Source organism: Marinobacter sp. C7, from assembly GCF_022343555.1.
Lineage (GTDB): Bacteria > Pseudomonadota > Gammaproteobacteria > Pseudomonadales > Oleiphilaceae > Marinobacter.
In genome coordinates this window covers 229,418-460,103 of the sequence record NZ_JAKQZH010000001.1, presented here as the reverse complement: position 1 = coordinate 460,103, position 230,686 = coordinate 229,418, and the positions used below count along the sequence as shown (strand labels likewise).

207 protein-coding genes, 2 tRNA genes, 2 other RNA genes, 1 pseudogene and 2 riboswitches (2 of these 214 cut by a window edge) are annotated in these 230,686 nt (G+C 60.2%); of the genes and pseudogenes, 96 read left to right on the top strand and 116 right to left on the bottom strand.

What is annotated here, in order from left to right; all coding sequences use genetic code 11:
* The 3 genes from MD273_RS02070 to MD273_RS02060 all read left to right on the top strand — a co-directional run.
* On the top strand, window positions 1-252 hold the 3' portion of the coding sequence (locus MD273_RS02070; RefSeq protein WP_239036108.1) for an oxidative damage protection protein. Its footprint begins 21 nt before the window's first position; the window shows 252 of its 273 coding nt (coding positions 22-273); its start codon lies beyond the left edge, outside the window; its stop codon occupies window positions 250-252.
* A 120-nt stretch (window positions 253-372) separates the two neighbouring features.
* Window positions 373-448 (top strand) — tRNA-Phe (locus tag MD273_RS02065).
* A 206-nt stretch (window positions 449-654) separates the two neighbouring features.
* Entirely contained in the window at window positions 655-1,920 is a 1,266-nt protein-coding gene (locus MD273_RS02060) for an MFS transporter (RefSeq protein ID WP_239036107.1), read from the top strand.
* A 12-nt stretch (window positions 1,921-1,932) separates the two neighbouring features.
* On the opposite strand, the gene MD273_RS02055 is transcribed toward MD273_RS02060, so the two are convergent.
* Both MD273_RS02055 and MD273_RS02050 read right to left on the bottom strand, forming a co-directional pair.
* Entirely contained in the window at window positions 1,933-2,187 is a 255-nt protein-coding gene (locus MD273_RS02055; protein ID WP_239036106.1) for a hypothetical protein, read from the bottom strand.
* Window positions 2,188-2,393: 206 nt separating this feature from the next.
* A pseudogene (locus tag MD273_RS02050) lies at window positions 2,394-3,153 on the bottom strand (ParA family protein).
* Between the two features lie 226 nt (window positions 3,154-3,379).
* Here MD273_RS02050 and MD273_RS02045 point away from each other — a divergent pair.
* Complete coding sequence (locus tag MD273_RS02045) at window positions 3,380-4,096, top strand: acyl-CoA thioesterase (RefSeq protein ID WP_239036105.1); 717 nt, start codon at window positions 3,380-3,382, stop codon at window positions 4,094-4,096.
* Between the two features lie 28 nt (window positions 4,097-4,124).
* Here the strand turns inward: MD273_RS02045 and MD273_RS02040 are convergent, their stop codons facing one another.
* Window positions 4,125-4,280 (bottom strand): hypothetical protein, encoded by a 156-nt coding sequence (locus MD273_RS02040; RefSeq protein WP_175497293.1) that lies wholly within the window; start codon window positions 4,278-4,280, stop codon window positions 4,125-4,127.
* A 77-nt stretch (window positions 4,281-4,357) separates the two neighbouring features.
* On the opposite strand from MD273_RS02040, the gene rhtB reads away from it, so the two are divergent.
* Window positions 4,358-4,981, top strand: coding sequence for a homoserine/homoserine lactone efflux protein (gene rhtB, locus MD273_RS02035; protein ID WP_239036104.1), 624 nt, complete (start codon window positions 4,358-4,360; stop codon window positions 4,979-4,981).
* Here the strand turns inward: rhtB and MD273_RS02030 are convergent.
* From MD273_RS02030 to dctP, 8 genes are all read right to left on the bottom strand, one after another.
* Window positions 4,978-5,415, bottom strand: coding sequence for a DUF4124 domain-containing protein (locus MD273_RS02030; protein ID WP_239036103.1), 438 nt, complete (start codon window positions 5,413-5,415; stop codon window positions 4,978-4,980). The two genes, rhtB and MD273_RS02030, sit on opposite strands and share 4 nt — an antisense overlap.
* Before the next feature lie 244 nt (window positions 5,416-5,659).
* Window positions 5,660-6,868 (bottom strand): glycolate oxidase subunit GlcF, encoded by a 1,209-nt coding sequence (gene glcF / locus MD273_RS02025; protein WP_239036102.1) that lies wholly within the window; start codon window positions 6,866-6,868, stop codon window positions 5,660-5,662.
* Between the two features lie 2 nt (window positions 6,869-6,870).
* Window positions 6,871-7,938 (bottom strand): glycolate oxidase subunit GlcE, encoded by a 1,068-nt coding sequence (gene glcE, locus MD273_RS02020; protein WP_239036101.1) that lies wholly within the window; start codon window positions 7,936-7,938, stop codon window positions 6,871-6,873.
* Window positions 7,931-9,403: an FAD-linked oxidase C-terminal domain-containing protein gene (locus MD273_RS02015; protein ID WP_239036100.1), complete on the bottom strand. Its 1,473-nt coding sequence runs from the start codon at window positions 9,401-9,403 to the stop codon at window positions 7,931-7,933. Before MD273_RS02015 ends, glcE begins: the two co-directional genes overlap by 8 nt.
* A gap of 91 nt (window positions 9,404-9,494) precedes the next feature.
* Entirely contained in the window at window positions 9,495-9,920 is a 426-nt protein-coding gene (locus MD273_RS02010) for a GlcG/HbpS family heme-binding protein (protein WP_239036099.1), read from the bottom strand.
* 22 nt (window positions 9,921-9,942) lie between these two features.
* Window positions 9,943-11,478, bottom strand: a complete 1,536-nt coding sequence (locus MD273_RS02005; RefSeq protein WP_239036098.1) for a TRAP transporter large permease — start codon at window positions 11,476-11,478, stop codon at window positions 9,943-9,945.
* The gene (locus MD273_RS02000) at window positions 11,475-12,179 is read right to left on the bottom strand and encodes a TRAP transporter small permease subunit (protein ID WP_239036097.1); all 705 of its coding nucleotides are present in this window, start codon (window positions 12,177-12,179) and stop codon (window positions 11,475-11,477) included. The genes MD273_RS02005 and MD273_RS02000 overlap by 4 nt, the downstream gene beginning before the upstream one ends.
* Before the next feature lie 100 nt (window positions 12,180-12,279).
* Complete coding sequence (dctP, locus tag MD273_RS01995; protein WP_502846030.1) at window positions 12,280-13,416, bottom strand: TRAP transporter substrate-binding protein DctP; 1,137 nt, start codon at window positions 13,414-13,416, stop codon at window positions 12,280-12,282.
* 267 nt (window positions 13,417-13,683) lie between these two features.
* Here dctP and MD273_RS01990 point away from each other — a divergent pair, with 267 nt between their 5' ends.
* From MD273_RS01990 to astE, 6 genes are all read left to right on the top strand, one after another.
* Window positions 13,684-14,460 (top strand): FCD domain-containing protein, encoded by a 777-nt coding sequence (locus MD273_RS01990; protein WP_239036096.1) that lies wholly within the window; start codon window positions 13,684-13,686, stop codon window positions 14,458-14,460.
* 36 nt (window positions 14,461-14,496) lie between these two features.
* Window positions 14,497-15,267 (top strand): ABC transporter ATP-binding protein, encoded by a 771-nt coding sequence (locus MD273_RS01985; protein WP_239036095.1) that lies wholly within the window; start codon window positions 14,497-14,499, stop codon window positions 15,265-15,267.
* Window positions 15,268-15,348: 81 nt separating this feature from the next.
* Window positions 15,349-16,104, top strand: coding sequence for a transporter substrate-binding domain-containing protein (locus MD273_RS01980; RefSeq protein WP_239036094.1), 756 nt, complete (start codon window positions 15,349-15,351; stop codon window positions 16,102-16,104).
* Between the two features lie 48 nt (window positions 16,105-16,152).
* Window positions 16,153-16,857: an ABC transporter permease gene (locus MD273_RS01975; RefSeq protein ID WP_239036093.1), complete on the top strand. Its 705-nt coding sequence runs from the start codon at window positions 16,153-16,155 to the stop codon at window positions 16,855-16,857.
* A gap of 3 nt (window positions 16,858-16,860) precedes the next feature.
* On the top strand, window positions 16,861-17,583 hold the full coding sequence (locus tag MD273_RS01970; protein ID WP_239036092.1) for an ABC transporter permease: 723 nt from the start codon (window positions 16,861-16,863) through the stop codon (window positions 17,581-17,583).
* Window positions 17,584-17,825: 242 nt separating this feature from the next.
* The gene (gene astE / locus MD273_RS01965; protein ID WP_239036091.1) at window positions 17,826-18,866 is read left to right on the top strand and encodes a succinylglutamate desuccinylase; all 1,041 of its coding nucleotides are present in this window, start codon (window positions 17,826-17,828) and stop codon (window positions 18,864-18,866) included.
* A 162-nt stretch (window positions 18,867-19,028) separates the two neighbouring features.
* Here astE and MD273_RS01960 read toward each other — a convergent pair whose 3' ends face one another.
* Together MD273_RS01960 and MD273_RS01955 are read right to left on the bottom strand one after the other, a co-directional pair.
* Complete coding sequence (locus tag MD273_RS01960; protein WP_239036090.1) at window positions 19,029-22,055, bottom strand: efflux RND transporter permease subunit; 3,027 nt, start codon at window positions 22,053-22,055, stop codon at window positions 19,029-19,031.
* Window positions 22,052-23,131 carry an efflux RND transporter periplasmic adaptor subunit gene (locus tag MD273_RS01955; RefSeq protein WP_239036089.1) on the bottom strand — a complete coding sequence of 360 codons (1,080 nt, stop codon included), beginning with the start codon at window positions 23,129-23,131 and terminating at the stop codon, window positions 22,052-22,054. Before MD273_RS01955 ends, MD273_RS01960 begins: the two co-directional genes overlap by 4 nt.
* 119 nt (window positions 23,132-23,250) lie before the next feature.
* Between MD273_RS01955 and MD273_RS01950 the strand changes: the two genes are divergently transcribed.
* A complete protein-coding gene (locus MD273_RS01950; RefSeq protein WP_239036088.1) occupies window positions 23,251-23,886 on the top strand; it encodes a TetR/AcrR family transcriptional regulator in 636 nt (211 codons plus the stop codon).
* Between the two features lie 21 nt (window positions 23,887-23,907).
* Here MD273_RS01950 and astB read toward each other — a convergent pair whose 3' ends face one another.
* The 6 genes from astB to MD273_RS01920 form a co-directional block, all read right to left on the bottom strand.
* Window positions 23,908-25,248: an N-succinylarginine dihydrolase gene (gene astB, locus MD273_RS01945; RefSeq protein WP_239036087.1), complete on the bottom strand. Its 1,341-nt coding sequence runs from the start codon at window positions 25,246-25,248 to the stop codon at window positions 23,908-23,910.
* 13 nt (window positions 25,249-25,261) lie between these two features.
* Window positions 25,262-26,737, bottom strand: coding sequence for a succinylglutamate-semialdehyde dehydrogenase (astD, locus tag MD273_RS01940; RefSeq protein WP_239036086.1), 1,476 nt, complete (start codon window positions 26,735-26,737; stop codon window positions 25,262-25,264).
* 41 nt (window positions 26,738-26,778) lie between these two features.
* A complete protein-coding gene (astA, locus tag MD273_RS01935) occupies window positions 26,779-27,912 on the bottom strand; it encodes an arginine N-succinyltransferase (protein ID WP_239036085.1) in 1,134 nt (377 codons plus the stop codon).
* A 28-nt stretch (window positions 27,913-27,940) separates the two neighbouring features.
* A complete protein-coding gene (locus MD273_RS01930; RefSeq protein WP_239036084.1) occupies window positions 27,941-28,957 on the bottom strand; it encodes an arginine N-succinyltransferase in 1,017 nt (338 codons plus the stop codon).
* A gap of 259 nt (window positions 28,958-29,216) precedes the next feature.
* Window positions 29,217-30,431 carry an aspartate aminotransferase family protein gene (locus MD273_RS01925; protein WP_239036083.1) on the bottom strand — a complete coding sequence of 405 codons (1,215 nt, stop codon included), beginning with the start codon at window positions 30,429-30,431 and terminating at the stop codon, window positions 29,217-29,219.
* Between the two features lie 94 nt (window positions 30,432-30,525).
* Window positions 30,526-31,977 carry an exonuclease domain-containing protein gene (locus MD273_RS01920; RefSeq protein WP_239036082.1) on the bottom strand — a complete coding sequence of 484 codons (1,452 nt, stop codon included), beginning with the start codon at window positions 31,975-31,977 and terminating at the stop codon, window positions 30,526-30,528.
* 163 nt (window positions 31,978-32,140) lie between these two features.
* On the opposite strand from MD273_RS01920, the gene MD273_RS01915 reads away from it, so the two are divergent.
* On the top strand, window positions 32,141-33,280 hold the full coding sequence (locus tag MD273_RS01915) for a DcaP family trimeric outer membrane transporter (RefSeq protein WP_239036081.1): 1,140 nt from the start codon (window positions 32,141-32,143) through the stop codon (window positions 33,278-33,280).
* A gap of 543 nt (window positions 33,281-33,823) precedes the next feature.
* Here MD273_RS01915 and aceF read toward each other — a convergent pair.
* A complete protein-coding gene (aceF, locus tag MD273_RS01910) occupies window positions 33,824-35,479 on the bottom strand; it encodes a dihydrolipoyllysine-residue acetyltransferase (protein ID WP_239036080.1) in 1,656 nt (551 codons plus the stop codon).
* A 10-nt stretch (window positions 35,480-35,489) separates the two neighbouring features.
* Window positions 35,490-38,153: a pyruvate dehydrogenase (acetyl-transferring), homodimeric type gene (gene aceE, locus MD273_RS01905; RefSeq protein WP_239036079.1), complete on the bottom strand. Its 2,664-nt coding sequence runs from the start codon at window positions 38,151-38,153 to the stop codon at window positions 35,490-35,492.
* A 667-nt stretch (window positions 38,154-38,820) separates the two neighbouring features.
* Between aceE and MD273_RS01900 the strand changes: the two genes are divergently transcribed.
* Window positions 38,821-40,185 carry a KamA family radical SAM protein gene (locus MD273_RS01900; protein ID WP_239036078.1) on the top strand — a complete coding sequence of 455 codons (1,365 nt, stop codon included), beginning with the start codon at window positions 38,821-38,823 and terminating at the stop codon, window positions 40,183-40,185.
* A gap of 24 nt (window positions 40,186-40,209) precedes the next feature.
* Here the strand turns inward: MD273_RS01900 and MD273_RS01895 are convergent, their stop codons facing one another.
* Entirely contained in the window at window positions 40,210-41,232 is a 1,023-nt protein-coding gene (locus MD273_RS01895) for an AraC family transcriptional regulator (RefSeq protein ID WP_239036077.1), read from the bottom strand.
* Window positions 41,233-41,368: 136 nt separating this feature from the next.
* Between MD273_RS01895 and MD273_RS01890 the strand changes: the two genes are divergently transcribed.
* Window positions 41,369-42,463, top strand: a complete 1,095-nt coding sequence (locus MD273_RS01890) for a fatty acid desaturase (RefSeq protein WP_239036076.1) — start codon at window positions 41,369-41,371, stop codon at window positions 42,461-42,463.
* 52 nt (window positions 42,464-42,515) lie between these two features.
* On the opposite strand, the gene MD273_RS01885 is transcribed toward MD273_RS01890, so the two are convergent.
* Both MD273_RS01885 and trxA read right to left on the bottom strand, forming a co-directional pair.
* On the bottom strand, window positions 42,516-42,836 hold the full coding sequence (locus tag MD273_RS01885; RefSeq protein ID WP_239036075.1) for a hypothetical protein: 321 nt from the start codon (window positions 42,834-42,836) through the stop codon (window positions 42,516-42,518).
* A gap of 123 nt (window positions 42,837-42,959) precedes the next feature.
* Entirely contained in the window at window positions 42,960-43,823 is an 864-nt protein-coding gene (trxA, locus tag MD273_RS01880) for a thioredoxin (RefSeq protein ID WP_239036074.1), read from the bottom strand.
* Between the two features lie 219 nt (window positions 43,824-44,042).
* Here trxA and lon point away from each other — a divergent pair, with 219 nt between their 5' ends.
* Window positions 44,043-46,493 carry an endopeptidase La gene (gene lon / locus MD273_RS01875; protein ID WP_239036073.1) on the top strand — a complete coding sequence of 817 codons (2,451 nt, stop codon included), beginning with the start codon at window positions 44,043-44,045 and terminating at the stop codon, window positions 46,491-46,493.
* A gap of 68 nt (window positions 46,494-46,561) precedes the next feature.
* Here the strand turns inward: lon and MD273_RS01870 are convergent, their stop codons facing one another.
* Window positions 46,562-47,056 carry a MarR family winged helix-turn-helix transcriptional regulator gene (locus MD273_RS01870; protein ID WP_239036072.1) on the bottom strand — a complete coding sequence of 165 codons (495 nt, stop codon included), beginning with the start codon at window positions 47,054-47,056 and terminating at the stop codon, window positions 46,562-46,564.
* A gap of 309 nt (window positions 47,057-47,365) precedes the next feature.
* Between MD273_RS01870 and MD273_RS01865 the strand changes: the two genes are divergently transcribed.
* The 9 genes from MD273_RS01865 (at window position 47,366) to MD273_RS01825 (ending at window position 56,903) form a co-directional block, all read left to right on the top strand.
* Window positions 47,366-48,202: a tetratricopeptide repeat protein gene (locus MD273_RS01865; protein ID WP_239037592.1), complete on the top strand. Its 837-nt coding sequence runs from the start codon at window positions 47,366-47,368 to the stop codon at window positions 48,200-48,202.
* A 197-nt stretch (window positions 48,203-48,399) separates the two neighbouring features.
* Window positions 48,400-49,512: a branched-chain amino acid ABC transporter substrate-binding protein gene (locus MD273_RS01860; protein ID WP_285229109.1), complete on the top strand. Its 1,113-nt coding sequence runs from the start codon at window positions 48,400-48,402 to the stop codon at window positions 49,510-49,512.
* A 162-nt stretch (window positions 49,513-49,674) separates the two neighbouring features.
* Window positions 49,675-50,598 carry a high-affinity branched-chain amino acid ABC transporter permease LivH gene (gene livH, locus MD273_RS01855; protein WP_239036071.1) on the top strand — a complete coding sequence of 308 codons (924 nt, stop codon included), beginning with the start codon at window positions 49,675-49,677 and terminating at the stop codon, window positions 50,596-50,598.
* The gene (locus MD273_RS01850; RefSeq protein ID WP_239036070.1) at window positions 50,598-51,869 is read left to right on the top strand and encodes a high-affinity branched-chain amino acid ABC transporter permease LivM; all 1,272 of its coding nucleotides are present in this window, start codon (window positions 50,598-50,600) and stop codon (window positions 51,867-51,869) included. Before livH ends, MD273_RS01850 begins: the two co-directional genes overlap by 1 nt.
* 6 nt (window positions 51,870-51,875) lie before the next feature.
* Complete coding sequence (livG, locus tag MD273_RS01845) at window positions 51,876-52,631, top strand: high-affinity branched-chain amino acid ABC transporter ATP-binding protein LivG (protein ID WP_239036069.1); 756 nt, start codon at window positions 51,876-51,878, stop codon at window positions 52,629-52,631.
* Between the two features lie 9 nt (window positions 52,632-52,640).
* Complete coding sequence (locus MD273_RS01840) at window positions 52,641-53,342, top strand: ABC transporter ATP-binding protein (RefSeq protein ID WP_239036068.1); 702 nt, start codon at window positions 52,641-52,643, stop codon at window positions 53,340-53,342.
* A gap of 292 nt (window positions 53,343-53,634) precedes the next feature.
* Window positions 53,635-54,099, top strand: coding sequence for a DUF3015 domain-containing protein (locus MD273_RS01835; protein ID WP_239036067.1), 465 nt, complete (start codon window positions 53,635-53,637; stop codon window positions 54,097-54,099).
* 81 nt (window positions 54,100-54,180) lie between these two features.
* Window positions 54,181-56,046: an Lnb N-terminal periplasmic domain-containing protein gene (locus MD273_RS01830; protein WP_239036066.1), complete on the top strand. Its 1,866-nt coding sequence runs from the start codon at window positions 54,181-54,183 to the stop codon at window positions 56,044-56,046.
* Entirely contained in the window at window positions 56,016-56,903 is an 888-nt protein-coding gene (locus MD273_RS01825) for an alpha/beta hydrolase (protein ID WP_239036065.1), read from the top strand. Before MD273_RS01830 ends, MD273_RS01825 begins: the two co-directional genes overlap by 31 nt.
* A gap of 245 nt (window positions 56,904-57,148) precedes the next feature.
* Here the strand turns inward: MD273_RS01825 and pnp are convergent, their stop codons facing one another.
* From pnp to rlmE, 14 genes are all read right to left on the bottom strand, one after another.
* Window positions 57,149-59,263, bottom strand: a complete 2,115-nt coding sequence (gene pnp / locus MD273_RS01820; protein ID WP_239037590.1) for a polyribonucleotide nucleotidyltransferase — start codon at window positions 59,261-59,263, stop codon at window positions 57,149-57,151.
* Between the two features lie 497 nt (window positions 59,264-59,760).
* Window positions 59,761-60,030 carry a 30S ribosomal protein S15 gene (gene rpsO, locus MD273_RS01815; RefSeq protein WP_092003920.1) on the bottom strand — a complete coding sequence of 90 codons (270 nt, stop codon included), beginning with the start codon at window positions 60,028-60,030 and terminating at the stop codon, window positions 59,761-59,763.
* 78 nt (window positions 60,031-60,108) lie between these two features.
* A complete protein-coding gene (gene truB, locus MD273_RS01810) occupies window positions 60,109-61,035 on the bottom strand; it encodes a tRNA pseudouridine(55) synthase TruB (protein ID WP_239036064.1) in 927 nt (308 codons plus the stop codon).
* Window positions 61,032-61,463 (bottom strand): 30S ribosome-binding factor RbfA, encoded by a 432-nt coding sequence (rbfA, locus tag MD273_RS01805; protein WP_113861464.1) that lies wholly within the window; start codon window positions 61,461-61,463, stop codon window positions 61,032-61,034. The genes truB and rbfA overlap by 4 nt, the downstream gene beginning before the upstream one ends.
* Window positions 61,463-64,045: a translation initiation factor IF-2 gene (infB, locus tag MD273_RS01800; RefSeq protein WP_239036063.1), complete on the bottom strand. Its 2,583-nt coding sequence runs from the start codon at window positions 64,043-64,045 to the stop codon at window positions 61,463-61,465. The genes rbfA and infB overlap by 1 nt, the downstream gene beginning before the upstream one ends.
* Window positions 64,046-64,063: 18 nt before the next feature.
* Window positions 64,064-65,557: a transcription termination factor NusA gene (gene nusA, locus MD273_RS01795; protein ID WP_239036062.1), complete on the bottom strand. Its 1,494-nt coding sequence runs from the start codon at window positions 65,555-65,557 to the stop codon at window positions 64,064-64,066.
* A 54-nt stretch (window positions 65,558-65,611) separates the two neighbouring features.
* Window positions 65,612-66,073, bottom strand: coding sequence for a ribosome maturation factor RimP (gene rimP / locus MD273_RS01790; protein WP_239036061.1), 462 nt, complete (start codon window positions 66,071-66,073; stop codon window positions 65,612-65,614).
* A 328-nt stretch (window positions 66,074-66,401) separates the two neighbouring features.
* Window positions 66,402-66,486 (bottom strand) — tRNA-Leu (locus MD273_RS01785).
* A gap of 8 nt (window positions 66,487-66,494) precedes the next feature.
* On the bottom strand, window positions 66,495-66,872 hold the full coding sequence (secG, locus tag MD273_RS01780) for a preprotein translocase subunit SecG (RefSeq protein WP_239036060.1): 378 nt from the start codon (window positions 66,870-66,872) through the stop codon (window positions 66,495-66,497).
* 18 nt (window positions 66,873-66,890) lie between these two features.
* Window positions 66,891-67,655 (bottom strand): triose-phosphate isomerase, encoded by a 765-nt coding sequence (gene tpiA, locus MD273_RS01775; RefSeq protein ID WP_239036059.1) that lies wholly within the window; start codon window positions 67,653-67,655, stop codon window positions 66,891-66,893.
* Between the two features lie 75 nt (window positions 67,656-67,730).
* On the bottom strand, window positions 67,731-69,074 hold the full coding sequence (glmM, locus tag MD273_RS01770; protein WP_239036058.1) for a phosphoglucosamine mutase: 1,344 nt from the start codon (window positions 69,072-69,074) through the stop codon (window positions 67,731-67,733).
* Window positions 69,074-69,904 carry a dihydropteroate synthase gene (folP, locus tag MD273_RS01765; protein ID WP_239036057.1) on the bottom strand — a complete coding sequence of 277 codons (831 nt, stop codon included), beginning with the start codon at window positions 69,902-69,904 and terminating at the stop codon, window positions 69,074-69,076. Before folP ends, glmM begins: the two co-directional genes overlap by 1 nt.
* 88 nt (window positions 69,905-69,992) lie before the next feature.
* The gene (gene ftsH / locus MD273_RS01760) at window positions 69,993-71,936 is read right to left on the bottom strand and encodes an ATP-dependent zinc metalloprotease FtsH (RefSeq protein ID WP_239036056.1); all 1,944 of its coding nucleotides are present in this window, start codon (window positions 71,934-71,936) and stop codon (window positions 69,993-69,995) included.
* A gap of 191 nt (window positions 71,937-72,127) precedes the next feature.
* Window positions 72,128-72,748 (bottom strand): 23S rRNA (uridine(2552)-2'-O)-methyltransferase RlmE, encoded by a 621-nt coding sequence (rlmE, locus tag MD273_RS01755; protein ID WP_239036055.1) that lies wholly within the window; start codon window positions 72,746-72,748, stop codon window positions 72,128-72,130.
* A 165-nt stretch (window positions 72,749-72,913) separates the two neighbouring features.
* On the opposite strand from rlmE, the gene yhbY reads away from it, so the two are divergent.
* Window positions 72,914-73,225 (top strand): ribosome assembly RNA-binding protein YhbY, encoded by a 312-nt coding sequence (gene yhbY / locus MD273_RS01750; protein ID WP_239036054.1) that lies wholly within the window; start codon window positions 72,914-72,916, stop codon window positions 73,223-73,225.
* A gap of 246 nt (window positions 73,226-73,471) precedes the next feature.
* On the opposite strand, the gene greA is transcribed toward yhbY, so the two are convergent.
* From greA to grpE, 7 genes are all read right to left on the bottom strand, one after another.
* A complete protein-coding gene (gene greA, locus MD273_RS01745) occupies window positions 73,472-73,951 on the bottom strand; it encodes a transcription elongation factor GreA (protein ID WP_285229108.1) in 480 nt (159 codons plus the stop codon).
* A 4-nt stretch (window positions 73,952-73,955) separates the two neighbouring features.
* Window positions 73,956-77,174, bottom strand: a complete 3,219-nt coding sequence (gene carB / locus MD273_RS01740; RefSeq protein WP_239036053.1) for a carbamoyl-phosphate synthase large subunit — start codon at window positions 77,172-77,174, stop codon at window positions 73,956-73,958.
* Between the two features lie 81 nt (window positions 77,175-77,255).
* Window positions 77,256-78,386 (bottom strand): glutamine-hydrolyzing carbamoyl-phosphate synthase small subunit, encoded by a 1,131-nt coding sequence (gene carA / locus MD273_RS01735; protein ID WP_239036052.1) that lies wholly within the window; start codon window positions 78,384-78,386, stop codon window positions 77,256-77,258.
* A gap of 486 nt (window positions 78,387-78,872) precedes the next feature.
* Window positions 78,873-79,676 (bottom strand): 4-hydroxy-tetrahydrodipicolinate reductase, encoded by an 804-nt coding sequence (gene dapB, locus MD273_RS01730; RefSeq protein ID WP_239036051.1) that lies wholly within the window; start codon window positions 79,674-79,676, stop codon window positions 78,873-78,875.
* A gap of 28 nt (window positions 79,677-79,704) precedes the next feature.
* Complete coding sequence (gene dnaJ / locus MD273_RS01725; protein WP_239036050.1) at window positions 79,705-80,832, bottom strand: molecular chaperone DnaJ; 1,128 nt, start codon at window positions 80,830-80,832, stop codon at window positions 79,705-79,707.
* Between the two features lie 78 nt (window positions 80,833-80,910).
* On the bottom strand, window positions 80,911-82,836 hold the full coding sequence (dnaK, locus tag MD273_RS01720; protein WP_239036049.1) for a molecular chaperone DnaK: 1,926 nt from the start codon (window positions 82,834-82,836) through the stop codon (window positions 80,911-80,913).
* Window positions 82,837-82,953: 117 nt separating this feature from the next.
* On the bottom strand, window positions 82,954-83,532 hold the full coding sequence (gene grpE / locus MD273_RS01715; RefSeq protein ID WP_239036048.1) for a nucleotide exchange factor GrpE: 579 nt from the start codon (window positions 83,530-83,532) through the stop codon (window positions 82,954-82,956).
* Window positions 83,533-83,810: 278 nt separating this feature from the next.
* Between grpE and recN the strand changes: the two genes are divergently transcribed.
* On the top strand, window positions 83,811-85,490 hold the full coding sequence (gene recN, locus MD273_RS01710; protein WP_239036047.1) for a DNA repair protein RecN: 1,680 nt from the start codon (window positions 83,811-83,813) through the stop codon (window positions 85,488-85,490).
* Between the two features lie 88 nt (window positions 85,491-85,578).
* Here recN and fur read toward each other — a convergent pair whose 3' ends face one another.
* Window positions 85,579-86,001 (bottom strand): ferric iron uptake transcriptional regulator, encoded by a 423-nt coding sequence (fur, locus tag MD273_RS01705; RefSeq protein WP_239036046.1) that lies wholly within the window; start codon window positions 85,999-86,001, stop codon window positions 85,579-85,581.
* Window positions 86,002-86,123: 122 nt separating this feature from the next.
* Between fur and MD273_RS01700 the strand changes: the two genes are divergently transcribed.
* The gene (locus MD273_RS01700) at window positions 86,124-86,450 is read left to right on the top strand and encodes an outer membrane protein assembly factor BamE (protein ID WP_239036045.1); all 327 of its coding nucleotides are present in this window, start codon (window positions 86,124-86,126) and stop codon (window positions 86,448-86,450) included.
* A gap of 7 nt (window positions 86,451-86,457) precedes the next feature.
* Here MD273_RS01700 and MD273_RS01695 read toward each other — a convergent pair whose 3' ends face one another.
* From MD273_RS01695 to MD273_RS01685, 3 genes are read right to left on the bottom strand one after another with little or no spacing between them, the layout of a single operon-like run.
* The gene (locus tag MD273_RS01695) at window positions 86,458-86,739 is read right to left on the bottom strand and encodes an RnfH family protein (RefSeq protein ID WP_239036044.1); all 282 of its coding nucleotides are present in this window, start codon (window positions 86,737-86,739) and stop codon (window positions 86,458-86,460) included.
* Window positions 86,739-87,182 (bottom strand): type II toxin-antitoxin system RatA family toxin, encoded by a 444-nt coding sequence (locus MD273_RS01690; RefSeq protein WP_239036043.1) that lies wholly within the window; start codon window positions 87,180-87,182, stop codon window positions 86,739-86,741. Before MD273_RS01690 ends, MD273_RS01695 begins: the two co-directional genes overlap by 1 nt.
* A 30-nt stretch (window positions 87,183-87,212) precedes the next feature.
* Complete coding sequence (locus tag MD273_RS01685) at window positions 87,213-88,832, bottom strand: sodium-dependent transporter (protein WP_239036042.1); 1,620 nt, start codon at window positions 88,830-88,832, stop codon at window positions 87,213-87,215.
* Here MD273_RS01685 and MD273_RS01680 point away from each other — a divergent pair.
* The 6 genes from MD273_RS01680 to MD273_RS01655 all read left to right on the top strand — a co-directional run bounded on the left by MD273_RS01680 (window position 88,831) and on the right by MD273_RS01655 (window position 92,850).
* Window positions 88,831-89,013, top strand: a complete 183-nt coding sequence (locus MD273_RS01680; RefSeq protein ID WP_239036041.1) for a hypothetical protein — start codon at window positions 88,831-88,833, stop codon at window positions 89,011-89,013. The genes MD273_RS01685 and MD273_RS01680 overlap by 2 nt on opposite strands.
* Entirely contained in the window at window positions 89,010-89,489 is a 480-nt protein-coding gene (gene smpB / locus MD273_RS01675) for an SsrA-binding protein SmpB (RefSeq protein WP_239036040.1), read from the top strand. The genes MD273_RS01680 and smpB overlap by 4 nt, the downstream gene beginning before the upstream one ends.
* Window positions 89,490-89,550: 61 nt before the next feature.
* A complete protein-coding gene (locus tag MD273_RS01670) occupies window positions 89,551-90,969 on the top strand; it encodes a WS/DGAT/MGAT family O-acyltransferase (RefSeq protein WP_239036039.1) in 1,419 nt (472 codons plus the stop codon).
* Window positions 90,970-91,042: 73 nt separating this feature from the next.
* Window positions 91,043-91,408: a transfer-messenger RNA gene (gene ssrA, locus MD273_RS01665) on the top strand.
* A 164-nt stretch (window positions 91,409-91,572) separates the two neighbouring features.
* The gene (locus MD273_RS01660; RefSeq protein WP_239036038.1) at window positions 91,573-92,232 is read left to right on the top strand and encodes an SDR family NAD(P)-dependent oxidoreductase; all 660 of its coding nucleotides are present in this window, start codon (window positions 91,573-91,575) and stop codon (window positions 92,230-92,232) included.
* Between the two features lie 21 nt (window positions 92,233-92,253).
* Window positions 92,254-92,850 carry an exopolysaccharide biosynthesis protein gene (locus MD273_RS01655; RefSeq protein WP_239036037.1) on the top strand — a complete coding sequence of 199 codons (597 nt, stop codon included), beginning with the start codon at window positions 92,254-92,256 and terminating at the stop codon, window positions 92,848-92,850.
* Window positions 92,851-92,881: 31 nt separating this feature from the next.
* On the opposite strand, the gene MD273_RS01650 is transcribed toward MD273_RS01655, so the two are convergent.
* The 12 genes from MD273_RS01650 to MD273_RS01595 all read right to left on the bottom strand — a co-directional run bounded on the left by MD273_RS01650 (window position 92,882) and on the right by MD273_RS01595 (window position 106,432).
* On the bottom strand, window positions 92,882-93,406 hold the full coding sequence (locus MD273_RS01650) for a hypothetical protein (protein WP_239036036.1): 525 nt from the start codon (window positions 93,404-93,406) through the stop codon (window positions 92,882-92,884).
* 162 nt (window positions 93,407-93,568) lie between these two features.
* A complete protein-coding gene (locus MD273_RS01645) occupies window positions 93,569-94,246 on the bottom strand; it encodes a hypothetical protein (RefSeq protein WP_239036035.1) in 678 nt (225 codons plus the stop codon).
* 19 nt (window positions 94,247-94,265) lie between these two features.
* Entirely contained in the window at window positions 94,266-97,181 is a 2,916-nt protein-coding gene (locus MD273_RS01640; protein WP_239036034.1) for a hypothetical protein, read from the bottom strand.
* Between the two features lie 66 nt (window positions 97,182-97,247).
* A complete protein-coding gene (locus MD273_RS01635; protein WP_239036033.1) occupies window positions 97,248-98,192 on the bottom strand; it encodes an AgmX/PglI C-terminal domain-containing protein in 945 nt (314 codons plus the stop codon).
* Window positions 98,193-98,205: 13 nt separating this feature from the next.
* The gene (locus MD273_RS01630; protein ID WP_239036032.1) at window positions 98,206-98,709 is read right to left on the bottom strand and encodes an ExbD/TolR family protein; all 504 of its coding nucleotides are present in this window, start codon (window positions 98,707-98,709) and stop codon (window positions 98,206-98,208) included.
* Window positions 98,706-99,236: an ExbD/TolR family protein gene (locus MD273_RS01625; RefSeq protein WP_239036031.1), complete on the bottom strand. Its 531-nt coding sequence runs from the start codon at window positions 99,234-99,236 to the stop codon at window positions 98,706-98,708. Before MD273_RS01625 ends, MD273_RS01630 begins: the two co-directional genes overlap by 4 nt.
* A gap of 19 nt (window positions 99,237-99,255) precedes the next feature.
* Window positions 99,256-99,921: a MotA/TolQ/ExbB proton channel family protein gene (locus MD273_RS01620; protein ID WP_239036030.1), complete on the bottom strand. Its 666-nt coding sequence runs from the start codon at window positions 99,919-99,921 to the stop codon at window positions 99,256-99,258.
* A gap of 41 nt (window positions 99,922-99,962) precedes the next feature.
* A complete protein-coding gene (locus tag MD273_RS01615; protein ID WP_239036029.1) occupies window positions 99,963-100,283 on the bottom strand; it encodes a hypothetical protein in 321 nt (106 codons plus the stop codon).
* 9 nt (window positions 100,284-100,292) lie between these two features.
* A complete protein-coding gene (locus MD273_RS01610; protein ID WP_239036028.1) occupies window positions 100,293-101,156 on the bottom strand; it encodes a tetratricopeptide repeat protein in 864 nt (287 codons plus the stop codon).
* Window positions 101,137-103,986: a tetratricopeptide repeat protein gene (locus MD273_RS01605; RefSeq protein ID WP_239036027.1), complete on the bottom strand. Its 2,850-nt coding sequence runs from the start codon at window positions 103,984-103,986 to the stop codon at window positions 101,137-101,139. The genes MD273_RS01610 and MD273_RS01605 overlap by 20 nt, the downstream gene beginning before the upstream one ends.
* The gene (locus tag MD273_RS01600) at window positions 103,973-105,751 is read right to left on the bottom strand and encodes a tetratricopeptide repeat protein (protein WP_239036026.1); all 1,779 of its coding nucleotides are present in this window, start codon (window positions 105,749-105,751) and stop codon (window positions 103,973-103,975) included. The genes MD273_RS01605 and MD273_RS01600 overlap by 14 nt, the downstream gene beginning before the upstream one ends.
* A 3-nt stretch (window positions 105,752-105,754) precedes the next feature.
* Window positions 105,755-106,432, bottom strand: a complete 678-nt coding sequence (locus MD273_RS01595; RefSeq protein WP_239036025.1) for a hypothetical protein — start codon at window positions 106,430-106,432, stop codon at window positions 105,755-105,757.
* Window positions 106,433-106,936: 504 nt separating this feature from the next.
* Here MD273_RS01595 and MD273_RS01590 point away from each other — a divergent pair.
* Both MD273_RS01590 and MD273_RS01585 read left to right on the top strand, forming a co-directional pair.
* Window positions 106,937-107,623, top strand: a complete 687-nt coding sequence (locus MD273_RS01590) for an outer membrane beta-barrel protein (protein ID WP_239036024.1) — start codon at window positions 106,937-106,939, stop codon at window positions 107,621-107,623.
* Entirely contained in the window at window positions 107,593-108,282 is a 690-nt protein-coding gene (locus tag MD273_RS01585; RefSeq protein ID WP_239036023.1) for an outer membrane beta-barrel domain-containing protein, read from the top strand. Before MD273_RS01590 ends, MD273_RS01585 begins: the two co-directional genes overlap by 31 nt.
* A gap of 31 nt (window positions 108,283-108,313) precedes the next feature.
* Here MD273_RS01585 and MD273_RS01580 read toward each other — a convergent pair whose 3' ends face one another.
* From MD273_RS01580 to mqo, 5 genes are all read right to left on the bottom strand, one after another.
* A complete protein-coding gene (locus MD273_RS01580; protein WP_239036022.1) occupies window positions 108,314-109,180 on the bottom strand; it encodes an apolipoprotein A1/A4/E family protein in 867 nt (288 codons plus the stop codon).
* 41 nt (window positions 109,181-109,221) lie between these two features.
* The gene (locus tag MD273_RS01575) at window positions 109,222-110,892 is read right to left on the bottom strand and encodes an acetolactate synthase large subunit (protein ID WP_239036021.1); all 1,671 of its coding nucleotides are present in this window, start codon (window positions 110,890-110,892) and stop codon (window positions 109,222-109,224) included.
* Between the two features lie 65 nt (window positions 110,893-110,957).
* Complete coding sequence (locus tag MD273_RS01570) at window positions 110,958-112,982, bottom strand: hypothetical protein (protein ID WP_239036020.1); 2,025 nt, start codon at window positions 112,980-112,982, stop codon at window positions 110,958-110,960.
* 56 nt (window positions 112,983-113,038) lie between these two features.
* Window positions 113,039-114,271, bottom strand: a complete 1,233-nt coding sequence (locus MD273_RS01565; RefSeq protein WP_239036019.1) for an ATP-grasp domain-containing protein — start codon at window positions 114,269-114,271, stop codon at window positions 113,039-113,041.
* Between the two features lie 157 nt (window positions 114,272-114,428).
* Window positions 114,429-115,910, bottom strand: a complete 1,482-nt coding sequence (gene mqo / locus MD273_RS01560; RefSeq protein WP_239036018.1) for a malate dehydrogenase (quinone) — start codon at window positions 115,908-115,910, stop codon at window positions 114,429-114,431.
* Window positions 115,911-116,229: 319 nt separating this feature from the next.
* On the opposite strand from mqo, the gene nhaD reads away from it, so the two are divergent.
* Window positions 116,230-117,480 (top strand): sodium:proton antiporter NhaD, encoded by a 1,251-nt coding sequence (gene nhaD, locus MD273_RS01555; protein ID WP_239036017.1) that lies wholly within the window; start codon window positions 116,230-116,232, stop codon window positions 117,478-117,480.
* Between the two features lie 13 nt (window positions 117,481-117,493).
* Window positions 117,494-118,483: a calcium/sodium antiporter gene (locus MD273_RS01550; protein WP_239036016.1), complete on the top strand. Its 990-nt coding sequence runs from the start codon at window positions 117,494-117,496 to the stop codon at window positions 118,481-118,483.
* A 16-nt stretch (window positions 118,484-118,499) separates the two neighbouring features.
* Here MD273_RS01550 and MD273_RS01545 read toward each other — a convergent pair whose 3' ends face one another.
* Entirely contained in the window at window positions 118,500-119,264 is a 765-nt protein-coding gene (locus MD273_RS01545; RefSeq protein ID WP_239036015.1) for a lysophospholipid acyltransferase family protein, read from the bottom strand.
* Window positions 119,265-119,468: 204 nt separating this feature from the next.
* On the opposite strand from MD273_RS01545, the gene sorT reads away from it, so the two are divergent.
* Together sorT and sorU are read left to right on the top strand one after the other, a co-directional pair.
* On the top strand, window positions 119,469-120,695 hold the full coding sequence (sorT, locus tag MD273_RS01540; RefSeq protein WP_239036014.1) for a SorT family sulfite dehydrogenase catalytic subunit: 1,227 nt from the start codon (window positions 119,469-119,471) through the stop codon (window positions 120,693-120,695).
* A 59-nt stretch (window positions 120,696-120,754) separates the two neighbouring features.
* Window positions 120,755-121,075 carry a SorU family sulfite dehydrogenase c-type cytochrome subunit gene (gene sorU / locus MD273_RS01535; RefSeq protein ID WP_239036013.1) on the top strand — a complete coding sequence of 107 codons (321 nt, stop codon included), beginning with the start codon at window positions 120,755-120,757 and terminating at the stop codon, window positions 121,073-121,075.
* Window positions 121,076-121,122: 47 nt separating this feature from the next.
* Here the strand turns inward: sorU and msrB are convergent, their stop codons facing one another.
* Both msrB and msrA read right to left on the bottom strand, forming a co-directional pair.
* The gene (gene msrB, locus MD273_RS01530) at window positions 121,123-121,548 is read right to left on the bottom strand and encodes a peptide-methionine (R)-S-oxide reductase MsrB (RefSeq protein WP_239036012.1); all 426 of its coding nucleotides are present in this window, start codon (window positions 121,546-121,548) and stop codon (window positions 121,123-121,125) included.
* A gap of 11 nt (window positions 121,549-121,559) precedes the next feature.
* The gene (gene msrA / locus MD273_RS01525; protein ID WP_239036011.1) at window positions 121,560-122,210 is read right to left on the bottom strand and encodes a peptide-methionine (S)-S-oxide reductase MsrA; all 651 of its coding nucleotides are present in this window, start codon (window positions 122,208-122,210) and stop codon (window positions 121,560-121,562) included.
* 204 nt (window positions 122,211-122,414) lie between these two features.
* On the opposite strand from msrA, the gene MD273_RS01520 reads away from it, so the two are divergent.
* Window positions 122,415-123,386, top strand: coding sequence for a metallophosphoesterase (locus MD273_RS01520; RefSeq protein ID WP_239036010.1), 972 nt, complete (start codon window positions 122,415-122,417; stop codon window positions 123,384-123,386).
* A 12-nt stretch (window positions 123,387-123,398) separates the two neighbouring features.
* Here MD273_RS01520 and MD273_RS01515 read toward each other — a convergent pair whose 3' ends face one another.
* The 11 genes from MD273_RS01515 to pqqA form a co-directional block, all read right to left on the bottom strand.
* Entirely contained in the window at window positions 123,399-123,881 is a 483-nt protein-coding gene (locus MD273_RS01515) for a CDP-archaeol synthase (RefSeq protein ID WP_239036009.1), read from the bottom strand.
* A 23-nt stretch (window positions 123,882-123,904) separates the two neighbouring features.
* Window positions 123,905-125,281, bottom strand: a complete 1,377-nt coding sequence (locus MD273_RS01510) for a class II fumarate hydratase (RefSeq protein WP_239036008.1) — start codon at window positions 125,279-125,281, stop codon at window positions 123,905-123,907.
* An 83-nt stretch (window positions 125,282-125,364) separates the two neighbouring features.
* Window positions 125,365-125,649, bottom strand: a complete 285-nt coding sequence (locus MD273_RS01505; protein WP_239036007.1) for a hypothetical protein — start codon at window positions 125,647-125,649, stop codon at window positions 125,365-125,367.
* A 66-nt stretch (window positions 125,650-125,715) separates the two neighbouring features.
* Window positions 125,716-127,380, bottom strand: coding sequence for a hybrid sensor histidine kinase/response regulator (locus tag MD273_RS01500; RefSeq protein WP_239036006.1), 1,665 nt, complete (start codon window positions 127,378-127,380; stop codon window positions 125,716-125,718).
* The gene (gene ercA / locus MD273_RS01495; RefSeq protein ID WP_239036005.1) at window positions 127,364-128,527 is read right to left on the bottom strand and encodes an alcohol dehydrogenase-like regulatory protein ErcA; all 1,164 of its coding nucleotides are present in this window, start codon (window positions 128,525-128,527) and stop codon (window positions 127,364-127,366) included. The genes MD273_RS01500 and ercA overlap by 17 nt, the downstream gene beginning before the upstream one ends.
* A 45-nt stretch (window positions 128,528-128,572) precedes the next feature.
* Entirely contained in the window at window positions 128,573-130,432 is a 1,860-nt protein-coding gene (locus MD273_RS01490; protein WP_239036004.1) for a S9 family peptidase, read from the bottom strand.
* Entirely contained in the window at window positions 130,398-131,555 is a 1,158-nt protein-coding gene (pqqE, locus tag MD273_RS01485; protein ID WP_239036003.1) for a pyrroloquinoline quinone biosynthesis protein PqqE, read from the bottom strand. The genes MD273_RS01490 and pqqE overlap by 35 nt, the downstream gene beginning before the upstream one ends.
* Window positions 131,552-131,815: a pyrroloquinoline quinone biosynthesis peptide chaperone PqqD gene (gene pqqD / locus MD273_RS01480; protein WP_239036002.1), complete on the bottom strand. Its 264-nt coding sequence runs from the start codon at window positions 131,813-131,815 to the stop codon at window positions 131,552-131,554. Before pqqD ends, pqqE begins: the two co-directional genes overlap by 4 nt.
* Window positions 131,816-131,826: 11 nt before the next feature.
* On the bottom strand, window positions 131,827-132,582 hold the full coding sequence (gene pqqC / locus MD273_RS01475; RefSeq protein ID WP_239036001.1) for a pyrroloquinoline-quinone synthase PqqC: 756 nt from the start codon (window positions 132,580-132,582) through the stop codon (window positions 131,827-131,829).
* A complete protein-coding gene (gene pqqB, locus MD273_RS01470; RefSeq protein ID WP_239036000.1) occupies window positions 132,579-133,508 on the bottom strand; it encodes a pyrroloquinoline quinone biosynthesis protein PqqB in 930 nt (309 codons plus the stop codon). The genes pqqC and pqqB overlap by 4 nt, the downstream gene beginning before the upstream one ends.
* Before the next feature lie 53 nt (window positions 133,509-133,561).
* Window positions 133,562-133,633 carry a pyrroloquinoline quinone precursor peptide PqqA gene (gene pqqA / locus MD273_RS01465; protein ID WP_007153157.1) on the bottom strand — a complete coding sequence of 24 codons (72 nt, stop codon included), beginning with the start codon at window positions 133,631-133,633 and terminating at the stop codon, window positions 133,562-133,564.
* A 224-nt stretch (window positions 133,634-133,857) separates the two neighbouring features.
* Here pqqA and MD273_RS01460 point away from each other — a divergent pair, with 224 nt between their 5' ends.
* The 3 genes from MD273_RS01460 (at window position 133,858) to acuI (ending at window position 137,783) form a co-directional block, all read left to right on the top strand.
* Window positions 133,858-135,984 (top strand): NosR/NirI family protein, encoded by a 2,127-nt coding sequence (locus MD273_RS01460; protein WP_239035999.1) that lies wholly within the window; start codon window positions 133,858-133,860, stop codon window positions 135,982-135,984.
* Between the two features lie 126 nt (window positions 135,985-136,110).
* A complete protein-coding gene (acuR, locus tag MD273_RS01455; RefSeq protein WP_239035998.1) occupies window positions 136,111-136,752 on the top strand; it encodes an acrylate utilization transcriptional regulator AcuR in 642 nt (213 codons plus the stop codon).
* A gap of 47 nt (window positions 136,753-136,799) precedes the next feature.
* Window positions 136,800-137,783, top strand: a complete 984-nt coding sequence (gene acuI / locus MD273_RS01450) for an acrylyl-CoA reductase (NADPH) (RefSeq protein ID WP_239035997.1) — start codon at window positions 136,800-136,802, stop codon at window positions 137,781-137,783.
* Between the two features lie 121 nt (window positions 137,784-137,904).
* Here the strand turns inward: acuI and exaC are convergent, their stop codons facing one another.
* Window positions 137,905-139,425 (bottom strand): acetaldehyde dehydrogenase ExaC, encoded by a 1,521-nt coding sequence (gene exaC / locus MD273_RS01445; protein WP_239035996.1) that lies wholly within the window; start codon window positions 139,423-139,425, stop codon window positions 137,905-137,907.
* Window positions 139,426-139,760: 335 nt separating this feature from the next.
* A riboswitch (guanidine-I (ykkC/yxkD leader) is annotated at window positions 139,761-139,859 on the top strand.
* 57 nt (window positions 139,860-139,916) lie between these two features.
* On the opposite strand from exaC, the gene MD273_RS01440 reads away from it, so the two are divergent.
* The 6 genes from MD273_RS01440 (at window position 139,917) to MD273_RS01415 (ending at window position 148,254) form a co-directional block, all read left to right on the top strand.
* Window positions 139,917-140,642 carry an urea amidolyase associated protein UAAP1 gene (locus MD273_RS01440; protein ID WP_239035995.1) on the top strand — a complete coding sequence of 242 codons (726 nt, stop codon included), beginning with the start codon at window positions 139,917-139,919 and terminating at the stop codon, window positions 140,640-140,642.
* 13 nt (window positions 140,643-140,655) lie between these two features.
* Window positions 140,656-141,294: an urea amidolyase associated protein UAAP2 gene (locus tag MD273_RS01435; protein WP_239035994.1), complete on the top strand. Its 639-nt coding sequence runs from the start codon at window positions 140,656-140,658 to the stop codon at window positions 141,292-141,294.
* Window positions 141,285-144,911 (top strand): urea carboxylase, encoded by a 3,627-nt coding sequence (gene uca / locus MD273_RS01430; protein ID WP_239035993.1) that lies wholly within the window; start codon window positions 141,285-141,287, stop codon window positions 144,909-144,911. The genes MD273_RS01435 and uca overlap by 10 nt, the downstream gene beginning before the upstream one ends.
* 54 nt (window positions 144,912-144,965) lie before the next feature.
* Complete coding sequence (locus MD273_RS01425) at window positions 144,966-146,033, top strand: putative urea ABC transporter substrate-binding protein (protein WP_239035992.1); 1,068 nt, start codon at window positions 144,966-144,968, stop codon at window positions 146,031-146,033.
* A 222-nt stretch (window positions 146,034-146,255) separates the two neighbouring features.
* The gene (locus MD273_RS01420; protein WP_239035991.1) at window positions 146,256-146,861 is read left to right on the top strand and encodes a TetR family transcriptional regulator; all 606 of its coding nucleotides are present in this window, start codon (window positions 146,256-146,258) and stop codon (window positions 146,859-146,861) included.
* A 208-nt stretch (window positions 146,862-147,069) separates the two neighbouring features.
* On the top strand, window positions 147,070-148,254 hold the full coding sequence (locus MD273_RS01415) for a helix-turn-helix transcriptional regulator (protein ID WP_239035990.1): 1,185 nt from the start codon (window positions 147,070-147,072) through the stop codon (window positions 148,252-148,254).
* An 81-nt stretch (window positions 148,255-148,335) separates the two neighbouring features.
* Here the strand turns inward: MD273_RS01415 and MD273_RS01410 are convergent, their stop codons facing one another.
* The 3 genes from MD273_RS01410 to MD273_RS01400 all read right to left on the bottom strand — a co-directional run bounded on the left by MD273_RS01410 (window position 148,336) and on the right by MD273_RS01400 (window position 151,742).
* A complete protein-coding gene (locus MD273_RS01410) occupies window positions 148,336-150,003 on the bottom strand; it encodes a hypothetical protein (protein WP_239035989.1) in 1,668 nt (555 codons plus the stop codon).
* Window positions 150,004-150,136: 133 nt separating this feature from the next.
* On the bottom strand, window positions 150,137-151,006 hold the full coding sequence (locus tag MD273_RS01405) for a bile acid:sodium symporter family protein (protein ID WP_239035988.1): 870 nt from the start codon (window positions 151,004-151,006) through the stop codon (window positions 150,137-150,139).
* Window positions 151,007-151,049: 43 nt separating this feature from the next.
* Complete coding sequence (locus tag MD273_RS01400; protein ID WP_239035987.1) at window positions 151,050-151,742, bottom strand: Crp/Fnr family transcriptional regulator; 693 nt, start codon at window positions 151,740-151,742, stop codon at window positions 151,050-151,052.
* Window positions 151,743-151,884: 142 nt separating this feature from the next.
* Here MD273_RS01400 and MD273_RS01395 point away from each other — a divergent pair, with 142 nt between their 5' ends.
* Window positions 151,885-152,655 (top strand): class II aldolase/adducin family protein, encoded by a 771-nt coding sequence (locus MD273_RS01395; RefSeq protein WP_239035986.1) that lies wholly within the window; start codon window positions 151,885-151,887, stop codon window positions 152,653-152,655.
* A 16-nt stretch (window positions 152,656-152,671) separates the two neighbouring features.
* Window positions 152,672-153,268 (top strand): HD domain-containing protein, encoded by a 597-nt coding sequence (locus MD273_RS01390; protein WP_239035985.1) that lies wholly within the window; start codon window positions 152,672-152,674, stop codon window positions 153,266-153,268.
* 17 nt (window positions 153,269-153,285) lie between these two features.
* Here MD273_RS01390 and glnT read toward each other — a convergent pair whose 3' ends face one another.
* A complete protein-coding gene (gene glnT, locus MD273_RS01385) occupies window positions 153,286-154,644 on the bottom strand; it encodes a type III glutamate--ammonia ligase (protein WP_239035984.1) in 1,359 nt (452 codons plus the stop codon).
* Window positions 154,645-154,792: 148 nt separating this feature from the next.
* On the opposite strand from glnT, the gene MD273_RS01380 reads away from it, so the two are divergent.
* The 3 genes from MD273_RS01380 (at window position 154,793) to MD273_RS01370 (ending at window position 157,784) form a co-directional block, all read left to right on the top strand.
* The gene (locus MD273_RS01380; RefSeq protein ID WP_239035983.1) at window positions 154,793-155,827 is read left to right on the top strand and encodes an alpha/beta fold hydrolase; all 1,035 of its coding nucleotides are present in this window, start codon (window positions 154,793-154,795) and stop codon (window positions 155,825-155,827) included.
* 200 nt (window positions 155,828-156,027) lie between these two features.
* A riboswitch (guanidine-I (ykkC/yxkD leader) is annotated at window positions 156,028-156,132 on the top strand.
* Between the two features lie 51 nt (window positions 156,133-156,183).
* Window positions 156,184-156,999 carry an ABC transporter permease gene (locus MD273_RS01375; protein ID WP_239035982.1) on the top strand — a complete coding sequence of 272 codons (816 nt, stop codon included), beginning with the start codon at window positions 156,184-156,186 and terminating at the stop codon, window positions 156,997-156,999.
* Window positions 156,999-157,784, top strand: coding sequence for an ABC transporter ATP-binding protein (locus tag MD273_RS01370; RefSeq protein WP_239035981.1), 786 nt, complete (start codon window positions 156,999-157,001; stop codon window positions 157,782-157,784). Before MD273_RS01375 ends, MD273_RS01370 begins: the two co-directional genes overlap by 1 nt.
* Window positions 157,785-157,844: 60 nt before the next feature.
* Here the strand turns inward: MD273_RS01370 and MD273_RS01365 are convergent, their stop codons facing one another.
* The 3 genes from MD273_RS01365 to pedF all read right to left on the bottom strand — a co-directional run bounded on the left by MD273_RS01365 (window position 157,845) and on the right by pedF (window position 161,226).
* Window positions 157,845-159,620 (bottom strand): PQQ-dependent methanol/ethanol family dehydrogenase, encoded by a 1,776-nt coding sequence (locus tag MD273_RS01365; protein WP_239035980.1) that lies wholly within the window; start codon window positions 159,618-159,620, stop codon window positions 157,845-157,847.
* 149 nt (window positions 159,621-159,769) lie between these two features.
* The gene (locus tag MD273_RS01360; RefSeq protein WP_239035979.1) at window positions 159,770-160,726 is read right to left on the bottom strand and encodes a substrate-binding periplasmic protein; all 957 of its coding nucleotides are present in this window, start codon (window positions 160,724-160,726) and stop codon (window positions 159,770-159,772) included.
* A gap of 71 nt (window positions 160,727-160,797) precedes the next feature.
* Window positions 160,798-161,226 carry a cytochrome c-550 PedF gene (gene pedF, locus MD273_RS01355; RefSeq protein ID WP_239035978.1) on the bottom strand — a complete coding sequence of 143 codons (429 nt, stop codon included), beginning with the start codon at window positions 161,224-161,226 and terminating at the stop codon, window positions 160,798-160,800.
* 259 nt (window positions 161,227-161,485) lie between these two features.
* Between pedF and MD273_RS01350 the strand changes: the two genes are divergently transcribed.
* The 4 genes from MD273_RS01350 to MD273_RS01335 are packed head-to-tail and all read left to right on the top strand — an operon-like array spanning window position 161,486 to window position 165,198.
* The gene (locus MD273_RS01350) at window positions 161,486-162,658 is read left to right on the top strand and encodes a lanthanide ABC transporter ABC transporter substrate-binding protein PedA1 (RefSeq protein ID WP_239035977.1); all 1,173 of its coding nucleotides are present in this window, start codon (window positions 161,486-161,488) and stop codon (window positions 162,656-162,658) included.
* A 41-nt stretch (window positions 162,659-162,699) separates the two neighbouring features.
* Complete coding sequence (locus tag MD273_RS01345) at window positions 162,700-163,674, top strand: YVTN family beta-propeller repeat protein (protein ID WP_239035976.1); 975 nt, start codon at window positions 162,700-162,702, stop codon at window positions 163,672-163,674.
* The gene (locus MD273_RS01340) at window positions 163,671-164,393 is read left to right on the top strand and encodes a lanthanide ABC transporter ATP-binding protein PedB/LutE (protein WP_239035975.1); all 723 of its coding nucleotides are present in this window, start codon (window positions 163,671-163,673) and stop codon (window positions 164,391-164,393) included. Before MD273_RS01345 ends, MD273_RS01340 begins: the two co-directional genes overlap by 4 nt.
* Before the next feature lies 1 nt (window position 164,394).
* On the top strand, window positions 164,395-165,198 hold the full coding sequence (locus MD273_RS01335; RefSeq protein ID WP_239035974.1) for a lanthanide ABC transporter permease protein PedC: 804 nt from the start codon (window positions 164,395-164,397) through the stop codon (window positions 165,196-165,198).
* Window positions 165,199-165,308: 110 nt separating this feature from the next.
* Here MD273_RS01335 and MD273_RS01330 read toward each other — a convergent pair whose 3' ends face one another.
* The 3 genes from MD273_RS01330 to MD273_RS01320 are packed head-to-tail and all read right to left on the bottom strand — an operon-like array spanning window position 165,309 to window position 167,675.
* Window positions 165,309-165,977: an ABC transporter ATP-binding protein gene (locus tag MD273_RS01330; protein ID WP_239035973.1), complete on the bottom strand. Its 669-nt coding sequence runs from the start codon at window positions 165,975-165,977 to the stop codon at window positions 165,309-165,311.
* On the bottom strand, window positions 165,970-166,737 hold the full coding sequence (locus tag MD273_RS01325) for an ABC transporter permease (RefSeq protein WP_239037588.1): 768 nt from the start codon (window positions 166,735-166,737) through the stop codon (window positions 165,970-165,972). The genes MD273_RS01330 and MD273_RS01325 overlap by 8 nt, the downstream gene beginning before the upstream one ends.
* Before the next feature lie 5 nt (window positions 166,738-166,742).
* Window positions 166,743-167,675, bottom strand: a complete 933-nt coding sequence (locus MD273_RS01320) for an ABC transporter substrate-binding protein (protein WP_353050282.1) — start codon at window positions 167,673-167,675, stop codon at window positions 166,743-166,745.
* A 314-nt stretch (window positions 167,676-167,989) separates the two neighbouring features.
* Here MD273_RS01320 and MD273_RS01315 point away from each other — a divergent pair, with 314 nt between their 5' ends.
* Window positions 167,990-168,667: a response regulator gene (locus tag MD273_RS01315; RefSeq protein ID WP_239037587.1), complete on the top strand. Its 678-nt coding sequence runs from the start codon at window positions 167,990-167,992 to the stop codon at window positions 168,665-168,667.
* Between the two features lie 175 nt (window positions 168,668-168,842).
* Here MD273_RS01315 and MD273_RS01310 read toward each other — a convergent pair whose 3' ends face one another.
* The 4 genes from MD273_RS01310 to MD273_RS01295 all read right to left on the bottom strand — a co-directional run bounded on the left by MD273_RS01310 (window position 168,843) and on the right by MD273_RS01295 (window position 175,189).
* Window positions 168,843-171,104, bottom strand: coding sequence for an ATP-binding response regulator (locus tag MD273_RS01310; RefSeq protein ID WP_239037586.1), 2,262 nt, complete (start codon window positions 171,102-171,104; stop codon window positions 168,843-168,845).
* The gene (gene nosP, locus MD273_RS01305; protein ID WP_502846039.1) at window positions 171,082-172,251 is read right to left on the bottom strand and encodes a nitric oxide-sensing protein NosP; all 1,170 of its coding nucleotides are present in this window, start codon (window positions 172,249-172,251) and stop codon (window positions 171,082-171,084) included. Before nosP ends, MD273_RS01310 begins: the two co-directional genes overlap by 23 nt.
* 252 nt (window positions 172,252-172,503) lie before the next feature.
* Entirely contained in the window at window positions 172,504-173,610 is a 1,107-nt protein-coding gene (locus MD273_RS01300; RefSeq protein WP_239035970.1) for a porin, read from the bottom strand.
* A gap of 172 nt (window positions 173,611-173,782) precedes the next feature.
* Window positions 173,783-175,189, bottom strand: coding sequence for a WS/DGAT domain-containing protein (locus MD273_RS01295; protein WP_239035969.1), 1,407 nt, complete (start codon window positions 175,187-175,189; stop codon window positions 173,783-173,785).
* A gap of 326 nt (window positions 175,190-175,515) precedes the next feature.
* Here MD273_RS01295 and MD273_RS01290 point away from each other — a divergent pair, with 326 nt between their 5' ends.
* Window positions 175,516-176,442 (top strand): alpha/beta hydrolase, encoded by a 927-nt coding sequence (locus MD273_RS01290; RefSeq protein WP_239035968.1) that lies wholly within the window; start codon window positions 175,516-175,518, stop codon window positions 176,440-176,442.
* 68 nt (window positions 176,443-176,510) lie between these two features.
* Window positions 176,511-177,260 (top strand): DUF8198 family protein, encoded by a 750-nt coding sequence (locus MD273_RS01285; protein WP_239035967.1) that lies wholly within the window; start codon window positions 176,511-176,513, stop codon window positions 177,258-177,260.
* 9 nt (window positions 177,261-177,269) lie between these two features.
* Here the strand turns inward: MD273_RS01285 and MD273_RS01280 are convergent, their stop codons facing one another.
* A complete protein-coding gene (locus MD273_RS01280; protein WP_239035966.1) occupies window positions 177,270-177,548 on the bottom strand; it encodes a polyhydroxyalkanoic acid system family protein in 279 nt (92 codons plus the stop codon).
* Between the two features lie 115 nt (window positions 177,549-177,663).
* On the opposite strand from MD273_RS01280, the gene ubiE reads away from it, so the two are divergent.
* From ubiE to MD273_RS01235, 9 genes are all read left to right on the top strand, one after another.
* Window positions 177,664-178,449: a bifunctional demethylmenaquinone methyltransferase/2-methoxy-6-polyprenyl-1,4-benzoquinol methylase UbiE gene (ubiE, locus tag MD273_RS01275; protein WP_239035965.1), complete on the top strand. Its 786-nt coding sequence runs from the start codon at window positions 177,664-177,666 to the stop codon at window positions 178,447-178,449.
* Window positions 178,449-179,090, top strand: coding sequence for a ubiquinone biosynthesis accessory factor UbiJ (locus MD273_RS01270; RefSeq protein WP_239035964.1), 642 nt, complete (start codon window positions 178,449-178,451; stop codon window positions 179,088-179,090). The genes ubiE and MD273_RS01270 overlap by 1 nt, the downstream gene beginning before the upstream one ends.
* Window positions 179,087-180,730 carry a ubiquinone biosynthesis regulatory protein kinase UbiB gene (ubiB, locus tag MD273_RS01265; RefSeq protein WP_239035963.1) on the top strand — a complete coding sequence of 548 codons (1,644 nt, stop codon included), beginning with the start codon at window positions 179,087-179,089 and terminating at the stop codon, window positions 180,728-180,730. The genes MD273_RS01270 and ubiB overlap by 4 nt, the downstream gene beginning before the upstream one ends.
* Before the next feature lie 29 nt (window positions 180,731-180,759).
* Complete coding sequence (gene hisI / locus MD273_RS01260) at window positions 180,760-181,176, top strand: phosphoribosyl-AMP cyclohydrolase (protein WP_239035962.1); 417 nt, start codon at window positions 180,760-180,762, stop codon at window positions 181,174-181,176.
* A 10-nt stretch (window positions 181,177-181,186) separates the two neighbouring features.
* Window positions 181,187-181,516 carry a phosphoribosyl-ATP diphosphatase gene (locus tag MD273_RS01255; protein WP_239035961.1) on the top strand — a complete coding sequence of 110 codons (330 nt, stop codon included), beginning with the start codon at window positions 181,187-181,189 and terminating at the stop codon, window positions 181,514-181,516.
* Window positions 181,517-181,607: 91 nt separating this feature from the next.
* The gene (gene tatA, locus MD273_RS01250) at window positions 181,608-181,844 is read left to right on the top strand and encodes a Sec-independent protein translocase subunit TatA (RefSeq protein WP_239035960.1); all 237 of its coding nucleotides are present in this window, start codon (window positions 181,608-181,610) and stop codon (window positions 181,842-181,844) included.
* Between the two features lie 11 nt (window positions 181,845-181,855).
* A complete protein-coding gene (gene tatB / locus MD273_RS01245) occupies window positions 181,856-182,311 on the top strand; it encodes a Sec-independent protein translocase protein TatB (protein WP_239035959.1) in 456 nt (151 codons plus the stop codon).
* Window positions 182,308-183,093 (top strand): twin-arginine translocase subunit TatC, encoded by a 786-nt coding sequence (tatC, locus tag MD273_RS01240; protein WP_239035958.1) that lies wholly within the window; start codon window positions 182,308-182,310, stop codon window positions 183,091-183,093. Before tatB ends, tatC begins: the two co-directional genes overlap by 4 nt.
* Window positions 183,090-183,809: a 16S rRNA (uracil(1498)-N(3))-methyltransferase gene (locus tag MD273_RS01235; protein WP_239035957.1), complete on the top strand. Its 720-nt coding sequence runs from the start codon at window positions 183,090-183,092 to the stop codon at window positions 183,807-183,809. The genes tatC and MD273_RS01235 overlap by 4 nt, the downstream gene beginning before the upstream one ends.
* Before the next feature lie 15 nt (window positions 183,810-183,824).
* Here MD273_RS01235 and MD273_RS01230 read toward each other — a convergent pair whose 3' ends face one another.
* From MD273_RS01230 to MD273_RS01210, 5 genes are read right to left on the bottom strand one after another with little or no spacing between them, the layout of a single operon-like run.
* Window positions 183,825-184,748 carry a DUF808 domain-containing protein gene (locus tag MD273_RS01230; RefSeq protein ID WP_239035956.1) on the bottom strand — a complete coding sequence of 308 codons (924 nt, stop codon included), beginning with the start codon at window positions 184,746-184,748 and terminating at the stop codon, window positions 183,825-183,827.
* A gap of 31 nt (window positions 184,749-184,779) precedes the next feature.
* Complete coding sequence (locus MD273_RS01225) at window positions 184,780-186,003, bottom strand: UbiH/UbiF/VisC/COQ6 family ubiquinone biosynthesis hydroxylase (protein ID WP_239035955.1); 1,224 nt, start codon at window positions 186,001-186,003, stop codon at window positions 184,780-184,782.
* On the bottom strand, window positions 185,993-187,276 hold the full coding sequence (gene ubiH / locus MD273_RS01220) for a 2-octaprenyl-6-methoxyphenyl hydroxylase (RefSeq protein ID WP_239035954.1): 1,284 nt from the start codon (window positions 187,274-187,276) through the stop codon (window positions 185,993-185,995). The genes MD273_RS01225 and ubiH overlap by 11 nt, the downstream gene beginning before the upstream one ends.
* Window positions 187,277-187,280: 4 nt before the next feature.
* On the bottom strand, window positions 187,281-188,600 hold the full coding sequence (gene pepP / locus MD273_RS01215) for a Xaa-Pro aminopeptidase (protein ID WP_239035953.1): 1,320 nt from the start codon (window positions 188,598-188,600) through the stop codon (window positions 187,281-187,283).
* Window positions 188,601-188,627: 27 nt separating this feature from the next.
* Window positions 188,628-189,230, bottom strand: coding sequence for a UPF0149 family protein (locus MD273_RS01210; RefSeq protein WP_239035952.1), 603 nt, complete (start codon window positions 189,228-189,230; stop codon window positions 188,628-188,630).
* 135 nt (window positions 189,231-189,365) lie between these two features.
* Here MD273_RS01210 and MD273_RS01205 point away from each other — a divergent pair, with 135 nt between their 5' ends.
* On the top strand, window positions 189,366-189,899 hold the full coding sequence (locus MD273_RS01205; protein WP_239035951.1) for a ZrgA family zinc uptake protein: 534 nt from the start codon (window positions 189,366-189,368) through the stop codon (window positions 189,897-189,899).
* Between the two features lies 1 nt (window position 189,900).
* On the opposite strand, the gene MD273_RS01200 is transcribed toward MD273_RS01205, so the two are convergent.
* Window positions 189,901-190,416, bottom strand: a complete 516-nt coding sequence (locus tag MD273_RS01200; RefSeq protein WP_353050279.1) for a DUF3299 domain-containing protein — start codon at window positions 190,414-190,416, stop codon at window positions 189,901-189,903.
* Window positions 190,417-190,487: 71 nt separating this feature from the next.
* Here MD273_RS01200 and MD273_RS01195 point away from each other — a divergent pair, with 71 nt between their 5' ends.
* The 6 genes from MD273_RS01195 to MD273_RS01170 all read left to right on the top strand — a co-directional run bounded on the left by MD273_RS01195 (window position 190,488) and on the right by MD273_RS01170 (window position 193,959).
* A complete protein-coding gene (locus MD273_RS01195) occupies window positions 190,488-191,198 on the top strand; it encodes an ABC transporter ATP-binding protein (protein WP_239035950.1) in 711 nt (236 codons plus the stop codon).
* Window positions 191,195-192,469, top strand: coding sequence for an ABC transporter permease (locus MD273_RS01190; RefSeq protein ID WP_239035949.1), 1,275 nt, complete (start codon window positions 191,195-191,197; stop codon window positions 192,467-192,469). Before MD273_RS01195 ends, MD273_RS01190 begins: the two co-directional genes overlap by 4 nt.
* Before the next feature lie 102 nt (window positions 192,470-192,571).
* The gene (locus MD273_RS01185) at window positions 192,572-192,778 is read left to right on the top strand and encodes a TIGR02449 family protein (protein ID WP_092003681.1); all 207 of its coding nucleotides are present in this window, start codon (window positions 192,572-192,574) and stop codon (window positions 192,776-192,778) included.
* On the top strand, window positions 192,778-193,074 hold the full coding sequence (locus MD273_RS01180) for a cell division protein ZapA (RefSeq protein WP_239035948.1): 297 nt from the start codon (window positions 192,778-192,780) through the stop codon (window positions 193,072-193,074). The genes MD273_RS01185 and MD273_RS01180 overlap by 1 nt, the downstream gene beginning before the upstream one ends.
* 51 nt (window positions 193,075-193,125) lie before the next feature.
* A non-coding RNA gene (gene ssrS / locus MD273_RS01175) (6S RNA) lies at window positions 193,126-193,307 on the top strand.
* A 4-nt stretch (window positions 193,308-193,311) separates the two neighbouring features.
* The gene (locus tag MD273_RS01170) at window positions 193,312-193,959 is read left to right on the top strand and encodes a 5-formyltetrahydrofolate cyclo-ligase (protein WP_239035947.1); all 648 of its coding nucleotides are present in this window, start codon (window positions 193,312-193,314) and stop codon (window positions 193,957-193,959) included.
* On the opposite strand, the gene MD273_RS01165 is transcribed toward MD273_RS01170, so the two are convergent.
* Together MD273_RS01165 and ilvA are read right to left on the bottom strand one after the other, a co-directional pair.
* Complete coding sequence (locus MD273_RS01165) at window positions 193,929-194,093, bottom strand: hypothetical protein (RefSeq protein WP_239035946.1); 165 nt, start codon at window positions 194,091-194,093, stop codon at window positions 193,929-193,931. The genes MD273_RS01170 and MD273_RS01165 overlap by 31 nt on opposite strands.
* A 208-nt stretch (window positions 194,094-194,301) precedes the next feature.
* A complete protein-coding gene (ilvA, locus tag MD273_RS01160; protein ID WP_353050306.1) occupies window positions 194,302-195,909 on the bottom strand; it encodes a threonine ammonia-lyase, biosynthetic in 1,608 nt (535 codons plus the stop codon).
* Between the two features lie 65 nt (window positions 195,910-195,974).
* Between ilvA and rpiA the strand changes: the two genes are divergently transcribed.
* The 3 genes from rpiA (at window position 195,975) to ppa (ending at window position 198,900) form a co-directional block, all read left to right on the top strand.
* On the top strand, window positions 195,975-196,655 hold the full coding sequence (gene rpiA, locus MD273_RS01155) for a ribose-5-phosphate isomerase RpiA (protein ID WP_239035944.1): 681 nt from the start codon (window positions 195,975-195,977) through the stop codon (window positions 196,653-196,655).
* A gap of 135 nt (window positions 196,656-196,790) precedes the next feature.
* Complete coding sequence (locus MD273_RS01150; RefSeq protein ID WP_239035943.1) at window positions 196,791-197,930, top strand: acyl-CoA dehydrogenase family protein; 1,140 nt, start codon at window positions 196,791-196,793, stop codon at window positions 197,928-197,930.
* 442 nt (window positions 197,931-198,372) lie between these two features.
* Window positions 198,373-198,900 carry an inorganic diphosphatase gene (ppa, locus tag MD273_RS01145; RefSeq protein WP_239035942.1) on the top strand — a complete coding sequence of 176 codons (528 nt, stop codon included), beginning with the start codon at window positions 198,373-198,375 and terminating at the stop codon, window positions 198,898-198,900.
* A gap of 73 nt (window positions 198,901-198,973) precedes the next feature.
* Here the strand turns inward: ppa and MD273_RS01140 are convergent, their stop codons facing one another.
* Together MD273_RS01140 and MD273_RS01135 are read right to left on the bottom strand one after the other, a co-directional pair.
* On the bottom strand, window positions 198,974-200,026 hold the full coding sequence (locus tag MD273_RS01140; RefSeq protein ID WP_239035941.1) for a DUF2333 family protein: 1,053 nt from the start codon (window positions 200,024-200,026) through the stop codon (window positions 198,974-198,976).
* Between the two features lie 7 nt (window positions 200,027-200,033).
* Window positions 200,034-202,037 (bottom strand): bifunctional diguanylate cyclase/phosphodiesterase, encoded by a 2,004-nt coding sequence (locus MD273_RS01135; RefSeq protein ID WP_239035940.1) that lies wholly within the window; start codon window positions 202,035-202,037, stop codon window positions 200,034-200,036.
* A gap of 195 nt (window positions 202,038-202,232) precedes the next feature.
* Between MD273_RS01135 and MD273_RS01130 the strand changes: the two genes are divergently transcribed.
* Entirely contained in the window at window positions 202,233-203,849 is a 1,617-nt protein-coding gene (locus tag MD273_RS01130) for a diguanylate cyclase (protein WP_239035939.1), read from the top strand.
* Between the two features lie 22 nt (window positions 203,850-203,871).
* Here MD273_RS01130 and MD273_RS01125 read toward each other — a convergent pair whose 3' ends face one another.
* Together MD273_RS01125 and MD273_RS01120 are read right to left on the bottom strand one after the other, a co-directional pair.
* Complete coding sequence (locus tag MD273_RS01125; protein ID WP_239035938.1) at window positions 203,872-204,861, bottom strand: DUF6976 family protein; 990 nt, start codon at window positions 204,859-204,861, stop codon at window positions 203,872-203,874.
* Window positions 204,858-205,583 (bottom strand): hypothetical protein, encoded by a 726-nt coding sequence (locus MD273_RS01120; protein ID WP_239035937.1) that lies wholly within the window; start codon window positions 205,581-205,583, stop codon window positions 204,858-204,860. Before MD273_RS01120 ends, MD273_RS01125 begins: the two co-directional genes overlap by 4 nt.
* Window positions 205,584-205,964: 381 nt before the next feature.
* Here MD273_RS01120 and aroQ point away from each other — a divergent pair, with 381 nt between their 5' ends.
* The 10 genes from aroQ to MD273_RS01070 all read left to right on the top strand — a co-directional run bounded on the left by aroQ (window position 205,965) and on the right by MD273_RS01070 (window position 216,935).
* Window positions 205,965-206,405 (top strand): type II 3-dehydroquinate dehydratase, encoded by a 441-nt coding sequence (aroQ, locus tag MD273_RS01115; protein ID WP_239035936.1) that lies wholly within the window; start codon window positions 205,965-205,967, stop codon window positions 206,403-206,405.
* 27 nt (window positions 206,406-206,432) lie between these two features.
* Window positions 206,433-206,888 (top strand): acetyl-CoA carboxylase biotin carboxyl carrier protein, encoded by a 456-nt coding sequence (accB, locus tag MD273_RS01110; RefSeq protein WP_239035935.1) that lies wholly within the window; start codon window positions 206,433-206,435, stop codon window positions 206,886-206,888.
* Window positions 206,889-206,906: 18 nt separating this feature from the next.
* The gene (gene accC / locus MD273_RS01105) at window positions 206,907-208,253 is read left to right on the top strand and encodes an acetyl-CoA carboxylase biotin carboxylase subunit (RefSeq protein ID WP_239035934.1); all 1,347 of its coding nucleotides are present in this window, start codon (window positions 206,907-206,909) and stop codon (window positions 208,251-208,253) included.
* A gap of 2 nt (window positions 208,254-208,255) precedes the next feature.
* Complete coding sequence (gene prmA, locus MD273_RS01100) at window positions 208,256-209,152, top strand: 50S ribosomal protein L11 methyltransferase (protein ID WP_239035933.1); 897 nt, start codon at window positions 208,256-208,258, stop codon at window positions 209,150-209,152.
* Between the two features lie 62 nt (window positions 209,153-209,214).
* A complete protein-coding gene (locus MD273_RS01095) occupies window positions 209,215-210,468 on the top strand; it encodes a DUF3426 domain-containing protein (protein ID WP_239035932.1) in 1,254 nt (417 codons plus the stop codon).
* Window positions 210,469-210,692: 224 nt separating this feature from the next.
* Complete coding sequence (gene dusB / locus MD273_RS01090; RefSeq protein WP_502846029.1) at window positions 210,693-211,691, top strand: tRNA dihydrouridine synthase DusB; 999 nt, start codon at window positions 210,693-210,695, stop codon at window positions 211,689-211,691.
* Complete coding sequence (fis, locus tag MD273_RS01085) at window positions 211,688-212,005, top strand: DNA-binding transcriptional regulator Fis (RefSeq protein ID WP_239035931.1); 318 nt, start codon at window positions 211,688-211,690, stop codon at window positions 212,003-212,005. Before dusB ends, fis begins: the two co-directional genes overlap by 4 nt.
* A gap of 120 nt (window positions 212,006-212,125) precedes the next feature.
* Window positions 212,126-213,706, top strand: coding sequence for a bifunctional phosphoribosylaminoimidazolecarboxamide formyltransferase/IMP cyclohydrolase (gene purH, locus MD273_RS01080; RefSeq protein ID WP_239035930.1), 1,581 nt, complete (start codon window positions 212,126-212,128; stop codon window positions 213,704-213,706).
* 204 nt (window positions 213,707-213,910) lie between these two features.
* Complete coding sequence (purD, locus tag MD273_RS01075) at window positions 213,911-215,197, top strand: phosphoribosylamine--glycine ligase (protein WP_239035929.1); 1,287 nt, start codon at window positions 213,911-213,913, stop codon at window positions 215,195-215,197.
* 160 nt (window positions 215,198-215,357) lie between these two features.
* A complete protein-coding gene (locus MD273_RS01070) occupies window positions 215,358-216,935 on the top strand; it encodes a cation:proton antiporter domain-containing protein (RefSeq protein ID WP_239035928.1) in 1,578 nt (525 codons plus the stop codon).
* Here MD273_RS01070 and senA read toward each other — a convergent pair.
* From senA to MD273_RS01050, 4 genes are all read right to left on the bottom strand, one after another.
* The gene (senA, locus tag MD273_RS01065) at window positions 216,932-218,278 is read right to left on the bottom strand and encodes a selenoneine synthase SenA (protein ID WP_239035927.1); all 1,347 of its coding nucleotides are present in this window, start codon (window positions 218,276-218,278) and stop codon (window positions 216,932-216,934) included. The two genes, MD273_RS01070 and senA, sit on opposite strands and share 4 nt — an antisense overlap.
* Window positions 218,279-218,394: 116 nt before the next feature.
* The gene (locus MD273_RS01060) at window positions 218,395-220,191 is read right to left on the bottom strand and encodes an SLC13 family permease (protein WP_239035926.1); all 1,797 of its coding nucleotides are present in this window, start codon (window positions 220,189-220,191) and stop codon (window positions 218,395-218,397) included.
* A 196-nt stretch (window positions 220,192-220,387) separates the two neighbouring features.
* Window positions 220,388-221,980 carry an isocitrate lyase gene (locus MD273_RS01055; RefSeq protein WP_239035925.1) on the bottom strand — a complete coding sequence of 531 codons (1,593 nt, stop codon included), beginning with the start codon at window positions 221,978-221,980 and terminating at the stop codon, window positions 220,388-220,390.
* Window positions 221,981-222,207: 227 nt separating this feature from the next.
* Window positions 222,208-224,169 (bottom strand): CASTOR/POLLUX-related putative ion channel, encoded by a 1,962-nt coding sequence (locus MD273_RS01050; RefSeq protein WP_239035924.1) that lies wholly within the window; start codon window positions 224,167-224,169, stop codon window positions 222,208-222,210.
* A 67-nt stretch (window positions 224,170-224,236) separates the two neighbouring features.
* Between MD273_RS01050 and MD273_RS01045 the strand changes: the two genes are divergently transcribed.
* Window positions 224,237-225,481, top strand: coding sequence for a hypothetical protein (locus MD273_RS01045; RefSeq protein WP_239035923.1), 1,245 nt, complete (start codon window positions 224,237-224,239; stop codon window positions 225,479-225,481).
* 30 nt (window positions 225,482-225,511) lie between these two features.
* Here the strand turns inward: MD273_RS01045 and dauA are convergent, their stop codons facing one another.
* Window positions 225,512-227,242 carry a C4-dicarboxylic acid transporter DauA gene (gene dauA, locus MD273_RS01040; protein WP_239035922.1) on the bottom strand — a complete coding sequence of 577 codons (1,731 nt, stop codon included), beginning with the start codon at window positions 227,240-227,242 and terminating at the stop codon, window positions 225,512-225,514.
* A 120-nt stretch (window positions 227,243-227,362) separates the two neighbouring features.
* Here dauA and MD273_RS01035 point away from each other — a divergent pair, with 120 nt between their 5' ends.
* Together MD273_RS01035 and MD273_RS01030 are read left to right on the top strand one after the other, a co-directional pair.
* Complete coding sequence (locus MD273_RS01035; RefSeq protein ID WP_239035921.1) at window positions 227,363-227,545, top strand: ribbon-helix-helix protein; 183 nt, start codon at window positions 227,363-227,365, stop codon at window positions 227,543-227,545.
* An 83-nt stretch (window positions 227,546-227,628) separates the two neighbouring features.
* Window positions 227,629-228,567: a ChaN family lipoprotein gene (locus tag MD273_RS01030; RefSeq protein ID WP_239035920.1), complete on the top strand. Its 939-nt coding sequence runs from the start codon at window positions 227,629-227,631 to the stop codon at window positions 228,565-228,567.
* A 4-nt stretch (window positions 228,568-228,571) separates the two neighbouring features.
* Here the strand turns inward: MD273_RS01030 and MD273_RS01025 are convergent, their stop codons facing one another.
* Window positions 228,572-229,099 (bottom strand): macro domain-containing protein, encoded by a 528-nt coding sequence (locus tag MD273_RS01025; protein WP_239037583.1) that lies wholly within the window; start codon window positions 229,097-229,099, stop codon window positions 228,572-228,574.
* Window positions 229,100-229,201: 102 nt separating this feature from the next.
* Here MD273_RS01025 and MD273_RS01020 point away from each other — a divergent pair, with 102 nt between their 5' ends.
* Window positions 229,202-229,912: an SIMPL domain-containing protein gene (locus tag MD273_RS01020; RefSeq protein ID WP_239035919.1), complete on the top strand. Its 711-nt coding sequence runs from the start codon at window positions 229,202-229,204 to the stop codon at window positions 229,910-229,912.
* A gap of 22 nt (window positions 229,913-229,934) precedes the next feature.
* Here the strand turns inward: MD273_RS01020 and MD273_RS01015 are convergent, their stop codons facing one another.
* On the bottom strand, window positions 229,935-230,686 hold the 3' portion of the coding sequence (locus MD273_RS01015) for a beta-N-acetylglucosaminidase domain-containing protein (protein ID WP_239035918.1). 316 nt of this gene lie beyond the right edge of the window; the window shows 752 of its 1,068 coding nt (coding positions 317-1,068); its start codon lies beyond the right edge, outside the window; its stop codon occupies window positions 229,935-229,937.

Below are 230,686 nucleotides of genomic sequence, written 5' to 3'. Positions count from 1 at the left end.
CGCAAGTACCAGAAAGAAATGGAAGGCCTCGACTTCCCGCCCATGCCCGGCGCCAAGGGCCAGGACATTTTCGAGAATATCTCGAAGCAGGCCTGGGAAGAATGGCAAGCCCAGCAGACCATGCTCATCAATGAAAAACACCTGAGCCTGATGGACCCGAACACCCGGAAATACCTGCAGGCCCAGATGGAGCACTTCTTCAACAACGAGCCTTTTGACCAGGCCGAGGGTTACGTTCCGCCCGAGAAATAACGGCGATTGATCAAGGCCTGAGCAACCCTGAAAAGATTCGGAATTTTTTGCCTGCCAGCCTTGACTCATCAACCCTAAACCGGTTTAATAGCGCCCCGTTGCAGCGCAGTACCGCAACATGCCCGGATAGCTCAGTTGGTAGAGCAGGGGATTGAAAATCCCCGTGTCGGTGGTTCGATTCCGCCTCCGGGCACCATTAAGAATTCTGACGAAGCCCGCCCTGTGCGGGCTTTGTTGTTTCTGGGTCCTCCCTCTTTCACTCCTCTACTGATTCCCTGTGCCCGGGCTTTTGGCCATTAACGCGATACCTTCCCGATTGATGGCCTTTCCAGTGATTCAGCCCGAACGCAACTGACCGTATCATTGTGGCCAGCCACCACAGGAGCCTTTGGACCACACTCCATGCCCAAGCAAAATGTCCGTCAGACCGGGATGCCCAAGGGGATTCTGGCAACCCTCCTCGCCCTCTATCTGGCCCAGGGACTACCCTCCGGCCTGTTCGCCCATGCCCTGCCCGTATTCTGGCGCGAAGCCGGCGTTTCGCTGACCTGGATTGGCGCGTTGAAACTGCTCGCCTTACCCTGGGTGCTGAAGGCATTCTGGGCGCCGTTCGTTGACCGCAGCCTGGTGCGTGGTCAAACGCCGTTCTCCTGGATACTGCGGCTTCAGCTAACAGCAGCACTACTCCTGAGCACCCTGGCCTGGCTTGGTCTGGTACCCGACAGTGCTGTCGCTCTGGCGGGTGCCGCGTTACTGGTCATGAGCATCAATCTGCTGATGGCCACCCAGGACGTCGTCACCGATGGCCTGGCGGTGCGTTGGATCGCCCCACACTGGCGCGGGTTGGCCAACGCCATCCAGGTGGCAGGCTACAAGGTGGGCATGCTGGCGGGCGGCAGCCTGCTGTTAATGGTCACCGGCTATATGGAACCCGAAACCGCACTGTTACTCCCGGCGCTACTGCTGGTAGCACTGCTGTTTGTGGTTGGCCGATCCCGGGGCGTACGCCAGCCTCTCTCACTGGATAACGCTCCGGCCCCAGGCAACGGAAGCCTCAGAGCTGCATTTATCGGGCTGTGGCGTCAGCCCGGCATGGCTTTCTGGTTGCTGATGGTCATTGGCTACAAAGTGGCGGATGCCATGGGCTCCGGCATGATTCGGCCCATGCTTTCTGATGCCGGCTGGGATGCGCACGCCATCGGCACCTTCACTATCATCACTACTCTGGCAGGACTGTTGGGAGCGGCCCTGGGGGGATGGCTGTACACCCTGATCGGAGGTCATCGCGCGTTCATTCTGGCAGGCATCGCCCAGGCGCTGACAATCATGGCGTGGGTACTGGCTGCGGGACCTGCAACGGAAGCTTCAACCGTCTACGCCGTCGGCCTGGCTGAACAACTCGCTGATGGCGCATCCACGGTAGTGCTGTTCGCCATGATGATGAACGTCTGCCGCAGCCAATGGGCGGGCACCGACTTCACGGTGCAGGCTTCCATCCAGGTGGTCGCCGCAGGGCTGTTCGGAGTGCTGGGTGGTTTAATCGCGGACCTGGCAGGTTATGCCATACTCCTGACTGCATCCGGACTGGGAGGCCTGGTCGTCGTCGCGGCTTTTGCCCTTCAGGGACACCGGGTGCTAACGATGACCAGTCCCCGAAGGCGCCAGTAAAGCAGAGCAGTTCTAGTTGAGCTGACTGCCCGGCCCCGGCTTACTGCACACCTGCCAGTCCACCACATTGCCGTCCGGATCAAAGTGGACAAAACCGGCGAAGCCGTCATCGTGGACCCAGGTCTTTACATACCCGACAACTTCGCCATCATCCTTGCACAGATCGAACGTGGACTTGCTGTCATCGGCTGGAGCTTCAGTTTCGTGGGGCTGGATCGTGAGTCGGGGATCGTTGAGCGGGAAAAGATCAAGGTGACGCGCGTTCATATGGGGCACTCCCTGATTACGAACGGTTACATTAAAAGCGCGCCCCAATATAACCCAGGTTGGCAGCGGAAAAACTGCTCTCGGTCAGTTTTCTAAGACCAATCGGGGATAATGCCAGTGGCTCAGAGACCGTTTCTTTATGAAGGCCTCGCAACCCTCCGCGGCTTCCATCATGTACAAAAAAACCGGGAAGCAGACCTCCCCGGCTAAACCCGTCTTCGCTTCCACAGATCCTGCCGGATTCCGGCCCAGATCTGCCGGTAAACCTCGGCAGCCGGACTGCCGGGGGCCAACCGCTCCAGTGGCAATCCCTCCTCGCCCATGCGCTCGACCACGCTGGCGTAGGGAACGGCTACGCCCAGATTATTCGCCAGAACATCGCGCCCCTGCTCTACAATTTCCTTATGCAGGTTCTTCCGGCGATCGACCATGGAAAAGAAGGGCCGCAACTTCCGGGGGCCGAGTTTCTTGTCCTTCACGAACAGCTGCAACTGTTTCCAGCTGTTCACCGCCAGCCAGGTTGGCACCACCGGTACATACACCCGGTCCGCCACGTCCAGCACCTGCTCGGTCAACCGTGAAAGCGTGGGTGGACAATCCAGGATCACCAGGCTGGTCTCCTCAGACAGAGGAGCGAGCATATCCCGCAGAACATTACCGCCGGATTCCTGCTCAAGCTTGATGTCAAAAATTTCGGAAGCTCGTGTGGGCAGGAATAAAATCCAATCCGGGGTAAACATCATCATGGATAAACCTGGCCATAGGCGCCTTACCCTCGAGGAGCTTGGACAACTTGCGCCCTTTTACTGTTTCCGCACCCGCCAGGTAAAAACTGGAGGCACCCTGCGGGTCCAGATCCCATAACAGCGTCCGGCAATTGTCCTGGCTTGCCAGATAGGCAACGTTAACCGCCGCTGCCGTCTTGCCAACCCCACCCTTGGGGCTGTAAAAAGCAATGATCCTCATTGAGGCATAACTCCCGACTTTCCTTGTGTAACCAGACCGTACAGGGTAGCAGTCACACCATGGCCCTTTGTGAAGCTTTTGTTACACTGACGCTTCGCAAGCTACAAAAAAGCAAAACATCGAGGTAACCATGAATTCGCCGTCGCACGTGTTTGATCAAGCGGTGTCACTCCGGCCCGTCAGCACTGGAGTTCTTTCGGGGCAAACAAGCCCTGCTTACCAGAACATGGTGGGCCCTTTTGGCGGCGTGACCGGCGCCACCCTGCTCAATGCCGTACTCAGCCATGACGAGCTGCTGGGAGAGCCGGTATCCCTGACCGTGCACTTCGCAGCCCCCATAGCCGAAGGCGGATTCGAAGTTCGGGCCAGGCCGATCCGAACCAACCGCAGCAGCCAGCACTGGTTCGCCGAACTGGTCCAGGACGAGGACGTGGTTGCTTTTGCCACTGCCGTGACCGCCAAGGGGCGGGATACCTGGAGCACTACGGATGCCAGCTTCCCGCAGGTACCGCCGGCGGAGGAGCTTGAGCAAACCCCGATGCGTCAGGGCGCCCCGGTATGGACACGGTGCTACGACATGCGTTTTGTAGAAGGGGCACTGGGAGGACAGCCAAGCGAGAACCACCCCTCGGAAAGCCTGTTCTGGATGCGGGATGAACCACCACGGCCTCTGGACTACCTCTCACTGGCAGCCCTGTGCGACGTATTCTTTCCGCGGATCTACATTCGCCGACCCAAGCTGGTCCCTATCGGCACTGTGGCGATGACCACCTACTTTCACGCAGATGCGGAGCAACTGCGTGAGCTGGGCACCGCTCATGCGCTGGGCCATGCCCGGGGCCTGCATTTCGGCAACGGCTTTTTTGACCAGAGTGCCGAGATCTGGAGTGCTGATGGCCGGCTGCTGGCCACCAGCCATCAGGTCGTGTATTTCAAGGAATGAGAGGTGGAAGGTTTTCGTAAAACCACGGTCACGCGGCCTTGCGAAAACCCTCCACTCGTACGGTTTTGTCCCGGCTGCGCTTGTATTTGGTTTTGTCCTCGACAACACGCATCTGGTACTTTGGCGTTCTGAGTTCCCGTTGCACGGCACTGTGCCGGGTCGCTTTAGCTCGTTTTTTGGCCATATCGGCTACTCCTTACTCATGACTGGTTTCAACCAACCTTTATACTAACACTTCATCTGTTTTCAAGGGCGTAAGGAATGACACTCACCCTCTGGCTGACCTTCCTGGTGGCGGCAACCCTGATCAGCGTCTCACCCGGTGCAGGCGCCGTGAATACCATGAGCAATGGTCTGCGCTACGGAGTGAAGCGGTCGCTGCCGGCCATTCTTGGTTTGCAGCTGGGCTATGGTGCGCAGATTGTCCTGGTGGGAGCTGGCCTCGGCGCCATTGTCGCTTCCTCGGCCACGGCCCTGACGGTCATCAAGTGGGTGGGCGTGGCCTATCTGATCTGGCTCGGCATCCAGAAATGGCGGGAACCGGTGATGGAAGCTGTCGCTGATGACCAGAGCGCACTCAGTCACCGGCGGCAGTTCTGGAATGCCGCACTGGTCAACCTGACCAACCCCAAGGCCACGGTGTTTCTCGTAGCCCTCTTTCCCCAATTCCTGGTGGCCGACGCGCCCCATGGCCCCCAGCTGATTACCATGGGCACCACGCTGATTCTCGTGGATTGTCTGGTCATGCTGGGCTATGCCCTGCTGGCCAGCCAGCTGTTCCGATTCATGACCACGCCCAAACGGCAGCGGCAGATGAACCGGGTTTTCGGCGGCCTGTTTGTGACCGCCGCCATGGCGCTGGCCAGCTTCAAACGGGCAGCCTAACGCAGAATACACTCCCGGCTGTAGGTCTTGCTCAGCCTCCTCCGTTTCTCCCGCAAGCTGTTGCCCCGGTCGTTCTTGTACCCTGCCCTTAGCTGGGACTGGATCCGGTCGAGCTTTTTTCGGTAACCGTCACACGTCGTGGCATGTTGATTTTGATGCTCTCGGCCGCCACGGGCCTTCCTCGGAGTGTCCGAGGCGGACAGCATGGATTGCACCTCGTCCCGGGTGGCCGAGATATTCCGGGATCGACGAAGATTGTCCGCCATTGGAACGGTCACCGGATTGCGGAGCTCGAGCTCAGTGTGGGGCAGGCGTTCGGGTGGCTTGTCGGAGAAATGGATGGAGCCGGTGGCATCCGTCCAGCGATAGACCTCGGCCTGGACCGGGGTAGTGAGCAACAGGCAAAGCAGGGTTGTGGCCTTGATCCTTGGCATGGGTTCACGTCCTGTGAAGTTGGTTTTTTGAAGAAGGGGTCAGAAGAAGGCGCTCTTCTGACCCCGGGATTCGGGCTTCAAAGTGGGGTCAGATGAATGCGTTCATCTGACCCCGGGTTGGGACTATAGCGAATTTGGGGATGAAAATGGGGCCAGAAGAAAGCTTTCTTCTGACCCCGGAGTATGAGCTTGGACTTGGGGTCAGATGAACGCTTTCATCTGACCCCGTCTCCGCCTTTTACCCTCACTGATCGAGCAGTTCGATCCAGTGATTGACCTGCACCGGAGACTTGGTCTCCAGGTGCATCTGGCAACCGATGTTGGCGGTCACGATGCGGTCCGGGTTGTCCACCGTCAGGGCCTTGAGCTTGTTATCCAGCAGCTTCTGGCTCAGCTCGGGCTGAAGCACTGAATAGGTGCCGGCGGAGCCGCAGCACAGGTGCTTGTCCTTGGTCTGGGCCAGTTCCACGCCCGCCTTGGTCAGCACCTGTTCCACCACGCCACTTTGCTTCATGGCATGCTGCAGGGTACAGGGACAGTGGAAGGCCACCTTGCCAGGGCTCTGGTTGAGCTTGAGCTTTTCAAGGTCCTGCTGGAGCAGGAAGGCGCCGAGGTCGGTACACAGTTCGCTGACCTTCTTGGCCTTGGCGGCATAGACCGGATCATCCTTAAGAAGGTGCCCGTAGTCCTGCACCATCGCGCCACAGCCGGAGGCGGTCATAATGATCGCTTCCGCACCGGCTTCGATGGCGGGCCACCAGGCGTCGATGTTCTGGCGCATCCGCTCCAGGCCCTTCTCGTGCTCGGACAGGTGGTAGTTCACCGCACCGCAGCAGCCGGCTTCCGGAGCCTCCACCATGGTGATGCCCAGCTTGTCCAGAACGCGGGCGGCAGCGGCGTTGGTGTTCGGCGTGGCCGAGGGCTGAACACAACCGGCCAGAGCCAGGACAACCCGGTTATGGCTCGCCGCGGGCCAGGGGCTTGCGCTCTTGCGGGGCGGCACCTTGGTGCGCAGTTTTTCCGGCAGTACCGGCCGGAATACCTGCCCCATACGCAGCATCAGGCCGAACAGCTGACGGTTCGGGATCACCCGCGCCAGGGCCCAGCGGAGCCACTTGTCTTTGGGTTCACGCGGGACCTCCTTCTCGATCAGGCCACGGCTGATATCGACCAGCCGGCCATACTGCACACCGGACGGACAGGTGGTCTCGCAGCTGCGACAGGTCAGGCAGCGGTCCAGATGGTCGCGGGTCTTCTCGGTGATTTCCTCACCTTCCAGGAACATCTTCATCAGATAGATCCGGCCCCGGGGACCGTCACGCTCATCGTTCAGTTCCTGGTAGGTCGGGCAGGTGGCGGTACAGAAGCCACAATGCACACAAGCCCTCAGGATGGACTCTGCCTCTTGCCCTTCAGGGGTGTTGGCAAATTGTTGAACCAGATTCGTTTGCATAATTACAACCAGCTATAGAGACGGCCGGGATTGAAGATGCCGTCGGGGTCGAACGAGTTCTTCACACGGCGCTGGATGGCTTTCAGCGCCTCGGGTTGGCTGTGCAGGACGTCACCGGAGCGATCGCCACCGCGGAACAGGCTGACCTGACCACCGGCGGTCTTCGCCAGCGGCTCCAGGTCTGCGAGGGTCGCCTCGCCCCGGAACCAGCGCTGGGAACCGGCCCAGTCGATGAACCAGCTGCCTTCCACCTTGGGGTTGGGCGCCGTGGAATCCACGGAGAAACGCCACAGCGGTGCATCGTTGCCGGCGAAAAATTCGTGCTGCATATCGCGCACCTGCTGCCAGAAGTCGTCTCCGCCCTCCATGACGTCACCAGACCATTTTTCGGCTGTTGCCTCAACGGCGGAGCGGGCGCCGGACAGGCGAAGATACACCTTGCCATCAACCCAGCAGGCACCGGTAATCGGCTTGGGCTCACCGGCACGGCGGTTCATGTAATCGATGACGTCTTCCAGGGCCATCTCTTCCACCAGCGTGGCGGTGGCAGCCGGTTTGGGCATCACCTTCATGCTGATTTCGGTAATCGCACCCAGGGTACCCATGGCGCCGGCCTGCAGGCGCGAGACGTCGTAACCGGCCACGTTTTTCATCACCTGGCCACCAAAACGCATGTGTTCGCCTTTACCATTCAGCAGGCGGATACCCAGCACCTGGTCCCGGACCGAACCGGACCAAGGCCGCGATGGACCGGAAAGGTTGCACGCCAGGGTACCGCCAATGGTGGACGCCTCGCCGAACCGGGGCGGCTCGAAATGCAGGCACTGCCCTTCCTCGGCCAATGCAGCCTCAATGTCCTTGATTGGCGTCCCGGCGCGGACGGTCAGCACCAGCTCCACCGGGTGGTATTCCACAATCCCGGTGTGTTCGGCCAGGCTCAGGGTGCCGGCCCCGGAGTCAGCGGCGCGGCCCATGAATGACTTGGTGCCGCCACCGACGATGTTGAGTTTCTGCCCGTTGTTGCGGGTCTGGAGAACTTGCTCCTGTAACTGTTGGGTCATATCAGCCATGGGCGGCGTCCGTCTGTTCGTGCTTGCGTTGCTTGTGTTCGATAGAGCGGTATTCCTGACAGAACTTGAGGGTGGGCACCCCTTTGCCAGGATTCAGGATACCGGTTGGGTCAAACGCGGCTTTGACGTCATGGAACTGTTGCAGTTCCTCGTCGTTGAACTGCACTGCCATCTGGCGGATTTTCTCCACGCCGACACCGTGCTCGCCGGTGATGCAGCCGCCCACTTCGACGCACAATTCGAGAATCTTGCTGCCGAATGCTTCAGTGGTCTCGAATTCCCCGGGCACGTTCGCATCGAACAGGATCAGCGGATGCAGGTTGCCGTCCCCGGCGTGGAAAACGTTCGCTACACGCAGGCCAAACTCGTCGGACATCTTTTCCATTTCCAGCAGGACACGGGCGAGATGCCGGCGGGGAATGGTGCCGTCCATGCAGTAGTAATCGGGGGAAATCCGACCGACCGCCGGGAAGGCAGACTTCCGGCCCTTCCATAACAGAGCACGCTCTTCCTCACTCTGGGAGGTCCGGATTGAGGTCGCCCCCAGCTTGCGGAAAACGTCTTCGGCCTCCGCAATGTGCTCATGTACTTCCTCCTCGGTGCCGTCCACCTCGCACAGCAGCAAGGCCTTGGCCTCACGCGGATAACCCGCCTGCGCGAAGTCATCCGCCGCAATGATGGCGTGGCTGTCCATCATCTCCAGCCCCCCCGGTATGATGCCGTGGGAGATAATGCCGCCGACGGCGTCGCCGCCTTTTTCGACACTGTCGAAGCCCGCCATGATCACCTGGGCCACCTCGGGCTTGGGCAACAGCTTGACCTTCACTTCGGTCACCACACCCAGCAGACCCTCCGACCCGGTAATCAGCGCCAGCATATCCATACCGCAACTATCCAGACCGTCGCTGCCGATGGTGATCAGATCGCCCTCGGCGGTCACCATCTCGACACTCAGGATGTTGTGAACGGTCAGGCCGTATTTCAGGCAGTGCACGCCCCCGGAGTTCTCTGCCACGTTGCCACCGATGGTGCAGGCAATCTGGGAGGAGGGATCCGGACCGTAATACAGACCGTACTGGGCGGCCTCTTCACTGATGGCAAGGTTACGGACACCCGGCTGCAGCCTCGCCGTTCGACCGAGCGGATCGATCTTGATAATCCGGTTGAACTTGGCCAGCGAGAGCACTACCCCTTCCTTGTGCGGCATGGCACCGGCGCACAGGCCAGTCCCCGCACCGCGGGCAACCACCGGGACGTCGTTTTCGTGGCAGATACGCATCACGCGTTGTACCTGCTCCACGGTTTCCGGCAGTACCACGAGCATCGGCATTTCGCGATACATCGCGAGTCCGTCGCACTCGTAGGGTTTCAGGGTTTCGTCATCGGTGATGACGTATTCCGGGTCAATGAATGACCGGAACTGCTCCGCCAGCTGCGCTTTGCTGGCTTTCGGCTTGGTATTCATAACATTCTCTGATTCTGGATATCGTCGAATCCGCACGAATGCAGATAACGTGGGCGGGCCTGATGGCCCGCCCGTTCACATGAGACAGCGCTTACTTGCGTTTGGTTTCGAAATAATCGATCCCGGCCTGGGCGCAGTCCATGTCCTGCTGCGGCGTGCCCGAGCTGAGACCGATGCCACCGACAACCTCACCGTTGACGACCACCGGCAGACCACCGCCGACGGAGCTGATGCGCCCGCCAACCTCGGTATGGATGCCGAACGCCAGACTGCCCGGCGTGTTTACCTTGTTGTAGTCGTGGGTGGCTTTCTTGGCTGCCGCTGCGGTGAACGCCTTGTCCTGGGCAATGGTCACACTGGTGATCTTGCCGCCGTCCATACGCTCGAACGCGATGAGGTTACCAGACTCGTCAACCACCGCTATGCACATGGGCACACCAATCTCGCGGGCCTTTTCGGCCGCGCCCTCGATCAGGATCCGTGCGTCGGCAATATCCAGCCGATTGATCGTCAACATATCGTGTTACTCCTTGAATTGATTAACCGTAAACCAGCCCTGGCAACCAGGTAACGATGCCGGGGATGAGGATACACATGAACAGTCCGAATGCCTGGATCGCCAGGAACACCAGGGACGACTTGAAGATCGTACCCATGGAAATTTCCGGCGGGCAGACGCCGCGAATGTAGAACAGCGCATAGCCAAACGGCGGACTGAGGAAGGACATCTGCATGTTGACCAGGTAGAGCACCCCGAACCAGAGCACCACGTCTTCACCAGCCACGGGCGGGAAACCCAGCAGGCCGGGGAATTCCAGCGCTTCCACGATCGGGATAAAAATCGGTACTGCCAGCAGCAGGATACCGACCCAGTCAAGGAACATGCCGAGAATGACCAGCAACACCATCAGCAGGAACAGGATGCCGTAGGCCGACAGACCGGTACCGAGAATGGCATTGGTCACAAACTCCTGACCGCCCTGCAGGATGTAGAAGCCTACGAACACCGAGGCACCAAACATGATCCACAGCACCATGGCGGAGGCCTTGGCGGTGGTCACGGACGCTTCCTTCAGGCCGCCGATTGAGAACTTGCCGTGCATCATGGCAACTACGATCGCGCCGAAGGAGCCGATACCGGCTGCCTCAACGGGCGTTGCAATACCACCAAACAGCAGGCCCAGAACCAGGAACACCAGGATAAGTGGTGCGATCAGGTTTTTCAGGAGGCCGAGCTTTTCCATCAGGGAAATTCGTTCCTCCACCGGTACCGGCGGCCCCAGCTTGGGATTGATCCAGCTTCGGATCAATACATAGGCGATGTAGAGGCCGGACAACAGCAGGCCCGGAACGACAGAGCCGAGGTACAGTTCACCCACGGACTGCTGCGCAACGACCGCATAGAGGATGGCCAGGATCGACGGCGGGATCAGGATGCCGAGGGTACCGCCCGCCATGATCGAGCCGAGGGCAATCTTGTGGTCGTAGCCACGTTTGAGCATTGCCGGCAGGGCAATGATACCCATGGTGACCACCGCGGCGCCGATAACACCCACCATCGCAGCAAGGATGGTGGAAGCGAGGATGGTTGCCGTCGCCAGGCCACCGCTGAGACCACCCATCCACTTGTAGACCACACTGAACATTTCCTCGATCAGGCCCGCGCGCTCAAGCATGGAAGCCATGAAGATGAACAGCGGTATCGCAGCCAGGTCGGAGTTGGTCATCATCGGGAAGATACGGCTCGGAACGATGTTCAGCATCAGCGAGTCGCCCACCAGATAGATGAACATGACCCCGAGACCACCGGTCACGAACGCGAGCGGCAGCCCCATCATCAGGGCCACGGCCAGGGAACCGAACATCAGATAGGTCAGAGGCTCTATCTTGACGCCGGAAAGACTGCCCGACAGCTTGAACAGGAGTTTCTCATCACTGAACGGGTCGTAGAAAAGAATGTTGATCATCTCAACACAGATGATGAATGCCAGCGCCACAGTGGCGGCAATCATCAGCCAGGTGCTCAGCTTACCCACGAGGTTGCTGCCCGGCGCAGTTGTTGTATTTGTGCTCATGCGGTGCGCTCCCGGCCAAGACGGACAAACAGGACGATATCCTTGATCAGCTTGGATATGCCTGAGAGTAAGAGAAGGAATGAACCCAGTACCATCATGCCTTTCACCGGCCAGTACTGGATGCCCCAAGTCTCAACCGTGGTTTCATTCATGGAATAGGAGTTCTGGAAGAAGGTCCAGGAGGTGATCAGCAGGACCAGGGCAAACATGAAGAAGAACATGGAGGTAAAGATATCCATGCCCACCCTGCCCCGTACCGGCAGCAGGTTGTACATCACATCAACCCGTACGTGCGCGCCGTGAAGCATGGCGAACGCGCCGGCCAGCAGGTACTGCATCCCCAGCAGCAGAAAGCTGGACTCGTGTACCCAGATGGTCGGCATGTTGAAGAGGTAGCGCATGACCACTTCAAAGAAATAGAACACGACGGCATTCACGGTCCAGAAAGACACGAACAGACCGGATTTGTCGCAAATCCAGTCAACCACCCTGGTAAACCAGTTGCCTTCAAACTGGAGATAGATCAGCGGGTCTTCCTCTTCCGCCTGCAGCTCGCCCGGTGTCAATTCCGGTTCGGCAGTCTCGCCTCCATGGCCACTACTCCATTTGTCCCAGGCCATCATGATCAGCGGCATGACCGCAAGCCAGCCCCAGTAGAACCAGTGCGGCATTACGAATCCGAAACCTTCGAGATCAGACATGTTGTTGCATCCTCAGCCACAAAACGGGGAAGGCGGAACGTCTCCTTCGGAGTCGTCCCTGTCCTTCCCCCTGTTTCATTTTTATTGGTTCAAGAAGGTCTTACCGGCCCGGCACACCTTCAAGATCAGACTCATCGATATAGCCAACGGTATCGTTCATCATATACTCGATTTGCATATCGAAGATGGCGCGCGCATTCTCGTCCTTGTTCGCCCACTTGTACCAGATCGGAATGGCTCTGCGGCGCCATTCATTCATATCCTCCTGGCTCAGACGGGTAACGGTGTCGCCCGCTTCCTTGAACTTCTTCATAGCCTCGACGTTACGCTTCTGAATGGTCAGATAGTGCTTCTGGGAATAGATGCGCACTTCATCCTCGACCAATTGCTGAAGTTTCGGATCCAGGGCGTTCCAGGCACGCAGGTTGACGGTCAGGTCCATCAGGTCCACCGGCTGGTAGATAGACATTACGCCAGGAGGTCCGAAGATGATGTAGTCGGTCACCTGGGAAAAGCCCAGTTCCCAGTTCACCGCCGGACCCACGTAATCGGCTGCATCGATGGTGCCCTTTTCCAGAGCCGGGAAGATGTCGGAACCCGGCAGACTCACGGTAGAAGCACCGAACGCCTGAAACACTTCAGAGACCATACCGCCGGGTACCCGGAGCTTCAGGCCTTTGAGGTCGTCGAGACTGTTTACCGGTGTCTTGGAGTGAATGATGTTGGCATCGTGCTGGATCGGGCCCACATAGAAGAGTCCGAACTTCTTGTAGATTTCCCGGGTCTTTTCCAGCATACCCATTGAGTAGAACATGGTGTCCCACTGGTGAGGCTGATCGGGGCCACCCGGATAGGATGACAGGAAAACCGACGCGGGAATCTTGCCGGACCAGTACAGAGTGAACGGGTTCATACCCTGAAGGACGCCATTACGAACTGAGTCGAACAGGGCGTTGTTGTCGGCGGCAACCGCCTTGGCAGGGAAACACTTGAAAATCAGTTCACCGTTGGACTTTTCTTCGATGCTGTCGCACCACTCTTCGAACAGGTCATAACCCACAGTACCGGCATCCCACACAGACTGGATTTTCCAGGTGGTGGCGGCATGGGCCTGACCCGCGCCCATCATCATTGCGCCCGCGAACGCGGCGCCGACGGCGGCTGTTTTCAGGAAATTACGGCGAGGAGGGGTTTCACCGGTGTCACAGTTAATACGGATGTGTTTATTCGAGGTCATCGAGACGTCTCCGTTGGCATTGTTTTTTTAGTAAGCGTCAGGTCTAACGCCGGCCCATCGGCCGACATTACAAAGATATTCGTAGCCAATTTGGATTTAGTCCAGCCGGGACACTACTGGTCCGACCAGTTTTTCCTGTATGGTAAATGGACGAATTCCCCCGGATGGGCCATATTTACGGGGCTTGGGAGCACACTGGTTGACGGATCAATCACTGACAATGACAACGACCACTGGTCAGACCACGGTATACAGACAGGCAATCCCATGGCTATTTCCCAGGAAATCTCTTACCGGCTGGAGCGCCTAATCCTTGATGGGGGGTTGGCTCCGGGGCAAAAGATTCCATCCGAGCGGCAGCTCGCCGCACGCCTGCGCGTGTCCCGCGCAATCATCCGCGAGGCGCTGCACGAACTTCAGGGGCGGGGCGTCATCGAGACCCGGCACGGGAAGGGCTCCTTTGTTGCCAGCCTGGTTCCGGAGACTGGCGAATTCGAAGAACAAAGCCCCTTAATGCAGCTTTACGAGGGCCACCCCCGTACCCTCTATGATTTGCTGGAGGTTCGGGAACAGCTTGAGGGGCAGGCGGCGTTCCTCGCGGCCCAACGCGCCACCAGCCTCGACCGGCACCGCATTACCAAGGCCTTCCGGGCGCTTGAAGACACCGACCCCCTTAGCAACGCCAAGCCGGATCACGGCTTCCACCAGGCGATCGTGGAAGCCTCACACAACCCGGTACTGGTCCACCTGTTGAGCGGGCTGAAAGGCATGATGCTGCTGACAGTCCATGCCGCCGTCGCCAACCTCAACCCGCGCGAGGAGATGCGCAAGACCATCGTGCGCCAGCACAGACAGCTTTATGATGCCATCATGAACTGCAAACCGGCGGCCGCGCAGAAGGTGGCAACGGCACACGTGCGCTTTGTCCGCGACACCCTGAAAGACATGGAACAGCAGGGAAGCAAGGTGATCCGCGCCCAACTGATGCCGAACGGTCGCAATCCTGATCAATCAGGTATTGATTTCGGTCGCCACAGTCCGTAAAACATGCGCCTTTGAACTAAATCTCAGGAGTCACCCATGGCGGACCAAGCTCCCTTGATCTGCAGGGACATTCACAAGACCTTTGGCAAGCTTGAGGTACTCAAGGGAGTGTCACTGGAGACCCGCAAAGGTGATGTGGTGTCTCTGATTGGCAGCTCCGGCTCCGGCAAGAGTACTTTCCTGCGCTGCATCAACCTTCTGGAAACCCCCACGTCGGGCGACATTATCGTGCACGGTGATCCAATCCGGTTCACGACGAATCGCAAGGGCGAACGGGTTCCGGCCGACAACAAGCAGGTTGAGCAGATCCGCTCCAAGCTTTCCATGGTCTTCCAGAGCTTCAATCTCTGGTCTCATATGACGGTGCTGGAAAACATCATTGAAGCGCCGGTGAACGTGCTCAAGGTCCCCAAGAAGGAAGCCATCGAGCGCGCCGAGGCCTATCTCCAGAAAGTCGGCATCTACGAACGCAAGGATTACTACCCGGCCCAGATGTCCGGGGGCCAGCAGCAACGCGCTGCCATCGCCCGGGCACTCGCCATGGAACCGGAAGTGATGCTGTTTGACGAACCCACATCGGCACTCGACCCTGAACTGGTGGGAGAGGTGCTGAGGGTCATGCAAAGCCTGGCCGAGGAAGGCCGCACCATGATCGTGGTCACACACGAGATGGCGTTTGCAAAGGATGTGTCAACTCAGGTCCTGTTTTTGCATCAGGGCGTGATCGAGGAACAGGGGTCGCCTCAAAAGGTGTTCGATAACCCTGACTCGGAGCGCATGAAACAGTTCCTGGCTCCCAAGTTCTGACGCTGGGTGCTATCTTGACCGGTGTCGGAATAAAAATACCTAAAAAATAGCCCACAAGGCATAAAATTGGAGAAGTGACACATGAAGAAACTGATCGTTGCAGCAAGTTGTGCCCTGGCCATGGCCGCCGGCACGGTCCAGGCCAAGGACTGGAAAGAGATCCGCCTTGCCTTTGACGTGCCTTACGAGCCGTTCGAGTACCGCGATGAAAACGGCGAGTTGACCGGTTTCGAAGTCGAGCTGGCCGAAGCCATGTGTGAAGAGCTCAAGGCTGAATGCGAGTTCGTAATCCAGGCGTGGGACGGCATGATTCCCGGCCTGCTGGCGCGCAAATACGACGCCATCTTCTCGTCCATGTCCATCACCGAGGAGCGGGCAGAACGCGTTCTGTTCTCCGACCCGTACTACATCACTCCGGGTGGCTGGTTCGCCCGTGACGGATTCTCTGCTGATGTCACCAGCAAGGAAGAGATGGAAGGCAAGACCATCGGTGTCCAGCGTGGCACCACGATGGACACCCACGCCACCGAGGAGTTCGGCGGCATTGCCACCATCAAGCGCTACACTACCGCTGAAGACATGGTCCTGGACCTTGAAGGTCAGCGCCTGGACGTCGTGTTTGTTGACTACCCGGTGGGCGAACAGACCATCCTGTCCCAGGAAGGGTTCAAGGAAGTGGGCGAGCCGGTCAAGCTTGGCCAGGGTGTGGCCGTTGCCATGCGCAAGCGTGACAAGGATCTTGCCAACAAGGTGAATGCGGCACTGAAGAAACTCAAGAATGATGGCACCTACGACGCCATCATGAAGAAATACTTCAGCTACGACATCAAGATCTAAACTGCCCCGGGGCGGCCTGATGGCCGCCCCGCTCTATCGGATTTCCCAATGCTCGACCTGAAAGGCTATGGCCCGGAACTGCTTGATGGAGCAGTGGTCACCATTGAACTGGCGTTCCTCTCTTTGCTCCTGTCCCTCACCCTGGGGCTGATCGGCGCATCGTCGAAACTGTCAGGCAACCGCCTTGCCAAAGCCATTGCAACTTTTTACACCACCGTAGTCCGGGGCATTCCCGACCTGGTCATGATGTTGTTGTTCTATTACGGCGGCCAGGTAACGGTGAACATGCTGTCGGATTGGATATGGGAAGCCTACGAAATCGACTTTTTCTTCCAGTTCGATCCGTTTATTTCCGGTGTGGTTACGATCGGGCTGATTTTCGGTGCCTACATGACCGAAACCTTCCGGGGAGCATTCCTGGCGGTTGAAACTGGCCAGATCGAGGCCGCACGGGCCTACGGCTTCACGCGCTGGCACACATTCCGGCGTATCATGTTTCCACAGATGCTGCGTCACGCCCTGCCGGGGATTGGCAACAACTGGCAGGTGCTGCTCAAAACCACTGCGCTGGTCTCGATCATCGGCCTGACCGATATGGTCCGGGTTGCCGAAGAGGCGGCCAAGGCGGAGCGCATGCCGTTCCACTTCTTCATTCCGGTGGCAGCGGTTTACCTGATTCTGACAGCAGGCTCCGAGCTCTTCATCAAATGGCTCAACAAGCGGGCCAACGTCGGCGTGGTTCAGGGGAGTTAAGGCATGCCTGATTTTATTGCCCAGTGGCTGAACCAGAACGAAATCTTTACCGCCATGACCATCATGGAATACTGGAATGGTCTGGTGAATACAGTGCAACTGGTGTTCCTGTCGCTGGTGATCGGCCTGGTGTTCGCGATACCACTGGCGATTCTGCGCACCTCGAAGAACCCGCTGGTTTCCGGGCCGGTGTGGCTGTATACCTATCTGTTCCGGGGCACACCGCTGCTGATCCAGCTTTACATCATCTATTACGGCATTGCCCAGATTCCGGGTATCCAGGACACGTTCTGGTGGGAGATTTTCCGGGAGCCGTTTTATCCCGCCCTGCTGGCTTTTGCCCTGAATACCTGCGCCTATACCACCGAAATCATCCGTGGCGCGATTGTTTCGACGCCGGCCGGCGAGATCGAGGCGGCCAAGGCCTATGGCATGAACTGGTGGTTGCGCATGCGGCGCATTGTGTTGCCGAGTGCAGCCCGGAGGGCGGTGCAGGCCTATTCCAATGAGGTGATTTTCATGCTGCATTCGAGTGCGATTGCCAGTGTGGTCACCATTGTGGACCTGACGGGGGCGGCCCGGAATATATACTCGCGGTTCTATGCGCCGTTTGATGCGTTTATTTTTGTGGCGCTGATTTATATGGTGCTGACGTTTATTCTGGTGTTTGCCTTCCGCAAGCTTGAGAATCATCTTTTGCGGCATCAGAGGCCTGTGGGATCCTGACTTTGGATCACCTGGCTTTTGGTGTAAGGTCAGTCGGTCTATTTTCTTCCGGGAACCGCTACGAGCACCCGCATGCGGGTCCGGCCAGCAATCACAGATTGCTGTCGTTCGGCGGCGCATGAAGCTTCGCTTCATAAACGCTTGCCTCACCCATGTGCGCTTGTTTCAGGCCATCCTTGGCCTTCAACATTCCCGGGAGGCAAGATCCCGGCTGACCCCAAACTCATTTCGGGGATTCAGCTATGTCAGCTCTTAATGCGCTTTTTGATGCTTCTCCTGATTGGCTGGCACATACCCTTGCCAATGCTTCTTCCGAACTGACCCCGGCCCTGAGCCGACTTCCTGATGGAACCGAGTTTGTGCGGCCCACCGTCGGAGTCCTGGAACTCACTCCGGCCGCGATCCACTCAAACCCCAACCTCGAAGCTCTGATCATTTCCGCCGGAGTGCACGGTAACGAGACCGCGCCGATCGAGGTGTTGAATCAGCTCGTGAACGAACTCTTTGCCGGCGAATGGACGCTCGCATGTCCGCTGTTGCTGATCCTCGGCAATCCGCCGGCCATGGTTGCCGGTGAGCGGTTTATTGACGTCAACATGAACCGTTTGTTTGCCGGTGCTCACACTCGGGACGAGTACCGGGGGTTGCCTGAGGCCGGCCGTGCTTCGGAACTTGAGCAGTTGTGTCGGGAGTTTGCCCGGAAGCATTCGGGCCTGGCGTTGAACCATTACGATCTGCATACCGCGATTCGCCCTTCCCTTCGGGAGAAGTTCGCGCTTTATCCGTTTGTGGAGGGGCGTGAGGTTCCTTCCGATCAGTGTCGCTTCTTGCTGGAGGCGCAGGTAGAGACGCTGCTTCTGCAACACAAGGCGGGTACTACGTTTTCGTCGTTTACCTCGTCGGACCTCGGAGCGGAGAGTTTTACCGTGGAGCTCGGGAAGGTACGGCCGTTCGGGCAGAACGATCTGAGCCGCTTTGCCGGGATCCGGGACGCGCTACGTCGGCGTTTTCGGGGAGAGCCTGCGCCCGGGCAGTCATTCGATACCCGTCGCCTCACGGTCTTTGAAGTGGTGCATGAAATCCTGAACACAGGCAAGGAATTCCACTTCCACATTCCCGATGACGTGGCCAATTTCACGGAGTATGAGCCCGGCACGGTAATCTGGGAAGATGGCGAGACCTGTTACCGGGTGGGTGAGGCACCGGAGGCGATTGTGTTTCCGAACCGGGAAGTGCCGGTGGGGCAACGGGTTGGCCTGATGATCCGCGCAAAGCGGGCGTGAACATGGGGTCAGATGAAAGCGTTCATCTGACCCCGCCCTGTCCCCGAGTCTGCCACTCCAGAGGTCAGCCCACCCCAGGGGTCTGAAGAAAGCCTTCTTCAGACCCCGAGCCAAGCCCCAACAAAGGGGTCAGAAGAACGCTTTCTTCTGACCCCTGCTTTGTCAGGCCGGCGCATTCTCCGGCTCCGGCACTTTCTCCCGAATCACCTGAACACAAACCGACGGCACCACCAACAGCGTCAGCACGGTCGAGGCCAGCAACCCGGAGATAATCGCCCAGGCCATGGGCGGCCACAGCGTGCTGCTGGAGAAGGCCAGCGGCAGCAAACCGGCGACGGTGGTTGCAGTGGTGAGCAGGATCGGGCGAGTACGCTGTTCAACCGCATTACGCACGGCATCCCGGATGTCCCTGCCCTGCTCCAGCTCCCGGTCCATGACATCCAACAGCACGATGGCATTGTTGACCACGATGCCTACCAGGGCGATGACGCCCAGCAGGGACTGGAAGCCGAAGGGCGAACCGGACAGCACCAGCCCGGGAAAGATACCCACCGTCGCGAGAGGCACGGTCAGCAGGATGATGCCGACCCGGCGGAAGGAGTTGAACTGCAACAGCAGGAAGAACAGCAACAAAAGCACCCCGATGGGTGCGGCTTTCAGCAGGGCGCCGTTGGCATCGCCGGAGCCTTCCGCGTCACCTCCCATTTCCATGCGCGTCCCCTCCGGCAAGGGATTATTTTCAAGTCCGGCGTAAAGCCCCTCCAATGCCTGGCTGAAGCTGTAGCCCTTGAGCAGGTTGGCGGTAACCGTGTTCACCGGTACGCCATCCCGAAGGTATCGGGCGGCCGGTTCCCAGCTGGTGTCTATCGACGCAACAGCCGCCAGGGGAACGGCATCACCACGGCTGTTGTAGATATTGACGGATAACAGGCGTGACAGTGACAGCGCAGTCCCCTCCCTGGATCGCAGCACCAGGGGAATGGGGTCTTCCTCCTGACGATAGCGTTCCGCTACCACGCCGAAGCTCTGCCCATACAGGCTCTGGGCCACATCCGCACGGGTCAGACCATAACGCGCGGCTGAAGCATCATCCACATTGATGGCGATGCTGGGCACACCGATGTCCAGGTCGTGGCGGACATCCACCGTTCCCCGTACGCTTCTCAGGGTCGCGAACACCTGCTCAACCGCTTCTGTTCTTTTGGCATCGTCGGCGTTGTAGATACGGATCTCTACGGGCGCGGCACGGGGCGGCCCCTGCCCCAGGACACCCACTGTCAGGTCCAGCTCGGGCATCGTTTCACTGACATGGGCCCGCACCCAGCGCACCATGTCGGTGGTATCGGCGAGCGTCGGCGTACGAATGACCAACCGGGCACGGTTGGGCGCCTGGGGCGCACGCTGAAGGTTGTAGTAGAAACTCGGACCGGTAAACCCGACAAAGCGGTGAACTTCCAGTGCCGCTGGCTGGGTCCGTATGGCGCGCTCCAGACGGGCAGCGGCCTCGGCAGTGCGTGACTGGTCGGTGCCCTCTGGCATGTAGAGCTCAACGATCACCCTCGGGCGATCGGCGTTGGGGAAGAACTGTTGGGCTGTAAACGGCGTCAATGCCAGACTGATCGCCACCAGTACCACCCCGAAAGCAATCAGTCGCTTGGGATGGTTAGCAACCAGTCCACCGAGGAACCGGGCGAGCCCGATCAGGCGATCACCGTGAGCATTTCTGCGCGGTTTCAGGAAACGGGCCGCCAGCAAAGGCACGGCGGAGATCGCCAGCAGGTAGCTGACCGACAGCGTCAGCATGATCATCACCGGAACGCCACGGGTGAAATCCGCCGTCCCGCCCTTGGAGAGCAGGAGGGGCGCGAAGGCGGCCAGAGTGGTCCCGGTGGAAGCGCCCAAAGGCCCCGCCAGGTCCCCGACCGCCTTGCGCAGGGCATCAAGCCGCCGCGTGCCCTGATTCAGGAGACCCTGGATGTTTTCCACGATGACAATGGCATTGTCGATCAGGATTCCCAGTGAAATCACCATGCCGATAACGGCCACCTGGTGCAGTACGCCACCCCCCAGGTCATACAGGCCGATACTGATCATCGCCACCATGGGCAGGATGGAAGCAACCAGCAATCCCATGCGCAAACCCATGCCGGTAAAAACCACCCCGATAATAATCAGGACAGACAGCACCAGGCTCCAGGCCAGGTTGTCCAGGCGCTCTTCCACCTTGTCTGGCTGGAAGAACATTTCCCGGATCTCGTAGGGGGCAAAATCGGGACGCAGCTGTTCAACGCGCTCGCGCACCAGCTCACCAAACCGAATGGCATCGGTGGTGCCCTCTTCCATGATCAGGGAAACCAGCACCACCCGTTCGCCGTCGTACCACGTCTCCGGCTGGCGCGGTTCGGCAGGCCCCCGCCAGACATCAGCGGCGGCCGCCAGCGGCACCTGGGAGCCGTCAGGCAGCTCTATCGGAGTGGCGCGAATGGCGTCGATATCGGCAAACTCACTGTTCGGTAATACCGACAATCTCCGGCCATCAACCACGACGAAACCACCAGGGATGGTCTGGTTACGCCTTGCCAGGGTATCCATTACCCGGGAGGGCGGGATACCCAGACGGAACAGCGCGGCGTCATCGAGGGCCAGGGTAATCTGCTCATCGGCGTCGCCCTCAAGTTCGATACGGGATACACCGGGAATATCGGCAAGATTGCGTTTCAAACGCTCTGCTACTGTCGAGAGATCGGTAACCGAAGGTGACCCGCCGACGGCCAGGACGATGGCAGGTATATCGATCAGGCGGTCGTCCAGAGCCATCTGGCCCACGTCATCGGGAAAGTCCCGCCGTGCCCGTTCCATGGCCTGACGGACCCGATCCCAGGCCGCGTCAGTCTCATAGATGTGATCTTCCAGGCGCAACCTTACCAGGGCCACTCCTGTACGCGCCGTGCCCTGAGTGAATTCCACTTCCTCAACCTGTCGCAGCTCATCCGCCAGTGGCTGCAGGACCAACCGCTCGACCGCCTCGGCACTGGCACCCGGGTAGCTGACTGTGATCAGACCTGCCCGATAAGGAAAGGAGGGATCCTCCTGCCGGGGCATGGTGCTGTAGGCAGCAATGCCGAGCAGACACAGCATGGTCACGACCATGCCCAGCAGCCGCTGGCAGTTCAGCAGCCGGCGGGTCATCTCCGAATCTCCACGATATCGCCATCCGCCAACCGCGTTATGCCGGCATAGACCACCTGATCGCCGGGCTTCAGCGCGTCGGAATGTACCGCGACCTGTTCGCCGACAATACGTTGCACCTGCACTGCAATGCGCTCAGCCCGGTTGTCACGGACCCGGAATACGCTGGTGCCACCGGGGTCCCGCAGGACCGACAGCAGCGGTACGGTCATCGCCGGAACACGGGTCGGGGTAAGTCCCACTTCCACCGGTTGCCCGGGCTCCAGCGACGCCTCCGGCAGGCTGACCAGCACCGGATGCAGCTCACCCCTGATTGCGCTGCCCTGGGCAATTTCGACGACGGATCCCTTTACAGCTGGGAGATTCCGATCATGGACTGCCCACACCGGCAGGACTTGGCCGAGACTGACATGATCAAGAAGATACGCGGGGACCCGTACTTCCACTTCCCGGCCATTGGGGGAGGACAACCGCATGACCGGCTGGCCGGCGGCGACAAACTCGTCTTTCTCCACCAGCAGGGCCTCTATCCGGCCGGCGAACGGCGCTCTCAGCGAGCTCTCCTCCAGCAACCGCTCGGCCTCAGCCAGAGAGGCCCGGGCCGTGGCCACACTGGCCTTCAGGCTGTCCCGCCGGGCGGCGAGCTGTTCCAGCGACTGTTCCGAGACCACGCCGCGCTCATGCAGCCGGCTGGAACGCTCCCATTCCCGCCCGGCCTGCTCATACTGGGTCACCAACTCCTGCAGACGGGCACGAGCCGAATCAGTGGCCGGCTCCAGGGCGGGATTGTAGACGCGGGCCAACAAGTCCCCCGCCTTCACTTTCTGGCCCAACTCGACAGATCGCTCCCTGAGGGTACCGCTGACCTGAAAGGTCAGCGTCGCCCGTTGCGCCGCCTGAACAATGCCAGAGAACCGGAGGGGGATACCCTGCTCCTGGCCAGCAGACACGTCCGTCACCCGCACCGACACAGACTCGGCCCTGGCTTCCGGTGACACCTCGCCGGCCTTGCAGGCAGCCAGCAATAACGTAAGCAGCACGACCGGAATCGCTGCTGAAATTTGACGGGGTTTCATAACTGATCCTTCCATCCCTGTTTCCGACATCATGTCATTCTTTGACATTTTGTCAATAATCGGTTTTTATCGAGTTTCAGGTATCATGACCTGGCTGTTTGAACCAACCGGAAGTCCCCATGAGTGAACCGCTGAAATCCCGCCGCGAACGCGAAAAACAGGCCCGCTACGATGCCATTCTGAACGCCGCGGAACTGGTGTTCTCGGAGAAGGGGTATGACAAAACGTCGATGGACGACATCGCCCGTACTGCCAGCCTGAGCCGCGCCCTGCTGTACGTCTATTTCAAGGACAAGGCAGCCATCCAGCGAGGCATCATGTTGCGGGCGGGCCAGAGTCTGGTGAGTCGGTTCGAGGAAGCACGGAAAACACAGGACAAGGGGCTGGACCAGATCCGGGCCATGGGCGAGGCCTATTACCGGTTCTACCAGGATGAACCTGACTATTTCTCGGCCCTGACCAAGGCCTCCACTGCCATGGCGGATGCGGATGAGAGCCAGGCGCACGAGATGCTGTGTTCCAAGACCGAGCTGATGGAACTGATGGTAGGTGCAATCGAGCAGGGACTCACGGATGGCACCATGAGCCGGGAGAGAATTCGCGATCCATTCGAGACAGCGCTCTACCTCCGCGGCGCCCTGCACGGAGTGATTCTGCTCTGCCAGGCAGAATTGGCCGAGGGCACCAGCGAATTCGCCGCCGATACCCTCATCCGCCACACCATGGACATGCTGACCTCATCGATCAGCGCCTGATCGAGGTGTGGGAACCGGGCCTTAAAGCTGGAAGTCGTAGATCGAGCCCAACCCCAGAATACCGGTCAGCTCATCCAGTGCCTTGCGCACTTCCTCCAGCAACATGGGGTCGCCCAGGTCTTCCTGGGACAGCTCATCGCGGTAGTGGGCCTCGACCCAGGTAGTCAACCGCTCGTACAGCTCGTCCGTAAGGATAACGCCCCGATTGATCGCCCTGAGCTCATCGTCGGTGAGTACCACCCGCAATCTCAGACAGGCCGGACCACCACCATTTCTCATGGACTGTTTGACATCAAACACTTCCACCGAAGTGATCGGTCCATCGGAAGCCACCAGAGAGTCCAGGTACCGACTGACCGAGCCGATCTCCCGACACTCTCCCGGGACGGCCAGCAGCATGCCATCGGGCGAATTCAGCAGCTGACTGTTGAACAGGTAGGACGCGACCGCGTCTTCAAGGGGCACGTCGGCACTGCTGACCCTTATCGCTTCCAGCTCCGCCCCGACAAGACGTTCACGGATATCCGCCAGCACCCGATCCTCCTCGAGAAAGGCCAGCTCGTGGTAGAACAGGGCGTTGCCATTGCCAACTGCGATCACGTCGTTGTGGAACACGCCGGCATCTATCGCATCCGGATTCTGTTGGGCAAATACCAGGTTGCGCTCCCGCAGACCATGCAGGCGGGCAATTGCCTGTGAGGCTTCCAGAGTCTGCCGGGCCGGATATTTCAGGGGCGCCGGGGCATCTTCATTGAAGGCGATCTGACCGTAGACAAACAACTCCACGCCGGGCTCACCGTAGCTGCTGCACAGGCGGGTATGGTTGGCGGCGCCTTCATCCCCGAAATGGCTGACTGACGGCAACGCCGAGTGATGGGCAAAGTAGCTCTCGTCGGTGAAGATGGCCTTCAGGGCGCGCCCTGTCACCTCGTGCTCGATGGAGCGGTGGAACTTTGCCCCCAGGTTTGCGGGTGTGAAGTGCACCCGGTGATCCGCCGTATCGGCACTGGGTGAGACCGTCGCGGCGTTTGCCGTCCACATGGGCGAGGCGGAAGAAACCGCCGCGAGGATCGACGGTGACTCAGCGGCAGCCTGCTTGAGAATGTCCGCATCGGAACCGGTGAACCCTATTGCCCGCAGGGTCGGAATATGTGGCCGCTCATGGGGCGGCAGGATGCCCTGCACAAAGCCCCGGTCGGCCAATCGCTTCATTTTGGCCAGCCCCTGCAGCGCCGCCTCTTTCGGATTGGAGATCGAGCGGACGTTGGATTTGGATGCCACATTGCCCCAGGACAAACCGGCATAATTGTGCGTGGGTCCGACCAGACCATCAAAGTTTGCTTCCACCGCGTGTTGGCTCATGGTTGCGTTTCCGTCAGTCAAATGTCAGGCCCGGCGCCAGACTCTCTGGCAGCTCGCTCTTGCGGGCCTCAAGGGAGGCCATGGGCCAGGCGCAATAATCCGCCGCATAGTAGGCGCTGGGGCGATGGTTGCCGCTGGCGCCGACACCGCCAAAGGGTGCAGCACTGCTCGCCCCGGTCAACGGCCGGTTCCAGTTCACGATGCCTGCCCGGATCTCTTCCACCAGCCGGTCGTAAAGCTTTCGGTCGTCAGAAAGCAGGCCGGCCGACAGGCCATAGCGGGTATTGTTTGCCAGCTCCAGTGCTTCATCGAAGCTCTTGTAGCGATAGACAGTCAGCAGTGGACCAAAGAATTCCTCATCGGTCAGCTCCAACCCGGTGGCATCAATGATGCCGGGAGAGAGCAAGCCGGTGCCCGGCTTCAGATGTTGCATCTCCAGCAACGACGTGCCGCCCTGTTCCAGTATGTTCGTCTGGGCCGCCAGCAGCTTGTCCGCTGCTTCCACGGAAATCACCGAGCCCATGAACGGCTGGGGATCGGCATCGAACTCACCCACCCGGATCTTGCCGGCCACTTCCACCAGCCGGTCCAGGAACTGATCCCCTTTCTTGCCCTTGGGCACCAGCAACCGCCGGGCGCAGGTGCAGCGCTGGCCGGCGGAGAGGAAGGCGGACTGGAGTGCATGGTGGACCGCACCGTCGACATCCGCCACGTCCTGAACGATCAGCGGGTTGTTACCGCCCATTTCCAGGGCCAGGATCTTTTCGGGCTGGCCGCCAAACTGCTGGTGCAGCAGGTGACCGACGTTGGAGCTGCCAGTGAAGAACAGGCCGTCAATCATGGGGTGGCTGGCCAGGGATCGACCGGTATCAGCACCGCCCTGAACAAGGTTGATCACGCCATCGGGCAGCCCGGCCTTTTCCCAGAATTTGACCGTCATTTCCGCCACGCCCGGCGTTAGCTCACTGGGTTTGAACACCACGGTATTGCCGGCCAGCAAGGCAGGCACAATGTGTCCATTGGGCAGGTGGCCGGGGAAATTGTAGGGGCCGAATACCGCGACAACCCCGTGGGGCCTATGGCGCAATACCGCATGGCCGCCGGGCACATCGGACTCGGTATGGCCGGTTCGCTCGTTGTACGCCTTGATGGAAATGGCGACCTTGCCAATCATCGCGGCCACTTCTGTGCGGGATTCCCACAAGGGTTTACCGGTCTCCAGACCGATCTGATGCGCCAGGTCCTCCTTGTGCGCTTCCAGCTGGTCGCGGAAAGCCTCAACCACAGCCTGCCGCTCGGCAAAACTCTTTCGCTGCCATTTTAAAAAGGCGTTACGGGCCTCACGGACAGCCGCATCGACATCTTCCAGGTTGGCGCCGGTACCATCCCAGACCGTTTCACCGGTTACCGGTTGTACCGACTCAAAGGGCAGACCGTGGCCGGTGAGCCAGAGTCCGTCGATAAAGATTTCACCTGTCAGATTCGCCATGGTGTGCACCTCCCGATCCTGGAGTTCCTGTCATCCGCGCCTCAGTCCCACGATGAATGGCTACGGTACTTCTTGATTCTGTTCTGGGATTTTTCGTCAAAACTGTTGCCTTCCCTATGGGAATGAATGGGCCAGAAGCCGCCTTCTTTCAAGGGGGCCAGGCGCACTGAATCTCCTGACTGCACCTGCAGGGCTTCGGCGAGCTCGGGTGGCATCCGTACCGTTTCGGGACCGATGCACTTCGCCGGTAGCGTGGTCACGCGGAAATCCCGGAACGAGCGGTTCGAGACCATCGCTCGTTCCGCGGGCGGCGCGTCGAGACTCATGGGTTTGCTGGTGACCAGAACGTAGCGATTGATGCTGTCCCGAATGGTACGGATATTATGCACAAACGCCTCTACCACGGGGCCACCATCAAAGATGTCCACCAGACCGTTGAAGTTGAAACCTTCGGCCTGAAGCATTTTCAGGGCCGGTACAGTGTTCTCGTGCACCCGACCGATAACGGCCCGCGCCGGATCCGGCAGCATCGGCACGTATATGGGATACTTCGGCATCAGTTCGGCGATGAAAGCCTTGTTGCCGAGCCCGGACAGCTTGTCGGCCTCGCTGAATTCCATGTCGAAAAACTTGGCTCCAAGCGCATCCCAGAGCGGGCTCTGCCCGTTGCGATCAGAGACACCCCGCATTTCCGCAAACACCTTCTCGGAGAAGTGCTTGCGGAACTCGTCCAGGTACATGAACCGACAACGTGACAGCATCAACCCGTTGCCCCCGCCCTTGTAGGCGTCAGAGAGCAGCAGAGAGCAGATTTCACTGGTATCCGTCATGTCATTGGACAGTTGCAGGGTTGGCGTCCGGACATGGACACCCAGCTCTTTCGACGCGTTGACGGTCAGGCTCAACCGGTAATTGTAGAACACCTCGTCCAGCCCGACCCGGGCCTGGATACCACTGATACCGACCGCCTTACCCGTGGTCAGGTCTTCCAGGGCGAACAGGTAAATACCTGCTTCGGGGGCGCAGCGCTGGTTGAAGGTTTCCCGGGCCAGGCTGATCTTGCGTTCCAGCAGCTCCCGATCCGCCGGCAGGGTGGTCAGGCCCTTGCCGGCATTGAGCGCCATATCATAGAGATCGTCGAGATCATTTTCCTGCAGCGGCCGGATTACCAGCATGGCCGGGCCTCCTGTTTGCGATTCGGTGTCATAGCGGCGCGATCCTTACCGTGTCGCCAGCACTCTTGTTGAGAACTTGCCAGGTGCGGACCGGAACTTTCACTGTGTCTTCGAGGGTTTCCGCGACCGGGGTCAGGGTGCACCGGAATGCATTCCCCTCACCCGCTGCAATCAGGCAGGTTTCCCCGGCATCGTCGTGGCTGCCATGCAACTCTTTACGATCGCTGGTTACCAGTGTCCGCAGGTTGTCGGTGCGGGCCTCCAGCACCGGGCCGGCATCAAAGATGTCCAGGTAACAGCCCGCGTGGAATCCTTCCCGCTGCAGCAGTTCCAGGTTGGAGACCGTCAATTTGTGCGGCTGCCCCAATGCTTTTTGCGCGCTCGGACTGAGCAGGGTGACGTAGATCGGGTTGGGGGGCATGAGTTCGGCGATGAAAGTCTTGCTGAGGGTTCCTGAATACTGGTCGGCTGTCTGAAAATCCATATTGAAGAAATGCCGCCCGAGGCTGTCCCAGAATGGCACACTGCCATCGTCTTCCTGAACGCCCTGGATCTCGACGACAACCCGGGCGTTAAACCGTTCCCGGTGTTCGGCGATAAACAGCAGCCGGGCTCGGGACAGCAGTTCGAAGGCGTCCGTGGTGCGCAATTCGGGTTTGATGGCAAACGAGCACAGCAGGCTCTGATCGGTCAGCCCATGACTGGGGTATAGCACTTCGACCCGGCGCGAAACGCCCAGCTCGTGGGAGGCGTGGATGAGGGCGTCCCGGCGGTAGTTGTAGAACGGCTGCCCGTTACCGGCGCGGGCGTCGATGCCGGCGGTGCCGAGGACTTCGCCGGTTACGGTGTTTTCCAGGACAAAGAGGAATCTGGGTGGCTCTTCGGGGTTGGTTTTGCCGGCGAAGGAGTCCTCTGAGTGCTGGATCTTGCTGGCGAGGGTCTCTTTCTGCTTCGGGAGCGTCGAGGACAGTCTCGCGCCCTGGGTGCCTGCGATTTCCAGGATCGATGCCAGGTCAGCTGGGATTGCCGGACGGACTAGCCACATAATTGCTCCCTGTTGTTCTTGATCTGGGCATTCCCTCAGGTTCGGAGATGCCCGACCGGCCGGAGCCCGCCCCCACCTCCCGGGAACCGCTACGATCCCCCGCTGCGCGGGTCCAGCCAGTAATCATAGATTACTGTCGTTCAGCTGCGCATGAAGCTCCGCTTCATAAACGCTTGCCTCACCCATGTGCGCTTGTTTCAGGCCATCCTTGGCCTTCAACATTCCCGGGAGGTGGGGGCGAACTCCGGCCTACTATCGTTCAGGCCGTCAACTTTTTAACAGCTCGCTCGAAACGCTCCAGCGCTTCTTCGATATCCTGATCCGGGATGATCAGTGAGGGCGCGAGACGGACAACATTGCCACCCGCCACCAGCACCATCACGCCCTCATCAAGACCAGCGTTAAGGAAGTCCTTGGCCTTGCCCTGCCACTTTTCAGTCAGCACGCAACCCAGCAGCAGGCCGGCACCGCGAACTTCGCTGAAAATGCCGTAGCGCTCACCGATATCCATCATACCTTTGCGGAGTTTGTCCGAACGGGCTTTGACCCCTTTCAGGATTTCCGGCTGGCTGACCGTGTCGACCACTTTCTGGGCCACGGCGCAGGCCAGGGCGTTGCCGCCGTAGGTGCTGCCGTGGGTACCGACGCCGAGGCTGGCGGCAATCCTGGCGGTGGTGAGCATGGCAGCTACGGGGAAACCGCCGCCCAGACCTTTGGCGCTGGAGAGAATGTCCGGGACGACGTCATACATCTGGTAGGCATACAGATGGCCGGTCCGGCCGACGCCAGTCTGGACTTCGTCGAAGACCAACAGGGCATCATTCTCGTCGCACAGCGCGCGCAACCCTTTGAGGAACTCGGGATCGGCCGGCATGACGCCGCCTTCGCCCTGGATCGGCTCAACCACGATGGCGCAGGTCTTCTCTTTTGAGATCAGGGCCTTTACAGAATCGAGGTTGTTGTATTCGGCATGATGAATGCCACCGGGCGCAGGCTCGAAGCCTTCCAGGTATTTCGGCTGGCCGCCCACGCTGACGGTGAACAGGGTGCGACCGTGGAAGGAGTTCTTGAACGAGATAATTTCGTTCTTCTCCGGACCGTAGTGCTCCCAGGCGTAGCGCCGGGCCAGCTTGAAGGCAGCTTCGTTGGCCTCGCCGCCGGAGTTGGCGAAGAACACCCGTTCGGCAAAAGTAAGGTCGCACAGCGTCTTGGCCAGGCGCAAGGCCGGCTCGTTGGTCATGACGTTGGACAGGTGCCAGATTTTTTCGGCCTGATCCTGCAGGGCACCGAGCAGCCCGGGGTGGGAGTGACCGAGGCAGGTCACGGCGATGCCACCCTGTAGATCCACGAACTCCCGACCGTCCTGGTCCCAGATGCGGGAGCCCTCGCCACGCACCGGGATGATGCTTCCGGGGGCGTAGTTGGGCACCATGACTTCATCAAACAGTTCGCGGGAAACAGGCTCTTTGTTCATATCTCTCTCTCAGCGGTATCCAAACCTTTAACATAGCAGGCAATGTTTCGGATCCGCACTAGGTAGGAGTGCGGACCGATTCATAATACGCCACTCAGGGCATCAGCACATCCGGCGCCCCTGTGTACGGTAACTCGATCAGGCGGCGGGACTTGCGATCGCGCCCCATCAGTGTCTTGACCAACAGTTTGTAGGAATCGAGATCAAAGGTCACGGCCTGACCGCTCAGACAGAGGTCATGAAGCTCGTCTTCATCGTGAACGGTGGCAACGTGGATCCAGTTATAGACCACCAGGATATCCGTTCGGCCGCTTTCTTCGTTGCGTTCTACAATGCCAACCGGGCCGCGCCAGGGCCAGGTGGACAGGCGCAGCCCATGGAAGGCGATTTGCATCCGCAGATTGTAGCGAGCGACATCTTCCCCGCCTTCGCAGGCCCCCTTGCACCTGCCGAGCGTACGCTGGAAGCAAGGGCCTTTTTGCTCCGGCTCGAGGCCCAGCAACTGGTTGCACAGTTCATTCCTGGTGGCAATGCCGCTGAGTGCACGCTCAGCGTCCCGCTTGCTGCGAAACAGTCCGAAATAGTCCCCGAGCCGGTGTGGCTCGATTTCACGCACCAGTCTTGCCTGCAGATACCCGGATTCGTTGGTTGCCAGCTCGATACTGACCAGATTCTTCGCCGCCCGCGAGCGGCGGTTGAACAGAGGCTTGAGACCCTTGATCTGTTTCAGCTCCAGCAGCAGTGCACCGAGTTCTCCGGCAGTCTCGGTCCACTCGACCCGGCGCAGGCTTTCCGACATCCGCACGCCGCGACTGGAGTTATGGTCTCCGGCAAAGTGGGAAGCGACTCGCTGGGCAATATTGGTGCTCTTTCCCACATAGAGCAGCACATCATTTTCACCATAGAACCGGTAAACGCCCGGTACCCGTGGTAACTCATCCATGATCCCCGGCGGCAGATTCGAGGGCACGCTGGGCCTCTGCAGCAGTTCCCGGATCGCATGTTCCATGGGCCCGTTCCCATGCTCGTTCCGGGCATGCTCGAAAAACGCCAGCATCGCGGATACATCCCCCATGGCCCGGTGCCGCTGCACCTGTTCCAGTCCATGGCGGGCAATCAGGGAGTCCATGTTATGGCGCCGGAACTCCGGATAAAGCCACCGTGACAGCTTCACCGTGCACAGCACCCGGGCCGAAAACAGGCGGCCCAGACGCCGGAACTCGGATTTAATGAAGCCGTAATCAAACCGTGCGTTGTGGGCGACAAACACACAGTCTTTCAACTTCGCTTCCAGCTCATCGGCCACATCCCCGAACAGTGGCGCCTCCGCCACCATCTCATTGCTGATGCCGGTAAGCCTTTCAATAAACGAGGAAATCCGTGTCTCCGGATTGAGCAGCGTCTGCCACTCCCCGACCACCTCCCCGGCCCGCCAGAACCGGATGCCGATTTCGGTTATCCGGTCATGGGACGAGTTGCCCCCGGTGGTCTCGATATCCAGAAAGGCAAAGGTGTTGTCGGCAAGGTATGTACTTTGGGAGGTCATTGCTCACCATTACGACGAAAGGTCAAGCGCAGATGTCTGTATATCAACGAAATTCAACTATAGACATTGGTCTAAATAATCGACGAATTTATTTGAATTGTCATGGATTCGTAACTACCTTGTTTGTGGGTCCAACAACAACAAATGTGTGGAGACAACAACGATGCAAAGCAACAACAAATTGAGAATGGCAATTCGTGCGACGGCAGCAGCTGCAGTATTCGGTGTAGCTGGACAAGCCGGCGCCGTCAGCTTTGAAGCTGGCGGGTACGATCTGTCTGTATACGGCTACGCTCGCTTGAATGCCAGTTACGATATCGACGAGAACGTAACCACTTCTACTCAATCCGGTACTTTCAGCGGCATTAACACTGGCGCCGCCGAAGACAACGAAGTAACAGGTTTCTTTGATGCCGATGCCGTCCAGAGCCGTATTGGCGTAAAAGCAGTTTCCCCCGAAGGCGTCACTGTAAACGTGGAAGGCGACTTCCGTGGCGGCACCCTGCGTCTGCGTCACGGCTACGGCTCCTACATGGGTGTTCTTGCCGGCCAGACCTGGTCCAACTACAACAGCTTCGTGGGCAACACTGCCACTCTCGACTTTGATTCCATGGCAGGTGGCGCTGGCTACCAGGGCCGGACAGCACAGCTGCGCTACACCACTGGCGCCCTGTCCTTCTCTGCTGAGGATCCGCAGAGCTCCGTGTACAACGCCACTGGCGCAGAGAAAGACAGCATGCCTGCTCTGACAGCACGCCTGGAAGACTCTGCCGGCGGCATGTCCTACTCTGCAGCGGCGGTTGCTCGTCAGATCAGCTACGACACTGGCACCGCTGACGACAGCGCCTTCGGTTTCGGCGCGTTCGTTGCTGCCAAGATGCAGATCACTGACATGATCGACATCCACGGCGCCCTGAACTACAGCGACGGTGCTAACAGCTACCTCTGGCGTTCCGGTGACAACTACTTCGGTGACGATGCCTACATCGTTGGCGGTGACCTTGAAACCATCAGCGGCTACGCGGGCACCATCGGTACCGGCATCGGCCTCGGCAACGGCCGGAGCATCAACCTCGCCTATGGTATGGCTACCATGGACTGGGATGACGCTGAGCAGGATCTGGGTGCAGCAACTGTTGCTGACGAGACCGAGACAAACTCCCACATCGTAGCCAACTACAAGTGGACTCCGGTCAAGAACGTCATGATGGGTGTTGAATACCAGTACCTGATGACTGAAGAAGTGGACGGTGACGACGGCGACGCTAGCCGCCTGATGTTCGCTGCCCAGTACAACTTCTAATCCTTCCTTTTAGAAGTTAACTCGGAAAGGCCCCGGCATTTGCCGGGGCTTTTTCGTTTCCGGGTGCCCAGCTCAGGGATCTGATGCAACTCAGGGGTCTGATGAAAGCCTTCATCTGACCCCGTGTTAGAGCCAAATAGCCAAGCTTTGGGGATCAACCCAAAAATGGGGTCAGAAGAAAGCCTTCTTCAGACCCCTGAGGGTGCGAGCTTTGGGGATCAGCCAAAGAAGGGGGTCAGAAGAAGGCTTTCTGCTGACCCCGGGCCGACTTAACATTGCAGAGGTTTCTGAGAAGCGAAAGCGACAAAGGCGGGCATACCTTTTCAGAACTGTTGAGGGCCAGGGACGGCCCGAAACAAGCGCACAAGGGTTCAGCCGAGCGTTTATGAAGCCAAGCTTCATGCGACAGCTGAACGACTGCAATCTGAGATTGCAGGCCGGACCCGCTTGCGGGTGCCTGTAGCGTGTTCTGAAAAGGTATGCCCGCCTTTGTTACCCCCCCAGCTCGAAGGCTGGGAGGGCACATAGCACAGGGCTAGACGATCACAGCAGCAGGGTCCGAATATCCCCCAACAGCTGCGTCAGCAAGCTGGTAAACCGAGCCGCATCGGCCCCGTTCACCGCCCGGTGGTCGTAGGACAGCGACAGCGGCAACATCAGCCGCGGCTGGAACTCCTTGCCATCCCACACCGGCTTCATGGCCGCCTTGGAGACACCCAGAATCGCCACTTCCGGCGTATTCACGATCGGCGTGAACGCAGTGCCACCGATACCACCCAGGCTGGTGATGGTAAAGCAGGCGCCCTGCATTTCTGCCGGCTTCAGCTGCTTGTCCCGCGCCTTCTGGGCCAGCTCGGCACTCTCGGCCGCCAGCTCCCACAGCCCCTTCTGGTCCACGTCACGGATGACCGGCACCATCAGGCCGTGCGGCGTATCCACCGCGATACCGATGTGGATGTACTTCTTGCGAACCACCTCCTTGCGCTCCATGTCCAGGGACACGTTGAACTGAGGCAGCTCCGCCAGCGCAGCGGCACAGGCCTTGAGCAGGAACGGAAGCGGCGTCATCTTCACGCCTTTCTTCTCGCCGGCGGCCTTCTGTGCCTTGCGGAAGCTCTCCATCTCGGTGATATCAGCGTCGTCGAACTGGGTCACGTGGGGCACGTTCAGCCAGCTGCGCTGCATGTTGGTGGCCGTGGCCGCCATCATGCGCGACATGGACTCGCGCTCCACCTCGCCGAACTGGCTGAAGTCCGGCAGCTTGACGCCCGGAATGCCAGACCCCGTGGCCACACCGCCACCCTGCTGGGCCTGCTGCAGTTGACTCTTCACATAGGCGTGCACATCGTCCTTGACGATACGCCCCTTGGGCCCACTGCCCTTGACGCGGGTCAGGTCCGCTCCCAATTCTCTGGCCAGCTTGCGCACGGCCGGACCAGCATGGACCTTGGTGCCCGGGGCCGGCGGTTCATAAGTCGCACCTTGCGGCTGGGGCGCAGCGTCCCGCTTCGGCTTTTCGGCAGGCTTGCTCTGGGCTTTCTCTTCCTTCGCCGGCTCGGCCGCAGCTTCCTCTTCTTCCTCGCCACCTTCCTCAACGATGGTCATTTCCAGCAGATCGTCACCCTCGGACAGCTTGTCGCCCTCCTTGATGAGGATCTTATCCACCTTGCCAGCATACGGAGACGGCACTTCCATCGTCGCCTTGTCAGACTCCACCGTCACCAGCGCATCTTCAGCATCAATGGTGTCGCCTTCGGAGACGTTGATCTCGATCACCGGCACATTGTCAAAGCCGTCCAGGGAGGGGACCTTGACCGTCTCCTTGCGGCTACCACCGGACTTCTTCTTCGGGGCTGGCTTGCTGTCCGCTGACTCGGCTTCGGATGGCTCCTCAGCCTTTTCTTCGGACTTCGCCTCTTCCTGCTCCTGTCCGGCAGTTTCGCCGGACCCACCGGCGTCGCCACTGACTTCCATCATCCCGACCACGTCGCCTTCGCTGACCTTGTCACCCACCTTGACGGTGATTTTGGCAATCTTGCCGGCGAAGGGTGCCGGCAGTTCGACCGATGCCTTGTCGGATTCCACAGTCAGAATCGGATCTTCTTCCTCAACCGAATCCCCTTCGCTGACGATGATTTCGATGATCTCGACTTCATCAGCACCGCCGAGATCGGGAACCTTGATTTCCTGTTCACTCATGGCGGTCTCCTTAGCTCAGCACCGGGTTCGTTTTGTTGCGATCGATTCCGTACTTGCGCATGGCTTCGAGAACCTGCTCCTGCTTGATCTCACCATCTTTCGCCAGGGCGGCCAGGGCGGTGACCGTCACATAGTAGCGATCCACCTCGAAGAAGTTACGCAGTTTCTCGCGGGTGTCGCTGCGGCCGAAACCGTCGGTGCCCAGGGTCATGTAGGTCTTGGGGATGAACGCCCGCAGTTGCTCGGAGTGCAGCTTGATGTAATCGGTAGAGGAAACCACCGGACCCTGTTGCTTCTCCAGCATCTGGGTAACGTAGGCCTTCTTCGGCTTGTCATCCGGGTGCAGATGGTTCCAGCGCTCCACATGTTGGCCGTCGCGGGCCAGCTCGTTGTAACTGGTCACGCTCCACACGTCCGAAGCGACGCCCCAATCGTCTCTGAGCATCTCGGCGGCGGCGCGCACCTCGTTGAGGATGGCGCCAGAGCCGAGCAGCTGAACCCGAGGGGTCTTCTTGCGGCCCTTGGTTTCAACGGACTCGTACTTGTACATGCCCTTGATGATGCCGTCTTCGCAGTCCTTCGGCATCGCCGGCTGCTCGTACATCTCGTTTTCAATGGTCAGGTAGTAGAAGACGTTCTTGTTCTCCTCGAACATCTCCTTCATACCGTGCCGGATGACCACGGCCATCTCGTAGCCGTAGGCCGGATCGTAGGACCGGCAGTTGGGAATGGTGTTCGCCAGAACGTGACTATGACCATCCTGGTGCTGCAGGCCTTCCCCGTTCAGGGTGGTCCGACCGGCCGTTCCGCCGATCAGGAAACCGCGCGCCTGCATGTCGCCCGAAGCCCACGCCAGGTCCCCGACGCGCTGAAAACCGAACATCGAATAAAACACGTAGAACGGGATCAGCGGGAAGTCGTTGGTGCTGTATGACGTAGCGGCCGCCATCCAGGTCGCCATCGCACCGTCTTCGTTAATACCTTCCTGGAGGATCTGGCCTTTCTTGTCCTCCCGGTAGTACATGATCTGGTCACGATCCTGGGGCACATACTTCTGACCTTCAGAGGTATAGATACCCAGCTGGCGGAACATGCCTTCCATACCAAAGGTACGCGCCTCGTCGGGAACGATCGGGACGACCCGCTTGCCGATTCGCTTGTCTTTTACCAGGGCACTGAGAATCCGGACGAACGCCATGGTGGTGGAGATCTGGCGACCATCGGAACCTTCCAGCACCTGCTTGAAGATATCCAGCTCCGGAATCTGGAGTGGCTGGCAGTCTTTCTTGCGTTTCGGGTAGAAACCGCCGAGGTCCTGGCGGCGCTTCTTCATGTATACCAGTTCCGGGCTGTCCGGAGCCGGACGGTAATAGGGTACTTCCTCGAGTTCGTCGTCCTTGAGCGGAACACCGAAACGATCCCGGAAAGCTTTCAGGGTATCGATGTCGAGCTTCTTCAGGGAGTGCGCGGTGTTCTGTGCTTCGCCCGCCGCACCAAAGCCGTAACCTTTGATGGTGTGTGCCAGAATGACCGTCGGCTTGCCGTTGGCCTGGTTCACCGCCTTGTGATAGGCCGCATACACCTTGTAGGGATCGTGACCACCGCGATTCAGCTTGCTGATATCGTCATCGGACAGGTTCTCCGCCAGCTTCGCCAGTTCCGGATACTTGCCGAAAAACTCCTTGCGGGTGTAGGCCGGGCCCTTGAAGGTGAGGTTCTGCAGTTCGCCATCACAGATTTCATCCATGGTGCGCTGCATGATGCCGTCTTCGTCTTTCTCGAACAGCGGATCCCACATACGGCCCCAGACTACCTTGATCACGTTCCAGCCGGCGCCACGGAACACGCCTTCCAGCTCCTGGACAATCTTGCCATTACCCCGGACCGGACCATCCAGACGCTGCAGGTTACAGTTGACCACGAAAATCAGGTTATCCAGATTCTCCCGTCCGGCCTTGGAAATGGAGCCAAGGGTTTCGGGCTCGTCGCACTCGCCATCACCGATGAAGGCCCACACCTTGCGACCATCCATATCGATCAGCTCGCGGCTGTGCAGGTACTTCATGACATGCGCCTGGTAGATAGCCTGGATCGGCCCAAGTCCCATGGAGACTGTCGGGAACTGCCAGTAATCGGGCATCAGCCAGGGGTGGGGATAGGAGGAGAGGCCTCCACCGTCCACTTCCTCGCGGAATTTGTCCAGTTCCTCTTCGGAAAACCGCCCTTCGAGGAAGGAACGCGCATAGATACCCGGTGCGGCGTGCCCCTGGAAATACACCAGATCGGATTCACGCTTTTCGTCGCCACCGTGGAAGAAATAGTTGAAGCCAACGTCATACAGGGTGGCAGCAGAGGAGAAGGTGGAGATATGGCCACCGAGCTCGCCCGGACGCTTGTTGGCACGAACCACCATGGCCATGGCATTCCAGCGGATCAGGGAACGGATTCGACGCTCCATGAACAGGTCCCCGGGCATCTGGGCCTGTTGAGTGACCGGGATGGTGTTACGGAATGGCGTGGTGATGGAGTATGGCAGTTCGGTGCCATCGCGGCTGGCGCGCTCGGAGAGTCGCTCCAGAATGTATTTGGCTCGCTCAACGCCTTCGTTCTCGATCAGAGATTCCAGTGCGTCAAGCCATTCACTGGTTTCAATGGGATCATCGTCCTGGTACATCAAACCCTCCCCTTGGCATCAAAAGGTGCAGCGCGGGCCACGATCAGCAGCCGCTGCGCATACGGTGTCGATAAGCTGCGTGAAAATGCAGAGTAATTGTTATGGGTGTATCAGCCCGATGGCGGTACTGCAGGACAGTACGTGGAACCTCCATCAAGCATAGAACAGCTTTCAAAGTTTTCCTGCCCGGCCGGCCTTGTGAAATCAGGCTCTTGGCGCGTGGCCGACCGGCGATTCGAGAGCGTGCTCACATTGATGCGCCCGAATTTGTAGTGTTTTTACTACATTTTGATTGAACAAAGCAATCAAATGGGCCTCCAGGGCCCTTCGAACAACATTCCATTGCGGTTACTTACGCAAGAATGACCTTTTTCAGACCACCACACAACCAGAATCAGACCAAGGTCGTAGTTTTCCGAACACCCCCGGAATTCATAGCGTTACTAAACGATCCAGGGCCCATCCGACCTTCGACCTGATAGATTTTTTCTTTAATTTCAGACGCTTTTAAGAAGCCTTGAATCACCCCTCCACCCCGACTGGCGACATTTTTTAATTAGACCTGAAAATAAATTCCTATTTATGTATACTTGCCTGCCCGATTTTTAACCAGCGGAAAAGTGGTCCGACCACTTTTTCAGTCATTGGCAACAACAGAGGGCGATCTATGAACTCCATCGTCACCTTTCCGAACCGGATTCCCACAACGGAGTTCGAGGAACGGCGTTTCAAGGTCTACACAGACCGCCAGCTCGACAAGATCGAAGTCATTCAGAATCTCCCTGAAGAGACCCTGTTTGAAATGAAAGTGGTAGCCAGCGTGCTGCCGTTCCGGGTCAACGAGTATGTGATCAACGAACTGATCAACTGGGACAAGGTACCCAATGATCCGATCTACCAACTTGTCTTCCCTCAAAAAGGGATGCTCAAGGACGAACATTTCGAGCGTATGGCAGCGCTGCACAGGGAAGGCGCCGACAAGAAGGAAATCCAGGCCGCCGCAAAGGAAATCCGGGACGAACTGAACCCGCACCCGGCTGGCCAGATGGAAATGAACATGCCGGAACTGGACGGCGAGGTACTGGATGGCGTTCAGCACAAGTACCGCGAGACCGTGCTGTTCTTCCCGGCCCAGGGCCAGACCTGTCACTCCTACTGCACCTTCTGTTTCCGCTGGGCACAGTTCGTGGGTGACAAGGACCTGAAAATGGCCAGTACCGAAGCCGAGAAACTTCACGGCTACCTGAAAGAGCACACCGAAGTGACCGATCTGCTGGTCACTGGTGGCGACCCCATGGTGATGAAGACGAAGAACCTGGTCCAGTACCTGGAGCCGCTGCTGGAGCCGGAGTTCGACCACATCCAGACCATTCGTATCGGCACCAAGGCCCTGACTTTCTGGCCATACCGGTTCGTGACCGACAAGGATGCGGACGAACTGATCGAGCTGTTTGCCAAGCTGGTTGATGCCGGCAAGCACGTCGCCATCATGGCCCACTACAATCACTGGCAGGAAATCACCACCGAGATCGCGGAAGAAGCCATTCGCCGCATCCGCGCCACCGGTGCCGAGATCCGCGCCCAGGGCCCACTGATCAAGCACGTGAACGACGATGCCGACGCCTGGGCCAAGCTGTGGAAGAAGGAAGTGAAGCTGGGCATCATTCCCTACTACATGTTCGTAGAGCGGGACACCGGCGCCAAGAACTACTTCGAGGTGCCTCTGGCCGAAGCCTATAACATTTACCGGGAAGCCATGAAGCAGGTCTCCGGCCTCGCCCGCACCGCCCGCGGCCCGTCCATGAGCGCGGGCCCCGGCAAGGTGGAAATCCAGGGCATCACCGAAATCAAAGGCGAGAAAGTCTTCGTCCTGCGCTTCCTCCAGGGCCGCAATCCCGACTGGGTGCAGCGCCCGTTCTTTGCCAAGTACAGCGACACAGCCACCTGGCTGCACGAGCTGGAACCGGCCTTCGGGGAGGAGAAGTTCTTCTTCGAGGACGAGTATGAGGAGATGAAAAAGGGCAACGGATAACCCCGTTCCTTATCGAGGGCGCCGCTAGTGCGGCGCCCTCATATAATCCCGGGGCGAACGCCCGGTCCAGCGCCGGAACGCGCGGCTGAAATTGGTGACATCGGAGTACCCCAGCAGATCCGACACCTGGCCAATACTTTTCTGACCCACCGCAAGCAGCCGCCTGGCATGCTGCTGACGCATGGATTCCACAAGCTCCCGGAACACCACACCTTCGGCGCGCAACCGACGCTGCAGGGTTCGGGCAGTCACATTCAGCCTTACCGCAACTTCCTCGATCGAGGCAAAACCCATCTCCTCGTCGAACACCAGGTCCCGCACCTGCTGCACCAGTGAACGCCCACCCCCCAGGCGCCCCAGCTCTTCCTTGCACTGCTCCCGGGCCACCCGCGCCGCCACCGGATCAGACATCATCAGCGGGGAGTCCAGGATCGACCGATCGAAGAGAAAGCCGTTGAAGTCGCCATTGAAGGTCAGGGGGCCGGCTATCAGGTGATCGAAGCGGCTCATGTACGAGGGCTTGGCAAATCGGACAACCCCCCTGCCCCTCAGCCTGGCGCCCGTGAGCGCCTCTGCCATTGCGGCGAAGCCGGTGAGCAGGAACATGGCACCGACTTCCCCCAACCGGTAACGCTCGTCACGCTCGGCAAAGGCCAGACGCACCCGATCGCCCTGCGAATCCAGGCGCAACTCCAGGTCCGATGAGGGCATGTTGAAGTAGGCAATGGCGATGTCCAGCGCTTCTCCCAGCGTCTTTGCTACCATCGCGGCCTGGCCGATCACGCCGTGACAGGACACTTTCATTTGCAGCCCCATCAGGAAGCCAATGCCCGGCTCACCGGTCAGCAAGATGGCTTGCTGAATCAGCCGGGCGAAGCAGTCCCTGGGCAGGCGGAACCCGCTGCGCAACAGGTCCTCGACAGCCAGACCTTCACGCCCCAGAAGCTTCTCCACCGGCACATTCCAACGCTCTACCACATCGATCAGCAGCAGGACATAGGTGCCGGGAACCGTGGGCTGGCTCGACACAATGGAAACGCTTGCCAAGGTGGTTGTCGTCAAATGATCGTTTTTTGTCATCGGTTCATAGCCGGTACTGACATGGTCGGGATCACAATACCAGCTGAAAAAACCGGGTGTAGGTGCCCGGTTGACATGCCCAACCGTAAAAAAGGTCAAAACCATGTCTGTTGATCCGAACCCCCTGACCGACGCAGAGAAAACCGAGTACATCCGCAAGACCATCCTGGAGGAGGGGCGAGCATTGCGCCGCCGGCACCCCTGGCTGGACAGGCACCAGAACCTGATAGGGGCCACCATCATGGCCGTTTCGCTTCTGGGAATGATTGCAAGTGGCACGCTCTATGTGAAGGGGCTCATTCCCTGGTGGGTCTGTGTGCCGGTTACCGCGGTCTTTGCGTCACTGATCCACGAGTTGGAACACGATCTGATCCATCTGATGTACTTCAAGAACCGGCCATGGGCGAACGATCTGATGCTGGCGCTGGGGTGGCTGGCCAGGGCCAGCACCATCAGCCCGTTCGTACGGCGCAAGCTGCACCTGCATCACCACAAATTCAGCGGTACCGAGAGCGATCTCGAGGAACGCGGCATCACCAATGGTGAGCGCTGGGGCGTACGTCGCCTGTTGATGACCGGAGACAACATGCTGGCCGTGTTGCTGCGGCCCTTTACCATGCAACGCGCGGTACGTGAGTACATCCGCAGCCAGAAGCCGGCGTCACGGGGCGATGCCAGAAAGATGAGCCTGCAGCAGCTGCTCGCCTATGCGCCGCTCGGCAACCTCTACTACCTGGTGTTCCACAGCTGGTTACTGGCCCACACAATCCTGTTCACGGCGCAGCTTGCAGGCGCACCGATCACCCTGTCGGGCGGGCTGGCAACCGCCCTGGCGGCGCTCGATACCTTTGCCGTGGTGTACATGCTGCCGTCGTTCCTGCGCACTTTTTGTCTGCACTTCATCAGCTCCAACATGCACTACTACGGCGATGTCGAGCCCAGGAACGTGATGCAGCAGTGCCAGGTTCTCAACCCCTGGTGGCTGATGCCGATGCAACTCTTCTGCTTCAATTTTGGCAGCACCCACGCGATCCATCACTTTGCCGTGCGCGAGCCCTTCTACATCCGGCAATGGACGGCACCGGCGGCCCATAAAGTGATGAGAGAGATGGGGGTTCGATTCAACGATTATGGATCGTTCCTGCGGGGGAACCGGTTTACCCGGGAGGCACCTGCAGAGAGACGTCAAGCAGCATGATTACTGGCGCCTGATTGGGACAAAACCGTCAAGCCCGACGTTACCGGCTCCCTCACCTTCCCGGTTTCGGCACAAACTCCGCTGGCTTCTCCCGGATCCAATCCACGAATACTTTCAGCTCCTCCAACTCCATCAATTTGTCCCGGGTGTTGTAATGCAGGCCCAGCTCATACTCCGAGCACGCCCGGTGAATGGCACTATGACAAGGCCGGCACACCCACAGTGTCCGGGTGATCAACTCTTCCTTGCTGAACATCTTCTGAAAGCGTTTTTTGCGGTGCAGGTGTTTGGGGATCAGGTGATGGCGGGTGAGTTTGGCGACGGGGCGCTCGCAGAGTTCGCAGTGGTCGGGTTGGGGTGGGAGTTTGAGCATGCTTGGGGGTTACATTGCACATGGGGTCAGATGAAGGCTTTCATCAGACCCCTGGGGGTAGGCTGGCGTGAGCTTGGGGTCAGATGAAAGCGTTCATCTGACCCCCGGATTCCGGACCAGCCCTCAGTGCATCAGGGTATACAGCTTTCTACGATAGCTGCGCACGTCCGGATTGTTGTTGCCGAGTTTGTCGAACAGCTCGATCAGGGTGGCCTTTGCGATGCCGTCCTTGTAGGTGCTGTCAGACTGCATCAGACGGATCAGCAGATCCATGGCTTCGGCATTCTCGTCTTTGAGGACATGTTGCAGAGCAAGCTGGTGGAGGGCTTCCGGGTTTTTCGGCTCGGCCTCCAGTTTTTTCTGGAGCTCGGCCACCGGGGGCAGCTCGCCGGCCTGCTTCATGAACTTGATGCGGGCCGCCAGCTGCTTGGCCTGGTGCTGCATCTTTTCTTCCGGCGGCAGGCTTTCCAGCACCTGTTCAGCCGTCTCGAGGTCACCGGTCTCCGCCTTCAGTTGCGCCAGGTCGATCAGAACCTTCATGTTCTCCGGGTCCTGTCGGTTGAGTTCGGTCAGAATTTCGAGAGCCCCGTTCACGTCACCGCTTTCCCACAAGCGGTGGGCAACGTCGTACGGATCTTCCTTCGGTGCCTCAACGTGCTTGTCGAGCACCTTGCGGATTTCGCTCTCGGGCTGGGCAGCGTTGAAGCCATCTACTGCCTGTCCATCCTTCACCAGTATCACCGTCGGCAGGCTGCGAACACCCAGACTTGCGGTCAGCTGTTGCTGCTCGTCGGCATTAACCTTGGCGAGCTTGAAACCGCCCTCATATTCATTGGCGAGCTTTTCGAGAATCGGCATCAGCTGCTTGCACGGAGCACACCACTCGGCCCAGACGTCAATCAGGATGGGCGTGCTGGCAGAGGCATCCATGACCTCCTGCTGAAAGTTCTCCATGGTGGCGTCAAAAATATAGGGCGAGTTGCTCATCGGGGCACCTGAACCGTTGAATGAATATGTGAATCTGCCTCGAACATGGGGCCGATAGCGGGAAAATCAAGCTCCCGGCAACATCAGATTCCCGAACAGCGATCACCCAAAATCCTTGAAATAACCGTAACTGCCGCTACATACGCAAGTAGACATGAGCGCGGGCAAGTGTTCCCCCATGCCCGCCCGATGACAACCTTTGAGGGACGCAACGACGGCATGAACGACGAAAACCGCAATGACAGCCTTGAGGAATTCGAAGAAGACGTGACCGAATACATCGGCAAGGACGAGCACAGCAAGAGCCTCGCCCTGCCCCAGCAGATCATGCCCCGACGCATGTACGTGCTGCCGGTTTCCAATCGTCCGTTCTTCCCGGCCCAGGTTCAGCCGGTGATGGTCAATCAGGATCCGTGGCATGAAACCCTCAAGCGCGTGGGCGAAACCGATCACCGCGTCCTCGGCATCTGCTATGTGGAGGAACACGACGCCGAACAGGGCATCCCGGCCAGTGATCAGCTCGAGACCGTCGGCTGCGCGGTGCGCGTGCACCACGCCCAGAAGGAAAGCGGCAAGGTCCAGTTTATCGCCCAGGGCCTCCAGCGGTTCCGCATCGTCCAGTGGTTGCGGCGGAAGCCACCTTATCTGGTGGAAGTGGAGTATCCGAGCGAGCCGGAGGAGGACGCCGACGAACTGAAGGCCTACACCCTGGCCATCATCAGCGCCATCAAGGAATTGCTGCGCACCAATCCACTCTATGGCGAGGAGGTGAAGCAGTACCTGTCCCGTTTCGGACCGGACGACAGCTCCCCCCTGGCCGACTTCGGGGCCTCCATGACCAGCGCGCCCGGCCCGGAGCTTCAGGACGTCCTGGATACCGTGCCGCTGCTGCGTCGTATGGAGAAGGTCCTGCTTCTGATGCGTAAGGAGCAGGAAGTTGCACGCCTGCAGTCAGAGATCAGTGAGGAGGTCAACGAAAAGGTCCAGAAGCACCAGCGCGAGTTCTTCCTGCGCGAGCAGCTGAAAGTCATCCAGCGCGAGCTGGGCATGGCCAAGGACGACAAGACCGCCGATGTGGAGCGTTTCGAAGAGCGCATGGCCAAATTGGATCCGCCAGAGCCGGTGCAGGAACGCTTCCGGGACGAGCTGCAGAAGCTGCAGGTGCTGGAACAGGGCTCGCCGGAATACGGTGTGACTCGCAATTACCTGGACTGGCTCACCCAGGTGCCCTGGGGCCAGTATTCCGAGGATCATTTCGACCTGGCCGAGGCCCGGCGCATTCTCGACCGGGATCATGACGGCCTGGACGATGTGAAAGACCGCATCGTCGAGTTCCTGGCCGAAGGTACGTTCAAGGGTGAGGTCAGCGGCTCGATCCTGCTGCTTGTGGGTCCGCCCGGCGTGGGCAAGACCTCCATCGGGCACTCCGTCGCAGACGCCCTGGGCCGCCAGTTCTACCGGTTCAGCGTGGGCGGCATGCGTGACGAGGCCGAGATCAAGGGCCACCGCCGGACCTACATCGGTGCCATGCCCGGAAAATTCGTGCAGGCCCTGAAGGACTCCAGAGTCGCCAATCCGGTGATCATGCTGGACGAGATCGACAAGATTGGCGCCTCCTATCAGGGTGACCCGGCCTCCGCCCTGCTGGAAACCCTGGATCCGGAGCAGAACCGGGAGTTTCTGGATCATTATCTGGACGTCCGCATGGACCTGTCCAAGGTGCTGTTTATCTGCACCGCCAACCAGCTGGACACCATTCCCCGCCCCCTGCTCGACCGGATGGACGTAATTCGCCTGTCCGGCTACATCACCGAGGAAAAACTGGCCATTGCCAAGCACCACTTGCTGCCGCGGCTGCTCAAGCGCGCCGGACTCCTCAAAAAGCAGCTCAACGTGACCGACGCGGCGCTCAAACAGGTGATCGAGGGCTACGCCCGGGAAGCGGGCGTGCGCAACCTGGAAAAGCTGCTGCACAAGATCATTCGCAAGGGCATCGTGAAGCTACTGGACAAACCGGATCAATCGGTGAAAGTTGGCGTGGCGGACCTGGCCGAGTATTTGGGTCAGCCTTCCTTCCGCAAGGAGAAATCGCTCAAAGGAGTGGGCGTGGTGACTGGCCTCGCATGGACCGCCATGGGCGGTGCCACTCTCAGCATCGAGGCTTCCCGGATTCACAGCAGCCAGCGGGGTTTCAAGCTGACCGGGCAACTGGGAGATGTGATGCGGGAGTCGGCGGAGATTGCGTACAGCTACGTGTCCTCGAACCTGAAACGCTACAAGGGCGACCCGACGTTCTTCGACAAATCCTTTGTCCACCTGCATGTACCGGAAGGCGCAACACCGAAGGACGGTCCGAGTGCCGGCGTCACCATGGCCACGGCACTGCTATCGATCGCCCGGAAGGAGGCGCCCCAGCAAAACGTGGCCATGACCGGCGAGCTCACCCTGACAGGCCAGGTACTGCCGGTGGGTGGCATCCGGGAAAAGGTCATCGCCGCACGGCGGCAGAAGATCAGTAATCTGATCCTGCCGGAGGCGAACCGCGGAGACTATGAGGAGTTGCCGGAGTATCTCAAGGAGGGGCTGACGGTGAACTTTGCCCGGCATTACAACGACGTGTTTCAGGTTTGTTTTGGCAACAAACCCCGGAAGGGATCTTCGGTGCACTGACCCTGGAGGCAGAACCCGGTGAAGGTGGGGTCAGAAGAAAGCGTTCTTCTGACCCCTTATTCACGGTTTCAGGCCTTCTCCTTCCAGCCGTCATCCTTCAACACCGACCCCACCGTCAGAACCGGCGAGGCGTCGATCTCGTCAGCATCCATCATGTTCGCCACGCGCTGTAGTGAGGCCAGGATCATGGTCTGCTCCCATTCATGCAGGCTCTGGAACTTCTGGATGAAGTCTTCCTGCAGTGGGTTCGGGGCACGGGAGAGAATATCAGCGCCCTCTTCGGTCAGGTGCGCATGCACCTTGCGCTTATCCTTGGTACTGCGGACACGGTAGACCAGCTTACGATGTTCCAGCCGGTCCAGAATCGTGGTCACGGTTGCCTGGCTCAGGCTGACCTTTTCGGCGATGGTGCCAATGGTCACCTCCCCGAGATCCCGAATGGTACGCATGATCAGCAATTGCGGGCCTGTCAGCCCGGCATGTTTGCTCAGCCGCTTGGAATGGAGATCCGTTGCCCGGATGACGCGACGAAGCGCTACCAGCACCTGTTCATAACTGTCCACAGAGTTGCTCCGACTGCCCGACACTTGTTTATACCTCTAACTATTAGAGGTCTTTGTACCAATAAATGCAAGTTAGCACTTCCACTTAACGGCGCTGGCCCCATGGACTGTCGGCACGGCGTTTTTTCCGCCAGCCACTATGCTAAGGTCAGCTGTTTTCCAAAACCGCAAAACGGACGCAGTATCATGACCAACCGATTCACCCACTCGCTCCTGCCATGGTTCAAGACAATGCGTGCCGGCACGATCCTGTTGCTGGTAATTCTGGCCGGAACCGCGGCCGCACAGGACACAGGCGAGCGGCCATCAATGGACGACGATGTCACCTCCGATGACGTGGCCGCCGCGCTGGCTGATCTGGAAGAGCCCATGTACACCCCGTTCATCGAGCTCTACCTGCTGGAGGAAAGCAAAGCCCTGCGCAAGGAAATGATGGACACCCGAGCGGAGCTGATCGAGAAGGTGGTCGACAAGGAGCTGTCCGTGGCCGACAAGACCATGTCCTACGCCACCGACACGGTGACCTATTTTTTCTACCTCATCGCCGGCGCCACCTCCATCCTGGTCGTCATAGGCTGGAACTCGATCCGGGACATGCGTAACCAGCTGGCCAGTGTGGCCGAGAAGCGCGTGAACGAGCTGGTGGTGGAATACGAGAAGCGCCTGAAGGCCATCGAGGAGCAGCTGCAGCAGAAATCGGACATCATCCACCAGAACCAGGCCGAGATCGAACGCACCAACGAGGTGCACTCGCTCTGGCTCAAGGCAAGCCAGGAAACCTCACAGCAGAACAAGATCGCTGCCTACGACCGCATTCTGGACCTCCGACCGGACGATGTGGAAGCTCTCAGCTACAAGGCGGATGCCGTTCTGGAAATGCAGGAACCGCTCTGGGCCATCAGCCTGTGCCGCCGGGCACTCAAACTGGATCCGGGTAACGGACACGCCCATTACCAGCTGGCCTGCGCCTATGCGGAAATCGGGCGCTGGGAAGACGCCGTGAGCACTCTCGAGAAAGCCATTGATATTTCGGAAGCGTATCGGGACGATGCATCCGTCGATCCGAGCTTCGAACAGTTGCGCGAACACGAAAGCTTCCGCACACTGGTGTTTCCGGATCAGGAGGACAACAGCACGGACGCGTGACACTTTTCTCAGCCAGGCACACGCTTTGCAAGCAGCCTGCCAGATTGGAGTTTTCCATCTTCAATTCAGGCATGCTTTTTAAAAGTTGTGTTCCTGAACAAACGCTGGTCCGGGCTGCTTGACAACAAGGGGCCCGTGGTGTTTGTTTAACTCTCTGAGAACACAAGAATAACCCTGAACCAAACAGGACTGACCCAATGAGAACCTCAGTAAAGAAACTCGCAAGCGCTGTAAGCACTTCCATTGCATTGATGGCCGCCGGCCAGGCAGCAGCAGAGATCCAGATCGGTATTGCCGGCCCGATGACCGGCCCCGTCGCCCAGTACGGTGACATGCAGTTCGCCGGTGCCCGCATGGCCATCGAGCAGATCAACGCCAACGGCGGTGTGATGGGCGAAGAACTGGTTGCCGTCGAGTACGACGACGTCTGTGACCCGAAGCAGGCGGTCACCGTAGCCAACAGCCTGGTCAACGACGGTGTTCGTTTCGTGGTGGGCCACCTGTGCTCCAGCTCCACTCAGCCCGCCTCCGACATCTACGAAGATGAAGGCATCCTGATGGTGACCCCGGCTTCCACCAGCCCGGAAATTACCGAACGCGGCTATGAGCTGGTCTTCCGCACCATTGGTCTGGACAGCATGCAGGGTCCGGTTGCCGGCAACTATATTGCCAGCCAGAACCCCGAGCGCGTTGCCATTGTTCACGACAAGCAGCAGTACGGTGAAGGCATCGCCACTGCAGTACGTGACACCCTCAAAGATCAGGGCGTTGAAATCGCCATGTTCGAGGGTATCACCGCCGGCGACAAAGACTTCTCCTCCCTCGTCACCAAGCTCAAGCAGGCGGACGTGGATTACGTCTACTACGGCGGTTACCACCCGGAACTGGGCCTAATCCTGCGCCAGGCGCGCCAGGCTGACCTGGACGCCAAGTTCATGGGTCCCGAAGGCGTAGGTAACAAGGACATCAACACCATCGCCGGCGAGGCCGCCGAAGGCCTGCTGGTAACCCTGCCACCCAGCTTTGACAAGAAGGCCGAAAACCAGGAGCTGGTCAAAGCCTTCCAGGACAAGGGTGAAGACCCCTCCGGCCCGTTCGTGCTGACCTCCTACACTGCGGTCCAGCTGATCGCCGACGGCATCGAGCAGGCTGAATCCACCGATCCGTTCGAAGTTGCCGAGGCCCTGCGCAGCGGCAGCTTCCAGACTCCGATCGGTGCCGTTCAGTATGACCAGGCCGGCGATCTGAAGTCGTTCGAGTTTGTCGTGTACGAATGGCATTCAGATGGCAGCAAAACTCCGGTAAACTGAGCCGAAATCGTTAACAAACGGTAATAATGAGAGCACCTTCTCACCGCGATCCGGGAGAAGGTGTTTTTCTAGGCTCCTGTTGATGCTTCCCTGCCCCCGGTGCGGATAACCCGGACCAGGGGTTTGGTAGTGGAGGGAGCAGGCCTTCGGAGTTCAAAAACAATGCAAGACCTCCTTTATTTCTTCCAGCAGCTCATTAACGGGCTGACGATCGGGAGCACCTACGCCCTGATCGCCATCGGTTACACGATGGTTTACGGCATCATCGGCATGATCAACTTTGCCCATGGTGAGATCTACATGATCGGCGCCTACACCGCGCTGATTGCCATTACCGGCCTGGCTTCTTTCGGGGTTGCCTGGCTACCGCTGATCCTGATCGTGGCGCTGATCTGCGCCATGCTGGTATCCAGCTCCATGGGCTGGGCGGTGGAGCGGGTCGCCTACCGACCGGTTCGCGGGCGTCACCGGCTGATCCCGCTGATTTCCGCCATCGGCATGTCCATTTTCCTGCAGAACTACGTACATCTGGCGCAGGGCTCCCGGAACATCGGCTTTCCGGCCCTGATCGAGGGCGGCTTCCAGTTCGGTTCGTCCGAAGGTTTCCAGATGTCCCTCTCCTACATGCAGATCACCATCTTCGTCACCACCCTGGTGTGCATGACGGTCCTGTCACTGTTCATTTCCCGATCCCGGACCGGTCGCGCCTGTCGTGCGGTGTCGCAGGACCTGGGGATGGCCAACCTGCTGGGCATTGATACCAACCGGATCATCTCAGCAACGTTCGTCATCGGCGCCGCTCTCGCGGCCGTGGCAGGCCTTCTGCTTGGCATGTATTACGGCTCCGTCGATCCCCTGTTCGGTTTCATCGCCGGCCTGAAGGCGTTTACCGCAGCCGTCCTCGGCGGCATCGGAAGCATACCGGGCGCCATGCTCGGCGGCCTGATACTCGGCGTGGCAGAGAGCATGACCTCGGGCTACCTCAGCGGCGAATACAAGGATGTCATCTCGTTCAGCCTGCTCATCCTGATTCTGCTGTTCAAACCCACCGGCCTGCTTGGCAAACCGGAGGTCGAGAAGATCTGATGGCTGCTCAAAACTTCAAACACGCACTGTTCTGTGCGGTAATCACCCTGGTTATTTCCTATCCCATCCTCGGCCTGAACCTGGTCGCGGAGGGCACCAGTGTAGGCCTGGAAGGGGCCACCACCGGGACCGTGATCAACGTCTTCCTGGCGGCCGTTGCGGTTTTCCTGTTCCAGCTGTTCCGCGACAACATCATGGGTATTTTCGGCAAGGTTCCGAATCTCAACCCACTGCCCAAGCGCGGTCCTGTGTCTCAGGAAAGGCGCATGCTGATGGAACGGGTCTTTTTCGTGGCGATCATCCTGTTCGCCCTGCTCTGGCCGTTCATCGTGTCACGGGGGGCAGTTGACCTTGCCACCCTGGTGCTGATCTACATCATGCTCGCCCTCGGGCTGAACGTAGTGGTGGGCCTCGCTGGCCTGCTCGACCTCGGTTATGTGGCATTCTATGCAGTGGGGGCTTACACCTTCGCACTTCTGTCACAGTACTTCGGTGTTTCGTTCTGGCTGGCGCTGCCGATCGGCGCCCTGCTCGCCGCCCTGTTCGGGTTTGTGCTGGGCTTTCCGGTTCTCCGGTTACGGGGTGACTACCTGGCAATTGTGACCCTGGGCTTCGGCGAGATTATCCGCATCCTGCTGAACAACTGGACCTCGCTCACCGGCGGCCCCAACGGTATTGGTGGCATTCCGGATCCTACCCTGTTCGGCATGGAGTTCGGCCGCCGGGTCAAGGAGGAAGGCAACGTTTCCTTCCACGAAACCTTTGGCATTGCCTATTCCGGCGAACACAAGGTGATCTTCCTGTACCTGATTGCCCTGGTGCTGGCCATTTTCACCCTGCTGGTTATCCGGCGCTTCATGCGCATGCCCGTCGGGCGTGCCTGGGAAGCGCTCCGGGAGGACGAGATCGCAGCCCGATCACTGGGCCTGAGCCGCACCGCGGTGAAACTCTCGGCCTTTACCATCGGTGCCTTCTTTGCCGGCTTTGCCGGTACCGTGTTTGCATCCAAACAGGGTTTTATCAGCCCGGAATCCTTCGTATTCCTGGAGTCCGCCATCATCCTGGCCATCGTGGTCCTGGGCGGAATGGGCTCACAGGTCGGGGTCATCCTGGCTGCGATTGCTGTCACCATCCTGCCCGAGCTCGCGCGGGAGTTCTCTGAATACCGGATGCTCATCTTCGGTGCCGCCATGGTGTTGATGATGGTCTGGCGTCCGCAGGGCTTGCTGCCCATGCGCCGCATCCAAATCGAACTCAAAGAGCAGGGGTGACAGACAATGCTTGAAGTACAGAATCTGTCCATGCGCTTCGGCGGTCTGCTGGCGGTGGACCAGGTATCCGTGGATGTCCAGGAACACGAAATTGTCTCGATCATCGGCCCCAACGGCGCCGGCAAGACCACCGTGTTCAACTGCATCAGCGGCTTTTACAAACCCACTGGCGGCAAGATCCTGTTCCGGGGCCAGGAAATCCAGGGCAAGCCCGACTACAAGATCTCCCGTCTGGGCATGGTGCGCACCTTCCAGCATGTACGCCTGTTCGGCAAGATGACGGTGGTGGAGAACCTGCTGGTGGCCCAGCATCGGCACCTCAACACCAACCTGATCGCCGGCCTGCTGAAGACCCCGGACTACCGGGAGCGGGAGAAAAAATCTCTCGAGCGGGCCCGTTACTGGCTGGAGCGGGTCGGTCTGATCGACATGGCCAACTGGGAGGCCGGAAACCTGGCCTATGGCCAGCAGCGGCGCCTGGAAATTGCCCGCTGCATGGTCACTGAACCGCAACTGCTCATGCTGGATGAGCCGGCGGCAGGCCTCAACCCGGCGGAAACGAAGGAACTGGATCAGCTGATTGTCAGCCTGAAAGAGGACTACAACGTTTCCGTGTTGCTGATTGAGCACGACATGAGCCTGGTAATGGGCATTTCCGACCGGATCAACGTCATCAACCAGGGTCGCCCCCTGGCCAGTGGCACACCGGACGAAATCCGCCAGAACGACGACGTGATCAAAGCCTATCTGGGCGAGGCCTGAGGACCAACCATGCTAGTACTTGAGAATGTTCATACCCATTACGGGAAAATCGAGGCGCTGCACGGTGTATCTGTCGAGGTCAAGAAAGGTGAGATCGTCTCCCTGATCGGTGCCAACGGCGCAGGCAAAACCACTCTGCTGATGACGGTCTGCGGCAATCCGCAGGCCAGCTCCGGCCGGGTACTCCTGGAAGGCCGGGACATCACCCGAGACCCTACCTCCCAGATCATGCGCTCCGGCATTGCCATCGTCCCCGAAGGCCGCCGGGTGTTCTCCGGCTTGACGGTCGAAGAGAACCTGCATATGGGCGGGTTCTTCAACACCAAGGCCGAGATCCGGAAGAGCCAGGACCATGTCTATGAGCTGTTTCCCCGGCTCAAGGAGAGGGAACAGCAGCGGGCAGGGACCATGTCTGGCGGCGAACAGCAGATGCTGGCTATTGGCCGCGCCCTGATGAGCAAACCCAGAATGATCATCCTGGACGAGCCATCTCTTGGCCTGGCGCCAATCGTGATCCAGCAGATCTTCGAGATCATCGGCCAGCTTCGGGAAGAAGGGATAACCGTGTTCCTGGTGGAGCAGAACGCCCATCAGGCGCTGAACCTCGCGGACCGTGGTTACGTGCTGGAGACCGGACGGATCCGGTTGCACGATACCGGCAAGAATCTGCTGGCCAACCCGGATGTGCGCAACGCGTATCTCGGCGGCTGACAGCACAGCAAAGCTCGACAAAAAGGCCGGTGCGTGGAGACACGTTCCGGCCTTTTTGCAGGTATGACCTGAAAGTTTACATATCTTACGGGAATCACCCGAAAAAATTCGACACAAATCAATTACTCACGACTCTGGGCCCTTGCGATTCCGGAACTTGGACTATACTCAAGCCAACGGTCTGCCTGTCTCCACAGGATCCCTGTCAGGGCCGTTCTTTCCCGGCTGTCCCTCTGGGCCGGCCGGGAATCCAATGCGACGACTGCATAAAAAGCACAGAAAGGAGTAAATAATGAAAAAACTGATCGCAGGTGCAATTCTTCTGGGTGCATCTTCCATGGCTTTCGCCCAGCCCGGCTGCGGCGTGGGTGCCATGATCTGGAAAGGACAATCCGGTATTGCTCCCCACGTTCTGGCCGCTACGACCAACGGTACCTTCGGTAACCAGACCTTTGGCATGACCACCGGTACCCTGGGCTGCCAGACCAACCAGGCCGTTCAGTCCATGGCCATGTACATGGACAGCAATATCGACAAGGTTGCCCGGGACATGTCCCGCGGTTCCGGTGAGAACCTCGACACCCTCGCTGTGCTGCTGGGCGTGGAGGAAACTGACCGTGACGCGTTCCGCAAGGTACTTCAGGACAACTTCGCTGCCATCTTCCCGGATGCCGATACCACGTCCGGCGAGGCCGTGGATGCCATCGTGGCCCTGCTTGAGCAGGACAAGAACCTGAGCAAATACGTAGCGGCATAATCACCGCTTCAGCAAGGATGGAAATGGCGCCAAGGACGGCGCCTGACCACTTTTCCCCAACGACCCGGATCACTCTTCTCCATGGGCCAGAACGTGCGTTTTGGGCAGGCGGTTCTCTGCCTTGCCTTCAGCTTCAGCCTCCAGGCCAGCGAACAACCGATTCCCGAAAACCTGCATCAGGACCCCGCCTGGCTGACCCTGGGCCACTACCAGCCCGATACCTTTGGTGACGGCTATACCAGCCAGGCTGATGACCCTGCCTTTTTCCTGAGCCAGAACGGCAAGCACTCCCCCCGCGCAGAACTCGAAGCCACTCTGGCAGCGATACAGAAACCGGGAGGTGGCAACAACCACGCCCGCTGCCGTTTCCCCGCCCGGGACACCTGGCTCAGGAAGCGTCTGCAACTGCCGGACTCTGAAATCGCCTGCCCGGACTACCAGGACTGGAAAGAGACCCTGAATACCGAAAGCGTCACCCTGGTGTTTGCCGCGTCTTACCTCAACAGTCCTTCATCCATGTTCGGGCACACCTTCCTGCGACTGGATCCGCCCCGGGAAGACGATGAAACCAATCTGCTGCTGGCCAACACCATCTCCTATGCGGCCGATGCCGCCGCCCACGACAGTGAGATCCTGTTCGCCTACAAGGGTATTTTCGGCGGTTATCCCGGCATCACCACGGTACAGCCCTACTACGAAAAAATCCGACTTTACTCGGACATCGAGCACCGGGATCTGTGGGAATACACCCTGAACCTGGATCAGAGCGAGGTCGATCTGCTCCTGGCCCATGCCTGGGAGATTCAGGACAAGAACTTCGACTACTACTTCTTCGATGAGAACTGCGCTTACCGGTTGCTGGCGCTGATTGACGTGGCCCGCCCGGGAACGGACCTTCTGGGGGAAGTAAGTACTCACGCCATCCCCTCCGACACGGTGCGTTGGGTGGTGGACAAGGACCTGGTCGAAGATGTGTATTACCGCCCCTCGGCGGCCACTTCTGTCGCCTACCGTATTTCGACCCTGCCGGACGACCATCAAACACTGTCGGCGGCGATCGCCAACGGCTATGTCGGGACGGACGATCCGGAGCTGCAACAACTGAACGACCGCGAGCGGGCCAGGGTTCTGGACGCCACCTACGATTATGTCCGTTACCAGAGCGAGGCTGAGAGCTGGCCCAGGGAGCATGCGGCACCGCTGTCCCATGAACTGCTGGTATCCAGGAGCCGGATCGAGGGCGTCGATACCAGCGCCCGACCGCCGGAACCCGAGGTTCGTGACGATCAGGGGCATGACACCTTCCGGGTGAGTCTCGGAGCCGGTCAGCTGGCGCACCGGGAATTCACCCAGCTCACATTCCGGCCGGCCTATCACGACGTCCTGGACCCGCCGGCGGGCTATCGGCCCGGGGCACAGCTGCAGTTCCTGCGCCTGGATGCCCGCTTCTACAGAGACAACGACGAGCTCCAGGTGGAGCAGCTGGTGGGCGTTGAAATCCGCTCCCTGAGCCCCAGAAATCAGTTCTTCTCTCCGCTCTCCTGGCAGGTAGGATTTGGCGGAAGGCGGACTGACACCGGTGATGACCGCGTGCTGGCTCCTTATCTGGAGGGGGGTGCCGGCGGCAGTTGGGCTCTGGGTGACCGCACCCAGGTGTTCGCCATCGCCACGGCGGACCTGGAAATCGACGACGACCTGCGTCGGGGCTATGACGCTGCACCGGGCGCGGATCTTGGAGTGCTGCACCAGAACAACCGGTTCAGTCTCATGGCCGGCGCCCGGACCAAGGCCTGGATCGTCAGCAGCCAGCACCGCCAGGATCAGGCGTACGCCAAGGCAAACTGGCACTTCGGCCGGGCGCTCAGCCTGTTTGCCGAATTCACCCGTGAAGACCATTACGACAGGTACCAGAGCACATGGCACGCCGGACTGCACGCCTACTTCTGAGCCGCGGCCGAATCCTGACCGCAGTACTCATCGCCGGCCTGGTGCTGCTTCAGGGGGGCTGCAGCAGTGTTTTTTTCTATCCCGACAGTATCACCTATGTTACCCCTGACCGCCTCAACCTCGACTACGAGGACGTCTATCTGGACACGGCGGATGGCGAGAAGCTGCACGGCTGGTGGCTGCCGGCACAGGCGGACGGAGGTGCTGCCCTGGGGACGGTCTACTTCCTTCACGGCAATGCGCAGAACATCAGCAGCCACATCCTGAACGTTGCCTGGCTGCCGAAAGAAGGCTACAACGTTTTCACCATCGATTACCGGGGCTTTGGCCATTCCACCGGCGAAGCGGACATTGAAGGCGCCCTGCACGACGTGGAGACCGGGTTTCGCTGGCTGGTGGACCGGGACGGTGTGGCCGACAAACCTGTCCATATCCTCGGCCAGAGCCTTGGAGGTGCATTGGGGGTGGCGCTGGCAAGCGAATGGGTTCAAAGGCAAGAGCGCCCGGCACTGGACAGCATCGTCCTCGATGGCACCTTCTCCGGGTTCCGGCGCATCGCCCGGGAGAAGCTCGACGCCTTCTGGATGACCTGGCCGTTCCAGGTTCCGCTGAGCTGGACCATCCCCGCGGAATACGAGGGCCTGGACAGGATCGATGACATCTCTCCGGTACCGGTGATGGTCATTCACAGCGTCCGGGACGGGATTATTCCGTTTCACCATGGGGTGGCGTTGTATGAGGCGGCCGGCGAGCCCAAGCGGTTTCTGCGGACGGATACGGGGCATGGGGCGACGTTTGTGATTCCGGCGTATCGGGAGGCGGTTTTGGAGTTTTTGGCTGAAGATGGGGTCAGATGAAAACCTTCATCTGACCCCAAGCGTAGACCTCTGACTCCGGGCGTGGAGTTCTGAAAGTGGGGTCAGATGAAAGCGTTCATCTGACCCCGAATTCGTGTCCGACTGCGGGGCTGGTGTTTTGAAGGTGGGGTCAGAAGAAGGCGTTCTTCTGACCCCGGAGCTTGGGCCTGACTCCGGAATTTCGGGCACAAAAAAGGGTCAGAAGAAAGCATTCTTCTGACCCCGTCTTTACCGCTGGCTATCTATCAGTCGGTGAAATCGGTCGGCTGCTCGCCTTCCTTCACTTCCTTCATGGACAACTTCACGCGGCCGCGGTTGTCCACGTCCAGTACCTTGACCAGGACTTCCTGACCTTCGCTGAGCTCGTCGGAGACGTTCTCGATGCGACGATCGGAGATCTGGGAGATGTGCACCAGACCGTCCTTGCCCGGCAGGATGTTGACAAAGGCACCGAAGTCCACGATGCGCTCGACGCGACCCTTGTAGATGGCACCGACTTCGATCTCCGCCGTAATCTCCTTGACGCGGTTCACCGCAGCCTGGGCAGCCGCCTGGTTGTCTGCGTAGATCTTCACGTTGCCGTCGTCGTCCAGGTCGATGGAGGCGCCGGTCTCGTCGCAGATACCACGGATCACGGAACCGCCCTTACCGATCACGTCACGGATCTTGTCCGGATGGATCTTGATGGTGGTGATGCTCGGCGCCCGGTCGGACAGCTCGGCGCGCGGCTCGGCGATGACCTTGTTCATCTCGTCCAGGATGTGCAAACGCGCAGCATTGGCCTGCTCAAGAGCGATTTCCATGATTTCGTCGGTAATACCCTGGATCTTGATGTCCATCTGCAGGGCAGTCACACCGTCTTTGGTACCGGCAACCTTGAAGTCCATGTCACCCAGGTGGTCTTCGTCACCCAGGATGTCGGTCAGAACCGCGAACTTGTCGCCTTCCTTGACCAGACCCATGGCGATACCGGCAACCGGCGCCTTCAGCGGCACACCCGCGTCCATCAGGGCCAGCGAGGAACCACAGACAGAGGCCATGGAGCTGGAACCGTTGGATTCGGTGATCTCGGACACCGCACGGATCGCGTACGGGAACTCTTCGATGGTCGGCATAACGGCAGCCACGCCACGCTTGGCCAGACGACCGTGACCGATCTCACGACGGCCCGGTGAACCCATCCGGCCAGCTTCGCCTACCGAGTACGGAGGGAAGTTGTAGTGGAACAGGAACGGGTCCTTGCGCTCACCTTCCAGGGCATCGATGATCTGCACATCGCGGGTGGTACCCAGGGTGGCAGTCACAATGGCCTGGGTCTCGCCACGGGTGAACAGGGCAGAACCGTGAACGGACGGCAGCACGCCGACTTCCACTTCGATCGGACGGACGGTCTTGTTGTCGCGACCGTCGATGCGCGGCTTGCCATCGATAACCTGCTGGCGAACCACGTTCTTCTCGATCTTGCCGAAGTACTTCTTGACCTCGTCCTCGGAAGGCTGGCCTTCTTCTTCGCCGGCAAACTTCTCGACGGCAGCAGCCTTGAGCTCACCCAGACGCTCGTAACGGGCCATCTTGTCGCGGATGCTGTACGCCTCCTCGATGGCACCGGTGAACTCGCCCTTGATGGCTTCCAGCAGCTCGGTGTTCTCCGGCTCCGGCTTCCACTCCCAGCGCGGCTTGCCGACTTCCGCGGCAAATTCCTTGATGGCGGTGATCGCAGTCTGCATCTGCTGGTGGGCGAACAGAACGCCACCCAGCATCTGGTCTTCAGTCAGGCCCTTCGCCTCGGACTCAACCATCAGCACAGCGTCTTCGGTGCCGGCCACGACCATGTCCAGCATGGAGCTTTGCAGCTGCTCAAAGGTCGGGTTCAGGAAGTAACCGTTGTCGTTGGTGAAGCCAACGCGGGCGGCGCCGATCGGACCGTCAAACGGAATACCGGAGATGGCCAGTGCCGCAGAAGCGGCCAGCATGGCGGCGATGTCCGGGTCGTGTTCTTTGCTGGCAGACATGACCGTAAGCACAACCTGTACTTCGTTCATGTATCCGTTGGGGAACAGCGGACGGATCGGACGGTCGATCAGACGGGAGGTCAGGGTTTCCTTCTCGGAAGGACGACCTTCACGCTTGAAGAAGCCACCCGGGATCTTACCGGCCGCGTAGGTCTTTTCTTGATAGTTCACGGTCAGCGGGAAAAAGCCCTGGCCCGGCTTGGGCTCTTTGGCACCCACGACGGTACCCAGAACGGCGGTATCGCCGGTTGAGACCAGAACGGCACCGGTTGCCTGGCGGGCAACGCGACCGGTTTCCAGGGTGAAGGTTTCGCCACCCAGTTCGAATGTTTTCTTGGTTGGTTGCAGATGCACAACAAACTCCTGCTTTTTCAGTCATGAACCCGGGGTTTGCCGTGAAGGTGGGGTCAGATGAAAGCTTTCATCTGACCCCGTTTTCAGGCCGAACCCGGAATATTGAACCTGGGGTCAGATGAAGGCTTTCATCTGACCCCGTTTTCAAGTCAGCTCCAGAGTATGGAACCCGGGGTCAGATCAGCTGATCCGACCCCTTTTTTATCTGACTGCAGGTGCTTGAATGATACTGGAGGGCAACCCGTCTGAAAGCTAACAGGCTGTTGCAAAACCCCGGTCAGGTCGATGGCTGATCGATGCCATCCGGCCCGGGCTTTTCAACAACCTGCTATCAATTTCGGCTTTCGGTTACGACAGGGAATCCTTCGGTATCACTGACAAATCAACTGCAGTTCTTTGCGCTTGAGAAAAGCTCAACCGGAGGCCCGAGGGCCCGCCGGTTGACGGCCTGTTCCAGCACGGGGAACAGGCCCCAGGTCGTAAAACCCGGATTAGCGACGCAGACCCAGACGCTGGATCAGGTCCAGGTAACGGTCAGCGTTCTTGCGCTTGAGGTAGTCCAGCAGCTTGCGGCGCTGGTTTACCATCCGGATCAGGCCGCGGCGGGAATGGTGATCCTGCTTGTTGGCCTTGAAGTGATCCTGCAGCTTGTTGATGTTGGCGCTCAGCAGTGCCACCTGAACCTCAGGGGAACCGGTATCGCCTTCACCTTGCTGAAAATCCTTGACGATCTGTGCTTTCTCGTTGGCAGAAAGTGCCATATTTCACCTCATTGGTTGCGATGCTGATAAATCCGGCCGAACCGCGCATCTCTACAGCCCGGCTATGCAGCGCCTTGACTAGCGTCCGGCGCTGCCTTTCACCAGTCGACGGGGGACCAGCAGGACCCTCTCGCCTTCCGGGAAAGCTTCTGCCAACCCGATAAAGCCCTGCTCACCGTACAGGCGCACAAAGCCTTCGTGGGATTGACTGGCTATTCTAACCTTTTGCCCGTTCAAGATCGATACCGCCGCACTCCCTTCCAGAACCACCTCGGGGAACATCGACAGCGCGCTATCAGGGGCCTGAAGCAGACCATCCAGGCTTTCACCACGCTCTCGCATGGCCTCCAACTCACTGACGTCGTGGGCGTTTGCCAGGGTAAAGCCGGATGCCATGGTACGGCGAAGGGCGGTAACGTGGGCACCACAGCCCAGGGCCTGGCCAATGTCCTCGACCAGTGAGCGAATATACGTACCCTTTGTACAACTGACCGCCAGATCCATCTCGTTCTCGCGCAATTCCAGCAGAGTCAGCTCGTAGATAGTCACCGGCCGCGCTGGTCGCTCCACTTCGATGCCTTCCCGGGCATACTCGTACAGGGGGCGCCCCTTGTGCTTGAGTGCGGAGTACATGGACGGTACTTGCTCGATGGCACCCCGGAACCGTTCAAGAACAGCTTCTACCAGATTGACATCGAGGGGCGGAACCGCTTTTTCCTCGACCACCTGACCCTCACTGTCCCCGGTTTCGGTGCGTACACCGAGCCGGGCCGTGGTGACGTAGGCCTTGTCACTGTCGAGCATCATCTGGGAGAACTTGGTCGCTTCCCCGAAACACAGGGGCAGGACACCCGTGGCCAGCGGGTCAAGGGCGCCGGTATGGCCGGCCTTGGCCGCGCCATACAGTCGCTTTACTTGCTGGAGGATACCGTTGGAAGTGACGCCCTGGGGCTTGTCGATTACCAGAATGCCGTTTACGTCACGGCCTTTGCGTCTTCGGCTCAAGCGTCTCGCTCCGGGTTGTCGGAAACCGGATCGTCATTGTCATCCCGGGGCACGGCCGGCTTGTCGCCAACGGCCTCACGGATGAGTTTGTCCATCTTCCGGCTATGGCCGAGCAGGGTGTCGAAGTGGAAGCGCAGGTGGGGAACCACCCGCAGCTTCATGGCACGCCCCACCTGACCCCGCAGGAATCCGGCCGCCTTGTTCAGAACGGCCAGGGACTCCTTGACCTCCGGGGACTCCTCGGTGAGTTCCTCGGTGGACAGCAGAGAGACGTAAATATCGGCATAGCCCAGGTCACGGCTGACTTTGACGTCATTGACCGTGACCATGCCTACCCGCGGGTCCTTGATTTCCCGCTGGATAAGCTGGGCCAGCTCTCGTTGCATCTGATCGCCAATGCGATCCAGTCGGCTGAACTCGCGTGCCATCAGGCCCCCGTAGACTCGAGCTTGCGCTCTACCCTGACGCGATCGAACACCTCGATCTGGTCCCCGACTTTCACGTCGTAGCCTTTAACGCCAATACCGCATTCCATGCCATTCCGGACTTCCGGTACGTCGTCCTTGAAACGGCGCAGGGATTCCAGCTCGCCCTCGAAGATCACGACGTTGTCACGCAATACCCGGATCGGCTTGTTCCGGTAAACGGTACCTTCCACCACCATACAGCCGGCCACCTGGCCAAACTTCGGTGAGCGGAAGGTGTCGCGTACTTCGGCGATGCCCACGATATCTTCGCGGAACTCGGGAGCCAGCATGCCGGTCAGGGCCGCCTTCACATCATCGATCAGGTTATAGATGATGCTGTAGTAGCGCAGGTCCAGGCCTTCCTGTTCCACCAGGCGCTTGGCCGCAGAGTCGGCACGGACATTGAAGCCAAAGATAACCGCGTTGGTAGCCGCCGCAAGGCTCACATCCGTCTCGGCAATACCACCGACACCGGAAGACACGATCTTCACCTGGACTTCCTCGTTACCCAGATCCAGCAAGGCCTTGGTAATCGCCTCGAGAGAACCGCGAACGTCGGTCTTCAGAACCACATTGAGGGTCTTGACCTCGTCTTTGCCCATGTTCTCGAACATGTTCTCCAGCTTGGCCGCCTGCTGACGCTGCAGACGCTGCTCGCGCTCGCGGGTCTGACGGAACTCGGCCAGTTCTTTGGCCTTCTTCTCGTCGGCCACCGCGAAGAACTCGTCACCCGCATCCGGAGTGCCGTTCAGGCCGAGAATTTCCACCGGAATGGACGGCCCCGCTTCCTTGACCTGCTTGCCTGCCTCGTCGGTCATGGCGCGAACCTTGCCGAAGAAGGAACCGGCTACGACCATATCACCCTGGCGCAGAGTACCGTTCTGGACCAGAACAGTAGCAACAGAACCACGGCCACGTTCGAGACTGGACTCGACCACAACACCCTTGGCCGGCGCATCCGGAGAGGCTTCCAGCTCCAGCATTTCAGACTGCAGCAGCACCGCTTCGAGCAGGTCATCGATACCCTGGCCGGTGTGCGCGGACACAGGCACGAACTGGGTATCGCCGCCCCAGTCTTCCGGGATCACGTCCATACCCGCCAGCTCGGTCTTGATACGGTCGGGATCGGCTTCTTCCTTATCCATCTTGTTGATGGCAACGACGATGGGAACGCCGGCAGAACGGGCATGATCCACCGCTTCCTTGGTCTGCGGCATAACGCCATCATCCGCAGCCACGACCAGGATAACGATATCGGTACACTGGGCGCCGCGGGCGCGCATGGCGGTAAACGCCGCGTGGCCCGGGGTATCGAGGAACGACACCATGCCGTGGTCGGTTTCCACGTGATAGGCACCGATGTGCTGGGTAATACCACCGGATTCACCGGCGGCCACCTTGGTGCGGCGGATATAATCGAGCAGCGAGGTCTTGCCGTGGTCAACGTGACCCATCACGCTGATCACCGGTGCCCGCTTGATCCTCTCTTTACCCTCGGCGGTTTCGGTGATCTCGCTCAGAACCTCTTCCTCAAAGGCATCTTCGCTGACCGCCTTGGCCTTGTGACCCAGTTCTTCGGTCACCAGGATCGCGGTTTCCTGGTCCAGCGCCTGGTTGATGGTAGCCATCACGCCCATACCCATCAGGGTCTTGATGACGTCGGCAGCCTTCACCGCCATGCGCTGGGCAAGGTCGCCCACTGTAATCGTTTCAGGAATCTCTACTTCTCTGACCATTGGTTTGGTCGGCCTCTCGAAGCCGTGACGCTTCTCTTTGGGTTTCTTTTTCATACGCAGCGACTTGCGCGGCGCAGACTCTTCCTCGTCCTCGGACAGGATGACCGGCTCTTCCACCGGACGGCTGCGGGGACCGCGGTGACCAGCCTGCTTCTTCTTCGGCTTGCCTTCCTCAAGTTCCTCACCGCGTTCACGGCCCTTTTCTTTCTTCTTCTTGGGCTTGCGATCCTTGCCCTCTTTCTCGGGCGGCGGAATCGGAACCTCTTCCGGCTGGGGCTCGGGCTCAACGGCAGGCTCTGCCGCCGCCACAGGCTCTTCTTCAGCCTTCGGCTCCTCTGCCTTCGGAGCTTCCTCCTTCGCGGCTACCTCAGCCTCGGCAGCCTTCTCGGCCTCTGGCTTCGGAGCTTCCGCTTCCGCCGCTACCTTCGGCGTTTCCTCTGCAGGCGCCGGCGATTCGACCGGCTTTTGCTCTTCAACATTCTCTTCCGGCTTGGGCGCTTCCGGCTCAGGCTGCAATTCTGCGCGCTTGATGTACGTGCGACGCTTGCGAACCTCGACATTCACTGTCTTGGCCTTACCCGCCTTCAGTGTGGTTGTGGTCTTCCGCTTCAGGGTGATCTTGCGGGGTTCTGTTTCCGCTTCACCGTGTGTCTTTCTCAGATAGGCCAGCAACTGCTGCTTCTCATCGCTGGTTACAGCATCGTTCTCGGAACGGGCATCTAGGCCTGCTTCGACAATCTGCTTCAGCAAACGATCCACGGGAGCGCCTACATCTGCGGCCAGTTGTTTTACCGTTACTTCAGCCATACTGGTCCTCCTCCCGAATTAAGCCTGGTCTTCAAACCAGGGGGCACGTGCGGTCATAATCAACTGACCGGCACGCTCTTCATCCATACCTTCAATCTCGAGCAGGTCATCTACTGACTGCTCGGCCAGATCTTCCATGGTGCGAACACCCATTCCGGCCAGTTTGAATGCCAGCGCACGATCCATGCCCTCCATATTGAGCAGATCTTCGGCCGGCTCAGCTCCCTCGAGCGCCTCTTCACTTGCCAGCGCCTGGTTCAGCAGAACGTCCTTGGCACGGCGGCGCAGCTCGGTCACGGTTTCCTCATCAAAGCCTTCGATCGCCAGCATTTCTTCCATCGGCACATAAGCGACTTCTTCCAGCGAGGTAAAGCCCTCTTCGATCAGGACACCGGCGAACTCCTCGTCAACATCGAGGTTGGAGGTGAAATGATCCAGCAGCCGGTTGTACTCCTGCTCTTGACGCTCTCCGGCTTCTTCCTCGGTCATCACGTTCAGGGTCCAGCCGGTCAGCTCGGTCGCCAGACGCACGTTCTGGCCGTTACGACCAATGGCCTGGGCCAGGTTATCCTCCGCCACTGCGACATCCATGGTATGACGATCTTCGTCCACTACGATGGACGCCACTTCGGCCGGCGCCATGGCATTGATCACCAGCTGCGCCGGGTTGTCATCCCACAGCACGATGTCCACGCGCTCTCCGCCCAGCTCATTGGAAACCGCCTGGACACGGGAGCCCCGCATACCGACGCAGGCACCCACCGGGTCGATCCGGCGGTCGTTGGTCTTGACGGCAATCTTGGCTCGGGATCCGGGATCCCGGGCCGCGCCCCGGATTTCAATCAGATCCTCGGCAATTTCCGGCACTTCGATGCGGAACAGTTCGATCAGCATCTGCGGTGCAGTCCGGCTCAGTATCAGCTGCGGGCCACGATGGTCGGTACGGATCTCAAGCAGTAGTGAGCGAACCCGGTCACCCATGCGGAAGGTTTCCCGGGGAATCAGGTTTTCCCGGGGCAACAATGCTTCGGCATTGCTTCCCAGATCAACGATGACGTTGTCACGGGTGACTTTCTTTACGGTGCCGGAAACCAGCTCACCGACACGATCGCGGTAGCTGTCAACAATCTTGGAGCGCTCTGCTTCGCGAACCTTCTGGAATATGATCTGCTTGGCGGCCTGGGCGCCGATACGTCCGAAGGATACGGACTCGACCTTCTCCTCGTGGATGTCGCCCGGCTTCAGGTTCGGATCGATTTCCTCCGCTTCCTGAAGGGTCAGCTCGGTCCCCAGGGCAGGCACCTGGTCGTTGTCGACCACCAGCCACCGGCGGAATGTTTCGTACTCCCCGGTCCGGCGATCAATGGCAACCCGGATATCCGCTTCTTCATCCTCGTAGCGCTTTTTGGCAGCGGTGGCGAGCGCAAGCTCGATCGCTTCGAAAATCACATCCTTCTCGACACCCTTCTCGTTCGAGACGGATTCGACCACCAGCAAGATCTCTTTACTCATTGGATTGCCCTGCCCTCAAAATAAACTGTGCGTCCACTGACTTTTCAATTCGATTCATTCAAAAACCGGGACGATGTGTGCCTTTTCAATGCTGTCGAACGGCAACAGGTACTCGTGGTCATCCACCACAACCACCACATCGTCTCCTTCAACACCCTTGATCAGGCCCTGGAACTTGCGACGCCCCTCAAAGGCCATGCGCAGCCGGATCTGGACCTGATGGCCGGCAAAAGCCTGATACTGTTCCAGGCGAAACAGCGGGCGATCCATCCCCGGGGAGGAAACCTCCAGGGTGTACTCGGTCTGAATGGGATCTTCCACATCCATCACGCCGCTGATCTGGCGACTGACTTTTTCACAGTCGTCGATACCGATACCGTTTTCGGCATCATCAATAAAGACACGCAACAGGGAGTGGTGCCCCTGGGAGCGGAATTCAATCCCCCAGAACTCATATCCCAGCCCCTCGACAATTGGCCGAAGGAGATCTTCCAGTTGTTTAAGCTTGGCTGACAAAGTTATGCCATCTCCATTTCAGGAATTTTTACCGGCCCTACAAACAAAAAAAGGGCTGTTGATCAGCCCTTTTTATGCACCAGGGCCCGGTACGCCAGGCCCCTTAATCAAAAAGCCCCTGAAATTGGGGCCTTTTGTTGCAAGAACTCACAGAAAGCCGCTCTCACTACGAGCATGACCTCCTGCTGACAGACACCTGGCCTGCCAGGAAACCGGGGAACAGCCCACCGGCTCCAATATCCGCCGGAGTATAGAGACGCCGAACGGACTGGTCAAGGACTGACCAAAAAAAACGGCCTGGAAGATCCAAGCCGTTTTTTCTTATAAATGGTGCCCGGGGCCGGACTCGAACCGGCACGGCTTGCGCCACTACCCCCTCAAGATAGCGTGTCTACCAGTTTCACCACCCGGGCAACACCTCTTACTCGAGCTCGGGAAGATCGGAACCCTTCCCGCTCTCGGCTTCGCTGCTCTCTGCGGAGTCCGCAGCCTGCTCTACCGGTGCCTGCTCGGAAGACTCCTCGACTACCGGAATCCCGGCTTCACCAGCCACCTCGGCACGCTGCTTGGCAAACACCGCCAGCGAAAAACTTGTCACAAAGAACACGATCGCCAGGATCGTGGTCAGACGAGTCAGAAAGCTACCGCTGCCCTGACTACCAAATACGGTCTGGGACGCACCGCCACCGAATGCTGCACCGGCGTCGGCGCCCTTGCCCTGCTGGATCAGGACCAGACCCACCAGTGCGACGGCAATCACCACGTGCACAACGACTACCAGTGTTTCCAACCAATCCATAACGAATCCCGCGAACCTTTAGCCTTTGGTACCTGCCGGCATCGACCGGCAAATACTCACAAAATCCTCTGCAATCAGCGATGCACCGCCGATTAGCCCACCATCAATATCGGGCTCGGCAAACAAAGCGGCCGCATTATCCGCTTTTACACTGCCGCCGTAAAGTAGAGAAATGCTCTCTGCCGGCGCCCCAATATCGGCCAACACCTTACGGATTGCCGAATGCATGTTCTGAGCATCTTCCGCCGTGGCCGTTTTCCCGGTACCGATCGCCCAGACGGGCTCGTACGCAATAACGATGCTCGACCACTGATCGGCTGCAACCCGGCAAAGACCCTGCTGTACCTGAGCAGCTACGACCGACTCAGCTTCACCAGCCTCTCGCTGCTCCAGCGTTTCACCGACGCAAACAACGGGGGCAACCCCACTGGCCAGAACACGCTCGACTTTCGCCGCAACGACTTCATCCGATTCACCGAAGTACTGCCGGCGTTCGGAGTGCCCGACCAGAGCGTACCCACAGCCCAGATCCTTCACCATATCGGCGGCTGTTTCACCGGTGTAGGCACCGGATGCCCACTGGCTTACGTTCTGAACACCAACGCCCACGCTGCCGCCTGACTGATCAAGCACATCCCGGACGTACAGGGCCGGAGGAATAATAACAACCTCCACACCATTATCAAGAGTGTCCAGCTCAGCCCGCACATAACCGACAAGCTGCTTTGCCAGGTCCGAAGACCCGTTCATTTTCCAGTTTCCGGCTACGATCTTGCGACGCATAACTCTTCCCGAACGTAAGGGAGGGCGAACTATACAGCAGTCCCCGCCCTCACACAACCGCCTGAAAATACAAAATTACCGGGTCGATTGCTCGACTACCCCGGCCAGTTCTTCAACGACCCGGGTGATGTCGGACTCGACCTGCCCTTCCACCATGACCCGGATCAACGGCTCCGTTCCCGACGCCCTCAGCAGGACCCGGCCAGCCTCACCCAATTCGGCTTCTGCCTGGCGCAGAGCTGAGACGATGTCGTCGCGGGACAGAGGATCAAAACGTTCCGCCACCCGGACGTTGATCATCTTCTGGGGCAGCTTGGTCATACCTTCGCGCAGCTGGGCCAGAGTCTGGCCGGATTTGCGGATAGCCAGCAGCACCTGCAGGGCCGACACAATGCCATCACCGGTCGTGGTGCAGTCCCGGATCACCATGTGACCGGAACCTTCGCCGCCCAGCACCCAGTCATTGGCCACGAGCCGCTCCATCACGTAGCGATCCCCCACCTTCGCACGCTCGAAGGCGATGCCGGCATCTTTAAGCGCCAGCTCGACGCCCAGATTGGTCATCAAAGTGCCGACCACCCCGCCCTTCAGGCGACCCTCGGCATGGCGCTGGGAAGCGATAATGTAGAGGAGCTCATCGCCATCCACTTCAGAGCCATCGCGATCCACCATCAGCACCCGGTCGCCATCGCCGTCGAATGCAATCCCCAGATCCGCCTTCTTTTCCAGTACCGCCGCCTTGAGCGCCTCCAGATGAGTGGAGCCGACACCCAGATTGATATTCAGACCGTCGGGATCGGCACCAATCACCGATACCCGGGCACCCAGCTCGCGGAAAACCTTGGGGGCCACGTGATAGGTGGCGCCGTGAGCACAGTCGAGGACAATATGAAGCCCGTCCATCGTGAACTCGTTCGGCACAGTACTCTTGCAGAATTCCACGTAGCGACCGGGAGCATCATCCACCCGGAAGGCCTTGCCAAGCTCCGACGGCTCACACACCTCCAGCGGACGGTCCAGCCAGCGCTCGATCTCGGCCTCGAGCGCATCATCAAGCTTGGCGCCGGCCGATGAAAAGAACTTGATGCCGTTATCGTGGTGCGGATTATGGGAGGCACTAATCACAATGCCGGCGGAAGCGCGGAATGTCCGGGTGAGATAGGCGATCGCCGGTGTCGGCATAGGGCCGAGCAGCTTTACATCGACACCAGCGGCAGCCAAGCCTGCCTCGAGTGCGGATTCGAACATGTAACCTGACAACCGAGTGTCCTTTCCGATCAGCACACTGTTGCGCTGACCGTCCTTTTTGAACGCCTGACCGGCAGCCCAGCCCAGGCGCAACATGAATTCCGGGGTGATCGGAAATTCACCGACCCGGCCACGAATGCCGTCGGTACCAAAATATTTGCGATCGGACATTAACCCGCCTCCTTCATTGCCGCCACAACCTTGACGGCATCAACTGTTTCCCTGACATCATGAACGCGCACGATGCTGGCACCTTTCATGGCGGCTATTGTCGCGGCCGCGATGCTCGCGGGCAACCTCTGATCGACCTCCCGGCCGGTAATCTGGCCCAGCATGGACTTGCGGGAGATGCCGATCAACAAGGGGTGCCCCAGAATATGAAGCTGCTCCATGGAAGCAAGCAACTGGAGGTTGTGCTCCAGGCTCTTGCCGAAACCGAATCCGGGATCGAGGACGATGTTCTCCGGGCGAACCCCGGCCTGCTCTGCCACTCGCATGCGCTCGGTCAGGAAGGAACTCACTTCCCGGCGGACGTTGCGGTACTCAGGCCGGTCCTGCATGGTATCCGGCTCACCCTGGATGTGCATGATGCAGGCAGGAATCCCTGCCGCGGCTGCCGCTTCCGGGGCGCCTGGGCGCTGAAGAGCGCGAACATCGTTGATCAACCCGGCACCGAGCTTTGCAGTCTCGGCCATGACTTCCGGAGAACTGGTATCCACGGAAATCACCGTATCCAGCTCGCGGGCAATCGCTTCGACGACCGGGCAGACCCGATCCAGCTCTTCCTGCAGCGACACCGGCGCCGCGCCCGGCCGCGTGGACTCGCCACCGACGTCAATAAAGGCCGCGCCATCGGCAACCATCTGCCGGGCCCGGAGCATGGCGGCATCCCGGGAATTGAACTGCCCGCCATCGGAGAAGGAATCCGGGGTGACGTTGAGAATCCCCATGACATGACAGCGGGACATGTCCAGCACCCGTCCGGCAAAGTTCATTTCCATAGCAAACCTTTTCTGAGGTAACAAAAACAAACGCCGCCCGGAGTCCGGGCGGCGCATTCAATCGACCTGTTATTGATCAGGGAGCGGGTCAGTGCTCTCCTGCCGGTCGACCGACACCAGGCTGGCGACCGTCGTCAGAGCCCTTGGGCTCGGGAGCCTTTTCCGGCTCTCCGGCCTGGGCGCCACCGGCCGGCCCACTACCACCCCAACCTTTGGGGGGACGCGGCTCGCGGCCTTCCATGATGTCATCAATCTGGTAGCGGTCGATGGTCTCATACTTCATCAGCGCTTCCGCCATCATGTCCAGCTTGTCCCGGTTGTCGATCAGGATCTGCTTGGCAGTCTCGTAGCAGGTATCGATGATGTTACGCACCTCCTCGTCGATCCGCTGGGCAGTTTCCGGTGAGTAAACCGTCTGCGACTGGCCGGCAGAGCGCCCGAGGAAAGGCTCTTCGCTGTCGGTGTCGTACTGCAGCGGGCCCAGCTTCTCGGACAGCCCCCAACGAGTCACCATGTTGCGGGCGAGACTGGTCGCACGCTCGATGTCATTGGATGCGCCGGTGGTCACACCATCAAACCCAAGGGTCAATTCCTCGGCGATACGGCCACCGAACAGGCTGCAGATCGAGCTGATCAGGAAACGCTTGCTGTGGCTGTACTTGTCCTCTTCCGGCAGGAACATGGTCACACCCAGGGCGCGCCCACGGGGGATAATGCTTACCTTGTAGACCGGATCGTGCTCCGGCATCAGCCGACCAACGATCGCATGGCCGGACTCGTGGTAAGCGGTGTTCCGCTTTTCCTTCTCGCTCATCACCATGGACTTCCGCTCGGCGCCCATCATGATCTTGTCCTTGGCGAGCTCAAACTCTTCCATGGACACCAGCCGCTGGTTACGACGCGCGGCAAACAGGGCAGCCTCGTTCACCAGGTTGGCAAGATCCGCACCGGAGAATCCTGGGGTACCACGGGCAATGAGCACCGGCTCCACGCCGTCTGCCAGGGGTACCTTTTTCATGTGTACTTTCAGAATCTGCTCACGGCCGATGATGTCCGGCAAGCCAACCACTACCTGACGGTCGAAACGACCCGGGCGCAGCAACGCCGGGTCCAGGACGTCCGGCCGGTTGGTGGCTGCAATGACGATGACGCCTTCATTACCTTCAAAGCCGTCCATCTCGACCAGCAGCTGGTTCAGGGTCTGCTCGCGCTCATCGTGACCACCACCCATGCCGGCGCCACGATGACGACCGACCGCATCGATCTCGTCGATAAAGATGATGCACGGGCTCTGCTTCTTGGCCTGCTCGAACATGTCACGGACGCGGGACGCACCCACACCCACGAACATTTCCACAAAGTCGGAACCGGAGATCGAGAAGAACGGTACCTTCGCTTCGCCGGCAATGGCCTTGGCCAGCAGTGTCTTACCGGTACCCGGCTGACCGACCATCAGCACGCCCTTGGGAATACTGCCGCCCAGGCGCTGAAACTTGCTCGGATCCCGCAGGAAGTCCACCAGCTCCTTGACGTCCTCCTTCGCTTCGTCGACACCGGCGACATCCGCGAACGTGGTCTTGATCTGGTCTTCACTCATCAGGCGCGCCTTGCTCTTGCCGAACGACATGGGGCCTTTGCCGCCACCGCCGCCCTGCATCTGGCGCATGAAGAAGACGAATAGAGCGATAATGATCAGAATCGGGAACGCGGCCACCAGCAACTGCGTCCACAGGCTCTGGCGCTCAGGCTCCTTGCCGATGACCTCGACGTTGTTCGCCAGCAGGTCGTCCATCAATTTGTTATCCGACACCTGCGGCCGGATCGTCTGGAATTGGGAACCATCCCCGCGGGTACCCTGAATTTCCAGACCGTCAATGGTCACCCGCTGAACCTGGCCCTGCTGGACCATTTCCACGAACTGGGAATAGTTGACTTGTTGGCCGGTGGTGGTGGGAGAGAAATTCTGAAACACCATCAGCAGCACGGCGGCTATTATCAGCCAGAGAACCAGATTTTTTGCCATATCGTTCAAGGATCATCACCTGTGAATTGAGGGAGTCTTCGCAAAGACAACCTTTTCCGACACCTTACACCAATTGTACGCCCGTCCACCAGAAACGGCCCATCCGTAGCGGCCACAGGGAGGGGCAACATCGGGGCCGATCTGAAAACGGGGTCAGATGAAAGCTTTCATCTGACCCCAACTTCAAACCTGACTCCACGCTACCCCTTGAAACCCTTCCCCACCAGGTAGATCTCTCTCGACCTCGCCCTGGAAGAGTCCGGCTTCCGGCTTACAACGGTCTTGAAGCTGTCGCGCATGTCAGCCAGCAATGCATCAAAGCCTTCACCCTGAAACACCTTGGCAACAAACACGCCACCGGGCCGCAGTACCTGCCGGGCCATATCGAGGGCCAGCTCGACCAGCCCCATCGCCCGCGGAATATCTACCGCAGCCATACCACTCATATTGGGTGCCATATCGGAAATTACAACATCCGCTTTTCGGTCACCCAACAATCCCAGCAATCTTTCGAAGACTTCATCCTCGGTAAAATCGCCCTGGACAAAATCGACACCGGCGATCGGATCCATGGGCAGGATGTCGCTGGCGATCACCGCTCCCTTGTCACCGACGCGCTCCACGGCAACTTGTGACCAGCCACCGGGCGCGGCACCCAGGTCCACCACCAGCTGCCCCGGCCGGAACAGCTTGTCTTTCTTGTCCAGCTCAACGAGTTTGTAGCTGGCTCGGGAGCGATACCCTTCTTCCTGCGACTTTCTGACCCAAACGTCGTCGAAATGTTCCTTGAGCCAGCGGTCGCTGGACTTGGACCGAGCCAAACCTACCTCCAAAACTTTCCGGGACAGACCACCGCGGCCAGCATCGATACGGGTTAACAAGCATTTGCGGGGCCGGACGATCTGTTACAATCTGCGAATTATACGATTATGCCAGCGTTTACGCCGCTGACCTTTTGTTAATTGCACCTATAAAGAGATTACATCATGAGTCTTTCACCGGAACAGCGCCGGGAATACCGGGCCATTGCCCACAACCTGAAACCCGTGATCATCGTGGGAGACAAAGGCCTGTCCGAGGGACTCCAGGAAGAACTGGAGCGCGCACTGAACGATCACGAACTGATCAAGATCAAGGTCGCCAGCCAGGACCGGGAAGCCCGCCAGGAGGCGATCAGCGCCCTGTGCGACGCCTCGGGGGCCGAGGTCGTACAGACCATTGGCAAGATTGCTGTGCTTCTGCGCCGGGCGAAGAAACCCAATCCGAAGCTGTCCAACCTGCTTCGGCACAAGCACTGAACCCGGTCCTAAAGAAAAAGCCGGCTGCGGGGGACCGTAGCCGGCTTTTTTTGTACCTGAGATCCGGGGTGAAGATGGGGTCAGATGAAGGCTTTCATCTGACCCCGGAGCTGGACCTAACCTCAAACCGGGACCGCCAAGTTGGGGTCAGAAGAAAGCTTTCTTCTGACCCCTTTTTAGAACCCCGGACTCTGATCTTGGGGTCTGATGAACGTTTTCATCTGACCCCGTTTTCAACTCACACCCTCAGATGTACTCCACTTCGGCAATCTCGTACTCCACGGTACCGGACGGCACACGGATCGCCACCACATCTCCCTCGTCCTTGCCCACCAGTGCACGGGCGATCGGGGAAGAGATGGAGAGTTTGCCTTCCTTGATGTCGGCTTCGTCCTCGCCGACGATCTGGTAGGTCACTTCTTCGTCGGTGTCCACGTTCACCAGATGAACAGTGGTGCCGAAGATGACCTTGCCGGTATTTTCCATGGTGGTGACGTCAATCACCTGGGCAGAGGCGAGTTTGCCTTCGATTTCCTGGATCCGGCCCTCGATGAAGCCCTGCTGTTCACGCGCGGCGTGGTATTCGGCGTTCTCCTTGAGATCGCCGTGTTCGCGGGCCTCAGCAATCGCCGCGATTACCTGCGGGCGATCTTCGGACTTCAGCTTCTTAAGCTCCTCGCGCAGGCGGGCCTCACCCGCCTTGGTCATGGGTACTCTGTCAGCCATAGTCTTACTTTCCTGCGTGTAGGTCCTGGAGGCGACGAACAGTACGCTCCGGGCCAAACTTGATGGCCCGGCAGAAGGCTTCGCCGCCCGCCAGTGTCGTTGTATAGGTCACCTTGGTCTGCAGCGCGGACTGGCGGATCTGTGCCGAGTCGGAAATCGCCTTACGACCTTCAGTGGTGTTGATAATCAGCTGTACCTTGCCGTTCTTGATGGCATCGACGATGTGCGGACGGCCCTCACGGACCTTGTTCACCCGCTCAACCTCGATCCCCGCGGCTTCCAGCGCCTTCGCGGTACCGGTGGTGGCAATGATCCTGAAGCCGGCATCGACGAGATCCCGGGCAACCCTGGCGGCACCAGGCTTGTCCACGTCACGCACGGACATGAAGGCGGTACCCTTCTCCGGCAAGCGCTCACCGACCGCCAGTGCCGCCTTGGCAAACGCCTCGTCAAAGCTGTCACCCAGGCCCATGACCTCCCCGGTGGACTTCATCTCCGGGCCCAGGATCGGATCCACGGCCGGGAACTTGTTGAACGGGAACACGGATTCCTTCACCGCGTAGTAGCTCGGCACGATCTCCTGGGTGAAGCCAAGCTCCTTCAGGGTCTTGCCAGACATCACCCGGGCTGCAACCGCCGCCAGGGACACGCCGATGGCCTTGGAGACAAACGGCACGGTGCGCGACGCCCGCGGGTTCACCTCAATCACGTAGATCTCGCCGTCCTGCCAGGCCAGCTGTACGTTCATCAAACCGACCACGTCCAACTCGATAGCCATCTTCTTCACGGCATCGCGCATCTCATCCTGAACCTGCTGGGACAGGGTGTACGGCGGCAATGAACAGGCGGAGTCACCGGAATGTACGCCGGCCTGCTCGATGTGCTGCATGATACCGCCGATGACCACATCCTCTCCGTCACAGATGGCATCGATGTCCACCTCGATGGCAGCGTTCAGGAAGTGATCGAGCAGCACCGGGCTGTCGTTGGAGACCAGCACGGCATTGCGCATGTAACGCACCAGCTCGGTCTCGTCGTAGACGATCTCCATGGCCCGGCCACCCAGCACGTAGGACGGACGCACCACCAGCGGGTATCCGATCTCCCGGGCCGCCAGGATGCCCTCTTCGTGGCTGCGCACAGTGGCATTTTCCGGCTGTTTCAGGCCCAGGCGGGTGATCATCTGCTGGAACCGCTCCCGGTCCTCGGCGCGGTCGATGGCGTCCGGGCTGGTGCCGATAATGGGCACGCCCGCCGCTTCCAGGCCACGAGCCAGCTTCAGCGGGGTCTGACCGCCATACTGGACGATCACGCCCTTGGGCTTCTCGACGTAGATGATTTCCAGCACGTCTTCCAGGGTGATGGGCTCGAAGTACAACCGGTCGGAGGTGTCGTAGTCGGTGGACACGGTCTCCGGGTTGCAGTTGATCATGATGGTTTCGTAGCCGTCTTCACGCATGGCCAGGGCCGCGTGCACACAGCAGTAATCAAACTCGATGCCCTGCCCGATCCGGTTCGGACCGCCGCCGATGACCACGATCTTGTCGCGGTCGGAGGCGTCGGACTCACACTCCTCCTCGTAGGTGGAGTACATGTACGCGGTGTCGGAGGCAAATTCCGCGGCACAGGTGTCCACCCGTTTGTACACCGGGCGGATGTCCAAGTCATGGCGCAGCTTGCGCAGGCTCACTTCGGAGATGCCCAGCAGCTTGGCCAGTCGGGCATCCGAGAAGCCCTTGCGCTTGAGCCGGAACAGGGTGGCCTGATCGATATCGGCCTTGCCCGCACTCCTGAGGGCCTCTTCCTCACGGATCAGGTCCTCGATCTGCACCAGGTACCAGGGGTCCACCTTGGTATGGGCAAACACGTCCTCGACGCTCATGCCGGCGCGGAAGGCATCGCCGATGTACCAGATGCGGTCGGCGCCGGGCACATTCAGTTCACGGGTCAGGGTTTCCCGGGAATTCTCGGAATCCAGGTCCTCGAGTTTCTCGTCGAAGCCTTCGGAGCCCACTTCCAGACCGCGCAGGGCCTTCTGCAGGGATTCCTGGAAGGTGCGGCCGATGGCCATGACCTCACCGACGGATTTCATCTGGGTGGTCAGGCGGGCGTCGGCCTGGGGGAATTTCTCGAAGGTGAAGCGGGGAATCTTGGTGACCACGTAGTCGATGGACGGCTCGAACGAGGCCGGGGTCACGCCGCCAGTGATTTCGTTCTGCAATTCGTCCAGGGTGTAGCCCACCGCCAGCTTCGCCGCCACCTTGGCGATCGGAAAACCGGTGGCCTTGGAGGCCAGCGCGGAGGAACGGGACACCCGAGGGTTCATCTCGATCACCACCATGCGGCCGGTGTCCGGGTTGATACCGAACTGGACGTTGGAGCCCCCGGTTTCCACGCCGATTTCACGCAGGACCGCCAGGGAGGCGTTCCGCATGATCTGGTATTCCTTGTCGGTGAGGGTCTGGGCCGGGGCCACGGTGATCGAGTCACCGGTGTGCACGCCCATGGCATCGAAGTTCTCGATGGAGCAGACGATGATGCAATTGTCGTTCTTGTCGCGAACAACTTCCATCTCGTACTCTTTCCAGCCGATCAGGGACTCGTCGATCAACAGCTCGTTGGTCGGGGACAGGTCGAGACCGCGCTGGCAGATTTCCTCGAACTCATCCCTGTTGTAGGCGATACCGCCGCCGGAACCGCCCATGGTGAAGGACGGACGGATGATGCACGGAAAGCCGATGTCCTCAGCCACTTTCCAGGCTTCTTCCATGGAATGGGCGATGGTGGCACGCGGGCACTCGAGCCCGATTTTCTTCATGGCCTTGTCGAAGCGGTCCCGGTCCTCGGCCTTGTCGATGGTGTCGGCGTTGGCACCGATCATCTCGACACCATGCTTCTCCAGGATGCCGTGCTTCTCCAGGTCCAGCGCGCAGTTCAGCGCAGTCTGGCCACCCATGGTGGGCAGCAGTGCGTCCGGCTGTTCTTTCTCGATGATCTTCTCGACCGTCTTCCAGGTGATCGGCTCGATGTAGGTGGCGTCGGCCATGACCGGGTCGGTCATGATGGTGGCCGGGTTGGAATTCACCAGGATGACCCGGTAGCCCTCTTCACGCAGGGCTTTACAGGCCTGGGCTCCGGAGTAGTCGAATTCGCACGCCTGCCCGATCACGATGGGGCCGGCGCCCAGGATCAGGATGCTTTGGATGTCTGTACGTTTTGGCATGTCTTGGTAAACCTGTCAGCAACTTTTGAATTCTTGCAGCGCAAAACGCGGCGCCTGTGAGCTTTCCGGGGCGATCCGCACTCAGGCGGATCGCGTTTCCATCAGGCGGATAAACTCGTCAAACAGGGGCGCCACGTCGTGAGGACCGGGGCTCGCTTCCGGGTGGCCCTGGAAGCTGTAAGCCGGCTTGTCGGTCCGGCGGATGCCCTGCAGCGTGCCGTCGAACAGGGACTTGTGAGTCGCCTCAACGTTTGCGGGCAATGTTGCCTCGTCCACAGCGAAGCCGTGGTTCTGGCTGGTGATCATCACGGTGCCTTTGGCAATGTCCTGCACTGGGTGGTTGGCGCCATGGTGGCCGTGCCCCATTTTCATGGTGCCGGCGCCGCTGGCCAGGGCCAGCAACTGGTGACCGAGGCAAATGCCGAATACCGGGATCTCGGTTTCGAGCACTTCCTGGATGGCCTTGATGGCGTAATCGCAGGGTTCGGGGTCACCGGGGCCGTTGGACAGGAAGATGCCATCCGGATTCATGGCCAACACTTCCGAAGCCGGCGTTTGGGCCGGTACCACCGTGATGTCGCAGCCACGGGCCGCGAGCATGCGCAGGATGTTCAGCTTGACGCCGTAATCCCAGGCCACCACCTTGAATTTCGCCTCGGTGCGCTCACCATAGCCTGAATCCAGGCTCCACTCGGTCTGACTCCACTGCCAGGTCTTGTCACAGGTGACTTCCTTGGCGAGGTCCATGCCTTTTAGCCCGGGGAACGCCTTGGCCAGCTCCAGGGCGCGCTCGGCGGTGGCATTTTCGCCGGCGACGATGGCGCCGTTCTGGGAGCCCTTGTCCCGGAGGATTCGGGTCAGGCGGCGGGTGTCGATGTCGGCAATTCCAACAATGTTGTTGCTTCGCAGGTAGTCTTGCAGACTACCCTGGCTGCGCCAGTTGCTGGCCAGCAGGGGCAGATCGCGGATAATCAGGCCGGCGGCCTGGATACGATCGGATTCGATATCCTCTTCATTCACTCCGGTATTGCCGATGTGCGGATACGTCAGGGTGACGATCTGGCGGGAGTAGGACGGATCGGTCAGGATTTCCTGATAGCCGGTCATGGCGGTGTTGAACACCACCTCGCCGCTGGTTTCTCCGTCAGCGCCCATGGCGGTGCCGTAGAAGAGGCTTCCGTCTGCGAGTGCAAGGATTGCTGGTGTGCTCAAGGCTTGTATCCTCATCGAGTGGCGGATAAGTTCGTCACGAACAGGAACGCAAGCGCAAATTCAGGTCGCAAAAAAGCGAGAGGGAGTAAAAACTCCGTCCCGCTTTTCATAAAACTCTTAAAAGCTTCTCAAAGCTACGCTTGGTGCAAATAAATCGCCTTATTGTAGGAAATATGGCGCTTTCTGTCCACGAGAAATGTCCCTCCCTCGTGTTTGGACGGAGCACCGGCGGGAGCTTGACCGGTAATCCGGCAGGCGCTTGGAGTCGTCCTTCCGGGAACCGCTACGAGCCCCCCTTCGGGGTCCAGCCAGCAATCACAGATTGCTGCCGTTCGGCTGTCGCATGAAGCTCCGCTTCATAAACGCTCGGCCTCACCCATGTGCGCTTGTTTCAGGCCATCCGTGGCCTTCAACATTCCCGGAAGAAGGAGCCCAATCCCCTGCCTCAGAGACAGCCCGCAGAGGGAGCCTCAGGCAAAGGGGGCATCATCCTTTAAGGTTGAGAACATCCTGCATGTCGTACAAACCAGCCGACTTACCCTCCAGCCACAACGCCGCCCGCATGGCACCCTTGGCGAACGTCATACGACTGCTCGCTTTGTGGGTCACTTCGATGCGCTCGCCTTCGGTGGCAAACAGGACGGTGTGGTCGCCGACCACGTCACCGGCCCGGATGGTTTCGAAGCCGATTTCCTTGCGGGTGCGTTCGCCGGTGAAGCCTTCGCGGCCGTAGACGGCGCACTCTTTCAGGTCACGACCGAGGGCATCGGCAACCACCTCGCCCATACGCAGCGCGGTGCCTGAGGGCGCGTCCTTCTTGTGGCGGTGGTGGGCCTCGATGATTTCGACGTCGTAGTCGTCGCCCAGGGTCGCCGCGGCAGTGCGCAGCAGGTTGAGGACCACGTTGACGCCAACACTCATATTGGGGGCAAACACCACCGGGGTGGACTCTGCCGCCAGCGCGAGCTGCTGTTTTTCGGCATCGGACATGCCGGTGGTGCCGATGACGAGCATTTTGCCGTTGGCCTTGCAGAATTCGGCGTTTTCCAGGGTCAGGTCCGGGAAGGTGAAGTCGATGAGCACATCGAAGTCGTCCTTCGCGTCGGCCAGACTGCCGACCATTTTGATGCCGGTCTTGCCGATGCCGCTGAGTTCGCCGGCGTCAGCGCCAATCAGGCTGCTGCCGGGCTCGACCACGGCGGCGCCCAGTTCCAGACCTTCGGTGCCGTCGACGGCTTCGATCAGGACTTTGCCCATGCGCCCGGCGGCGCCGATGATTGCTACCCTCATGTTCACTTTTCCCTTGTTTGGCTCACGCTCAGAATTTCATTTCGTCGAAGAAGTGCTTCACACCCTCGAACCAGGAGGTTTTCTTCGGAGCATGATGGGTGCCGTTACTGCCGTCCAGTGTTTGCTGGAATTCTTCGAGCAGTTCTTTCTGGCGCTTGGTGAGGTTGACCGGGGTTTCCACCACCACGCGGCACAGCAGGTCACCGGCCGGGCCGCCACGGACCGGGCTCACGCCCTTGTTGCGCAGGCGGAACAGTTTGCCGGTCTGAGTCTCGGCCGGGATCTTGAGCTTCACGCGGCCATCGAGGGTGGGCACCTCCAGCTCGCCGCCAAGGGTGGCGTCCACGATGCTGATGGGCACCTCGCAGTAAAGGTTACGACCCTCGCGGGTGAAGATGGAGTGCTCACGCACCGCAATCTGAACGTACAGGTCGCCGGGCGGCCCGCCGTCGACACCCATTTCGCCCTCGCCGGAGAGACGGATGCGGTCACCGGTATCGACACCGGGCGGCACTTTGACGGAAAGGGTTTTCTCTTTCCGCACCCGGCCCTGGCCGTGACATACCTTACACGGGTTCTTGATGATCTGGCCGGAGCCCCGACAGGTCGGACAGGCCTGCTGCACGGCGAAGAAACCCTGCTGCATGCGCACCTGCCCCATACCCTTACAGGTACCGCAGGTTTCGACACCGGAACCTTTCTCGGCACCACTGCCATCGCAGGCTTCGCACTCCTCGTGGCCGGGAATGGTGATGTTGACGGATTTCCCTTTGACCGCTTCTTCGAGGTCCAGCTCAAGGGTGTAGCGCAGGTCGGCACCGCGGGTGTTGCGGCCACGACCACCGCCGCCGCCAAAAATGTCGCCGAACACGTCTCCGAAGATGTCGGAGAAGCTGGCGCCACCGCCTCCAAAGCCACCACCGGCCTGACCGTCTACGCCGGCATGACCGAACTGATCATAGGCAGCACGCTTGCTGGAATCCGCCAGTACGTCGTAGGCTTCGCTGGCCTCTTTGAATTTATTCTCGGCATCTGCATCGTCCGGGTTACGGTCCGGATGGTATTTCATGGCGAGCTTACGATAAGCCCGCTTGATGTCCTTCTCGTCCGCGTCCCGGGATACACCGAGAACTTCGTAATAATCGCGCTTGGCCATGCTATAAAACCCTGTATTTATAACGCGGAAAACGCGGGGTAACCCCCGCGTTTTCCAACTACCTGATGTACGTCAGATTTACTTCTTGTCGTCGTCTTTGACTTCTTCGAACTCGGCGTCCACAGCGTCATCAGCTGACTGGGACTGGGCACCTTCCTGCCCGCCAGCCTGCTGCGCCTGTTCGGCCTGATCCGCGTACATCTTCTGGGCCAGCTCGGAAGAGACTTCGGTCAGCTTCTGGGTCTTGGCTTCGATGTCTTCCTTATCGGAACCTTCCAGCGCCTCTTCGAGCTCCTTGATGGAAGCTTCGATGGACTCTTTCTCGCTGTCACTGACCTTGTCACCGGCTTCACTCAGGGTCTTGCGCACGGCGTGAACCATGGCGTCGCCCTGGTTTCGGACCTGAACCAGCTCCTCGAACTTGCGATCCTCTTCGGCATTGGCCTCGGCGTCCTGCACCATCTTCTCGATCTCGTCCTCGTTCAGACCGGAAGAGGCCTTGATCACGATGGACTGCTCTTTACCTGTTGCCTTGTCCTTCGCGGACACGTTCAGGATGCCGTTGGCGTCGATGTCGAAGGTCACTTCGATCTGCGGCACACCGCGCGGCGCCGGCGGGATGTCTGCCAGGTCGAAACGGCCCAGCGACTTGTTACCGGACGCCTGCTTGCGCTCACCCTGAACCACGTGGATGGTCACGGCAGTCTGGTTGTCTTCCGCAGTGGAGAAGGTCTGCGACTTCTTGGTCGGAATCGTGGTGTTCTTCTCGATCAGCGGAGTGGCCACGCCACCCATGGTTTCGATACCGAGGGTCAGCGGGGTCACGTCGAGCAGCAGGACGTCTTTCACATCACCGGACAGTACCGCGGCCTGAATGGCAGCACCCATGGCCACTGCTTCGTCCGGGTTCACGTCCTTGCGCGGCTCCTTGCCGAAGAACTCTTTTACCTTCTCCTGAACCAAAGGCATACGAGTCTGACCGCCTACCAGGATGACTTCATCCACTTCGCTGGCACTCATGCCAGAGTCCTTCAGAGCGACCTTACACGGCTCAAGGCTGCGCTGGACCAGGTCCTCGACCAGGGATTCCAGCTTGGCACGGGTCAGTTTGACGTTCATGTGCTTCGGACCACTCTGATCCGCCGTGATGTACGGCAGGTTCACGTCGGTCTGCTGGCTGCTGGACAGCTCGATCTTGGCCTTCTCGGCCGCTTCCTTCAGACGCTGCATTGCCAGGGAATCGCCACGCAAGTCGATGCCGCTGTCTTTCTTGAACTGGTCGGCCAGGTACTCGATCACTTTCAGGTCGAAGTCTTCACCACCCAGGAAGGTATCACCGTTGGTGGCCAGCACTTCGAACTGGTGCTCGCCGTCCACGTCGGCAATCTCGATGATGGACAGGTCGAAGGTACCACCGCCCAGGTCGTAAACGGCCACGGTGCGGTCACCGCTCTTCTTGTCCAGGCCATAGGCCAGCGCTGCGGCGGTCGGCTCGTTGATGATCCGCTTCACTTCCAGACCGGCGATCTTGCCGGCATCCTTGGTGGCCTGACGCTGGCTATCGTTGAAGTAGGCCGGCACAGTGATCACCGCCTCGGTCACGGTCTCGCCCAGGTACTCTTCCGCGGTCTTCTTCATCTTCTTCAGAACTTCCGCGGACACCTGCGGCGGTGCCATCTTCTTGCCCTTCACCTCAACCCAGGCGTCACCGTTGTCCGCCTTGGTGATGGTGTACGGCACCATCTTGATGTCTTTCTGGACCACGTCGTCCTCGAAACGACGACCGATCAGACGCTTGATGGCGTACAGCGTGTTCGCCGGGTTGGTAACGGCCTGGCGCTTGGCAGACTGACCAACCAGGGTTTCGCCGTCTTCGGTGTAGGCAATGATGGACGGGGTGGTGCGATCACCCTCGGCGTTCTCGATTACCTTTACCTTGTCGCCATCCATGATGGCCACGCAGGAGTTTGTGGTTCCCAGGTCGATACCAATAATCTTGCTCATCGAATCACTCCAATTCTTCTGAATGCTTTCCCGGAGTATGTCGCCCCCGGCTTCTCGCTATTTACTCGCTATATTGGCGCTTTAATCGGCTTTTCAAGCCTGCCGGCGAATTTTTCGTTAATCGGCCTTGGCGACGATGACCATCGCCGGGCGCACCACGCGGCCGTTGAGCAGGTAACCCTTCTGCACGACGTTAACCACGCTGTTGGGCTCTGCATCCGGCGCCGGCACCATGGACATAGCCTCATGCTGCTGCGGATCGAACGGCTCACCTACCGGGTTCAGCTGCTCGACATTGAACTTCGCCAGACTTTTCATGAACAGGTCGAGAGTCATTTCCACGCCCTCACGGATGGAGGCCACCAGTTCACCGGCCTCTTCCTGGCCTTCGGTGCTTTCCACCGCTTTTTCCAGGCTATCCGCCACGGGCAGCAGTTCCTTCACGAACTTCTCGAGGGCGAATTTGTGCGCCTTCTCGACATCGATTTCCGACCGGCGACGCACGTTCTGCATTTCCGCCTGGGTGCGCAGCACCTGATCCTTGAGCTCCTGGACCTGGGCGTTGAGGGCTTCCACCTCGGAAACCTCTTCGCCTTCCTGAGCTTCTTCCCCTACAGCCTGCGCTTCCTCGGCAGCCGCCTCGGTCGCTTCCTTCAATTCCTCTGCCTGTTCGTTGCGGTTCTCGTCAGTGCTCATGACTTCTCCTGCTAGATCTCCAGCGGCCAGATACACGGCCGATTGAAATGTGCTCCCGGCCGAAGCGAGCCGGAAAACTGTATTTGCGAACGGATATGGGGCCCACTCTCCGGGTTTCAACCATTTTGCGCCGTAATCGCGAAGAAATTCCCGCCGGCCTGTTTGCAAACAGGTAAAACCCTGTATATATTCACAGTCACTGTATGTAAAAACAGTACTGCAGACGGTCATCAACAAGCACTCAACAACGGATTCTGAATCGGGAGCGGAGGTTATCCATGCTCACACAACTTACGGTTTCCAATTACGCCATTGCCGAACGAGTGGAACTCCAGTTCAACAAGGGGATGACGGCACTGACCGGAGAAACCGGTGCGGGCAAATCCATCGTTCTCGATGCCCTCGGACTTGCCATGGGTGGGCGCGCAGATGCAGGAGCGGTCCGCCATGGCGCCAAACGGGCGGACATCACCGCCACCTTTGATGTCAGCAACATTCCCGAAGCCGCCGAGTGGCTCGGCCAGCACGAACTGGACGATGACGACGACTGCATCCTTCGCCGTGTCATCAGCAAGGACGGTCGTTCCCGTGCCTATATCAACGGCCAGCCCTGCCCTCTGGCACACCTCAAGGAGCTGGGCGGTCTGCTGATGGACATCCACAGCCAGCATCAGCATCAGTCCCTGCTGCGCCGGGAGACTCACCGCAAATTGCTCGACGAGTTCGCCGGCGTCGAAACGCTGGCTGCCGATACCCGGGCCGCCTGGAAGGCCTGGCAACAGACCCGCCAGCGCCTGACCGAACGACAGCAGAATGCCGACGAGGCCGAAGCACGACTGCAACTTCTTCGCTACCAGGTGGAGGAGTTGGATCGACTCGCCCTGGAAGACGGCGAACAGGAAGCCCTGGAACAGGAACAGGCCCAGCTGAGCCAGGCGGATTCAGTACTGCACAGCAGCCATCAGGCTGCCCTGCTGTGCACCGAAGACGAGACCAGCGCCTCGGACCTGATCCGCCAGGCCCTGCAACAACTCGAGCAACTGCCAGTGGAGGTGCCCGCACTGGCCGATACCGTACAGATGCTGAACGAGGCCCAGATCCAGGTTTCCGAGGCCGGCGACAACCTGCGCCGTTTTGTCGAGGATTACGAGGCAGACCCGGCCCGCCTCGCCGAGGTAGAAGAACGCCTGAGCGCGATCTACCAGATGGCGCGCAAGCATCGCATTACCCCTGAAGAGCTTCCGGAACTACAAGCCCGCTTGAGCGGCGAACTGGCCGAACTGGAGGGTGGCGAAGGCAGCCTGGAACAACTGGAAGCCGACCTGGAAAATCAACGCGCCAGCTTTGACGCGCTTGCCGGCAAACTTACCAACGCACGCCAGCAGGCTGCGGTGGAGCTGGATCAGCGTATCGCCGAGGAACTGGCCCAGCTGAGCATGCCGTCGGTGCAATTTGTCACCCATCTTAACCGGAACAGCGATGACCAACCGGCCCCACACGGCATGGAGGACATCGAGTTTCTGGTCAGCGCCAACCCCGGTCAGCCGGCCCGATCCCTCGCGAAGGTGGCCTCCGGCGGTGAACTGTCACGGATCAGCCTGGCCATCCAGGTGGTGGTCGCCCAGACCTCCACCACACCCACACTGGTGTTCGACGAGGTCGATGTCGGCATCGGAGGTGGTACCGCGGAAGTGGTGGGCAAGCTCTTGCGCACCCTGGGCAGCAACGGCCAGGTACTGTGTGTGACCCATTTGCCACAGGTGGCAGCGCAGTGCCATCAGCACCTGTTTGTCAGCAAATTTACAGAAAAGGATGCCACTTTCTCGAAAATCGAGGCACTCGATGACAAGGGAAGGATCAGTGAAGTGGCGAGAATGCTCGGCGGCGTGGACATGACCGAGCAAACCATTGCTCATGCCCGGGAGATGTTTTCGAAAGGGCAGGCAACCCACCACTGAGGCGGACCAAGGACCTCTACCCCTCTCGATCCTGAGAGCTGTTTGGGGCAGGCTGATACCTGCCCCTTTTTTTCTGGGTTTGTCCGGTTTATTCGCCTTCTTTGGCCTTCATCGGCTTCACATAGAGAATCAGGCTGTGATCCACGATTTCATAGCCGTGCTCTTCCGCGATCTTCTTCTGACGCTCCTCGATCACTTCGTCCACGAACTCGATGACCTCACCCGTCTGGGTGCAAACCATGTGATCGTGATGATCATCGCCCGCCATCTCGAACACCGCGTGACCGCCCTCGAAGTTGTGGCGAAGAACCAGACCCGCCGCCTCGAACTGGGTCAGCACCCGGTACACCGTCGCCAGCCCCACGTCATCTCCCTGCTCCAGCAGCTTCTTATAAACGTCTTCGGCACTGAGGTGGTGCTCTTGGGCGTTCTCCAGAATATTGAAGATCTTGACCCGTGGCAGGGTGACCTTCAGACCGACTTTTCGTAATTCGGCGTTTTCAGATGACATGTTACTATTCGCTCTTTGGTGTGCCTCACGGCTTCCGGTATGATGAAGCCGCCATTTTACGGTCAACCCGTGTCACACCTGCTTCTGGCAGGCGATTTCAAGATAGAGGATTTCCCCCGGCGATGCAAAAGCTCACAGCTCTCATTCTCACTCTCTTTATGACCGGTTGTGTCTTCCCTGGCGTCTACAAGATCAACGTCCAGCAAGGCAACATCGTGACCGATGAAGAGCTGACCTCACTGAACGCCGGCATGCCCCGGAGTCAGGTCCATGCGCTGCTTGGCACGCCACTGACCATCAACCCGGTGGACCTTTCCCGGGAGTACTACATCTATACTTTCCAGAGAAGGGGCGGAGACATCCAGGAGCAACGGATTGTTGTCTACTATGACGGCGATAGCTTTTCACATTACGAAGCAAAGCTGCTTGAGGAAACACCCGCCTACTGAGCGCGGTTCAGGCCTTCTTCCTGGCCCGATTCAGGCGCGCCTGTTTCGGGTCGATCTTGAGCGGCCGGTACAGCTCCACACGATCACCGTCACGCAACTCGTGCGCTGCCGGGTCTTTGATGACCTTCCCGAAGATGCCCATATCAATCGAATCCGGATCCACTTCGGGAAAAATATCCGCAATCCCGGACAGCTTCGCGGCTTCAAGCGCAGTCGTACCCTCGGGCACCCTGACGGGCACGATTTCCTGTTTGTCAGGACGGGCGTAAGCGACCTCTACCCGAATCATCAACTTCCTCCCCGATACAATTCGTCTGCACGGCGACAGAACGCGTCCACCATGGTGTTGGCAGCCTGACTGAATACCGGCCCGAAGGTCATCCGGGACAGTGACCCGGAGAACTCGAATTCCAGGGTCAGGATGACCTTGCAGGCGTTGTCGTCCAGAGCCTTGAAATGCCAGCGGCCAGTGAGGTTCTGGAACGGACCGTCCACCAGGTTCATCTCGATGGCCTCAGGCATCAACAGCTGGTTACGGGTAGTCAAACGATGGCGGATCCCGCCTTTTGCGATTTCCAGGGAGGCGGTCACCTGCTCCTCGCCCTGGTCGTGGACCTCGGCTCCGGCACACCAGGGCAGAAACTCGGGATAGCGGGCGATATCGTTGACTAGATGGAACATGCGCTCGGCGGAGTGCATGACAAGTGCGGTTTTATCAATCTGATGGGCCATGGGCTCCTCAGTCAAAAAAGACGGCCTGAATCAAACGCTATGATAAAGGATCTCGTCCTCTTTGGGGGCATTTTCGGGCTGTTCAACCGGTTCGGGGGCGGCGCCTTCCTCCCCATCCGCCGGTTTCGCCTGCTCGGAGGGAGCACTACTACCCTGCCCATCAGAGACCGGTGCTCCGGAGTCCGCCCCCGGCGCCTCATCCGGCACCACCTCCAGCGCGAGGGCGGCGGGGCTCTCGCACCAGAGTGCAGCGCTGCCATTGTCACACAGGCTGTCCAGGGAGAACGCGGTGTACATGATACCGACGTACGCCACCACCACCGGAAGTACCGCGCGCATATCCCAATACCAGACCCGTGCAAACAGGCCCGGCGCTCGGCCGATCAACTGGTGTGCCAGCCGCCGCGTCAGGCACCAGCCGGTAAACAGGGCAACGAGGATCGCCACCAGGGGAATCAGCAAGCCCCCCGTGAACAACTCCAGCCATCGGAACAGGGTCGCCCCATACAGACGGTAGTCCGCCCACAGATTGAACGACAGCAGGGTTACCAGTCCTGCCAGCCAGACCAACAACCCGACCAATACGACAGAGATGCCCCTTGGCGCCCCGGTCCACTCCCGAAGCCAACCAACGACAGGCTCCATCAGGGCCAGCGAGGTTGTCCAGACAACCATCACCACCAGCAGGAAGGCACAGGCGAGAATCAGCTGGCTTCCGGGAAACTGGGCCAGGGAGACCGGAAGGGTCACGAACAACAGGCTGAAGCCCCGCTCACCGTCAAAATCCGTACTGCCGTTGGCAAGGGCAAAAATCATCAGACCGGCCAGAACGGCGACCAGGGTATCCATCAACACGACTGCCAGGATCGATCGTTTGAAGCGAGTATCAGGCGTGGTGTAGGTGCCAAGCACTGTCCACACACCCATGCCCAGCCCTAGGGTAAAGAAGGCATGGAACAAGGCAGCCTTGACGCTGCCAAGGGAAACGTCCTCGGGGCGCATTTCGAGGATGTGGGCAAAAGCACCATCGATCCGGCCCTGCCAGGCCGCCAGTCCGAACAGCGCCAGCATCAGGACCAGAGCTCCGGGGACGACCACCCTCATGGTTCTCTCTACCCCCCGGGCCACGCCTTGCACCGATACCCAGAGCACCAGTAAAAGGAAGAACGCGTGCCAGGCCATGAATTGCCGGTAGTGCCCGGGATCAGATACCAGCTCGTAGAGCACCGAGGCAGCCTCTGCCTCACTGCCCGAGGACAAGCGCCCCAAAGCACCGAAGAACACATAAGCCAGGGCTATCGACCCGAAGACGGCGGTGTAGGACAGCACCACGAAGGCTGCCACCACACTCAAACGACCAGCCAGCATCCAGCCCCGGGAGCATCGGGCGCTGCGAATCAGCCCATCGACGGCCAGCACGATGCCGTGGCGGGAGTAACGCCCAAGTGCAGCCTCGGTCACCATAAGCGGCAGAGTGACAAGGAGAAGACAGGCAAGGTAGATCAACACGAACAGGCCACCGCCATGCAGACTGGCCAGGTAGGGGAATTGCCACAGATTGGCCAGCCCCACCGTTGCGCCCACGGAGGCCCAGAAGAATGTGGATTTGCGGGTGAACGTCCCGTTGGCTGTCTGGTACGGCGTCGACATGCGTTTCCCTGAAAGTATCTGCGTCGCCATTGTAGCTGATGCCGTCAAAGTCGCACGTCTGTTTGGTCACGATTACGGCGTTTTCGTGACCGGTCTGGCAGTCCTGGGCTACAATGCGCGTTTTGCCGGGGCAAGCCCGGCGATTCGTTCATTTATCCGACCCCGGATTATTGGTTCATGAGCAAGAAGAAACCCGGAACGCCGAGTAGTACTATCGCCCTGAACAAGAAGGCGAAGCACGAGTATCACATAGAAGAACGCTTCGAGGCGGGCCTGTCCCTGCTGGGCTGGGAGGTCAAATCCCTGCGTGCCGGCAAGGCCCAGCTGGTGGACGCGTATGTGCTGCTCAAGAACGGCGAGGCCTGGTTGCTCGGTGCCCACATCACTCCCCTGAGTACCGCCTCGACCCACGTGATTGCCGATCCGACCCGCACCCGCAAGCTGTTGCTGCACAAGAAAGAGATCGCCAAGATCATCGGCAAGGTCAATCAGGCCGGCTTTACATGCATTCCCCTCGCCCTGTACTGGAAAAAGAACAAGGTGAAGTGCGAGATCGCGCTGGCCAAGGGCAAGAAGCAGTTCGACAAACGAGCCACCGAGAAAGAACGCGACTGGAACCGCCAGAAACAGCGAATAATCCGTGAAGTGAATCGGTGACCGTCTCCAGAAAATGCAGTACCTTGTCAGAATGAACTGAGGGACTGCAAACGGAGGGCCTATGTCATCTGAACTGACGCCAATGTCTTCGGTTGACCACGCCTGGCTGAGAATGGACTCACCAGAAAACCCGATGATGATTTCGGGGGTGCTGATGCTCGAGCAGCCCATCGCCCTCGATCGTCTGAAACGGATTCTGGACGAACGCTTCCTGTGTTTCCGCCGCTTCCGCCAGCGCATCGTCGAACGTGGCGACAAAGCATATTGGCAGGACGATCCGCTGTTTGATATCGACAACCACCTGCATCGTATTGCCCTGCCCGGCACGGCCGGCAAGGCCGAGCTCGAGGCTCTGGTCAGCGATCTGAACAGCACAGCCCTCGATTTCCGCCGCCCCCTCTGGCAGATGCATTACATCGACCACTACAACGGCGGCTGCGCCCTGCTGATCCGTATCCATCACTGCATTGCCGACGGAATCTCCCTGGTCCGGGTACTGTTGTCGATGACCGACAAGACCCCTGAGCCAACGCTGAATAAGGTTCGCCGCCTCCGCAAGCAGCGTACAGGTGACACATCGTTGCTCCGGCAGGTATTGCATCGGGCCGTCGACAACACCCTACTGGCTGCGGGGCAGGCCCGATTCCTGCTCCAATCGATCCGTCAGGAACCCAACTACCCCCTGAAGCTGGCGACGGCCGCCGGTGGCGTTGCGATGGATCTGGCCAAGCTGGGGTTCGCTCCCTTTGAGCCGAAAACCAACCTGAAGGCCTCACTGTCCGGGCGCAAGCAGGTAGCCTGGGCGGAACCCCTGGATCTGGCGGAGGTCAAAGCGTGCGCCAAGGCCCTGGGTGGCACCGTTAATGACGTGCTGCTGTGTGTCACCACCGGCGCGCTGAACCGGCATTTCCATGCTTGTGGGGAGGAAATACCGGAGTGCGGTATCCGGGTGGCCGTGCCTTTTAATCTCCGGCCCCTCGACCAGCCCATCGATACCCTGGGCAACCGGTTCGGCCTCGTGCTGGTGAGCCTGCCGGTTGAAATAGCCGACCCTGTGATGTGCTTCCGTCAGGTCCAGGAGAACATGAACAGCCTCAAGCGCTCTTACCAGGCCCAGGTGACTTACAGTCTCCTTGATCTGTTTGGTCGCGGCCCCGACGTACTTGAACGGCGGGCGCTGGCTCTGCTCAGCAACAAGGCCTCCGCGGTGCTGACCAATGTCCCCGGACCGAAGAATGCCGTTTACCTGGCCGGCAGCAAACTGGTCCAACCCATGTTCTGGGTCCCCCAGAGTGGCAACATTGGCATCGGCATGAGCATCTTCAGTTACGACGGCACGGTGCAGTTCGGCATCACCGTGGACAAGGCGATCCACGCCGATCCCCATGCCGTGATGGACTACTTCCGGGAAAGCTTCAAGACCCTGAGCCACGCGGCCCTCGCCGGGCGGCCCCAGGCGGTAAAGCGCCAGGCAAGCTGAACCAGGGTAGGTACAAATCACCCAAATAACCCTTGAAGTCCGGTAATCCGGACACATATACTGTAATCACTAGGGGGACGACTTGGCTTCGACGCCGGTGACGAACCCTTGGGTGCATGTCGAGATGGCAGCGAATCTCGTAAATCCAAAGCTGCTTTAAAATAGTCGCAAACGACGAAAACTACGCACTGGCGGCGTAAGCCGTTCCAGTCGTCCTGGCTGAGGCGCCTATAACTCAGTAGCAACATCCCAGGACGTCATCGCTTATAGGCTGCTCCGCTACCCAGAGCTCACTGGATAGCGGCTAAGATTAAAGAGCTCGCCTCTTGCACCCTGACCTTCGGGTCGCTTGAGGTTAAATCAATAGAAGGACACTAAGCATGTAGACCTCAAGGCTGAGTGCTGGCGGACGCGGGTTCAATTCCCGCCGTCTCCACCAAACAACCGCAAAAAGCCCCCGAATTTCGGGGGCTTTTTCGTTTCCGGCGCCCGCGCACGGCCTGATCCGCAACGATTACTCCCGACCACTTTCCCTAACCTGACCAAGCTGGTATTCCTAGGCTCAGGCACATTCGTAACGACCAAACCAACAAGGTCTTTGTCATGACAATACTCATCACAGGCGCCAACCGGGGCATTGGCCAGGCCTTGGCCGAGCAATGGTGCGAGGCCGGCGAAACCGTGATTTCTACGGCCCGGAGCACGCCCGGCATGGAGCCGCTGGACGTCACCGATCCGGCCAGTATCGAGGCACTCGCCAAACGGCTCGAGGGGAAATCAATCTCAACACTGGTATGCAACGCCGGCGTTTCGCTGGACAAGTTCGACGATCTGGAAACCGGTTATGCAGCTGATGACTGGGCACAGACTTTCGCGGTCAATGTCACCGGTGTCTTTCTGGTGGTTCGGGCGTTGCTGGCCAATTTAATAGCGAGTAAAAAAAACTACGGTGCGGTGCCAAAGATCGCGATCATCGCCAGCCAGATGGGCTCCCAGCATGCGCCCGGTGGTGACCGGTTCATCTATCGTGCCTCCAAAGCCGCGGCCATTAATCTCGGGCGCAACCTCGCTGTGAGCCTTGAGAGCGAGGGCATTGCCGTGGGCATCTATCATCCGGGCTGGCTCGCCACAGACATGGGTGGGGATTCCGCGGAGCTGACGCTTGAGGACGCGGTACCAGGCTTACGCCATCAGATTGACGGGCTGACTTTGTCTGATACCGGTTGCTTCAGGGACTGGCAGGGCCGGGATTGCGAATTCTGAGTATCGGGAAACATCACGTCTATGAACCAGCCGGACGATCCGGAAAACCTTCAGCAATTGCTGGACCGCCTGCGCACTCGCACCGATGGCCAGGCAGAAGTCTCGGTTGCCGATATTCTCGATGCGGTTGGCGAACGCTCCTTTGGCCCGGTAACGCTGGTGGCCGGCCTGATCGTGGTTGCACCACTGATTGGCGACATCCCGGGTGTGCCTACCCTGCTCGGGCTGCTGGTGTTGCTGACGCTTGGTCAGCTGCTGTTCCTCAGGCACGCCGTCTGGCTGCCTGCGACCCTCGCCAGCCGGCGGATGGAACAGGCCAAACTGGCCAAGGGGCTGGACTGGGTCGAGAAACCCGCGCGGTATATCGATCGGTACACCCGGCCTCGCCTCGTCTGGCTCACCCGCGGGCCGGGACAGTATCTCATGGCTCTGGTGTGTATGTCGGTGGCGCTGGCGATGCCTGCAATGGAGGTAGTGCCCTTCAGTGCCAACGGTGGTGGGCTGGCCCTGATGGCATTCGGTCTGGCGATGATCGCCCGGGACGGGTTGCTGGCCCTGTTCGCGACAACGGTCACCCTTGGCACTTTCTGGTTTCTGGTCTCAGGGTTGATGGGGTAAGGACGAGGCCCCTACCCTACCTGACACCCGATCATTCGTAACGTTTGGACAGGATCTTCTCTCGCTCCTCGTCGAACCGGCGATTTTCTTTGCGCACTTTACGTCCAAATTTGTCGTGCGCCTTGTCGACTTTTTCCCGGAGCTTTTCCCGTTTTTCCCGGATTTTCTCGGGTTTTTCTTCTTTCGCGGCCTCCCGTCGAAACTCCCGTTCGGCCTTGTTCAGTTCGCGATGCAGCTCATCTTCGAGTTTGACCATCTTGCGGTCGTATTCGTCATCAAGCTGGCGTAGCTCCCGGCGGGTCTCGTCACGAATATCGTGCCGGGAATGGTGCTCATCAGGGTAGTCGCCCCGGTAGCTGTAACCCCGCTCCAGGGGATCAATGCCGGTCTGACGACGGACTTCCTCCCGGGCGGCCTCCGAGGTGCGGTAGATGATGTCCCGGACGATGTCGTCCACGAGGCGCTCGCTGGTACTTTCCTGCTGGCCGAAGCCTGCGGTTGGCGCGGCAACACCGACGGCCAGGGCGAACGCAGTCAGGGTCTTCCTGGATAACATGAATACAGATCCTCGTTAGTTCCGTGACGGGCAATCCTAACCCAAAGGCACCCTCCGGGCTCGAACTGCACGATCCTCACGGCCAAGCCCGCCTTCGGGTTCGGTGTGGCTTGGTAAATTATCGGTAAAGGCCGGATTGAAGCTGTGGTCAGACGGGTTCGCTCACATGGCAAACCAGTTGCGCTTGATCTGCTCATAATCGTCTTTGCCGATCATTCCTGACTCCGCCAGCCGACGCATTTCCGCAACAGCCAAGGGAATTCGCCGTTTACCTTCGGGCAGCTGACGCTGGCCGCGCAGCACGCCCTCACGGAGCTCGTTCAGGAACAGATCCACACGTTCCCGGCTCGGCGTCCGGGCGTCGATGGTAAATAACACAACATCACTGTTCAGAGCCCGGAACTCGAACACATGCCGGGTGGTGCGCACGGCAACCGACATGAAAACAACGGCCAGGATCAGCGGCGCGATGAGCCAGGGCAGCGGTGCCGGAAATACCGAGTACAGGGCCGCCGGAACGGTCATGCAGATGGCGCCGGCGAGCCAGAGCCCCAGTCGGTAATCCCGGATCTCCCTGGGTTCTTCCTGAACGAAGGTCAGGTCAATCACCTGCTCCGGCAGGTCTTTCTTGCGCCGGTTGGTCTGAATCAGCAGGTAATGGCTGCTGAACCGCGTAAACAGTGTGCTGGTTTTGGCGGATACCCGTGTCTGGCGCAACCGGCGGTCAATCCGCCAGCTGTCCCGGGGCGGGACACTCCAGCCGTCCCGTTCCATTTCAAGGTCTGGCACGCTCCATCGATCCAGTTCAATTACATCCTCCTGGGTCACAGCCATGGTCACGTTACGTCTCCTTATTATTTTATTGTGTCGGAAATTCGAATTTGTCCGGGTCGTTGTAGATGTGGGCGCCGGTATCGAGCCATTCTGCAATGAGGCGAAGCTCAGCTTCGGTGAGCATGCCCATGTGGCTCTGTCTGATCGCGGCCGTTTCCGCAGTCTCCACCTGGTACTCGTCGTCATCCGGGTCGTTATCAAACAGACTGAAGAAACGGGCGCTGGCGATGGCGCCACGGCCGCTCATCAGGCGACGGGCAAAGCACACTCCCGGATCCGGCAGGACCGTCATATCGCCCTGGACACCATCCGGGCACTCGGCAGCGAGGTTGGATTCATCGACTTCGACCCAGTCTCCGGTGGCGGTCTCACGAATGTAGTAGTCCGGCTCGAACAGTTCGACATAGGATTCCAGCTGACGGCCGTCCCAGGAGGCATTGCCGTTACCAAGTAGCAGGTCGGTACTGGCACCACCGCCGCCGACCCCATCCGGACAGGACTTGCTCTCCGCAGCCCGATGGCAGTTCTGGCAGGAGGTGACCACGTTCTGGTTCGGGTCCACCCGGCATTCATTCCAGATCGGCTGAATGTGCTCCTGATAGTTGATGGTGGCCTTGCAACCCGCAGTCCAGTTGATCAGGCAACTGGGATCAGTAACCGGTCGCGGTGTGGTCAATCCGCTATACCGCACTTCGAATGCGAGTGAGGGATCGGGCGGATTGGTCCAGAAATCCTCGAATTGCATGGTGTCCGCCCAGGTCGCCTGCAGGCCCTGAAGCGAATCGACCAGTGCCTGGGCCATGGTGTCTTTCCATTGCACCGCCCGGATCTTCGGATTGGCGTTGGGGAACGGCATGCCGTCGCCCGGAGCCCCCGGATTGGCCGAGGCCAGTTCAACATCGGTACGGGCATGCGGGATGTCCACTTCCGGGTCGTGACAGCCGTAACACTTCAGTTTCTCGCCCTCTTCCAGCAAGAGCGGCTGAGGGTGCTGCACGAGGTAGTTGTAGTTGTAGTCCGGCCTGGCAATCAGGTCGACCCGCTTGCCGTACTTGTTGACCACCTCGAAGCTGAAGTTGGTGTCCGCCGGCACCTTGACCATGGCGGAGCCGTCGGGCTCGACCATAGCGTAGGACAACACATCGTAGAGGATCCGGTTACCGGAACCCACCAGCGGGGTCAGTCCCAGTGGCGGTTGGGGACCATCGGGCGGGTTCAGGATTTCGTTGGTCAGAATCGCCTGCTCCAGCTCCGGCGGAATCTGGCGTACGCCAACAACCCGGATGAAACGCTCGGACCGGTCATCCGGGCGGGTAAGGCTCGGATCCCGACGGGTCTCGATACCACCGTCGTAGAGTTCCGCCATGTCCGTGCCGTCCATATCGTAGATGCTGCGGATCTCGAACAGGGCAGTATTGTCCTCCAGCTGCAGGTCGTGACGCTCACCGGTGTAGGGCTGGGCCAGCTCGTTGTAATCCGCGATCACGATATCGGTGTAGAGCGCACGCTCGTGACCCTGAACCACCGGCAACCGGGTGTTTTCGGTGGGGTCCACCATCCAGATACCGTATCGTGGCTCGCCGAGATCCCCGGTCGTCGCGCTGCCCTCACACGGAGTGCTGGTGGTGCCATCGGTGGTCAGGCACTGGGCCCAGCTGGCCAGCAGTCGGGCAGAGCCATCGTTGTAGGGTGCCACGGCGCTGTACCAGCCATTCGGGGACACCTGGTTGGGGTAGAAATTCACCAGCCCGGGGGTCATGGACTCCTCGGCTTCCCCAATCACGCTCTCGTCCACGGGCTTGCCCACGGCAAAGAAATTCTTGCTGTTGATTTTCACCACATCGCCGCCGTAGATCGGGTTGTAGATGTGGCGCATGGTGGTGAGCAGGTTGCCGTCGTCCAGAGGAATCGGGTCCATGTAATGGATGAAGGACGCGTCGGAGAATTCTTCGCTCAGACTGCCAAAGTAGCGGTGCACGTTGCCGCCGGCCGGGGTGATGCGGTACATGCTGAGCACGTCTTCCACGAAGATACGCTCGCCCTCGACCTCACCGGCCAGCGACGCGCTGCATTTGTCTTCCACAGTCCATTCCTTCGGATCCTCCAGGCCCGAAGGGAACCCGCCGCCATTGCCCTGGCCATACCCGCCGCCGTGGGGGTGCTGGTTGAAGTTGGGATCGTCAATATTCTCCAGGGTACAGTCGGTCAGGGTTTCGTAGATGCGTCCGAACCGGATAAAGACGACGTGCCCGTCGTTCATGGTGCTGGGCTCGATGTCATGGAACTGGCCAAAGGTGATCTGCACCAGCTCGCTGCCGTCCGGTTTTACCGAGTGCAGCAGCGAGGCGGGCTCATCGAAATCTTCCAGATATTCCCGCAGATCCAGCTTCTGCCAGTCGCCCCGGGAATGCTGGCGACTGGAGGAGAAGATGATCCGGCCTTCGTTGGTGTAGGTGGGGTTGGTGTCCTCACCGGCATTGGCGACCAGATCGTCCTCGAAGATGCGCCGCACCTTACCGGTGGCGAAGCTGTACTCGAAAATGTTCCAGGTGAAGTTGTCCGGACTGTCCGCAGGACCATGGGCAGCAAAGACCATGCGCTCGCCGTCCGGCGAGATGTCCAAGTCCTTGACATCATAGTCTCCGCCGAAATACCCGGCCAACACGTGGCGTTCGTCCGAGCTGAGGGCGATCCGGTCCCGAACCATCAGCTGGGCCCCGGGCTTGAACGCGTAGGGTGCACGGGGATCCAGCGGCGGCCGGGCATTGACCGAGGCGGTGTCACCCATCTCAGGATAGTCCCGGACCACATAAGCGAATGGCCGGTCGGAAAGAATTTCCTCCTGCCCTTCGCTGATCTGTCCCTCAAAACATCCGGTCAACCCGACCAGTCCGAGGCTGGCCAGGGCCAGGAGGCGCAATCCGCTGCTTAATCCGATCATGATATCTCTCTCCACCTGAACATCCGTTGCACCGGTACCCGGCGGTAGCCGGGCCCGGCGCCTTCATCAACCAGGCATGAAATCAAACTTGTAATTGACGGGGGTCGCCGCCACGTCTTCCGGCCCGAACGAGATCATCTGGATTCGCGCCAGCAGTTTCAGCTCCAGGCGCTGGTCCCCCAACTGGCTGTCCACCAGCTTGATGCTGGAGATACTGCCGTCCGGTTCGATCACGATGTGGAAGACAAACTTGCCCTGCAGGCCGGGATCGCTGCGCAGTGCCCGGTTGTAGAGCGCGTAGATGGCACCTTTGTGCTGCTCGAAGACCCGCCGGATAGATTCCATGTCCCGGCCACCGGTCACCGTCGAACTGCGGGAGCCACCGTTGCCACTGGCGCCGCTGCCACCGCCACCGGAACCGCTGCCGATGGGGCTTTCCACCGCGGTAGAGCCTTTACCCGCCAGCTGGGTGCCAGAACCGGTATCGTTCATCACGGAGCTGTTTACACCGCCGCTGGTCTTGGTGGCCGAGGTGGCCCCCAGCACCGACCGGGCAGCCTTGGCGGCAGCACCGGTTTTCACGTTGGTGTTCTGAGCCTGGAGCTTGGCGACATCCAGCGAACTACGCAGGGACGACAGTTCCTTGGAGAAGGCCGCGACGCCCATCTTTGAAACCTTTTCCCGGGCCTTTTTCACCTCCTTTGCAGGAGCCGGCTCCGGTGTCGCCTTCTTCTCGACCGGGTCGGTCTTCTCTTCCTGTTTCACTGGCTCGGGTGGCGGAGGTGGCGGTGCCACCTTGCGCTGCTCGATCAGCACCTTGGCAAGAGTCGGGGGTACACGCTCCTTCTCCTCCCGGTCGATTTCCGGCAGGGGCAGCCAGGGGAAGATCACCGCCAGCAACAGAAGCAGCAGCAGTAAACGCTTGAGAATGCGTTTGAAGCGGCTGTCTTCGTCGCCACTGGCGTCCCAGGGCAATGAAAAGTCATGGGGTGTTGCTGTCATTGCTGTCATCGAATCCCTCCTGTCAGGCGCCGCTGCTGCCGGATACCCGTGAAACGGCCATGGAGAGGTCCCGATAGTCCACCTTCGCGCACGTCAGCATGACCCGTTTGAGCAGCGCGTAGGGGATTTCGTGGTCACCAAGGATGGTCACTGCACGCCCCAGGCTCTTCTCCCGCTCGGTCAGTTCCGTGCGCTTGCTGGCCTGGAACGTCAACTCATCCATCAGGCCATCAATCAGGCCGTCCGAGGCGATCACCTCATCAAGGGTGGCTACCGGGCGACCATCCACCAGGATGTCGTCTTCGGTTATCGTCACCACAGTGGTTTCCTTCGGACGTTCTTCTGCGGTGGAGTCCGGCAGGGAGACGTCGTTCACCTTGATCAGCTGGTTGGCTCCGGAGTTCAGGAGCAGGAAGAAGACCAGGATGGTAAAGATGTCCATGAGCGAGACCAGGTTGAGTTTGGCCGGCTTCATGAAGGTTTTGGCGCTGCCCTGGAGACCGAAAGAGGTAAACTTGCCATTCATGACTTACCCCCCTTCTCCGGTGCATCGCCGAGGGAGATCTCCGGGAACAACTCGACATCAACCGCATCGGTCACGACCACAGTCTTGGCGACCCGCAGGGTATCCATGGTCGACACCAGCGACTGGTAGGTTACACCGGGCTCGGACAGCAGCAGGGCGTCGTTCTTGGCGATGTTCTTCGCCGCCAGCCGGCGCTTGATCTCCTGCAAAACCTCGGAGAGGGTACGGAAATCGTGGCGTGCTTCCCCGCCCTCGTCTTCCGGTTCAAGCTTGTCGATGCTCTTGACCAGGTTACCGCTGGGGTAATACACCTCGATGCCGGACTGCCTTACCACCACTTCCAGCTGCCGGTTCTCTTCCGCACTGGCGGTCTGGGCTCCGGTCAGGTCAGGCAGGTTGAGCTCCAGAATCGAGATATGGTTGAACACCATACTCATCAGCAGTACCGGCACCAGGACGATCATGAGATTCATGAACGCCGTGATGTCGATATCCGCCTCTTCCTGTTCTCTACGTTTTGAAAACATAACGAATTACCCGCTGTGATCAGGCGTCGGAGGCACGCGTATTAACAGATTCACGGTTGCTGCGAACGATGGTGTTCAGGGCCTTCACACCGGCCATTTCAATGCTTTCGACGATCTCCAGGGTCTTGTTCTGGAGCAGGGAGTGGATCAGCAGCAGCGGGATCGCGGCGATCAGACCAAAAGCGGTGGTGTTCATGGCCACCGAGATGGACTGGGACAGCAGCGTCGCCTTGTCCGCCGGATCGGCGTTGGCAACGGCGGTAAAGGCGGCGATCAGACCGATGATGGTACCCAGCAGTCCCAACAGCGTGGAGACGTTGGCGAGGATGGACAGATAGTTGGTGCGCTTGGACAGGCGAGGAATGCTCTCCATCACACCTTCCTGCATGGCGGCGTGGATATCATCCCGGCGCGGGGAAGCGCGCATGGTGTCCAGCCCTACCGAGATCAGGCGGGAAATTGCGGAGTTGCCAGACTGGGCTGCCTGCTCGGCCTGATCGAATTTGCTTTCATTCATCAGCGGCAGCAGCTCGCTGTAAGCTGCGCGGTTGGACTGGTAGGCGCGCTTGAGGAACAACCAGCGCTCAACGGCAATGGCCAGGCCAATAATCAGGACCAGCGCGATCGGGAACATGAAGGCGCCGCCTTCCTGGAAGAATGAAACAATGCTTGCGTAAACGTTCATGGCAGATCTCCAGACTTTTCTTTTCGTTCGGTTGCAGATTTTCAGTTAGTGCTTTGCCCCGGGGACCCCGCCGGGGCCTCCAGGGAAAGTTCGTCATAGAAGCGCATGGTGCGGGCATGGACGTCCCGATCCACCACTTCAAATACCCGGCCAGACACGGACGTGATCGAGCGATACAGGTTTTCCGGCCCCTCAGGTGGTTTCCAGGGAATGAAGTAACTCACCGACGGCTGCTCCTTGTCGCCGACGAAGGTACTCTCAAGATCGATGGACTCCTGGGCGCTGGCCGGAGCCATCGCCACACAGCCGACACACAGAGCCGCCGCAACGAGCCAGCCGGCTCCCGGATTCAGGATTCCCATGGCACTCTCCTAGCCTTGCTCTTCGGTTTCCGGGGAGCCCCCGGTGGTAGCGTCCGCAGATACCGCCTCGCCCTCGGCGGCCTGCTCAGCAGGCACCTCCGGCTCCGGGGGAGGGTTATCAATGAAGCTCGTTTCAATGCCGGTCCGGCGGCGGATCTCGATCAGCCAATCGGCCACTTTTGGATCCGACCCGCCCGTCAGGAAGTCGTAGGCCTCGTAATGGGGCTGGGCCTCCTCCGGCCGGTTCATGTAGAGGTCGTAGAGGATCGCCAGGTTCAGGTGCGCCTCGGGGAAGTCGTTCCAGGTTTCCAGGGCGGCAAGGTACGCATCGCGGGCCTTGTCAAACTCGCCCTGTCGCCGCTCGAATACCGCCTGCTTCAGGTAGGCATTGACGTTGGCCGGGTTCACCTCCAGCGCCTTGCGGTAGTACTCCCTGGCCTGTTCGGGTTTCTCCCGCTGTTCGGAGAGCTCGGCCAGCTTCACCCAGGGGCCGGACAGCTCCGGAAACGCCTTGGTCATGGCCCAGAATCCCTTACGGGCCAGGCGCAGCTCTCCGTCCTTCATCAGCGCCAGAGCGTCGGCAAAGGCTGACCTCGCCGCCGGCGGAACGGGCGCAGACTGCTCGGTGTACGGATTGGGTGCGGGAACATAGGGAATTTTCTTCCCTTCGGCGTCGTACTCCTGTTTTGGGAGGAACGCGCCACCGCTGCCCTCGGCCACATTGGTCTTCGTTTCGGTCTGACTGGGCTCGGGCTCAACCACCTTCGGCTCTGGTTCTGACTGCTTGACCTGCAGAACCCCGGCGCAACCGGAGAGCATGGCCAGCACCAGCAACGTTGCCGGGGTGGATGCCTTAACGGATACCATCGCCATAGGCCACCTTTACTTCCTGTTTATCGAACCGGGCGGGAATCAGCTTGGCCATCGCCTCAAAGCTGCGCTCGATCCAGGGATTGAATGTGCCGCTCCAGGAGCGCTCGATGTTGGCCTGATGCACCTCTATCGCCAGGTCCTCGAACGGAATGGCCTGCTCTTCCAGCACCAGCTCATACTGCATGGCCTCCAACTGGCTCAGGCCGCTGGGCCGCGGAGCGTCCATCAGTTCCCGGGCAAACTGGCCGTAGAGGTCGGCAATGTTGAAAGTGGCCCGGGTGGTCTGGTCGAGCACGCCGTAATCGGCCGCCTGCTGATACCGGTCCAGGGCGTTCTTCAGTTTCTCGTTCTTGCGCGGGATGCTCTTGTTGAGCGGGTGTTTCAGGCGTACCCGATCAAACTCGATGCGCCAGTAGTCGCCGTACTTGTTGTTGGCCCAGGCCGCCAGCCAGGCGGAGCGGTCCGACTGCCAGTTCTCAGGTGCCTTGTTGTGGCCATCGATCACCCGGCGCAGCCAGTAGAGGTGGCGGTGGTAGTCGTCCCGACGCTCATACAGGTACGCGACGTGATAGCGGGCTTCCATTCGGGTATCGAAAGGTTCCTCGTAGTCGAAGGCCCACTTCTTGAAATACTCCAGCGCCTGGTCCTCGTTGCCGGCTTTCTCATACAGCTCCGCCGCCAGGAACAGGGCATCGCGGCGCACGTCGGCCCTGCCATCGGTGCGGTAGATGTCCTCATATTCCCTGGCTGCCATCAGCCACTGTTCGTCCTGCTCGTACGTCCAGGCGATTTTCTGATCCAGGTCTTTGGCCAGCTTGTGGTTCGGGAACAGGCGGCGCAGTTCGAGCATCTCGGTCAGTGCCGGCTCCCACTCGGTCAGGGTCAGCAGGTGGGTGGCGGCATCAAACTGGGCCACCACACGGACGTCAGTCTTCGGCGCCACCGTCTTGATGCGCAGGAAGTGCTCGACTGCGCCCTCCAGGTTGGAGGCGGCAATTTCCTGCTCACCCTGCTTGTAGATGGTGACCGCCATACGCTCGGTAACCGCCTTGAACTCGGGATCATCCAGATCGATATAGCGCAACTGATTGCGATAGCCCTCTTCGGCCGCGGCATAGTCAGCCAGTTCGTACTGACTGTGGGCAATCACGCCCCAGGCGGTTCGATTCAGCTCGCGATCCACCTCGCCGGCCCGGCTGACAATGCTGGTGGCCACTTCCAGGGCTTTTTCATACCGGCCCAGCGCAAACAGTTCTTCCGACGTCTTGGCCAGGACCGAACCGGAGCGTTCGTCATCCCGGAAGGTCTGCACGAACCGCAGCTGGCTTTCGACACCTTTGCTGCGCCAGGCACGCAGCCGCTCGCTGTCATTGCCCGATTGGGCCATCAGGCGCTCAGCCTCCTTCTGGTAGGCAATGATGGCAGCGTAGCCGGCATCGGCACCGAACTCGGAATTGCCGAACTCGTAGGCGGTCCGCTCGTAGTGGGTGATAGCCGTCGGGTAATCGCCACCGTCGAAAGCGGCTTCGGCCCGCATGTAGACCATTTCCGGGACTTTCGGGTCGTTCGGGAAGGTCTGTTCAAACTCGCCATAGAACTGGGCGGCCTTGAGGAAGCTGGTCTGACGGGATGCTTCGGTAGCGGCCACGGCCGACGCCTTGACCGCTCCATCCGCCAGTTCCCGGGTCAGACGCTGGCCGGTGGCATGGTAGTGCCGTGCCAGCTCGTCGATGAAGGTTTTCAGGTTGGGAATGACCTTGGCTTTGACATCCGCCGGCTTGGTCTTCCAGAAATCGGAATGAATGCCGTAGTTGCGAACGTAATTCTCTTTCTCCGGCAGCACCTGCTGGGAAAACTCGCCATCGACATAGGCACGGATCATCTCGGCGTGCATCTCCGGTGCCCGCTCGGAATCCGGGTTCTGCACCACGAAGGCCCGGAATGAGGACGCCGAATCCTCATACCGCTCCTTCTCCAGGTAATGCTGGCCGAGGCTGGAATAGAGAATCCAGGTGTACTTCCTGGCCTCTGGCCGGTTGGCAAACATCGCGTCGATTTTCGAGGAACCGCCGGCATAGGCCAGCCCCACGCTCATGATGCGCAGGGTGTCGTCCACCAGGGAACGGTTAACCTTGTCCAGCTTCTCGATCTTGCCGTCTTCGGGCACCAGGCGGTCCAGGACCCGGGAGAAGGACATCAGGCTCTGGTCGTAGTCGGACAGCTTGTACTGGGACCAGCCGAGCAGATACCAGGAGTTGTTCAGGAACGCGGATTCGTTGCCGATCGCCACGACCGAACGGTAGGCCTGTTCCGCCTGCTCATACTCCTCGTGGCGGAAGTGGATGTCACCTTTACGGAAATACACCTCGGCCAGGCGTTTCGAATGCGGATGCGTCGCGATGAACTCCTCCAGCACCGCCTTGGCTTCCTGGTCGCGACCGTCCAGGTCATAGGCCTTGGCCAGCTGGTACATGGCTTCGGCATTGCGCTCGGAGTCCGGGTACTTGTTCAGCAGCTGGTGATAGGCGGTGATCGCTTCCGGGAAATAGCCGTCGTCCCCCGGCATCACGCCGCGCAGCTGGTCATAATCCCCCTCCAGCATGTACACGCTGGCAATTCGGCGCTCGATCTGTTCGTACAGCCGCCGATCCTCGATGGTTTCCAGCAGTTCGCGGTACTCCCGGCGAACGTCCTCATGCATCACCCTGGGCAGCGGCACATCCTCAAGAGGCCGCTGTTCCTTCTGGAGGCTGGCAATGGTGGAGGGATTCTGAAAACTGCCACAGCCGCTGACCATGACTGCCAGCATGAGCAGACTAGATCGTTTCATCGCCGGTTCCCTCCTCTGGAGACGGTTGGCTTTGCGCCTGCTCGGAACCCGGACTGGCGGGCACCTCCTCGTCCGGATTCAACGTCTGCAGGGACCGGTCCAGAATTCGCACCTTCGCCAGCTGGGCCTCCACCTGGTACTGCTTGAGTCGCTGCTCATGGATGTCCAGTTCGGTGGTAACCAGAGCCAGCATGACGTCTTCCAGTCGGGCGATCAGGCTTTCGGTCTGGATCAGACGGGCGTCGACCTCGGCCATCATCCGAACGACCGACTCCTCGAAATAGCTGTTGTCCGAGAGCGCCCTGCTGCCCTGGAGAGCGGCCAACGCGCTTTCGGCCCGGGTGATTTCGAAGGTAAGGTCCTCCAGCAACCACTCGATGGACTCGCGCTTGTCCTCGGGCAGCCCGGCGAGGCGGGCATTCAGAGCCTGGCGTCGTTCCCTGGTATCGGCCAGGGAGCGGGAAATCAGACGCACACGGTCGCCGTGACTGGGGCCATCAGCGCTGCCGGCCCGGGCTGCCATGATGGTGTCAAAGTCTGACCGGCGTTCCTTCCAGCGTTCGAGGTTATTGCGAATGGCATACAGATCCCGAAGGTCCTTCAGCACTGACTGGAAACTGTGATCCGACATCAGCTCCACGAGGAACGGCGACAGGCGGTTGACCGCTACGGCCGGCGCCCTGCCGAACCAGTCGCTCTCGTCCAGCACGTCGTCGAGATTACGGACGAACAGTTCCAGGACATCTGCGTTCTTGAGGGCCTCCCGGGCTGTCCGGAGCTTCCTGAGGGTGGTCCGGAACTGCAGATCTGCGGCGATAAAGTCCTTGGCGGCGCGCCCCTCCAACCCCATACGCTCGTACACATGGGGCCGAAGCAGAATGGCTTCCTGCACCTCGGGCAGAGCCCGGGAGCGTGAGGTCAGCACGTCGAGCGGGGCCAACGCGCGTCGGAATTCGCCCGCATTGATGGCCATCCAGCTGGCGCCCAACAGGCCGCGATTGGAATAGGCACCTGTCGTGTTGATGCTGGCCAGCTGCAGCCCGGCATTCAGGTTATCATCATGGCTGGCATAGACATGGGCCAGAGCCATACGGGCCCGGTCCGCCAGCCGCTGCAACTCGGCGGAACCGTCGTTAAGCTCGAGGACCAGGTTCAGGGCCTCGATTGCGTCGCCGGTGCGGCCCTGCCCTTCCAGAGCAATGGCGAGGTTGAAGTAGAAATAGGGTGCGTAAGGGCTGTCCTCGTTGATGGTATCAGCCACGGCCTTGCCGGCATCCAGGTGCCCCAGCTTCACATTGACCAGTGCCGCGAGGTAGCGGTACTCGGCGTCGACACTATCTGGCAGCTCACCACGGATCTGGTTCAGGTTGCGGGCGGCGGTGTCGGCCTCCCCACGCAGGTATTGCATCTTGCCGAGGTAAAAACGGGCGCGGTTGCGTACCGGCTCGCTGAGATTACTTTCGGCAAGGCGATCGAAGATAGCTTCGGCCTGATCGTCCAGACCATAGGACAGGCTGACGCCACCCTTGAGCAGTTCCGGATAGGTACCGTGGTTGGCAATGCCGCCGTGCTCCTCGGCCCAGGCGTACTCGACCAGGGTTTCGAAATAATTCTGCTGGTAGTACTGGAACAGAACTGCCCCGTATTTGAGGTCCCGGGCTTCTGTCCCGGAAGCCGATACCGTGGCGGCAGCAGGTAACGCGAACATCAACGCCGCTACCGCCCGGAGGGACCTTGCCTGCTGAATTACGGACCGGAGACTCATGGCTTACCACTCCCGAACCATGAATTCGGGCTGCTGACGGGCTTCGGAATCTGCCACCGCCAGCTCGACGAATTTCGGGCCCTGTTCCTTGGTGAAGCGCAGGCTGCTGCCACGCTTGTACTCACGACCATTGGGCCCCTGGCCGACGAAGAACGCGGACAGGGTATGCTGGCCGGGGCTCAGATTGCCGAGATACAGCTGGTGCTTACCGCCCTTCGCCAGCGCCTGGCGCTCTTCAGCGCTGTACAGGTAGGTGGACACGACCTGGTTATCCAGGCGCAGCTCTACCCCTTCGAGGCGGAAGTACTCCCCCACGTTGAGGGAAACAAAGACGTGAAACCGGGTGTTGGCCGGGAACAGCAGATCTTCCTCCAGCACCCGGAGATCCTTGTTCAGGGTCACAACGGTTTGCTTCAGGTCCTGGATATCCCGCGACAGTTCGTTGACCGCCCGCTGCGCCCTCTCACGGCTCTCACGGACAGACAGCGGAGTCTCGATAATGCGGTCCAGGGCGACACCGGCCGCGGACTCTCCGGGCACATCCTCGCTGCCGGTTGCCGGTTCGGTCGCATTGGCCGGCGCGCCCGCGAGAATCAGGCACAGCAACACCAGAACCCCACGACGGCTCCGCAAGCCGGTGCCGAAAGCACCGCACAGTCCATTTTCAGATAGAAAAGCCACCATCCTGCTCCTGCGCCGGCTTGCCAGAAACGCTGCCGACAACGCTAAGTGAACATTCAGGGGACTGACTTTTGAGTTCTCTGGCCTGGTTTCCGAAGGCTCTTTTTAGCGGCCCTTTTTTCCTGGAAAGCGGTCAGATTTCTTTTGGGATGTTTCGATCGTCAAATAATGTGAAATACGCTAGCACAGCTTCGCAGAATGGGAATGGAGGATTTGACCCGTGATTCTGTTTCTGTGGAGGCCTTCGCAAAAAAACCAAGAGACAGTTGCCTAACGCCGGGCTGACGGCCAAAGTTCCCCGCAACTCAAAATTTTTTTATTTAAAAACATTTATTTACATTGGTTAACTTAATTTAACATTCCCAATAGGTGGTCAGTCCGGTGATCAGGAAGACGTGCAGAACCACATCACGATTTGCCCGGTTTTTCAGGGGCAATCCCAGCAAACCATCGGCGCCGGCATTTTTCACGGCGCTGTTCCTGGTCGCAGGAACCTGTCCCGGGGTGTCACAGGCGGCGGATCCCGCTCCCACTCTGGAGGTGGCCGATCCCTTTATCGAGCTGCACACGGCACCCGGCCGCGGCTACCCCGTTTTTCATGTGATTGAAAAAGGCGAACAGGTCGAACTGCTGAAGCGGAAAACCAATTGGTACAAGGTGCGGGCCGTTTCCGGAGAAACCGGCTGGACCAAGGCGACCCAGTTGGGACGCACCCTGCAGCCGACCGGTCTTCCTGCCGATCTGCCCGAGGTAAGCCATGGCCAGTACCTGGAATCGAGTTGGCGCGTGGGATTTACCGCCGGCATGTTCGAGGACTCCCCAAGTTTTAGCCTGACCGCCGGCTATCGGCCCCTGACCTGGCTCGGCGCCGAGCTTGAGGCAGGCAAGATCTATAACCAGTCGGTGACCAGCGACTACTACGGCGCGAACCTGGTGATCGAACCCCTGCACCAATGGTCCTTAACCCCCTACGCGCTGGCCGGTTATAGCCAGTTCTCATTCGACGCCCGGCAAAAAGTACTTCTGAGTGATCTGGGGGATGCCGACGGGGTCACCTTCGGGGGTGGGCTGGGTTACTACATTGGCAGGAATTTCCTGATCCGTGCCGAGTATCGGGTGTACTCGGTGTCGTCCAATTCTGACAGCACAGGTTTAAGCGAATGGAAAATCGGTCTCAACACGTTCTTTTGAGCACCCGCAAGCCGCGGGTCATCGGCATTGCGCTGTTAACCGGGCTGCTGGCACTGACGCCGTCGGGGCCGCTGCTGGCACAGGAGGGCGGTTCCGCGCCGGTTCAGGTGATCGAGCCGGATATCGAGCCCCGCAGTATCAGCGAAGCGGATATCGATGCGGAGTTCTTCGAGGTTGGCGCCTTTGCCGGCATGCTGACCATTGACAACTTCAGCAGTGAACCCCTGTTCGGTGTCAGCGCAGCCTTCCACGCTACTGAGGACTTCTTCCTGCAATTCAACTACGGGGTGAGCGAAGCCGGACTGACTTCCTTCGAGGAACTCAGTGGCTCCAACGTCCGGCTATTGACGGACGATGACCGGGACTACAGCTATTACGATTTCCTCGTGGGCTACAACATCTTCCCCGGGGAAATCTTCTTCAGCGATTCACTGACGTTCAACTCGGCGTTCTACCTGGTGGGCGGTGTCGGCAACACCGAGTTCGGTGGCGAAAGCAATTTCACCACCACCCTCGGGACCGGGTTCCGCATCGTGCTGCTGGACTGGCTGACGGTGCACGTGGACTTCCGGGACCACATGTTCAACAGCGACCTGATCCGCGAGTCCCAGCTGACCCACAACATCGAGCTGTCGTCAGGCATCACCCTGTTCTTCTGAGCCCCGCCAGCCCGCATGACCGGGCCTGCGGTTAACGCTGGCCCAGATCCTCGAAAAAGGCCCTCGTGTCGGCGCGTATCTCGTCGAGCCGGGCCTCCCATTGCTCCCGGTACTCCGTCCAGGTTTCGCTGCTGAGGCGAGAGAAGCTCTCTCCCGCTTGGGCGACCGCGCGGGTCGCATCAGCCAGGTGTTCTGCGGTGGGCTCGTCCAGAGCTTCTGCCTTCTGATCCAGATCCCGCGAGGCCTGCTCAAGGATCACCCGATCCTCCTGGGGAGCCTCGTCGTTGTCCTCCAGGGAGTCGTTCAGGGACTCCTCCAGATCTTTCATTGCCTCCTGCAGCGCCTCCGCAAAGTCTTCCATGGCACTTTCCGCCCGGGCCCGGAGCTCGTCGGAGTACGCCTCCAGATCCTGTGACAGCTCATTCATACGAGCCTCCAGATCTTCGGAAGATCGGGCAAAGCTGGAGGAGAGTTTTTCCCCGAGACTGTTGAGCTGGCCCATCAGTCCGCTGAACGGGGAGGGGTTGAGAATGGCATCGCCGGTGCGCTGGTAATCCACGAGCCATCCCTCGGCGGTGGAGACCAGGTACGTCTCCAGCTCCAGCCGCTCCCCCCCCGAAGCTTCTTCCGTGGGCAGACGGGTGACAATGCTCGCCTCCCGTTCCTCGATAACCACCCGGCCGAACGAAGGCACCGCATTGGTCCAGTCACGCCGGTAGGCATCAAACTGAGCTTCGTCGGTCAGAGTGGAAAGCTCGACAACATCGCCCACATCGTTTTCGGCCATGGCCTGCCAGAAGGCGGCGGCCACTTCCTGAGGGGTTTCGGGCTTGCTACACCCGGCCAACACCAGCAGACCTGCCGCCAGTCCCAGCCATCGGAAACGGGAAAACATCATTGCGTACATCCTTTGGTATCGTCGATCGCAATGATACAACGCTACAGCCGACGGGTCAGTTCCGCCAACTCCTCATCAAAGACCCGGCGGTTTTCACTGTAATCCACCGGCACGTCCACCAGATGTACACCCCCGGCCGCCAGCGCCCGCTCAAGCGTCGGCTGCAGGTCCTCAGTGCGGGATACCCGGTGCCCCGTGGCGCCGTAGGATTCGGCGTATTTCACGAAGTCCGGATTGCGGTAATCCAGGCCGAAATCAGCCAGCCCCTCCTGGGCCTGTTTCCACTTGATCATGCCGTACGCGCTGTCATTGATGATCAGCACCACCAGATTCAGTTCCAGCCTGACCGCCGTCTCCAGTTCCTGGCTATTCATCATGAAACCGCCGTCACCGCAGATGGCCATGACCTTCAGATCCTTATACAGCATCGATGCCATCATGGCGCTGGGCAGGCCGGCACCCATGGACGCCAGGGCGTTGTCCAGCAGCACGGTGTTGTTGTCATAGGCCGGGTAGTTACGGGCAAACCAGAGTTTGTACATGCCGTTGTCCAGGGCAATGATACCGTCCTCGGGCATCACCGCCCGAACGTCATGGACAATGCGCTGGGGGATCACCGGAAAGCGGTCACTCTCGGCCTGGTCCTGGAGGTGCCGGTCAACGGCAGCCTTTACTTCCATGAACCGACTGAAATCGTGTTTGTGGCAGATCCCGCAGTTCTCCGCCATGTATTCCACGCTGTTGGCGATGTCCCCCACCACTTCGTGCTGCGGAAAATACACCGGGTCGACATCGGCTCCGGAGAAGTTCACATGGATAACCTTCTTGCCACCCGGCTTCATGAAGAAAGGGGGTTTTTCCACCACGTCATGGCCGACATTGATCACCAGGTCGGCATGGTCGATGGCCCGATGAACGAAGTCTCCGGCTGACAATGCCGCATTGCCCAGGTATCGGGGGTGGCGTTCGTCTACCACGCCCTTGCCCATCTGGGTGGTAAAGAACGGGATGTTGGTGGTGTTTACCAGGTGGATCAGCGCCTGGGAGACCCGCTTCCGGTTTGCTCCCGCGCCAATCATGATCAGCGGGTGCCTGGCCTCACGCAGCATATCGCAGGCAATCTCCAGACTCTTCTGGCTGGCGGAGGGCCGCCGGGCATCGCTGGGTGCAAAGATGTGGGTATCCGGTGCCGGCTTCTCTGCAGCTATGTCCTCGGGAAGTTCCAGATGCACGGCCCCGGGGCGTTCCTCGGATGCCAGCCGGAAGGCTTCCCGCACCTTGGCCGGGATCGTATTGGCGTTGGAAATCTGGCGGGTGTACTTGGTCAGCGGTCGCATCAGGTCGACCACATCGAGGATCTGGAACAAGCCCTGCTTGGAGGATTTGATCGGCTTCTGTCCGGAAATCATCATCATCGGCATGCCGCCGAGCTGGGCATAGGCGGCTGCAGTCACCAGGTTGGTGGCACCCGGCCCCAGGGTAGACAGGCAAACCCCGACCCTTCCGGTCAGACGACCATAGGTCGCGGCCATGAACCCCGCCGCCTGTTCATGTCGATTCAGGATCAGCTGGATATGGCTGTTTCTGAGCGCCTCAAGCAGGTCCAGGTTCTCCTCACCCGGCACCGCGAAGATGTATTTGACGCCTTCGTTCTCCAGGGCCCGGATAAACAGCTCCGCCCCGTTACCCGGCTTGGCTTGCGCGTTGGTCATGCTCTGGCTCTCCGTCAGGCCGATTTGACGTCGAGCATAGCATTCTTTCCAACCGTGCCGGCAAGTCAGTCGGTTCTTGGGGGCTCGGCCTGGAGCGTGTCCGCGGGCACCCGATCCACACCCCAGCTCCGGTATATGGCATCGAGGACCCGGCCCAGCTCGTCCTGGCTGACGTCCGCCGGCTCACCACGCTCGAGCGGATCGAAGTGGAAGATATAGAGCCGTGAGGTGAACTGTTCAAACGGGAGCGACGACTCGCCAAAGCGTTCGCCATGGCCGGACGTGCTCACCCGCACGCCATCGCCCCAGTTCTGACCGCTGTCGTTGTTGGGATTGAAGAAATAGACTCGCATCTCCCCGTCAGGATCCAGCGCCACCCGCAGGATGGTGATGGCGTGCCACCCGATAAACCGTGCGGCACTGTCGGTGACGGCAATGCCCGCAGGCTGGGGATGGATCAGGGGCTGGTTCCCGTTGTAGTAGGGATGGTAACTGGCGTAAAAATGGCGGATAAAGCCTTCGGGGTCATCGAGCTTACCGGTCCCCACATCCACGTTGATGGCAAAACCGCGACCGGCGGACCAGCCGTGGAACTCGGGGTTCACCCACCGGTGTGGATCGCCCTCGCGCCCCGCGCAGAGCCGGCCCATTTCCGCGTATATGCGGTCCAGGTGCGGAACCACCACCAGGGATACCGGATCAAGATCGAGGGTAACCTCCGACGCTACACCGCCCGCACTTTGCGACGAGGAAACCGGCTGGCCCTCGAAGTGCATCATGATCTCGTTGTCCCGGGCCGCCCAGGCGACCATCTGCAACAGGTAGTCCGGATCGTTGTAGGCCCACATCGACAAGGCCCGGGCCGACTGGCAGGTGGGGTTGTTGCCCTGGCCGACACCCAATGGCTGGCCCAGCATGTTCAGCACCCCCTGGATCAGCCAGGCCGCTGGCGGCGGCTCGTAACCATAGGCCAACTGCAGGCGTTCCCGCGCCTCCGGACACAGGGACAAGCGGACCTGGCGCCAGAGCGCCGGGGCCACCGGCGGTTGGTACAGGATGCCCCGCTCCAACATAAGCGCCAGGCCATACAAGCCCTGGGCGGTCCCCGGGAAAATACCTTCCCGGATCAGGGTATGGACCAGTTCCCGGTAGCACAGCAGGCAATCGCGGCCAGTGCTGGACAGGCCGAGGGCCTCGCTCAGGAGGGCGTCCTGGTCCTCCAGAATGAAGCGCACGAACGTGGCGTGATAGGGCGATACCAGGCCGGTATCGTGCATGGATCGGGCAAAGCCGGTGGCTTCATTCTGCAGGGCCTGGGCATCCATGGATTCGAGACGCTGCTCGTAGACAACGGTACCGGGGTCCTCGCTGCAGGCCCGGGTCGGACCGTAAAGGCTGGAGATCAGGCGATCTGCTCCCCGGCCGGCGCTGCCAAGGTCGGCGTTCGGATCGGCACGGCAAAGCGCAATCTGGGTGATCATCCGCCGCACATCAGTGACCTGTATCGGCCGCTGCTGCAGGATACGCCAGATTTCCTCGATCAGACTGTCGATCACATGTTCGTAACCGATATGCGCCGCCACATACTGCACAACCGACTGGCTGATCAGAGCCAGCCTGCCCTGCTCTCGCTCAGCTTCACCGGTCATGCCGAACAGGAGGCCGAGATTGATGGCAAGCACCTGGGTCAGGTAATGGTGGGCCTGCTCCGCCGACACCGACGGATGGAGGTAAAGTCCGCGGGCCACCGCCAGCAGACGCAATTCACTGAAGGCCTCAACCACCACGGTATCGGCATTCGTGCTCTGAAGGGAGTGGGTGGTCAGGGACGGCAGCAGGATGCTCGGGTCGGACCAGTCGGTGCCGGCAAAGACACCGGCCTGTTCCAGACGTTGTGAGCGCTCCTCGATTACCTGACAGCCCCCCGGCTGCAACAGCACCCTGCGGGCAATATCAAACACCCGCGGGAGCTTACCGGCCCTGGCAAAGGACCGGCTTTCTTCAAGAGCCTGGATCGACTCATCAAGTCTTTGCACCAGCTTGTCCATATTGACCGCCGGTACTGCACTGCCCGGTTGGTGATCGCTCAAACGACGTTCTCCTGAGGGCCTGCGCCAAACCCGATTATTATTGATTGCTCTCCCGATTATACATAGAAATCGAGCTCTTCCTGATGTTTCAGCAAATCCCTCATCCGGTAAGGGTCATCGCCGAAGAAATAGACCAGCCCCCAATGGGTACCGAAAGCAGTCCGCTTGGTGACCGTTTCCTCCAGCGGAGGGGTGAGCTCGTGGCTTTCGAAGTAGTCGTCGTTCTCGGTTTCTTCCGGAATTTCCAACCGGCTGACCACCCGACGACGCGGGTAAACCCCGAAGCATCCGGCGTAGCCCTTGGCATCGACCACCTCTTTCGGGAAGAACGCGGTGATCTCCTCTTCGGTGGTTTTCGGGTCGAACGCAAGGATCATGCCCTGGTAGGCATTGAAGCCATAGGAGCGCTCAAGCAGTTCGAACACCTTGAAACCGGGCGGACGATAGGCCACCTCGCCAAAGTACATGGTGCCATCACTGGTCACGAAGTACTCGGGGTGGACAAAACCGAAGTCAATGTCGAAGGTCTTGATCAGCTTTTCGATTTCCCTGGTGATTTGCTCCCGGTATTTCTCCAGGTCCGGCGTGGCCGGCACAAACACCGAGTAGCCGAGAGTGACATACTCGGAAATGTTCAGGAACCGGATCTTGCCGTTGTGGATCCAGGCCTCGACGGCAAATTCCCAGCCATCCAGGTGAGACTCCATCAGCACCGGGAACTCTTCATCCGGGATGGTATCCACCTCGTCCGGGGTGCGGATCACCCGGTGACCGAGACAACCGGCCTTGTCGAAGGCCTTGAGGTGAATGGGGTCGTTCGGGTCGCCGTCCAGTTTCAGCAGGGTCTGGTTCACCCGTTTCAGGAAACGGATGACATCGTCACGGTCGTGCGCCTCCTCGAAGATACCGACGCGGATGCCGCCCAGCTGGGCACGGCGTTTCATCAATGCCTTGTCCCGAAGCAGCATGGCCTGACCAAACAGCCTCGGTTTATCCATCAGTACCGAGTTGATGGCGCCCGCCCATTCGACGGTTTCCTCAAACAATGGAATGGCAACATCGACACCCATTTCTTTCAGGGTCTGGGCGATTTCAAAGGAGCGATCGTTCAGCCTCTCGAAATTCCAGGGCACGTAGGGAATCTTGTGCTCCTCGCAATAGGCCTCTGCCCAGTCCGGAGCCACGACGACATAACGGCGGTCAAATTTGTCCGCCGCCTCGACGGCGTTCAGACTCCATCCGAGCAGCGCGACATACCCCTTCTCGGGATCGTACTGGTGCTCACTCATAGGCTCTCTCCTTTCTACTGGGTGTCTACTTACCCTAGGCTCCCTGTAACAAATCGCAACCCGGGCCATGGTGTTCACCCCAAAAAAAACGCGGCGGACCGCAGGTTAGCCCCGCTTTCCGCCGCGTTTTGCCTCGGTTCTAGACCGATTAGTTATATCAGGCGAGTTTGAGGGTCGAGAGCGTCCGTTCGCGCACCTTGGTGAGCAATGCCTCGTCCTCCACCAGGGATTGGCCATAAGACGGCACCAGGTCCCGGATACGCTCCTGCCACTGGGCCGTTTTCAATTTCTCCGGGAAGCAGCGCTCCAGCACATCGATCATGGCGTTGGCCGCTGTCGAGGCGCCCGGAGAGGCCCCAAGCAGTGCCGCCAGGCTGCCATCTTTGGCCGCGACGATCTCGGTTCCGAATTCCAGCTTGCCGCCGCCATCCTCGGTCTGCTTGATGATCTGCACGCGCTGACCAGCCATCTGAAGCTTCCAGTCCTCTTCCCGGGCGTCCGGGAAGAAGTTGCGCAGCGAGGCAACGCGGTCGGCATGGGACTGAAACACCTCGCCAATCAGATAGCGGGTCAGATCCATGTTGCTCTTACTGACCGACAGCATCGGCTTGAGGTTGGTAGTGCGCACCGAGCCGATCAGGTCAAAAATGGACCCCTGCTTCAGGAAGCGGGTGGTGAAACCGGCGAACGGCCCGAACAGCAGGGCCGGCTCACCATTGATGATCCGGGTGTCCAGGTGCGGCACTGACATGGGGGGCGCACCGATGGGCGCCTTGCCGTAAACCTTGGAGTTGTGCTGCTCAACAATATCCGGTTTGCCGCACACCAGCCACTGGCCACTGACCGGGAACCCGCCGTAGCCGCGAGCTTCCTCGATGCCCGATTTCTGCAACAGCGGCAGGGCTCCGCCGCCTGCACCGAGGAACACGAAGCCGGCTTCCAGCTTGGTCAGTTCGCCGGTTTTCTGGTTCTTCACGCGCACCTTCCAGCGGCCGTTATCGCGCTGGTCAATATAATGCACGGGGCAACTGAGCATCAGTTCGAAATTGTCCTGGGTTTCCAGCCATTCCACCATGCTGCGGGTCAGGGAGCCGAAATCGACATCCGAGCCATGATTGATCCGGGTGGCGGCCACGCGCTGCATGGGGTCACGGTGGTTAACCACCAGTGGCATCCACTCTTCCAGAACGTCCGGAGACTCGGTGTATTCCATTTCCCGGAACAGGTGATGGGCACTGAGCTTCTGGTGGCGACGTTTCAGGAACGCCACGTCCTTCTCACCCCAGACAAAACTCTGGTGGGGGGTGCGGTTGATGAAGGATTTCGGATCGGACAGCACGCCCTGCTCGACCAGATAGGACCAGAACTGCAGGGAAACCTCGAACTGGGCGTTGATCTTCAGTGCCCGCTCGATGGCGACGTCGCCATCGTCGGTCTCCGGGGTATAGTTGAGTTCACAGTAGCCGGCATGGCCGGTACCCGCGTTGTTCCATCCGTCCGTGCTTTCATGGGCAACGTGGTCAAGACGCTCCACCATGACGATGTCCAGCGACGGATCGAGCTGTTTGAGCATCATGCCGAGGGTGGCGCTCATGACGCCACCGCCGACCAGCACTACGTCTGCCTGTCTAACGGCCATTGGTTTGTACCCTGGTTAGTAATGAACCTGTTCGCCCCGCCACGATCAGCAACGAGGCCTGTCGGAAGCCGGTCAAGCGTCAGGTATGCGCCGCCGTCTGCTTCCGGTCTGAATTTGCGCGCAATTATCCCGATTTTCGTCGAAATAATAAATTGCGAATGTCAACCGTTGGAATCCTGCCGGCCCCGGGCCCGCATGCATCCGGTCCTGTATGCCTGTTACGGACAGTGGCCCCTCACGGGTCAAACGTCTACAATCCGGCGCGTCTTTTTTGGGGCCTGCCTGAGGCCTTGCCAGAGTCACCACGTCGGGGTGCCCAATGTCCGCTCTTGATACTGTTCTGATTATTCTTGCTGTTCTGGCTCTTCTGGGAGTCATCTTCGAAGAGATTACCCACATCAATAAAGCCAAGGTTACGCTGTTTTTCGGCACGCTGGCCTGGGTGCTGCTGTTCCTGTTCAGCGACTCGCCCGAGGAGACCGAGGCCGTCACCACCGGGCTCACGGAGAGCATTGCCGAAATCGCGGGGCTTTGGCTGTTTCTGGTCGCGGCGATGACCTTCGTCGCCTACCTGAATAAAAAGGGAATGATCGAGAACGTAATCTATCTGATCATGCCGAGGCAGGTAGGCGAACGACGACTGCTGTTCCTGACCGGTCTCTTCTGTTTCATTTTCTCGTCTTTAGCAGACAATATAACTGCCACTTTAGTCTCATGCTCCCTGATTCTGTCCCTGAATCTGGAGCTGAAAAAGCGCTTGCAGTTCGTCACCCTGGTGGTCTTTGCGGTGAATTCCGGAGGCGTTTCCCTGATTACCGGCGACGTCACCACGTTGATGATATTCCTCGCGGACAAGGTGCAAATACTGACTCTGCTCACCCTCGCGCTGCCAGCTTCCATTACCGTTTTCATCCTTGCGGTCTTCCTTTCACGAGGACTGACAGGCACCGTGACACTTCGTTCCAGCACCACCCCGGTCCGTAGAGTGGATGCTGTCATCAGTGGTCTGTTTTTGTTGACAATCCTGTGCACCATCGCGGGCAATGCCCTGTTCAGCATCCCGCCGGTCCTTACCTTCCTGTTCGGGCTTTCGATCATGTTCCTGGTCTCGCGCTTTATGAGTGATGACTCGGATCTGGACCCGATCCTGGAATACATCCGGATCATCGAATTCGAAACCCTGCTGTTCTTCCTGGGCATCCTGCTGCTGGTGGGCATGCTCAAGGAGATCCATGCCCTGGACTCCCTGGTGGCGATCTATGACCTCCTCCCTCCGCTGTATGCCAATTACCTGATGGGAATCTTTTCGGCGGTCATTGATAATGTGCCGCTGACCGCCGCGCTCCTGAAGTCGGGCATCGAGATGACACGCGGAGAGTGGATGGGCCTGACCTACGCCGTCGGCGTGGGTGGTTCGCTGCTGATCATCGGTTCCGCAGCCGGTATTGTGGCCATGAGCAAGATCGCAGGGCTGACCTTCGGAGCCTACATGCGGTATCTTGCCCACCTCCTGGCCGCCTACACCCTCGGCTACGCCGGGGTTTACATGCTCGGACGATTCATAAACTGAGGCTTAAATTGTTATGTTGATGGCTTTTGGCTCAATCCTTGCCGGGCTGGTGCTGCTGGTCTGGAGCGCTGACAAATTCGTGGAAGGGGCGGCGGCAACCGCCAAGCATCTGGGCATGCCCTCCCTGCTGATCGGCATGGTGATTATCGGCTTTGGCACCTCCGCGCCCGAGCTGGCGGTTTCGGCCATGGCGGCTGCTGATGGCAATCCCGGGCTGGCCCTAGGTAACGGGTACGGCTCCAATATCACCAACATCGCCCTGATTGTCGGCCTGACCGCCGTCATCGCTCCCATCGCGGTTCACTCCCAGGTGATCCGGAAAGAGCTGCCACTGCTGGTCATTCTCACCCTGATTGCCGGCGCTCAGCTGATTGATGGCAACCTGACCCGCCTCGATGGCGCGATCCTGTTGCTGGTATTCGCAGGCGTGATGGGCTGGTCCATCTTCCAGGGAATCCGTGGCAAGGATGACCCCCTGGGAGGCGAGACCGATGCCGAAATCATCGCCCACCCCATGCCACTGAAATCCGCCATTCTCTGGCTGGTGATCGGTCTGGTGTTGCTGGTTGTCAGCTCCCGGATCCTGGTCTGGGGGGCGGTGACCATTGCCCAGAGCCTGGGCGTCAGTGACCTCGTGATTGGCCTGACGATTGTGGCGATCGGCACATCCCTGCCGGAACTGGCCTCCGCCCTCGCCTCGGTAAAAAAGAACGAACACGACCTGATTCTCGGCAACATCCTGGGATCGGGCATCTTCAATACCCTGGCCGTCGTGGGGCTTGCCGCGGCCATCGAGCCACTGAAAGTGGACCCGGAAGTCCTGTACCGGGACTGGACGCTGATGCTCGCGCTGACCGTTGGCCTGCTCATCATGGGCTTCGGCCTCACCGGCTGGCACAGAAAGATAAGCCGTCTGGACGGCGGTATCCTGTTACTGGTGTATGTCGCCTACACCGGTTATCTGCTTACGACGGTCGTCACAGCAGGCACCTCCACCACATGACCCGGGCGGGGCCGGCTCACTCGGCCTCGCCATCTCCCAGCAAGCCTTCCAGCCGGGCTCGCACCTCAGCCATGATCTCTGGCAGATCCTGCTTGGACCTGCCCGCCACGTCCAGGGGCTGGCCAACACGCACATCCACCGGCTGCCCCAGGTTGATCTGCCAGGTTCGGGCCGGCAATACCTGGTGGATACCACGAACCGCCACCGGGACGATGACGGCCTGAGTATCCAGTGCCAGATGGAAACAGCCTTTCTTGAAGGGCAGCAGCTTGCCATCCGGGGAACGGGTACCCTCCGGTGCAGCCCAGAGCACGATACCGCTTTCCATCATATCCCTGGCACGCTCCAGATCCCGGACAGCCCGGTTACGGTTGGAACGATCCACCGAAGGAAACTCCGCCGCACGCATGGCCTGACCAAGGAGCGGAATACTGAACAGCTCCTTCTTGGCCAGCATCCGGATAGATCCGGGCAAGGAGACGAAGCTGACCGGGATATCGTAGTGACTGGCGTGGGTGCACATAATGATGTATCGCCGGCCATCCCCGAAATCAGGCACCTCGCCCCGCACGGTCAGGTTGGCACGCACCAGCCGCAACAACGCCGCCGACCATTCCCGGCAGTACTGGTCGACGATCCGGCGATCCAGCTTGCCGAACAGGGCACGCAACAAAATCAGCAGAGAATACAGGGCCGTCAGCCCCACTGAACCGAGAACCACACCCGCACGGCGCAACAGCGTGGCGGATTCGGTGAGCGGATTCAGTTTCAGTCGGATCATGGGCGCGTGGTCCTTTTCCGGGTCATCGTCGATTCTGGGGCAGCGTCATCAGCGGCGCATTATAGCGGGTCCCGATGCCGGTGGATAACGGCGAAATCCGCATTGATCAATTTTTGAACTCTACTATATATACTAAGAATATAACTGCGACCCGAAGGTCGCGGAGGGCATTGCCCTGGGACAAGGCCAACAAGGAGAGGCACCATGACACACCCAATCGAGTTGAAAAGAGGGCCAAACGACCCCGGTCTCGCCAATCCGGGGCGCAGAACCCTGCTGCTTGGCAGTGCCGGCGCCATGGCGGCCGTGAGCCTGCTGGGATTCGCCCCGCTGGCACGGGGCGAAGAGCCGAAAACATTGCCGGATTACGCCGCCTGGAAGGAACGCAACGCGCTCATCCTTCACAGTGCCAATACCATGGAAACCCGGCGCGGAGCCATCGGCCAGGGCGTAATCACCCCCAGTGACCGGCTGTTTGTCCGGAACAACCTGCCGGCGCCCCCCGAGCAGATCGTGGCGGATCGGGATGCCTGGGAGGTGAATATCGAGGGGGTGAAAAATCCACGCGCGTTGACCATTGGTGAACTCAAGTCCCTGGGTGTTACCACCGTCGCATCCGTACTGCAGTGTTCCGGCAACGGTCGGGCCTTCTTTCCGCATGGCGCCAGCGGTACCCAGTGGTCGGTGGGCGCAGCAGGCTGCGTCATGTGGACCGGGGTTCCACTGAAAACGGTCGTGGAGGCTCTGGGCGGGCCCGCGGCAGGCATGAAATACATCACCAGCACCGGCGGCGAAACGCTGCCAGACGGGCTTGATCCCAAGACGGTCATGGTGGAGCGCTCCGTTCCGATGCACGCGCTGGACTCTGCCGTTCTGGCCTGGGAGATGAATGACGAGCCCTTGCCACTGACCCATGGCGGCCCGCTGCGGATGGTGGTACCGGGTTTCTACGGCGTTAACAACGTCAAGTATGTGAAAAACGTTGCCTTTACCGAAAGCCAGACAGACGCCAAGATCCAGGCGTCCGGCTACCGTATCCGTGACGTCGGCAAGAAAGGCGCACCGGACCAGCCGTCCATGTGGGAGATGAACGTGAAGTCCTGGGTAACCGCCCCCCTGGAAACCGGTCGTGCCGGCCGCAATATGATTTACGGCGTGGCCTTTGGCGGCACCCGGCCCCTGGACAAGGTGGAAGTCTCTACCGATGGCGGCGAGAGCTGGAGTCAGGCCCGGTTCCTGGGACCGGATCTCGGCCCCTACGCCTGGCGTCCGTTTGTCATGGCCGCAGACCTCTCAGCCGGCGAGCACCGCATTGTGAGCAAGGCAACCGATGTCGAAGGCAACAGCCAGCCGCAAGGCCGCACCGACAACGAGCGCGGGTATGGACACAATGGCTGGGAGGATCACGGAGTAACCGTCACGGTCAGCTAATCATCCGGGGCGGCTGACCTGGAAAACCAGCCGCCCCATCATTTTCGGATCCATACCAGATGAACAAGAACGCTGTATTGGCCATCACCGGCCTGTTGATCGCTGCCTTCCACGCTTCCGCAGACGACCTGGCAACCCGGGGCAAGGCCGTCTTTACCCAGGAAGCCCAACCTTCATGTACCGTCTGCCATACCCTTGCCGATGCCGGCTCGGAGGGCGCCATCGGTCCGAACCTGGACGATCTCAAACCGACCGAGGAGCGGGTAAGGATGGCCGTAACCCAGGGCGTCGGTGTGATGCCTGCGTTCGGGGAGAGCCTGTCGGAAGAACAGATCAAGGCTGTAGCCCGTTACGTCTCGACCGTCACCGGAGGCCAGTAACAAAAAACGGGGCCCACGCCCCGTTTTTGCTCAGGTTTCACGCTCCGTCAGTCGTTATCCCTGAACACCATGGCAACAGAGTTCAGGCAGTAGCGCTGCCCGGTCGGTGGTGGACCATCGGGGAAGACATGCCCCAGATGGCTGTCACAGCGCGGACACCGGATCTCGGTGCGGGTCATGCCCAGGCTGTTATCGTCCAGGTAACGGATATGCTCGGGATCAAAGGGCTGGAAAAAGCTCGGCCAACCGGTGCCGGAGTCGAATTTCGAGTCCGAACTGAACAGTGGCAGGTCACACAGCCGGCAATGGTAGACGCCGGCTTTCTTGTTATCGAGCAGGGTGCCACAGAACGGGTGTTCGGTGCCGTGATCGAGCAACACCCGCCTTTCATCCGGCGTCAGATCTGCCGCTTTCTCGTCCACCTGAGCTTGCGTCAATGGCGTCAGGTCATAACCTGATGCGGATACGGTCATAAGTTGTCTCCTCAGGCCTGGCCCGGTTCGTTGTCGGTGTATTCAGGTTTCAGGCGGTCGCCATAGCTATCCAGCAGTTTCTCCATCTTTGGCGCCGCCACCGCCATGATGTAAGGCTGATACGGATTCCGGGCGGCGAAGTTCTGGTGATACTCCTCCGCCGGATAGAAGGCCTCCAGTGGCTCGAGGCTGGTAACGATCGGGTCGGGATAGACTCCGGCGGCGTCCAGCTGGTGGATGTAGGCCTCAGCAACCGCTTTCTGCTCGGACGTCTCGTAAAAGATCGCCGAACGGTACTGTGTGCCCCGGTCGTTGCCCTGGCGATTGAGTTGGGTCGGATCGTGCGCCACGGAAAAGAACACTTTCAACAGCTCGCCGAAACTGACCTTCGCCGGATCATAGCGGATTTCCACCACCTCGGCGTGGCCGGTAGTGCCGGTGCAGACAGCTTCATAGTTTGCAGTTTCGGCACTACCCCCGGCATAACCGGAGGTCACCTGGCTGACTCCGTCCATCGCCAGAAAGACCGCCTCGACACACCAGAAACAGCCACCGGCCAGCACCACACGTGCCTCCCCGCCCTCAGCGGGGAGGTCCCGTTCCGGATCCGGAAAACGGCTGCGGGGCACGGTCAGGCCCGGGATATTGCACGACTCTGTCATAGTCACCTCTGGATTGAATGCCTTTCCTCTAGCTTAATGAGTTTTACGAGCAAACCCCAAACCGGGACTTCCCTGAACAGAACATGAACATTGTTCCGGAGCGGTTGCATCCGCCCACCAGCCATCCATAATGAAAGACAGGGTTTGCCATCGCTTTTTGCACAGGCACTCAGCCATAACCCGCTCGGCATCAAGGAAAGAACAATGACGGCAAGGGCTCGTGCACCCGAAAACCAGAACGAACTGCTGGAGTATCGTCTCGGCTTGCGCCTGGGGCCGGTACATGCCCGCCAGCGCATGGGTATAGAGAAAGAATACGAAGCCCTGGTTTTCGGCAAGGATCACCGTTCCTTCCATCTGGAAAACCTGACCAACGCCCCCGGCCTGATCCGGTTCTGTCTCCAGTGCGTTGGCCTGTTCCGTCGGGCCCAGGCCAATACCCTGAAACTGTCCACCGCTCACAACCGTTTCGTCATTGCTGATCTGCCCGAAGCCTTCGAAGGCTACCGCATCCTGCATCTGACCGACCTGCATGTGGATATGGACGAGGCCAACCTACAGGCGGTGATCCGGCAGATCGAGCCTCTTGATTATGACCTTTGTGTGCTCACGGGTGACTACCGCCGCCTGACCTGGGGGCCGGTTGACGCCGCGCTGGCCGGCATGGCCCGGTTACGCGCGGCTATCAAGGGCAAACCTTATGCAGTCCTCGGCAACCATGACAGCATCCGTATGGTGCCCGCACTGGAGGACATGGGCTACCGGTTGCTGCTGAACGAGATGGAGCCCCTTGAACGCAACGGTCAACGGCTGTTCCTCGCAGGCGTGGACGACGCCCACTTCTACAAGGTCCACAACCTGCACCGGGCCGGGGATGACATTCCCGCCGGGGGTGTCAGCATCCTGCTCAGCCATACTCCGGAAATCTGGCGCGAAGCGGCCCACGCCGGCTACGACGTGTTCCTGTGCGGCCACACCCACGGCGGACAGATCTGCCTGCCCGGCGGCATTCCCGTGACCCTGGACTCCGACTGCCCACGCCGCCTCGGCCGCGGCTACTGGCAGGCCAACGGGATGCAGGGCTATACCTCCCCGGGAGCCGGCACGTCGGTGCTCAATGTCAGGCTGAACTGCCCGCCCGAGATTACCATCCACACCCTGACCCGGGGGCCGTAACAAGCCCCGCCCTCAGTGCGGTTTGTCGCGAATGCCAAGTCGATGCAGCAAGGGGGAAAACAGGATGTTGGAGAGGGTGAACAGGACGATCACCAGCAGTGCACTGCCCCACCCGACCGGCAACCAGAATACCGCCAGCACCATCGGCAGGGCCGCTTCCGGGACCTGATCGAGGGCCAGTGCCCGGGCGCTGGACTGCAACCCCATCCGACGTTTGATGAAGCTGCTGGCCATATCACCCAGCAACCCGAGGAATCCGAACAGTGCTCCGAACAGGAAGCCCAGTCCGGTGGACAGTGAAAACAGGGCACAGGCCAGGCAGCCACTGACCAACCCCCGCCAGGTCTTGCTCTGCCCCAGCACCGGCCGGCCATCGGACCAGAGCCGGTTGCCGTCAACAGGCTGGTCCCAGCGCTCGCCTAGCATGCGGGCAGCGACCACGGGGGCGCCGTTGGCTAGCACCAGCATCACATACAATTCCAGCGATAACAGCAACTGCCAGTGCTCCTTTTTGCTTGTCAGTCCAGACCGCCCCGGGTCAGCTTCAGGGGATCCATCAACTGTTCCAGTCGCGCCCGGCTCAGTCCGCTGCGCTCCTCGGCCACATCGATGACCGGTCGACCGGTGCGATACGCCTCCTTGGCGATATCCGCCGCCAGACTGTAGCCGATCTCCGGATTCAGGGCGGTCACCAACACCGGGTTACGGCCGACACCGGCATTGAGGTTATCCGCGTTGACGGAGAAATCCCGGATCGCCTTGTCCGCCAGGAGGGTGGCAGCGTTGCTCAGCAGGCTGACCATATCCAGCAGGTTTCCGCCCACCAGCGGCAGCATGACGTTGAGCTGGAAATTGCCGGACTGGCCGGCAATCGCCACGGCGCTGTCCAGGCCCATGACCTGGGCTCCGACCATCGCCACGGATTCGGGAATGACCGGGTTCACCTTGCCGGGCATGATGCTGGACCCCGGCTGCAGGGCGGGCAGGCTGATCTCGGCCAGGCCGTGGATCGGCCCACTGTTCATCCAGCGCAGGTCGTTGGCAATCTTGGTGAGCACGATGGCGCCCCCACGCAACTGGGACGACAGCGCCACCGGTGCATCCACGGCACTCTGACCGACGAACTTGTGCTCCAGGGACCGGAACGGATAGCCGGTATTGCTCTTGAGGAATTTCACGAACTGTCCGGCGAACTCGGGAGCAGCATTAACGCCGGTGCCCACGGCCGTGCCCCCTTGCGGCACAGCCATCAGCTCGTCGGTTGCCGCATCAATGCGCTTTTCGGCCGCCGCCAGTTGCTCGCGCCAGGTTCTGAGCTCCTGGCCCAGGGTCACCGGCATGGCATCCATCAGATGGGTCCGACCCGTTTTCACCTGTTCGGAGAACAACGCCTCACGCTCGTAGACAATACCGCACAGATGGCTCAGGGCCGGTACCAGGGATTCCTTGACCGCCATGACCGAACTGACGTGGATGGCGGTGGGGATCACGTCGTTAGAGCTCTGGCTCATGTTGACGTGATCATTGGGGTGGACATCGACGCCTTCCTTCCGGCACAGGGCGGCAATGACCTCGTTGGCGTTCATGTTGGTGCTGGTGCCGGAGCCGGTCTGGAACCGGTCCACCGGGAACTGGTCGGCATGGTCGCCACCGATCAGGGCATCACAGGCCTCGACGATGGCGTCCCGGCGCCTGTTGTCGAGAAGGCCCAGACTGGTATTGGCCTCGGCCGCAGCCTTCTTGATCTGGGCCACGGCCCTGATAAACATCCCCGGCATGGGCTGGCCGCTGACCGGAAAATTGTCGACTGCACGCTGGGTCTGGGCCCCCCAGAGTGCATCGGCGGGCACGTGGACCTCACCCAGGCTGTCCTGCTCCGTTCTGTAATCGCTCATGTTCCCTCCTGTCCGTCCGTCTACATTGAGGTTCCAGCCGCAGGTACGAAGCCGCCGCGGGTGTGTATCAATCCGCGCGCCATTCAGTCGTTGGCGTGGCTCCGCAAGCGGACATGGTCGCAAATCCCCGTCACCTGCTCAAAGTTCAGAATCAGGGTATGGACAGTATTGGTGTAGGTGTCGTGCAGGTGAAATTTGAACCGGTGCTGTTTTTCACCCTGCAGGAAGGCGTCGTACTCCCGGACAAGCTCGCGGACGTCTCCGCCCTCGTTCCTGGTCCAGGTCGCATTGAAGGGGCCGAGCACGGCGCCGCCGGCCAGGCAGATGGTCACCTCATGATTGGTCAGTCCGGTGTCGGAATGGTTCATGCGCTGGGTCTCCTGTTCAAAGGGGGTGGTGCTTTAAGTGTAGACCCTGCACGCAATCGCGTACGGTCAGGGCATCGCTGGCAACAGGCTGGTCACCAAGGCGCGGAGACGATTCGGTTTCACCGGTTTATTGAGGATGGGCAGAGACTGGGCTCGCATGAGCTGGCGGGTTTCATCGCTGCGATCGGCAGTGATAACGGCTGCGGGAACAGGCCGCCCCAGTCGTTTCCGCAGGCCGTGAATGGCCTGACAGCCAGTGCGACCGTTATCGAGGTGAAAATCGGCCAGGATGACATCCGGTTCCTTTCCCTGGTTCACCAGGGAAAGGGCCTCGGCCTCGCTGGCAGAGGTCAGCACCCGGCACCCCCAGCGCTCAAGAAGCACAGACATGCTCTCCAACACGGCGGGTTCGTTGTCGATCACGAGCACATTGGCCCCGTCGAAGCCATCCGCTGTCGAAAGCTGTGGCACAGGGGCGGAGGGCGCCGGAGCAGGCCGCGCCGACGCCAGCGGCAGCATCACCACAAACCGGGACCCGCGGCCGGGGCGGGACGACACCTCCACCTGATATCCAAGAATACGTACCATGCGCTCGACAATCGCCAGGCCGAGACCAACCCCCTGGCGGCCGCCGGTGCCCTGGGGCAACAGCTGGTGAAACTCGGTAAAGATGTCCTGAAGCTTGTCCTCGGCGATGCCGACTCCCGTGTCCCAGACTTCGATGCGCAGTTTGCCCCCTGCTTTTCGCATACCCAACACCACACCGCCTGAGGTGGTATAGCGAAAGGCATTGCTCAGCAGGTTACGGACGATCCGGGTGAGCATGCGCTGGTCGGTGCGCACCACCGCAGGTTTCAGACGAAGGCGGAAGTCCAGCCCGGCGTTGGCGGCAACCGCCTCGAATTCCTCGCCGAGCCCCTGCAACAGGTTCTCCAGATCTGTGTAAACCAGATCCGGTTTCATGGCCTGCTGGTCAAGCTTGGAGATGTCGAGCAGGTCAGCCAGTAACTCCTCGGCCCCTTCCAGCGCCCGGTGGACCTGGTGCACCATCCGGGCTTCCTGCTCGGGCAGCTGACTGTCCTGCAAGGCAGAAATCATCAGCCTGGCCGCGTTGAGCGGCTGCAACAGGTCGTGGCTGGCCGCTGCCAGGTACTTGTCCTTGCTGAGGATGGCATTCTGCAGCGCTTCGGTGCGTTCCTCGACCCGCCGTTCCAGGTCCTGGTTGAGCTGCTCCAGTTTCTCCCGCGCCTGCACCCGCTCTGTGATGTCCGCTACGAACGCCTCCACCACCTCGGGGCCCAGGTCCGGACGGCGCAGCAGTGTGATGGCCACAGGCACGGGCGTGTAGTCGGCCCGCATCAGGCGGGTCTCGCGGGCACTGAGGCTGCCGCGATCCAGCAGTTCCTGGCGAATCTGGTCGAACTCGGCAGAACTGCAGAACAATTGCTCCCTGAGCCGGATCACCTTGCCGATCAGATGGTCAGGACTGTCATAACCGCAGATGCGCGCCATGGCGGGATTGCAGGCGAGAAAGCCACCGCGCAGGTTGGCCTGGAAAATGCCGTGCAGAGCATTCTCGAACAACCACTTGTAGCGGTTGCGCTCTTGCTCCAGTTCCTCGATACGCTCCTGCAGGGCCGGATAGTAATTCTTTCGGACCGATTGGCTGCCCAGACCCAGCAGGTCCCCAATTCCGTAGTTGCTATCCTGCGTATCAGAGGGCTTCTTCATAGACGACCTGGACATCCCGCAGAGACGACTTGCGCGGGTTGGTGAGAATACAGGGATCCTGGAGCGCATACCCCGACAGGTGGGGTATATCCGACGTGGTCACGCCCAGCTGGGCCAGCCGCGCTTCCAGGCCGACCTTCTTCTTGAGTTCGATGATGCGGTTCATCAGGCGTTTCTTGACTTCCTGATGGCCCATGCCCCGGGTATCGATGTCCATCGCTTCCGCCACCCGACGGAAGCGATCCTCGGCCGATGGGAAATTAAACGCCACCACGTGTTCCAGCAGGAGCGCGTTGCACAGACCATGGGGCAAATCCAGAAAACCGCCGAGACTGTGGGACATGGCATGGACCGCTCCAAGAATCGCGTTGGAGAACGCCAGACCCGCCTGCATCGAGGCCAGCATGATCTGCTCCCGGAGGTAGGGATCCGCGATGTTATTGACCAGCGGCTCCAGATTGCGGTTGATCAGCCGGATCGCCTCCAGGGCGTGGGTGTCCGTAAGCGGCCCGCTGCCGGTGGAAACAAACGCCTCGACAGCATGCACCAGGGCATCCACACCGGTACATGCGGTGAGGTAGGCATCCATGGTTTCGGTCACTTCCGGATCGATCAGGGAAACATCCGGCACCACCGCCTTGCTGATGATGGAGAACTTGAAGCGACGGTTGGGATCGGAAATGATCGCGAACTGGGAAACATCGGCCGATGTACCCGCCGTCGTGGGGATGAGGATCAACGGCGGCGACGGGTTGGTGATGGTATCCACGCCCTCGAACTCGAGGATGTTGCGCCCGTGTGTTGCGACTATGCCGATACCCTTGGCGCAGTCCATCGGGCTCCCCCCACCGATGGCGACGATAACATCACACTCACTGGACCTGTACAGCTCAGCCCCGGCCATCACCTCGTCGACTTTGGGGTTCGGAGACACGCCGGTAAACACCGTCGACCGGATGCCGGCTTCGGTCAGCAGCGTAACAATTTCATCCACCCAGCCTGCCGCTGCCACACCGGGATCAGAGACCAGAAACACATGTCGGGCGCCAAAGTTGCTGGCGAAGTTGGCAACCGAGCGGCGCGATCCGGCACCAAAGACTATTTCCGGTGATACAAACTTGCGGAGCGCTGAGATGTCATGACTCATGGGAGCTGTTCTCGTCGGCGTATTGTTGTAGTAATGACCGACAGTTTAACTCAAGTTTTCGGCGCATTCATTGGCCATCCGGCTATGTCTCCGGTAGAAATGGTGCAACCACTCCAGCATTCTGGCCTGGTTGTCCCGGTCACGGAATCCGTGCCCTTCCTGATCGAACCAGTGCAGCTCCGGGCACCCGCCCTGCGCTTTTATGGCATCCGTCATGGCGCGAGTCTGTTCCGGCACGACCACAGTGTCCTGACCTCCCTGGAAGAAGATCACCGGAACGCGGATGCGGCCGGCATGATGCCTCGGGGTACGGGCGTACCAGCGCTCCGGGTGGGTGTCCGGATCCCCCAGCAGCCAGTCGAGGTAGCCGGATTCAAAACGATGGGTCTGCTCCCGCAAACGCAGCGGGTCGGTGACCCCGAACAGGCTGGCACCGCCGCTGAAGCGATCGCTGTCGATAAGAGCCATCAGTGCGGTGTAACCACCGGAACTGCGCCCCTGGATGTACACCGGGCGACCATCGCCGGCGAGATAATCTGCCGCCCGCTCCATGTCATCCACATCCGACTCGCCCCAGCGACCTGCCAGCGCCTGCCGGAACTTCCGTCCAAAGCCGCTGCTGCCCCGGTAGTTAACCTCGGCCACCGAAAATCCCCGCTGGCACCAGTACTGGATCTGGGCATTATAGACGGGGTAGGCCGCCGAGGTTGGTCCGCCATGGGCCATAAGAATCAGCGGGGCCGGCGCTTCCTCAGGTCCCGGAGGTTTGTAGAGAAAACCGTGCACGTCCAGTTCGCAGCTGCCGGACGCTGGAACGCAGAAAGGCCTGGGCAGAACGGGTGCCGCCATCGGCTGCTCGCCACCGGCCAGTACCCGCACGGAATGGTCGAGGGGGTTCACCTCAATCACGGCATCAAGACGGCCGGCCGAGCGAGCAATGCAGTACAGGCGCCCGGCATGCACGCACAGGGATCTGAAATCCGTAAAACCGGCCGCTAACCGGTGTCCGGAACCACCTTCAGCCGCCACCAACCAGAGTTCACCCACGCCCCGCCGATACCGCACACAGGCCCACTGGCCCCTGCCGACCGGGGAGTGATGCCGCTCATTCAACTGCCAGGGGGCGTTGGCGTGATCCAGATCAGGAGCGCTGACCGCGCTCCAGACCAGGTTCTCGCCGTCAGTGCCGACTCGCCAGGGCTGCCACCAGCCCCCATGGTCCGAGAGCACCCGGAGCCGTTCACCGTCGAATACCGGCTGCTGGATCGCGCCCTCGGTGGGCGCGGCGCCGCTGCAGAGATCCTCCAGATGACCGTTGTCATCGAGCTTTCCTATCCACAACCGACTCCGGTGCCACGGCATGTCCGGCAACTGCCAACTGACCCAGGCGATGCGGCGCCCGTCCGGGGACAGCGCTGGTGCTCCGTAGAAATCCTCGCCCTGATGCAGGCTTTGACATGCGCCGTCCGGATACACCGCCAATAACGCCTGGCGCCCGTTGAGCTCGCGCACCGCCAGCACACGCTCACGATGCGGGTCGGCCACCAGACCACCCCAGGTCGCACCGGACCCTGCTGCCGGGATCTCTACCGGGGGAGAGTCTGCTCTCAGACAGAGAAGCCTCTGGTCATCGGCTACCGCGACAACACGATCCCCGAGTACGGTCAGCGAGCCACCACCGTAACCGTTCAGGCGACCGCCGAGCCCCGCAGGACCGGTTGCCCGGGTTGTGATCGAACCACCGCTAAGGCATTGGAGTCGGGACCGACCATCAGCCGGGTCGGTTTCCAGCCAGAACAATCCGGCTGACGACACGGCCAGCTCGGCGCGCTGGATGTGGCCGGCGCAGACATCGTAGGCACTGAGCCGCTCAGCCCCGGAAGAACAGCCTGGAGTTGTTGGCATTGCGATATACCAGCCCGTCAAGGCCGGCCGTGGCGTGATCGGCGGCTCTCCGTGCCGCCAGTATGCGTTCATGGTGCGGGGATTTGCCGCACACCGGGTCGGCGTTGTCGGCATTGCCGGTCAGCAGGTATGCCTGGCAACGGCAGCCGCCAAAGTCCTTGTCCCTTTCGTCACAGGAGCGACAGGGCTCGGGCATCCAGTCGTCCCCCCGGTAATGATTGAAGCCCGGACTGTCGTACCAGATCTCCCTCAGGCTCAGCTCCTTCACGTTGGGAAAGCCAATCGGCAGCAAACGGGCACTGTGACAGGGTAACGCAGTGCCGTCCGGAGCCACGGTCAGGAACAGGCTGCCCCAGCCATTCATGCAGGCTTTCGGTCGCTCCTCGTAGTAATCCGGCGTGACGAAGATCAGCTTCATGGCCGAACCGGAGGCCGCCAGACGGTCACGGTACTGATTCACTTCCTGCTCGGCCTGAACCAGCTGGGCCTTCGATGGCATCAGCCCTTCCCGGTTCTCGAAAGCCCAGCCGTAGTACTGGCAGGTGGCCAGCTCCACGTAGTCCGCCCCCAGCTTCTCGCACAGGGCCATAATGTCGTTCATCTGGTGGATGTTGTGCCGGTGGATCACGAAGTTGAGCACCATCGGGTACCCGGCGGCTTTGACCGCTTTGGCCATCGCCAGCTTTTGCTCGAACGCTTTGCGCGAACCGGCCACCGCGTTGTTCAGCTCCGGATCTGAGGCCTGGAAGCTGACCTGGATATGATCCAGTCCGGCCTCGGCGAAAGCATCCACCTTGGACTTTGTCAGGCCCAACCCGGAGGTGATCAGGTTGGTGTAGTAACCCAGCTTCCGGGCCTCGGCAATCAGCTCGGGCAGATCCTGGCGCACCAGTGGCTCGCCGCCGGAAAAGCCCAGCTGGGCCGCGCCCATCTCACGCCCCTGACGCAGCACGCTGACCCACTGTTCGGTGCTGAGCTCCTGTTCGGTCTGGGCGAAATCCAGCGGGTTGGAGCAGTAGGGGCACTGCAGCGGACAGCGGTAGGTCAGCTCCGCCAGCAGCCACAGGGGCGGCCCTGCCTGGTGCGGGTTGTTGACCGGTACCGGTGCGCCAGCGCTCGTCATGACAATTCGATCCAGTGTTGTTGTTCCGCGTCTTTCAGAAAGGCACGAACATCCGCCCCGAGATCACCGGCGTCCGGGAATTGCTGCTGCAGGGCCGCGATGATGGCCTCCACATCCCGCTGACCGTCGACCTGGTCCAGGATTGCGCCGGCACTGCCGTTGAGTTTCACCATGCCCTCCGGGTAGAGCAGCACATAACAGTCCTGGGCCGGCTCCCACTGGAACCGGAAACCGCGGCGGAAACGGGGGATCTGGCTCATGGCGCCCTCGCTTACAGTCCCCGGTGCCACACTTGCTGATCGGTGACGGTGTGGTACGGGGGCGTTTGATGCATGTAGGCCATAGTCAGCGCATCCAACATAGACCATAGGATATCCAGCTTGAATTGAAGGATTTCGAGCGCCCGGGTCTGCTGGGCCTCGGTGACAAAGTGCTCCAGGGTAATGCTCAGTCCGTGTTCGACATCCCGGCGGGCCTCGGACAGCCGCTTGCGGAAGTAGCTGTAACCGCCCTCCTCGATCCAGGGGTAATGCTGGGGCCAGCTATCCAGGCGGGACTGGTGAATCTCCGGCGCAAACAGCTCGGTCAGGGAGGAGCAGGCCGCCTCCTGCCAGGTCGCCCGGCGGGCAAAATTCAGGTAGGCATCTACCGCAAAGCGCACCCCCGGCAGCACGTGGCGCTGATCGATGACTTCCTCGCGGGTCAGCCCCACGGCTTCGGCCAGAGACAGCCAGGCTTCGATACCACCGACGTCACCGTCATGACCGTCATGGTCCAGAATCCGCTGCAGCCAGAGCCGGCGCACACTGGCATCCGGACAGTTGGCCATTATCGCGGCGTCCTTCTGGGGAATCTTGATCTGATAGTAATACCGGTTCGCCACCCAGCCGCGGATCTGCTCCGGCGTGCATTGCCCGCCGTACATGGCTTTATGGTAGGGGTGATGGATGTGGTAATACTGTCCCTTGCTACGCAGGGCCTGCTCGAAGGCCTCTCGGTTCATCGCGGTGTTGGCTTTGGCGTTCATGGCTGCCCCGACAGATCAATGTGCATGCCGTCCCACGAGACTTCGATGCCGTGCTCGCCCAGCTCGGCGCGCTCGGGGGAGTCCTCGTTCAGGATCGGATTGGTGTTATTGATGTGGATGAGAATCTTCCGGCTGGCCGGCATGGTGTCCAGCACCTCGATCATGCCGCCCGACCCGCTCTGGGCCAGGTGTCCCATGGCCTGACCGGTCTTGGTGCCCACTTCCTGACGGATCATTTCATCGTCGTGCCAGACCGTGCCGTCCACCAGGAGGATGTCCGCCTTGCGCATCCAGTCGAGAATGCGTTCGTCCGGCTGCCCCAGCCCCGGTGCATACAACACCGTGGTGCCGGTGCGGGTATCCCGGATAAAAATGCCTATGTTGTCGCCCGGGTGGGGGTTGTCGCGCCGGGGTGAATACGGGGGCGCGTTACTCAGCAGGGGAATGGCCGTGAGCCGGAGAGCCGGCGCACAGGGAATGCTGAATTCCACCTGCTCGGAAGCTTGAATCTCGCGCCAGCTCAGCCCACCGTTCCAGTGCTCCAGCATGGTGAACAGCGGAAAACCGGAGCTGAGATCGTCGTGTACCTCTCGGGTGCACCACACCTCCATGGGCAGGCCCTCGCGCAGGGACAGCAGCCCCGTGGTGTGGTCCACCTGGCTGTCCATCAGGACGACGGCGCTGATGCCGGTGTCCCGAAGCGCCCTGGCCGGCTGCATGGCCGGGAACGCCGCCAGCTGCGCCCGGATATCAGGGGATGCGTTGAACAGGATCCAGTGTTCGCCATCCTGGCTGAGGGCAATGGAGGACTGGGTGCGTGCCTGTGCGTTCAGGGTGCCGTTGCGAAAACCGGCGCAGTTGTTGCAATTACAGTTCCACTGCGGGAACCCACCGCCGGCGGCGGAGCCAAGGACATGAATCTGCATGGGAATCGTCCGGGGAGGAAACGGCCAGCGCCACCGCGCCGGCCGACTCGCCCTCAGCGGTTGGCGAAGTACATGGTGACTTCAAAGCCGATCCGCAGATCTTCGTAGGCTGGTTTGGTCCACATAATGCTCACCTCTTGTCATGATTGTTAGCGCATTCGATGTAAGTACCGGCAATGCCGACTACACAATTTCATCCTAGCGACAGTCGAACACGCCCAATATGGTACTTTAGGACCGTTTTTCTCCCCCACAAAGTAGCACCGTCCTGGCTCCGAGGTCGAATTGAGACTTCCCTCCGCCCCCCTAGCATGGAACAAGGAAAATAATAACTTTAAGGAGTCTCCTGATGGCCGGGCGAATCGCTCTGTTCCTGCTGTTTTTCTGTCTTTTCCCGACGGCTGCCCAGGCCGGTGAGTCCGACATCCGGCGCGAGGTGATCGAGGAGCTGTTCCCTTCTGCGACCGTCATCGGTGAGAAGCAGGAAGACGTTCCGGTGTGGCCCGTTTACCAACTGCAGGAATTGCTGGGTTACGCATACGAATCCACCGACCTCAGCCGGCTCCAGGGTTTTGCCGGCAAGCCGATCCGGATGATGATCGGACTGGACACCCAAGGGCGCTTCACCGGCGTGAAAGTACTGGACCACCACGAACCGGTATTCCTGCACGGGCTGGGAGAAGAACCCCTGTTCGAGTTCGTGGACCAGTACGAAGGTCGCTCCCTTCGGGAACAGATCATCGTGCAGTCTTCGAATTCACCAAGGTCCGGCAAGACCGCCGAGGGCGACCTGGTGTACTTCGACGGCGTCAGCAAGGCCACGGTATCGGTTCTGATCATCAATGACACCGTATTGTCATCGGCGCTGAAGGTCGCCCGCCAGAAGCTGGAGGCCTTCGCCCAGGCGGCGCCGACCCGGGCCAGAAGCGATTTCTTTGAACCTCTGGGCTGGCAGGGTCTGATCGAGCGTGGCTATGTTGGCCACGCGACCGTTTCTGCCAGCGATGTCGAACAGGAACTCGAACGCCCCCTCACCGATTACCCGGCCGACCTTGCCCCCGGGGAAGAGGAAGCATTTACCGAACTGTTCTTTGCCTATATGAATTCACCGATGGTTGGCCGCAACCTCCTGGGCGATGACGGCTACCGGCGGTTCATGGACCGGCTCGGGGAAAACGACCAGGTGTTGATGGTCGCCTCGCGCGGGGTGTTTCCCCACGTAGGGGCCGACTTCACGCCCGGCAGCTCGCCCGAACGGATCGGCCTGGCACAGAACAACCTGGCCGTGGAGATGCGCGATCTGAACTGGCTGGATCAGAACCTGCACCTGCAGCCGGAAGGCGTGCCGGAATTTACCGCCGTCAACCTGTTCCGGGTTGGCGGCAACGCCGGTTTCAACCCGGGCGCGGAATCCACGCTCAAACTGCACATCGAGCTGGCGAGAAACCATCTGATCTCGGATACCGCCACATTCAACATGCCGGTGGCCTTCAACAGCGACCTTTTCGAAACAGTGGCGGTTACTACGCCACCGGAGTCCACCCGCGAACCGGTCTGGGTCGGGTTGTGGAAGGAGCGCTGGTGGCAGATTGCCCTGCTCCTCGCCGGGCTCACCGTGCTGACGGCCTTTTTTGCCCGACAGAGAACCCTGAGCCGCCACCCGAGACTGGTACACCGGTTCCGCTGGGGCTTCCTGTACTTCACCCTGTTCTTCATCGGTTTCTATGCCCAGGGCCAGCTGTCCGTGGTGAATATCTACACCCTGCTACTCGCTCTCTGGGACGGCTTCTCACTGGATGTGTTCCTGCTCGACCCGGTGATTTTCATTCTCTGGACCTACACCTTCATTACCCTGTTCATCTGGGGGCGCGGCCTTTTCTGCGGTTGGCTTTGCCCCTTTGGGGCCCTGCAGGAAATGGCAGCCTGGCTGGGTCAGAAATTGCGGTTTCCACAGGTCAGGATACCTGAACACTGGCACCGCAGACTGATTCTCCTGAAATACCCGATCCTGCTTGGACTGGTCGGTACGGCCTTCTACTCCCTGACGCTCGCCGAGCAACTGGCCGAGATCGAACCCTTCAAGACCAGCATCACCCTGCTCTTCTGGCGCTACTGGCCGTTTGTCGCCTACGCCGTGGGTTTGCTGGTGATCGGCATGTTTATCCACAAATTCTATTGTCGCTACCTGTGTCCCCTCGGTGCAGGACTGGCAGTGCTGGGGCGGTTCCGCCTGTTCAGCTGGCTGGAGCGCATCGACCGGTGCGGTAAACCCTGCCAGCACTGCAAGAACGAATGTGGTATCAATGCCATTCGCAAGGATGGCCGGATCGATTATGACGAGTGCATCCAGTGCCTGGAGTGCGTGGTGATCCTTCGCGATGAAAACCAGTGCGTAGACAGTATTATCCGCAACAAACAGCAACAGAAGCAGAGACTGCAGGCCCGGATTCTCGCGACAGACGCGGCTGGCGCCTGAGCGCCCGGCCCGTCTGGCTTTCCCCATCAACATTTCCTGACCAGGCGCTCTTTCAGATTTTGGTAGACGGTCGGTCTATTTTTATGCATCATTAAATAGACGATCGGTCTAATTTATAGAAAAGCGATGAACCAGACAGCACCTATCAAACGAAAACGAGGCAGACCGCCCAAGGCATCGAGTGCCGAATACAGGGACACTCGGCAGGAACTCATCACTGCGGGCCTGGCGGTCCTGACGGAGAAGGGCTACTCGTACACGGGCATTGACGAGATCCTGCGCAAGGCCGGCGTACCAAAAGGCTCCTTCTACCATTATTTCGATAACAAGGAGTCCTTCGGCAGGATTCTGATTGAAGCTTATGGCCGGTACTTCGCCGGAAAGCTCGATCGCTGGTTTCGGGATAGCAGCCTCAGTCCGCTTCAGCGCCTGGGCGCCTTTGTCGAGGATGCCAAGGCGGGCATGGAGAAATTCGAGTTTCGCCGCGGCTGCCTGATCGGCAACCTGGGCCAGGAAATGACCGCCCTGCCCGACGCTTTCCGGGCCCTCCTTCAGGACGTCTTCAGAGACTGGGAGCGCCGAACCGCTGAGGTATTGAGAGAGGCACAGCAAGCCGGCGAGATTGCCGCGCATACACAGTGCGATCAAATGGCGCACTTTTTCTGGATTGGCTGGGAAGGCGCCGTATTACGCGCCAAGCTGGATCAATCCCCACAACCACTGGATCAATTCACGGAAGGTTTCCTGTCACTGCTGCAAGGCAACTGACGCGGACCGCACACAGGATGAACCACCTTCCCGACGACGGAGGCGATATGTTCAAAGGCATACTTATTGAAGGAACGCGTGGTGACCAACAGGTCTCCCTGCAATCAATCGACGAATCCGGGCTGCCCGAGGGTGATGTGACCGTGGACGTGTCCTTTTCCACGCTGAACTACAAGGATGCTCTGGCCATTACCGGCAAGTCCCCGATCGTTAAGCAGTATCCCATGGTGCCCGGGATCGACTTTGCGGGTACCGTGTCGAGCTCGGACCATGCCGATTTTCAGGCGGGCGACCCGGTTGTCCTGAACGGTTGGGGCGTCGGCGAGAAACACTGGGGCGGTCTCGCGGAAAAAGCCCGTGTCTCTGGCGACTGGCTGATTCCCCTGCCGGAAGCTTTCTCTCCAAAGCAGGCCATGGCCATTGGCACCGCCGGCTACACCGCCATGTTGTGCGTGATGGCGCTGGAAAAACACGATGTCACGCCGGAATCCGGCGAGATTCTCGTCACTGGCGCAACGGGTGGGGTCGGCAGCATTGCAGTCGCCGTGCTGGCCAAACTGGGGTATTCCGTCACGGCCGTGACCGGCCGGCCGGAAGAGGCGGATTACCTGAAATCACTGGGCGCCGCCAACATCCTTGATCGCGCTGAACTGAGCGCACCGGGTAAACCCCTGACTCGCGAAACCTGGGCGGGCGCCATTGATGTCGCCGGCGGCCAGGTACTGGCGAACGTCTGTGCCGGCATGAAGTATCGCGGTGTCGTCGCAGCCTGCGGTCTGGCCGCCGGCATGGATTTCCCGTCAACCGTCGCGCCTTTCATCCTTCGCGGTGTCACCCTGTGTGGCGTGGACAGTGTCATGGCGCCCAAACAGGAACGCCTGGAGGCGTGGAAACGGTTGTCGGAAGACCTCGATACCGCTCTGCTGGACAGCATGATCACTGAAGTCCCCTTCGACAACGTCATCGAGGCGGCCAGCCAACTCCTGGACGGACAGGTTCGCGGACGGATTGTCGTCCCTGTTGCGCAGTAAGTCCGGCGCTGCAACGGCAGACAATAAAAAAGCCCCGGGGAGGGGCCAAGAGAGATAACTCACATCCCTGTGTGGACACGAAGCGCGGGCCCCGTCGGGCCCGCAAACCGATGCTCGCAGATCAGAAGAAACCCAGCGGGTTGGTGTCGTAGCTGACCAGCATGTTTTTGGTCTGCTGGTAGTGCTCGAGCGCCATCTTATGGGTTTCGCGGCCAACGCCGGACTTCTTGTAGCCACCGAAAGCGGCGTGTGCCGGATAAGCGTGGTAGCAGTTCATCCAGACGCGACCGGCCTGGATGTTACGGCCCATGCGGTACGCCAGATTGGTGTCACGGGTCCACACGCCGGCACCCAGGCCAAACTCGGTGTCGTTGGCGATCGCCAGGGCTTCTTCCTCGGTCTTGAAGGTGGTCACACCCACCACCGGACCGAAGATCTCCTCCTGGAAGACACGCATCTTGTTGTCGCCCTTGAACAGGGTCGGCTGGATGTAGAAGCCGTCGTTGAACTCGACGCCCAGGTCTTCCTTGTCGCCACCGGTCAGGACCACAGCACCTTCCTGCTTGCCGATTTCCAGGTAGGACATGATCTTGTCGAACTGCTCTTTGGACGCCTGCGCACCGACTTGCACATCAGTGTCCAGCGGGTTGCCACGCTTGATCGCCTTGGTACGCTGGATGACCTTCTGCATGAATTCTTCGAACATGTCCTCCTGGACCAGGGCGCGGGACGGACAGGTACAGACTTCACCCTGGTTGAAGAATGCCAGCACCAGACCCTCGACGCACTTGTCGACAAACTCAGGCTCGGCCTTCATGACGTCGGAGAAGTAGATGTTCGGAGACTTGCCACCCAACTCGACGGTGGATGGAATGATGTTCTCGGCGGCGCACTTGAGAATGTGGGAGCCGACCGGGGTTGAACCGGTGAACGCGATCTTGGCGATGCGCTTGCTGGTGGCCAGAGCCTGACCGGCTTCGATGCCGTAGCCGTTCACGACGTTGAGTACGCCCGGCGGCAGCAGATCACCGATGATTTCCATCAGCAGCAGGATGCTGGCAGGGGTCTGCTCGGCCGGCTTGAGTACAGTACAGTTACCCGCAGCCAGACAGGGGCCCAGCTTCCAGGCTGCCATCAGCAGCGGAAAGTTCCACGGAATGATCTGGCCGACCACGCCCAGCGGCTCGTGGAAATGGTACGCCACGGTGTTGTGGTCGATTTCGCCCATATGGCCTTCCTGGGCACGGATACAGCCGGCGAAGTAGCGGAAGTGATCAGCCGCCAGGGGAATGTCGGCGTTCAGGGTTTCACGAACGGCCTTGCCGTTGTCCCAGGTCTCGGCAACCGCCAGCTTTTCCAGGTTGGCTTCGATACGGTCGGCGATCTTGAGCAGAATGTTGGAACGCTCCGTGGGAGAGGTCTTGCCCCAGGCCGGTGCAGCCTTGTGTGCGGCGTCCAGCGCCAGTTCGATGTCCTCGGCGGTGGACCGGGGAATCTCGCAGAAAACCTCGCCGGTCACCGGCGTGATGTTCTCGAAATACTGGCCCTTCACGGGCTCAACCCACTCACCGCCAATGTAGTTCTGGTAGCGGGATTTGAAGGAGACGACGGAACCTTCTTTTCCAGGTTGTGCGTAGATCATGGTATCGACCTCTTGTTGTGTTTATCGCAGGGCAACGCGGCCTTTCGCGTTTACTCATTCAATGTAGACCCCGATCCGGAATAGTTGAATGATTCGATAGAGGCGAAAAACTCGTTCATTGGTAGTAGATGCAGACCGGCGTCGACGCACTGATGGCGAACCCACCCTGCACCAGGACGACGCAGGCGCACCCGATCAGGGCATCACATCCCGACAAATCCCCCTGTTTCGCCTGAGAAACCGCCCGTTGTGTGATTTGGCACGGACTCTGCAACGTCCATAACACGCAGCGAGACGTCGGTTCCTGAAACCACTATCAAAGCGCGACAATCTGACAAATGGTCAACTAGGGTTCCGGCCCGCCAAGGCGGGTGACTGGTCCGAGAGTTGACGGCCTTTTCAAGGTTACACGGCGGGACAAAAGCCCGGGAGGATCGTTCAGTTACTGACGCTTCTCGTGTTTTTGAACCCCGAGCCAGGAGGAAAAGGCCATGCCCGAAACGGCAACTCCCCTCTACGACGATCTGATTCCCGGCGGATCCCACTGGTCTTTCATCATGCGCCGCGGTCACGTGCTGCGCCTGATCGATGAGCACGGTGGCGCCAACGTCGGCATGCTCATGTACAACCCCGAGAATCCACTCGAACGGTACAACATGCCGGATACCCTGAAGAACCAGCACACCTTCCTGCTGACCAGGGGCCATGTGCTGCTGTCCGACATGGGCCGGGTCTTCGCCTCCATCATCCGCGACGACCTGGGCTGGCACGACACCGTGTCCGGAACCTGCAACGCAGACCTGGTGGCGCAACGCTGGGGCCGTAAGACCTACCAGCAAGCGCACAACCATTATCACCGCAACGGCTTCACCAGTTTTCTCAACGAACTGGCCAAATACGGGCTGGGCAAGAAGGACCTGACGGCAAACCTGAACTGGTTCAGCAAGGTGAAAACCGATGACGAGGGCAACATGGCGTTTGTCAGCGATCACTCCCATGCCGGTGCCACCGTAGACCTTCGGTTCGAGATGGACACCATCGTGGTGCTGCACACCTGTCCGCACCCGCTCAATCCGTCGGCCGAATACCCCAGCCACCCACTTCGGTACCAGCTGTTCAAGGCCGCCCCGGTGACCGATGCCGACCCGTGCAAGACCTCGTCGCCGGAGGCAACCCGTGCCTTCGCCAACACCGCTCTTTATCACCTGATGCAGTAACCGGAGGCCGGACATGATCAAAGAAAGCACCCTGCACCCGGAAACCGCGAGCTTCCGCGAAACCGTCTCCGCCGGCGAATACTTCCTGAAAGTGGTCAAGGCGGGAGAAACGATCCGTATCCTGGATCTGGAAGGCAACCAGGCCGCCGACACCCTGTTCTACAACGCTCATAATCCGACCGAGCGTTACAGCGCCGTGGATACCATCCGCGAACAGGGCAACGTCTACCTGACCGCCGGGTCGAGGCTGATCTCTTCCGAAGGCAACGAAATGCTGGAGATCACGGCCGACACCTGTGGCCGCCACGACACCCTCGGTGGCGCCTGCGCCGCAGAGAGCAACACCACTCGATACGCCCTCGAGAAAAAGTGCATGCACGCCTGCCGGGACAGCTGGCTGGTGGCGGTGACCGAGCACGAGGAACTGGGCATGACCAAGCGCGACATCACCCACAACATCAATTTCTTCATGAATGTACCGGTCACCGCCGAGGGCGGCCTCACCTTCGCCGATGGCATCTCGGACGCCGGCAAATACGTGGAGCTGGAAGCCAGGATGGATGTGCTGGTGATGATTTCCAACTGCCCGCAGCTGAACAATCCCTGCAACGCCTACAACCCGACCCCGATCGAGGTACTGGTATGGAGCTGAGCCGCAACATGACGAAGGTCCTGATTGCCAACCGGGGCGCCATCGCCGTCCGGATCATCCGGACACTGCGGGCCATGGGCATCACTTCGGTGGCCGTGTATGCCGAAGCCGACTTCGACTCTCTCCATGTGCGCCAGGCCGATGAGGCCTGGTCCCTGGGCGAGGGCAGTGCGGGTGAGACCTATCTGAATCAGGATCGCCTGTTCGACATCCTCCGGGAAAGCGGCGCCAAAGCCGTTCATCCCGGCTATGGCTTTCTGAGCGAGAACCCGGATTTTGCCCGCCGATGTGAGGCCGAGGGCGTGGTGTTCCTTGGTCCGACCCCGGAACAGATGGAACAGTTCGGGCTCAAGCACACCGCCCGGGCCCTGGCGGAGAACGCCGGAGTACCACTGTTGCCGGGTACCGGTCTGCTCACTGATCTGGAAGAGGCCGTTTCCGAGGCCGGTCGAATCGGCTACCCGGTGATGCTCAAGAGCACCGCCGGCGGGGGTGGCATCGGTATGTCCCGCTGCTTCAGCGAGGAAGACCTGCGCAAGAGTTTTGACTCGGTACAGCGGCTCAGCCAGAACAACTTCAGCAACAACGGCGTATTCCTGGAGAAATTTGTCGAACACGCCCGCCATATCGAGGTGCAGCTGTTCGGGGACGGCCAGGGTACCGTGGTGGCCCTCGGTGAACGGGACTGTTCCGCCCAACGCCGCAACCAGAAAGTCATCGAGGAGGCTCCGGCACCCGGCATTGCTGACGAGGTCCGGCAGGCCATGCATCAGACTGCCAGGGCCCTGGGCGAATCCATCGCCTACCGCAGTGCCGGAACCGTGGAATTCATCTTCGACCCGGATACCACCAGGTTCTATTTCCTTGAGGTCAATACCCGCCTGCAGGTGGAGCATGGCGTGACCGAACAGGTCTACGGTGTCGATATCGTTCGCTGGATGGTGGAGCTGGGCTCCGGTGCCCTGACCGATCTCGAACACCGCGCCGCCGTGCTCAGGCCGGAGGGACATGCCATTCAGGCGCGGATCTATGCGGAAGATCCGAACAAGGATTTTCAGCCCAGCGCCGGCCTGCTTACGCGCGTCGAATGGCCGACGGATGCCGGGCTGCGCATTGACCACTGGATTCAGCCGGGGACCGAGGTATCGCCCCTGTTCGACCCCATGCTGGCCAAGGTGATCGTGCATGAGGATGACCGTGAGGCGGCCAGACAGAGCCTGCTCCGGGCCCTGAAAGACAGCCGGCTCTATGGTATCGAGACGAACTGCCACTATGTCCAGCAGGTGCTGGAAGACGCCCGGTTCCGGGAGAGCAGACTCTACACGCGTACCCTCAACGAATTCCGTTACCTCCCAGCCACCGTGGATGTTCTGTCCGGCGGGACCATGACCACCGTCCAGGACTACCCGGGACGGGTTGGTTACTGGGAAGTCGGGGTGCCGCCTTCCGGGCCTTTCGACAGTTATTCCTTCCGTCTCGGTAACCGTCTGCTGGGCAATGACCGGGACGCCGCGGGCCTTGAGGTCACACTCAAGGGCCCGACCCTCAAGTTCAACCGCAGCACCCAGATCGTCGTGGCCGGTGCAGAACTGGAAGCGACTCTCGAGGGAGCCGCGCTGCCCCTCTGGCAGGTGATCGACGTGCCCGCGGGTGCCACTTTGACTCTCGGGGCGGTCACGGGTGCCGGCGCACGCGCCTACGTTCTGTTTCGGGGCGGACTGGATTGCCCGGACTACCTGGGCTCTCGCAGCACCTTCACCCTCGGTCAGTTCGGTGGCCATTGCGGTCGTGCTCTGCGGGCCGGCGACGTTCTTCATCTGGGTGATGCTGCTCCGACCAACGCGGCCGAACTCGGCAAGGGCATGAAGCCTGCAATCGGCAAAACCTGGTCCCTGCATGTCACCTATGGCCCCCATGGCGCACCGGATTACTTCACCGAAGATGACATCGAAACGTTCTTCGCCAGCGAATGGGAGATCCACTACAACTCCAGCCGCACCGGTGTACGCCTGATCGGCCCGAAACCGGAATGGGCCCGCAGTGACGGTGGCGAGGCGGGCATGCACCCATCCAACATTCACGACAACGCCTACGCGGTAGGCACTGTGGATTTCACCGGTGACATGCCGGTCATCCTTGGCCCGGACGGCCCGAGTCTGGGCGGCTTTGTCTGCCCGGTCACGGTGATCAGCGCCGATCTCTGGAAGCTCGGGCAATTGAAAGCCGGGGACAAAGTACGCTTCGTGCCGGTCACCCAGGATCAGGCCGTGGCCCTGCGGGAGGCGCTGGAAGAATCTCTCGATACCCTCATCCCGGCGACCGTCCGGGTCACTCCCACCCGCCGTGAGACGCCGGTACTGCGTTCCCTGCCGTCCTCCGAGCATGAGACCGGTGTGGTTTACCGGGCCGCGGGCGACAATTATCTGCTGGTGGAATATGGCCCCATGGAGCTGGACATCCGGCTGCGCTTCCGGGCCCATGCCCTGATGCTTTGGCTGCGGGAACAGGCGCATCCGGCCATTCTGGAGCTGACGCCGGGCATCCGGTCCCTGCAGGTGCATTACGACAGCCTGACCCTGAGCCAGACCGACTTGCTGAGCCTCCTGGTCAGTGCCGAGCAGGAACTGGAACAGCAGCCAGAATGGGATGTACCGGCCCGCATCGTGCACCTGCCGCTATCCTGGGATGACGAGGCCTGCCGGACGGCCATCCAGAAATACATGCAGTCGGTCCGTAAGGACGCACCCTGGTGCCCGAGCAACCTGGAGTTCATACGCCGCATCAACGGCCTGGACAGCATCGACGAGGTCAAGAAAACGGTCTTTGACGCCAGTTACCTGGTGATGGGCCTGGGCGATGTGTACCTGGGAGCGCCGGTCGCGACCCCCATGGACCCGCGCCACCGCCTGGTCACCACCAAGTATAACCCCGCCCGAACCTGGACCGCGGAAAACTCCGTGGGTATCGGCGGCGCCTACCTGTGCATCTACGGCATGGAGGGCCCCGGCGGCTATCAGTTTGTCGGCCGGACCCTGCAGATGTGGAGCCGCTACCGCACCACCGACTTCTTCGAGGAGGGCAAGCCCTGGCTGCTGCGGTTCTTCGATCAGGTCCGCTTCTATGAAGTCAGTGCCGAGGAACTCCAGCGCATCCGCCGCGATTTCCCCAACGGCGACTACCCGATCAAAGTCGAGGAGACCCGTTTCAACCTGAAGGACTACGAACAGTTCCTGGGCAATCACGACCGGGAGATTGCCGAATTCACCGGCAAACGCCAACAGGCGTTCGATCAGGAACTGCAACGCTGGATCGAGTCCGGCCAGATCAACTTCAGTGCCGAGACGCCCATCGAGGACACCGGTGAGGACGATATTGCCAACCTGCCCGATGGCCAGCACGCGGTCGAAAGCCATGTCGCCGGCAATGTCTGGGAGTGCCTGGTGAAACCGGGCCAGATGATCGAGGCCCAGCGCCCGGTGGCGGTGGTGGAGTCCATGAAGATGGAAATCGAACTGCTGAGCCCCGTCGGTGGCCGGATCGTCGAGGTTCGCCGGGAGGCGGGCCAGGCGGTTTCCCCGGGCACGCCGGTGGTGATTGTGGAAGAACAACCAGCCTGACGCCAACAACCGAAAACGACATTATCAGACGGGCACCGCCCGAGGAGAGTTACCATGAAAACACGTTATCTGAGCAAACAACTGGGTGCCGGCCTGCTGGCCACGTCCCTGTCCATGGGCGCCCTCGCCCAGGAGAAGGATTCATTCAGTATCGCCTGGACCATCTACGCCGGCTGGGTACCCTGGCAGTATGCTGAGGACAGCGGCATCATGAAGAAGTGGGCGGACAAGTACGATATCGAGGTGGATATCGTGCAGGTCAACGACTACATCGAGTCCATCAACCAGTACACCGCCGGCCAGTTCGACGGCGTGGTAGCCACCAGCATGGACGGCCTGTCCATTCCGGCGGCCTCCGGTGTCGACACCACCGCCCTGATCGTCGGTGACTACTCCAACGGCAACGACGGCCTGGTCTCGAAGGATGCCAAATCCATCGAGGAACTGGAGGGTGAGACCGTGCACCTGGTGGAACTGTCAGTGTCCCATTATCTCCTGGTTCGGGCCCTGGATACGGTCGGCCTCGAAGAGCGTGACATCAGTGTGGTGAACATCTCCGATGCCGATCTGGTCTCAGCCTTCCAGACCGATGACGTTCGCCATGTCGCCACCTGGAACCCGTTGCTGGCAGAAGTCGAAGCCTATCCGGGAGCCACCAAACTGTTTGATTCCAGCCAGATCCCCGGCCACATCAAGGACCTGACCCTGGTGAATACCGACACCCTCGCGGACAACCCGGCGTTGGGTAAAGCCCTCGTAGGTGCCTGGTACGAGACCATGAGCATTCTGTCTTCCGACTCCGAGGAAGGTCAGGAAGCCCGTGCCTTCCTGGGCGAGTTGTCCGGCACCGACCAGGCCGGCTACGAGGCCCAGCTGGCTGGCATGAAGATGTTCTGGGAGCCGCAGATGTCGGTGGATTTCATCAACAGCGAGGAAGCCTTCGAGGCGATGGACAGCGTCCGTCAGTTCTCGTTCGATAAGGGCCTGCTGGGCCAGGGTGCCATGACCCCGGACTTTGTCGGTATCGAGTTCCCGGATGGCACCATCATGGGCGATTCCGGGAATGTGCAGTTCCGGTTTAATGATGACTATATGGAGATGGCGGCTGAAGGCGAGCTTTAAGCTAGCGCAATCTCTGTATAGAACTCCGGGGCACAAGCATTCGTGCCCCTTTTTTGTATAGACTCGGACAGGGCCGGTGTGGGGGAAGGCTTTCCAAAACTGTGCGGAGCCATGGATGGCGGAGCTCAAGCGTCACATGGACGTGCCGAAGGAGCGTGTTTTGGAAAGCCTTCCCCCACACCGGACCGCAACTCCCAAGCCAGGCACAGAAGAAAAACATCAATGCGTCGTACCAAGGAAGAAGCAGAGAAAACACGGCAGACCGTTCTTGAAGCCGCCCTCAAGCTCTTCAGTCGTGACGGCTACTCATTGACCACCCTGAGCCGCATTGCCAGGGAAGCTGGCTGCAGCCGGGGGCCGATTTACTGGCACTTCGAGAACAAGGACGATCTGTACGAAGCCGTACTCGCCTATTCCCAGGAGCCGCTTGAAGCGCTGGTGGAAGAATGCGGTGGCATGGCCGATTGGCCGATTGAAGCGATGACGCACTTCATTGACCAGTGGCTATATCTTCTGGCCAATGATCGTCGGTACCGGCAGTCCTTCGAGATTCTGTTGAACAAGACCGAACTCACCGACGCCATGAGTCGGACGCTTAAACGCGAACGCAAACTCACGCAATCCATCGTCGCCCTATTCAGTGCGTTGACCGCCGAGGCGCAGGCCCGCTCTTTGATCGATAACGCCGAACGGCCGGAGGACCTTGGTCTGCTCTGTTACACCTACCTGATGGGCATCACCCAGACCTGGCTGTTCGCCCCCCGCCTGTTCTCGCTGAAGCAGGAGGCGCCGTTTTTCCGGCGCCAGTTCTGGCGTTTGCTGGGTTAGCGGCGTTAATTGGCCCGTCCTGACACGCCACCACTGCAAAGGCGATGGGTTCAATCACGCTTTTACTATATTTTACGTTCCTGGGGCGCGGCTCGACTAAGATGAAACCGATCTAAATGCATCTTTTGATACTGACCAGGACCACTGCGGCCTCATATTACGCCAAGTAGCGAAATGTGAATGCCTCGGACGAAAGGGACCCGCCACTTTGGCCAGCTTGAACGTTTCCGGTTTGCCGGATTCCGCAGAAGGACTCTCTCTGCCTCTTCCCTCGCTTGAAGGCGAGGATCTGCAGGCATACAACAGACTCGTCAGCACCCTGTACCGGTGCCTGCATGACAATACCGGCTTCCAGCCTTTCTTTGACGCTTTCCAGCATCACTTCAAAGCTCTGCAAGGCGGCATTCTGGGCCTCACCAGCAGCCCTCAGCGCATGGTGTATGGCTGGACTTTTGGCTATCCCGAAGGCTTCGAAGAGTGGTACATCAACAGCGACCTGCCGGAACGGGATGAAGCCCTGACCCGCTATCGCCAGCTTCCGCCCCGCCAGTTCGATTCTTTTCTTCGTGGCGACACCAGTCGTACCATTCTCGACATTCTTGGCCCTGAAAGCCGCGCCTGGGCCGAGCAGGTTGGAATGGGCGATAGCGCGGGAATGCTGGTTACCCGTGAAAACGGCACCAGCGTGGTGTTCATGGCCAACCGACACAAGCAATTCGGCCCCTATACCGCTGACGAACTTCTGCAGATGAATCTGCTGGCACCCCATATCGAGAATGCCGTGGCCCTGCATCTGAAGCTGTATGAGACCCGCAGCGATAATGAAAACCTGGCGATGGCGCTCAACCACGTAAAAAAACCGCTCATCGTCTTCAACGCACTGGGCAACATCGCCCAGGCCAACGACGCGGCCCTGGCTCTTATGGAAAACAGCAGAAGCCTGTCCATTACTGGCTCCGAGCGATTGCAAAGCTCAGACCGTCGCATTACCCGCAGGCTGCAGGATGCCATTACCACCTGCATCATCCTCTCTCACAAGGGCATTCTCTCGCCGCAAACAGTATTTACCAGTCGCGGCCATGAACGTATCGCGGTCTGTCTGACACCCCTGATCGCCGATAGCGCCGAGAATAACGGCGTATTGGCGGAATTGTTCTGTTTTGACTCATCGCTGGAGCCGGATCAGGAACGACTACAGACGCTGTTTCAGTGCACACCGGCCGAAGCCGCTGTCGCCGCAGACCTGGCCCAGGGCCTGAGTGCCAGCGATGTCGCCGAGAGAAAACAGATTTCCATCCACACCGCCCGGCAACACATCAAGAGCCTGTTGGCGAAAAACGGCTATCGCAAACAGACCGAGTTGGTATCCATGCTGGTGCGAGCCCTCGGTTAGAAACAGTCCATCAATGAAACATGCAAGGCGAACCCATAAGAGTTCGCCTTGCACACTCACCCTCTTTGAAACGCTGCTGAGTTACTGCGGCAGCGGTTTCAGCTCACTGATATAAAAGCCCAGAAGGCTCTCGGTAGTGCCGTCAATGTGCCGGAAATCCACCAGCGCCCATTCTTTTCCGTCACCGGTCTTGATAGGGGCAAACACCCAGCTCCCCGTGGACGAATCGGCCGGGTTGGTCTCTTCGTAGGCAAGAGTGCCGGCGGCATTCACGGACCAGGCATCAATGAGGGTACTTTCATTATCGGCCAGATAGGTAACCGAACCGGTGGCGTTGGACTCCAGGGTTACCTCGGCTGCATCGTTCTCACCCACCAGATCAAATTCAAATGCCTTGCTCACTCCGTTTGCAAAGCGATCACCGGTACGCTCGACAATGATACTGCTGGTATTACCGGCCAGATCGCTCAGCTCGACGCTGAACCGACCAACCTTTCGGAGCGCGATCATGGCATCACCTGAGGGTTCCAGCTGAAGGTCTCCGTACGCTGTCACCTCTGACGCTGCGCTCACCCCTCCTGTGCCGCTGGCATCATACAATCCGCCCGGACCATCCGTTTCCTTTTCGACGCCGGTCACCTGAAAGCTGCCGCTGGCAACGCTGTAGGTCCCCCACTCGGAGGAAACCGCCACCAGATCGTCACCTGCGTACACCTCGCCATTGGCGTTATGGGCAATCACGTAATGGCTGTCATCCAGAATGGTCAGCACATTGAAGCCTTCCCCTTCTGGAAGGTACCAGGCGCCGACGTAGGGGTTGCCGGCATCCTCGATGGACTGGAAAGGCGTCGCGGCCGCGGCCTCGCTGCCAAAGTGCAACTCGTCGCCCACCAGTTGAACGGTTTCCGTACAGTCTCCCACGTCCACTGCAAGGCCCGGACACAGGCCTCCTTCGCCACCTTCCGACTCACCGAGCACCGTGACAGTCAGCGCCCCGGTTGCCGGGTCCCATGTGTACGTGCCCCATTCCGCCGTTGCCGCGCCCTGATCGTCGTTGCCGTATTTGTGGGCAAGGATGTAGGTACCACCGTCGAGGAAAGTCAGTACATTGACTTCTTCACCATCCGGTCCCTGGCCATTACTGCTTTCACCGGCCGGTTCGACGAATACCCAGCTGCCACGCAGGTCCGCTTTCTGGGACGCATAGAAATGGGCTTCGGCCTCCTCCGCACTGATCAGCGTTTTGCTGACCGTAGTAGCGACTTCATTAGCAAACTGCGCTTCAAACTCGGCCGCTGGCTGATCCACCACCAACAGGGCATTCTCCAGCGCCGTGTGGGTTTCAGCAGTGATGGTGATGCCGTTATCCGGGTTGCCATCCTCGTCCAGGCTTTGCAGCAACCTCAGGATATTGGTCAGCTGGTCAGTGGAGCTTTCCACAGCGGTCATGTCGGCGGGCGTCACACGCCCGGTTGCCGGGACCGGGGGCAGCTCGATGCCGCCAATGCTGAAGGTTACCGTTTCACCCTCAACGTACTCGTATTCACCAAGAGCATTGGTAAAGCCGCTTTGGGTCTCGGTCTGGTACTGGATGTTCGCAACTGCACTATCCGTGAAGACGCCCGTTTTAGTATCTTCCGGCGCCGCCGTATCGTCCGTCTGGGCACTCGAAGAAGCGCTGCCGTTGTCACCACCACAGGCACTGAGTGCCAGGGCCAAAGCCAGGGAGCCGAACTTGAATACTTTCATATTTTCTCCGGTTATCAGGGAAGTCGAAAGTAATACTTAATAATTTCAACCTCCCCCCGCATCCCCAAAATTGGGTATGCGGGGATCGACAAACCAGGAGAGGTCCGCGTTGTTCCAGTTCAAGCCACGGTCTTTAATGGCTGAGTGGGACCAGCCTTCGACCCATCATGATCAGGATGGCACCAAAGCCGTACATCATGACGCTGTAGACCACCGCCGGTATGGACATTTCCGAAGACTCCAACAGGGCCAGGGTGACCATCAGAGCAATGGTGCCGTTCTTGATGCCCAGCTCCACGGCAACCGCCAGGGATTCCCTCTGTGACAGGCCAAACAGACGGCTGCTGGCCAGGCCGATAAACACGCCCACGAGATTGAGCAGGAAGGCCGCCGGCCCCGCCTGGGCCAGTAGTTCGAGCAGGCGGTCCCGGGAGCCGTACATCAGGGCGATGATCAGCGCGAGCAATACCAGGCCACCGAAAATACTCACCATACCCTCGGCTTTTTTCGCACGCTCGGGCGCGCGGGTCCGGATTAACATGCCGATGGCCACCGGAAGCAGCACGATCACAACCAGCATGGCGATGGTCTTACCTACCGGGAGCGAGATATCGGCGCCCTCACCAAAATGCATCTGCAGGGCGTAATTGGTGAAGAACGGCAGGGTCACGATGGTGATCAGGCTCGCTGAGACCGTCAGCAGGATGGACAGGGCAATGTTGCCCCGGGACAGGAGCACGAAGAGGTTGGAAGTAGTTCCACCCGGGCAGGCGGCGATGATCACCAGGCCCACCGCCAGCGCGGGCCCCAGACCCAGCATCGGGGCAATCGCGAATGCCACCAGGGGCATGATCAGTATCTGCGCAATGGTGCCAACGATCATGCCTTTGGGGTTCAGGGTGACCTGACCAAAGTCCCTGAGGGTCAGGGTCAGACCGATACCCACCATGATGATGAACAGCGAGATCGGCAGGCCGATCGAGATCAGTGGACTGGATTCCACGTTGTAACTCCCTCGTTATTGTTGTTTGACTCAGGCGGCCTGATCAGTCGAGACCCTGGATGTACGCTTGCAACGCAGCCGGGTCATTAATCGTCAGATGACCGTATGTCAGTTGGATCAGCCCCTCTTTCTCAAGCCGTTTTATACGCCCGTGCACGCCCTGGCGGGTCATGCCCATCATATTCGCCAGCTGCTCCCGAGTCAGCCTGAGCGTGACCGGTTCGGAGCGAGCCAAACCGACACCCTGGATTTCTGCCAGAAACAGAAGCCGCCGGCCAATGCGGGCGGTGACCCCACGCAGGGCATCGTCCTGAATAATCGACATCGCCGACCACAGCCGGCGACTGACCAGATCGAGTGCGACCGGATAGCTTTCCGGATACCTGACCATCAGCTGCCGAAACGCTTCTCCGGGCAGTTCGATGATGGCCGCGTCCTCATGGGCCGTGGCTCCGAACACCCTGGGCATGCCCGGCGAGAAGACCGTATCCCCGAACCAGGCCCCGGCATTGAAGATGATCAGCGTCGCTTCTCTGCCGGCAGGATTGACCGAGGTGATTCGAACCGTCCCGCCGGCAATCACACACAGGGTCGACTGCAGGGAGCCCCGGTCATAGATGGGCTCGCCGGCGCTGAACCACCGAACCCTCGACGTGGCAGCCGCTTCTTCGAGCGCCGATTCGGGGAACCCTCTCATCAGGGGACAGCGCCGCAACACGGCCGCTGCGTCTGGCATGGCGATCACTCACCTCCCGGCAGTCTAGAGAAAAGTCACACCACAGAATGTAAACGATTTGACAGTTTTGCGCACAACAACCTGACTAAACTCAAGAATACTCACCACAACAACAGGCAAACGCTCAAGGGAGTTCCCAACCATGTCAGAGCCATTGGCAATTCCGTCAAAGAAAGATCAGGTCAGCGAGGAGGAATGGCAGCTTCGCGTGGATCTGGCGGCCGCCTACCGTCTCATTGCTCACTACGGCTGGGATGATCTGATCTTTACCCACATCTCTGTCCGGATTCCCGGGGACGAGCACCACTTCCTGATCAACCCGTACGGCATGATGTTCGATGAAATCACGGCCTCGAGCCTGGTGCGCATTGACCAGGAGGGAAACAAGCTCAACCCGGACGACTTTGACATCAATCCCGCCGGCTTCACCATTCACAGCGCCATCCACGCGGTGCGTGAGGACGTGGTTTGTGTGATGCACACCCACACGACCGAAGGCGTGGCGGTTTCCACCCAGAAAGAGGGGCTGTTGCCGCTGTCCCAGCAGAGTCTGTTTCCCCTGTCCAACCTGGCCTATCACGACTATGAGGGTGTCGCGCTTCGGGAGGACGAGAAGGCACGATTGCAGGCCGACCTTGGCAGCAACAACTTCATGATCCTGCGCAATCACGGCCTGCTGACCACCGGCACCAGCGTCGCCGAGGCGTTCCTGGCCATGTACATCCTGCAAAAGGCCTGCGAGGTCCAGATTCAGGCCATGTCTTCCGGAGAGCCGCTGGTGCGGATTCCCGACGTCATCCTGAGCACCATTCGGGAACAGGCCAGCAAGGTCACCAAAGGCATGGGCGGCAACCTGGCGTGGCCGGGGCTGTTGCGCAAACTGGACCGGATTGATCCCGGTTTCCGGCACTGAGAGGAGGTTCGCTTAAATGAGTGACATTCATGCCCCGAAGGCACAATTCCACCACATGAAAGATGGCACCGCCGAAGACTGGCAGATCATTGCCAGGTCCTTCGGTCAATTCGCCAAGGGCCTGCCGGACCGCATCCTGGAACACCTGAAACTGCTGGAAGGTGACTTCGGCGGTTTTCCGGTGGACCGCCTGACCCACTGCCTGCAGACGGCCACACTCGCCCATCGGGATGGTAAGGACGAGGAGTATGTCGTGTGCGCCCTGCTCCACGACATTGGCGACACACTCGGCAGTTACAACCATGCCGACGTGGCGGCGGTGTTGCTGGAGCCGTTCGTGAGTGAGGCCAATCATTGGATGATCAAGCACCACGCCATCTTCCAGGGTTATTACTTTTTCCACTACCTGGGCATGGACAGGGATATGCGCGACGAATACCGGGATCATCCCCACTTCAAGCGCACCATCGAGTTTGTCAGCAAGTACGACTCGCCAGCCTTTGATCCGGGTTGCGAGACCCTGCCCCTCGCGTTCTTTGAACCGATGGTGCGAAACGTGTTCGCCAAACCCGTGAGGTCACTGTACAAGGCCGCCGAGGCGGCCACCGGGTAAACCCTGCGGGCGGGCTGTCAGAACATCTTCAGATACCGGTCGATCTCCCAGGACGACACGTGGTTCTGATAGCTCTCCCACTCGCCTTTCTTATACTCCACGAACGCGTCGAACATGGCGTCGCCAAAGACGGCTTTGGCCAGCGGATCTGCCTCGAAGGCTTCCACCGCCTCGCCGAGGTTACGGGGCAGGTATTCGATACCCTGGGCGGCAATTTCGGCATCGCTGTAGTTGTACATGTTTTCATGATGCGGTGCGCCGGCATCCAGGCCGTCGCGGATACCCTCGAGGCCGGCGGCGAGGATCAGGGCCGAACCCAGATACGGGTTACAGGCGATGTCGGCCGCACGGCATTCGATGCGCCCTCCGGCCCCCGGGATACGAATCATGTTGGTGCGGTTGTTGGAGCCATAGCACATGAAGACCGGCGCCCAGGTCGAACCTGACATGCTGCCCTGGCGCACCAGGCGCTTGTAGCTGTTCACCGTCGGTGCGATCACCGCACTGATGGCGGCGCCGTGCTTCAGGACACCCGCCGTGAAGTGGTAGGCCAGCCTGCTGATCCCGCAACCGTGCACATCGTCACCGTCCGGTTCGAACAGGTTCCTGCCGGTTTTGCTGTCCGCCAGCGACATGTTGTAGTGGGCGCCGCTACCGGTGCGGTCGGCAAAGGGTTTCGGCATGAAACTGGCGAACGCGCCATGCTTGCGGGCGATCTCGTTGGCCATCATACGGAAGAATACCAGGCGGTCGGCCATGGTCAGGGCGTCGGCGTATTTGAAGTCGGTTTCAAACTGGCCATTGGCATCCTCGTGGTCAAAGGAATACACGTCCCAGCCCAGTTCGTTCATGGCCTCGACCAACTCGTCCATGATCTCCAGATTGTCCATCAACGAGCGCGGGTCATAGCAGGGTTTGCCTGCCGTATCCCGATCGCTGAGCGGTGCGAAGCCGCCGTCCTCGGTATCGCGGAACAGAAAAAACTCGGTCTCGATGCCCAGGTTAAAGCGGTAGCCCATGGTCTCGGCAGACTCGAGCTGACGGCGCAGGATATTCCGGGAACAGGCTTCGAACGGCTGGCCGTTCAGGTACAGGTTGCCGGGGAACCAGGCCAGTTGTCGGTTCCAGGGACAGATGGCCAGGTTGCCGGCATCGGGCATGGCCGCCACTTCATCATCGGAGATGTCCTGGGGCACCCCGTCGAGGGCGGCGCCCGTGTACAGCTCAGAGCCTTCCATCATCTGGCCCAGGTGCGCCACCGGCACAAACTTGCCCTTGCTGATGCCATGGATATCCACGTAGCTGGCCATGGCGTATTTGACGCCCGCGTCGATCAGTTGCTGCTTCAGCGCCTTGGTCTCGGTCAGTGTTGTCATGTCTTTTCCTCGTCTCGGCCCGGTCGGACGGGCCCTCTGTGTTGATGTCTGGCACGAAACTTTCATTCAACTTACATGCCAGCATGTATGTAAATGAGAACAGGACAATCGAAAACGGGACCGAAACCCTTTTGAACGGAAAACGCAAATGATTGATTCAAAGTGGTTTATCGAGGATTTCGAGGCGGGCGACCTGCCTCTTTCGAACGGTGGAATGTTGAGAAATGCACGCCTCCGCTATCACCAGATCGGTGAGCTGAATGCCCCGAAAGACAACCTGATTCTGCTGCCCACGTTCTATGGTGGTGCAGCGGCAGGGAACCATCCCTGGGTCACCCCCGGCGGCCCACTCGATCCGGCGCAATACTGCATCGTGATTCCGGCCCTGTTGGGCGCAGGAGAGTCCTCGTCTCCCTCCAACACGCCGGGGGCCCAGGCCGGAGCGGACTTCCCGCGCATCAGCCTGTACGACAATGTTCTGCTGCAGAAGCGGCTGGTGGACCAGCGATTCGGTGGCGCCCGTGTGGCACTGGTCATGGGCTGGTCCATGGGCGGGATGCAGGCGCTGCAATGGGGTTGCCTGTTTCCCGAACGGGTCGGAGCGGTACTGGCCGCCTGCGCAACGGCCCGTTGTTACCCCCATAACCGGGTCTTTCTCGAGGGTGTAAAAGCTGCCCTTACCTGCGACCCGGCCTTTCAGAACGGCCGCTACCAGCATCCCCCTGTCAGAGGACTCGCCGCCTTCGGCACAGTGTACGCAGGTTGGGCCTATTCCCAGGCATTCTATCGCCGGGAACTTTACCGGAACCTCGGATTCGCAAGCATTGAACAGGTGCTGAGTTTCTGGGAGAGGGACCACCAGGCCCAGGATGCCAATGACCTGCTTGCTGTCCTCGATACCTGGCAGTCCGGGGACATCAGCGATAACCCGGTCCTCGGGGGAGACTACCTCGGCGCGCTCGCCCGACTTTCCATGCCCACGGCCATGCTGCCCGGCTCGACCGATCTTTACTTTACCGAGGCGGATGCATGGAACGACGCCCGTGCCATGCCAGGCGCCCGTTGTGAACCGCTGGTTTCGGACTTCGGGCATGTTGCCGGGGGCCCCGGGCGGGACCCCGACTCCCATGCCCGCATCCTGGCGGTCGCAGGAAGCCTGCTCCAGCAAGGCGCACTGTCATGATCCGCGCCCTCAGCGACCGCACCAGATCAGTGCACTACCTGGCCCTGCGAACCACGCGCACCCCCCCTCTACAGGCGAATAAGTCAGTCTGGCACGCCATCTGCAAAGGTGTTGTCAGTGACCCATCCGGCACTGACTGATTTGAAAGACCGATATCCGTTCACAGCAACACCGCCCTTCGTGCGGCCAGACAAACGGACACAATGGGTGACTAGGGTTCCGGTTCGGGCACAATCCCGGGCGACTGGTCCGAGAGTCACCGACCTCTGGCAGAGGTTACACGGCGGGATAAAAGCCCGGGAGATTGGATTGCACGCGATTCCAGTGCCGTGTTCTGTGACCAGAGGAGAAACACCATGCGACTGATCAACCGCACTCCCGGCCGGCTGACCGCCACCGCGCTCGGCGTGCTGCCGTTCCTGGCCATCCTGCTCATCTATGGCCTTGCCTCCCAACAGCGACTGGCAGAAAATCCCAACGACAAGCTTCTGCCCGGCCTCGAACAGATGACCTCCGCCGTGGACCGTATGGCCTTTCAGGAAGACCGCCGCAGCGGCGATTACCTGATGTGGGTGGACACCGTCGCCAGCCTCGAGCGGCTTGGCCTCGGGATCGGGGTGGCGGCGCTGATGGCCCTGGTGGTCGGCCTGCTCAACGGTGTGCTGCCCCTGGTCCGGGCCAATCTGGCGCCCCTGGTGTCAGCGCTGTCGATGGTGCCGCCCCTCGCCATCCTGCCGATCCTCTTTATCGTCTTCGGCCTCGGGGAACTCTCCAAAGTCATGCTGATCGTTATCGGCACCGCGCCGATCATGATGCGCGATGTCGCCCAACGGGTCCGCGAACTGCCGGCCGAGCAGCTGATCAAGATACAGACCCTGGGCGCCAACAGCTGGCAGATTATCACCCGCATGGCCCTGCCCCAGGTGCTGCCCCGCCTGATCGATGCCGTGCGCCTCAGCCTTGGCCCCGCCTGGCTGTTCCTGATCGCCGCCGAGGCCATCGCATCCACCGAGGGCCTGGGTTACCGGATCTTCCTGGTACGGCGCTATCTCGCCATGGACGTGATCCTGCCCTATGTCATCTGGATCACCATCCTCGCCATCGTCATCGACCAGTGTCTGCGTTTCACCAATCGCAGGCTATTCCCCTGGTACAACGCAGGAGGCCACTGATGAGCTTCATTACCGTAAAAAATCTGTGGAAGGAGTATGGCGACCAGGTCGTGCTCGAAAACCTGAACCTCGAGGTCAAGCAGGGGGAGTTCTGCACTCTGGTGGGGGCTTCAGGCTGTGGCAAGTCGACCTTCCTGAAGATGCTGCTGGGCCAGGAAACCCAGAGCCGGGGCGACCTTCTGCTGGACGGTGACACCTTCCCCCGGGAGCCGGACCGGCACCGGGGCATCGTGTTCCAGCGCTATTCCGTGTTTCCGCACCTGACCGTGCGTCAGAACGTACTGATGGGACTGGAACTGGAGCAGAAGCCACTGCTCGGCAAGCTTTTTGGCCAGGCCAGGAAAGCCGCCCTGGAAAAAGTGGATGCCATGCTGGATTCGGTCGGCCTGACCGCCTCCGCGCACAAGTGGCCCCACGAGCTGTCCGGCGGTATGCAGCAGCGCCTGGCCATCGCCCAGTCCCTGATCATGCGACCCCGCGTGCTGTTGCTGGACGAACCGTTCGGTGCGCTGGACCCCGGTATCCGGGCCGATATGCACGACCTGTTGCTGAAGCTTTGGCGGGAAACCGGCACCACGATCTTCATGGTCACTCACGACCTGCACGAGGGTTTTTACCTCGGGACCCGCCTGCTGGTATTCGACAAGGTCAGGAACGATCCCCATGATCCCCAGGCTTATGGCGCAACCATCACCTACGACCTGCCCATCGGCCAGACCGACAAGCGCCTCCTGAAGGATATCGATCAATCCGTCAGCGAGACCGCCAGGAATCAGGCGGCTTAGGGGGCTGCCATAAAAAAGGGGCTGCCCGAAGGCAGCCCCAAAAAGACCCGAACTCGCAGATCAGTTCGCGGCAACACGATCCTTCGGCAGCTTGAAGGTCCAGACCATACCACCCTGGTTGAAGTCCTTGACCACCTTGGCTACTTCACCGCCCCACAGTGGAACGGCACCACCCCAGCCGGAAAGCACAGACACGTACTGCTCGCCGTCCATTTCCCAGGTGATCGGGGTACCGACAACGCCGGAACCGGTGTTGAACTGGTACAGCTGCTTGCCGGTCTTGGCGTCAAACGCCTTGAGGTAACCTTCCGGCGTACCGGTGAAGACCAGGTTGCCGGCGGTGGTCATCACGCCACCCCACAACGGCGCAGTGTTCTCGTAGCGCCAGACCTCCTCGCCGGTTTTCGGATCCATGGCACGCAGCACACCGATGTAGTCATCGTTGGCCGGCTTGATGGTAAAGCCCGCACCCAGGAACGCAGCACCCTTCTTGTAGGACACCGGCTCGTTCCAGATGTCCATGGACCACTCGTTGGACGGCACGTAGAACAGCTCGGTCTCGGGGCTGTAGGCCATTGGCATCCAGTTCTTGCCACCCAGGAACGCAGGCTGCGCGACGACCGGCTCGCCCTTGGTGCCTTCAGTGGCGGAAGGATCGCCGGGGCGGCCACCTTCAGTGAAGATCGGACGACCGGTCTTCGGATCCAGGCCCTTGGCCCAGGTGATCTTGTCGACGAACGGGAAGCCACGGATGAAGTCACCGTTCTCACGGTTGAGCACGTACATGAAACCGTTCCGGTCAGCGGTAGCCGCCGCCTTGATGGTCTTGCCGTTTTCCTTCAGGTCGAAGGAAACCAGCTCGTTGACACCGTCATAGTCCCAACCGTCATGGGGCGTTGTCTGGAAATGCCACTTGATGCTGCCATCATCCGGATCGATGGCCAGACGGGAGGACGAAAACAGGTTGTCCCCCGGACGCAGGTGAGAGTTCCAGGGTGCCGGGTTACCGGTACCGAAGAACAGGGAATCGGTTTCCGGATCGTAGGTGCCGCCCAGCCAGGTTGCCGCACCACCGTTTTTCCACATGTCGCCGGGCCAGGTCTGGCCGGCTTTGCCACCGGAAATGCCGTTTTCGATTTTCTTGCCATCCTTGTAAACGTAGCCCATGTGGCCCTCGACGGTAGGTCGGGTCCAGACCTTCTCGCCGGTATTGGCGTCGTAGGCCTCGACCTTGCCGACGATGCCGAATTCGCCACCGGAGACGCCGGTGATGACCTTGCCCTTGACGACGATAGGCGCTGCAGTAATTGCGTAACCGGCCTGGTAGTCGGCTACCTTCTTGATCCACATCGGCTTGCCGGTGTCCTTGTTCAGGGCAACCAGCTTGGCGTCCAGAGTACCGAAGATTACCTTGTCGTCGTACAGGGCGACACCGCGGTTAACCACGTCACAGCAGGGCATGATGCCATCCGGCAGGCGGGCGTCATATTGCCAGAGCTCCTCACCGGTCTTGACGTCGATGGCATAGACCCGGGAGTAGGACGCGGACACATACATCACGCCATCCTTGACCATGGGTTGGGCTTCCTGGCCACGCATCTTCTCGCTGCCGAAAGAGAAAGCCCAAACCGGCTGCAGGTACTGGATGTTGTCGGTATTGAGGCTTTCCAGCGAGCTGAAACGCTGGCCCTTGAGGCCCATGCCGTAGGTAACAACATCTTCAGGTGTGTTCTCGTCGTTCATGATGTCCTTGTCGGTGACCGCCTGGGCCCCGTACGACACCGCGAGGGCCAGGGCGCTGGCCGCAATGCGAATCCCGAACTTGTTCGATCTCATGGTTGCGCTCTCCAATTCTCTTGTTTTCAGTTTCTCGGCGAACCGGGAACTTTTCCCGCCTCTGTGTTGATTCTTCTTGTTAGGGGAAGGAGCAACAATTGCCCCCCGGAACAGATTTCCTCATCACTTGGTAGTACTACTTCCAAGAATCAAAGCTCGCCCTCGGCGCGGGCCAGGGCCTTGGCGTCGAGAAATTCGCGGTAATACTGGGGAACGCTGTATCGAAGGTTCAGGTCGGCGAACAGGGCATCCATCTCGCCCTGCTTGACCAGCCTGTCAACGATGGCCTCCAGGGCGTAACCCAGTTGCCGGTGGGTGTGCTTGATCGCCATGCCTACGTCCCAGACCTGTTTGCCAATACCGGGAAATCCATTGCCGGCAAGACGGAACGCTGCATTTTCCGGCCTCGCCAGCTCATGATCGATCTCGGAACGCATCCCCATCACGGCGCTGACCTCTCCCGCGCGCATTGCCTCGAAGGCTTCACGCACGTTCCGGTAATGGCGCACCTGGTCACGCAGGCGCCCACCGAGGCCCGAGGACAGATAGAAATCCGGCAGGGTGTCAATTTCAACGCCAATCGGGTGGTACTGAAACACAGCAACGGTCTCCACGCTGTCGAGCTTTTCCGGGTCGAACGCGATCTGCCAGGTTTCCTGCTGATAGGGTCCGAACAGCACCACCTGCTCGTTGATGTACTCGCCGGTGGAGTCCTGCATGTAGGCATACTTCTTGTCATAGGGAACCCGAAGCATCACGTCCGCCAGCCGCTGCTTGGCCAGGTAGTGCCCCTTCCAGACATTGTTCCTCAGGTCGTCCCCCAGGTTCTCGTCCGGCGTGATCCAGTGCACGCGGAACTCCACGCCCATCTCCCAGGCGATGCGTTTGCCCAGTTCGATATCAACTCCCCGCGGCTCGCCATCCACCTCGTAGGAATAAGGCGGAAAGTTTTCATAGACCCCCACCTTCAGGTATCCGGACTCCAGGATGAGGTCGTAGGTGCGATCGGCAGGACGGTTCAGCAGGTCGTTGCCGTCGTCCACTTCCTGAGCCCAGGCATGGGCCCAGGTCAGCATCAACGTCAGAAAAAGCGCGATTGTTTTCATTGTGGTTCCCCCAACGACAATGGGCCGGCACATGGCCGGCCCTGTTCAGAGCATCAGACGGTCAGCCGACATCATTCCGGCTTCGGAAGCGACTCCACGTAGGTCTTGATGGCCCACATGGCGTTCTGGTCCAGGGTTTTCTTCCAGGACGGCATGCCGCGATCGGTGCCATTGCGCACGCGGTTGATGAAGTACTCATCGTCCCAGACTGTCAGCTCCCGGAGGTCCGGGGTCAGCCCCCCGGACATGGCGCGGATGCCATGGCAACCGGCACAGTTCCCGGCGTAGGCGCTTTCACCGACCTTCACGGCCTCGGCGTTGAACTTGTCCAGCTCGTTGCCCTCCCGGAACGGGTTTTCCATGCGAACTTCCTCACCCAGTTCGGGCAGCTTGCCGGTATCGACCTCCTGCGGAGTGACGTTGCCGTGGGCGATAGCCAGGCCGGTCATGCCCATCAGGGCCGGGACCAGCAGTGTTTTCAGAAAAGTGGGAGTTGCCATTGTTGCTACCTCTGTTCTTGATTCCCCGTGCGTTGGCATTTGGTTTTGTGATTGCCAACTTGCTGGCTTTCAGTCTAGGAATCCGATGCGATCATCCGAATGCTTCTTTGGAGGCTTTGGCTTAGTTCCTTGGTAGTAAGCAGGGCGTCCCCGGGCGCAAATCTCATCCTTTAGTACCGCCCGATTCCTACTTTCTGAATATTTCCGGGCGCTTTCCCCTTCCATAAGCTGAAAGCACAACAACAAATCGGAGAGCCCCATGTCTTTTCTTACCCGGACAGCGGCCACGTCACTGATCGCCTTGGTAGCAGCAACGCCGTTGAGGGCGGATTCGCTGGACGTGCGGATTGGCTATTTGCAGTGGATGCCGGATCAGGGGCCTGTGCTGTCCAATGTGCTTCCCGACCCGGAAGATGCCGGTTTGCGTGGCGCCGAACTGGCCATCAATGACAACAGCACGACAGGGAAATTTCTGGGCCAGAATTACTCGTTGCAGAGTAACGTGGCCGATTCGGAAGAAGCGGCCATTGCGGCCTTTGATGCCATGCGCGAGAACGGGCTGGACCTGTTTGTGGTAAACGCGCCTGCCTCGACCCTGAAAACCCTTACCGAAAAGGGCGACGACAACACCCTGATTTTCAATGCCGGCGCCAAAGAAGATGCCCTGCGTACCGGCCAGTGCGACGTCAATTTGCTGCACACCATGCCCAGCTATTCCATGCTCACCGACGCGCTCGGCCAGTGGCTGAACCAGCGGCGCTGGGATGAGGTGTTCCTGATTACCGGCCCCACCGATGCCGACAAGAGCTGGGCCCATGCCTTCCGCCGCTCTGCCAAGCGCTTCGGGCTGGAGATCGTCGAGGACAAACCCTGGACCTTTGACGCCGACCTTCGCCGCACCGCCTCCAAAGAGCTGCCTCTGTTCACCCAGGCCAGCAACTACGACGCGGTGGTGGTGGCCGATGTGCGCGGCGATTTTGGCGAGTATGTTCCGTTCAACACCTGGCTGCCCCGACCGGTGGTGGGCACCCAGGGCATGTCTCCAGTCACTTGGCACCGGGTGGTTGAGAGCTGGGGCGCGGCGCAACTACAGAACCGGTTTCGCGAGCTGGCCAACCGGGACATGAACAGCGAAGACTACGCCGCCTGGGCGGCCATTCGCGCCATCGGGACCGCCGTGACCGACCTGAATTCCGCAAAGCCCGCTGAGATCCGGAATTTCCTGTTCAGCGACAAATTCCAGCTGGCCGCCTTCAAGGGTCGAAAAGTCACCTTTCGGGACTGGAATGGTCAGATGCGTCAGCCCATTCCGCTGGTTCATCCGAGGGGGCTGGTGGCCACAGCCCCGTTTGAAGGTTTCCTTCACCCGAATACCGAACTGGACACCCTCGGCTTTGACCAGCCGGAGAGCGAGTGTCGAATCAACGGCTGACCCATGGGTTTCCAACTGTCAAAACAAAAAGGAGTTACACCATGAAAACCCTTTTGAAGCGCACCGCACTGGCCGCGATGATCGGCCTGTCGACACCGGCTCTGGCCAGCGTGGCCTATGTCTCCAACGAGAAAGACAACACCCTGTCGGTGATTGACACCGAAACCCGGGAAGTGATCGAAACCATTGATGTCGGCCAGCGGCCCCGGGGCATTCTGCTCTCCAAGGACTACACCAAGCTCTACATCTGCGCCAGTGACGACGACACGGTTCAGGTACTGGACCTGGCCACCCGCAAGATCGTGGACACACTTCCCTCGGGCGAGGATCCCGAGCAGTTTGCGCTCCACCCGAACAACAAGCACCTGTACATCGCCAATGAAGACGATGCCATCGTGACTGTGGTGGATGTCGACACCAAGGATGTTCTGGCCCAGATCGATGTGGGTATCGAACCTGAAGGCATGGCGGTGAGCCCGGACGGCAAGTGGGCAGTGAACACCTCTGAAACCACCAGCATGCTGCACTGGATCAACACCGAAACTTTCGAGATCGAAAAAAACATCGTCGTAGGCCAGCGCCCGCGCCACGTGGAGTTCACAAAAGACAGCAAGATTGCCTGGGCCTCTGCTGAAATCGGCGGCACCGTGCACATCATCGACGTGGACAACCTGGAGCAGATTCACGAGATGTCCTTCAAGGTGCCTGGCGTGAATCAGGATCGGGTCCAGCCGGTGGGCATTGAACTGACCTCCGATGGCAAGTACGCGTTCGTGGCACTGGGTCCTTCCAACCACGTGGCGGTTGTGGATGCCCAGACCTATGAGGTGCTGGACTATCTGCTGGTTGGCGCCCGGGTGTGGCAGCTGGATCTCGACAAGGACGAGAAACATCTCTACACCACCAACGGCGTGTCCGGCGATATTTCTGTTATCGACGTGGAAGACCTGAAGGTGATCAAATCCATCAAGGTAGGCCGCTACCCCTGGGGTGTGGTCATCGACCCGACGTCATGACCATCGAAGCGAGCAACCTCAGCTTTCGCTACGGCGACAAGCCGGTGCTCCGGGAGGTCAGCTTCGCGCTGACCTCTGGCTGTTTTCACGCATTGCTCGGACCCAACGGTGCGGGCAAATCCACCCTGTTTGGTTTGCTCACCCGCCTGTTGGCCTTGCAGCAGGGAGATATCCGGCTGGCCGGGCAGTCGCTGAAACAACAGCCAGCCGAGGCCATGCGCCAGATCGGCGTGGTGTTCCAGCAGAACGCATTGGACCTCGACCTGACCGTGCGTCAGAACCTCCAGTACCACGCCGCCCTGCACGGACTGTCCCGCAAGGAAGCCAGGTCTCGGGGTGACCGGGAGCTGGAACGCTTCGAGCTACTGGACCGTGCCAACGATGCCGTCCGCCAGCTCAACGGCGGCCATCGCCGGCGCGTCGAAATCGCCCGGGCTCTCCTGCATGAGCCCTCTCTGCTGTTGCTCGATGAACCCACGGTGGGCCTGGACGTTGCAAGCCGCAAGGCGCTCAACGAACACGTTCGGATTCTGTGTGAAGAAGACGGCCTGACCGTACTCTGGGCCACCCACCTGATTGAAGAAGTTCGCGCCGACGACCGCGTACTGATCCTGCACCAGGGCCAACTGCTGGCTGACGGCAATGGCCAGGCCATCTGCGACGCCGAAGGCACCCGCGATCTGGCCGAAACCTTCCACGCCCTGACCGGAGCCGGCTGATATGAAAGCAGCGCACTACTGGCACTGTTTTGTAGGTATCCAGACACGGGAATGGCTGCGGTTCTGGCAGCAACGCACCCGCTTTGCCAGCGCCCTGGTGCGGCCGCTGCTGTGGCTGGTGGTGTTTGCCGCCGGCTTCCGGGCAGTACTGGGGATTTCCATCATTCCGCCCTATCAGACCTACATCACCTACGAGACTTACATTGCTCCGGGGCTGTGCGGGATGATCATTCTGTTCAACAGCATGCAGGGTGCCCTGTCCATGGTGTACGACCGGGAACTGGGCAGCATGCGGGTACTGTTGATGAGTCCCCTGCCCCGGCCCTTCCTGCTGGTGACCAAGCTGCTGGCCATGGGGGTAGTCTCCATCGGCCAGGTCTATGTGTTCCTGCTGCTGGCCCTGCTGGTGGATGTGGAACCACCCCTGTGGGGCTACCTGGCCGTATTACCGGCGCTGATTCTCACCAGCCTGATGCTCGGGGCGCTGGGACTGCTGATTGCCACCTGGATCAAGCAGTTGGAGAACTTTGCCGGGGTGATGAACTTTGTGATCTTTCCGATGTTTTTCATGTCGTCGGCGCTGTATCCACTGTGGAAAATGAACGAGGCCAGTCCCTGGCTGTACTGGGTCTGCCAGTTCAATCCGTTCACCCATGCGGTGGAGGCAATCCGGTTCTCGCTGTATCTGGAATGGAATCCGATGGCTTATGGCATTACGGCCGGGGTGACGGTGGTTCTGGCGTTGCTGGCCACGGCCGGATTCCGGCCGCAGCGGACGAAGATTCTCGGGACTCAATCGGCCTGACTTCCGAGTTGGGGGGGGAGCGACGATAGCCCTATCAGTTTCTGCCATGGAGGCATCGGGAGGCCTTTCCCGGACCTGGCAGAAAGCTTCTCAGGAAACTGCCCAAACGATTAGCCTACCTGGTCCAGATTTCTCAGCGTTTGAACGACCCCTTCCACTGTCCCCGGAGAACCAACTGGTGCGTCCCATTGCAAACACGCAGGCTGGCCATCGAGGTACCACAGCCGGTTCGCCAGATCAGTCGCATCCCCGGCATCGTGGGTAACACAGATCATGGCCATTGCCGGATGCCGGTCCAGCAGCTCGAGGATCAGGTGCTTGAGCTCGGTAGCCCGGACCGGATCGAGGGATGCGAACGGTTCGTCGAGCAACAACAGATCCGGCTGGATCACCAGGCAACGGGCCAGGGCGGCACGGCGTGCCATACCGAGTGAGAGTTGGTCAGGCAGATGATCCGCATAGCCAGCAAGTCCAACACTGTCCAATACACGATCAATATCGGCGGCGTCAGCGCCGACGATGGCCAGGTTCTGCCGCAGAGTCCGCCAGGGCAGCAGTCGGTGCTCCTGGAACAGATAACCTACCCGCGCTTTATCCCGGTTTGGCACGGCTTTGGCAGACAGGGAGTGGTCCAGACCGGCGATAGCATTCAGGAGAGTAGTTTTACCGATACCGGAGGGCCCCAGCAGGCAAATACGGTCACCCTGACGGATGGTGGTGAAAATTTCCCCCAGCACCGGCTGGCCAAAGCTCCGTCCCTCGATTCTCAATTCAAGCATGGGCCGTCTCCGGTTGCCGCCACCGGCTTGCCCGACGCTCCAGGGGCTGGAGCAAAGCCAGTTCGATAAGCTGGACGATAGCGATGAAGGCGAGGCTGTAGGCCAGGATGGTGGCCACATCGAAGACCTGGAACGCCAGGTGGAGCTTGAAACCCACGCCGCTGGACCGACCGAGCAGTTCGACCACCAGGACGATTTTCCAGATCAGGGCGAGGCCGCCGCGGGTGGCGGCCATCAGGTACGGGAACAGTTGTGGTAACCAGACTTCCCGGAACCGCTGCCAGCGGGTGAAACGGTACACCGTGGCCATATCTTCCAGTTTCGGATCCAGGCTTCTCGCACCTTCCCGCACGGTGACCGCGACATTGGGCACTTTGTTGATCACCACCGCCATCACGGCCGCCACCTCCACCAGGCCGAACCAGACGTACATGAGGATGATGGTAACGAGGGCGGGAAGGTTAAGCAGCACAACCAGCAAGGGATCGAACAGAGCGTTGGTGGTGGCAGAGCGGCCCATCGCCACGCCGATGGCGGTGCCCAGGGCCATGGCCAGGACAAAGGCGATCAGCACGCGGCCAAGGGTGGCACCAAGGTGATACCAGAGCTCACCATTGGCGGCCTCCCCCGACAGGGTACCCAGGACGGTTAATGGTGCGGGTAACAGCGAGGTGTCGAGAGCTTCGGCCAGGCCCGCCCAGGCCAGCATCACGGCCGGCAACACCACCCAGTAGCTCCAGGTGGGTGGCCGTCCATACATGGGGGTCACGGTGCCTCCCGGTAAAACAGGGCTGCCGGCATGAGATGGTCGGGATCGGCGCCGGTCAGTTCGAGAAGGCGTTGCAGGTCGGAAATCCGTTGTGCAGTGAGCGGCGCCGGCGTGCCTGCGACAAAGCCCTCCCGGAGTGCCTCGAATTCGCCGGGCGCCGGGTTCCGCATCAGCGCACGGATTCTCTGCCAGTGTCCGGGCTCTTCCGCCAGCTCCTGTTTCGCTTGCCGTAGCGAACCGGCGAAACGATCAATCAAGTCTTGGTGAGACTGCGCCCAACCTTCGGGAAAGACATAGCCGAGCACCGGCAGGTTTGTGTCCAGGCCAAGCTCCGAGAGCAGTTCTTCCATCGCAAAGGCGGATCGCCATTCGCCCTGCCCTTTCAGCCGGGCGGCAAAATGCCAGTAGGTGACGATGGCATCCACCTGACCGCGCTTCAGGGCCTGACTGAGCAATGGCGGGGCGCCGAATTGAAGTTCCACGCTGTCTTTCAGGGCAAGTCCCTGCCGGCTGGCCACCCGGTTCAACAGTATCCAGCCCTTGCTGTCGGGCCCGCCAGCCACGCCGATACGGCGACCCCTGAGGTCTGCGATGGTCTCAATACCCGACTCTTTTGCCACGACGATATCGCCAATGCGGGATGAGAACGGAACGTAGAGAAACGGTGAACCGGCAGCGTAGCGGGACTGGGCCCAGAGCAGATCCGCAACGGCTCCATCGACGGTGCCACTGGTCACTGCCAGGCGGGATGCCGGGAGGTTGGCAACAGGCCTGAGATCGAGCCGGTATCCATGGGCCCGATCAAGCCCCCGGTGCCTCAGGTGGTCCAGCTCCCAGTGGGCAGTGCCAAACTGCAGCACACTCAGGGACAGGACCGGCAAGGACTGCGCCTGCGCCACCCCGCTCAGAAGCAGGCATGCTGCGATCACGGCCCTGACAGGGCCGGGAACGGTTATGAGGGGCGTTTTTGTTCTTTGTTGAGTCATATCTTCACGATACGAACCCTGAGAACCATCAAGAATAGTACTTTGGTGCCTGTTTTTTGGTGCGATGGTCGCATTCAACCGATAGCCGATATGGCGTGTAATGAAACAATCACAATAATAAGCGGGGGCAGGTAAAACCTCCCCGAGCACAGGAGGACGCCATGCTGAACAAGCTTGATGCCGCACTCTCTCCGGAAAACCGCTATCATGAAACCGGAGCCAGTCCCGACACCGAAAACAAACAGGCGGAGACATTCATGGAGCCGGCGTACAAGATTCTGATTGCCGACGACCACCCGCTGTTCCGCGAAGCCATCAGCAGTGTGATTTCTTCCGGTTTCGAAGGCAGTGAAATCATTGAGACCGATGACCTCGACAGCGCCCTGGAGATTACCCGGGAAAACGACGACCTGGACCTGATCCTGCTGGACCTGAACATGCCGGGCATGCACGGTCTTAACGGACTGATTACCCTGCGTAACGAGGCGCCCAGCATCCCGGTGGTCATCGTCTCCGCCGAGGAGGACAAGCAGGTGGTCCTGCAGGCAATCACCTACGGTGCCGTGGGGTTTATCACCAAATCCTCACCCCGGGCCCAGATGACCGAAGCGATCCAGCAGATCCTCAACGGCAACGTCTACCTGCCCTCCGACATCATTCGCACCGGCAAGGAAAGCGGCCATCGCCGAAGCCGAGGCGACGACAACCCGATCTCACCGGAACTGCTCAACTCCCTCACCCGCCGGCAGTTACTGGTACTGGAACGGATGTCCAAGGGGGAATCCAACAAGCAGATTGCCTACAACCTGAACATTGCCGAGACCACGGTGAAAGCGCACGTGTCCGCGATCCTGCGCAAGCTGGGGGTACATAACCGGGTGCAGGCGATCCTGTCTGCCAGCGATGTGGATTTCAGCCAGTACCTAAAACGCTGATCTCGAGCACAGAGTCAGACATGAACCCGGGGTCAGATGAAGGCTTTCATCTGACCCCTTTTTTAATGCCGGGGCTCAGCACTCGACTGGAGCATGGGGTCAGATGAACCAGTTCATCAGACCCCAAAGCAACGGCCGGGATCAGAAGAACGCTTTCTTCTGACCCCTCTTTCATTCAACCCCGAATGACGTGGTTCAACACACTCCGCAACTTCAGCGGCTTTACCGGCTTGTTCATCAACAGATAGCCGAGCTCGCGAATATGCTGCTTCAGCTCATTGGTGTAGTTGGCGGTAATCATCAGGACCGGCGCGGGAACGGCGCGCCGGCGATTGATTTCCCCCACCACATCGACACCGTTCTCCTCGTTATCGAGGTGGTAATCGGCCAGGATCAGATCCACGGGGCTCGATTCAGGCGCCAACTGCCGCTCCAGATCCTCCAGCGACTTCGCCGTGACCACCCGGCAATCCCAGCCTTCAAGCAGGGTTTTCATGCCCTGGCAGATTGCCAGGTCGTTGTCGATCACCCAGACCCTGGCGCCACTCAGGCCTCCGTCCAGCCGGCTTTCCGCTGAAGGATCCGCGCCCGGCCGATCCGGCCGGAGTCGGCCCACCGGTACCCGCACGCTGAACACCGAGCCCCGACCCTCCACCGAGGAGACGGTGACTTCGTGACCGAGCATGCGGGAAATCTTGTCGACGATGGCGAGGCCCAGCCCCAGCCCCTTGTCCGCCTGCGAACCACTTGGCTGGATGCGTTTGAACTCTTGGAAGATTTCCGTGAGCTTGTCATCGGGAATGCCCGGCCCGGTATCCCAGACCTGCAACAGCACGTGATCCTTCCGCCGCCGGCACCCCAACAGGATTCGACCCGAGCGGGTATAGCGAATGGCGTTGGTGAGAAAGTTGCGGAGTATCCGCGCCAACAGCTGAGAGTCGGACTCCACCACCGCGGACGAGGGAACGAAATCCAGCTGGAGGTTTTCCGCCAGAGCCATCTGGCGGAACTCGCGGGCAATGTTGTTGAGCAGATCCCGCAGGTCGAAGGCGGTGACATCCGGCTTGATCACGCCGGCGTCCAGCTTGGAGATGTCCACCAGCGTTCCAAGCAGGTTCTCGACGTCGTCCAGGGAAGTACTGACCGATCTCACCAGACCCTCGGCCTTGGGTCCGAAAGACTGTTCCTGCAGCGCACTGGTAAACAAACGGGCGGCGTTCAGCGGTTGCAACAGGTCATGGCTGACCGCAGCCAGGAATTTGGTCTTGGACATGTTGGCGCGCTCGGCTTCCAGCTTGGCGTCCCTCAACCTGGCCTCCACCATGGCACGCTCCGAAATCTCCTGGCGTAACTGGTTGTTCAGTCCGGTCAGGGCGGCCGTGCGCTCCTTGACCCTGCGTTCCAGGTTATCGTAAGCCTGCTCCAGAGCCAGGGCAGTCTTGCGCCGGTCAGTAATGTCCCGGATCAGAACGAAGAAACCGATGATGTCGCCATATTCGTCAAAATTGGGCACGTAGGAGCGCAGCATGTAACGCACATCCCCATCCTCGCCCGTCTCCTCCAGTTCGAAGGTAACGTTGTGACCATCCATGACCTCCATGATCTGGGGCAACAAACGCTGGTAGAAATCCGGGCAGTGAATCTCATCCAGACGCTGTCCCAACAGGGGCGAGCCGGCCCTTCCGTACCAGGCCTCGTAGACCTTGTTACAGAATTGCACGGTCATGTCGGCGCCAACATAGGCAATCAGCGCCGGAACATGGTCGGTGACCACACGGATCCAGCGCTCACTCTCCTCCAGCGCCTTGAGCCGCCGCGCCATCTCGCTGTTCTTGACGTCGGTGATGTCGGAATAGAGCACCACCAGTCCGCCCTCCCGGGTCGGTCGCTCGGTCACCTGCACCCATCGGTCATTGGAGAGGAGGAATACCGCACCCTCTGCGTCTTCATGCCGGTGTTCTTCGACAATAAGCCCTGACACCCTCGCCCGGGCTTTGACATCCTGGATGGAGGTGCCGGGTTCGGGGGCGCTGACATCCACATGACGCCAGTAACTGCGAAAACGGCTGTTGCTCTGGATCATCCGGTGCTGGCGATCGAACAGGACAAAGCCGTCGGCGATGCTCTCGATGGCATCGTTAAGCCGCTGGCGGGTGGTCTCCGCTTCCTCCCTCGCCCGGCACAGGGCCTTGTTGCTGGCCTTGAGTTCCTCCATGGCGCGATTCAGGGCATCGGTGCGCTCGCGCACCTGTTCGGCCAGGATGACCGAATGCTCGAACGCTGCGTAGGGCTCCGGCTTGTGGGCCACGCCCGACTCCACCCGCTCGATCAGGGCATCCCGGATTCGCCGCAGCCGCTGGTTTTCCGCCTCCAGTTCGGCAATACGCCGGTCCTTCGGCTCTTCCTTGAGATTCTCAGGATGTTCCCGAGCCGGCATCAGGTTGGCCAATCACCACCCCCGTAAACGTCTGGTTGATATGCATGCCGTCGAATTGTTCGCCGTAGGTATTGAAGCCAATAACCTTGTGGTGCCGCAGAAACTCGGACACAGCAGCCACTTCACCGGTAAGCTCCGCCTCCAGGCGGCGCAGGAAACAATCACAGCCGATGGTGACCAGCGGAGCTCCCACCACCCGCTCGGAGGCTTCGATCTGCTGACGCACGCTGTCGAGAAGGCCCTCAGGCTCCATGGCAGTCATCACAATCCCGGTCTCCACTGCGCAGTAGAAGGTCAGGCTACCATCGGGGTTGACCCGCTGGATCGAGCGGACGAAGTAATGGCCGCCGATCTTCACGCCCAATGGCCGGAGCGCAAAGGTTTTCCGGTCGAGGGCATCAACACTGACGCCAACGGCTCGGGCATAGGCCTCTGCTGCCGATTCCGCGTTAAGCTCGAACACGGTACGGCTTTCCGGACAGGCATCGGTCACCACCAGTTTCTCGCTGCGGTCGACCATGTGGTGGGTAGAGAACACCCGGAAGTCCAGGGGCGTGTTCACCAGCATCACCGTGGCCGCTCCGGTGTGGAACTGGCCATCGAAAAACACGTGGGTGTTGGCCAGGCGCTCGTCATCGCCGGCCGATCCTCCGAACTGGGGAATGGTGCCCAGCGCGGAATTCAGGGTCGCCAGCACCAGCTCCTCGCGGCTGGACAGGCCGTCCAGCAGGGTGATGGCGAAAGTATTGCCTTTCACCGGTGCCAATCGCGCGTCCCGGCATGTTGCCAGCAGACCGTCGATGACACTCTGGGCGTCCTGCAGCGTAAAGCGGTCCAGCGCCGAGATCAGGGCACACTCGATGGAGAAATAACGGCGGTCGAAACCGATGGCGGTTATGCAGCCCCGACCGTAACCGTCCGGCGTAATCTCTCCGGCCGAGGTGCAACCGCAGACGCGGACACTCGGGAAGGCACTCTGAAGGGCCGGGCCGAGCCGTTCCAGATCGTATTCGGCCGAGCAGAAAAACAGGACGCAGCCAAGATTTTCATGACTCAACTGACTGGCGAGCTGTGTGGCGGCCAGCACCGGGTCTCGCACGCTGGCACTTGCCACCCTGACAGCGGGCAGGGTCGTCGCTGGCCTCATGATCACCGGCTCCAAAGGCTTCAGGATTTCTTCCGATTCTACGGCATCCCCACAACCAGCCAATGCGACTTCCGTGCTCTTTATCGGCGCGCCAAAATAATCATAAGCCATTGATTAAACTATCTCCTTCATCAATGCCCGGTGACGCCAACGCTTCCGGTGCCGGCAAACCGGCACTTTAGTCTTAGGCAGGTGCTCCCGATACCCGGCCTCCTGCCGGGCACCGGGAGCGGACCCTCGTAACGGCAACGCTCAGAACGTTACGATGGCACCCAGGGCAATGGTGTCGATCTCTGCCGCATCGGCACCGGTCGACTTGGTGGTTTGCTCGAACATGTTGTACTCGGCGACCACCTTCAGGTTGCTGTTGATGTCGTGGAACAACGCTACCGATGTGTTCTCGGTCTCGAAGTCGCCCTGGTCCGAATCGGTTTCACCGTAGGACAGGACAAACCGGTTGGCCCCCAGGGTATAGGATCCCTGCACCAGGTAACCCTCGGCATCTTCCTCGGCAATGGGCGCAGCGGTATCGGTGATCAGCACCGGCACATCCCCCTCTGAGGTAAAGCCCGAACCGGTCAGCGAGAACCCGGCGACCGACGCCTTCAGACCGTAACCAAGGCCGGAGGAATCGACAGACGTAGTGGCGTTCTCCGATTTCTGGGAGCGGCCGTTAATCCAGCCGGTCAGACTGACTCCGCTCAAGTCCACACTGTAGGTCACTTCTGCTTCCAGACGCGGCGCCGACTGCTCCGATTGGGCACCCGGTGTGGTATTGGCGGGTTCGAAGATGCCGGCCGCCACTTTCAGTCCACCCATGTCGGGCGAGCGGTAGGTAATCTGGGCGGAGGGATTCGGGTACGGGTAGCCGGTCCGGATGTTGCCGAAGGAAACACCGGTGGCGGCACCCGGGGAACCAAAGCCCATGAGGATCTCATCAAGGAAGATATTGGACCGGGCATACAGGCCGAAGTCCTTGCCGATCAGCACCTGGCCAAAGGAGCCGTCCACCGTGGCGTAGAGCTGGCGCACGTCGATGGCGGTGTCAGTGGGCGACTGCAGGCTGTCATTGATGGTGGACCAGAAAGAAGAACGGCCACCCAGTGTCAGCTCCCCCATCTCCTTGCTGAAATTGAAGCCGATGGTGTTCGGCAGAAACCCCATTTTCACGTCGGAGTTCCGGGTATCAGCAAGTTTGTCATCCCGATTCACATAGAAGGCGTTGAAGTAACCGTCCACTGAGAACGAAGTTCCGTCCTCGCTGTAGACCTCAACCGCCGCTTGCGCTCCCGCGCTCGCGACCATAGCGGCCGCCATAGCCATTGCAAGACCCGACTTTCTGAAATTGTTGTTGTTCATAATTCCCCCGGTTGTTGTTGGAAATCCGGATTCCGGACCAGAAGCAGGTCCGGGACCCAAGGCGCGATCTGTCGCCTGAATTCCATGGTCGGGGAAGGGGAAACGGGGGAAAATGCCACATGGGGGCAGGTTTACTGATCTTTTGGGAGGGGTCGGATTCGCAACTTTGGGATTACGACCCGCCCGGGAAGCACTCCAGCTCCTGCAGACAGTCCTCGAGGAAGGCCGAGGGATCGGACATCACCGATTCATCCGCCACCACACCGAACTGAATCGTGCCGGCGTAACTGACGATGCTGATACCGAGACCAATATTGCCGGCCTGGGGCACCCAGAACATCTGCTCGGAGATACGGCAACCTGCAATGTAACGGGCCTCCCGGGTACCAGGTACGTTGGACACCACCACCGAGGCCTTTCGGTAGAACACGTCGGCGATGGGCTGGCGCAGTGGACCGGGAATCACCGAAGCGGTGGATGCCAGGCCCCAGGCAATTCCGGGTTGCCAGCTCTTCTTGAGCCGTCGGGTTTCATGCTTGATCCGGTACAGCCGCTCCAGCGGGCTGTCACCATCCACCGGCAAAGGCACGAACACGGTGCCGAAGTAGTTGCCGAGCGTGCCCGGACCCGGCTTCAGATCGTCCGGCAGGCGGCTGCGAATATCCACAGGTACCGCCGCATGCATGACCGCATCCTCCAGCTCATCACCGGTCATTCCCAGCCTCGAGCGGGCCGCTGCGGCCACGCAACTGAGCAGCACATCATTGATGGTGACGCTGGTGGCGTGTGCAATGGAACGAAAACGGTCCAGCGGAACCGGGGCCGACCAGCGGCAATGCCGACGGCCTAACAGCGGCCGGCGCAGCTCGGAGGGTGAATCTTCCGGCTCCCCCAGAAATTCCGTGACCTCGTTCAGTAATCGCAGGCCTTTCCGGGTAAATTGCTCGAGCGTCTCCCCGGCGGTTTCAAAGTGAGGTGGCACTGCCGGAGGGGCTTCCGAAGACGACTCCCGGTTCTGCCCTGCTGCCGGTGCCGCCAGTTGCTCAAGCCAGGCCCGGGCCGCGCTGGTCCAGCGCGAGAGCTCACCATGCTCCGGCGCACCGAAAACCGCAGGGTGTTGTCTGGGAGAGGCGGGGCACAGCTGGTCAAAGACGCCCAGCAAAGACAGACCGTCGGCATAGCAGTGATGAATCCGCAGCACCAGGGCCGCACCGCCCTCGGCATTCGGAGCCAGCCAGAATTTCCACTTCGGTCGTGACAACGGCAGCGGCTCGTTCAGCCGGGCGGACACCCAATCCTGCAACCCTTCGGTGGAGAAGCGCTCAATGACAACATCCAGGTGACGCCGGACATCGAATTGGGGGTCACGCTCCCACCACCAGGCGGGCCCCCGTTCTACCGGCCGATGCCTGAAGCGCTCCCAGGCCATCCAGTACACCCTGAGAAATTCGCGAAAACGGGGCGCGGTAAGCCCCTCGACCCTAAGCATCACGGTGATTGTCATTGGATTATCCGGGCGCTCCATTGCCAGCCAGGCCGAATCTGCAGGCAGCAGGAGATGCGATTGCGCTTGACTCAAACCTGAGGGTCCCCGGGGTCAGTAAGATCCAATGGTACGTAAAAACCGAACATGGCATTGTGCCAGACAACCCGGAAGTGCTCCACACGGCGATTGCCGCACACAGTTACAAAAAATTACACGTGAGTAACTGTTCGGTCCTATACTCGTTATAAGCCTTGATGCAATGGTTATTAGCGGATTTCGCCTCGTGCGTATTGGCCGGGGAATGCCGAAAAAAACGCATCCAGCGCCAATAAATAACCGCAGCCATCGCGGTACAACAAGGTTACCAGCACAGATCAACGCCAATAACAGACCTTTGCAGTGCTGGGAGGAGAGCAGGTATGAAAGCGAGCCACGTTCGCAAGCTGATCAAACCGATAGAAAGCGCCTACTCCGAGATGTTCTCGGGGCGGGTCTATCGCGTGGGCAAGGGGGCTGTTTCCGTCCGCAACCACAGTGGCGAGGCGCAACAGACGGTTATTGGTGTACATGGCTTCCTGGAAAACCACTGCTACTTCACCCAGGCCTACGAAGGTGCCACCACCGAGCTGATATTGCTGACCTGCAGCAATTACCATATCCCGGTGAACGGCGTTACGCCCGAGACACCGGACTGGGAGGTGCCGGTCAAGCACCTGGAAGGAACCATCGAGTACGATGCCTGCATCCTCAACCAGGCACTGGCCAACCTGCCCACGACCCGGAATATCCGCATCCACGGCCACTCCCGCGGCGGTGCGGTGATTCTGGAGGCCATCAAGCAGTGGCCAGAGCTCTATGAAGACGCCGAGATAGTGCTTGAGGCTCCGGTCCTGCCCCAGGGACGGCTGCATGCCCTGGTCACCATGTTGCTGGAGCCGGTCAGTCACGGCATGTGGCCCTGGCTGATCCGCCTGATCAACAGCGCGCCCCAGTCTGCCTATGGCCAGACGTTTTTCGGCAAGATGAATCCGCGCAAGAAGCAGTTGCTGAGCAAACTGTTCTCGGCGACCAAGGATCACCTGACTATTGTCCGCAACATTGAAAACATCATGGACTGGATGACGCGGACGGATACCTCGGTGTACCAGCACGTTCGCCATGGCACCTTCCTGATTCCCGCGGTGGACCGGATTCTCGACCGCTCCGCGATGCTGGCCAGCGCCCGCCAGAGCCCGACCACCATGCGGATCATTGAAACCGAAGCGCCGAGCCATTTCATCACCCTGGACAGCAAGGAATGGATACCGGGATTCGAGACCCTGCCGGCAACGACGGCCCAGGGCTGATCCTGCTGCATCCCCGGCGGCTCTCCGCTAAACTGGCGCCCCTATCCACGGTTTAGCGGAGCTGCCCCATGTACCGTGACCGCCTGGTCACTACCCCAACCCACTCGGAAGCGGCAAGCCGGCTTCAGCGGCTATTGCTGGCGTACCATGATTTCCGGCAACACAAGGCAGAGCACCCGCTGGTTGACGACACCTTCAGGGTTGCGGACTGGCAGGCCCAGCGACTCAAGGCCACCCACCGGGACCTGTACGAACACCCCGGCTACCATGCCGGCCTCGAGTTCCTGCTCACGGACCTCTACGCACCGGCAGGCATGACCCGCCGGGATGACAATATCGACCGGGTTTTCCCGAAAATGGTCAAATGGCTACCAGACAACCTGCTGGACACGTTTGCCGGCCTGGTCGAGCTCAACCTGATAACCCAGGAGCTGGATCTGGAACTGGCCGAACTGCTGAATCGGCGGCGGCAATCCCTGACGGAGCTGGATGCCTGGGTTTATTGCGAAGCCTATCGGGCAAGTGAGCGCCTGGATGACCGGGCACGGCAGATTGAACTGGTGGCGGAAGTCGGCCAGCAACTGGATCGGTACGTGCGTAACCGGACCCTGGGGTGGCTCCTGTCCATGGCGAAAACTCCGGCGGAAATGGCGGATCTGAGTGATCTGCACAGTTTCCTGTACCGCGGGTACAGCGCCTTCCGGAAGATGGATAACGTCGATAGCCTGATTGAACGGCTGGTGCGTCGGGAACGAACGGTGATGGACCAGATCCTGGCCGGCCACCCGGCACCTTTCGAGCTACCGGGCAACCTCTAGACGTTCCGGTCAGGCCTGGATGATCTGGTCCAGCTGGCTGTGGATTTCCTGCTCGATCCGGTGTTTGAACGGCCGCAGCATGAGGCCAAGCTCCAGACGGATGTGCAGATCGACCGGGGTGATGTTCAGGTGCCCCTTCACGCCGCTGCGCTTGAACTTCATGACATCACCTTCCCACTGGTAATGCACATCGAACTGTTTTGACAGGTCCTGGGCCAGGGTCTCCGCCGCCTGGCGGGCATGTTCCTTGTCCAGTGAATGGGGGCGATGGACATCAATGACAGACATGGATCAGTTTTCTCTTCCAAATTGAATCGGTTTTACAGTGTAAGGCGGTATTAAACTTGTAGCCACCCCGCCAACCGTTAGAATACGGGGTTCAGATTCTGACAGGACAGCCCCCATGAGCGAGCAACAAACGCCAGCCAATCCGTCCGGCAACGGCCAGGACGACGTCACCCATTTCGGTTTCCGGAACGTGCCGAAGAGCCAGAAGGCCGGCCAGGTAGCCGAGGTTTTCCACAGCGTGGCGGGCAAATACGACCTCATGAACGACCTGATGTCCATGGGTATTCACCGGCTCTGGAAGCGGTTCACCATCGAGCTTTCCGGCGTGCGCCCCGGGCACCAGGTTCTGGATATTGCCGGCGGGACCGGCGACCTGACCATGAAGTTCTCGGATCTCGTGGGCGCCTCGGGCAAGGTCGTCCTCGCCGACATCAACGCCTCCATGCTGCAGGTCGGTCGTAGCCGGCTGATGGATCGGGGTTACGCGGGCAACATTGAATACGTCCAGGCAGACGCCGAGCACCTGCCTTTCCCGGACAACAACTTCAACGCCGTATCCATTGCCTTCGGCCTGCGCAATGTAACTGACAAGGACCAGGCCCTGCGCGACATGACCCGCGTGCTCAAGCCCGGCGGCAAACTGATGGTGCTGGAGTTCTCCAAGCCGACCAACCCGCTGCTGAACAAGGCCTATGACATGTACTCCTTCAGCGCGCTGCCCCTAATGGGTCAGCTCATCGCCGGTGACAGCGAGAGCTACAAGTACCTGGCCGAGTCCATCCGCATGCACCCGGACCAGGAAACCCTGAAGGGCATGATGGAAAATGCCGGCCTGGTGAACTGCCGCTACTACAACATGACCGGCGGTATCGTGGCCCTGCACGTGGGAATCAAGCCCTGATGTTTCCGGGCCCGACCCTGCTGGCCGCTGCCAGCGCCATCGTCGAGAATGCCCTGAACCAGGCGCTCGAACTGGACCCGGCAGGACGTGAGGCTCTGATGCAGGCGCTGACGGGCCCCGTGCAGCTCAACATCACGGCACCGGTAGCACTGACTTACACCCTCGACCGCGCAGGCCAACGGGTGAAGGTGAGCAGCCAGCCTTCTGAGCAACCAGCCCTGCAGATCAGCGGTCGCCCGGTTGCCTTCGCAGCCCTCGCCGTCGGCGACGACCGCGTATTCAGCGACGGGCGGCTGGACGTAAACGGAGATACCGGCCTCGCCCACCAGCTCCAGCGGGCCCTGAACCAGCTTGATCCCGACTGGGAAGCCGCCATGGCCCGGCACATCGGCGATGTCCCGGCCCACTTTCTCGGCAAGCGCATCCGCAATGCGGTGAAATGGAGCCGGCAGGCAATACACGCCATGAACGCCAACCTCGAGGAATACATCCACGAGGAGAGCCGTGCCCTGCCCGGGCGCCGGGAACTGGAGGCAACGTTCGGGGATATCGACGAGCTGAACCTCCGCACCGAACGCCTGGAGGCCCGGCTCAGACTGCTGGAAGAGCCCGGAAACACCGACGAACCGGAGACCCCGTGACCCGCCTGAGACGCCTGTTCCGTATTGCCTGGGTATTCTGCCGTTACCGGCTGGACACGTTTCTGCCCATCGCCGAGTTACCCGGCCCGCTGAAGGTTTTTTTCCTGCTGGCGCCGTGGCACCTGTTTCCGCAGCCGAAACTGAGCCGGGGCGACCGCCTGCGTCTGGCCCTTGAGGAGCTTGGCCCGGTCTTCGTAAAGTTCGGTCAGATCCTTTCCACCCGGCGCGACCTGCTGCCCGATGACATGGCCGAATCCCTGAAGCAGCTGCAGGACCGGGTGCCGCCTTTCCCGAGCAACACCGCCCGGGACATCATCGAAGCCTCACTGGGCAAGCCGGTCTCCGAACTCTTTGCCGAGTTCTCCCCGGATCCCATGGCCTCCGCCTCGGTCGCCCAGGTCCATGCCGCCACCCTCCCCAACGGTCAGAAAGTGGTGGTCAAGGTGCTGCGGCCGGGCATTGAAAAGGTCATTCACCAGGACCTGGCGCTGATGTACCTGATGGCCGGCCTACTGGAAAAATACTGGTCCGAAGGCAAACGCCTGCACCCGGTGGACGTGGTGGCAGACTATGATTCCACCATCCATGACGAGCTGGATCTCCAGCGCGAGGCCGCCAACGCCAGCCAGCTGCGCAGGAATTTCGAAAACTCGTCACTGATCTACATTCCATTCATCGACTGGGACTACACCCGCAAGTCCGTAATGGTCATGGAGCGTATCCATGGCATCCCGATCGCCGACGTTCCGGCCCTGAAGTCGGCAGGGGTCAACATGAAGGTGCTGGCCGAGAAGGGCGTCGAGATTTTCTTCACCCAGGTATTCCGGGACAGTTTCTTCCACGCCGATATGCACCCGGGCAACATCTTTGTGGACGTTTCCAACCCGGCGGATCCCCGTTACATCGCCATCGATTTCGGCATTGTCGGCACCCTGGCTCCGGACGACCAGAGCTACCTGGCCCGCAACCTGCTCGCGTTTTTCCGCCGGGATTACCGCCAGGTGGCCCAGCTGCACATCCAGTCCGGCTGGGTACCGCCCGACACCCGGGTCAACGAGTTCGAGGCGGCCATCCGGACGGTGTGCGAGCCGATCTTTGAGCGGCCCCTTAAAGACATCTCCTTCGGGCACTTCCTGCTGCGACTGTTCCAGACCGCCCGGCGCTTCAACATGGAAGTCCAGCCCCAGTTGGTGCTGCTGCAAAAAACACTGCTGAACGTGGAGGGTCTTGGCCGCCAGCTGTACCCGGAACTGGACCTCTGGAGCACCGCACAACCGTTCCTTGAGGACTGGATGCGCAAGCGTATCGGGCCATCCGGATTGCTGAAGTCGCTGCAATCGCACCTGCCCTCGTGGCTCGAACAGTCACCGGAAATGCCGCAACTGATTCACGACGCCCTGCTACAGATGCGTCACGCCGGCCCCACCGAACAGCAAAACCGAGATACACTGGAACTGTTGCGACAGCAGCAGGCCCGTACCGAACGGCGCTGGCGCCGCGCCGGTCTGGCCGCCGTACTGGTCGTTACGGCGGCAATCGGAACCCAGCCCGAAGCCCGGGCCTGGGTCGAGAATACGCCGGCCTGGAGCTGGGCCCTGCTGGTTATCGCTGGCGGCCTGATCCTGCGTGGCGGCCGTTAAAACCAAAAGACAAACCGGGATTCACACAAATGCAAGAAAGCTCAGCTACTGTCGACAGCCCTGACTGGCTGAATGCCGTTCGCTGGACCGAGGACGGCCTCGTTCCGGCCATCGCCCAGGATGCCGAAACCGGCGAGATCCTGATGATGGCCTGGATGAACCGGGAATCCCTGCAACTGACTGCCGAAGAAGGCCACGCGGTGTACTGGTCCCGTTCCCGGAGCAAGCTCTGGCGCAAGGGCGAGACGTCCGGCCACCAACAGGTGGTCAGGGATATCCGACTGGATTGCGACGAGGACGTGATCCTGCTGAAAGTGGAGCAGAAAGGGGGCATTGCATGCCATACTGGCCGGCGCAGCTGTTTTTACCGTACCCTGAAGGACGGTAAGTGGGTTGCGGTGGATCCGGTCATCAAGGATCCGGACGCAATCTACGGCAACAAGTGAGGAGCAGCCCGTGAGTGATGTACTGGAACGCCTGGCCCAGGTACTGGAAGCCCGCAAGAATGCAGACCCTGAGTCATCCTATGTCGCCAGCCTGCACGCCAGGGGCCTGAACAAGATTCTGGAGAAGGTCGGCGAGGAATGCACCGAAACCCTGCTCGCGGCCAAGGATGCCGAACACAGTGGCGAAACCTCGGACGTGGTCTACGAGACCGCTGACCTCTGGTTTCACAGTATGGTCATGCTGTCCCGTCTGGGGCTGGGACCTGAAGACGTCCTCAATGAGCTGGCACGGCGCTTCGACCTGTCAGGTCTGGAAGAGAAGGCTTCCCGGAGCAAGTAGGCAGGTGTTACCCCTTTCGGGGGTTTCCGCATATTGGCTCCGTTAACGTACAATGTCTTTGAACTGAAACAATGAGAATGAGGAACCCCGCATGGGTATCAGTATCTGGCAACTCCTGATCGTACTTGGCATTGTCATCCTGTTATTCGGAACCAAGAAACTGCGGAACATCGGCAGCGACCTCGGCGGTGCCATCCGTGGCTTCAAGAAGTCCATGAACGAGGAAGACACCTCCAAGGACGACAAGGAGTCCCTGGAGGGAAAGTCCGACGCCGAGCCGAAGCAGGCTGAAGCGGAAGACAAGCCCCGGGAAAAAACCAACAGCTGAGACCTGGCTGAATGTTCGATATCGGCTTTCTTGAGCTGCTGATCTGCGGCGTCATCGCCCTTTTGGTACTCGGTCCCGAACGGCTACCCACGGCCGCCCGGGCTGCCGGGCGCTGGGTCGGTGCGGCGCGTCGCATGGTCAGCCAGTTCAGTTCCGAGCTGGACCGCCAGCTGAAGGCCGAGGAATTGCGGGAAGAGCTCCGCAAAGCCGGCGACGTTGGTCTGGATGACGTGCAACAAACCGTACGGGGAGCCCTGGACGAGGCCAAGAAGTACGAGCACATGATCCTGTCCGATAGTGAGACCAGCAAGCCCAGGCCAGCGCCGGCAACACGCCGGATGGCAGGCGAGAGTGACGAGACGGGCTCCGCCACCAACACCGGCCAGGACAACAAGACACCGGATCCGTCCAGTGAATCTTCCGGTGAACGCGAGACCCAACCAGGCCCGTCGGATAACCGTTCATGACCCAACAGCCAGACGGCAACCAGATCCATCCCGAACAACAGGAAATGCCACTGATCGAGCACCTGCTCGAGCTTCGGAACCGGCTACTGAAGATGGTACTGGCCGTGGTGATCTGTTTCGCCGCGATCTACCCCTTCGCCAATGAACTGTATCTCTGGCTCAGCGAGCCGATCCGGGAGCTTCTGCCCATCGGGCAGACCATGATCGCCACCGACGTCACCTCGCCCTTCTTCGCCCCCCTGAAGCTGGCGCTGGTGCTATCGGTGTTTGCCGCGATTCCCATCATCCTGTACCAGCTCTGGAGCTTTATTGCCCCGGGGCTCTATGCCCATGAAAAGCGACTGGCGTTTCCGCTGCTGTTCACCTCGGTCATCCTGTTTTACGCAGGTGCCGCATTCGCCTATTACGTGGTTTTTCCACTGGTCTTCGGGTTTTTCACCGCTATCGGGCCCGAGGGTATCGTGGAGCTGCCGGACATCAGCAGCTACCTGAATTTCGTGCTCAAAATGTTCTTTGCCTTCGGAGTGGCGTTCGAGATTCCCATCGCCACCGTACTGTTGATTCTGACCGGCGCTACAACCCCGGACGACCTGGCAGCCAAGCGTCCCTACGTAGTCGTTGCCTGCTTTATCATCGGCATGATGCTGACACCTCCGGACATCATCTCCCAGACCCTGCTCGCGGTGCCCATGTGGATCCTGTTCGAGTTCGGCATCCTGTTCGGTCGCCTGGCCCGCCGTGAGGTGACCAGCGAGGATTCCGAAGACTTCCCCGGCGAATGAACCTGGCGCTGCTGTTTGACGAGGATTTTGTTGCACCGGACCGGGCCATCCTGACCGGCCGTCGGCTTTCCCACCTGCATACCGTGTTGAAAGTCGCTGCGGGCGATCACATTCCTGTGGGCCGCAGTAATGGCCTCATGGGTACCGGGGAGGTGGTTCGCCTCACGAGTACCGAAGCGGAACTACGGGTGACCCTGGACCAGCAACCTCCGCCTTCGGTGCCGCTCACCCTGGTCCTGGCCATGCCCCGCCCCAAGATGTTCCGCCGGGTACTCCAGACCTGCGCCTCCCTGGGCATCAAGGATCTCTGGCTGATCAACAGCTACAAGGTGGAAAAGAGCTTCTGGCAGACACCCTGGCTCTCGGAGGATAACCTTCGGGAAAACCTGACTCTGGGCCTGGAGCAGGCCAGGGATACAGTGATGCCGACCGTTCACATCCGCAAACTGTTCAAGCCCTTCGTGGAAGACGAACTGCCGGGCATCCTCGCCGGGAAGCGGGCCCTGGTAGCCCATCCGGGCACCCCGACGCCCTGCCCTGTGCACCTGGATGAACCGGCCGTGTTGTGTGTCGGTCCCGAGGGCGGGTTCACCCACTACGAGGTGGGTAAGCTGGAGGAAGCCGGCTGCGAGGGGGTCCATCTCGGCCCCCGGATCCTGCGGGTGGAGACGGCGGTACCGGTGCTGATCAGCCGGCTCTTCGACGCCTGCGGTTAAGGCCGGGCCTCGTTTTCAGGCCGTCTCCCCGCCGCGCTTCTGCCACAGGTTGATCAACGGCGTCAGCACTGCGACCAGAATGGCGCCGGCCAGAACCCCGAAAAGTCCATTCGCCAGCGTCGACACCAGGGTCGCGCCAACACCGCCAAAACCTTCTGCGAAATGATGGATAGCGTCATAGATCGGCGGCAGGCCGTGAGTGAGAATCCCGCCGCCCACCAGGAACATGGCGATGGTGCCCAGGATCGACAGGGTTTTCATCATGTACGGCGCCAGCCAGAGAATGCCCTCACCGACGCGTTGGGCGAGCGCGCTGTCCTTCTGACTCAGGTACAGACCGCCATCGTCCAGCTTCACGATACCGGCCACCAGTCCATAAACCCCGACCGTGATCATCGCTGCCACGACGGTCAGCACCAGAAACTGCATGCCAATGCTCTGCCCGGTAACGGTTCCCAGGGTAATGGCAATGATCTCCGCCGACAGGATAAAGTCCGTTCGAATTGCGCCTTTGATCTTGTCCTTCTCCAGCGCCTTCAGGTCGGCCTCCGGGTTCTTCAGGGCCTCCTGCAACTCCTTCTTGTGCGCATCCTCCTCCTTGCCGTGGAGGAATTTGTGGGCCAGCTTCTCGAAACCTTCAAAGCACAGGAAGGCACCACCGAGCATCAACAGCGGGGTCACCAGCCAGGGCACAAAGAAACTGATGGCCACGGCCGCCGGGACCAGGATGGCCTTGTTGATGAATGAGCCCTTGGCGACCGCCCAGACCACCGGCAGCTCCCGGGCCGGCTTCACACCGGTAACCTGCTGGGCATTGAGCGCCAGGTCATCCCCCAGAACCCCCGCGGTTTTCTTGGTGGCGGTCTTGGTCATGAGGGAGACATCGTCGAGGATCGTGGCGATGTCATCGATCAGTGCGAGCAGACTGCTTCCTGCCATGGACAAATCCCTTGTTTGGGTGGTCTATCGGTCAATCAACGAGGCCCATGGCCTCGGCGGCTATACGATTCTTGACCGGCCCCAGCCGGTCCAGCCAGCGCATGCCGGCGTTGCGAAGCCAGCGCAGCGGCAGCTCATCGCGGGCGAATAACTGCTTGAAGCCCTCCATGGCCGCCATCATGGCCAGGTTCTCACCCTTGCGACGGCGCTGGTAGCGGGCCAGAACGAGTTCGTCATCAGGCGCGAGGCCCTGCGCCATGGCGCGCGCCAGCTCTTCGAGCAAGACCCGCACATCACCATAACCCAGGTTGGCGCCCTGACCTGCCAGGGGATGGATCGTATGGGCGGCGTCACCCACCAGGGCCAGTCCGTCGGCCACATAGTCCTTGGCATGGCGCTGGCGCAGGGGGAAGGCGAAACGGCGCGAGACCTGTGTCACGGCACCCAGCTCGCCCTCGATGGCCTGCTCCAGCTCCTGCCGGAAAGCCTCATCCCCGAGGGCCATCAAGCGGCGGGCCTCCGGGGTATCCTGCGACCAGACAATGGAACAGAAATGCTCATCAGAGCTTTCATTCAGAAGCGGCAGGAATGCCAGCGGGCCGGTCAGCGAAAACCGTTGCCAGGCGGTGTGGCGGTGACTCCGCGTGGTCTGAACGGTGCAGACAACCGCCTGCTGGTCATAGTCCCACTCACGGGTCGGCAAACCCGCCCACTGGCGCAGGCGCGAGTTTGCACCATCCGCCCCGATCACGAGCCGGGCCATCAGACGACGCCCGTCCTCCAGTTCAACGCCCTGCGCCCTGGACCAGCTCCGCACCCGGACACCGTCGATCAGCGCCACATCACTGGCAAGGAGTTCCCGGAACAGGGCACGAACCAGGTCCCGGTTTTCGACGATGGTTCCCAACGCCCGGGCATGCAGTTCGGCGGCATCAAACTGAATCCTGCCGGTTCCGTCACCATCCCAGACGACCATTTCCCGGTAGCTGCAGTGACGACTCTCCAGTACGCCGGTCCAGGCCCCCAGCTCATCCAGCAGGCGCTCACTGGCCAAGGAGATGGCACTGACCCGGGGCTCGAAATCATCCACCGTCAGGGCCGGCTCCCGGGCCGCCAGCACGGCATCTCGACGGGCACCTTCCACCAGCGCCACGTGCCAGCCCTGACGGGACAAGCCCAGCGCCAGGGCGGATCCGATCATGCCGCCACCAACGATGACAATATCAAAGCGCCGGGTTGCGGCCTTACTGGTCATGGCGGGTCTCCTCACTCGCCGCGGTGGGTGCTGACGGAACAGCGGGCCTGCGGCCCCCGATGCCCATGGCTTTGCGGGCGAACCAGCGTTTGGCACCGGGCACCAGGTCCAGGCCCACCAGTCCGGCATCCCTTACGGAAGTCAGCGGTGGCAACGACTGGCCGAAGATCCGGATCAACGAGTCCGAGAACTGCACCGTCTGCTGCCAGTCCCGGCGATGGCCTCGCTGGTAGGCCCTGAGCACAGTCAGTTCACCGAGCGAACGGCCCTCGTCCACGGCCCGCCGGAACTGCTCCACCAGGGTCATCAATCCCCTGAGAGCCAGGTTGAATCCCTGCCCTGCCACCGGATGCAAAGCATGGGCGGCATTACCCACCAGCGCCACACCCGGGCGCACGGGCTCGTCGACCGTCGTCAGTTTCAGGGGATAGTGGCTGCACTGGCCGATCTTGGTAAAACGACCCAGGCGCCAGCCAAACCGCTCCTGCAAACGCTGGCACTTCTCTTCATCCGACAGCTCCAGCACTTCGGCCAGAGCTTCATCAGTCAGGGTCCACACCAGGGCCGACTGGTTTTCGGCACGGAAGGGTGAGCCGTGGGGCAACAGGGCCATCGGGCCGGCCCCGGTAAAGCGTTCATAGGCGGTAAAGCGGTGGGATTCGCTGGTGGAGACATTGGCAATCAGGGCATTCTGGCCATAGTTCCCGGTGCGCGTGACAAAGCCCAGCTTCTCCCGCAGACCGGAACGGCCACCATCGGCAACGACCAGACATTGACCGGTCAGCCCTCGTTCCTGCTCCCCTTCACGGATCAGGACTTCCACGCCGTCAGCGGTCGGCGTCATGTCCAGGACTTCCGCGGGTGCCCGCCACTGCACGCGGGTATCCAGTAACGCGCGCATCAGGCACAAGCCCATCCAGCGGTTGTCGGCCACGTAGCCCAAAGCCGCCTGGTGATGGTCCTCCGCATGTAACCGGGTGGCCCCGAAATGACCACGGTCGGAGACATGGATATGGCGGATGGGCGTGGCATGTTCGGATAGCGCCGGCCACAGCCCGAGTTCGTCAAAAATCAGCCTGGAGCCCCACGACAAGGCGGTAGAACGGGCGTCATAACTGGGCTGGTAATCTTCCGGCAGCGCATCCGGGGACAGCGGGAAGGTTTCCACCACGGTCACCCGAAGCTCCGGTACAGCGCGGGCGAGGGCCAGCGCCAGGGTCGCGCCGGCCAGCCCGCCGCCGGCGATGATCAGGTCAGTGTCAGGTGCGGTCACCGTGCTATTCCGCCATCAACGCTTCAATTTCGGCAATGGTCTTGGGCACCTCGTCCGTCAACACGCGGCAACCGTCTTTGGTCACCACCACGTCGTCTTCGATGCGGATGCCGATACCACGCCACTTTTCATCGACACTGGTGTTGTCCGGGGCGATGTACAGGCCGGGCTCCACCGTCAGAGTCATTCCCGGCTCGAGCTCCCGCCAGGCCTCACCGATCCGGTAGTCACCGACGTCATGTACATCAAGCCCCAGCCAATGGCCGGTGCGGTGCATGAAAAACGGTTTGTAGGCTTCCTTCTCGATGGCCTCGTCCACGCTCCCGGACAACAACCCGAGATCAATCAGCCCCTGGGTGAGCACCCTGAGTGCCGCCTCATGGGCATGGTTCCAGTGGTTGCCCGGGCGCACGGCGTCAATCGCCTCATACTGGGCTGCCAGCACCACTTCGTAGAGGGCACGCTGTTCCGGGCTGAATCTGCCGCTGACCGGGAAGGTCCGGGTGATATCCGAGGCGTAGCATTCCAGTTCGCACCCGGCATCGATCAGCACCAGGTCGCCGTCCCTGAGAGGCGCACTGTTCTCGATGTAATGCAGAATGCAGCCATTGGCGCCACCGCCCACAATCGACGGATAGGCGGTGGAGCGGGCGCCGTGTTCCATGAACGTGTGAATCAGTGTGGCTTCCAGGTTGTATTCAAAGCCACCCTGGCGCGCCCGTTTCATGGCATTCCGGTGAGCCTCGGCGCTGATCTTGCCCGCCTTCGCCATCACCTTGATCTCGTTGGCGCTCTTGTACAGGCGCAGATCGTGAAGCAGGTGTTCCAGGGCCACAAACTCGCCGGGTGGATGGGCGCCAGTGCGGACCTTGCTGCGGATGGTCTTTACCCATTCCATGACCCGGTGGTCAAAGCTCTGGTCCTTGCCCAGGGGGTAATAGACCCGGCTGCGCCCCTCGATCATACCCGGCAAAATGTCGTCGATATCCGAGATCGGGAAGGCATCGTCCAGACCAAAACGCTCGATCGCACCCTCGGGGCCGCATAGAAAGCCGTCCCACAGCTCCTTCTCCGGATGACGTTCCTTGCAGAACAGAACGGCTTCGCCATGTTCCCGGCCGGGTATCAAGGCCAGAACCGCCTCCGGCTCACCAAAGCCGGTCAGATACTGGAAGTCACTGTCCTGACGGAAAGGGTGCAGTACATCCCGGTTCCGTACCCGCTCGGGGGCCGCTGGCAGGATAGCGATACTGTCCGGCGCCATGCGCTCCATCAGCTTGCGACGGCGCTCGGCAAACTCCTTGACGGGTATCATGGACGACATAGGTTCTCCCATAGTCCTGGACCCTGCTCAGTGCAGGGTCGGCGTATCAGAGGCCGGCTTTTCCGGGGCGTTGAACTCGGTAAAAACGGCCAGGGCCCCGAGCCGGACATATTCGGTAATCTCGAGCAGCTGCTGCTCGCTCTCCTCGTCGGCTTCCTCATCCTCGGACAGCTGGCTGATCGCCACCATGTCCTCGATCAGCTCGCGGATCTCATCCGGGGCCTGCCCCAGAGACTCTCCGGCAGCCAGGGCCATACCCTCGAGAAAACCGCGTACCCAGGCCACCAGGGCTTCCAGCCGCTGCTCAATGGCGTAATCATCGTCGGGTAACAAAGGATGGAAATTCATATCAGCCGATTGCAAGAGCGCCAGGGTCTGGTCGTAGGCCCTGTTCATGAAGGGCGCCAGGTCGTCGGACTCTTCAGCCGCGGCTTCCGGCAACCCCATGTGCTCACACACCATGCTCAGCCACTCAGGTTCCTCGATACGGGAACCGGCGGCAAGCCGGCCACAGAGCACGCCATGGAGCTCCGAGGGATGACTGAACGCCTGATGGGCAGTAAAGACGTTGGCCCAGCGCTCGAATTCTGCAGCGCGGGCAGCGCCGGAAGAAGAGTCGGATTCAGACATGAATCAAGACAATCCTGTGTTGTTGAATGAAGTACCTATCCTAGCATTCAGGCGCCCCCAAGGCACTTTCCGCTTGCTTTTGCTGCCGCGAGATCCGAATATGTTATAACATAACATTTGCAACTGGAGCGCATGATGAAACGAACCGGACTTCCATTGCCGATACTGTCACTTTTCCTCCTGGCTGGCGCGGCCGTTTCGGGCGAAAACCCCGGCGCACATCAGCACGGCCATGCGGAGCTTTCATTCGCCATTGACGGCGACCGGGTGGAACTGATGTTTTCCTCCCCGGCGTACAACGTGGTCGGGTTCGAGCATGAGGCAAGAACCGAGCCCCAGACCAGGGCACTCCGGGAGGCGAGCGAGTGGCTCGCCCGGACGTCGCTGCTCAACACTCCGGATAATACCTGTACCGTGATCAAGGCAGACGTCCATAACAGTGGTCGGCAGCACAAGGAGGAACATGGGAATGACGGCGAAGGTCACTCGGCTTTCGAGGTCGTGCAGACGCTGGACTGTCCCGGAATACAGAGTACCAAAACCCTGACAACCCCTCTCACCGGCCAGCTTGAACGCCTCGAGCATCTGGACGTGCAATGGGCCGGCGCCACGTCGCAGGGCGCAACACGCCTGGAGCGAGGCGAAGGGACCATCGAACTGCGACGCTGATTTACTCGGTATAGGGAGTCACGCTTCTGGCCACCATGGAATAAGAGGAGGTGCCGAGCTCATTTTCGGTACGCTGGATAACCAGAGTGCCCTCGATCCAGACCGGATCATACAAGGCTTCGATATAGAAGCCTTCCTCGTACTTAACGTGGATGATCTGGTTGGGCGGAGGCGGTGGGACGTGTATGCAGGCACCATAATATGGTACCAGGAAGAACTCGAGGATCTTCATGTCGTTGGTGGTCTTCAGCGGCACGACAAAACCGGGGATCCGGCCATCCACATCTCCCATTTCCGGCACCACGCGCCCGGTCATGATTTCATCGGGCAGGATCGTCGGGCCGTCGCCCTCATGCTGGACTTCTGGCATATTCTCCAGCAACGCCACATCCTCGGCGGGCATGAGCTCGAGCCAGTCGATCTCCCGGGGTTCTGCTGATACGGACAGGGAAGAAAATCCGAACAAGACCGCCAGTACAATGCTGGCAATGCGATACGACGGGACAGCTTGGAACATCTGCAAGGTTACTCCTGGGGTTCGGGTACCGGACCAGCGACTATCATACACCGGAGACGACAATCACCAACATGACCAGCCTGACAGAAACCACCGGCCCACTAACGGACCCCCTCCCCGCCCTGACCACCCGTGGCCTGGGCTTTCGCTGGGAACCCTCACAACCCATGCTGCGCTTTCCAGACCTGGACATCCCCAGGGGCGAACACCTGTTCCTCCAGGGGGCCAGCGGCAGCGGGAAAAGCACGCTACTGAGCCTTCTATCCGGTATGCAGATCCCCCATTCCGGGACCGTCAGCATCCTCGACACCGAATTACAGCGCCTGGCCAGCAGCGCCCGGGACCGGTTCCGGGCCGATCACATAGGCGTGATCTTCCAGCAGTTCAACCTGGTGCCCTACCTGAGCGCACTGGCAAATGTCACCCTGCCCTGTCGCCTCTCCCCCAGGCGCCGCCAAAATACCCGGTCCGACCCGGAGAAAGACGCCACGGAGCTGCTCAAGCTGCTGGCCATCCCGGAAGACCACTGGCAGCGGAAAGTTACCCGCCTGTCCATTGGCCAGCAGCAGCGGATTGCCGCTGCCCGTGCGCTGATAGGGGCTCCGGGCATTATCCTTGCGGACGAACCCACCTCGGCCCTGGACACTGACAATCGGGACCGGTTCCTGGATCTCCTGCTCGGACTGGCCAATGAACGCGGATCTTCGGTGGTTTTTGTCAGCCACGACCGGGGCCTCAGCAGCCACTTTCATCACCAGATCCACCTGGGAGGTGCATCATGAATCCCCGGCTGGCCTTTTCCCTGGCGCTGGCGAGTCTGTGGCATCGTCGCCGCGTCCTGACTCTCGTCTGCCTTACACTGACCCTCAGTGTCAGCCTGCTGCTGGGCATCCAGTATCTGCGCACTGAAGTCCGGCAATCCTTCACAAGTACCATCAGCGGCACAGACCTGATTGTCGGAGCCCGCAGCGGCCAGTTGAATCTGCTGCTGTACACGGTGTTCCACATTGGCGACGCCACCAACAACATCCGTTGGTCTACCTTCGAGAAACTCCGCGAAGATCCGCGCATCGACTGGCTCATCCCCATCTCACTGGGCGACAGCTACCGGGGTTACCGCGTAGTGGCCACTGACCGGAACTTCCTCGAGCATTTCCGTTACGGGCAGGAGCAACCTGTCACGCTGGCAGACGGCGAATGGTTCAGCGACGTGTTCCACGTCGTGCTCGGAGCCGGCGTGGCCCGGGAGCTGCAACATCAAACCGGTGAGGAGGTTACCCTGTCCCACGGTGGTGGCAGGACAAGCTTCTCCAATCACGAAGACACGCCCTTCCGGATTACCGGCATCCTCGAAGCCACCGGAACCCCGGTTGACCAGGCGGTGTACATCAGCCTGGAGGGAATGGAGGCCATGCACGTGGGCTGGGAGTCCGGCGTGGCCATCCCCGGTCGCACCCTGACCCCGGAGAAAGCCCGCGGGATGACCTTTGCCCCGGAGGCCATTACAGCCGCCTACGTCGGCCTCAGGAATCCCATCCTGACTTTCCGGCTCCAGCGGGCGCTGAATCAGTCGGCGGAGGAACCGTTGTCCGCCATTCTTCCGGGCGTTGCCCTCAGCGAACTGTGGCGACTGATGGGGCAGTTTGAAAAGGCCCTGCTGGGCATTACCGGCTTCGTGGTTATTACCAGCCTGGTGGGACTGGTGGCAGTATTGCTGACGCTACAGACCCAGCGTGCTCATGAAATAGCGGTACTCCGGGCTACAGGTGCTTCCACGGGACTGGTGGCATCCCTGCATGTAATCGAATGTCTCGCCCTTGCGCTGGTCTCCTGCCTGATGGCCATGGTCGTGGGCGCCGCCCTGTTGGCCGGCATCGCTCCCTGGCTACTGGACACGTACGGCATCAGCCTGACACTCAGACCGCTGAACCGGACGGAATGGGCTCTGCTGGCAACCGTGCCGGCTGCCGCCGCGTTGGTCGGCCTGGTGCCAGCCTTCGGAACCTGGCGCCGAACCCGCACCCAGGGCCTCGGGGAGATCACCGGGCAGTGATCGGTGTCACGCCGGGGAGGCCATGACAACCCTGTAAATTGACCGACTTAGCGTCCACACTTATAGTTATTTGCATTCATAACAACTAATGTTGGGCACGCCATGGAACAGTCCGAGGTACAGGCACTAGCGGACAAGCTGGACAAGCTGATCGAACGCTGTCAGAAACTGGAGCGGGATAATGCCATGCTGCGGGAACTCCAGGACGACTGGAACCGCGAGCGGGCCCAGCTGGTACACAAGAACGATCTTGCCAAAAACAAGATCGAAGCCATGATCGGCCGCCTGCGGGCACTGGAGCACCACTGATGTCTCAGTCATCTACCACCGTTGAGGTGAAGATTCTCGACAAGGAATACCTGGTTGCGTGCCCGGAAGAAGAGCAGGAAGCCCTGATTCGCGCCGCCAGGCACCTGGACCACAAAATGCGGGAAATCCGCTCCAGCGGCAAGGTCTTCGGCGTTGAGCGCATTGCCGTGATGGCCGCCCTGAACATTACCCACGAGTTGCTGGAGCAGGACTCCATGTCCGACGCCACCAGCTCGATTCTCAAGGCCATGGACAGCAAGCTCGACGACGCCCTTGGGGAAAATACGGGGCACTGATTCCGGATCAGGTGTTGCAATTGGGCCCGGACCTGCCCGTATAATGGGACCAACTTCCTGGGCTGTTCGGGATAGTCGGATACGTCCTCGAGCCGATGCGCACTACCCAGGTGGCTACTTCAGGGCATTGTGAGCACGTCCCCGACAGGGGAAAGCCTAATATGTCACAGCGGCCACCGACCTTGAACTCTGGGTTCAAGGGCCACATCCGATAACGGCAGCCCGGGAAGCTTTATTTTGAGCAAGTTTGTTCCGCCCCAACCGTTCGAATCCCACCCCGATAACCTGAACCGAAGCCAGCTGCGCAAACACTTGCGCCAGAAACGACGGTCGCTATCCTTTGAAGAGCAGATGCAGGCCTCGGAATACCTGGCCCTGAACCTGCTGAAGAACCCGGACCTGCACCGGGCCAGGCACATAGCGGTCTACCTCCCCAACGACGGCGAAATCGATCCGCACCTGTACATGGATATTGCCCGTCGCAAGGGCGTGAATTTCTACCTGCCGGTTCTGCACCCTGTCCATGCCGGCAAACTGGTGTTCAGCCCCTACTACGACGGTGTGGAACTGACCGCAAACCGTTTCGGCATTGCCGAACCCGCCTTCAGCAAAGGCCTGCGTCGCCCGGCCTGGGCATTGGATGCGGTACTGTTTCCACTGGTGGGCTTTGATGAGAATGGCGGGCGCCTGGGCATGGGGGGCGGCTTCTACGACCGAACCTTCGCATTCAGCCGGCTACGGCCACGACTGGCCCCCAAGCTGATCGGCCTGGCACACGATTTCCAGAAAGTGAAGGCGCTGCCAATAGAGCCCTGGGATGTGCCCCTGCACAGCGTGGTGACGGACCGTCGCTGTTACCGGTTCAGGCGGTCTGCTCCGGCCTGAACGGCGCTGATGGTGACGTTGTCCTGATACCGGGGCTTGTCTTCCGAGGCATGGATAGAAGTAAATCCGGTTATCACAAGGCCGACAGCAAAAATCAGCACGATGGCTTTGATGATGTCAGGCTTGCCACCCATTTTTATTCTTCCTTCGAACGCGGTTGTTAAATTATCGGAAAATCAGTCAGCTATTCTCGCTTCCGAGAATTAGACGAAAGACTAACAGTTAACCCTGATTTTACAATTTTTGACTGATTAAAATTCGGTAATAATCACCAAGCACCGGGATCCATGCCGCAAGGAGCGTGTTTCGGAGCGCCCCTCGCGGCATGGATCTTCCTCCCAGTCAGGAGGACTGACCGTTACCCGCTCCCAGAAACAGCCGGTAGGCCTCGTTATCGGTCATGTTTTCATAGCGGAAACCGACCTTGTCGAGCATCTTCTCGAAATCCGGCTCTTCGTCGTCGTTCACCTGGGCACCCAACAGGACGCGGCTATAGGCCGCGCCGTGGTTGCGGTAGTGGAACATGGAAATGTTCCAACGAGTGCCCAGGGACATCAGGAACTTCAGCAGCGCACCCGGACGCTCCGGGAACTCGAACTGGTAGACCTTCTCGTTGCTGATGCTCGGGGCATGACCGCCAACCATGTGCCGGATGTGCTGCTTGGCCAGGTCGCTGTCGGTCAGGTCGACCACCGAGTAACCGCTCTCCCGCAGCTCCTGCACCAACTCATCCCGGCCATGGCCCCCAGCCTGGATCTGGATACCCACGAAGATCACCGCCTTCTGGGCGTCGGCATACCGATAGTTGAACTCGGTGATGCTGCGCTTGTGCAGAGCGTTGATGAACGTCTTGAACGCCCCCGGCTTCTCCGGGATGGTGACGGCCAGGATGGCCTCGCGCTTCTCACCGATCTCGGTACGCTCGGAGATGTAGCGCAGGCGGTCGAAATTCATATTGGCGCCACTGAGTACCGCCGCAAGGCTCTCACCTTCCAGCTGCTCGCGTTCGACGTACTTCTTGAGTCCGGCAATGGAAAGTGCGCCGGCCGGCTCCGCGATGGAACGGGTATCCTCGAACACATCCTTGATGGCGGCACAGATCTCGTCAGTGGTGACCGTAATCACTTCGTCCACCAGATCCTTGCACACATTCCAGGGCTCTTCGCCGATCTGACGCACCGCCACACCGTCGGCAAAGATGCCGACTTCGTCGAGAATCACTCGCTCACCGGCCTTCATGGCCGCCTGCAGGCAATTGGAATCTTCCGGCTCGACACCGATCACCTTGATTTCCGGCCGTAGGTATTTGATGTAGGCAGTCATGCCGGCAATCAGGCCACCACCGCCCACCGGGATAAACACCGCATGCAGGGGTTGGGAGTATTGCCACATCATTTCCATGGCCACGGTACCCTGACCGGCAATGACGTCCGGATCGTCGTACGGCGGGATATAGGTGTAGCCGTGTTTCTTGATCAGCTCCTGGGCATGGGCAGCGGCCTCGTCAAAGGCATCACCCTTGAGCACCACCTTCGCGCCCCGGTCCCGGACCGACTTCACCTTGATATCGGGCGTGGTCTGGGGCATGACAATCACCGCCTTGATACCCAGCTCTTTCGCGGACATCGCCACGCCCTGGGCGTGGTTCCCGGCGGAAGCACAGATTACACCCTTGGCCTTCTGCTCCTCGGACAGCTGGGCAATCCGGTTGTAGGCACCGCGAATCTTGAAGGAAAACACCGGCTGAAGGTCTTCGCGCTTGAGCAGAATGTTGTTGGCAAAGCGCTTGGACAGGCTACGGGCTTCAGTCAGGGGTGTTTCGATGGCCACGTCATAGACGCGCGCATCGAGTATCTTCTTGATATAGCGTTGCGGCATAGTGGTTCCGGTTGCTTGGTGAGTGTGCGGGAAAAACCGACAGTGTAGAAAGTTTGCACGGCAGCCGTCTATAAGCAGACCTCACAGGCCGCTATAATGGCCTTAAATTTCATCCGGAATTGCAGACGGAGCCCGACATGACCCAGGACGAACTCAAGAAGGCCGTGGCCAAAGCCGCCGTGGACTACATCGCCCCCCGACTCGAGAGCGACAGCATCGTCGGCGTGGGCACCGGCAGCACCGCCAACTTCTTCATCGACATGCTGGCCGAACTGAAGAACGAGTTTGACGGCGCCGTCGCCAGCTCGGAGGCCACGGCCGAGCGCCTGAAAAGCCATGGCATCCCGGTCTATGACCTTAACAGTGCCGGGGAACTCGAGTTCTATGTGGATGGTGCCGATGAAACCAACGAACGCCTGGAACTGATCAAGGGTGGCGGCGCCGCACTGACCCGGGAAAAGATCGTCGCCGCAGTAGCCAAGACCTTCATCTGCATCGCCGACGAGTCCAAAATGGTCGGCGTACTCGGCAAATTTCCCCTGCCCGTGGAAGTCATCCCCATGGCGCGCAGCCACGTCGGTCGCGAAATCGTCAAACTCGGCGGCGATCCGGTATACCGAGAAGGCGTGGTCACCGACAACGGCAACATCATTATTGATGTCCACAACATGGACATTTCCCGCCCCATACACGTGGAAGAGCAGCTCAACAACATCGTTGGCGTAGTCACCAACGGCCTGTTCGCCCGCCGGCCTGCGGACCTGTTGCTGCTGGGCACCAGCGAAGGCGTCAAGAGCATTCCCCGCAAGGGCGCCTGACCGGAGATTCCTCCTTGGGGCTGGCTTTTGAGGCCAGCCCTTTTTGTTTGCCCCAATTACAAACCAAGCGCTTGCTTGGTATCCGTTTTTGAGTGACACTGCTTCCATTCACGATTGTCCACAGGGAGCCAGACCGTGTCCGATTACTTCAACGACATTCACGAACAGGCGCGCCTTAGTGCCCGGAAATTCATCGAAACCCACGTACTGCCGAACATCGACGACTGGGAAGAAGCCGGCGAATTTCCCCGGGAACTCTATAAAAAAGCCGGTGACGCCGGGTTGCTCGGCATCGGATTTCCGGAAACCCTGGGCGGCACTGGCGAAGGTGATATCTTCCTGAAAGTGGCCGTCTCCGAAGAACTCATGCGATCGACGTCCGGCGGACTGGTCGCGGGCCTGGGCTCACTGGACATCGGTCTGCCGCCGGTGGCGAAATGGGCCCGACAGGAAATCCGCGAACAGATCGTCCCCCCCGTCCTCCGGGGCGATAAGATCTCCGCCCTGGCGATCACCGAACCCGGTGGCGGCTCCGACGTGGCAAACCTCAGGACTCGTGCCATACGGGATGGGGACCACTACATCGTCAACGGCAGCAAGACCTTCATCACCAGTGGCCTGCGCGCCGACCACTACACCGTCGCGGTCCGCACCGGCGGCGAAGGCCACGGCGGCATCAGCCTGCTGCTCATCGACCGTGACATGCCCGGCTTTTCAACCGGCAGGAAGCTCCGCAAGATGGGCTGGTGGGCCAGCGACACCGCCGAACTGTTCTTCGAAGACTGCCGGGTACCGGCCGACCGCCTGATCGGCGCCGAAAACGCCGGCTTCATTGCTATCATGAGCAACTTTCTGGCGGAACGCCTGAGCCTCTCCATCATGGCCTACATGACTGCCCAGCTCGCCTACGAAGCCGCCCTGGACTACACCAAACAGCGCCAGGCCTTCGGCCGCAGCATCGCCGGCTTCCAGGTCACCCGCCACAAGCTGGTGGATATGGCCACCCAGATCGACATCGCACGGGAATACACCTACCGCTGCGCCGCACTGATGCAGGCGGGCAAGAACCCGATCAAGCAGGTGGCCATGGCCAAAAATTTCTCGGTAGACGTCTGCGAGAAAGTCACCCGGGAGGCGGTGCAGCTGTTCGGTGGCATGGGTTACATGCGGGAGTCGGTGGTGGAGCGCCTCTACCGGGATGCAAAGATCCTGTCCATCGGCGGCGGCACTACGGAGATCATGAAGGAACTGATTGCCAAGCAGATCAAGTTGTAGCCTTCAAATTGTGTGCAAGGGGCATGTTGGGGGCCTTTCCCAAAACACGCTCCTTGCGGCACGTCCCTGTGACGCTTGGGCTCCGCCATCCATGGCTCCGCACAGTTTTGGGAAAGGCCCCCAACATGCCCCGCCGAACACGGCAGATATCTTACTCCCATCGGATCAAAACACTTGGGCCCAACTGTTTTCTCACGGTATATCTCGCGAGTTTGGGCGGCTATCTGGCAGGATCTTCCGAAAACGTGGAGCGCCAGGGATGGCGCGACCGAGCCCTACAGGGACGTATTAACGGGCGTTTTTCGGAAGATCCTGCCAGATAGCCGCATGCACCCAAGCCAACGACCAAGGTTTAGTTTCGAACTGCAAGAGACTCCCGTATAATTGCGCCCACTTTTTAGCCGCAGTTAAACGTACCTCAACGTATCAGGAAGGATCGCACATGCAATTCGACAACATCCCCGCAGGCAAGAACCCGCCTGAAGACATCTACGTTGCCATCGAGATTCCGGCCAACAGCTCCCCGGTCAAGTACGAACTGGACAAAGACATGGGCGCCCTGCTGGTCGACCGTTTCATGGCCACCCCCATGTTCTACCCGGCCAACTACGGCTTCATCCCCCACACCCTGGCCGACGACGGCGACCCCCTGGATGTACTGGTGGTCACTCCGTACCCGGTGCAGGCGGGCTCTGTCATCCGTGCCCGTCCGGTTGGCGTTCTGAACATGGAAGACGAAGCTGGCGGTGATGCCAAGCTGGTTGCCGTTCCGCACGACAAGCTGACCACCTCCTATCACGATGTGAAGGAAATCGACGATCTGCCTGAACTGCTCCGCGACCAGATCAAGCACTTCTTCGAGAACTACAAGACTCTCGAGCCGGGCAAGTGGGTCAAGGTGCAGGGCTGGGACAATGCCGCAGCCGCCAAAAAAGCCATCGAAGATTCCATCAACGCCTACAAGGGCTGACCGGAAGACACTTCAGATGCAAAAAAACCGGGTCCTCGGACCCGGTTTTTTTATGCCTGGAAACGGGACCGGCTCAGCCCCGCGACAACAGATCCCGCATATCACTGATCGCCGCGTTGGCGCGGGACAGGTAGGCCGCCATGGTCAGGGAATGGTTGGCCAATACGCCGAAACCACTGCCGTTCAGGATCACCGGGCTCCACATCTGCCCCTGGGTACCTTCCAGCTCGATAATGATCTGCTTCACGCTGGCCATGGCGTTCTTGTCCTGCAATACCTTGCGGAAATCCACCTCAATGGCACGAAAGATGTGCAGTAATGCCCAGGCGCTTCCGCGAGCCTCATAGAACACATCGTCGATTCTGGTCCAGGGAGTCTGCACTTCAACGCCGCCCGTCTCTTCCGCCAGCGGGTTATCCTCATTCACATTGGCAACGGCGTCGGAGACCGAGGCCTTGCCGACGCTCTCTCCCAGGTTGCGGGAAAGGCTGCCCAGCCGGGTTTCCAGATCCGCCAGCCAGCTGTTCAGGTTGTCGGCGCGGGCAAAGAACTGGGCATCCGCCTGCTCCGGGGCCGACAGGCGGTTCAGGTACCGCTTGAGGGCCGAGATGCCACGACGGTACTCGGATTCGGTGGACGGGATCGCCCAGCTCTGGCTGTCGAAATGGAACTGGGGCTCGGCCACCACCAGATCAGGATCCTCGGCAGACTGGCTCTGGGAGCGGGCTATGTCCCGGCGCATGGCCCGCGACAGGTCCCGGAGCTGAACCAGCACACCGTATTCCCAGTTGGCGATGTTATCCAGCCATAACCCGGGCGGGAAGATGTCATTGGAGATATAGCCGCCGGGCTTGTCCAGCAAGGTTTCAGCGATCCGGATCATGGTAGTTGTGGTGGCAAAACCGGTGACCGGTTCCCGCTCCATGGTGTTGGCGACCGAACGGGTATTTTCGCGCACGGAGAAGGTGTCAGGCTCGCCACTCCAGTAGATACCGATGACAATGGCCGCTAACAGGTACACCACCAGCACCGCGATGACAAACCGGCCGATTACGCCGCTGCCCCCGGCGTAATCCTGAACGTCCTCTTTCCGATCCCTGAAGAACTGTCTGAATTTGCCTGGCATAAGACTCCTAATCCCCTTGCGGTTGTTGGTCAGCAGCGAATGGACGCCCCAAATGGTACCCCATGGCGCCATCGATACCCAGCTTGCAGAGTACCGAATACTCCGCTGCCGTTTCCACGCCGGTCGCGAAAACCCTGACCCCCCGCCGATGGGCTATACCCAACACCGACTCCAGGTAGAAACGGTTCTCCTCGTGACTGTCGATATCGTGGATGAAGCTGTTATCGATACGCAACGCCTGAAATCTCAGATTCCTGAGGTAGCTGAAGGGTACGCCCCCCACCCCGAAACGGTCCACCAGCACCGGCACGTTGATTCGCCCCAGGGCTCTTACCAGCAGGCCCACTGCCGTGCGGTGATGATGGATCGTCTGCTCGGAAATTCCGATCCAGAGGTGGTGCGCGCGGTCACCCGCCTGCTCAAGCCGGGCCAACAGGTCCTGCCGGAACGCCTCGCTGGCCACGGAGGCGCCTGCCAGGGAAACGGCCAACTGCTGGCCGGGCTCGGCGGCCAGTCGCTCCAGCACCCGCTGCATCAGCAACCGGTCAATCTGCTCGACAAGTCCGAACCGTTCTGCCATGGGCACAAACACACTGGCCTTGAGCTCGCCTTCCGGGGTATCCAGCCTGGAGAACACCTGGTAGTAGAGCGGCGCCTCCGAGCGTTCACTGATCATCGGCTGCAGCCACAATGAAAACCGCTCATTGCGTATCGCCTCGGTGAGGATGACCCGCCAGGTCTCCAGGTTGTGATGATACTCCGGTTCGCCATTGGCCAACTGATAGCCGCTATCGCCGAGGGCCTGGGCCTTTCTGAGGGCTTCGTCCGCCGCGGACATCAGCTCGCGGGCACTTCTCCCCGCCCCCGCCCTGGCGAGCCCGGCGTGTACCGCCACCGTTCTGGAGCCGGCCAGGCCGGCGTAGACGCCGTCCAGATCCGCAATGAGGTCCCGACACCAGACGCTTGCGTCGGCCGGCATCGCACCCGGCAGGTATATGGCAAAATCCGCTCCGGTGCGGCGGCCGGCGAAGCTGCCGGCATGGCCGGCCATGAAGCGGCCGATCTCGCCGGCAATCCGGACCACAAGGCGGTCCCCTTCCTCCCGGCCAAAGGTCTGGTTGAAGCTGCCGAAATCCCACAACTGGATGAGAATCAGCATCCCCGGCGCTGACTTCTCTTCCGATTCCACCTCGACCTTGAGGCGCTGATCAAAGGCACTGCGACTGGCCAGCCCGGTGACCGGATCTTCATTGCTCAGTCGGCGCAGATGCTGGATCAGTTTCGCCTGCCCTTCAAAAAGGTGGCCCAGGTCATCGGCCATCTGGTTCATGGCCTCGGTGACCTGATTCAGCTCGCGGGTCGAACGGATCGTGACATGGCGCCGGAATTCCCGGTTGCCGAGCGCTCGCGCCTGTTCTTCCAGTGCGGTCAGCGGGCGCAACGCCCGATTGAGCAGTAGGAAAAGGACAAACAGACCTACCGCTCCGATTAACAGGACGGCCACAACAAGCCCGCTGGTGATGCGCCAGAGATCCCGGTACGCCCGGCCCGGATCACTCACCACCTGGACCGTCCCGAGCCTCCGCCAGCCGCGCACCACCTCGGCCTCGGCGACCGGGAGCGGCAAATCCGCCACTGAACGGAACCACCAAGGCACACCGATCTGATCCAGCGACTTCCGGCGGCCGGCAATCACCTCTCCCTCATGATTCAGGTAGATCACCCGAAGGTACCTGCCACTGTCAAAGACTGAGTCAATGAGGGAGGCAGAGGCGACCGGATCACTTCCGTCAATGGCATTGGAAAGGGACAGTCCGATGGCTGTCGCGCCATCCCGGGCATGCCCGGTCAGCTGTTCCGAAACATAGCCGCGGAAATGGCTGAAGCTGGTTATGAAGCTGGCCACAAGCACAACAACCAGAAGACCGCCGGTGAATACAAGCAACAGGGTACGGAGGCTAATCATCCCCGCCCGGCCCCGCCCCGACTGCGGATTCTGCATCCATGCCATAGGAAAATGCTCCGGCAGGGCTGGGCACCAGCCGACTCATCAACTGTGACCTGCACCCCAGAGTTGACAAACATTTACATTGCGCCACCTACGCCGACCACTTTAAACACTATAGACTCTGTAACAGCACCAAGGTTAAAAAATTCGTCCCCACCGGGCGGGCGAACATCATGTGAAGGGACGGGCCGGAGTAACATGAACGACGAAAGCCAGAAGGAAAAACTAAGACAACACTTTGCCCGACGCGTAACCACACAGGCGCGGGTTGTTCTCGACACCTGGCAGAAAATCCATTCCGACCGCAGCCTGGCCGTCAGCCAGCGGGGCGAACTCGTCAACGCCACCGACAAGCTGGTTCGTTACGCCCAGCGCTTCGAGATGACCAACCACGCAGAAGCCGGCCAGAAAGCCCTCGACGTGATGGACCGCTGGCCTGAGGGCCGTGAGCCGGATGACGCGCTGTGGCCGGAACTCCAGGATGCCATGGAACAGCTGTGCCGTAGCACCCTGCGCCGCACCGATAAGGATCAGAACGAAGCGCCTCTGCAATACCGGCGAACCCCGATCTACATCGCGCTCGGCAATGAAGAAATGGCACGCCGGCTGATCCGGCAGCTTGAATTCTTTGGCTTTCGGGCTTCTGCCTTCTCCGATGCCGAGGCCCTGCTGGAAGCATGCGCCCTGAGCAAACCGGAAACCATACTGATGGACGTGAATTTCGGTGGCGCCAAAAACGCCGGCATCGGTATCGTTGAACACCTTCAGGAGCGCCACGAGACGCCCATCCCGGTGATCTTCATGAGCGACGAGGACGGCTCCATTGAAACCCGCCTGAGGGCCTCCCGTTGCGGGGGTGAAGAGTTTTTCTACCCGGCCGTCGATCCCGGCCAGTTGATCGAAAAGATCGAGACCTACACCCACGGCAACACGGTCGAACCCTACCGGGTCCTGGTGCTGGACGACTCCCGGGCCCAGGCCAAGTACATGGAAACGGTCCTGAAGCGGGCCGGCATGACCGCCCACATCATTACTGACCCAATGCAGATCATTCATGCCCTGGATGATTTCTCCCCGGAAATCATTATCCTCGACATGTACATGCCCGGCTGCACCGGCATGGAGATCGCCCGGGTCATCCGCCAGCAGGACCGCTTCCACAGTGTGCCCATCATCTACCTCTCGGCGGAGGAAGACGTCAGCAAACAGCTGCATGCCATGAGCCTGGGCGGAGATGACTTCCTGACCAAACCCATCGACCCCAAGCACCTGATTGCCACCATCCACAACCGGGGCCGGCGGGCCCGCTCGCTGCTGGCACTGATGATCCGGGACAGTCTGACGGGGCTGTACAACCACACCCATACCCTGCACCTGCTGGACCAGGAAATCGCCAAGGCGCGCCAGAAGGACCAGCCGCTGTCCTTTGCGATGATCGACATCGACTACTTCAAAAAGGTGAACGACACCTTCGGTCACCCGATCGGAGACCGGGTTCTGCGCAGCCTCTCCATGTTTCTCAAACAGCGGCTGCGCAAGACTGACCATGTCGGGCGTTATGGCGGCGAGGAATTCGCCATTATTCTTCCGGACACGCGTCCCAGCGATGCGCGCAACGTACTCAACGAGATCAGGGAACGATTCTCGGATCTCCGGCAACGCGCGGGCGACCAGGAGTTCAACGTGACCTTCAGTTGCGGCGTCGCTTCTCTGGGGTCGGAGGAGACCTCCCAGGTCCTGTGCGAACGGGCCGACCGGGCTCTGTTCGAATCCAAGAAGGCCGGCCGAAACTGCGTAACCATGGCTCCGGACTGAGCCGGAGCCCTATACGGACTGGTCAGTCGGCTTCCAGTGTCAGTACCACCGCAGTCTGGTTCAGAAGCTGATACGCGATCTCGCCAAAGGTGATAGGACCAGCCAACCCTTCTGTGGCCCGCCCCTCCAGACCACAGTGCTGGTAGTTGAGAATGCAGTTGCAACCGAACAGGATCTCTCCCGTTCCGCCCGGCATCTCCGAGCTGAACCGCTCGGCATAATCATCCACCGGCTTCGCCAGCCGGTACTCCACATTGCGGAAGACCGGAGCGTAGAGCCGCACCTTACCGGTGTCCTCATCAACCGCCTGTATGCTGACGTTGATGGCAGCCCCGCAGTAGTCAGCCACCAGAGGCCGGCGGCAATCCACGTCATGATTCTTCAGGAACTCACTGAATCTCATGCGCTCGCCTGCCACAAGGCAGTGGTCCACTTCAAAACCGGTATCATCAAAGCGCAATACCGGCCCGTCATCCGGTCCGAAAAGGTTAACAGCATGGACCATGGCCGTCTGTCCCTGCGGCAGCGCCAGGTGGATCGCAACCGCCCGGTCACTGAAGGTCTGGCACTCACGGCCATCGAGAACCTGCGACTGCTCCCGACCGAGATCATCCAGATGAACGCCGGCAACCCAGCCGACCACCGGTTTCAGATACATCTCCGGATAGCGTGGAGACTGCTCAGCATAGTCATGATGGATAGCCGTTCCTGAGGGCAGGATAATAACGGTGTAGCCATTTTCAGGTGCATCCTCGAGAAAACCGGGCAGCGTATCCCGGGTATAACTCTGGATACCGGCTATTTCTCCGGCCAGCTCCTGAACAAAGATCCGGTCCCGGCGACATTCACCCTGTTCACGGGTCATGAAATAGGGGCTGGTGCCCGCAACCCAGTTTCCTTCGGGGAGGTCGGCAAGGACCGAGCGATCCCCGGCCAGCGCCAGGGGCCGACCGGACCGGATCCGTTCCACCGCGGCGTCGAAGTCCAGCAACTCCCCTTTCTGCCTGATCATGATGATTTGGCCTCCTGCCCTTCTTCGCGCAATGCCCGAAGCTGCCTGAGTTCCGACGGCAACTGATGACGGTGCTTGACGAAGAACCGACGGATTTCGGTGATGCGAATGGACCTGGCAACATCATCCTCCAGCTGCGGAAACTCCTGGCGCGCTCGCGTCAGCAACAACCGCAGACTGAGCAGCCGCGTCTCCAGCATCCGGCCGGACTCCAGCAGGAACTGCCACACCGGATCCGAGGCCGGCGGCACCAGGGCGTCTGCAGTGTCCGGCGAATCCAGCGTCATTCTGTCGGCAAGCCCGGTGTACTCCCGGCCAAAGAGACCGTTCTGGATGGCGTGACGAATCTGCCAGGCCAGGTGGACATCGATCTCCAACAACTCGCAGACCTCCCGGTAACGGAGGCCGGAACGAAGGCAGTCGGTAACCTTCCGCGCGAGGCCTGTCGTAAATTCGCTGCCCGGCTGACCGATGAAAGGCATCTTGCGATCTTCATCCGAGAGGTCATCCTGCAGGCTGCTGTGGACGAAGGCCTTGTAGGCTCCAAGATTACTGTGACGCCACCGGGATTTCGGCTGTTCGAACAGCACCCGGTTAAACCACCCTTTGCCCCGGTCCAGGAACGCATGCAGCTCCCGGGCCTGGGTATCAATCCGGACCCGCGTCACCGTCCAGGGCTCCTCCACGCCGAGAAGACGCCGGCACACCTCGGTATCTTTCATCTGACCTCCGTGACACTCATTGTTGTAGTTAAAATCCCGACAATGAGTCTCCCGCAGCCAACCCACGGGTCAAAGACCACCATGGCACGACTCTGCTGCCACCTTTGCAGCGGCACTTCGGCAGCAATCACGGGCGGCCGGTGTTAGTCGAAACGCTATGAAACCAACGTCGTATAGAAGTTCCCCCCTCCGTTGCCGACAATGATTGTCATCAGCGGAAAGATTCCGTTTCGATTGCCAGCGCTGTCTTTTTACGACCAATGGCCAACACGGAAGATTGTCAAAAAGTGTTGATCTAAGGAAAACAAGCACGCACCATTGTGGGAAAATGCCGTGATTTTCGGCGATCCTGTTAAAAATGACAGCAAGGCAGGCGTAATCATGTCCACCATTCTCGTGCTCCATGGCCCCAACCTGAACATGCTCGGTACCCGTGAGCCCGAGGTATACGGCTATGAGACCCTGAAGGACATCGACGACAGACTGAAGGCGAAAGCGGCCGAGAAAGGCCACCACCTGCTCCATCTTCAGTCCAATGCCGAGTACGAACTGATCGAGCGGGTCCATGAAGCGCGGGCCGAAGGCGTGGATTTCATCATTATCAATCCGGCCGCCTTCACCCATACCAGCATTGCCCTCCGGGATGCCGTGCTGGCTTCCGGGATCCCGTTTATCGAAGTGCATCTTTCCAATGTGCATGCGCGGGAACCCTTTCGCCATCACTCCTATTTTTCCGATATCGCCGTAGGCGTTATCTGTGGGCTGGGCAGCCAGGGATACGACCTCGCCCTTCAGGCGGCCCTGCAACGAATTCACCGATAGATCAGACACAACGGGACTGGATTAACTATGGATATTCGCAAGATCAAGAAACTCATTGAGCTCCTGGAGGAATCCGACGTCGAGGAACTGGAGATCCAGGAAGGCGACGATTCTGTCCGCATCTCCCGCCGGCGCGAACAGGTTGCCGGCACCCAGTATGTGAGCCACGTGCCCGCACCGGCACCCCAGGCACCGGCCCCTGCCCCGGCCCCCGCCGCCGAAGAACCCGCGGCGCCGGCAGCTCCGTCCGGCCACACCGTCAACTCCCCGATGGTCGGCACCTTCTACCGGGCGCCCTCACCCACGGCCCAGGCCTTTGTGGAAGTTGGTCAGACCGTCAATGCCGGTGACGTGATCTGCATCGTCGAGGCGATGAAGATGATGAACCAGATCGAGGCTGACAAGGCCGGAACCGTAACTGAAATCCTGGTCGAGAATGGCCAGCCGGTGGAGTTTGACCAGCCCCTGGTCGTCATTTCCTGAACTGGGTGATTGTTACTCATGGCCATGTTAGAAAAAGTTCTGATCGCAAACCGCGGTGAAATCGCGCTGCGCATCCTGCGTGCCTGCAAGGAACTGGGCATCAAGACCGTAGCCGTGCACTCGCAGGTTGACCGGGAACTGATGCACGTCCGTCTTGCCGACGAATCCGTGTGCATCGGCCCGAACAGTGCAACCGACAGCTACCTGAACATCCCCGCCATCATCAGTGCGGCAGAGGTGACCGACTCTGTGGGCATCCACCCGGGCTACGGGTTCCTGGCGGAGAATGCCGACTTCGCCGAGCAGGTCGAAAAAAGCGGCTTCCGGTTCATCGGTCCGAAGGCGGAAACCATTCGCCTGATGGGCAACAAGGTCTCCGCCATCGAAGCCATGAAAAAGGCTGGCGTACCGACCGTGCCCGGTTCCGACGGCCCACTCACCGAAGACGACGAGCGCACGCTCCAGATTGCCCGGAAGATCGGCTATCCGGTAATGATCAAGGCGGCCTCCGGTGGTGGTGGTCGTGGCATGCAGGTGGTCCACTCCGAGGCGGCGCTGCTCAAGGCGATCCAGATCACCCAGAGCGAAGCCCGCAACGCCTTCGGTGACCCCACCGTGTATCTGGAGAAGTTCCTGGAGGCGCCACGCCATGTCGAGGTCCAGGTTCTGGCCGACATGCACGGCAACGTCATCCACCTGGGCGACCGCGACTGCTCCATGCAGCGCCGTAACCAGAAGGTGATCGAGGAGGCGCCGGCACCGAACGTCAATGCCGAGTCCCGCGCCAAGACCCTGAAAGCCTGTGTCGATGCCTGCAAGGAAATCGGCTATGTAGGCGCCGGTACCTTCGAGTTCCTGTACCAGGACGGCGAGTTCTACTTTATCGAGATGAACACCCGGGTTCAGGTCGAGCATCCGGTCTCCGAGATGGTCACCGGTGTCGACATCGTGCGCGAACAGCTGCGTATTGCCAGCGGACTGCCGCTGCAGTACAGCCAGGATGACATCCATATCCTGGGGCACGCCATCGAGTGCCGGATCAACGCCGAGGACCCCAAGACCTTCGTGCCCAGCCCGGGCAAGATCAAGCACTACCACGCGCCCGGCGGCAACGGCATCAGGGTCGACTCCCACCTGTACAGCGGCTACACGGTACCGCCGTACTACGATTCTCTCGTGGCCAAACTCATCACCTGGGGCGATGATCGCGAAATCGCTCGCCGGCGCATGAAGAACGCACTGGACGAGATGGTGGTCGAGGGCATCAAGACCAACCAACCCCTGCATCGGAAACTGGTACGCGATGGAGGCTTCAAACAGGTAGACTTCACCATCCACTACCTGGAAAAACTGATGCGGGAATAACCATGCCCTGGATACAACTCCAGATCCCGGCTGATCCGGACAATGCGGATCAGCTGGAGGATCTGCTCATGGAGATGGGTGCCGATGCCGTCTCCATGGAAGATGCTGCCGACCAGCCGCTGTATGAGCCGGACCCCGGCACCACGCCCCTGTGGAGCCAGACCACCGTGACCGGCCTGTTCCAGTCCGATCGCGATATCGATCAACTGTGCGCGGACATCCGTGACGCCTGGCACCAGCAAACCCAGCAGTCCCTGCCGGAGATCGACGTCACTCTGGTGGAGGACAAGGACTGGGAGCGGGCCTGGATGGATGATTTCCAGCCCCTGAAATTCGGTGAACGGCTCTGGATTGTTCCCAGCTGGCACGACGCCCCGGATCCCGACGCCGCCAACCTGATGCTCGATCCGGGCCTCGCTTTCGGCACCGGCACCCACCCCACCACGGCACTCTGTCTTGAGTGGCTGGACGGCCAGAACATCTCGGGCAAACAGGTTATCGACTATGGCTGTGGTTCCGGCATCCTCGGGCTGGCAGCGTTGTTGCTGGGCGCCGAGCACGTGACCGGCGTCGATACCGACCCCCAGGCCCTGGAAGCCAGCCGCGAGAATGCCCGGCGCAACGGTGTGGAGGAGTCCAGACTGGATCTGTTCCTGCCGGAAGATGAACCCGACGCCCGCTGCGACGTGATGCTCGCCAACATCCTGGCGCAACCTCTCATAGGCCTTGCCCCGCATCTGGCGGCACTGACCCGCCCCGGCGGCGACCTGGTGCTGTCGGGCATCCTCTCCAACCAGGCCCGCGAAGTCATGGACGCCTACGAGCCCTGGTTCATCATGGACGAGCCGGAGCAGCGTGAAGAGTGGATACGCCTCACAGGTCGGCGCAAGGACAGATGACGAACCGGACGATAGCGACTAAACTCCGACACTCGTAGTACAGCCGCGTTCAGGACCGAAGCATGACCCAGAGCAGCCTGCAGACTCAGTGCCCGAAGTGCCAGACCCGTTTCCGCGTTTCCGATGAACAGCTTGGCGTCGCCAAGGGCAAAGTGCGTTGTGGCAACTGCATGGAAGTGTTCAACGCCATTGAACACCGGGTCGTCCCCTCGTCTCCTGAGCCGTCTGCCACCCCCCCAGCCCCCGAGGAACCGGAGTCTTCAGACAGAACCACCGAAGAGGACTTCGTTTTTGCCGACAACCCCGACGAGGATGCCGAGGAAGGCCGCTATGCCGGCTCGAAAATGGCATTCTCCGACGACGAACTCAGCGATAGCTTTCTTTCGATCAACCGGAATGAAGGCCCGGGCTTTCGGGATGCGGATGCAGACAACGAACCCGAGGAAGTGGACGAAAGCTGGGCCGAGGCAATCCTGGAAGATGACGAGGCCCCCGGGCAGCAGGGGCAGCAGGGGCAACCGACGCAGCCCCAGCCCGCGCAAACACCACGGAATGAGCCCGCACCGAAGTCATCGTCCAATGAGCTCAAGCCTGAAACCTTTGAACCAGAGCCGGCAAAACCGCAGCCCGAGGCAGTCCGGGAAACGCCCTGGGCGATGGATGAGCCTGCTCCCGAGCCCACTTTCAGCGCCACTGACACCGTTGCTCACGAACCGGTCGAAAGCGGCGTCCGGCCCGAGCGTACCGACGCCGCCGCCAGCGAATCCTTGCGCGCGGGCCCTTTCAGTGATCTGCGGCGCGAGCCGGTATCTGTTAACAAGGGCGGGGGCGGAAAGGCGCGGACCGTTATCTGGAGCCTGATCGTCATTGCCCTGGTCGGCGTCCTGGTGGCACAGGTTGCCTGGTTCCAGTTCGATCGCCTGTCGGCCATTCCGAAGTTACGACCCTTCTATGAGACAGGCTGCGAACTGGCGGGCTGTGAACTCAAGCCGCTGGTCAATGTCGACGCCATCCAGAGCCGCAAGCTGGTGGTTCGTACCGACCCTGAGAATCGCACCCAATTGCTGGTGAATGCAGTGATCATCAACCGTGCAGATTTCGTGCAGCCGTTCCCGGCCATCGCTCTGACCTTCTCCAACCTCAATGGCGACGTGGTTGCCCAGAGCCTGTTCACCCCCGAGGAGTATCTGGCCGGAGAAGCCACCGAGCTGGACGACATGCCGACAGACACACCGGTACGCATTGCCATCAGCATCCGGGATCCGGGCAGGGACGCCGTGAACTACAATCTGGACTTTCGTCCTTACGCCCCCTGACCCCACATAACGCCGTCGACCCGGCGACTGGCTGGCAAGCCACCACAGCGAACAAAAGTCAACCAGAAAGAACGAAAAATAATCAACTTTTTTCACTGTCAAGCCCCTTCAATCCGGGAGGCCCCGGCGGTATCATTAGCGCCCTTCGGAACCAGACCGATCACTAATTGATCAGATGAGTCGTTCCGATTCTTGCTTAACCCGCTGTGACACGGACTCAGATCATGCTGCCAACGGCAAAAATCGGGCCGTACACTTTGCCCAACCCGCTTATCGTTGCACCCATGGCGGGTGTGACTGACCGCCCCTTCCGGCAACTCTGCCGACGGATGGGAGCGGGGCTGGCGGTATCGGAAATGGTCATAGCGGACAGCAAGCTCTGGCATACGCGCAAGTCCAGGACGCGCCTGAATCATGAAGGCGAACCGGAGCCCCGCTCGGTCCAGATTGCCGGGGGTGATCCCGCGATGCTGGCTGACGCAGCCCGACAGAATGCCGGGTTCGGCGCCCAGATCATCGACATCAACATGGGCTGTCCGGCCAAGAAGGTGTGCAACAAGGCCGCCGGTTCCGCCCTGATGAGGGACGAAGGCCTGGTCCGTGAAATTCTGGAAGCGGTGGTCAGCGCGGTGGACATTCCGGTAACGCTGAAAATGCGCACAGGATGGGATTCAGACAACCGTAACGCACCGGTCATCGCCCGGATGGCCCAGGATGCCGGCATTCAGGCCCTGGCCATCCACGGTCGTACCCGCGCGGACAAATACAACGGGGACGCGGAATACGACACCATCGCCGAAGTCAAATCGCACGTGGAAATCCCGGTGTTCGCCAATGGCGACATCACCTCACCGGAAAAAGCACTGCATGTGCTCAGACACACCGGTGCCGATGGTTTGCTGATCGGCAGGGGCGCCCAGGGCCGGCCCTGGATTTTCCGGGAGATTCTGCACTACCTGGAAACCGGAGAGCACCTGCCCGAACCACCCCTCGACGAGGTGGAACAGATCCTGACCGGGCACCTGGCCGAGTTACACAGCTTCTACGGCGAAAAAATGGGCGTGCGCATCGCCAGAAAACATGTGGGCTGGTACCTGCAGTCCCACGACCAGAGCAGACAGTTCCGAAAACGTTTCAACGCGATCGAAGACGCGCTGGAGCAGAAAGACAGCATCGAACAGTACTTTGCAGGCTTACGAAATGGAGAGGTATTCGCAGCATGACCGCTGAGACTTTGGCAAACGAAAATTTGAGCACGCCGGCCAACGATGACCTTCATCAGTTGCAGACGGTGAACAGCAGTGGCAACAGCGTCACCCTGCGTGACAGTGTTGAGGTTGCTCTGAAGAACTACTTCGCGCAACTCGATGGTGCGCCCGTCACGGACGTCTACCAGCTGGTGCTGTCGGAAGTGGAAGCGCCGCTGCTGGAGCAGGTGATGAAGTACACCCGCAACAACCAGACCAAGGCATCCACCATGCTCGGACTGAATCGGGGCACCCTGCGCAAGAAGCTCAAGCAGTACGGTCTGCTATAATCTGACCTGACCCCAGAAGGGCCTCCCGGATGACGTTCGCGAGGCCCTTGTTCGTTACAACGAGGTCGTTGCAACCTCGCAACGTCATCCGGCTTATCTGACCAGCGAAGAAAGTGACCCATGGCAAACCAGGCAAACACCCCCGTCCGTCGCGCACTTATCAGCGTGAGTGACAAAACCGGCATCGTTGATTTCGGCCGTTCTCTGACCGACCGCGGCATCGAACTTCTCTCCACCGGCGGCACCTTCCGCCTGCTCAGTGAAAACAATGTGCCGGTCACCGAAGTCTCCGATTACACCGGTTTCCCGGAAATGATGGATGGCCGGGTCAAAACCCTGCACCCGAAGATCCATGGCGGCATCCTGGGTCGCCGGGGAACCGATGACACAGTCATGTCCGAGCATGGCATTAACCCCATTGATATGGTGGTTGTGAACCTCTACCCCTTCGAGGACACCGTGGCCAAGCCGGACTGCGACCTGGCCACCGCCATCGAAAATATCGACATTGGCGGCCCCACCATGGTTCGGGCGGCCGCCAAGAACCACAACGATGTGGCCATCGTGGTCAATGCATCCGACTACAGCCGGATCCTGGCCGAGCTGGATGAAAACGACGGCGAGCTCACCTACACCACCCGTTTCGACCTGGCGGTCAAGGCTTTCGAGCACACTGCCGGCTACGATGGTGCAATCGCCAATTACCTGGGTGGTCGCACACCGGATAACGACAACCCGGACTTCCCGCGCACCTTCAATGCACAGTTCGTCAAGGTGCAGGACATGCGGTACGGTGAAAACCCCCATCAGCGCGCCGCCTTCTACGCCGAACGCAACCCGAAGGAAGCCTGTGTGGCAACCGCCGAGCAGCTGCAGGGCAAGGAGCTGTCTTTCAACAACGTGGCCGATACCGACGCCGCCCTGGAATGCGTGAAACCCTTCGCCGATCCGGCCTGCGTGATCGTCAAACACGCCAACCCCTGCGGCGTTGCCATCGGTGCCGACATCCGGCAGGCCTATGACCTGGCCTTTGCCACCGATCCCACCTCGGCGTTTGGCGGCATTATTGCCTTCAACCGTGAGCTGGATGCGGAAACCGCCAAAGCCATCGTTGAACGCCAGTTCGTGGAAGTGATCATCGCACCGACGGTGGCACCGGACGCGGTCGAGATTGTCGCAACCAAGAAGAACGTGCGCCTGCTCGCCTGCGGTGAGTTCGACGGTGAACGCGCCAAAGCCCTCGACTACAAGCGCGTGACCGGCGGCTTGCTGGTGCAGGACCGGGATCTGGGCATGGTCGCCATGGAGGACGTGAAAGTGGTAACCGAGCGCCAGCCCACCGAAGCGGAACTGAATGACCTGCTGTTCGCGTGGGAAGTGGCCAAGTACGTCAAGTCCAACGCCATCGTCTATGCCAAGGCCGGCCGTACCATCGGCATCGGTGCCGGCCAGATGAGCCGCGTCTACAGCGCGAAGATCGCCGGCATCAAGGCGGCGGATGAAGGCCTTGAGGTGAAGGGCTCCGTGATGTCCTCCGATGCGTTTTTCCCGTTCCGGGACGGCATCGACGCCGCTGCGGCAGCCGGCATCACCGCAGTCATCCAGCCGGGTGGTTCCATGCGGGACCAGGAAGTGATCGACGCGGCCAACGAGCATGGCATTGCCATGGTGTTTACCGGTATGCGGCATTTCCGGCACTGACGGTTGCAACAGGGGTCAGAAGAAAGCGTTCTTCTGACCCCGGGGTTACTCACGGTTGAAACTGAGGTCTGAAGAAAACCTTCTTCTGACCCAGGGTTGAGGATGGGGTCAGATGAAAGCGTTCATCTGACCCCGGCGATGGGATCGAAATTGGGGTCTGAAGAAAGCCTTCTTCTGACCCCGACTTTAACAAGGTAAAAGCTCATGAACATTCTGGTAATCGGTGGTGGCGGACGCGAGCACGCACTGGCCTGGAAAGCTGCCCAGTCCCCCGACGCGGACAAGGTCTTTGTCGCGCCGGGGAATGCCGGTACGGCCCGGGAGCCGGGCCTGGAAAACCTCGATATCGACGTGATGGACCTCGATGGCCTGGCAGACTTCGCCGCCGATAACAACGTCGGCCTGACCATTGTGGGCCCGGAAGCGCCCCTGGTAGCCGGCGTAGTCGACAAGTTCGAAGCGCGCGGCCTGCGCATTTTCGGGCCCAGTGCCGGTGCCGCCCAGCTGGAAGGCTCCAAGGCTTTCACCAAGGACTTCCTGGCGCGCCAGAACATCCCGACCGCCGCCTACGCCAACTTCACCGATGTCGACGAAGCCCTCACCTACGTGCGTGAGCAGGGCGCGCCTATTGTGGTCAAGGCCGACGGTCTGGCCGCCGGCAAGGGTGTGATTGTCGCCATGACCCTGGAAGAAGCCGAAGATGCCATCCGCGACATGCTGGCCGGAAACGCCTTCGGTGATGCCGGCAGCCGGGTCGTCATCGAGGAATTCCTGGATGGCGAGGAAGCCTCCTTCATCGTGATGGTGGACGGCGAGCATGTGCTGCCCATGGCCACCTCCCAGGACCACAAGCGGGTCGGCGACGGTGATACCGGACCCAACACCGGCGGCATGGGTGCGTACTCCCCGGCACCGGTCGTAACCGCCGATGTGCACCAGCGCATCATGGACGAGGTGATCTACCCGACCGTCCGGGGCATGGCTGCCGAGGGGCACCCCTACAAGGGCTTCCTGTACGCCGGGCTGATGATCGACAATAACGGCGCACCCAAGGTGATCGAGTTCAACTGCCGTTTCGGTGACCCGGAAACCCAACCGATCATGCTGCGTATGAAGTCCGACCTGGTGGAGCTGTGCCAGGCCGCAGTTGACGGCAAGCTGGATCAGTGCAAATCCGAGTGGGACGAGCGCGCCTCCGTGGGCATCGTGTTGGCGGCGGGTGGCTACCCGGGCAGCTACAACAAGGGCGACGCAATTTCGGGCCTGCCAGAGACAGAAGTGGAAGGCGAGAAAGTGTTCCACGCCGGCACCCGGCTTGAGGATGGTCAGGTCGTCACCAGCGGTGGCCGTGTGCTGTGCGCAACCGCCCTTGGCAATACCGTCACCGAGGCGCAGAAGCGCGCCTACGAGCTGGCTGGCAAGATCCATTGGAATGGTGCGTTCTATCGCAAGGACATCGCCTACCGGGCCATCGCCCGCGAGCAGGCCTGATCTATCGGGAAAGCGACAGACAACGCGAGAGATAGAGCCCGGTCAAGCACCGGGCTTTTTTATGCCGGAATTTGCCCGCTAACACCTTCTTCGACTACACCCGGTTCCTGAAAAACGGTAGCCTTGCAGTCATTCCCTTCTCAACTGAACAGCTGTGCCCATGCCTGAAGCGATATGGATCTCGTTTGCCTTTGTCCTTGGCCTGGCCGTCAAGTCCATGGGCTTGCCGCCCCTGGTCGGTTACCTGGCCGCCGGCTTTGTACTCAGTGGACTTTCGGCCACCACAGAGCTCACCATTGAAGCCACCGACGCGCTCGGTCATATCGCTCACCTGGGTGTCCTGCTGCTGCTGTTCACCGTTGGCCTGAAACTGAAGCTACGCTCCATCGTCAGCCCCGAAGTCATTGGTGGCAGCCTGCTGCATTTCACCATCACTTGCGCGGTGTTTACCCCCGGACTCTTCCTGCTCATGGACCTGGAATGGCAAACCGCGCTCATGCTTGCGGTGGCGCTGTCGTTCTCGTCCACGGTCCTGGCGGCCAAGGTGCTGGAATCCAAGCGAGAACTCCGGGCTTTCCACGGCCGAGTGGCCATCGGCATCCTGATCATGCAGGATCTGATTGCCCTGGTGGTCATGAGCCTTGCCGCCGGCCAGACACCCTCCCAGTGGGCCCTGATCGTGTTCGGCCTGCCACTCTTGAGGCCGTTACTGTTCAGGTTGCTGGATGCCAGCGGTCATGATGAGCTGCTGGTCCTGCTCGGGCTTCTGCTTGCCCTCGTCCTTGGCGGTTATGGATTCGAGTCAGTGGGTCTGAGCTCTGAGCTCGGGGCTCTGGTGTTCGGAGCCATGCTGGCCAAACACCCGCGCTCCCAGGAGCTGGCCAAGTCACTCTGGAGCGTCAAGGAAATGTTTCTGGTGGGTTTCTTCCTGCAGATCGGCATAGGTGGGCTGCCGGACAGCCAGGCGCTGATGTTTGCGGTGGTGGCCGCGCTGGTGCTGCCACTGAAGGGCATGCTGTTCTTCTTCCTGCTGCTTGCCTTCCGACTGCGGGCCCGTAGCAGCTTCCTGAGCGCGCTGGCCCTGACCAACTACAGCGAATTCGGCCTGATTGTTGCGAGCGTCGCCCTGCCCCAGTGGCTGGTGCCGCTGGCCATTTCCGTAGCCCTGTCTTTCCTGTTTTCGGCCCCGCTGAACCGATTTGCCCACTCGCTGTACGAGCGGGTGTCACATCGGCTAGACCCCTTCGAGAGCCGCAAACATCATCCGGACGAGCAGCCCATATCGCTGGGCAGCACCCGGGTCCTCATCATGGGCATGGGCCGGACCGGAACAGCGGCCTATGACTGGCTGAAGGATCAGGAGCCCGACCTGATGGGACTGGATTCAGATCCGGCGAAAGCACTCAAGCACCAGAAAGAAGGGCGCAATGTGGTGTTCGCCGATGCCGAGGACTCCTCATTCTGGAATGCCCTGCACATGCCGGCGGTACAGGCGGTGATCCTCGCCCTGGGCGATATCGAAGGCAAGCTGATTGCCGCGAGAACGCTTCGCAAGATGGGCTTCAAAGGCTACATCGTCGCCCATACCATGTTTACCGATGAGGCGCGGCAGATTCGTGAAGCCGGCGCCGATGACGCCTACCTCACCATGAACGAAACCGGGGTGGCCCTGGCCAGCCACATCCTCAACAAGTCACCCGTCACCGGGAAGCATCCCGACGCCTCCGGCGTGGGCTAGAGCGCACACGTCCGGAAGCCGGTGTAGACGTCATTGCGCAATGGCAGATACGCCTGCCGGTAGGTGCCGCGAATCAGGTTCGATGAGGTAGCGCAGCTGCCCCCCTTGGTCACCTTGTGATCGCCGAACTGCAGGGTGGACATGAACGGGTACATATCCACCTTGAAGCCGTCATAGGGCAGGAACTGGTCGCTGGTCCACTCCCAGACCGAACCGATCATCTGCCGGCAGCCGAACGGGCTCTCTCCGGCCGGGTAGTCCCAGACCGGATTCCGGGCCTGGTTACGGCCGTCCATGTCGGCATGAACGCCGTCCGGCGCCTCATTACCCCAGGGGAACCGGCGGAACGGCTCGCCCGGCCTGTTGGCCAGTGCCGCCACTTCCCATTCGTATTCCGTCGGCAAACGACGCCCCGCCCAGTTGCACCAGGCTTCGGCCTCCCAGTAGGTCACATGCGTCACCGGGGCATCCGGATGCAACGGCTGCCACTGGTCGAACAGACGCTCCTGCCAGAGGTTTTCATGCCAGCGCCAGTACAGCGGATGCCGCGGGGCTCGCATCAACGGCTCTTCCAGCCCGTGCACCAGGCCCACATCCTGCTCCGTTTCCAGCCACTTGCGGCCGCCGAAAGACCAGAGTTCGGGGCGCTGGTAGCCGCCATCCTCGACGAAGGCCTGGAACTCCCGATTGCTGACCAGCGTCCGGCTGATCCGGAAGGCATCCAGCTCCACTTCAAAGCGTGGTTTCTCGTTATCAAACGCGAAGTCCTCGCAGGCGTATGCCTCCGAAATTCCCGGCATGCCGATGAGCCAGCGACCGGAGGGGACTTCCACGTCTCCCGCGATCGGATCTGACGGCGCCGGTCGATCACCGACATATTCCGGTGGTGCCGGGTAGCCCACCGTTTGCCGGCACCAGATCAACGACTCGATGTGCATGTTCTGGTGAAAAATCGCGTAACGGTAAAGGTAAAGCGCTTCGTCCGTCAGCGGCCTGTTGAGGAGACGATCTGCCACCCGGTCATAGATGGTCCGGAAGTAGGCGAGCGTTTTGTCACGGTCCGGAAACAGGTCGGAACGCCAACGGTCACGATGTTCGACGTGAAAGGAATCCCAGAGGTCGTCCATGTCGGGATCATAGCTGGGCGTGCCGTCCAGCAGATTAAACACGAAGACCTCGTAGAAAAACGCGGAGTGGCCCATCTCCCAGAGCGGTGGATTGACGCCGGGGTGGTACGGTACATCGAGCTCATCCTCCGACAAGGTACAGATCAGGCGCTCGGTCCGGGTTCGGGCCTGCTCCAGCTCTGCCAGGAGGCTGTTTTTTACATCGTCAGATCGCATGGATTCGAATCCCTGGGCAAATGCTTTGGAAAAGAATAACAGACATGAAACCACCGGTGGCAAAAGCGGCCTTTCACCTGCTTCTCAATACGACTGCTCAGCCCGCGTCAGATGACCTAGGCCCAGATCCAGAGGATCACGGGAACAGCAACGGCAATAACCACAACCGATAGAGGCAGACCCAGACGCCAGTAATCTCCGAAACGGTAGCCGCCGGGCTCCATCACCAGCGCGTTGGACTGATGCCCGATGGGTGTAAGGAACGCGCAGGAGGCTCCGATCGCCACGGCCATCAAGGCAGCATCCGAGGCCAGCCCCAATGGCGATGCAATTCCCAGGGCAATGGGTGCCATCAGGATCGCCGCAGCGGCATTGTTGACCACATTGGAGAGCAACATGGAACCGGCCAGGATGATCGTCAGCACCATCCAGGTCGCCTGCCCCTTGGCGACCGCCAGGATCTGACCGGCAATGACCTGTGCCCCTCCGGTGGTCTCGAGCGCTCCCCCCACCGGAATCATCGCGGCGAGCAGGACAATCACCGACCAGTCGATGGCTCGATAGGATTCCGTCGTATCCATCAGCCCACCGAGCACCATGGCAACCGCGCAGGCCACCAGGGCCACAGGCGGTGTCAGCCAGCCGGTAACAATCACGACAACGGCGGCAGCGAACAGCCCCCCGGCCAGCACAAGCTTCTTTTCCCGCCCGAAGGTCAGCCCACGTTCTGCCAGCGGCAGGCACCCCAATGTCTGCAGGGCACCGTTCAGACTGTCTTCAAAACCCTGGACCAGAAGAATGTCGCCGTTACGCAGCCGGATATCCGCCAGACGCTGCTTTACCCGATGGCCCTGTCGCGCCACCGCAACGATGTTCAGTCCATAGCGCTCGCGCAGATTCAGTCGGTTTGCGGTGTGGCCGATCAATCGGGATGACGGGCTGACCACGGCCTCGATCAGTTTTACATCACCGGCTGCCAGCTGCTTCTCCGCATCCTGCCTGCTCTCTCCCTCCGCTTCCTCAGAGACGCTGTGGGGCAAAATAAGCCCGGTATGGTCGACGAAATCCTGCAGGCTTTCAGTATCCGCCTCCACCAACAATACATCCCGGTCCCGGAGCACGGTAAAGGTTGATGGAGCCGGTGAGGTCTGCTCACCCCGGATCAGCGCGAGCACCACCAGGCCCTTCTCGGAGTCCCCGGAGGTCAGAAGGTTGTGCAACGTGCTGCCGGCATAATCCGAACCTTCCGGAACCTGCAGCTCGGTCACATAGTCACCCACACTGAACAGCTTGCCACCCTCGTCAGGGTCGTCGCGCCGGGGCGTCAGCCGCCAGCCGATCAAACCAATGAACAGGATACCCGCCACGGTAATGGCAAGGCCGACCGGCGCGAAGTCAAACAGCCCGAAGGAACCGGCTTCCCGGTAGCTCGCAATGATGATGTTCGGCGGGGTGCCGATAAGGGTCATGGTGCCGCCGAGCAAGGAACCGAAGGCCAGCGGCATCAATAGCAGAGAAGGGGAACGCCCGGCCTGTCGCGACATCCACACCGCCACCGGCATCAGCAACGCCAGGGCCCCCACGTTGTTGATAAAAGCGGAGCACAGGGCAACGACCAGGGTCAGTGTCACCACCTGCAGTATGGCATTGTGCCCGACGCGGGCCAGCAACCGGGCGACTGCATCCACCACCCCGCCATTCACCAGTCCCTGACTGATCACCAACACCGCAGCGACGGTTATGACTGCCGGGTGCCCAAAGCCTTCAAACAGCTCTTCGGCAGGCACCAGACCGGTTACCGCCATGGCCAGCAGGGCGAGCATGGCGACGACATCGAACCTCAACCGGTTCCAGACAAACAGTCCCAGTGTGACCCCGAGGATCAGAAAGACCAGCCATTGCTCAGACAACATGAATCATCCGCACCCCGATGCAAAGCCCTGTCCGAAACCATAGCCCGACAACCGCAGGTTTGACAGTTACGCACCGACAAACCGGGGCCCGCAGCGGTGCACATGACAAACAAAAACCCCGCGCAGCTTTCGCTGCACGGGGTTTTCTGTGGCCGGTCAGTGTTCAGCCACTGACCGTGACAACAGGAACCGTCGATTAACCGAACTGGTTCATGGTGTTGTCCTTACCACCCGCCTTCAGGGCCGCATCACCCGCGAAGAATTCCTTGTGGTCATCACCGATGTTGGAACCGGCCATGTCCTGGTGCTTCACAGTGGCGATACCCTGACGGATTTCCTTGCGCTGTACGCCAGCAACGTAGGCCAGCATGCCTTCGTCGCCGAAGTAGCCCTTGGCCAGGTTGTCGGTGGACAGGGCCGCAGTGTGGTACGTCGGCAGGGTGATCAGGTGGTGGAAGATACCTGCTTCACGGGACGCGTCACGCTGGAAGTTCTGACACCACTCGTCGGCCAGCTGGGCCAGCTCGGTGCTGTCGTACTCTTCGCTCATCAGCTTGTCGCGGTCGTAGGCAGATACATCCTTGCCTTCTTCCTTCCAGGCGTCGAATACCTGCTGACGGAAGTTCAGGGTCCAGTTGAAGGACGGGCTGTTGTTGTAAACCAGCTTGGCATCGGGCACCACTTCACGGATGCGGTTAACCATGCCGGCGATCTGGCCAACGTGGGGCTTCTCGGTTTCGATCCACAGCAGGTCAGCGCCGTTCTGCAGGCTGGTGATGCAGTCCAGAACCACACGGTCTTCGCCAGTACCCGGACGGAACTGGAACAGACCGGAGGCCAGACGCTTCGGCTTCATCAGCTTGCCGTTGGACTTGATCACAACGTCGCCGTTGTTGATCTCGGAAGCGTCCTCGATGTAGTCGCCGTCCAGGAAGCTGTTGTACTGGTCACCCAGGTCACCCGGCTCGTCGGTAACAGCCAGCTTCTGGGTCAGGCCAGCACCCAGGGAGTCGGTACGGGCAACGATCACACCGTCGTCAACACCCAGCTCCAGGAACGCCAGACGAACGGCGTTGATCTTGGACAGGAAGTCGGCGTGCGGAACGGTAACCTTGCCGTCCTGGTGACCACACTGCTTCTCGTCGGAAACCTGGTTCTCGATCTGGATGCAGCAGGCACCGGCTTCGATCATCTTCTTGGCCAGCAGGTAAGTCGCCTCGGCGTTACCGAAACCGGCGTCGATGTCGGCAATGATCGGCACAACGTGGGTTTCGTGGTTGTCGATCTGCTGCTCGATTTCCTTGGCCTTGGCGGTGTCACCGGCATTCTCGGCTTCTTCCAGGGCGCGGAACAGGTGGTTCAGTTCCCAGGCATCGGCCTGACGCAGGAAGGTGTACAGCTCTTCGATCAGGCTGGAAACGGCAGTCTTCTCGTGCATGGACTGGTCAGGCAGCGGACCGAACTCGGAACGCAGGGCAGCAACCATCCAGCCGGACAGGTACAGGTAACGACGCTTGGTGGTACCGAAGTGCTTCTTGATGGACAGCAGCTTCTGCTGACCGATAAAGCCGTGCCAGCAGCCCAGGGACTGGGTGTACTGGGAGGTGTCCTTGTCGTAGTTCGCCATGTCCTCGCGCATGATCTTGGCGGTGTACTTGGCGATGTCCAGACCAGTCTTGAACTTGTTCTGGGCGCGCATGCGAGCGGCGTGCTTCGGGTTGATGGCATTCCAGGTCGGGTGCTGCTTCAACAGGGAAGCGATCTGGTCAACGTCTTGTGCGTAGGGCATGGGTCTCATCCTTTCTACGTTGGTTTTCTGATCATGTGCGGAGACGCTTTTCAGCATCAGCCGAAGCCAGCTCACTGTTCACTTTGCGATCAGCCTGCTGGCGATGGGATGTACTCTAGTACGTTCAATTTTATAATTGAAATTTATATGGATTATTTTCGGCATTTTCTTTGTGAATGATCAAGCCAATGCCTGAAATGCAGCAGAAAAATCCCGAAAACCGGGGATCATGTGCCAATTTGAGCGGTCTGTGAAATCACCACCAGACGGTCACCGGGCTGGATATCGAGGTATTCCCGCCGTGGCGGATTGAGGCGGAGATGACGGCCATGTTCGTCGGCCCGATGCCGGAAAATACCGAGCGCGAGCTCCCCTTCCGCGGCAAGCGTCTTCTCGAGCAGGTGAAAATCGACACTCGCCGGGAGCGGGTAATCTGCCGGATCCCGGAACTGGATTTCGGCGCCGCCAACGGTAAAGAGTTCTTCGAGCACCACCCGCAGCTCCCGGCGCAGGGCCACCTGGGCCAGAATGTGGCTGAGAATCATCGGGCTGATCATCATCTCGCTCCGGTGCCCGTATAGCAGCTGCCGGTTATCGGGATCACTGAGCTCCATGATCAACTGGGGATGGCGTGATGCCTCCGCCAGGATGTCCTCGAGCACCAGATAGCCCACCATCGCCCGGGCGTCCGCCTCTTCTCCGGAGGCAAGCCGGTCGCTGCTCAACAACAGAATGGCATCGTATCGGTCCGGCTGCAGCCGGCGCAGCTCACCTTCCACCATGTAATCCGCCTCGACCTGATGACAACGGACCGTTTCGTGGGTGCCCGCATAGGCGGTGATCGCCTGACTGCGCTCGCTCGCCGGTATCACGGAGACCAGGTCCAGTTCGAAAGCAAGATGCCGGTAGCTGGCAAATTCTGCGACCAGGCTCGGGACCCTGCGACTCCATCCCAGCACCAGGATGCGCATAGGGGTGTCCAGTGGTCGGGGAGGCAGCACCCTTGCCGGCCCGCGCGGAATGTCGGGCAATGACTGGAGTTTGTTATCCGGCTCTGTCTCGGAATAATCACGAGCCATGAGAATGACCCGGTCGTCTGCGTTGACCCGGGTGTCTGACGGTGCCAGAAGCTGCACGTCCCAGTGCGTACCATTCCGCCGGAGCAGCCCCAGAACTATGGCCAGCGGACGTGCGACCGCTATCTCACCCAGGGACATGCCAGCGACGGACTCGCCACCACGGACATAGATCTCGTTGCCCGAACCGGCAGTGAGCAGTTCGTTGTAGATCTCGGAAAGCCCGGGGTGGAGGATATTCTGAACCATCAGCCGGCTGATGGTTGCGTCCCCGGCCACGACCTCCACGCCGCCCGGGTAGGCCCTTTCAATCACCGCATGTTTACGCACGTCCTGGATCTCGGCCACCACAAATGGCAGCGGTGCGTGCAGGTGACGCGCCTGTGCAGCGATGGACAGCAGTGCCTTGACGGTCTCCACATCCGAAGTCACCAGACTGCCCGCCTCATGGGCGGCGCTGGGTACGATCACCGCAGCCGCATCGAGGCAGGCCACGCGATGCAGGGCATCCGGCTGGATCGCCGAACCGGATCGAAGGATGATCTGCCGGAACCGCCTGCCAATGCCCGGTTCCATCCGAAGTTCATGGACCTGCTCCGCGGAAGCCTCCTCCGACAGCACCACCAGGTTAAGTTTCTGGGTGTCGTGCTTTTCGAGAAACCTGCGCATACGACCGGACGAGCCCAACAGCTCGGCCAGCAACGGCAGTGTCTGACTGGTCCAGCCCAGTACAACGATGTGGTTTTTCAGGGTAACGGGCGTGAGACCTCGTTCCAGGTCCTGCATCTTGGCAATCAGCCAGCGGGTCAGGATGGCCACCAGGGTGCCCATGAACACCACATAACCGGATACCGTCAACAGCGTCGAGACGATTCGCTGCCAGGTGCCAACGTCATCGCCGAGGTAGCCGGGGTCCGTCAGTCTCAGGAACGCCCACCAGATCGCCGACCCCGCATCCTCGAATTCGCCGCCCTGGGGCACTACAAGCATTCCGCCGATGAGCGAAATCAGCCCGATGAAAATCCCGACCACCACAAGCTGGAAGCCCGCCCCCTTGACCAGCTGGCGCTCTACAATGAATTTGACGCGATCAACAACACGAAATGGCAGCATGGGATTCCCTTTGCCTGAGTCAGTCATGCTCCCTTAGGATAGAGCAAAGTGCCCACGGAGGTGAGCCATGGCAGCCTCATCTATTCCCGCTTTGAAATCAACAGGCTGGCTGTCGGTTGTGTCACTTCTGGTGTTGCTGCCGGACATCGGCGCGGCAGATACCGCTCATATTGCCCAGCCCTGGCGGGCGGAGGCGGTGGTTGAGGGCCGGGACGAGACCTACAACGAAGAACGGTTTCTGAATGAACTCACGTTCCGGCACAGCCAGCCGCGGCCCAACGCCGTCAGTAATGGTATTCGCGGGACCGGCGGAAGCGTGGGCAGTCGACGTCTGTATTATGACTTCCGGTTCCGGCAGGATTTCGGGTTCCGGGAAAACCGCAATGGCTTCCTCCTGGATATCCAGCGCAGCGAGGACCTGGACGGCGCCTATCAACGTCAGCTGGTGGGGTTCCGGCAGGCGATAGCCGAAAATACCGAGCTATGGCTGCAGGGTGACGTGTATTCCGACAAATCCCTGTCCGACATCTATTTCAGCGCCCGCCACCACCTTGATGAAACCAGTTGGCTGCATGTCAGCTGGATTCTTCCTGACGCCTACTTTAACAGTAAGACCGACTCTCCGGACGAATTCGAGACCGTTCCCCACTCGTGGTTTCTGCAATGGCACCGGGGTGGCGCTGGGCCGGGACTGGGCACGACGGTCTCCATGACCCTGACGCCGGCATCCTCCTTTATCAGCCGGCAGGAAAACCTGCAGGTGGACAGCGAGAGTGTCAGTGCAGCGTTTACCCATCGCCAACAGGTCGCCGACTGGCAGATCACCCTGGAGCTGGACGGGGAGCGTACCCGCCGGCATTACCGGCTGTTCGCCGATGGCGAGAGTCAGACCACCGGTTTCGACCGCAACCACCTCCGGCTCCTGGCCGGTGCAACCTGGACCGGCCATCGGCTGAAGCCGGGTTTCGGGATTGCCTACCTGGACCTGAAAGAGCAGGGCTTTTTCGGGCGGGCCCTGAACGACGAGGGCCGGATTCGCCGGAGTGAACCGACGGCATTCGGAGAGTTTTCCCTGCCTCTCACCTCCGGCCTAAGCCTGCGACCGGCCCTGTACCTCGGGCATGCCCACCTTCGCCAGACCTTCGAGGAACAATCCGATAAGCACTTTGACGGCTTTATCGGGAAGTTGGCACTGCCCTTCGAGATGATGCTTTCCCGCGAGGACGGAGCGGTACTGACCCTGAACCCGACGTTCTATCTGCACGAGTCGGAATTCGGTGGCGGCAACCTCCAGCTGCACTGGCCGATGTAACGCTGGCCTCCATCCCGGTCGGCAGCCTGTTCACCCCCGCTCGGCCCGCACTGCCGCCAGGGCGGCATCGAGAGTCGGATAGAAACGGCTCACCCCCTGCTCTGGCTTGATGTCCGCCCGGGCCAGGGTTCGCAGGGGCTGGAATTGCAGGTCCGCAATCACCACCTGACTACCGCTGTCACGACAGGCTCCGATCAGCTTGGTCAAAGCGGATAGGCCGCCCGCGTCCAGGACAGTCACGCCGTCCATGTACAGGACAACCCCTCGAGCCTGGCGCGACAACTCCGCCAGTTCTCCGAAAATCCGGTCCGCGGCGGCAAAGAACAGCGGCCCGTTGATCTTGAACACCCGCCAGCCCTCAGGCAGCCCCTCCCGGACAATACGCTCGGTTGTGGTGATGTCGGTGACCCGCGTCATCTGTGCCATCTCGCGCATGAACAGAACCGCGGCCAGCAGGACACCGGTGGTAATCGCAATCACCATGTCCAGGGCCACAGTCAGGCCAAAGCAGGTGAGGAAGACCAGTACGTCACTGCGCGGCGCGGTTTTCAACAGATGCACGGCCTTGGGTGCCTCGCTCATGTTCCAGGCCACCATCACCAGCAGGGCGGCCATGGCCGGCATCGGCAGGTAGGCGAGCACCTCCGCGAGGGACACCAGCGCCAGCAGCACCACGCCCGCATGGACCATCGCCGCCACCGGCGATTCGGCACCGGCACGATAGTTGGCGGCGGACCGGGCAATGGCAGCGGTCGCGGTAATACCACCGAAGAACGGGACCACCAGGTTACCCAGCCCCTGCCCCATCAGTTCACTGTTGGCACTGTGGCGTTTACCGGACATGCCATCGAGCACCACCGCACACAGCAGCGATTCGATTGCCCCGAGCATGGCGATGGCAAAAGCCGCAGGCAGCAACTCCCGCAACATATCCCACGACAGCCCCAGGGCCTGGCCGTCCGGTCCCGGCTGCTGCCAGGGCCACGCGAATTCCGGAAGAAACGGTGGAATACCCGCCCCCTGGGAGCCATCGGGCAGCAGGTAGCTGAAACGCGAACCGATGGTCTCGATACCCGCACCGTTGGCATTGAACCAGAGGGCCAGACCACTACCGACCAGCACCGCCGGCAGGTGCGCCGGTACCGGCGTGCGCAAGCGCGGCCAGAGAAGCATCACGGCCAGGGTTGAGACTGCCACCAGGGTGCTCATGCCATCAACGGCAGGCAGCGCATCCGCCAGGACGGTCAGTTTTTCCCAGTAATGTTCCGGCATCGAGGTCACAGGCAAGCCGAAAAAGTCCTTCACCTGCAAGGTCGCGATGACCACAGCGATACCGCCGGTGAATCCCAAAGTGACCGACTCGGGGATATACTCGATAAACCGGCCCAGCCGCATGGTGGCCATGATCAAAAGAAGGACGCCGGACATCAGGGTTGCCAGTAACAACCCGCCCAACCCGTATCCCTGGGCAATGGGGTAGAGAATGACGACAAACGCCGCCGTAGGTCCGGAAATGCTGTAACGGCTGCCGCCGGTCAAGGCGATGATGAAACCGGCAATGAATGCGGTATACAGGCCGTACTGGGGCGCAACGCCGCTGGCGATGGCAAGGGCCATGGCCAGGGGTATTGCGATGATGCCCACCGTGATTCCCGCCATCACGTCCCGGCCGAAGCGTCGGGCGGTATAGCGCTCGCTCAGACAGGCCTCACGAAAGGCGTGGGCAATGCGAAGGGAAAACAGATGGGCACGGTGTGGCATGAACGGTAACTCATCTTCTGGAGTCGAAGAATGACATTATATGCTCATATTCTGTACATTCAATGTTAACCAAATTAACATACAGACGATTCACTCGACGAAACAGGGTCTGAACACACCATGGAAAACCGCACCGCCAGACTGACACTGCTGATCGATCCGGAGAAGAAAGCGGCGTTTGAAGCCCTCTGCAAGCAGGAAGACGTCACCCCTTCCCAGAAGGTCCGGCAGTTCATCCGCGAATACGTGGAGTCAAAACTTGGACCGGACTGGCAGGAGCAGAAAACGCAGAAAACCGACTGAGCCAAAGGCCGTATAATCTGGTTATGAAACGCCTCCTGCCTGTCCTCACGATGTTCCTGCTAACCGTCAGCGGATGTGCTGCCATGCCACCCGAACAGATCAGCATTTCGCCTCCTGAAAGCCAGTATGACGCCCGCCTGATCGACGCGAAAACCGGCACGCCACTGACCATCGAAGAACTCGCCAGGCGACTGGCCGACACCGATGTCGTGGTGGTGGGCGAATACCACGGCCACCACGCCTCGCACCTGTTGCAGGCCCGGCTGCAACAGGCCCTGTTTGATCGGAACCCCCGCCAGGTTCTGACCATGGAACAATTCAATGCGGATCGCCAGGAAGTTCTCAACCACTTCATGGCGGGGGACATTGGCGAAACCGAAATGATCGAGGACGCCGGGGCCTGGGACAATTACCGCGCTTCCTATCGCCCGCTGGTGGAGTTTGCCCGGCGGAACCGGTTGCCGGTCATCGCGGCCAACGCACCGGCGAAGATTGTCCGGTGTGTCGGTCGCAAGGGCCCGGACTACCTGAAAACCCTGCCCCCCGAAACCCGGGAATTGCTGCCCGAGACTGCCTTTCTCGACACCCCGGCCTACAAGGAAAAGTTTGTCGAGGCCATTGGCGGCAGCCACGGGGTGGAGGACGGCGAGCTTTCAGAGCGCATGCGCAACACCTATCACGCCCAACTGTTGCGGGACAACACCATGGCCAAGGCCATCCTGGACGCACGAACAAGCCATCCAGGCCACCAGATCCTGCATACCACCGGCACGTTCCACAGCGAGGAGCGGCTCGGCACCGTGGCGGTCCTGGAGCAACGCGCACCGGAGCTCTCCATCGCCGTGATCACACCGGTGTTCTGGCCGGATGACGAAGCAAACCTGCCGCTTGCAACCCATCGTTCCGGGGGCGACTACCTGTACTTCATCCAGCCCCTGCCCGAGGAGTTCCAGGACCCGGAGCGCGAACGCGAGGCCATGCGCGCCCGCTTCGCCAACCGGACATCGCCGGACTGCGACTGACCCCTCACGTTTCGGGCGGCGTCGCTGCCAGTGCTGACCGGAACACCGCAAGATCGTCATCACTGAACAACACCAGCCGGATCAGGCGCACCGATGTGAGACCGGGCGAAGCTTTCCGGATGGCTGCCACAGCAACCTCCGCAGCCTCCTCAATCGGATAGCCGAACACACCCGTGGAGATGGCCGGAAAGGCAATGGACGACAACCCCTCCCGGTCCGCCAGCCCGAGGGCATTGCGGTAACAGTCTGCCAGCAACTCCTCCGAGGGGGTATCCACCCCGTAGACCGGGCCGAGACAATGGATCACACGGGCATTGGGCAAGTTATGGCCACCGCTGATCACTGCCTGCCCCGGCTCGATGGGCGCAAGGTCACGGCACTCCTCCGCCAGTCCCGGCCCGGCGGCCGAGTGAATGGCTCCGGCAACGCCGCTGCCCGGCATCAGGCGGGCATTGGCGGCGTTGACGATGGCATCAATATCCGGCTGGTTGGCAATATTGCCCTGCACACACTCAATGGCTACCTGTGTCATGGTCATGAGACTCCCCTTTTCCGGATCTCCGGTTACCGGTAATCTTGCCTGACCATCAGGATAGCAGTCCCGACCAGGGACCACGGAACACAAGGAGCGGGTATGAAAGTTGTTTCGGCCTTGATTCTGGCCATTGGCGCCATTATCGCGGCATCACTTCTCAGTGACGGGCTGACCGGCCTGCGCACAGCCGACCGTTTCGTCACCGTCAAAGGTGTTGCAGAGCAGGAAGTACGCGCAGACCTGGCGCTGTGGCCCATCCGGTTCGTGGCCACCGGGGAGACACTCAGTGAAGCCCAGCAACGGGCCCGGAGCAGCCGGGATGCCATAATGGCCTTTCTCAAACTGCAGGCCATCGACGAAGCTTCCGTGGAGCTGTTGCGACTGGACGTCACCGACACCCGCGCCAATCCCTATCCCGGCAATAACACCGAACAGAAGTTCATCATCAACCAGACTCTGATGGTACGCAGTGCAGACATCGACCGCATCCGCCAGGCCGCCCAGAACGTCAGTGACCTGGTGGACTCCGGCGTGGTGCTTTCCTCCGATTACGGCCCCGGGGGCCCCACCTACCTGTTCAATGGCCTGAACGAGATCAAGCCGGCCATGATTGCCGAGGCCACCGCGGCTGCCCGCGAATCTGCGTTACAGTTCGCCCGGGACGCCAATGCCGAACTGGGCGGTCTGCGCCGGGCCAACCAGGGCGTTTTCCAGATACTGGCCCGGGACCAGGCTCCCGGTATCCGGGAAGATCAGCAGCCGGTCAAGACTGTCCGCGTGGTGTCCACCGTCGAGTACTACCTGCGCTGAAAATGAAACCGCCAGGCGCGTGTTACTGGGTCGCCACCATCTCGTCGGTAACCCGGTATTCGCCCATCAGCCAACGCATCACCTCAATGGCGGCGGGGTGGTCGAAAGCATCGTAGGTGTGCAGCAGGCTCTGGCGTTTCTCGTCACTGATTCGGCCCAGACCGCCGTCCTGCAGCACCAGCAGGTCAGCCTGTAACTGGTGAGCAAGCTCGCTCCCCAATAGCTCCCGGGCCGCATGCAGGAAGGCCTGACCATACTGGTAATCCGGCCCACGACGATAGGATTCGGCCAGGGTAATGGCCGGAATTGCCGTCAGAATCGGCTGCAGCGCCGGGTTAATGCCATGCCCTGCCAGGTGGGCGGCATTGGCCGCCGGCCTGCCTGTGAAAGCCCGCAGGTGCAGGTGCCGGGACATCCGGTCACCATCGTTGACCGGATAATTGTCCCAGAGCACGGGCTTGCGCCCCAGCAGGTCGCCCACCCGTTTCAGGTGGCCCGGCGAGATTTCCCGGGAACAGACCTCCTCTCCGGTCCAGAAAACATTGACGTCGTGATCAAGCGCGCGGCCCAACGTAATCAGGTAATCGCTTGGTCGGTTCCCGAAGACACGATCCAGGACCGGATCGTCGGAATAATAACTGGGACAGATGCTGAGCCGGGGGATATCGGTATGGCCTCGGACCCAGCCCACGATGTCAGCCTGTACCCGTGCAAGGTCGGGAGTATCCGAGCGCATGTCGTCAAACAGGATGGCGAGTTCATCGAGACCCAGTT

Bases quoted from the DNA above. Each gene is read 5' to 3' on its own strand.
- MD273_RS02060 (WP_239036107.1), top strand. From the start codon at position 655: ATGCCCAAGCAAAATGTCCGTCAGACCGGGATGCCCAAGGGGATTCTG.
- MD273_RS02055 (WP_239036106.1), bottom strand. From the start codon at position 2,187: ATGAACGCGCGTCACCTTGATCTTTTCCCGCTCAACGATCCCCGACTC.
- MD273_RS02045 (WP_239036105.1), top strand. From the start codon at position 3,380: ATGGTGGGCCCTTTTGGCGGCGTGACCGGCGCCACCCTGCTCAATGCC.
- MD273_RS02040 (WP_175497293.1), bottom strand. From the start codon at position 4,280: ATGGCCAAAAAACGAGCTAAAGCGACCCGGCACAGTGCCGTGCAACGG.
- rhtB (WP_239036104.1), top strand. From the start codon at position 4,358: ATGACACTCACCCTCTGGCTGACCTTCCTGGTGGCGGCAACCCTGATC.
- MD273_RS02030 (WP_239036103.1), bottom strand. From the start codon at position 5,415: ATGCCAAGGATCAAGGCCACAACCCTGCTTTGCCTGTTGCTCACTACC.
- glcF (WP_239036102.1), bottom strand. From the start codon at position 6,868: ATGCAAACGAATCTGGTTCAACAATTTGCCAACACCCCTGAAGGGCAA.
- glcE (WP_239036101.1), bottom strand. From the start codon at position 7,938: ATGGCTGATATGACCCAACAGTTACAGGAGCAAGTTCTCCAGACCCGC.
- MD273_RS02015 (WP_239036100.1), bottom strand. From the start codon at position 9,403: ATGAATACCAAGCCGAAAGCCAGCAAAGCGCAGCTGGCGGAGCAGTTC.
- MD273_RS02010 (WP_239036099.1), bottom strand. From the start codon at position 9,920: ATGTTGACGATCAATCGGCTGGATATTGCCGACGCACGGATCCTGATC.
- MD273_RS02005 (WP_239036098.1), bottom strand. From the start codon at position 11,478: ATGAGCACAAATACAACAACTGCGCCGGGCAGCAACCTCGTGGGTAAG.
- MD273_RS02000 (WP_239036097.1), bottom strand. From the start codon at position 12,179: ATGTCTGATCTCGAAGGTTTCGGATTCGTAATGCCGCACTGGTTCTAC.
- dctP (WP_502846030.1), bottom strand. From the start codon at position 13,416: ATGACCTCGAATAAACACATCCGTATTAACTGTGACACCGGTGAAACC.
- MD273_RS01990 (WP_239036096.1), top strand. From the start codon at position 13,684: ATGGCTATTTCCCAGGAAATCTCTTACCGGCTGGAGCGCCTAATCCTT.
- MD273_RS01985 (WP_239036095.1), top strand. From the start codon at position 14,497: ATGGCGGACCAAGCTCCCTTGATCTGCAGGGACATTCACAAGACCTTT.
- MD273_RS01980 (WP_239036094.1), top strand. From the start codon at position 15,349: ATGAAGAAACTGATCGTTGCAGCAAGTTGTGCCCTGGCCATGGCCGCC.
- MD273_RS01975 (WP_239036093.1), top strand. From the start codon at position 16,153: ATGCTCGACCTGAAAGGCTATGGCCCGGAACTGCTTGATGGAGCAGTG.
- MD273_RS01970 (WP_239036092.1), top strand. From the start codon at position 16,861: ATGCCTGATTTTATTGCCCAGTGGCTGAACCAGAACGAAATCTTTACC.
- astE (WP_239036091.1), top strand. From the start codon at position 17,826: ATGTCAGCTCTTAATGCGCTTTTTGATGCTTCTCCTGATTGGCTGGCA.
- MD273_RS01960 (WP_239036090.1), bottom strand. From the start codon at position 22,055: ATGACCCGCCGGCTGCTGAACTGCCAGCGGCTGCTGGGCATGGTCGTG.
- MD273_RS01955 (WP_239036089.1), bottom strand. From the start codon at position 23,131: ATGAAACCCCGTCAAATTTCAGCAGCGATTCCGGTCGTGCTGCTTACG.
- MD273_RS01950 (WP_239036088.1), top strand. From the start codon at position 23,251: ATGAGTGAACCGCTGAAATCCCGCCGCGAACGCGAAAAACAGGCCCGC.
- astB (WP_239036087.1), bottom strand. From the start codon at position 25,248: ATGAGCCAACACGCGGTGGAAGCAAACTTTGATGGTCTGGTCGGACCC.
- astD (WP_239036086.1), bottom strand. From the start codon at position 26,737: ATGGCGAATCTGACAGGTGAAATCTTTATCGACGGACTCTGGCTCACC.
- astA (WP_239036085.1), bottom strand. From the start codon at position 27,912: ATGCTGGTAATCCGGCCGCTGCAGGAAAATGATCTCGACGATCTCTAT.
- MD273_RS01930 (WP_239036084.1), bottom strand. From the start codon at position 28,957: ATGTGGCTAGTCCGTCCGGCAATCCCAGCTGACCTGGCATCGATCCTG.
- MD273_RS01925 (WP_239036083.1), bottom strand. From the start codon at position 30,431: ATGAACAAAGAGCCTGTTTCCCGCGAACTGTTTGATGAAGTCATGGTG.
- MD273_RS01920 (WP_239036082.1), bottom strand. From the start codon at position 31,977: ATGACCTCCCAAAGTACATACCTTGCCGACAACACCTTTGCCTTTCTG.
- MD273_RS01915 (WP_239036081.1), top strand. From the start codon at position 32,141: ATGCAAAGCAACAACAAATTGAGAATGGCAATTCGTGCGACGGCAGCA.
- aceF (WP_239036080.1), bottom strand. From the start codon at position 35,479: ATGAGTGAACAGGAAATCAAGGTTCCCGATCTCGGCGGTGCTGATGAA.
- aceE (WP_239036079.1), bottom strand. From the start codon at position 38,153: ATGTACCAGGACGATGATCCCATTGAAACCAGTGAATGGCTTGACGCA.
- MD273_RS01900 (WP_239036078.1), top strand. From the start codon at position 38,821: ATGAACTCCATCGTCACCTTTCCGAACCGGATTCCCACAACGGAGTTC.
- MD273_RS01890 (WP_239036076.1), top strand. From the start codon at position 41,369: ATGTCTGTTGATCCGAACCCCCTGACCGACGCAGAGAAAACCGAGTAC.
- MD273_RS01885 (WP_239036075.1), bottom strand. From the start codon at position 42,836: ATGCTCAAACTCCCACCCCAACCCGACCACTGCGAACTCTGCGAGCGC.
- trxA (WP_239036074.1), bottom strand. From the start codon at position 43,823: ATGAGCAACTCGCCCTATATTTTTGACGCCACCATGGAGAACTTTCAG.
- lon (WP_239036073.1), top strand. From the start codon at position 44,043: ATGAACGACGAAAACCGCAATGACAGCCTTGAGGAATTCGAAGAAGAC.
- MD273_RS01865 (WP_239037592.1), top strand. From the start codon at position 47,366: ATGGACGACGATGTCACCTCCGATGACGTGGCCGCCGCGCTGGCTGAT.
- MD273_RS01860 (WP_285229109.1), top strand. From the start codon at position 48,400: ATGAGAACCTCAGTAAAGAAACTCGCAAGCGCTGTAAGCACTTCCATT.
- livH (WP_239036071.1), top strand. From the start codon at position 49,675: ATGCAAGACCTCCTTTATTTCTTCCAGCAGCTCATTAACGGGCTGACG.
- MD273_RS01850 (WP_239036070.1), top strand. From the start codon at position 50,598: ATGGCTGCTCAAAACTTCAAACACGCACTGTTCTGTGCGGTAATCACC.
- livG (WP_239036069.1), top strand. From the start codon at position 51,876: ATGCTTGAAGTACAGAATCTGTCCATGCGCTTCGGCGGTCTGCTGGCG.
- MD273_RS01840 (WP_239036068.1), top strand. From the start codon at position 52,641: ATGCTAGTACTTGAGAATGTTCATACCCATTACGGGAAAATCGAGGCG.
- MD273_RS01835 (WP_239036067.1), top strand. From the start codon at position 53,635: ATGAAAAAACTGATCGCAGGTGCAATTCTTCTGGGTGCATCTTCCATG.
- MD273_RS01830 (WP_239036066.1), top strand. From the start codon at position 54,181: ATGGGCCAGAACGTGCGTTTTGGGCAGGCGGTTCTCTGCCTTGCCTTC.
- MD273_RS01825 (WP_239036065.1), top strand. From the start codon at position 56,016: ATGGCACGCCGGACTGCACGCCTACTTCTGAGCCGCGGCCGAATCCTG.
- rpsO (WP_092003920.1), bottom strand. From the start codon at position 60,030: ATGGCACTTTCTGCCAACGAGAAAGCACAGATCGTCAAGGATTTTCAG.
- rbfA (WP_113861464.1), bottom strand. From the start codon at position 61,463: ATGGCACGCGAGTTCAGCCGACTGGATCGCATTGGCGATCAGATGCAA.
- infB (WP_239036063.1), bottom strand. From the start codon at position 64,045: ATGGCTGAAGTAACGGTAAAACAACTGGCCGCAGATGTAGGCGCTCCC.
- nusA (WP_239036062.1), bottom strand. From the start codon at position 65,557: ATGAGTAAAGAGATCTTGCTGGTGGTCGAATCCGTCTCGAACGAGAAG.
- secG (WP_239036060.1), bottom strand. From the start codon at position 66,872: ATGGATTGGTTGGAAACACTGGTAGTCGTTGTGCACGTGGTGATTGCC.
- tpiA (WP_239036059.1), bottom strand. From the start codon at position 67,655: ATGCGTCGCAAGATCGTAGCCGGAAACTGGAAAATGAACGGGTCTTCG.
- glmM (WP_239036058.1), bottom strand. From the start codon at position 69,074: ATGTCCGATCGCAAATATTTTGGTACCGACGGCATTCGTGGCCGGGTC.
- folP (WP_239036057.1), bottom strand. From the start codon at position 69,904: ATGGAAATGAACTTTGCCGGACGGGTGCTGGACATGTCCCGCTGTCAT.
- yhbY (WP_239036054.1), top strand. From the start codon at position 72,914: ATGAGTCTTTCACCGGAACAGCGCCGGGAATACCGGGCCATTGCCCAC.
- greA (WP_285229108.1), bottom strand. From the start codon at position 73,951: ATGGCTGACAGAGTACCCATGACCAAGGCGGGTGAGGCCCGCCTGCGC.
- carB (WP_239036053.1), bottom strand. From the start codon at position 77,174: ATGCCAAAACGTACAGACATCCAAAGCATCCTGATCCTGGGCGCCGGC.
- dapB (WP_239036051.1), bottom strand. From the start codon at position 79,676: ATGAGGGTAGCAATCATCGGCGCCGCCGGGCGCATGGGCAAAGTCCTG.
- dnaJ (WP_239036050.1), bottom strand. From the start codon at position 80,832: ATGGCCAAGCGCGATTATTACGAAGTTCTCGGTGTATCCCGGGACGCG.
- dnaK (WP_239036049.1), bottom strand. From the start codon at position 82,836: ATGAGCAAGATTATTGGTATCGACCTGGGAACCACAAACTCCTGCGTG.
- grpE (WP_239036048.1), bottom strand. From the start codon at position 83,532: ATGAGCACTGACGAGAACCGCAACGAACAGGCAGAGGAATTGAAGGAA.
- recN (WP_239036047.1), top strand. From the start codon at position 83,811: ATGCTCACACAACTTACGGTTTCCAATTACGCCATTGCCGAACGAGTG.
- fur (WP_239036046.1), bottom strand. From the start codon at position 86,001: ATGTCATCTGAAAACGCCGAATTACGAAAAGTCGGTCTGAAGGTCACC.
- MD273_RS01700 (WP_239036045.1), top strand. From the start codon at position 86,124: ATGCAAAAGCTCACAGCTCTCATTCTCACTCTCTTTATGACCGGTTGT.
- MD273_RS01695 (WP_239036044.1), bottom strand. From the start codon at position 86,739: ATGATTCGGGTAGAGGTCGCTTACGCCCGTCCTGACAAACAGGAAATC.
- MD273_RS01690 (WP_239036043.1), bottom strand. From the start codon at position 87,182: ATGGCCCATCAGATTGATAAAACCGCACTTGTCATGCACTCCGCCGAG.
- MD273_RS01680 (WP_239036041.1), top strand. From the start codon at position 88,831: ATGCGTTTCCCTGAAAGTATCTGCGTCGCCATTGTAGCTGATGCCGTC.
- MD273_RS01685 (WP_239036042.1), bottom strand. From the start codon at position 88,832: ATGTCGACGCCGTACCAGACAGCCAACGGGACGTTCACCCGCAAATCC.
- smpB (WP_239036040.1), top strand. From the start codon at position 89,010: ATGAGCAAGAAGAAACCCGGAACGCCGAGTAGTACTATCGCCCTGAAC.
- MD273_RS01670 (WP_239036039.1), top strand. From the start codon at position 89,551: ATGTCATCTGAACTGACGCCAATGTCTTCGGTTGACCACGCCTGGCTG.
- MD273_RS01660 (WP_239036038.1), top strand. From the start codon at position 91,573: ATGACAATACTCATCACAGGCGCCAACCGGGGCATTGGCCAGGCCTTG.
- MD273_RS01655 (WP_239036037.1), top strand. From the start codon at position 92,254: ATGAACCAGCCGGACGATCCGGAAAACCTTCAGCAATTGCTGGACCGC.
- MD273_RS01650 (WP_239036036.1), bottom strand. From the start codon at position 93,406: ATGTTATCCAGGAAGACCCTGACTGCGTTCGCCCTGGCCGTCGGTGTT.
- MD273_RS01640 (WP_239036034.1), bottom strand. From the start codon at position 97,181: ATGATCGGATTAAGCAGCGGATTGCGCCTCCTGGCCCTGGCCAGCCTC.
- MD273_RS01635 (WP_239036033.1), bottom strand. From the start codon at position 98,192: ATGACAGCAATGACAGCAACACCCCATGACTTTTCATTGCCCTGGGAC.
- MD273_RS01630 (WP_239036032.1), bottom strand. From the start codon at position 98,709: ATGAATGGCAAGTTTACCTCTTTCGGTCTCCAGGGCAGCGCCAAAACC.
- MD273_RS01625 (WP_239036031.1), bottom strand. From the start codon at position 99,236: ATGTTTTCAAAACGTAGAGAACAGGAAGAGGCGGATATCGACATCACG.
- MD273_RS01620 (WP_239036030.1), bottom strand. From the start codon at position 99,921: ATGAACGTTTACGCAAGCATTGTTTCATTCTTCCAGGAAGGCGGCGCC.
- MD273_RS01615 (WP_239036029.1), bottom strand. From the start codon at position 100,283: ATGGGAATCCTGAATCCGGGAGCCGGCTGGCTCGTTGCGGCGGCTCTG.
- MD273_RS01610 (WP_239036028.1), bottom strand. From the start codon at position 101,156: ATGGCGATGGTATCCGTTAAGGCATCCACCCCGGCAACGTTGCTGGTG.
- MD273_RS01605 (WP_239036027.1), bottom strand. From the start codon at position 103,986: ATGAAACGATCTAGTCTGCTCATGCTGGCAGTCATGGTCAGCGGCTGT.
- MD273_RS01600 (WP_239036026.1), bottom strand. From the start codon at position 105,751: ATGAGTCTCCGGTCCGTAATTCAGCAGGCAAGGTCCCTCCGGGCGGTA.
- MD273_RS01585 (WP_239036023.1), top strand. From the start codon at position 107,593: ATGGAAAATCGGTCTCAACACGTTCTTTTGAGCACCCGCAAGCCGCGG.
- MD273_RS01580 (WP_239036022.1), bottom strand. From the start codon at position 109,180: ATGATGTTTTCCCGTTTCCGATGGCTGGGACTGGCGGCAGGTCTGCTG.
- MD273_RS01575 (WP_239036021.1), bottom strand. From the start codon at position 110,892: ATGACCAACGCGCAAGCCAAGCCGGGTAACGGGGCGGAGCTGTTTATC.
- MD273_RS01565 (WP_239036019.1), bottom strand. From the start codon at position 114,271: ATGAGTGAGCACCAGTACGATCCCGAGAAGGGGTATGTCGCGCTGCTC.
- mqo (WP_239036018.1), bottom strand. From the start codon at position 115,910: ATGGCCGTTAGACAGGCAGACGTAGTGCTGGTCGGCGGTGGCGTCATG.
- nhaD (WP_239036017.1), top strand. From the start codon at position 116,230: ATGTCCGCTCTTGATACTGTTCTGATTATTCTTGCTGTTCTGGCTCTT.
- MD273_RS01550 (WP_239036016.1), top strand. From the start codon at position 117,494: ATGTTGATGGCTTTTGGCTCAATCCTTGCCGGGCTGGTGCTGCTGGTC.
- MD273_RS01545 (WP_239036015.1), bottom strand. From the start codon at position 119,264: ATGATCCGACTGAAACTGAATCCGCTCACCGAATCCGCCACGCTGTTG.
- sorT (WP_239036014.1), top strand. From the start codon at position 119,469: ATGACACACCCAATCGAGTTGAAAAGAGGGCCAAACGACCCCGGTCTC.
- sorU (WP_239036013.1), top strand. From the start codon at position 120,755: ATGAACAAGAACGCTGTATTGGCCATCACCGGCCTGTTGATCGCTGCC.
- msrB (WP_239036012.1), bottom strand. From the start codon at position 121,548: ATGACCGTATCCGCATCAGGTTATGACCTGACGCCATTGACGCAAGCT.
- msrA (WP_239036011.1), bottom strand. From the start codon at position 122,210: ATGACAGAGTCGTGCAATATCCCGGGCCTGACCGTGCCCCGCAGCCGT.
- MD273_RS01520 (WP_239036010.1), top strand. From the start codon at position 122,415: ATGACGGCAAGGGCTCGTGCACCCGAAAACCAGAACGAACTGCTGGAG.
- MD273_RS01510 (WP_239036008.1), bottom strand. From the start codon at position 125,281: ATGAGCGATTACAGAACGGAGCAGGACAGCCTGGGTGAGGTCCACGTG.
- MD273_RS01505 (WP_239036007.1), bottom strand. From the start codon at position 125,649: ATGAACCATTCCGACACCGGACTGACCAATCATGAGGTGACCATCTGC.
- MD273_RS01500 (WP_239036006.1), bottom strand. From the start codon at position 127,380: ATGAAGAAGCCCTCTGATACGCAGGATAGCAACTACGGAATTGGGGAC.
- ercA (WP_239036005.1), bottom strand. From the start codon at position 128,527: ATGAGTCATGACATCTCAGCGCTCCGCAAGTTTGTATCACCGGAAATA.
- MD273_RS01490 (WP_239036004.1), bottom strand. From the start codon at position 130,432: ATGCCAACAACTCCAGGCTGTTCTTCCGGGGCTGAGCGGCTCAGTGCC.
- pqqE (WP_239036003.1), bottom strand. From the start codon at position 131,555: ATGACGAGCGCTGGCGCACCGGTACCGGTCAACAACCCGCACCAGGCA.
- pqqD (WP_239036002.1), bottom strand. From the start codon at position 131,815: ATGAGCCAGATCCCCCGTTTCCGCCGCGGTTTCCGGTTCCAGTGGGAG.
- pqqC (WP_239036001.1), bottom strand. From the start codon at position 132,582: ATGAACGCCAAAGCCAACACCGCGATGAACCGAGAGGCCTTCGAGCAG.
- pqqB (WP_239036000.1), bottom strand. From the start codon at position 133,508: ATGCAGATTCATGTCCTTGGCTCCGCCGCCGGCGGTGGGTTCCCGCAG.
- MD273_RS01460 (WP_239035999.1), top strand. From the start codon at position 133,858: ATGGCCGGGCGAATCGCTCTGTTCCTGCTGTTTTTCTGTCTTTTCCCG.
- acuR (WP_239035998.1), top strand. From the start codon at position 136,111: ATGAACCAGACAGCACCTATCAAACGAAAACGAGGCAGACCGCCCAAG.
- acuI (WP_239035997.1), top strand. From the start codon at position 136,800: ATGTTCAAAGGCATACTTATTGAAGGAACGCGTGGTGACCAACAGGTC.
- exaC (WP_239035996.1), bottom strand. From the start codon at position 139,425: ATGATCTACGCACAACCTGGAAAAGAAGGTTCCGTCGTCTCCTTCAAA.
- MD273_RS01440 (WP_239035995.1), top strand. From the start codon at position 139,917: ATGCCCGAAACGGCAACTCCCCTCTACGACGATCTGATTCCCGGCGGA.
- MD273_RS01435 (WP_239035994.1), top strand. From the start codon at position 140,656: ATGATCAAAGAAAGCACCCTGCACCCGGAAACCGCGAGCTTCCGCGAA.
- uca (WP_239035993.1), top strand. From the start codon at position 141,285: ATGGAGCTGAGCCGCAACATGACGAAGGTCCTGATTGCCAACCGGGGC.
- MD273_RS01425 (WP_239035992.1), top strand. From the start codon at position 144,966: ATGAAAACACGTTATCTGAGCAAACAACTGGGTGCCGGCCTGCTGGCC.
- MD273_RS01420 (WP_239035991.1), top strand. From the start codon at position 146,256: ATGCGTCGTACCAAGGAAGAAGCAGAGAAAACACGGCAGACCGTTCTT.
- MD273_RS01410 (WP_239035989.1), bottom strand. From the start codon at position 150,003: ATGAAAGTATTCAAGTTCGGCTCCCTGGCTTTGGCCCTGGCACTCAGT.
- MD273_RS01400 (WP_239035987.1), bottom strand. From the start codon at position 151,742: ATGCCAGACGCAGCGGCCGTGTTGCGGCGCTGTCCCCTGATGAGAGGG.
- MD273_RS01395 (WP_239035986.1), top strand. From the start codon at position 151,885: ATGTCAGAGCCATTGGCAATTCCGTCAAAGAAAGATCAGGTCAGCGAG.
- MD273_RS01390 (WP_239035985.1), top strand. From the start codon at position 152,672: ATGAGTGACATTCATGCCCCGAAGGCACAATTCCACCACATGAAAGAT.
- glnT (WP_239035984.1), bottom strand. From the start codon at position 154,644: ATGACAACACTGACCGAGACCAAGGCGCTGAAGCAGCAACTGATCGAC.
- MD273_RS01380 (WP_239035983.1), top strand. From the start codon at position 154,793: ATGATTGATTCAAAGTGGTTTATCGAGGATTTCGAGGCGGGCGACCTG.
- MD273_RS01375 (WP_239035982.1), top strand. From the start codon at position 156,184: ATGCGACTGATCAACCGCACTCCCGGCCGGCTGACCGCCACCGCGCTC.
- MD273_RS01370 (WP_239035981.1), top strand. From the start codon at position 156,999: ATGAGCTTCATTACCGTAAAAAATCTGTGGAAGGAGTATGGCGACCAG.
- MD273_RS01365 (WP_239035980.1), bottom strand. From the start codon at position 159,620: ATGAGATCGAACAAGTTCGGGATTCGCATTGCGGCCAGCGCCCTGGCC.
- MD273_RS01360 (WP_239035979.1), bottom strand. From the start codon at position 160,726: ATGAAAACAATCGCGCTTTTTCTGACGTTGATGCTGACCTGGGCCCAT.
- pedF (WP_239035978.1), bottom strand. From the start codon at position 161,226: ATGGCAACTCCCACTTTTCTGAAAACACTGCTGGTCCCGGCCCTGATG.
- MD273_RS01350 (WP_239035977.1), top strand. From the start codon at position 161,486: ATGTCTTTTCTTACCCGGACAGCGGCCACGTCACTGATCGCCTTGGTA.
- MD273_RS01345 (WP_239035976.1), top strand. From the start codon at position 162,700: ATGAAAACCCTTTTGAAGCGCACCGCACTGGCCGCGATGATCGGCCTG.
- MD273_RS01340 (WP_239035975.1), top strand. From the start codon at position 163,671: ATGACCATCGAAGCGAGCAACCTCAGCTTTCGCTACGGCGACAAGCCG.
- MD273_RS01335 (WP_239035974.1), top strand. From the start codon at position 164,395: ATGAAAGCAGCGCACTACTGGCACTGTTTTGTAGGTATCCAGACACGG.
- MD273_RS01330 (WP_239035973.1), bottom strand. From the start codon at position 165,977: ATGCTTGAATTGAGAATCGAGGGACGGAGCTTTGGCCAGCCGGTGCTG.
- MD273_RS01325 (WP_239037588.1), bottom strand. From the start codon at position 166,737: ATGTATGGACGGCCACCCACCTGGAGCTACTGGGTGGTGTTGCCGGCC.
- MD273_RS01315 (WP_239037587.1), top strand. From the start codon at position 167,990: ATGGAGCCGGCGTACAAGATTCTGATTGCCGACGACCACCCGCTGTTC.
- MD273_RS01310 (WP_239037586.1), bottom strand. From the start codon at position 171,104: ATGCCGGCTCGGGAACATCCTGAGAATCTCAAGGAAGAGCCGAAGGAC.
- nosP (WP_502846039.1), bottom strand. From the start codon at position 172,251: ATGAGGCCAGCGACGACCCTGCCCGCTGTCAGGGTGGCAAGTGCCAGC.
- MD273_RS01300 (WP_239035970.1), bottom strand. From the start codon at position 173,610: ATGAACAACAACAATTTCAGAAAGTCGGGTCTTGCAATGGCTATGGCG.
- MD273_RS01290 (WP_239035968.1), top strand. From the start codon at position 175,516: ATGAAAGCGAGCCACGTTCGCAAGCTGATCAAACCGATAGAAAGCGCC.
- MD273_RS01285 (WP_239035967.1), top strand. From the start codon at position 176,511: ATGTACCGTGACCGCCTGGTCACTACCCCAACCCACTCGGAAGCGGCA.
- MD273_RS01280 (WP_239035966.1), bottom strand. From the start codon at position 177,548: ATGTCTGTCATTGATGTCCATCGCCCCCATTCACTGGACAAGGAACAT.
- ubiE (WP_239035965.1), top strand. From the start codon at position 177,664: ATGAGCGAGCAACAAACGCCAGCCAATCCGTCCGGCAACGGCCAGGAC.
- MD273_RS01270 (WP_239035964.1), top strand. From the start codon at position 178,449: ATGTTTCCGGGCCCGACCCTGCTGGCCGCTGCCAGCGCCATCGTCGAG.
- hisI (WP_239035962.1), top strand. From the start codon at position 180,760: ATGCAAGAAAGCTCAGCTACTGTCGACAGCCCTGACTGGCTGAATGCC.
- tatA (WP_239035960.1), top strand. From the start codon at position 181,608: ATGGGTATCAGTATCTGGCAACTCCTGATCGTACTTGGCATTGTCATC.
- tatB (WP_239035959.1), top strand. From the start codon at position 181,856: ATGTTCGATATCGGCTTTCTTGAGCTGCTGATCTGCGGCGTCATCGCC.
- tatC (WP_239035958.1), top strand. From the start codon at position 182,308: ATGACCCAACAGCCAGACGGCAACCAGATCCATCCCGAACAACAGGAA.
- MD273_RS01235 (WP_239035957.1), top strand. From the start codon at position 183,090: ATGAACCTGGCGCTGCTGTTTGACGAGGATTTTGTTGCACCGGACCGG.
- MD273_RS01230 (WP_239035956.1), bottom strand. From the start codon at position 184,748: ATGGCAGGAAGCAGTCTGCTCGCACTGATCGATGACATCGCCACGATC.
- MD273_RS01225 (WP_239035955.1), bottom strand. From the start codon at position 186,003: ATGACCAGTAAGGCCGCAACCCGGCGCTTTGATATTGTCATCGTTGGT.
- pepP (WP_239035953.1), bottom strand. From the start codon at position 188,600: ATGTCGTCCATGATACCCGTCAAGGAGTTTGCCGAGCGCCGTCGCAAG.
- MD273_RS01210 (WP_239035952.1), bottom strand. From the start codon at position 189,230: ATGTCTGAATCCGACTCTTCTTCCGGCGCTGCCCGCGCTGCAGAATTC.
- MD273_RS01205 (WP_239035951.1), top strand. From the start codon at position 189,366: ATGAAACGAACCGGACTTCCATTGCCGATACTGTCACTTTTCCTCCTG.
- MD273_RS01200 (WP_353050279.1), bottom strand. From the start codon at position 190,416: ATGTTCCAAGCTGTCCCGTCGTATCGCATTGCCAGCATTGTACTGGCG.
- MD273_RS01195 (WP_239035950.1), top strand. From the start codon at position 190,488: ATGACCAGCCTGACAGAAACCACCGGCCCACTAACGGACCCCCTCCCC.
- MD273_RS01190 (WP_239035949.1), top strand. From the start codon at position 191,195: ATGAATCCCCGGCTGGCCTTTTCCCTGGCGCTGGCGAGTCTGTGGCAT.
- MD273_RS01185 (WP_092003681.1), top strand. From the start codon at position 192,572: ATGGAACAGTCCGAGGTACAGGCACTAGCGGACAAGCTGGACAAGCTG.
- MD273_RS01180 (WP_239035948.1), top strand. From the start codon at position 192,778: ATGTCTCAGTCATCTACCACCGTTGAGGTGAAGATTCTCGACAAGGAA.
- MD273_RS01165 (WP_239035946.1), bottom strand. From the start codon at position 194,093: ATGGGTGGCAAGCCTGACATCATCAAAGCCATCGTGCTGATTTTTGCT.
- rpiA (WP_239035944.1), top strand. From the start codon at position 195,975: ATGACCCAGGACGAACTCAAGAAGGCCGTGGCCAAAGCCGCCGTGGAC.
- ppa (WP_239035942.1), top strand. From the start codon at position 198,373: ATGCAATTCGACAACATCCCCGCAGGCAAGAACCCGCCTGAAGACATC.
- MD273_RS01140 (WP_239035941.1), bottom strand. From the start codon at position 200,026: ATGCCAGGCAAATTCAGACAGTTCTTCAGGGATCGGAAAGAGGACGTT.
- MD273_RS01135 (WP_239035940.1), bottom strand. From the start codon at position 202,037: ATGGCATGGATGCAGAATCCGCAGTCGGGGCGGGGCCGGGCGGGGATG.
- MD273_RS01130 (WP_239035939.1), top strand. From the start codon at position 202,233: ATGAACGACGAAAGCCAGAAGGAAAAACTAAGACAACACTTTGCCCGA.
- MD273_RS01125 (WP_239035938.1), bottom strand. From the start codon at position 204,861: ATGATCAGGCAGAAAGGGGAGTTGCTGGACTTCGACGCCGCGGTGGAA.
- MD273_RS01120 (WP_239035937.1), bottom strand. From the start codon at position 205,583: ATGAAAGATACCGAGGTGTGCCGGCGTCTTCTCGGCGTGGAGGAGCCC.
- aroQ (WP_239035936.1), top strand. From the start codon at position 205,965: ATGTCCACCATTCTCGTGCTCCATGGCCCCAACCTGAACATGCTCGGT.
- accB (WP_239035935.1), top strand. From the start codon at position 206,433: ATGGATATTCGCAAGATCAAGAAACTCATTGAGCTCCTGGAGGAATCC.
- accC (WP_239035934.1), top strand. From the start codon at position 206,907: ATGGCCATGTTAGAAAAAGTTCTGATCGCAAACCGCGGTGAAATCGCG.
- prmA (WP_239035933.1), top strand. From the start codon at position 208,256: ATGCCCTGGATACAACTCCAGATCCCGGCTGATCCGGACAATGCGGAT.
- MD273_RS01095 (WP_239035932.1), top strand. From the start codon at position 209,215: ATGACCCAGAGCAGCCTGCAGACTCAGTGCCCGAAGTGCCAGACCCGT.
- dusB (WP_502846029.1), top strand. From the start codon at position 210,693: ATGCTGCCAACGGCAAAAATCGGGCCGTACACTTTGCCCAACCCGCTT.
- fis (WP_239035931.1), top strand. From the start codon at position 211,688: ATGACCGCTGAGACTTTGGCAAACGAAAATTTGAGCACGCCGGCCAAC.
- purH (WP_239035930.1), top strand. From the start codon at position 212,126: ATGGCAAACCAGGCAAACACCCCCGTCCGTCGCGCACTTATCAGCGTG.
- purD (WP_239035929.1), top strand. From the start codon at position 213,911: ATGAACATTCTGGTAATCGGTGGTGGCGGACGCGAGCACGCACTGGCC.
- MD273_RS01070 (WP_239035928.1), top strand. From the start codon at position 215,358: ATGCCTGAAGCGATATGGATCTCGTTTGCCTTTGTCCTTGGCCTGGCC.
- senA (WP_239035927.1), bottom strand. From the start codon at position 218,278: ATGCGATCTGACGATGTAAAAAACAGCCTCCTGGCAGAGCTGGAGCAG.
- MD273_RS01060 (WP_239035926.1), bottom strand. From the start codon at position 220,191: ATGTTGTCTGAGCAATGGCTGGTCTTTCTGATCCTCGGGGTCACACTG.
- MD273_RS01055 (WP_239035925.1), bottom strand. From the start codon at position 221,980: ATGCCCTACGCACAAGACGTTGACCAGATCGCTTCCCTGTTGAAGCAG.
- MD273_RS01050 (WP_239035924.1), bottom strand. From the start codon at position 224,169: ATGCTGCCATTTCGTGTTGTTGATCGCGTCAAATTCATTGTAGAGCGC.
- MD273_RS01045 (WP_239035923.1), top strand. From the start codon at position 224,237: ATGGCAGCCTCATCTATTCCCGCTTTGAAATCAACAGGCTGGCTGTCG.
- dauA (WP_239035922.1), bottom strand. From the start codon at position 227,242: ATGCCACACCGTGCCCATCTGTTTTCCCTTCGCATTGCCCACGCCTTT.
- MD273_RS01035 (WP_239035921.1), top strand. From the start codon at position 227,363: ATGGAAAACCGCACCGCCAGACTGACACTGCTGATCGATCCGGAGAAG.
- MD273_RS01030 (WP_239035920.1), top strand. From the start codon at position 227,629: ATGCCACCCGAACAGATCAGCATTTCGCCTCCTGAAAGCCAGTATGAC.
- MD273_RS01025 (WP_239037583.1), bottom strand. From the start codon at position 229,099: ATGACACAGGTAGCCATTGAGTGTGTGCAGGGCAATATTGCCAACCAG.
- MD273_RS01020 (WP_239035919.1), top strand. From the start codon at position 229,202: ATGAAAGTTGTTTCGGCCTTGATTCTGGCCATTGGCGCCATTATCGCG.